Origin of the sequence: Chitinophaga sp. OAE865 (genome assembly GCF_040546735.1) — a bacterium.
GTDB classification, from domain to species: domain Bacteria; phylum Bacteroidota; class Bacteroidia; order Chitinophagales; family Chitinophagaceae; genus Chitinophaga; species Chitinophaga polysaccharea_A.
In genome coordinates, this window is sequence record NZ_JBEPOF010000001.1 from 2,552,542 (window position 1) to 2,783,227 (window position 230,686).

Consider the following 230,686-nt stretch of genomic DNA (forward strand, 5'->3'; position numbering starts at 1 on the left):
AAATATTTTTCCCGTTTTCGAAAGTCTTTTTCGCCGGAAAGCAGCAAATTGCGGCCTGAAATACCAGCAAATGCACGTAGCCGAGAAAGCTCCTACTCATATAATACAGACAGGCCAGGAGCCGGATACGGCAAACCGGGGGCATCTCCCATACCCGGATAAAAGCAAAAAGAAGAAAAATAACGGCAAAAAACAGTCTTTTTTCCGGAAACTGGCAGGAGTGTTACACCTCTGGCTTGGTCTTATCTCCGGGATAGTGATCATTATTGTGGCATTAACCGGAGCGATTTATGCTTTCCAGCCCGAACTGACGGACGCCTTCCAGCCCTACCAGTTTGTGGAAAAAGCAGACGGCCCTATGCTGCCTGTTTCCAGGATCAGGTCTATTGCCGAAGCTCAGCTACCCGGGAAAACAGTAAGCAGGATCACTTTTTCAGGGGCGGAACGCTCCGTAGGCGTCAGCTTTAATAAGAAAAAGGAAGGATACTACTATATGGTATATGTAAATCCATATAATGGGAAAGTGTTGCAGGTTAAGGATATGGACCGGGATTTTTTCCGCCAGGTACTAAACGGCCACATGCATCTCTGGTTACCCGACCCGGTAGGCCATTATATTATCATATATGCCACCCTGATTTTTGGCCTCATCATTATTTCCGGTATTGTTTTGTGGTGGCCCAGAAAGTGGAGTAAGTCCGCAAGAAAGCAAAGTTTTTCAGTTAAGTTAAACGCATCTCCTAAACGACTGAACTATGACCTGCACAACGTATTAGGGTTTTATGCCAGCTGGGTGATGATCTTCGTGGTGTTCACCGGCCTGGTTTGGGGATTCGATGCGGTACGCAATGCAGAGTACTGGGTATTCAGCGGTGGAAAGAAATATCCTGCAAAAGAGAAGACAGCAGCGGCGAAACGACCTGTCGCGCCCCGTCAGCAGATGGCTTCTGGTGAAGATCCGCTCGACCGGATTGACGCACAGATCAGGGAGCGTTATAATATCGCCTTTGGCAGAACACAGTTCCTCTTGCCTTCCGGCGAAAAGGGAACACTCACCGTCCGTTATTTTCCTGAGCAAAAGCGCAGCTTCAATGCAGACTATCTTGTATTTGATCCGTATACCGCTGCAATTTTACCTGCGGGTGTGCGCGGGAAGTACGTGGATGCAGACGGGGGCGACAAGGCCAACAGGATGAACTATGATATTCACACAGGCGCCATCGGTGGATTTCCCCTGCGGCTGATCGTTTTCCTGGCAGCTCTCGTTACTGCCTCATTACCCGTTACCGGTTTTTATATCTGGTGGGGAAAAAGGAAAAAGAAACAACGGTAGCCGTTCGATATACTATATTCTAAATTTTATTTTAGCTGTTCCAACCATGACCAGATACCTGTTATCTATTTTACTATGCATTTTTATAAACACTCTTGTTTCCGGTCAGCAGCAACCAGCAGGTAATCTGTATGGAGTAGTATTAACAGAGAAGGGAAAACCGGTTCCGGCTGCTTCTATAGTGTCTGAAAAAGGAACACCGGTGGTAACAGATAAAGAGGGCCGTTTTTTATTGGATCTGCCGGCAGGAACGCAGCATATCACGCTGAGCGCGGTAGGATTTGCAACCCGGAGTATACAGGTAGATATAAAGCAGGGAAAAGATGAGCAACTGAATGTGGTGCTAACGTCTGAAAGTTTTTTGAACGAGGTGGTGGTTACTGCAGGTCGCAAAGCAGAGAGTATCCGGGAAGTGCCTTCTTCTGTTACCATTGTACGTGAGAAGGAAATTCGTGAACAGGCGGCCATTAATCCATCCATAACTTCCATTCTTGGCAATATCGTTCCGGGGCTGGGCACGTTTACCAACAAGGCTACCAATTCGGGACAAACGTTGCGGGGCCGCTCTGTGCTGGTGCTGATAGATGGTATTCCGCAGTCCACCCCGCTGTTGAATGGCAGCCGCGATCTGCGCTCCATTGATCCCGCTGTCATAGCGCGTGTTGAAGTGATCAAAGGCGCCACCTCTATTTATGGAAATGGTTCCGGGGGTGGTATCATTAATTTTATTACAAAAAGCCCGGAGGGCGATAAGAAGATTGGTGGTGAAACGAGGATCGGGTCTGATGGTAATCTTTTTCATACCAATAATACCATAGGTTACCAGCTTTCCCAATCCCTATATGGTAAAATCAACCGTTTCTCTTACCTGGTAAGTGGCGTGTATAATCGTACCGGTGCATTGAAAGACGCCGAGGGGAATGTAATTGCCCAGGCGGATGGAATGAGTGAAACCCGGCTTTTTAACGGGTTTGCCAAGTTGGGTTACGAGATCTCCGATAAGCAGCAACTCACTTTCTCCTATAATCTTTTTACAAGTCGCCAGTATACCGACTATGTGAACAAAGAAGGTGTTTATGGGGTTTCTCCTGCTATTGGCATTAAAGGTACTGATCCCGGTGAACCGGCAGGAACGCCGCACAGTCACAATATGTACCTGAGTTACCGGGTGAAAGATCTTCCGGCAAACAGCAGCCTGGAAGTGATACTGTATGATCATCGTTTTCAATCGCTGAACAGGTATGTTGAAAAGTCCAACAGCTGGTACGGCCCGGGACAAACGTATATCCAGTCTTACAAACAAGGCATTCGCGTGAACCTGAATACTCCCTGGAAAACAAAACATATTTCCGGAGATGTGACTTATGGACTGGATCTGCTGAAGGATCGTACTAACCAGGTACTTACCGACGGACGGGTATTTGTGCCGGATATGAACATGCTTAATATTGCGCCTTTTGCCCAGGTGAAAGCAGATTTTCACCAGCTGGTATTAAAGGGTGGCATACGTTATGAAAATGCAGGCATCCGCGTGAAGGATTTCAACACCATCGCCAAAGGCCAGAATGGGGAAGGCAGTACCTTTATCAGGGGAGGGCGTCTTAACTATAATGCAGTGATGTTTAATATAGGGGCACGTTATAACCGCTGGAACATGTTCAGTCCTTTTGTAAGTTTCTCCCAGGCATTTGGTTTGAATGAATTAGGCCGTATACTACGCAGTGCTTCTGAAAATACGCTGGAGCAGATCCAGACAGACCCGGTTGTTACTAATAACTATGAAGCCGGCTTCAGCAGCGAGTTTGGACCGTTCAATTTTTCGGCTTCCTATTTTGTGAGCACATCTAAACTGGGGGCGAACCTGGTGGAGGAGAACGGTATCTTTGTTACGCAAAGGGAGCCTGAGCGCGTTTACGGTTATGAGCTGGTGGCAGAATCACGCATTGGTAAGCATATAAAAGCAGGGGGCAGCTATTCGTTTGTAGAAGGTAAAACAGAACAGGCCAACGGCGAAGAAAAATATATGAACGGGGAGCGTATTATGCCCGCTAAAGCAACTGGCTTTGTGAACTATCAGCCGGTGGATGCATTGAATTTGCAGCTTTCTATAGTATATACAGGTAGCAGGAGCCGCTTTGAACCGCGTAGTACCGGCGCTTATGGTTTGAGTGAAGGCCCTGTGAAACCGGTTACCTATTTTAATTTCAGTGCCGGGTATAAAATAAATAATGCCTTTAACCTGTCTTTAGGCGTGGAGAACTTATTCAACCAGGCCTATTATCCACCCAGGAGCCAATACAGGGCGCAGAGCCTGGAATATGTACAGGGAAACGGTGCAAGACTGAGTTTGAGTGCAGGGTATAGGTTTTAATGGAATTTATGGAATTTAACAGAAAGGGCGTCCCAATTATTTTTGGGATGCCCTTTCTGTTAATGAATGAATTTACCCCCTGTTTTAAACGATTTACTCCCCCTGTGTCTTTGAAGAACTCTCCTATATTGCCTTAATTCCATGATAAACTGATCGCATTACCCCTCGTCTTTCACGGTCAAAAAAATTCTTAGTTATGAAAAAATTACTATTCTATCTTCTCCTGATAGCCCTGTTGTCCGGCTGCTCAAAAAATTTAAAGGAGGACATTTTACCGGCTGATATAAAGGCAGGCAGACAAATTACTGCAATGGCCCTGCAGGACGTAACTCCCGCAGATTTTAAGGGCGTTAACTGGGCCGATCCGTCAGATAATTTTAAAGATGATTATGTAGTGCCCACGGGATTGGCTTCTTCAGACAGCTATGCCACTACCAAAACAAAGGCGGCAAATATTATCAACGCTTTTAAACAAAGAGGTGCCAATACCATCCGGATGCCTATTAACCCGTCTTCCACATTGCAGGCCTGGTGGAACAGTTATACCGCTGCCATTGATACCGCTGCCAACAGCGGGATGAAAGTGATCCTGGCTTACTGGGAAGGCAGCAGCTCACGCGATGGCCTGGTAGATAACACCACTCAGTTCTGGAACATGTGGCAAACGGTAGTGAACAAATATGTTAACAACAGCAATGTTTATTTTGAAGTATTTAATGAACCGCATGGTTATAGTTTATCAGATCTGAATAACCTGTATGCCGACTGGCTTGCGCATTATCCCAATGTGCCCCGGAACAGGATATTACTGGATGGGGCAGGATATGCAACAAATGTAAATGGAGTGGGAGCCGACAGCCGGCTGAATACCTGCCTGTTATCCTACCATGATTACACCTGGTTTGATAACAACAAGAACACCACCGCAGATTGGGAGTCTGCTATTTCTGCTATCAGTTATCCCGAAAGAACAGTAGTAACAGAGTTTGGTATTCCAATGACCAACGGGAAAAACTATCTTGGCGCGCCCGGGCAGGACAGGGAAATCGCCTATTTCCAGGGCATGACCAACCGGGTGCTTTCTCGCGGTATTGGTTGTATTTACTGGCCGGGATTAAGAGAGGGAGATAGTTACAGCTTATTAACATTAAGCGGCACTACGGTAACTACCAATAATGCTTCGGGGCTTTCCCGCCTGCAATATGCCTGGGGCCTTACCACTATCACACAGCCTGCTGGTGTATTTGATAGCGCGGCATGGTATAAAATTGTTTGCAGGCAAAGTAACAAAGGGCTTGATGTAAATGGCTCTTCTACTGCCAACGGGGGCAGTATTGTGCAGTGGGATTATTGGGGCGGTAATAACCAGCAGTGGAAATTGAATAGCTTAGGTGGGGCACGTTTCAGTATTACCAACCGTAACAGCAACAAATCGCTCGATGTGAATGGCAGTTCCACCACTGCCGGTACAGATATTGTTCAGTGGGATTACTGGGGCGGTACAAATCAGCAGTGGACTGTAACAGATATCGGCTTCGGGTATTACCAGGTTACCAATGTTGGCAACGGGTTGAGCCTTGATGTAAATGGAGCTTCTGCTGCCAACGGCGCAGGTATTATACAGTGGTACTGGAGCGGGGCCCGTAATCAACAGTGGCAGGTAGTAAAACTATAACCAGGTAATATCCGTTTTCATGGAATAAAATAGACCGGGCTTCATCATGATGAAGCCCGGTCTATTTTACTATTTACTTTCCGGCAAAGCCACAAACCGTATCACGTTCTTGCGGCTCAGGTAAAGCTTTGAAGCGGTCTTAACAGACATGCTGTTAATTTCACCCAGTTGTTTTTCCATGTCGGGAAGTTCTTTCAGTGCTTCATTGGCTTCTATTTTCCCGGCAATGAATTGCAGCCAGAATTCATTGCTTTCAGACTCCAGTTCATACTGCTTGCGGAAGCCGGCCCTGAATTTTTCCACCTCGTCGGCAGTGGCACCCTGCTGCTGTAAATTAGCGATGTCCTGCTGTACCAATCCTACCAGGTGCTCCACGTGTTCGGGTGCACAGCCAAATGATACATTGATGGCAAAGCGCTGATCAGGTTCTTTCACCATTGACCCGTCTACAGAAGGAGTATATACTTCTCCGGCATTTTCCCGGAGACTGGTTAACAGTCTGTATTGCAGAATTTCAGACAGTGCCTGCAGCTGCATTTTGTTGCCCGTGTTGTAAACACAGTCGCCATTGTACACCAGCAATACCGTGGCTTTATTATCCTTTCCTTTAGTGACGGTTTTTACCAGCTGCCCCTTGGGCACATGTACGTGGAGTTTAACCGCTTTCTCTTTTTTATGAAGAGAAGGCAATGCGCCCAGGTACTGTTCCAGCAAGGGCCGGATGCTGTCTGTATTGAAATTGCCTGCAAATACGAAATTGGCCTGTGAGGCGTCTGCAAACCGGTCGCGATAAACTTCATAGGCCTTTTCCAGGCTGATGCTGTCGAGCCGTTCCAGTGTGGAAGGGCTTGTACGGTAATGATAGCCGGTTAATACGGCGTTGATAGTATCCCTGAATACAGTACCGGGATCGCTGTAGCGGTTTCGTATTCCTTCCCTGGATTGCGCGATGGCATTTTCAAATAATACAGTGTCTTTCCGGGGGGCGGTAAACCGGAGGTATATTAATTGCAGTGCTGTCTCGAAATCTTTTACAGTGCTGGCGCCGCCGATTCCCTGGCTACGCCCGCTGATGAAGGTGCCTACAGATGCAGATTTGCCGTTCAGCATTTTTGCCAGTTGAACAGGAGAGAAACCTGCAAGTCCTGATCCGCCTATGATTCCGTTGGCGCTGGAGGCGCTGGGGAAATCTGCATCTGAATATTTATTGATACCCCCGGGTGCAAAAGAAAGGAACTGGATGGCATCATTTTTATAAGTGGTGGGTTTGAGCCAGGCTTTTACGCCATTGCTGAAAGTGAATTGCTGTATACCTAATGCGGGGTAATTTTTTTCAGCAACTATTTTCCCGGGCGCCGGTAATTTACTTAATAGGGCCTGGTTGGCAATATTATCGCTGTATTGCTTCAGCGGGCTGGCGGTTATTTTTGCGAGCCATCCGTTTACAGTAGCTGAATCAGGAAGATGTTCCTTTTCCTTTTCCGGGGCTATGATAAAAATATCGCGGTTGATATCCCTGATATATTCATTCGCTATTGCATTCAGATCGTCGGTGCTAATAGCAGGGATGGCTGTTTTCAGAAAGTTGTATTCCCAGTCGAACCCTGGTGATGGTGTTCCGTGAAGGAACAGTGCCTGGTATTCCGCTACATAAGCTGCGGAAGGTGTTTTATCTTTTTCGCGGGCCGATTTTTCCAGGTTGTTCAGAAAGGAGAGTTTGGCGCGTTCCAGTTCAGATGAAGTGAACCCGAAGCGTTTTACTTTTTCTATTTCCGACCAGCCGGCGGCAAATGCCTCTTCCAGTTTGCCGGCTTTTGCAGTTACTGAGAAAGAGAATTGATCCAGCCCACCGATTAAGTTAGCGATACCTGCCTTTACCCCGAGGAAGGGAGGATTAGGCTGCTGGCTTAATTCCGCGATCCTGGCGCCGAGCATCTGGTTGAACAGCGATCGTTTCAGTGAATTAAGGTATCCGGTAGTGGTGGTCCACTTATCTGCTGTATGCTTCACCATCATTTCCAGGCCGGTGGTAGTTACTTCCGGATCGGTAACGGTCATGAAGTGGTTTTTACCGGTAAGCGGAATATTATACGTGGGCCTTTTTTTTTCGTTCGCCGGGTTTTTCAGATCTGCAAATTGTTTCCTGATCTGTTGTTCTACCTGATTCACATCTATATCACCTACCACGATGATGGCCTGCAGGTTGGGCCGGTACCAGTCGTGGTAAAAACGGCGGATAGCAGCAGGGGGGAAGTGAAGCAGTATACTGTCTATGCCTATGGGTGAGCGTTCAGTATATTTACTGTGGTTTAATGCTATGCGGGAGGTTTGTTCCTGTATGCGTTCTCCTACGCCTCCGCGCAGGCGTTTTTCCTCGATGATCACGCCGCGTTCCTTGTCGATGTCGCCGGTTTCCAGCAATGCTTCCTGTGCCCAGTCGCGCATAATATCCAGGCCGTGGCTTACCATTGCGGGATCTGTGGTAGGAACGGGTAGCTGGTATACAGTTTCATCAAACGACGTATATGCGTTCAGGTCAGCCCCGAACCGCACGCCTGCTTTCTGCAGGTAATCTATCAGTTTATTTTTAGGGAAATGGGTAGTGCCGTTAAAGTTCATGTGTTCCATGAAATGCGCCAGTCCCTGTTGGTCATCGTCTTCCAGGATAGATCCTACCTTGTTCACCAGGTAAAACAATGCCCGTTTGGCAGGTTCATTGTTTCTGCGGATATAGTAAGTGAACCCATTGGGCAACTGACCGGTATGAACGGCGGTATCCAATGGAATGGGGCGGTCCTGTCCGGCGCCCTGCGCAAAGCTTCCAGCCAGCGAAAAGCATAGCAACCCGGCGGTGGCCAGATAACGATAATGCATAGTTGTTTGTCTTTTGGTGGTTTTTGTGTGTAACATGGTTCCGTTATAAAAGATGGATGCCGGTTACAGCATCTCCAGTATACCTTCATTTTCAATAATGATCATGCCCTGCCGGTCTGCTGTAATACCGGGTTGCAGCCGGTAGGTATACCTGGGCACAGCGCCCTCCATCACGGTAGGCAGGAATACGAACTGTATGTTATTGCCTTTTATTTTCAGCTCTTCACCTACTTCGAAAATATGTGTTGAAATAATAAAGAAGCATGATGTAAATGCGTTGAATGCAGTAGTTACTGCAAGTGTGGCATCATAGGCGTCTTTTACATTGGTACCTTTAAACAATTCATCAAAGATGATAAAGAGACGTTTTTCTGCCGCTACTTCTTCTGCTACTTTTTTTACACGGAGCACTTCCGCATAAAAGTGGCTGTACCCTTTATTCAGGTCGTCGGGTACATTTACGGAAGAATAAAGCCCGTCGAGAACGGAGAACTGCACTTCTTCAGCGGCCACCGGGAACCCCATATGCGCCAGGTACAGCATGATGCCTGTTGCTTTCATGAGGGTGGATTTACCGGCCATATTGGCGCCGGTAAGGAACAGTACATTGCTGTTGCCGTTAAAGGATAGCGTATTGGGAACGGCTTTATCCAGGCCGGGATGTTTAACGCCTTTTGCGTGCAGGAAATTCTTTTCTTTGGGAGAAGCGACAGCGTACGAAAATCCTTTCTCCCTGGCAATACCAGCAACTGTAATGTATACATCTATCTCATATGTAAGCTCCAGCAGGGTTTTTAAATGCGCCTGGAGGACATAGGTAAGCAGGTGATGCAACCTGGCGGTTTGCAGCAGGGATCTTTTTGCAGGTGTGCGTTCCTCCAGCACCGTTTTCAGCTGCTCGTCGCGCGTAATGCTGCGGACGATGCGGGCCCAGTTTTCCCAGGGCGTGCCTTTGTCGCGGCCTTCATTTTCGAGTTGCTGAAGCATGCGCGCACCGCTTTTTAAAACAGCTAGGCAGTTATTGATCCCTTCCTGCAGCAGGGGATAGGTATCCTCTTTTACCAGGATTTCCATCAGTCTTTTCCTGCCGGTACGCAATATGGCAAGCGGCAAACCGGGGTCACCCGCTTCCTCCAGATAGGCTTCTGCACGGGTCAGCAGCGCAGCATCAAAAGGAAAGGCAAAAGTGTTGTCATGGAAGTAACGGAAAGCTTTACTCCTGTTGTTGATGGCATCCGCATCTGTGAGCGGGTGATTGAACATCACATCCAGCAGTTTTTCACCGCCCCGCGTGTTTACCTGGTTAAACAGACTGAAAACTGAGTTGGTATTATATTTTCCTAACAGCGACAGGTCATCCAGTGTTTGTTTGTCGGCAATAAAGCTCATGTGTTTTCCTTTATTGATTTTTTCCTGGTTAATATATCCAGTATACCTTCATTTTTTATAATGACCATCCCGTGCCTGTCGGAGGTGATACCGGAGGCCAGTTTGTGCGTATACACGGGTTTATTCCCTTCCATTAACGTTGGCAGATATACGAAGTTGATGTTGCTGCATTTTTCCCTGAGCGCATCGCCGGCTTCAATGATATGCGTGGATACCACGAACATACAATTCTGCCTGCGTGCGATAGCGGAAGTGATGGCAATGGTTGCCTCATATGCATCTTTCACATTGGTACCGCGGAACAACTCATCAAAGATCACGAACAGGTATTTATCCCTGCTTAGTTCCCTGGCAATTGTTTTAATACGCAATACTTCTGCATAAAAATGGCTGGCTCCCTGGCTCAGGTTGTCGGGCAGGTTAATGGTGGTATAGATACCATCTCTTACAGAAAATTCCATCCTGGAAGCCGGTACCGGAAAGCCCATCTGGGCAAGGTACATGGCTATTCCCAGCGCTTTCATGAAGGTGGACTTTCCTGCCATGTTTGCTCCTGTCAGGAAAATAATATTGCTGGAAGGAGTGATGGATAGTGAGTTAGCCACCGGTTTGGTCAGGCATGGGTGATAAAAATCTTCCAGTACTACTGTCTGCAATTCTTTTGGCAATGCCACAGGGAAGGAATATTTTCTTTCCCTGGCGGTGCGTGCCACAGAAAGATATACATCTGCCTGATAAATTTGCCGCAATAACTGCAGGATGTTTTCCCGTTGCCGGAAGCGGAGTACTTTGTCGTACTCCGCAATCCTGGCAAAGGAAAATTTTTGTTTGGCGTGTTCCCGCAGAACCGGTTGCAATTCATCCAGGGCCAGCAACCGGTCTATGGCTGCCAGCTCCTTACTGTAGGGAATATCTGCCACCTGCTGCCGGATGCTTTCTGCAAATGCTTTAGTGGCCTGCAGTATATGGATCAGGCATATCACACCCTTTTCAATAGCCTTGTATTCGGTATCGGCAGCAATGAGCTGGTTGAATTTGCGGTTCAGTGTATCCTCATGCTCATTCAGCCGGGTGCGCTCGTCGGTGTTCTGCAGGTGTTGTTCTGCAGCATCAAACCATTCACTTTCATACGGGAAAGGGATCTCCTTCCCTGAAAAGGCACGGATAATGCTGCTGCGTGCGTTGATCGCATTTTCATCCGACAATGGGTTGCGGAACATTTCTTCCAGCAGTTCTGATCCGCCACGGGTGAAGGTCCGGTTAAAGATGGCGTACACTGTATCGCCACCTCTTTTCCCGAAAATATTCAGATCGTTCAGCGTTTGTTTATCGGTCATTAAGCTCATACCAGCTATCTGTTTTACTTTCTTCTTCTCCTGATGAGTAAAATGGTGCTTCCAATTAATAATATACCGGGAATAACACCCATCAATCCGTATCTCACCATTTTCAGGCTTTCCTTGGTAAGGAAGATCTCGTTGTCGGACCCAACAGGGCGGCTTACGTCAACAGGCACCGTGGCGTACGACAGCCAGTGGAACATACCCGGGATCAAAGAAAAGTTGGAAGCGCCGTATATCCTTATGGGTGGTCTCATACCACCGTTGCTGATACAGTCCGCATCCCCGATGATCATAATACGTTGTTCCTTGTTACCGACTTTTCTTGACAGGGCCAGTGCAGTTACAAAGCTGTCTACTTTTTCACCGCTGGCAACATCCACGGTAGCAGAGTCGTTTACATAGTCGATGGTTTGCAGCTCATTCCATGTTTTCATGGTATCGGTTTGCAGAACGGGAACGGCTTTAAAGCCTTTGTTTTCGGCCATTACAAGCCCTGCTGATTTCACCATGCCTACATACAGATGCCGCTGGATCATATCGGTGAACATCGGTGCAATGTTTTTGGATGCTTCTGTTGGCCGGCATATCACTACGTTGGCAGCAACATCCTGCTTGGGTTGCACCAGCTGGCCTGGTATTGTTTTAACGCCAAACTGTGCAATGAAGGATTCCATTATTTCAGAACCTGGTTTTAACGTAATTGCCAGGTTGCCACCGTTGGCGATGTATGCATCCAGTTTCTTTTTCACAACGGAATCCATGAGTTGTTGCATATCGGAGATCACGATGATGTCTACTTCTTTCGGGATCTGTTTATCGCCGGAAAGGTCCAGTGTTTCCACATCGCAGCCCTGGTTGGTAAGTGCATAGCGGAATGTTTTAACGGAAGAGAACAACGTATAGTCACGGATCCTGTCGCCTTCTATTTTCCTTTCACCTTGCCCTTCGAGGAAGCCGATGCGGGGAAGTTTCATCACCATGCGTTTGAAAACCGCGGAAATTTCAGCCTCATCCGGAAATTTCATCATGTCGTCATAAATTCTCAGGAAAGCTTTTTGTCCGTTCTCTCTTTCCACGAGGCGTACAAAGGTGTTGCCTTCGTCAGTGAGATTGATCTTCTTTTTTACCTGTTCCTTTTTAATTTCTTCCGGGGAGAGGAATAAATCAAAATCCAGGTCTTTGATATCGGCTTCTTTCCTGGCCTGTTCAGCGAGACTCATATTTTTATAGAGAAATTTGAGCCGCGGGTTGTTACTGGGTTCGTCGTAATAATAAACGTATTTCAGTTTTATTTCCGGTTTAAAGCGGATGTATTGTTTCAGACGTTGTTTGTCTTCATTTACCTGGTCGGGCATACCAATATAATATTCCCTGTCGAGCAGGTTCACATAAGTGGTGATGGTCATGCCGCCGTCGAGTTTGGCCATAATAGCCTGGCTGTTGGGTGTAAGGGTATTCCGTTTTGTTTCGGTGGTATCATAGTAAGCCATCAGTATAGGTCTTGAAGTGGCGTATCCCAGCGCCATAGCAGAAAGTACTACCAGGCTGTATTTTCCCCACACGCTGGAGAAAGAGGCATGGGTGCGGTTGGCCTGGAGCTTCATCACGCTGAGGGTGAGGAACATGCCTACTACAATAATGAAGTATAGTACGTCTTCACTGCAGATAAGGCCCATGATCATTTCATTACAACGGCCTGAAATAGAGAGCCAGTAAGTAATGTCCCGCACAAAGCTGATATCCTGCCATACCCTGTTCATGTAGCTGAGGCTGGCCAGCAATACGAGCGTGCCCAGCGCTGCTACTACCTGGTAGGAGGTAAGGCTTGACATAAACAGCCCGATGGCAGAGTAGGCGCACATCAGCAGGTAGATGGACAGTAAACCGGAGCATACGGATGGAAGATCGAAATGATCTACCGTGCATACGCCTATCAATGTATAGATGAGCAGTACGCCCATCAGCAGTAAGCTGTAGAGCATCATGGCAAGGAACTTACCACGGATGATCTGGGAGGAAGTAACCGGGGAGGAATACAATAATTTAATGGAGCCGCTGCTCAGTTCCCGGCTCATCAACCCCATGGTGAGCAATGGCATATAGAGGTACAGGTAATTCTGCACAGTTACCAGCAAACCGAGTTGCCCGGAAAAGATATTGGCAGTAACGAAACTATTGCCAAAGCCGATGCGCTGCGCCCGCAGTATTTCCTGCAGGTGCTCTGCAAAAGCCATCCCTGTCTGGAAGGTAAATACGATAAGGATCATCCAGGCGATCGGTGAATAAAACAAGGTGAATAACTCTGCCTTAGCGATCTTGAAAACTCGTCTCATTTAATATTTTTTTATCAGCTTTTTATTTGTTGTTTTTTTTCGACAACCTCGCAAATACCGCATCCAGCGAGCTCTTTTCAATGATCAGTTCCATCAGCCCCCAACCTTTGCTTACGCTTATTTCCGCCAGTTGTTGCACGGTTTTCTTCTCGCCGTCGTATCCCAGCCTGAAACGGGTGGGCGCTACCTGTTCTATGGATCTGATGCCTTCCAGTTTAAGCAGCTCATCATGGGCAGGAGGCATATCCAGGGATATGACCAGTGTATTGGGCTCAATGTAATTGTCGAACATTTCAATGGTGCCGGAGAAAACCATCTGGCCTTCTTCTATCATTTTGATCTCCTTACAGGTGGCCTGCACTTCCGTGAGGATATGCGTGGAAAGCAATACGGAGCGGTCTTTCGCAATTTCCTTGATGAGGTTCCTTACTTCCACGATCTGGTTGGGATCGAGGCCGTTGGTAGGTTCATCGAGCACTACAAACCTTGGGTTATGTACAATAGCCTGCGCGATGCCTACACGTTGCTGGTAACCGCCGGAGAGGTTCCTTAGCAGCCGTTCCCTGAAATGGGCTACCCCACATCTTTCCAGCGCCTGCTGTACCGATTTTTTCACCTGCGCTTTCTCTACCATCCTCAGGTCGGCGCAATAGGTCAGGTATTCTTCCACGGTGAAATCCTGGTACAGCGGAAGCTTTTGGGGCATAAAGCCGATATTCCTTTTCGCTGCCACAGGATCATCTTTCAAATTAACCCCATTAACCAGCACATCGCCTTTTGTTTGTTTCAGCACTCCACAAATGATGTTCATGGTAGTGGATTTACCGGCCCCGTTGGAGCCCAGCAGGCCAACAACTCCCTGGCTATGGATCTCAAAATTTATATCTCTGACCGCCCACTGTGAGTTATAGCGATGAGATAAGTTTTCAACTTTTACAATGGCGTTTTCCATTCATTACGGATTGTTTAATAAATAAAATAGCAGTGCAAGGTGTTGCTTACACGATGCTTTGTTATTAATAAAATGTTATGAAGATGACTGCCGATGTGATGTTTCCCGGGATTTGATCCCCGGGAAACGGTCACGGGCAAAGGATTAATAGGTGGCGTTGGCAATAGCGCGAACGTCTATACGATATTTTGTTTTATAATAGTTAACCAGAATATCAAACTTCTCTTTGATCAGCGGGTAAGTGAGATAAGGCGCTATCTGTGCATCTGTCCTTTGCGTGATGTTCAGGATAAAGGAATTGATATCATTTGATTTGGCAGTGGTCCAGGAATAGGTGCCGTTATGCCATTCAAAAGGTGCGCCGGATACCGCGTTATAGGAAGATGGCAGAAAGCCTTTCTCCCGGTAAGCCTCTACGTTGGCAGGGTTGGCTGCATTGATCGGCGTTGCGGGAGCGGCGGCGGTGTAATTGCTGATGGTGTAGAACTCTGCAGGGATATCAAGGATATTATTACTGATATAATAATTCCAGATAGCAGCTGTGAGAGTATTCTTTTTCTCCACCTTTTGTGCGGGTGTCATAGTACGCAGGGATGCGTTCATGCCGGCGAACGTAATGGATTTTCCCACTATTTTGAAATCGAAGTAAAGATATTCCCTGCCCGGGGGATAACCGGTCCTGTATTGTTTGATAGTATCGGCCATCAGTACACGGTAGGGGATTCCCTGTTCTTTCTTAAAGTCTTCCGGCAGGAATTTTAACCAGATATCGTTCAGGAAATTGAGCATATCACCTGTATAAGCGGGATCGCCCAATACGGCTGTATCAATCCTTGAGGCGCTGCCCCCGGCGGATTGCATCCATTCAAAATCCTTTTGTGTAAACACATAAAGGAAATATGATCCATAATTGTCGTAGAGCTGCTGGATTTTATCATTCGCCTCTTTAGGTGCATTTCCCTGCGGCAAAACATAGTCTGGTGCTATTGGCGTAAGAGGACCTATTTTATGATCCTTCGCGCAGGAGAATAATAATATACTGGAGATGCAGCCAATAAGAAATATATGCTTCATGTGATAATGGTATTGCTTGTTTAACATTTACTGCCCGATCCTGTCCGGCATAGTAGCGGATGGATTTTGTTTCAGCGCGGGATTTCTCTCGAGCAAACTGGTAGGAAAAGGCAGTGTATACATCGGATCTTTTTCTTTCAGCGTGTAGTGGAGAATTGCTTCACCCAGTTCATGCTGATACCGGTGTGTGATAGCAGGCATGCCGTATCGCCGGAGATCAAACCAACGGAATCCTTCCAGGAAAAATTCTTTGCGGCGTTCCAGGCGTACTGCTGCAAGCAGTGCGTCTTTGTTGCCAATGCTTTCATCTGTATAACCAATGATACGGGTGCGGCGCAGGTCGTTCAGGTCTTTCATTGCAGCCGGCAGTTTGCCCAGTTGCACATTAGCCTCCGCCCTGTTCAGCAGTGCTTCTCCGGTACGAAGGCATTGAACCAGCTCTCCGTTCACGTTTGTATATTTATTAATGAGGGGAGTGCCATTTGAATTGGAGATACCGTATTTGAAGCGTACATCATTATCCTGGTCAAAAATTGACCGGAATTCGGCAGACGGAATATAGCTGTTTTGATCTCCTGCCTGTGATCTGCCGCCAAACATCCATTCAACTTCCGGGTTGGTGTAGGTGAGCCAGTTGCCGGAGGTGATCCCGGTCATGTTCATCAGTACACCTGCCTGTTCAAATACTTTATTGGCTTCTGTTACACATTCCTCCCACTTTTCCATATAGAGGTATACCCTTGATAAAAGGATATGAATGGCCGGCTGATTGATGTGGAAATCCCTGCGTGCAATAGGCAGTGGATCCATCAGGGTGGATGCCTCTTTCAGGTCGTTTACAATTTGCTCATATACTTTAGCAACGGTGGCCTGCTGCATATATTCCGCGGAAATATCGGAGGTCAGTTTTAAAGGTACAGCAAGAGATTGCGGATTACTGTTGTAAGGCTCGCCATAAAGATTAACCAGCCGGAAGTAATAGAAGGCGCGAACGGCAAGTGCTTCCGCTCTTACCCTGTCTTTTTCCTGCCGGCTGCCAATAGCAGCGTTGATATTATCCAGTACGGCATTGCATCCTTTTATCAGCTCATAAAAAGTATAGTAGGCGGTGTTGGCGGGATCTGTGCTGATAAGATCTCCCAGGCCGTTCCTGTCAGCCAGTGTTGGTTGCCAGGTATAGTAGAGGTAGTCCGTTTTAGCCCCGGGAGTTCCTACAATGGAATATGGAGTGCCAATTCCCCATTCAATATTAAAATCCACATCGTCATCCATGAAAGAAACGAAATCGGTAGGGTCTTCGTTTCCTATGTAACCTGATCCCATCAGTAACTCCCTGAAATCGGCGGCTGTTTTCGGAATTATTTCACTCTGGGACTGTTCTTCAAGGAATTTTGAACAGCTGCTGAATACCAACAGCGTAAATACAGAGAGAACAGAGAATAATTTATATTTCATGCGCTTCAATATTAGAAAGTCATATTAAAAGATAATGACGCCGTTCTGCGTGCAGGCCATCCGTTTGTTTCAGGATCATAACCTCTCCATGCATCATCAAAAGTCAGCAGGAACGGGTTGGTCATGCTGAGCGATGTGCTAAGGCGTTTGATATGTACCTTTTTCAACAATGCCTGTGTAAATTCATAGTTCACTGCAATCTGCCGGCAGCGGATAAAATCTGCATCTGCCACCATGTAATCTGATTGATTATACAGCTGGTATGGTGTTGCTATGAACAGATTTGGTGTAGGCATAGTTAGCTCTATCCTGCGTGGATTTCCAGGGGGAACAGCCGGAACATTGGTATGTAATTCATCACCTGGCTGTTTCCAGCGGTCGTTCAGGATTCTTGGAGCGTTTTGCTCGGGAGTGGGCGCTCCGGAAGGGTTATAGAAAACCGGCAGGCGTTTTTGATTGCCGAAAGCCATGGCAAACTGTGCACTCACCGAAATGTTCTTATACCTTAACATGGTGTTGAATCCACCGGAAAAATCAGGTTCCAGTTTACCCGGTTTTTACCAGGTAATCGAGGGGATTCTCCGTAGGTTTAATATCCAGGTTTTTGAAAGTAGGTACACCGTTAAAATGGTTTAAGCCTGCGTAAGCATAGGAGTAAAAGGTGGAATAAGCTTGTCCGTTCACAATAGCCGTTCCGTTCAGATAGTCCTCCAGGGTGTTGATCCTTTCATTTTGCTTCAGCTTATTCCTGGCAAGACCTGTATTTACAGAAAACTGCCACATGAAATCTTTGGTACGCACCGGTATAACGCTTACAATAAGATCGTACCCGGTGTTTTCCATCAGGGAGCCAAATACAGTAGCGGCATTCATTCCGTTTTCCACCGGTACCTGCCGGGAAGCGAGGATATTACTGCTTTTCTTATACCAGTTGGCGGTAGCGCTTACACGGCCGTTGAACAGGGCTACATCCAGCCCGAGGTTCCATGTTTTTGTTTTTTCCCATCCCAGTTCGGGGTAAGGTAAAGATTTTATATTCAGGATATACTGCTTGAATATATTGCTAAGTCCACCGTCGGTAGCGATCAGGTAAGGTGATACTTCTTCCACTGCCATTCCCTGGTAACCATAGCTGGCAGATACATCAAAGGCGTTCAGCCATTTTGCCGCGGTCATGAATTTTTCATTCGCAACACGCCATTTTCCACCCACCGACCAGGTTGGCTGGAATCGCTTGTTTTTATCTTGTCCGAATCGGTTGGAGGCATCCAGTCTCGCGTTGAAATTGAATACAAAGCGTTGATCAAAACCATACACTGCAGAAAAGTATTCACTCAGGTAGTTACTTTTCTGATTAACGATCCCCGAATTGGTACGCATGAGATCATACAGGTTATCTTTGGCTACAGAGTTCATTGCCGGCATGGTGGGAACAGGTGCATAGCTTTCACCGCGGTAACGGAGATAGCCATAGCGGGTATCGGTGTTACCCTGGGTCAGCGCGGATCTTGCTTCAATACCTCCCTGGAGCGTCACATTGTGAACCTTTCCCAATAACCGGTTGTACACCAGGCTGTTTCGCCAGGTATACCCGTTGTTATTGGCATTCTGCAATTGCACCAGTCCTCCGAAAGGCAGGCGGCTGGCGAGCTCCTGTGGGGAGTTCGACAATACGCTGCCAAACTCATATCCTCTTGTTTGGGTGATATAGTAAGATAATTCTGTGGCGTACGATTTAACACCGGAATTTGTAAGTGTATAAGATAACAAGCCCTGGTACTGCAGATCCTTTGTTATCTGGAGGTTTACATCGGCGGTGGTAGACAGGTTAGTGGTTACATTTTTGTTGCCTGTGTTATTAAGTTCATTCTGAATGTTATACAGGTAACTGGTATTACCGGGATAAACGGTGCTTGGTTCTCCTCTTTTTTCGTGGTAGAAGAGCGAACCATCATCATTGTACATAGGAATGGTCCTGGCAGTGTTATAAGCATAAGAGAACGGATCCACTTCATAGGCAAAACCATCTGTTTCGCGCCTGCTTCCATTCAGCATCAGGTTTACGGTGAGCCGTTTTCCCAAACGGAGCGTTGTATTGGAAGATGCCGCGAAAGAGGTGAGGTCATTACCTTTGGCTTCACCATTCTGCTGCTGCATGCTGAATGAAGTTCTGTTCGAGATCTTTTCATTACCGCCGGAAAGGCTCAGGCTATGATTCTGACTGAACGGATTACGGAACAGCAGGCCAAACCAATCCGTATTTCGGGTTTCCAGTTTCCTGTACATTTCCGTATAAGTGGCGTAATCAATCTCTTTCCGCTGTAACTGCTGGATCAATTTAGCATAACCGATTGGCAGCACATCGGAGGTATAGCTGTCGCGTGCTTCGTATACTTCTTTTGAAAATTGCATCAGCTCCTGAGAATTCATCAGGTCGAAGTCGCCATAGGAAGGCCTTTGGCCAACGGTGAAGGAAGAGTTATAAGAAACAGATAACTGGCCGGGCTTAGGCTTTTTTGTAGTGAGTACAATTACCCCGTTGGCAGCCTGTGAGCCATAGATGGCGGTTGCCGAGGCGTCTTTTAATACCGTGATGGTTTCAATATCATTTGGATTCAGCCAGGAAATAGCATTGGAAGCGATCAGGCGCAGCTCTGTCATATCTCCTGCCAGTGAGCCGCTGCCATTGGGCATTGGTAAAGGATCGCGCTGGATCACACCATCTACCACCCAAACCGGTTCCTGGTTGCCAAGAATAGTAGAAGTGCCGCGGATGCGGATCTTAGGGCTGGAGCCCACCTGGCCCGATTGCACCATTACCGACATGCCCGGCACCACGCCCTGCAGCATCTGGTCGATGCTGGTTTCACCGGCGATCTTTATATCATCTGCTTTTACAGAATAAACAGCACCCACGTAGTTGCCTTTGTTAACGTTCATATAACCGGTGATCACCACATCTCCTATCTCCATATCCTTCCTGTGCAGCGTGATATTCATCACCAGGTTATTGCCATCCGTTACCAGTAACGACTTCGACTGGTCTTTATCCACCGTATAGGCGGTGTAGCCGTTCGTTCCTTTACGCACGCCGATTTCCAGCGTTTCATACCCCAGCATAGTGATGAGGAGCACGGTATTTTCAGGGAGATGGGTAAAGTAAAAAGCCCCATCAGAAGAAGTGACCGTTCCGGTAACCGTGTTCTTTATCCGGACAGAAACGCCCGGAAGCAGTTCACCGGTAGTGGACCGGATCACCCCGCTGATGGTGGTTGGAGGCGCCGGAATAGTCAGGACATCGGCGGAAGGAGGAGCCTTGCGCGACAAAACAATTGTTTTGTCTTTGATCAGGTAAGTAACAGGAAGATCCTTCAATACCATATCCAGCAAGTCTTTCAGCGGCATATCGCGTACTGAAAGCGATACGCTCTGTGCGTCGCTGATAGTGTTGGTATTGCTGAAAATCACATAGCCTGTTTGTTGTTTAATGGCAGTAAATACTTTTTTGATAGGTATAGTTTTACCCGATAGCGTAACGGTTTGTGCATGTCCCGAGGCATTTGCCTGGAAAATGGCGGCTGCTAATAAAATGACAGTTAGTCTCATTACCAGAAAGATTTTGGTTAGGCCCATCTGTTTTCCCGGGCGATCGGGCGGCCAATAGCATTTTTTTTGCATAAATTGCAAGGGATTTGGTTGTTAATAAATGTGAATTGCAATAAACCGTTTAGAAACCAACTGAGTCAAATACACCGTCACGGCCGCAATCCGTGACGGTTTTTTCTTAGTGGTTGGTTTGATTCAAATAAATAGCCTGGCCGGGCCATAAAGGCCCCTGCTGTGTTGCTCCGGTGCAGCGTATCTGGTACTTATTTATTCAGCACAATCAGTTTGCGCCCTTCTACTCTAAAGTCTACTTCTGTTCTTCTTAATATTTCCAGCAGGTCCGAAAGGGAAATCTGCCTGCTCATTTCTCCTATAAATTGTATATCCGGTATACCATTTTCATATACTACATCTATATTATACCATCGTTCCAGCTGTCGCATTACTTCTTCAATACCGGCGCCTTCAAAATTGAACAGGCCGTTTTTCCAGGCCATGGTTTTTTCCATGTCAGGATGATTGATAATTTCAATGTTCCCTACCGGTTTATTTGTACCGGAGGCTGTGCTGATCTGTGCCTGCTGACCTGGTTTAAGGACAATGCTGGCGGGATGAGTAGCTACTTTTATGCTTCCGTTAAGCAATGTTGTATTGATCGTTTTTTCATTCTCGTAGGCATTTACGTTAAACAACGTGCCCAGTACTTCTATGGATGCCTTATTATTTACATTCACCAGGAAAGGTTTGCCGGCATCTCTGGCTACTTCAAAACAAGCTTCCCCGTATACCTCCACTTTCCGTTCATTGCCGGTAAAAGCGGTAGGGTAACGGATAGAGCTGGCTGCATTTAACCAAACTTTTGTTCCATCGGGCAGTGTTACTTCGAACTGCCGCCCTTTAGGCGTAGTCATTTTGTTGTATTGAATACCACCAGCAGCTTCACCTGAAGGATCATACTGTAGTTTTCCGTCAGATAATACCACGGAGGTACCGCCCTGGTGCGCCACTACACCGCTGGCCATACTGTCCAGCACCACCTGGCGCCCGTCGGCCAGTGTAAGTATAGCACCCTGTGTGCCCGGAGTGATCTCCACTGCCTTTGTCGCTACTGGCGCCGGCATATCTTTTTTATTCACCAGGAGGTAAGCGCTTCCTGCAAGTAACAATGCCACAGCGGCAGCCCAGCCCCATCTACGTATAAAATGGACGCGGTGAACCGGTGTCATTACAGGTCCCTCAAATGCAGGGACCTGTTCACTGATCCTCCTGGAAATCCTGTTGGTATCATATGCATAGAACTGTTGAAGACTGGCCACCAGCTGCTGCGGGTCGTTGAGCTCCGCAAAAAGACGGCGGTTATCTTCGGAGGCATTGATCCATTCCGTTAATGCGCTTTCTTCCTCCGCATTCAAACTATTTTCCAGGTATTTGCCAATAAGGCCGGCTATATAATGATTGTTCTCTGTCATGTTGATACTACTAAAACAACTAACGCTGCTTTTTATACCGCCCTTTTTAAAAAAAAATTACCGTTGCAGCATCAGCAACGCGGAAACCAGCACTGGCAGGGATATGAGCTCGTTTTTTAAAAGCGCGGTCCGTAATAATCCTACTCCTTTTGCCTTTTGGTTCAATACAGTTTGATAGGCCATATTAAGTTCAGCGGCTATTTCCTGTGCGCGTTTTCCTTCAATAACAGAAAGACGAACCACCTGCCGGCATTGTGGCGGCAGCTTTTCTATTTCAAGAAAAATAGCCTGCATGACCTCTGTTTTAATATAGGCTTTTTCCACATCTATGGAAAAGCGGTCGGCATCCCTTTCTATCAGCTGGTGAATATCGCCATGCCTTTTTTGCGCTTTAATATGGTTAAGCGCAGCATTCCTGGCGGCAGTGAACAGGAAACCCTTCAGCTGGGCCAGGGTAGGGAAGTCTTCTTTTTTTTGGAATGCCTGGATGAAACATTCCGAAACAATATCTTCAGCAGCCATCGTGTCGGAGGTCAGCTGTTCTGTGAAAAAGCATAGGGCACGCTGATATAACGCATAAACCTGGTGCAGTGCTTTGTGCTCGCCCTGCTGAAAAGAAGAGATCAGCGCAGTTTCCTCGTATGCTTGGTTGCTTGACAATGCCTTATATAATGTTCATGTTTGGAGGCACAAACTAGAGTAAAAAATCTCAAGGACAAAGCGCTGTTATTAAAATGCTGTGAATTAATTAGTTATAGATGCCGGTAAAAAATGAAGCACCTGCACGGGTATAGCCGATCTTCCTGGGAGGCGGTTGCCGGAACTGCGGTTATAATCAAGCCTTTTGTTGCACATTTTTCCCATAGCAACCGGGGGCTTTGGGTGTAAGGGTTTCCGGGCAGAACCGGCAGGTTTCCCTGTGTATAAAACCTGGCAGATTCCCCGGTTTAACGGGGACCGGGTGGCCGGGTTTTTGTGCCGCTTAGTATGAGTTGCAACCATTTCCTCATCCTTAAAAACCAATTTTATGGCTATCGTAAAAGTAATTGAAGTCATTTCTTCTTCTGAAAAAAGCATTGAAGATGCTATCACTAATGCAGTAACAGAAGTGTCAAAAACGATCCATAATATAGATTCTGTTTTTGTGAAAGATATTAAAGTACATGTAAAAGATGGGAAGATATCTACTTACGGATTAATCTGTAAGGTTTCTTTCCGTATAGATGAAGAGGAACGGAACCAGAAAACGGCATAGCCGTGGCGCAGGTTCCGGTCTGTTTCAAAAAAGGAGGGTATTATGAAAAAGTTATTTTTCTGCTGTTGTACGCTCACGGTATTATCGGGACTGTGGAGTTGTAATAACAGGTCCGCCGACAGTGAAAAGAAAGCTAAAGCCGCTAATGAAGAAAAGATCGACAGCCAGATCATGAGCAACCGGTTGGCCGACACGGCTGTAGCCATTCCTGCCAAAACAGATGCAGACTTCCTGGTGGAAGCAGCCAGTGGAGGCATGACGGAAGTGCAGTTGGGTCAGCTTGCGCAAAGCAATTCTGTAAACCGGGAGATAAAAGCATTTGGAGAGATGATGATAAGGGATCACAGGAAAAACAGGGATAAATTGAAGACCCTTGCGCAAACAAAGAATATTGTGCTTCCTGATGATATCTCCAATCATCAGCAAAGAATAAAAGAACGGCTGGAAAAAAGAAAAGGAGAGGAGTTCGACAGGGCCTATATCAGTCTCATGATTGATGATCATAAAAAAGATATCCGGGAATTTCAAAAGGCAGCAAAAAATGCGGCAGACCCGGAGATAAGAGCTTTTGCCATGGATCAGTTGCCCGTGTTGAATTCGCATCTCGACTCGGCCCGGAACCTGCAAAAGAAGATGGGCATACCTGTTGGCCCGCCGCCTTATGAATAAGGCGCGGATTTTGTCTGACTTAGGATTAAACTGATTACGCTGATTACGCTGATTTGATTACTTTGGATTTAAAATGATTAGGGGGAGATTTAAGCGGATACTTTCGCTTGAATCTACCCCTAATCATTTATAAAATCATTACCAGATCAAATCAGCGTAATCAGCGTAATCAGTTTAATCCTGAGTCAGACAAAATCCGCGTAAATTTTTTTTTGGACAATTCAACATCGGAAATTATATTTGTAGAATAGTATAGTATAGTACAGATGTGAATAACACAAATCAACTGAAAGCACGTTATGAATGACGGGTCGCCACACCGTTCGCCATTCGTATTCCATTTACGTTTTAAATTAAAGAAAATGATTGCCAGACACTTGCTGAAATGCTTTATTGCATTTCTTGCTGCCTTTTGTTTGTGTATACCAGGGTATGCCCAGCAAAAAATATTCAAGGGTAAAGTCATCAGTTCCACCGACAAATCACCGCTACCATTCATCTCCATAGTTGTAAAAGGCACAACCACCGGCGCAAAAACAGATGCTAACGGGCAGTTTGTGCTTAATGCGCCTACGGGCAACAATACAGTGATCGTTTCGGGCATAGGCTTCCGGCAACAGGAACTGGTGCTCACAGAAGATTTCACCACCATTGCGCTGGAAACATCTGTTGAAACACTGAGCGATGTAGTAGTGGTAGGTTATGGCACCGCGAAAAAAGCAACATTAACAGGTTCTGTAGCAGCTGTGAAAAGCGCGGAGATAGTGAGAAGCCCGCAGCCGAATATCTCCAACTCACTCGTAGGCCGTATGCCAGGCCTCATTGCACCCAACACCAGCGGAGAGCCGGGCTACGATGATGCCCGCCTGCTGATCCGCGGTGTGGCCACCACCGGCAACTCAGCCCCCCTCATCGTAATTGATGGAGTGCCCAATGCACTGGGTGGCTTCTCCCGCTTAAACCCCAGCGATATTGAAAGCATCAGTATCCTGAAAGACGCGTCTGCAGCTATTTATGGCTCACAGGCGGCCAACGGTGTTATCCTCGTCACCACCAAAAAAGGAGAAGCCGGTAAAACAAATTTCAGCTTTAATCTTAACCAGGGCTTCATCAAGCCTACCCGGTTGCCGGAATTTGTGGATGCCGCTACCTATGCCACTATCGTTAATGAAATAGGCTATTATAATAATCCTTCACAGGGCACGCACCAACGCTATTCAGAAGAAGAAATAGAATTGTTCAGGAACGGGAAAGACCCGGTATCCTATCCGAATACAAACTGGGAAAAGGAACTGATGAAACCGGTGGCGCCCCAAACTACTGCCAATCTTTCCTTCTCCGGCGGCAGTAACAAACTGTCGTATTACATCTCCGGCGGTTACCTGAACCAGGAAGGACTGTATCGTAACAGCCCTCTCAATTACAAACAATATAACATCCGCGCTAACTTCGATATCAACTTCTCTTCTAAATTCAAGGCAACGGTACAAGTGTCCGGTCGCCAGGAAGAAAAGACTGCCCTGGCTGGTTTTGGCGCATCCAATGTATTTGAGTTCCTTTACCGCACCTACCCAACACTTCCTGCTTACTACCCCAATGGGCTCATGGGCGCGGGTGTGGAAATGGGGAAGAACCCACTGGCAATGGCACAGTTGTCGGGTGCGGATAAAAGACCCATTACCACCGGTAGCATCATCGGAAAGGCAAGTTATGAACTGGCAAAAGGATTATCTGTAGATGGAATGGTGTCTATCGACAAACGTTTTGAATTTGATAAACAGCTGGCCCACAACTGGATCGTATACCAGTATGATAAAGGCGCACAAACCTATGACCCGGTGAAAGGCGGGCCCAATAACCCTTCCCTGTCGGAAAGCCAGATCAATTATACATTGATGAACTCTTTCCTGCGTTTGAGCTATGATAAACACTTCGGTAAACACCAGCTCAGCGCATTTGCGGCGGTACAACAATCTAAAACAACATATGAAACTTTTGGAGCGGCACGGCAGAACTATATTACTACCTTACTGCCGGAACTAAGCCAGGGCGGCGCCTTGCCAACTGATGCCAGCAACTACGGCAGCAGCTATATCATTACCCGCAGAAGTTACTTTGGCCGTATCAGTTACAACTATGCAGAAAAGTACCTGCTGGATGTACAACTCCGTGAAGATGGGTCGTCTATTTTTGCACCGGGAAAGCAATACGGCTTTTTCCCCAGTGCCATGGCTGCATGGCGCATTTCGGAAGAATCCTGGTTTAACAGGAATTCCATCAACAGCTTAAAGATCCGTGCTTCCTATGGCCTGCTGGGAAATGAAAACATTAAGCCGGATGATGCCCCGGGCTATCAATATCTGCAGAACCTCAACCTGCAAACAAATGTGCTGAGCACATTAACCAGCTCAGGCCAGCCTTATGGCGCCAATATTCCCACCATTGTATACGCCAAGCTTGCTAATCCCAACATCACCTGGGAAACTGCCAGGAAAGCCAATATCGGTGTAGACGCATCTTTATTCAATCATTTTAATGTGACCTTAGATGTGTTCAGCGAAACCAGGAACAACATCCTGGCCCCACGGAACCTGAGCATCCCCGGCGTAAGCGGTATCAGCAGCAGCCAGATCCCCGACGAAAATATAGGTAAGGTAACCAACAAAGGCATAGAAGCTTCCGTGATGTATGAAACCCGCTTCAATGATGTGAAATTCAATATCGGCGGTAACTTCAACTTTATCAAAAATAAGGTCATCTTCCTGGACGAAGCACCGGGAACACTCTCCTACCAGAAAGTGGAAGGCCATCCCATTAATGCCGGCCTGTACTACCGCAGCATCGGTATCTTCAAAGACCAGGCACAGATAGACGCTACGCCTCATGCGCCAGGCACAATGCCCGGTGACCTGATCCTGGAAGATTATGATGGAGATAAACAGATCACAGCTGCCGACCGTGTACGGATAGACCAGAACAATATCCCGCAAATCGTATATGGGATCACGTTAGGCGCTTCCTGGAAGAGCTTTGATATCAATGTTTTATTCCAGGGACAGGGAGAATCCGCTCAGTATCTCCTCTGGGAATCCGGTGAATTTGGCTCTTTTCTCAAGGAATGGGCAGATAACCGCTGGTCGCCGGAAAACACCAGCGCTTCCTGGCCACGGCCGGTGTCAAGGCCCAACTCCAGCAATCTTGGCGCTTATCCAAGCACTTTCTGGAACTGGAATACTTCTTTCATCCGTCTGAAGAACCTGGAAATAGGCTACAACCTGCCCGCAGCACTGGTATCCAAAGCATCTATCAAATCAGCCCGCTTTTATGTGAATGGCTTTAACCTGCTCACCTTTACAAGAGTGAAACAGATAGACCCGGAAGGCACAGACGGCAGCGGGTATTTTTACCCGCAGCAAAAAGTGTTTAACGTAGGCGTGAACGTGAATTTTTAAGAGGGAGAAATAAATCATTTACTATTTCAATTGCAAAGAAATGAAGACTAAAAATATTTCACTGATCCTGGTAGCTGCTGCCCTGGTTGCATTGGGAGCATGTAAAAAGGATTTTCTGGATACCACGCCTACCAGCATCATCACTGATGCAGCCGTATGGGGCGATTCCTCGCTGGCGGAAGCATACATTACAGGCCGTTATATTGGCGTGGGCGGCAACAATGATGGAGGAAAACCCGGCTTTGGCCGCGGCTTTGAAGACGCCTGGATGAGCTCTGTAACAGATGAATCAGTGGTAGTATGGGATAACAATACCTGGTTTGTACAACAGGGCGCCCTCACACCCGACAGAACCGGCTGGATGAGCGATACCTGGGTAAGAAGCTATCGCAGCATCCGCGAAATAAACTACGCACTGGCCAACATCGATAAGGTACCGATGAGCGATTATGGTAAAGAAAGATTGAAGGGCGAGCTCCATTTTATCCGTGCCTACCGCTACCAGGACCTGATCCGTAATTTCGGTGATGTACCCCTGGTAGGCGATCGTGTGTACAACCTGGACGATACCAATTTCGATTCGCTCTTTATCCGCAAACCGGTGCAGGAATGTATTCAGTATGCAGTGAGTGAACTGAATACGGCGGCTACCATGATGCAGGATAAAAGCTATCCCATTGGCCGCGGTTCCTATGCCGCCGCACTGGCATTGAAAGCACGCCTGCTGTTATATGCTGCCAGCCCCTTGTATACCAATAACGTGAACGATAAAACGAAATGGGCGGCTGCCGCCTCCGCTGCCCAGGCAGTGATGGCGCTGAATAAGTTTACATTGTACAATAATTATAAAACCTTATTCACCATCAGCGGTACCAGTGAGGATATTTTTGAAAGAATATATTCCCCTACCAATGAGCACACCAACCTTGAACTGGTAAACGGGCCTAATGGCTATGGCGGATGGGGCGGTAATACTCCCATGCAAAACCTGGTAGACGATTATGAAATGGCGGATGGCTCCCGGTTCGACTGGAACAATCCTGTTCAAAAAGCAAATCCTTACCAGAACAGGGACCCCCGTTTTTATGCCAGCATACTTTATAACGGCGCTCCTTACAGGAACCGTAATGTGGAAACATTCCGTCCCGGTGGTAAAGACAGTAAAGATGGTAATGGCAACTGGAATACCAGTCCTACCGGCTATTATGTAAGAAAATACATCAACGAGGGCAACCCTGTGGAAAACCCGAACCAAACCGCTTACCAGCCCTGGAAATATCTGAGGTATGCAGAAGTGCTGCTGAACTATGCAGAAGCGCAGAACGAAGCAGCAGGGCCGGATGCCACTGTATATAAAGCAATAAACGACATTCGCGCAAGGGCCGGGATGCCTGAGCTGCCGAAAGGGCTTTCAACTGATAGCATGCGTATCCGTATCCGCAATGAGCGCCGCATTGAGCTGGCCTTTGAAGAGCACCGTTACTTTGATGTGCGCAGGTGGAAAATTGCAGAAATAACAGAGAACATTCCTGCATACGGCGTATTGCCCTCCAAACAACCGGATGGCGGTATCGTATATACAAGGATCATTGCGCTGGATAACCGCAAGTTTGATAAGGCAAAGAATTACTGGGTACCTATTCCCCAGTCAGAAATTAATTCATCCGGAAGAAAGCTCCGCCAGAACGACGGCTACTGAGCTTCTTTTTATAAACAATACGGATAACGGTACACCGTTATCCGTATTGTTTATATATTACTGTAGCAATTAGCTTAAAAAGATTTTTTTCATGATACGATCCATTCATTTGAAACGGAGCTGCTGGTTACTGGCAATAACTTGCGGGCACGCCGCTGCACAGGATGTAAAACCTGTTACTATACCCCTGGAATCAAAGAACAATGCCATGGTATTACAGGTAGATCCCAAAGGGCAACTATCTACACTCTATTTCGGTACAAAGCTATCCAATGCCGCAGAATACAGCCAGGTACCATCGGCCTATAAACAAACGGAAGATTACTCAGAAGTAGCCGGCGCCGCCTATACTGCCGCTGGTACAAAAAGCCTGCTGGAACCCGCTATCGCAGTTACACATACAGATGGCAACAATGGATTGGATCTCCGTTATGTAAGCCATAAAACAGTCTCCCGTGGACCCGGTATAGAGGAGACCAGCATCCTGCTGAAAGATCCTGTATACCCCTTTGAAGTAACCTTGTATTATAAAATATACAAAGCGGAAGATGTGATAGAGCAATGGTCCGTGATCAGGCACCAGGAAAAAGGAAATGTTACCCTGCAGAAATTTGCCTCCGCCAATCTTTATCTCAAAGCCCCGAAGTACTGGCTCAGGCAATATCACGGGGATTGGGCCAAAGAAATGCAGCCGGAAGAAACCCCGCTCACGCATGGCATTAAAACCCTCGATTCCAAACTGGGCACCCGCGCCAACCTGTTCCAGCCACCGGTATTCATGGTATCGCTCGGGCAGCCGGCTACGGAAGACCAGGGCAGTGTGTTGTATGGCTTAATGGAATGGAGCGGCAATTTCCGCATCGACCTGGAACTTGACAACCTGGATAACTTACGTATCATAGCCGGGATCAATAATTACGCATCTCCCTATATATTAAAAACAAATACCGCTTTTGAAACGCCGCCTTTCCTGTACACCTTCTCCGATAAAGGAAAAGGAGAGGCCAGCCGCAAACTGCAAAGCTGGGCCAGGAATTACAAAGTGCTGGATGGCAAGGGCGGCAGGCTCACGTTATTAAATAATTGGGAAGCCACTTATTTTAACTTCAATGAAGATGTACTGAAAGGATTACTGAAAGATACCAGGGACCTGGGCGTGGACCTGTTCCTGCTGGATGACGGCTGGTTTGGAAATAAATTCCCGCGCAACAGCGATCACGAAGGGCTGGGCGACTGGCAGGAGAACCGTACCAAACTACCTAACGGCATCGCGGCCCTTGATAGCATGGCGCAGGCCACCGGCGTAAAGTTCGGTATCTGGATAGAACCGGAAATGATAAGCCCGAAAAGCGAATTGAGCTCCCAACACCCTGATTGGGTACTACGACAACCAGGCAGGGAAGAACATTACTTCCGCCACCAGCTGGTGCTGGACCTTAGTAACCCGAAGGTGCAAGACTTCGTTTTCAGCGTGGTGGATTCCCTGTTTATAAAAGCACCCAAACTATCTTATATCAAATGGGATTGCAACGCGGTGATCTATAACGCATGGTCGGCTTACCAAAAGCAGCAGCAGTCGCAGTTATACGTAGAATATGTAAGAGGGCTGTACAAAGTGCTGGCCCGTGTGCGCGCCAAATATCCCCATGTGCCCATGATGCTTTGCTCCGGTGGGGGCGGTCGGGTAGACTATAACGCGCTGCAGTATTTTACCGAATACTGGCCAAGCGATAACACCGATCCGCTGGAACGGATTTTTATCCAATGGGAAAATTCTTATTTTTATCCCGCTATTACCAGCGCCAACCATGTAACAGACTGGGGCAAGCAACCGATCAAGTTCAGGGTAGACGTAGCCATGATGGGCAAGCTGGGCTTTGATATTGTGGTAAAGGACTTAAAAGAGAAAGAGCTGGCTTTCTGCAAAGAGGCCATCAGTAATTATAATGCTTTGAAAGAAGTGATCTGGCATGGCGACCAATACCGCCTGGCAGACCCGCACGAGGGCAGCGTAGCGGCAGTAATGTATGTGAATGAAAAGAAATCTTCCGGCGTACTGTTCAACTACCTGGTTAATTACCGGTATGGAGAAGGCAGTAAATTCCCCATCCGTTTAAAAGGCCTGGACCCCGCAAAGAAATACCGCCTGGAAGAAATCAATGTATATCCCGGTGAGGCATCAGCCATACAGGGGAACAACACATTTACCGGCGAATTTTTAATGAATATCGGGTTTAATCCACAACTGAATGTTAAAAGAACCAGTGTGGTGATCCGGATCAGCGAAGTTTCCTAATCATCATCTATGAATAATTTCCAGTTAGAAGAACATCCACATCAGCGTCTGAATATCCTGACAGGCGAGTGGGTATTGGTATCGCCACACCGTACAAAAAGACCGTGGCAGGGTAAAGTAGAAAAAATAAATAAAGACCCGCTGCCGGAATATGATGCCGCATGCTATTTGTGCCCGGGCAACAGCAGGATGGGCGGGGATCTGAACCCGGCTTACACCGCACCTTATGCATTTACCAACGACTTTGGCGCACTGATAGCAGATACGCCTGCCGGCGCAGATATTATCGACAACTTACTGCACGCACGCGGTGTGAAAGGCACCTGCCGCGTGATCTGTTTCTCACCCCGGCATGATCTTACGCTGCCGTTGCTGGAGATAGATGACATCCGGAAAGTGATAACGCTGTGGCAGGATGAATACCGCCAGCTGTCTGCCGACAAAGACATAAAGTATATCCAGATCTTTGAGAACAAAGGGGATATCATGGGCTGCAGTAACCCCCATCCACACGGGCAGATCTGGGCAACGAGCGATTTACCGGCAGAACTGATCAAGGAAACATCTCACCAGAAAAAATATTACGAAGCTACCGGCAAAAGCCTTTTGCAAAGCTATGTTGCCCTGGAGAAGGAAAAACAGGAAAGGATTGTTTGTGAAAATGAGCACTTCATAGCACTGGTGCCTTTCTGGGCAGTATGGCCATTTGAAACGATGATCATCAGCAAACGGCATGTAACCAACCTGCTACAGTTTGATGAAGCGGAGAAAAATGCGCTGGCAGATATTTTAAAGAGACTGACCATTAAATATGATAATCTTTTTGAAACCTCTTTCCCTTACTCCGCCGGTATGCACCAGGCGCCCGTAAATTCCGGAGATCATCCCGAATGGCACTGGCATATGCATTTTTATCCGCCACTGCTGCGTTCTGCCACCGTGAAAAAATTCATGGTAGGATATGAGCTGCTGGCCAGTCCACAGCGCGATATTACGCCGGAATGGGCCGCGAAGAAGTTACAGTCGCTCCCCGAGATACATTATTCACAGGCAGTTGCAGGTATGGAAAAAACACAATAGCTTAGTAGGATAGTATAGTACAGTCAATTTTTCCTTACATGCAGGACGTATACGAACAGATACATGAACTGGATGGCATTCCAGGCCTCTCCAAACACGAACAGTTTGTTCAGGGAATTATTAATGCCATTAACTCGAAACTGTTATCGAGAGGCGATTCCCTGCCTTCTGTGAATAACCTGATCGGGGAACTTGGTTTTGCAAGGGAAACTATTGCCAAAGGCTATAAAGAACTGGTGGAAAGAGGCATTGTTGCCTCACAGAACAGGAAAGGTTTTTTTGTAAGCAGCGATGATACAGGGCAGCAGCTGAAAGTAGCGCTGCTGCTGTTTGCATTCGATACCTTCCAGGAAACATTTTATAAAACCTTCCGGGCTGATATTGGTGGAAATATCCAGCTGGATGTATTCTTTCATCATAACAACATCGAGGTATTTGAAAGCATCGTAGCGTCTGTAAAAGGCCGTTACGGGATGTACGTGGTGGCGCCTATCCCGCATCCCAGGACAGCGGAGATACTGAAAGGCCTGCCAATGGATAAGTTCCTGATGATTGACCGGTACGAGCCGTTGCAAACAGACTGCTCTTACATTGTGCAGGAGTTCGGGGAATCTTCCTACCGGGCTTTTTCCGCGCTGGCGGATACTATCCGGCAGTTCGATGAAATGATCTTTTACTACCGGCCATCTACCGATACGCCCATAGAAATACTGAAAGCGTTTAAACGTTTCATAAAGGATCATAAGATCAACGGGGTGATTAAAACGGAGTATGAGCCCGGAACCGTTGTCAAAGGGAAAGTATATTATACCATCAATAATACGGAACTATGGGCCATCCTGAAAGATTGCGTGGAAAAGAAACTGACGCTGGGCAAAGACGTTGGCATTCTCTCCCATAATGATGATGTGGTGAAAGAAATTATCTGTAACGGCATCACTACTTATTCCACCGACTTTAAACTGATGGCGGAAAAGGCAGCTGCTTTCGTGCTGAACAGGGAAAAGATCCAGGAAACACTGCCTACTGTGCTGATAAGAAGAAAATCTTTGTAACTGTAATATTAATGCCTCTTTCTACTATTATAAGTTTTGCATTTTTTGTAGTGCTCATGACGGTATTGTCGTGGTACATTACAAGAAGGCACCAGTTGAAAACTGCGGCCGACGTATTTCTCGGCAGCCGCAGTTTAAACTGGCTGGTAATAGGCGGTGCGCTCATTATGACAAACATCAGCGCCAACCAGTTTATTGGTGAAAACGAATCTGTTTTTATCAACAACATGTCTATTATGTCCTGGGGAGTTACTTCAGTATTTGCCATGCTGCTGGTAAGTGAATTCCTGATGCCCATTTATCTCCGCATCGGAGCCGTTACCACGCCCGATTTCCTGGAGGTAAGATACGACAGCGGTACCAAGAAGATTGTATCTGTTATTTTCCTGCTCAGTTACCTGGTGAACCTGATCCCGGCTGTGCTGTATGGCGGGGCAGTAGCATTCAACGGCATTTTTCACCTGAATGAGCTGCTGCATCTCAGCTACTGGTCCACTATCTGGATGCTGGCCTGCCTCATAGGCATCACCGGCTTTTTTTATAACGTGCTGGGCGGCTTAAAGGTGATCAGCATTTCAGATACGCTGCTGGGCGCCGGTATGATCATAGGTGGACTGCTGCTGCCTTATTTCGGGTTTAAATACCTGGGGCATGGCGATGCGGAAACAGGCTTGCTTACGGTATTGGGAAGTCATACGGATCACCTGAATGCCATCGGATCAGTGCACGATGCTATACCTTTCAGCACTATTTTTACCGGTATGCTGCTGGTGAATATTTACTATTGGGGCATGGAACAGTTCATTGTGCAGCAGGCGCTGGGCTCAGTGAACCTGGAGCAAAGCCAGAAAGGAATTGCGCTGGCATGTTTGTGTAAACTGTTATCGCCGCTTATGCTCAATATTCCCGGCCTTATTGCAGTGCACCTGTACCTTCATCCTCAGGCAACGGCAGAAATATTTCCAAGGATGGCCGCCGATGTGCTGCCGCCGGTATACACCGGTTTAATTGCCGCCATCGTTTTTGGCGCGGCACTCAGCACTTTTAATGCAGGGCTGAACAGCGTGGGCACCCTGTTCACCATGAACCTGTATAAGCCCTTTATGATAGCCCGTAAAGGCAGCGTGTCCGACAAGGAACTGATCAGCCGTACCCGCCTGTTCCAGGTATTGGTATTGATGTCCGGTATTATCATAGCGCCTTTTATCATGTTGTTCAAAGGCGGGTTTTATAATTATATACAGATGCTGGCAGGATTTTTCAGCATCCCTATTTTTACCATCATGGTAGTAGGCATGGCTACCCGGTATGTGCCGCCGGTAGCGGCCAAAGCCGGACTGGTATTTTTCCTGGCCATGAATGTGTTACTGCAATGGGTGTTTGATACAGGCATCCATTACCTGCACCTGCTGGCCATCACATTTGTGGTAACAGCACTGCTGATGCTGATCATCGGCAAAATAAAACCCAATGGCAGTACCTTACCAGCCAGCGGTGATCCCTGTTGTATCTGTAGAGCCGTGGAAGCACCGGCATTGGTACAGCGCTGCTTTACTGATACTAATGGTATTGTTATTTATCATCTTTTCACCACTAGGACTTGCAAAATGAATAATGCGCTGATCTGGTTCAGGAACCTTTTACCTGTTACAGGAATGCTTTGCCTGTTAACACCGCTGTACGCCCAACAGGCGGCTCATGTAAAAAATATTCCCTTTGGGAAAAACAACCATATTGCTTACGACCTACATAAAGGCACTTATACCGTGTGGGCGGGGAAAAAAGCGGTGATCCGTAATGCGTTTGCTTTTTATGAAGATGCCGGTAAGCCGGATACCCTTCCTGTACAGCGCACTTTTGCCAGCTCCCGCATAAAAGATGGGACCCGTTATGTGATCACATCTGCCGGTAACGGCATAAAAAAACAACAGGTATTTTATGTTTATAACGGGAAAGAAGGCTTTTATACCTCGCTAACCCTGCAGGGCAAAGGAGCGCGCTCCCGCGCCATGAGCCCTTTAACAGGAGAAGCCGTATTGTATACCAGCGGTGTAGTAGCCCCATTCGATAATGACGCCTGGATCAGGTACCGGGTGGCCAGCCAGCAAGGTCCCGCATTTACCAGCTCGGAGGTAACCGCCTTGTACGATAGCACCACCAATGCAGGACTTATACTGGGATCGGTAGAGCATAACGATTGGAAAACCGGCGTAAAGGTGGAAAATACCCACGTTTCCGTGGTAGCAGGGTGGACAGACAGTCTTATCACCCGCGATAAAATACAACATGGGATCGTTACACAGGGCGATACCCTGTGCAGCTCCCCGAAGATCTTTGTACTGCCTACCGCCAACTGGCGTAAAGGCATGGAACAATATGGCAGCGCCAACCGCCTGGCAGAGCCACGTTATATTTTTGAATGGAAGGGCGCCAAACCCCTGGGATGGAACAGCTGGGGCAGTATGCAAACAAAACTGAACCTTGCCAAAGCCAAACAGGTGGTCGACTTTTTCGCGGACTCCTGTAAAACATTCCGTGGTAAGGACGGCAGCGTTTACATTGATCTCGACTCCTACTGGGACAACATGACCAAAGGCGGTATGACCGGCGATTTCAGCCAGCTCAAAGCATTTGTGGACTATTGCAAACAGCGCGGATGCAAACCCGGTATTTACTGGGCCCCGTTTGTAGACTGGTCAAAATCCTCCCGCACCGTGGAAGGCAGCCATTACAATTATGAAGAAACATGGTCAAAAGTAAACGGACAATACCACGATTTTGATGGCGCCCGCGCCATGGACCCCACGCATCCCGCTACCCGCGAACGCATCGCTTACCTTATCAACCGCTTTAAGGAAACCGGTTTTGAAATGATCAAAATAGATTTTATCGGGCATGCGGCAATAGAGGCAGATACTTATTATGACCCTTCCGTGCATACAGGCATGCAGGCTTTCCGCAAAGGGATGGAGTTCCTGGTAGACCAGATGGACGGAAAGATGCTGGTATATGCCGCTATTTCGCCCAGCCTGGCCACCGGCCGGTATGTGCATATGCGCCGCATTGCCTGCGATGCGTTTAAGAATATCGGTGAAACCGCTTATACCTTAAACGCAACCAGTTTGGGCTGGTGGCAAAATAAAGTATACGATTTTACAGATGCAGACCATGTAGTGTTTGCCGGTGCAACACCCGGTGAAAACAGGGCCCGCCTCACTTCGGCTATCGTTACGGGTACCGTTATTACCGGCGATGACTATTCGGAATACAGCAGCGCTTCCGGCGTGGCACAGCAACTGCTGCAAAACCGGGATGTACTGGAAGCAGCGCAGCTGCCCAATGGATTTGTGCCGGCAGATCATCATAGCGGTGATACGCCTTCCAGCCTGTTTGTGCATAACAGTGGCCGTTATACCTATATTGCCGTGCTGAACTATAACAAAGAGGCAACTACCTTTGAAGCCGGCTGGGAGAAACTGGGACTGGCTAAGGGTGAATATCGCTGTAAAGAACTATTCTCCGGTAAAACATCCACAGAAAAAGACGGGTTCCATTTCAAGGTAGCCGGGACCGACGCCATAATTCTCCGCCTGGAGAAGAAATAAAGTATCATTACCCCGAAAGACAAGCCCTTTATTTTCCATTTTTATCTAACTTTAATAAAAAAAATGGAAAACAAAGGGCTGCTTTTTATTCCGGATATAAGTGGCTTTACCCGTTTTGTGAATGAGATAGAGATTGAGCACAGCCGCCATATCATCCAGCAACTGCTGGAACTGCTGATCAATGCTAACGAATCGGGCCTGGAAGTGTCTGAAGTGGAAGGTGATGCTATCTTATTCTATAAATTTGGATCCCCGCCTGATCTTGCCCAGCTGTATAAGCAGGTGGAAAAAATGTTCTGCGAATTTCACCGCTACCTTGTTAATTACAATCACCGTAAAATTTGCCAGTGCAAAGCCTGTGTATCGGCTGTAGACCTTACCCTGAAAGTAATTTCCCATTACGGCGAGTTCACTACTTACCAGGTGAAAAATTTCAGTAAGCTGATTGGGAAAGATGTGATTGTGGCACATCAGCTGCTTAAAAACGATATTGAACAACATGAATACTGGCTGGTAACAGACAACCTGCTGCGGGATGAACCTCCCGCTGGGCTGGCGCAATGGATGACCTGGGATGCTGCCACCAAACAAACAGAAACAGGTGATATCTCCTTTCACTACACCCATTTAAGCGAACTGCGGAATACACTGCCTCCTGATCCAGACCCGCAAACAGAACTTAACAATAAGGTGAAAATGATTTCCGTGTCGAAAGAGTTTGACACTGATATTAAAACACTTACCTATACCGTAGTGCATTTTGAATTCAGGCACCAATGGCAGATAGGAGTGAAGGGAATAGATGAAGTGGAACATTTCCTGCCTGGTGTTGGCAGCCGGCACCGGCATCTGCTGGACAATGGCAAAGAAGTGATGATGTATACCAGCAGTTTCTCCTATAATCCTGAACAGAATGTGATGTTCAGCGAAACAGATGAGAAGCGGCATAACGCTTACTACTATACGATTGAAAGATTAACAGACCGCAGAGCGCGGTTGACTATAGATTATTATCTTCCTGAAAACTTTGTACGGCAATGGCTTTTCCGGCTAAAAGAAAAGGAAAAGATGACAGCCCGGTTACGCGCTTCTCTGGAAAGGCTTGAGCCTATTGTGATGAATATGGTACTGCCGCTTGATTTTTGATAAAGAGGCCGTCCTGTCAATGACCAGGACGGCTTCATTCCTTTTCTATTCATGAAATACCGGCATGGCGGGGAAATACCATCCGTTGTAAGTCAGCGTTTTTTTCAACGTAGCAGTGGAGGCATCATATAACAGCACCCTGTTGATATCCCCGGTGAAAGAGCCGTTCAGCGTAGTGATCACCAGTTCATTTTTATCCTTGTTATACGCAGCACCAGCTCCATAAAAATATTGTCCGGAAGGCAGGGTAATAAAAGGAGCCGCCAGTGATGCCGTGTTGCCAATAATATAACGGTACAGTTGAGTACCACCGGCAAAGCCATTGTTACGCACAATGTAGACAGCATTTTCTGTAGTGGAAGCAGTAATAGCTGCATGGCGCCATGCTCCCCACGGTGATGCGATGGTAAAAGGCAGTTTCACAGCAGTGCGCACCAGTGTGGCCGGATCTATACGGATCAGGGAATCTGAAGTGGCTGCATATACACCGCCATCCTTCCCAGCAGCAAATGCCAGGTTAGCTGTCCCGAATTTTTTCACTACGGCATAGGTGCTGCTGTTTAAAGCAACGATGCCATCTGTTTGGGACAATACAAAAATGTAGCTGCCGGCTTTTAACATATCACCTGTATAACCTGCAACACCGCTTACTTTAGTGCCCACCGCCAGGGAAGGTAACGTTAACGGATAAACGCCGTCGGCTGCGCTGAGCAGGCCTCGTGTGGCATCCACACCAATAAAGGCATGACCATCGTTGCCGGGAAGTATAGTGATACGGCCGGTTTCCACCAGGCTGCCTGCATCCGTTACTACCAGCGGTCCGCCGGCTTTTACAACAATATACATTTTGCCATTGAAAATGGTGGCGTACTGCAGCGTATTGGAGGGGCCACCTAATGCGCCTGCAGGGTTTTCTGCATGGTATACGTTGGGAACAAGACTATCGCCGCTATAGGAATAGAAATGCAGATCGCCCGTACCATGGCCAAACCATCCCTCATTGGCAATAAAGAACCCGTTGCCATATTTACCTGCAATCAGCGATGCGGTAACGCCGCCGGTACCGGCTTCATTGGTACGTTGGGATCCGAGGGGTTGTAATGCGTCATCTTTTTGACAGGAGGCAACAAACAGCATCATAGCTGCAGACAGAAAGGATAATAACTGTTTTTTCATATTTATTGTTTTGTTAAGAAATACAATACTCTTTTCCGGGGCAAAAACCCTGGAAAAAATGATCATAATACCGGTTATCCTTCCGGCATCACGCCAAAGGCTAAACGAAAAACATAACAGCGCATAAATGCCTGGTAGGCCTACATTCATGGCATTTCACCCGAAAGCGTTGAATGATCAGTTGCAAAAGGCAGGTCTTCTGGCTTACCTGCTTTTCCGGGACCTTCCCATTTGCCGCCTGGCAAACAGTGGTATGGAGTACATCCGGAAAAACAATTTACCTGTTGGTAAATGCAGGCTTACAGCTACGGGGATAGCTCCGGTTTTACACCGGATTCCCTTTTAATCCGCCGCCGGGCGGAACCAAATGCGGAGCAAACCTAAGGTAATTAGGTATAAATGCCAAAATGAAGTGGAGGAGGTTTATTTTGATAGAAGAAATTGATTCATTGCCCTTTATTGCCCCTATATGGCCCCAATGGCCTCTATGTGGCCCCAATATCAGATTGGTTCAGTGTATGAAGTTCCTTTTCCGGTATTTCCAGATTTTTGTATGAATTTTTTTTCATTAACTCTTGTAAATCTCCTGTTGCAGTTCTTTTTGACACACCGGCCAATTCCCGGTATTGTGTATTGCTTATGCTTCCATGTTCCCCAATGTATAAAATAGCTTTACGTTGTCTATCTTCAGGTTCTTCAAACGGCGTGAGCTTATTTGTATACTTCTCTTTTAAAAATGTAATACCAAATCCTCCCTGTTCTAATTCAATTAAAGGTTCCGGCAATCCTGATCCAACGCACGAATCAATAATTTTATTAGTACCTCTGACGGAGACTATCCGGGGATTATAACAAATGTGGATTAACAAATCTGCAAACAATATTGATTAAATATATCCCCCAAAAAAAAAGCGTGATACAACACAAAATTGTATCACGCTTCTATCATCGTATATCTTTACGCAACTTTACCCCTTCATCTGCCACGATTTTGTTTTCGTGAACGCCCTTAAACCCTGGTGAGACAACGTCGCGCCAAAACCAGAGTGTTTCCTTCCTGCCCACGGCAACCCCGCAGAAACACGGTCGCAGCAATTCCAATAGCCGGTACCCGTATTCACCTGCGACAGGATCGCCTGCGCCCTTTCGCCGTTGGAGGAATATACGGAAGCAGTAAGACCATATTCCGTATCATTCATCATTTCAATCGCTTCTTTATCGCTCGCCACTTTCATAATACCTATTACCGGGCCGAAGCTTTCTTCCTGCATAATTTTCATGGAGTTGTCCACATCGGTGAGAATGGTAGGTTCAAAGAAATTGCCTTCATGCTCAATGATATGGCCACCAAGTTTAAGGGTGGCGCCTTTTGCCCGTGCTTCCAGTACCTGCGTTTCCAGCACTTTTAATTGTTCTTTCCTGGTGATGGCGCCAAAGTATACGCCTTCATCGGTAGGCAATCCCAGCTTCCAGGATTTAACGGCTTTTACAAATTCTTCCACGTACTGGTCGTATATTTTTTCATGCACATAAATACGTTCTACTGCGCAGCAGCTTTGCCCGTTATTATAAAAAGCGCCATCGGCGGTAGCCGCCGCTACAGCTGCAATATCCTCAATATCGTCTGTCACGTACAACGGATCTTTCCCGCCCAGTTCCAGCTGGCAGGGTAGCATCCGGGCCGCTATTTTTTCGTAGATGTATTTGCCGGTTTTATAAGAGCCGGTGAAAAAGTATCCATCCACCCGCAGGCCAAGCAGGTTTTCTCCCACTGTTTTTCCACCAATGGCTATTTTAAAGGCATTGTGTTCCAGGCCAGCGTAGTAAAAAAGTTTTTCGATTTCCATACCGGTGAGCACCGCATATTCGGAAGGCTTATAAAGCACGGTATTCCCTGCCAGCAGGGCCGGAATAAAAACATTGACACCTACCAGGTATGGATAGTTCCATGCGGAGATGTTACAGACAATGCCCAGCGGCTCGTAGGAAATTTTTTCTTTTAGTGTATCCGTATTCGTTACCCACTCGTCCGACAGGTATTTTTCTGCATTTTCCAGCATCCAGTTGATCCGGGTAATAGCGCCGTTGATTTCATTGCGCGATTGCTGCAATGGTTTTCCTGTTTCGGAAGTAAGCACGCCCGCCAGTTTCTCTATTCTTTTTTCCAGCTGATCCCTGAAACGCGCAATCACTTTAATGCGCTCTGCCAGTGGCTTCGAGGACCAATGATCAAATGCCAGCCGGAGCAGGGCGGTTTTCTCAACAACCATTGACAAGGTGTCTTCACGGAGAACGGCAAGGGTTTGTGCGGTGGCAGGATTAAAGATTCTCATTTCGTATGGTTTCTTACTGCTTGAAGAAATGTTGTTTTGATCTGTTGGGAGAGCGGGTTGCTTTCTTTCTCCGGCATTCTTTCCGGATGCCATTGCACGCAAAGCATAAAGCCTTTCCCGGTTTTATCTTTGAATTCAATACCTTCTATAATCTCATCGCTGGTATCGGAAGTAGCGCTCACCATAATATTTTTCCCAAGGCTGGCCGGGTGAATGCCCTGGTGATGCGCACTGTTCACCTGCCCTTTTTCCAGGCCGGTAGCCTTGTACAGCAAAGTGTTTTTACGGATGTTTACGCCATGAATTTTATCGCTGCTATCTTTCTTATGGATCCTGTTGGCGGCTTCGCCGATATCTTCATATACTTTTCCGCCTTCCAGTATGTTGATGTACTGTAATCCGCGGCAGATGCCAAGTACAGGCAGCTGATGCTGCTGGGAATATTCGTAAAGACGTTTTTCAAAATTATCCCTTTCAGGTAAAAATTCTGCTGGCCGATGTGGATAATTCTCGGCTCCTCCGTACAGCGAAGGGATTACATCTACGCCGCCGGTGAGCACCAGCCCATCGCAGGTATAGATGTCTTCCGCATTGTTGCGCAGGAAAGACAGGATCACCACTTCCAGGTCATCACCCAGGTCTTCAGGCGTGAACCACTTTTCGTAGTTGGCAAAGCTGGCTTCCGTATAGCTGAGCCCTATCTTTTTCTTCATGTCTATAGCGCGTTTAGGTACAACTGTTTGAAATCCTCCCGTGTAACCGGTTTAGGGTTGTTGGGATGTGCAAAATCCGCCAGTGCAAGGTCGGCCAGTGTTTCCACATGTGCACCGGTAACACCGATATCCCGGAGATGATGCGGTATATTTATTTTTGAATTAAGATCAAAGAGATATTGTACCACTGCTTCGCCGGTTTCTTCCTTTAGCTCCAGCGTTCTGGCAATGCGGCGGAATTTATCTTCAAAGCCCGCAATATTGAATTGCATCCCGTAGGGGATATTCACGGCATTGGCAAGGCCATGATGCGTATCCAGCAGGGAGGAGAGGGGATGTGCCAGGGAATGCACCACACCCAATCCTTTCTGGAAGGCAATAGCGCCCATCATTGATGCCATCAGCATATTACTCCGGCTTTCTATATCCGGGCTGTTAGTGGCTTTTTCCAGTGAGTTTTTTATGAGATAGATACCTTCCAGGGCAATGCCATCGCATAGGGGATGCGGATTTTTTGCCAGGAATGCTTCCATATTATGCGTTAACGCATCCATGCCGGTGGCGGCGGTGATGAATGGAGGCAGATCCATAGTAAGGGCAGGATCAGCAAATACAATTTTTGCCATCAGTTTGGGGGAGAAGAGTATTTTCTTCTGGTGCGTTTCATCATCGGCAATAATGGCGCTCCTGCCTACTTCGCTGCCGGTGCCGGCAGTAGTGGGCACAGTAACAAAATGAGGCACATCGTTGGTCACATATACGTCGCCGCCTATGAGATCATCGTATTTGAAAAGATCTTCCCGGTGATGAACCCTCAGTACAATGGCCCGCGCCACGTCCAGGGCTGCGCCACCGCCAATGCCAATGATGCTGTCACGGCCGGTATTGTCCCAAAGGTCGGTTCCTTTGTACACATCACTCTTCACAGGATTTTTGTGGATATCGCTGAATACTTCCACGGAAATATGGTTCGACTCCAGGTCTTTCACGATCGATTTAAAAAATGATAATCCTGCTATCGTTGGGTCGGTAACGATCATAGGTTTTGATAACCCGTTTTTCTGCAGATAGGCCGGCAGCTCGCTGATCACGCCGGCGCCGAAACGAATAGTAGTAGGAAAATTATACTGAAATGCCATATGCGGTTACTTAGATGATTTCAAAATATCTTTTCAATTCCCAATCGGTCACTGCTTTGGCATATTGCCGCCACTCCCATTCCCTGGTTAACGTAAAGTGTTCAACAAACGCTTCGCCGAACAGCTCTTTTGCAAGGGCCGATTCCTTCATTTGTTGGGTGGCCATATGAAGGTTCTGTGGTAATACACCATTCGAGGTGTCTTTGTACCCATTACCGGTGGTTATTTTTTTCTCAAGCGGTAATTTATTTTTTACGCCATACAACCCGGCGGCCAAACAGGCAGCCAATGCCAGGTATGGATTGGTATCTGAGCCAACTACTCTTGTTTCCAGGCGGGTAGCCTTTTTATCGCCTGGTAAAGCCCGTAATGCCACTGTCCTGTTATCGATGCCCCAGGTGAGCGTAGTGGGGGCCCAGGCGCCTTCCACGAGCCGTTTATAGCTGTTGATAGTAGGAGCTATCATGGGCAGTATCACCGGTAAGCAATACAGTTGCCCCGCAATGTAACTTTTCATGAGGGCGCTCATTTTATGTTCGTCCTGTTCATCATAAAATAAATTCTGCTTACTGTCCGCATCCCACAGGCTTTGGTGTACATGCCCGCTGCATCCTGGCAGGCTTTCATGGATCTTGGCCATGAAGGTGGCCATTACCCCATGCTTGTAGGCAATTTCTTTTACAGCGGTTTTAAATAGTATAGCCTGGTCTGCCGCCTGTAGAATCCCCGCGTATTTAATGGCTGCTTCATATACGCCCGGGCCTGTTTCCGTATGCAACCCTTCTACCGGTATATCAAATTTCACCAGCTGCTCAAACAGGCTGCTCATATATTCATTCTTTAACGCGCTGCGAAGGATGGAGTAACCAAACATTCCAGGCGATAAAGGAGTGAGGTCCCGGAACTGTTTCTGGTGGGCAGTTTCAGGCGTTTCGGTGAAGTTGAACCATTCAAATTCCTGCGAGAAGTACGGCACATAACCACTCTGCTCTGCTGAGGCCAGCACTTTTTTCAGCAGCTGCCTCGGGCAGGCATATAGGGGGGCATTGTTGGCTTCCACAAAATCTCCCAGGAAAAAAGGCACATCATTCTCCCAGGGGATTTTACGGAAAGTGTTGAGGTCAATTTTCACCTGTGCATCCGGGTAACCGGTATGCCAGCCTGTATACTTCACATTGTCATATACCACATCGCTCATATCCCAGCCAAAAGTAACATCACAGAAACCCATCCTGTTTTCTGTTACTGACACGAATTTCTCTGCTGCAATATATTTCCCTCTCAATACACCGTCGATGTCCGCTATTGCCACTTTTACCTTACCGGACGGATGGTTTTTTACATACGTTAATATTTCGGAAGTTGTCATGTGTGGGCAGGTTTAAAGATTTTGTACAACAAAAATGAAACGGTCAGCAGGGAAAAATAGATAATGCCAAGCAGCAGGTTGAAGATAAACATAGCTACTATGGAAATGGTGGCGATCACCAGTGCCACTACCGGGAACACAGGGTAGAAGGCTACCCGGAAAGGCCGTGGCAGTTCAGGCTCCTGTCTTCTCAGAATAATAATAGACACCATGGAAATAATATACAAAGTGAGCGCGCCGAAAACAGATACGATAATGATTTCGGAAGTTTTACCCGAAAGCAAAGCCAGTATCCCGATCACCATATTGCCTAAAAGGGCGTTGGCAGGCGTATGGAACCGCGGTGAAATTTTACCCAGCGCCGCCGGCAGGTTATGCACCCTGCCCATTTCATAAGTAGAGCGCCCCGCTGCCAGGATAAGCCCGTGAAAAGAAGCCACCAGCCCGAATAAACCTACGGTAATGAGCAGGTGGTACATGGGATGGTTGCTCCCGGTAATTTTTGCCAGCGCCAGCGGCAGCGGGGAATCAGAAGTTTCCCCGCTGATCCCGTTCTTATATACAATGGCTTCCCACCCGGCAATACCGGTGGCAGACACAAATATCAGGATACAAAGAATGGCCAGCGTGAGGATAGCCCATCCAAAGCCTTTGCTGATATCGCGTTGGGGATTTTTTGTTTCCTCCGCTACATTGGCAATGCCTTCAATGCCCAGGAAAAACCAGATAGCGAAAGGAATAGCGGCGAAAGCGCCGCCCCATCCAAACGGGAGCGGGTTGCTGGTAAGATGAACAGCCTGGAATTTTGGAAGCGATAAACCGGTAAACAGCAATAATTCCCCAACGGCAAGAATGGTGACAATCACCTCGAAAGAAGCTGCCGCTTTTACACCATACACATTCAGACCGGTAAACACAAAATAAATGGCAACAGCGCTGGTGAGGATAGGTACCTGCGGGAAAAAAGCGTTGAAATAAGCGCCGATGGCAAATGCAATGGCAGGCGGAGCCAGGATGAATTCAATCACCTGGGCTATACCGGCCACAAAGCCGATATTCTTTCCCATTGCCCTGTTTGCATAATCAAAAACTCCTCCTGCCTTGGGGATGGCGCAAGCCAGTTCTGCATAACTGAAAGTAAACGTTACATACATCACCATGATCACAAGCGTAGCAATGGCCATGCCTCCTGTGCCGCCCTTTTCAAGGCCAAGATTCCAGCCAAAATACATACCTGAAATAACGTATCCTACTCCAAGTCCCCACAGCATAAAGGGAGTCAGTGTTTTCTTTAAACCCTTGTTTTGTGTCATTTGAAAGATCTCTGTTGCGTGTATCTGTAATATAGTATAAATTAAAATATTATTTTGCTAACCGCATATCTTTACTGTATGAAACTAATGGCAAACGGACGTATATGGATTGAAACCGAAGAAGGCCCCTTTCTCGGTTACGGCCGTATTGAGCTGCTGGAGAAGATCCGTGAACTGGGCTCACTGAGGAAAGCAGCTGCGGAAATGAAAATTTCCTATCGCCAGGCCTGGGATTTTGTAGACCAGATGAATAAGCGTACCGGTAAACCGCTGGTGAAAATGGAAAGAGGGGGGAAGAGCGGAGGTGGCGCACTGCTCACCCCTGAGGGTGAACAGGCGATAAAATTATTTCATGAGCTGAATACGGCTTTCCGGCAATTCCTTGCTACGCGGAGCGCCAGCTTGAATAAGCGCAAATAACCTTTCCCAGCCGCGCATGTAACAGGCCTGAATAAACGCAATAGACCCCTATTCCTTCGCAAATCGTATGGTCATGGCCGTTACTTCCCATATCCATCTCGCAGGTTTCTTTTCACCGGGAACTACGATCCTGAACGGCCCCTTACCATCAGGCAACGGCTGCCCGTCTACCTTGCCGGCCAGTATCACCACACGGTTGGTAAAAGCGCTGTCCAGTTCGGCCAGGGAAAACAATACCTCATACCCATCGCCCGATTTTACCAGCAGGTATTTCGACATATTTTCCCCTCTCAGCTGGGCTCCCAGCGTTACGCCTGCCTGTTGTAGAATAGTTGTTACCGCTACCCCGGAGTAGTGATGCGGTTTTCCGTCGCGATCGGTGGCGGTTACTTCCGTTTGGGGCATCCTGTCAATGTCGGCAATACTGAGCTTTAACGGGTGTGTTACTTCCCCGTCAACCGAAATGGTTTGTGCAAAAGCGCTGGTGGTGGCAAATGCAGTAATGAATAAGTAAGCAGCGAATTTGTATAGCATGGTGATGTCAGTTTTTTTTATCTGTGCCGCCAATGAGGCGGTAATACCTGTTAGCTGGCCAACGGCCGGTAACTTTTTAAACATAACTAATTCGTTGTTCATTTTTTTGAATAACGGTGATAAAAGCTTGCCTGTACACATCAAAAACAAGGTTACAGAACCGGGAAGGAAAGCGAAAAAAAATAATGTAGCTGCCTGGGTGTATGGTTGATAACGGGTGCAAATTAGTATTAAAAGAAGAGGAAGTCAACGGCCATGGTTTAATTTCTCCGGCGGCCCGGATCCGTTGTACAAAAAAGCATAGCAGATTCCAGGAATGATGCTTAAATTACAGGGGAATAAACCGATGCTTAGATGAAAACTGGAAAAACACTCCCCTCCGCTATCACCATCTTCGGCGCCAAAGGGGATCTGACCAAAAGAAAACTGATACCCGCGCTTTATAACCTGTATACCGATAACCATCTTCCGCCTGTATTCACCATTTATTGCGTGGATTTCCTGCCGGAAGATGAAGCTGCGTTTAAACTGGACCTGCTCGCAGGGGTAAATGAGTTTAGCCGCAACGGGAAAGCAGATGAAAAACAATGGGAAGGATTTGCAAAGAATATCTCCTATCTCCAGGGCGATTTCCTGAAAACGGAAACCTACACCGGCCTGAAAGAAAAGCTGGAAGCATTTGGGAAAAAGCAAAAGCAGCATGGCTCCCGTATCTTTTATTTCGCCGTGGCGCCACGCTTTATTGAAATTATTGCTGAAGGATTGTACAAACACACCATTTGTAATCGCGATGGCCTTGACCGTATCGTAGTAGAGAAACCTTTCGGCTCCGATCTCGAAACCGCAAAAAAACTAAACCGCTTTCTCACCAAACGCTTTGCGGAAAAACAGATCTACCGCATCGATCACTACCTGGGAAAAGAAGCAGTGCAGAATATCATGGCATTCCGTTTTGCCAACTATGTATTTGAACCGCTGTGGAATAAAAAATATATCGATCATATACAGATCAGCGTGGCGGAGGAAGTTGGCGTGGGAAAACGCGGTGGCTACTACGATGGCGCCGGCGCCCTGCGTGATATGGTGCAGAACCACCTGCTGCAGTTGTTATGTATTGTTGCCATGGACCCGCCGGAATTTTACCAGTCGGAACTGATCCGTGATGCAAAAGTAAAAGTACTGAAAGATATCAGACATTACACGCCTGCACAGGTGCTGAAAAATGTGATCCGCGGACAGTACACCGCCGGTAATGTACATGGTGTACCACGACTGGCATACCGTAAGGAAGAACATGTCCTGTCTTCTTCCAACACGGAAACCTTTATCGCTGCAAGATTATTTATCGACAACGAGAGATGGAAAGGCGTGCCTTTCTTCCTGCGCACAGGGAAATCAATGCCGGTGCAATCGTCTGTAATTGTAGTGCAGTTTAAAGATTCTCCCAATAAGATCTTTAAAGATGATATCACGCCAAACAGGCTGATCATCAGTATACAGCCGGAGCTGGAGATCAGTTTACTGTTTGAAAGTAAAGTGCCTGGTCTGAAAATGAAACTAAAACCGGTGGAGATGGATTTTACTTACCAGGAATCCTATACGGAAACAATTCCGGAAGCATACGAAGCATTGCTGCTGGATGTGCTGGATGGTAATCCCACCTTATTCATGCGTGCCGACCAGGTGGAAGCTGCCTGGAAAGTGGTAATGCCCATCCTCGACACCTGGAAAAAGTATCCTGCAAAAGAACTGCATCTTTATAAAGCAGGTACCTGGGGCCCCACCGCAGCTACTACGCTGCTGAAGCCTTACGCGAAAGACTGGTTCCGCTTATCGGCAAGAGAAGAAAGTATAAAGTAGATACACCTAATAGAAAAACCGTCCCTTGTAAAAAAGGGACGGTTTTTTTATGCTAATCATTTAGATATCATACTCATTTTAATACCTTCTTATCGAGGAAATAAATTTACGCACTGAAATCTTTTTTATTTTATACTTTTATTTCAACGATAGAAATGGACATTTTTACAACGCCCTATTAACAAAAAGATCACAGATTTAATTCCTTAAACAATGTTAGCCAGTTAGTTTTTACCCTTGTGCCTCAGATCTTGTGTTTACCCGGTTTCAAAGCCTTTTTATTTATTTATTTATTTATTTCAACCAAACAGTAACCGTATCAGTATTGCTATTGCATTGATGTGTAGTTTGCCATAACTTTTTAATGATCTGTCAACACTGGATGCCGCTGCTGCAGCCGCGCTTTCCAGCGAGAGTGCTGAAGCTCTTTCGGCCATCAATGCCGTATGAATACCTGTGAGATTAATATTCCATATGTACCCTAAAATATCTTCATCTTGAAACCTCTTTACTACGTAGCATTTATGCGTGATAAGTGTTTCGGCTTTGCTGTAATGCTGATATTGTGCAGTGATATAACGTTGGCGCAGCACACAAATACGGGCATCCCGAAAGACAGCACACAAGCCGCTGTGCAATCTCCTCCTGTTCCCTCAAAACTGGTCACGCAATCACTGAAGAAATGGTCGGCCTATAAAGCACAACTGGTGCGCCGGGCAGAGAAGCAATTGAGCGCTGTTAAGAAAACAGACCTCGATATGTATAAGCAGTTGTATAGCTTCGACAGCACTGCCGCAAAAAACCTTTACCCCGAAGGGCTCGACAAGCTCTATGATGCAAAGATCGCCGGCATCAAATCAAAATCAACAGTAGCTGTAACAGCGGTTACAGGGGCTTATCAACCTTATGTGGATAGTTTGCGTGGTATTTTGTCTTTTGCAGACAGGTACACTTCCGGAGGCGCTGCTGCCAGGGTAAAGGAATCACTGGCAGGGCTAAACGAATTACAGGGCAAGTTCCAGGAGGCAGACCAGGTAAAGGAATTTATCCAGCAGCGTAAAGCGTTAATCAAAGAGTATCTATCGCAATACAGATCGTTGCCACCGGGGTTGAAAAATTCATACGATAAACTGAACAAAGACCTGTACTATTATTCCGCGCAGTTACGCGAATACAAAGATGCGCTGAATGAACCGGATAAGATGCTGAAGAAAACGCTGCAGGTCATGGATAAAGTACCGGCTTTCAAAAGCTTTATGGAGAAGCATTCCATGTTGTCGGAATTGTTCGGTGGCTCATCGGCAGCTGAAAGCGTGCTTCGTGGCAGCGCTGACCTTGTAACGCGGGACCAGATCCAGTCGCGCATACAAACACAGATCACCGGTGGGGGCGCAGGCGCCGCAGGAGCACTGTCGCAGCAGCTGAGAGCGGCCCGCCAGCAGATTGATAACCTTCAGTCCAAAGTAATGGCCAATGGACCGGATGCAGGTAATGTAGATCTTCCTGATGGCTATACTCCCAATAACCTGAAAAAGAAAACGCTGTGGCAACGCCTGGAATACAGCTGGAACCTGCAGAACCAGCCAGCCACCAATGTATTGCCGGTGATCTCCGCACTGGGTTTGTCAGCAGGTTATAAGTTTTCAGATAACACGGTTGCAGGTATTGGCGTGGCCTACCAGCTCGGCCTGGGTAAAGGTATCAATGATCTGAAGCTGAGTAATCAGGGCCTGGGGTTGAGAACATTCTTCGATATGAAACTGAAGAATACTTTTTGGCTGAGCGCTGGTGCGGAAGAAAACTACATGCATGAGTTTTCAAAAATAGACCAGATCAACCAATTGCGGTTCTGGCAGCAGAGCGCGTTGATCGGTGTAATGAAGAAAACAAAAATTGGTAAGCAAACAAACAGTATCCAGGTATTGTTCGATGTGCTGGCCAGTCGCCAGGTGCCGAGAGCACAGCCTTTGAAAATCCGTCTTGCACATAAATTGTAAAACCCTACTCTCATAAACATTTAATAGCAATGCCCTATTCATTAAAGTTGCTCAGAAAACTATGGATCCTGCCGTGCCTGTGCTTATCCTTTGTGCCCGCATTGGCACAGATAAACGGCGGACTGGTACTGCCATCACCTAACAACCGCTTCCTGGGAAATACAGTGGCGATATCGGCTACCTCCGATGTAGGGGTAGATCTGCACACCGGTACGATGTCTGCCAATATCCCTCTTTGCCAGCTGACGTCGAAGGAATTAACGATCCCGGTTTCCCTCACTTATATTGGAGGAAAAGGTATCAAGGTACAGGACTATGCCAGCCAGGCAGGTCTTGGATGGCTGGTAAATGCCGGGGGCAGTGTAACCCGCGTGGTACGCGCTTTCCCGGATGAACAATCGAATGGATACCTGGGTACGGGTCATGCCGGCCAGCAGGTAGCCAACTGGAAACGCAATGGCGCCGCCTTACCCGGGTCGTTCACATCTACGCCTCCCACCAGCGATGGAGAACCTGATATCTATTTCATCAAAACACCCTACTTCAGTTTCCAGTTTACATTTGATGAAAACGGGAACATTGCGGTGTCTAATAACAACGGCGTTAAGATCATCGCCAAAAATTTTTACAACACCTCCGGTTATTCCGGCAGCTCTTTTGAAGCTATCGACGAAAATGGTACACACTATTATTTCGGTTCTGCCAGCGCTTCAAAAGAATATACAAGCGCCACTATTTATGGCAATTCCAATACCTTCCCCACTACCTGGTACCTGGATAAAATTGTTACGCTCAATGGAAAAGATGTAGCTACATTTGAATATACCGCCGCTCCTGGTAATGATGTGCTTAACCATTATGTAGGCGTTGTTACCTGGGATATATACGGCAATACCAACTGGGATACCACGCACCCTATTGTTACTACGCTGGTGCCGCCAAAGTATGTGTCGAGGATAGTGACCGGCGCAGGTAAAGTGGAATTCAACTATGCGTTCGACCGGCAGGATGAGCCCGGGGCAGCGCGGTTGGTAAGCATTGTACAGTCGTCGTTACTGCCGCCAATGACGCTTAATACGTATTCCTTTAATCACAGCTACTTCGGCTCGCCGTCCACCGATCCCAATATGCTGCGGCTCCGGCTCGACAGTATCCGTGTAAAAGGAAACAACAGCGTCACGGCAACACCCATCACACTGCGCTCATTTACCTATAATACTTCCCATACCATGTCTAACCGCAAAGCATACGCGGAAGTAGACCTCTGGGGATACCAGAATTTTTATGTGCCTAAAGTGTTTACACCATTTCCCAACAACAACCGGAACCCTGATCTCACGGCCGCGCAAATAGGTGTGTTAACGGGTGTAAAGGAACTTAACGGCGGCAGCTGGAACATTACATATGAGCTGAATGATTATAATAAGAACGGTACTAATACTACCGTTGGCGGCCTTCGTGTAAAAAGACTGGCGCAAACCATGCCTAATGGAGAGAACCTGTATAAGGATTATAGTTATGTAGATGCCAATAATCTCTCTACCGGGCAGATCTTCAGTCCCTCTTACACTATCATTGGCTATGCCTGGTCTAACGGGATTAACCAGGTACTTTCTGAATGCCCTTCGGAAGTCTACGATCTGAACGGCAACTTTGTTGGTTATTCATCTGTAAAAGTAACAGAGAAAAATGGGGGATATACGGTAAGTACTTTCTCTAACTTCAGCGACTTTCCTGATATCCTCAACTACCTTACACCCGGCCAGCAGGGCGCTGTTCCGGATGTTACCTCTTCTACCAGTTACGCCTTTAAAAGAGGATTACCACTGAGCGTTACCGTTTACAATGCTGCCAACCAAAAGATCACGGAGGATCTTACGCCGCTTACTGCCTATTCCGTGTTAACAAATCCTGCCACACAGAAAGCATGGGCGTATAAGTGGAATACCGTGTCTTATGCAGTAGGCGGATCTTCCGGCTACAGTTCATATAACACCGTGTATTTTACACCCTATGAGAACTACCAGCTTACGCAGGTAGTGCACAGGGAATACGATCAGCTGCGCCCCGGCACTTATATACAAACCACTACTACTTTCGGATTTTCTCCCGCCAACCTCCGGCAGGTAAAAACAATTACAACCACTGATTCGAAAGGAAAATCCTATGTGAAAACATTGTACCGCTCACAGGATACAGATATACCGCGGCTTGCTACCGGTGAACAGGCGGTTGTTACTTTGCTCGCAAATGCAAATGTTGTCAATCCGGTTATCCATGAAACGGAAAGCAGGAATGGTATTACCCGGGAAATACACAATACTTACACTACTTCTCCATGGGGCAACAGCCAGAATTTGTACCTGACAAAATCTGATCTCTACATGGGCGGTACCGCGGTGAAACAAAAGTTATTTAAGTATGACCCGGCTACCTCCAATCTTTCCAGTGAAAAAATGCTGGGAGGAAAAGCTACTACTTACCAGTATGGTTATGGCGACAATTTACCGGTGGCAGTGATTGATAATGCGGAAGATGCTTTTACGGTTTCTTCAACCATAGTAACGCAGTCGGGTACGCTTACCATTACCCCTGGCCCTTCGTCGGTAACATTTACCCACGATGCAGCCGGTAACATGGTATTCTCTGCTATTCCATCACCGGGAGAAACCTATGGGATCAACTATACTTTAACAGGGCCTTCCAACGCCTCCGGCAGCTTGTGCGTAAGCAGAACTTCCACTACCTGCTCTTACCCGGAAACGGTAACGCTGCCTAATATGCCGGCAGGCACCTATACATTGTACATTACTTCCGGTAGTGGCACATCGAATTATAAGGCGATGGGTTATTCCTATAATTTATTAAAGCCAACGTCAACGGCTACACGCGGGTTTTTCTACCAGGGCTTTGAAAACTATACCATGGGCGGAGCCATAACAGGCAGCGCGCACAGCGGTCGCTCTTATTACACCAGCGCCCAGTATGGGGCATACACCGTTAATTTCCCATTACCGGATACAAGGAAATATTACCTGCAGTACTGGTCATGGGAAAATGGGAAATGGGTGATGAAACAACAGGTGTATACCGCCCCTGTAGCGCTTTCAGGAGTGATAGATGATATCCGGGTATTTCCTTCGGATGCCTTGCTCACCACTTTCAGCTATGATCCGCAGGTAGGTAAAACCGGCGAAACAGATCCCGCCGGAAAAACTACTACCTATGAGTACGACGGTCTTGGAAGGTTGGGTATTGTGAGAGATGATGATAAAAATATCATCACCAAAACCTGTTACAATTACTATGGTCTTCCTGCCGGTTGCCCTGATAACCCGGTTTACACCAGCGTGGTGTATACAAGAACCATAACGAGAAATAACTGCGCCGCAGGATATCAGCCGGGAGATGTAGTATATACGGTGCCAGCCGGAAAATACAGCTCCACCATCAGCCAGGCGGATGCCAATCAACAGGCGGTGAATGAGGCCGATCTGTACGGGCAGGCCTACGCCAATGCCAATGGTACCTGCTCACTGATTTATTATAGTGTGGCAAAAAGCGGAGACTTCACCCGGAACAACTGCTCGCCTGGCTTTAATGGCAGCACGGTTACGTACAACGTTCCCGCAGGAAGATATACATCTATCATCAGCCAGGCAGATGCCGACCAGAAGGCGGTAAATGACGTGAATACCAACGGACAGAATTATGCCAATACCAATGGTACCTGTACTTCTTCACAGGTGATGAAATATGGCTCGCTGTCGTACAACGGTACCACCTCAGCTACCTTCACATCCACACTGGCAGGAGATATTACCCTGAGTGTGAATGGAGAGCCTACCTATTACTTCACCATTTCCTACTCACTTACAGGTGCTGCCAGCAGGAGCGGCTCGCTATGCGCCAGCAGAACCACCTATACCTGTTCATCGCCATCCAGTATTGTATTGAGCAATATGCCGGCCGGAACCTATACCATCAGTATTTCTTCCAGCAGCGGTACTTCTCCATACAGGGTGCTGGGATACAGCTATTGGGGAGCGCCATGATAACAGAGCTGCTTCATTCACCTGAAAAAAGGAATATCGATCCGTTCCAGACAAAAAAAAATATTATGAATAAACGTTTCATGCCATATAAAAATCTCATTACAGTCATCGTACTGATCTGTATGATCTTTCCCCTGCAGGCGAGGGGACAACAAACGCCGCCGGCGCCCTACACCAGCCAGTTACCGGTGAACAGCGTGCGCACCTGGAAGGCAAAAGTGCCGGTGGCAAGTGCTGCATCCATCAGCACAAAAACCAGTGCGGAAGTAGAACAGGTAACCGAGTATACAGATGGTTTGGGACGACCGCTGCAAACCGTTGTAAAACAGGGCAGCCCTGCAGGATATGACCTGGTGATCCCTCATGTATATGATAACTACGGAAGGGAACAGCTGGAATACCTGCCGTTTGCTTCCACTACCAACAATGGCGATCTGAAGCTAAACCCCATACAGCAGCAGGTAGCATTTTACAATACCTATCTTGCCGGGCAAACCGGTGAAACCAATGTTGGCCCAAACAGTTTAAACTGGGCCTACAGCGAGCAAACATTTGAAGCTTCACCGCTTAACAGAACACTTTCAATTCTTGCACCCGGCGCTAACTGGGTAGGTACAGCCACGCATTCAGTGGCTTCCCGCAGTGCAACCAATACCGCTACAGACGCCGTGCAGAAATGGAATGTAGCGGCTGCCCGCGGTAGCTTACCCACCAACGATGGAAGCTATGCCGCAGGTAGTTTGTATAAAACCATCAATACAGATGAACAGGGCCACCAGGTGATTGAATTCACCGATATCTATGGTCAGACCGTACTAAAGAAAACACAGCTTACCGCTGCCGCTGATAACGGGAACGGCAGTGCGCATACCGGGTGGCTGGCTACCTATTATGTGTACGACGACTACGGCATGCTTCGCTACATCATCCCGCCAGCTGTTGTTAAACAGGTAGATGGAACCTGGGCGGTTAGCCAGGCGCTGGCAGATGAGCTGTGCTATCGTTTTGAGTATGATAATGCCGGCCACCTGATTGTGAAAAAGATCCCCGGCGTGGCAGAAGTACGCATGGTGTATGACCAGCTGGACAGGCTTGTGATGCAGCAGGATGGTAACCTGCGCACTGCACAGAAATGGGAATACTTTAAGTATGATGCGCTGGACAGGCCTTTGGAAACAGGGCTGATCACCGATCCCACCAACTATAACAATCTCGATGTTCATCTCACAAATGCCAAAACCAGCACCGCTTACCCGGCAGTAGCATCATATACAAATGAGATGCTGCGCCAGACATTTTACGATGACTATTCCTGGATGAATGCTACCAATTCATCTACGCTCACCGCTACCATCAACAGCACCGCCAACGGAACCGGTAATGCTAATTTTACCACCAGTTATAACACTGCTCCCGACTATGCCCAACCCATGACGCAAAGCATCATGACGGCCGGCCGGCAAACCGGTAGCAAGGTAAAAATCATAGGCGGCACCGGTACGCAATATGAATACACGGTAAATTTTTACGATGCCCGTGGCAATAATATCCAGGTGCAACGCATTAATACAACCGGGGGAACCGACATTGCCACCAGGCAGTACAACTGGGAAGGAAAAGTGGTAGGCGACCTTGCCACACAAAACAAAGCAGGCACCAATCCGCAAACGCATCTGCTCTTCTCCAAAAATACCTATGATGCAAACGGCAGGCTGCTCACCATTACAAAGAAAATTACAACAGGCGGCATCACAGTAAACTCCACCATCGTAGCCAATGCCTATAATGAACTGGGCATGCTTAAAAAGAAACAGCTGGCGCCGGCATACAATGCCAACGCAGGGCTGGAAAGCATGAACTACGATTATAATATCCGCGGATGGCTGTTGGGCGCCAACAGAACTTACCTGGCCAATACCACCCAGAATTATTTTGGCTTCGAAGTAGGATACGATAAAGCAACATCAGTAGCGGCAGGCAGTTCCTATACCAACCCAAGATATAACGGCAACTATGGCGGCGTAACCTGGAAAAGTAAGGGCGATGGCATCAACAGGAAAATGGAGTTCACCTATGATAACGGCGACAGGCTGCTGACAGCGCCTTTCCTGCAAAATTCCAGCGCCGGCACCTGGGATAAAAGTTATATCGATTTCTCTGTTAACAACACGGCATACGATGTTAACGGCAATATCACAGCGCTCAGCAGGAACGGGTTTCAGCTGGGAGGTTCCACCACGATCGATAATCTCACCTACACATACCAGAATACGAATGTGAGCAACAAGCTGCAGAATGTAATGGACAACGCCAATAACGCGCAAACAACGCTGGGCGATTTTCATTACCCTGTAGGGAAAACTGCCGCGCAGATCGATTATACCTATGATGCCAACGGCAATGCAATAACGGATTATAACCGCGGCATTACCAGCAACATCAGCTATAATACGCTGGACCTGCCACAAACATTCAGCATTGGTACCAAGGGAACCATACAGTACCAGTATAATGCGCTGGGAGATAAGGTACAGAAAACCACTACGGAAAATAACGCCACCATCAAATACAATAACGTAAGCTATACCACCAACGTTACTTCTACCACGAAGTACATCAATGGATTTACCTATGGTTCCGTAGCTTACAGCAACGCATCGCTGGCGCCTTTGCAGTATACTGATAAACTGTTGTTCATATCGCAGGAAGAAGGCCGCATCAGGCCCGTTTATAATAACGCAGCTGCTCCCACTGCCATCACAGGGTATGTGTTTGATTACTTCCTGGGAGACCAGCAGGGAAATACCCGCATGGTATTATCCGACGAACAGCAAACAGATATTTACCCGGCAGCCACACTGGAAAATGCTACCTATAACGGCGGCACTGCACAGGCTTTTGAAAGCCAGTTCTACGACATTAAGCCGGCAAATATAAAATCAGCTACCACGCTGCCCTGGCTGGCCAGCGCCTCCGGCGGTACTTACCAGAACCAGAATAATAATGGCAATCCGTCTAATAGCGTAAACCCTTACAGTAATGTTACTGCCAACAGCGATAAGCTATACCTGCTCAACGGGCAAACAGGTGATAAGACCGGTTTAGGTATCACCATTAAAGTAATGGCAGGCGATAAGATCTCTATCCTGTGCAACAGCGTTTGGCATAGTACCGGCGTAGCGCCCACTTCCTATCCCATCACTTCCACGCTGGCATCTTTTGTAAATGCGTTTGCAGGAACCGCAGTAGTTACTTCCAGTTTGCATGGCGTTTCCACCAACCTTAACAGTGTAAGCGCTACTACGGTACCGCTGAATACCATGCTGGGAAGCACCCCCAATCAACCTAACCCAACAGTAGCACCCAAGGCGGCGGTTAACTGGATCCTGTTCGATAACCAGTTCAGGCCCGTTTCCAACGGAACGGACCTGGTGAGCAACCTGCCGGATGTAGTGAAGAAACATTCTTCACTCAGCCAGCCAATGGCGAAGAGTGGCTACCTGTATATTTATTGCAGTAATGAAAGCAACCTGGATGTATACTTTGATAACCTCCAGGTAGTAAATACAAGAGGCCCGCTGCTGGAAGAGACACACTATTATCCTGATGGGTTAACAATGGCCGGCATCAGCGACCGGGCATGGAACAAGCTGCCCAACCGCTATGCTTACCAGGGTAAAGAAATACAGAACGGTGAGTTTAGCGATAACTCCGGGCTGGAAATGTATGATTTCGGTGCAAGGTTCTATGATCCGCAACTGGGTGTATGGCATAGCCCTGATGCAGTGGAACAATACGGTAGCCCGTATATGGCCATGGGAAATAACCCTGCCATGTTTGTAGATCCCGACGGTGATGATCCGCTTACCGTGATCGCAGTGATTGCATTTGCCGCAATATCTTCCGGTTTGCAGAAAGGAATGGCTTATGATATGGCCGGCAAGAACTTCTGGGACGGTATGTGGCGCGGGGCCATCATAGGCGCTGCCACAGCAGCTCTTACCTTTGTGCCGGGAGGTGGCACCTTTGCAGCGCAGGTAGCCATAGGAACGGCGAAAGGCGCGGTGATGGGGGCCATTAACGGAAGCCTCGACGGCTCGCCGGATACCTGGAAGAGCGTGTGGAAAGGTATTAAAACAGGTGCGCTGAATGGAGCTATATCTTCAACCGCATCGGCATCGCTGGAATCTTTCAAGAACTGGAAAGCGGGCTATGGGTGGGGCACCGACGCAGGAAGAATGAACCATATGATCAAAGATTACAAACAGGCGGTGGGCGACCAGGCAAAAATTGCAGCCGGTAATAAACTGGCGGAATACTCCGCAGATAAATTGAAGATAGGAAAACCGGATGTGGGTTTCTCATTGAACCAGAGCGAAGCGGTTACCAAAAATGTGAAGGCAAGAACCATTACTTTGGGGCCGGATGCTTTCAAATATCACGGCTCTTACCTGAGACAAACACTGAAAACAGCGTATAAAGAGTTTATGAAAGAATTTAAGGCAGGTACCCGGTCTATTATCGGGCAGATGGTACTGGACAATATATGGGACCATCGTGGTACCTATGTGGGGCTGTACTATTCCATGTGGAAGAAATGATCACGGGTGTATTAGTAAAAAGAAGGGAGCTGTTTTGAAAAATGGCTCCCTTCTTTTTTTATCAGGGCGTATAAGTAACATTACTGTTGTAAAGGATACTTGAAACACCGGAGAAATAAACATGTTTATCTGTACCGGTAAGATTATACCACAGGTAAACGCCGTAACCGTTGTTCTTTGTTTGCGTAGCCAGCGAGTTGGCAGTGCTCTGGCTGGTACCTTGAATATCCACTGCCGCCGGGCCTAACTGCGCCTTTGTAAGGCCGGCCACATTAGGTACGGAGTAACTACCGTAAATGGCATTCCAGCTGTAGTTGGCGAAGTCGCCCACTTTTTTACCACCCCACGATAACCGGGAAGCAGCCGGGCCATAGTAATAGAACGAAATGATTTTAGAGGGCATTAGTTTGCGCAACTCATCCACCAGCATCACGAAGGAGCTGTCGTTCGGCTGCGTGGTGCCATTGTTGCCGTATTCGGCGTACTCATCATCAAAGTCAATTCCATCCAGGCCATAGTAGCTAACGGTATCGCTAAGCTGTTGTGCAAATGCGCGTGCGGCAGTTCTGCTGGTAAAGTTGCAGAAGCCCGCACCCTGGTGGTTACCGAGGATAGACAGCAATACTTTCATCCCCTTATTTTGCAGGGGTACAATTTGCGTGGCCCGGTTGACCAGCACGTTGGATACATTGGGGTTGTTGTACAGTACCGCTTTACGGGTAGTGGTATTGTAGTTGATATTGGCCGCGAAAATAATGGCAATATCAAACAGCTGCTGCCCGCCGGTAGTTAACGTGTATTTGCCGGTGTTTAGTAAGCTGTTGTTGTTTACTTCCACATAGCAAACGGAAATTCCGCCGGCTTTGGTAACGGTTTCTACATGCGCGCCGGTAGTGTTGTGCTCCGGAATGCGGGTGGCATTTTCTTTTTTACATGCGGTGAAGAAAAGGGCGGCGCACGCCGTTCCTGCGGCCAATAGCCGTAGGGAAGGAAATTGTTTTTTCATACTCGAATGAATGTTTAAATGATTAAGAAATCCGGGTTCAAATTTGGGTTACGGGTTTTCCGGTCTGGTGGCTCTTATAACAAACTATGCTCAGGTTAACTTTGAATATCAGGATATAGGGCTGCCGGCTATTAACCGGCAGCCATGTAATGAAGTGCTTTTTATTTTCCGGTATCCCACCAGAGACGGGTACCACCGTTATCTGCCGGTGTGCTCAGCAGCTGCACAGCAGCCGCAACTGTAGCAGGATTGGTGCTATACTCATTTTGCGGGAACGGCAGTCTGCGGATCTGAACACTTGTTGAGATGGTATTACCGCTATTGTTATTCACTACCGGGAATAGTTTGGGATAACCGGTACGGCGGAATTCTGTCCATGCTTCCTGTCCTTCAGGGAACATAGCGATCCATTTTTGGGTAATGATGCGTTCCAGCTTCCGGTCGTCTGCAACCCCTTCTTCCCATTTAATTGTAATAGTAGATGGTTTACCAGGTGAGTTATTGGCAGTGTTTTTAGGATCAGTATAGGCATCCGGGGTACTTTTATCATCTGCTATATAACCCGGTGCGCTTACCTGCCATTGCGTCATGGAAGTAGTAATACCCTGTTCATACAGTTGCTGCACACTTCCGCCTGCATTGCTCCAGCCTTTTAAAGCTGCTTCTGCACGCAGGAAATATACCTCTGCAGCAGTCATCACCTGCATAGGTGTTTTCAGCGTAAACGCCGGAGAGGCGCCATCATCCGTATTCAGGGAAGAATAGGTCTGGTATTTTGATTTATCTACCAGGCTGCCGATGCGTATGCCTTTGTATGTTCCTTTCAGGGCGGTAGCCGGATCGGTGGCTTTATCCATATATCTTGAAATCCTTGGGTCTTTGTAACCTGACAGGTAACATTGAATGGAAGCGCCGATACGAATATCTGCCCAGTTTTTCGCGATGAAAACGAGCGGGTTGGTAAAGTCGCCGGTAATCTTTACGGTCATGGCATCTGCATTATCAGTTATAACACCGCCGTTAGCAGGATTCAGTGCCTTTTCGCCTTCCGTTTTAGCGGTAGCAGGATCTACTTTTGAAATGTGCATAGCCAGGCGCAAACGCAGGGAATTGGCAAAGCGCAGCCACTGGCTAAAGTTGCCGTTATACACTACATCGAAGGTGGAGAAATCAAATGGAAGCGTAGCGCCGCTGCTGATCTGTGAACGTAAGCTTGCGGTAGCATTGTCCAGCTGCACAAAAAATTGTTTGTATATATCCTGCTGGCTATCGTAAGGAACGGTAGATAAGCCCTCACCCACACGGCTATACGGAATGGGTCCATAGATATCAGTTACACGGCTCATGGCAGTGACCTGTACTATCTGCGCCACCGCCCATACAGCAGGGTAGTTTTTATCTAATCCGCCGTTCCTCAGCTTAACTACCGACGACATTACATTCAGGTAACCTACTTTGTAAGCCTCCCCATTCCAGCCCGGCACTAAACCATAATTGGTGTTATTGGAACTGCTGAACGGGTTAGGCGTCATAAAGTAACCGGAAAAGCAATCTGCATTCAGGTTCTGTTGTACCTGGTAGGAGTTGGGGTCGCCTCCGCCGGAAAAGTTGAGTATAGACATCTCTGCAGTTTTGAGCAGGCCCAGTGAATTAAAGTCCGGCCCAAGCTGTCCATCAGTAACACCGGTATTATCCGTATTATAACGCTCAAAGTTTTTTGTACAGGCACTCATCCCGGTTACCAGGGCGGCAGTAGCTACCAGCAAACCTGATCTGTAACGCTTCATTTTATTATACAGTTTCATTGTTTTCAGTTTTTCGGTAAATGATTAGAAAGTGGCATTTAAAGTAACGCCATAACTGCGGCTGGCAGGTAACATAAATACATCCACACCACCAAGTCCGTTGGCGGTAGACATCGCCTGTTCAGGATCAAACGGTGCTTTCTTAGAGAAGTAGAACAGGTTACGGCCGTTGGCAGATACCTTCAGTGCTTTCACTGCATTGCTCTTCAATGGAATGGTATAACCCAGTGATGCTTCTCTTAACCTTACCGTAGTAGCACTGTACATATATTCACTTGAAGCGCCGGTTCTGCCGCCTACTACATTATACCATTTCTCGGCATCTACGGTAGTAACAGGCTGTCCGTTTTCATCTACGCCATTTACTTTTACACCTCCTGCATCACGCGCTGCTCCGGAAACAGCTGAAACGCCGTAACCATCCATCATCGACTGTGTTACAGACATTACCTGCCCGCCAAATTTGCCATCTATCAGGAACGATAAAGTAAAGTTGTTATAAACGAAACTGTTGTTCCAGCCCAACTGCCATTTGGTATTGGCGTTGCCCAGATACTGCATCTGGCCGCCGGCAAGGGAAGGCGCCCCATCTTTATTAATAATCACACGACCCTGCGCATCACGGTTCAACACCGTACCGTAAATATCGCCAAAGGAACCACCCACTTTAAACTCGGAAGCGTAGTTGGCGCCGCTGCCACCGCCGGGCAGGCTGAAACGGTCTACATACGGCGACAGGGAAACGATCCTGTTGTCGTTCACTGCATAGTTGATGGCAGTATTCCATTTCAGTTTGGTGTCATGTAATACATCATACCGTATCATCGCTTCTACGCCCTGGTTCTGGATATTGCCGGCATTAATAAAGTAGGTATTCGCCAGGGTAGCATACGGTGCTGCAATTTCCATCGTCTGGTTGGTGGTATTCGTTTTATAGTAAGTGAGATCCACGCTCAAGCGGCTGTCGAAAAAGCGCCATTCTGTACCTAATTCCAGCGACTTGGTTTTTTCAGGTTTCAGGTTGGTAAAGGGCACCTGGGTTCTCACTGAAAAGTTACCGCCGGTGATCAGTGTATTGTCTGGTGTATTACTCTGGTAAGCCAATGGTGAATTACCCACAATAGCGTATGATCCACGGATCTTACCATAGGTAATCGCTTTAGGCATCTTCAGCAGCTGGCTCAGGATCACATTTAAACCCGCAGATGGATAAAAGTAAGATAGCTGATTGGTAAACGCCAGGTTCGAAGCCCAATCGTTACGTGCTGTAAGATCAAGGTATGCCCAGTCTTTATAAGAAATATTCACGCTCCCAAAAACAGACTGCCACTGGCTGTGTTTCTCCTGTAAAGTACCGGAGTTGCGGGCATTCAGCGTTTTCATGTTTTGTATAGTGAATATATTCGGAAGCCACAAACCTTCCTGTCCAGCCACCAGGTAATCACCTTTTGTTTTCACATCGCGGATGCTACCACCCACCAAACCGGTGAAGTGAAGGTTGTTGGCCGGGATGTTAAAGTTGGCGATGAGGTCGCCGTATTGCTGGGTAGTGGTATTGTTGTTATAGTTGTATCCCCCGTTTTTAGATGCCAGCGTAGCCTGTGTACCTGCATATATTTTTTGTTCATATACATCATTGATCCGGTCAATGCTTCCTCTTCCCTGTACATTCAGCCAGCTGTTGATGTCGTACTTCAGGCTGGCATTAGCCAGGATCCTGTTCCTGTTAAGGCTGTTGGTGTTCCGGTTGAGGATCCACCAGGGGTTTTGCTGAACATCTTCGGAAAACGGCCAGTTCTGCACCATCAGGTTATTTCTTGCCGGATCAGGTACTTCATAATTGTCCCTGTATGGGCTGATATCAACACCGCGGGGAAACAGGTATAAGCCGGTAAGCTGGTTGAAGTAAAAACCTGATAAAGGAGTGTTGTCAATTTTCTGGGTCATGTAATTCACATCTGCAGAAGCAGTGAGTTTATCATTCAGAAAACGTCCTGTTTCTTTAAAGCTCAGGTTATGACGGCCCAGTTTATTGCCCACTTCCAAACCTCTTGCGGAAGTATTGGCGTAGGAAAAATAGGTTTGCGCTTTATCAGAACCGCCCGCCAGGCTAACAGCATTGGTGAAGTTGTTGCCTGTCTGGAAAAAATCAGACACATTATCAGCCGCACCGCTGATTTTACTGCCCCAGCTTTTGGTAGTATTATTGGGATCCTGGCCATAGTTATTCTGGAACTTAGGCTTGTAAGCCGCCTGGCTCATCGTAAAGCCGGAGGATACATTAATAACGGTACGACCCGCTTTACCACTTTTAGTGGTAACAATGATGACACCATTGGCGCCCTGGCTGCCATAAAGTGCGGCTGCAGATGCACCTTTCAATACGGAAATGCTTTCAATGTCTTCCGGGTTGAGGTTGGAGATCGGGTCGCCTCCATCGTAGGAGGTGCTGCCACCATAGATACCGATTGGCTGGTTGGTGATGGTGTTATTCATCGGTACCCCGTCGATCACATACAATGCCTGGTTGCTTCCCAATCCTGATTTGCTTCCGCGCAGGATCACCTTAGCAGAACCGCCCACGCCGGAAGCGCTGGAGGAAATAGTTAAGCCTGCTACTTTACCGTTCAGGGTATTTACCAGGTTGGGGTCTTTGGCTTTGGTAAGCTCCAATCCATCCAGTTGCTGGGTGGAGTAGGTGATGGATTTCTCCGATCTTTTAATACCGAGGGCGGTTACCACTACGGCGCCCAGCTGGCTGTCCTGGATATCCAGCGTTACCTGGATGTTGGGATCATTACCCACAGTTACCTGCTTGGTTTCATAACCAATGATGCTGATGATCAGCACATCACCGGGATTGGCAGCCAGGTTAAAAGCACCCTGCACATTGGTAACAGTTCCCTTATTGGTGCCTTTTACCTGGATAGATGCGCCTACGAGTGGCTGACCTTTGGAGTCAGTCACCTTTCCCTGTATATCAACAGTAACAATGGCCGCTTCGGAAGGCGCTGCTGCTTTGACTTTCGGGCTGATGACAATCGTTTTGTCTACAATATTATAATTAAACAGTTTGTTGTTCAGGCAGGCATTCAATACCTCTGTGAGGGAAGCCTGGTTCATGTTCAGGTTAACCGGGGGAGCTTTCTCCAGTAATTTTTCATCGTAAACGAATTCATAACCTGTCTGGCGGCTGATGCTGTTGAAAACATCGTACAGGGGAAGACGTTTCCCTTTGATGGTAACAGACTGGGAGAATGTTTTGGCGCTCAGATTAAGGGTGAATACCAATGTGAGTATTGCAGTTAATCGCATAATCAACAGTAATTTTCTTTGCATACGTCCTCCTTTCCCGGGGACTTTGCAGGTACCAAGTAGTTCCATACTTTTGTGTTGTTGGCTTAATAATTCAATTTTCTAATCGATTCAGGGAGTTGGATTGCCTTCTATAGCCGGGAGCATTGCAGTGCTTCCGGTTTTTTTGCAACCGGCAGTGGAATTAGTTACGTCTTCATAACCTAATAAAATTTAAAATGATCAATTCATAAGTGGACAAATAGTTTACTGCTGTGGGTCGTATGGTGTTACCACTACCCGGTTGTCGTTAATATCAAAGTGAACCAGTTTTGTTGCCGATAGAATCTTTAATAAAGAAGCTGCATTTTCTCTCCGGGAAATAATCCCTGTTAAACGTATATCCGACAGATCGCCTTCATAGGCTACTTCTATATTGTACCACCTGGCCATCTGGCGCATGATGGTTTGTATGCTGGTATTACGGAACCTGAATTTGCCGTCTTTCCAGGCCAGGGCCTGTTCCAGGTCAGCTTTTTCGATGGTGAATGCATCGCTGCCGGCGCTCAGTCTGCCGCCAAAGCCGGGTTGCAGCATGCTTTTGCTGCTGCCATACACCAGTTGAACAGCGCCGGTTTCCAGGGTAGTGGTAATGGCCTGCTCATCGGAATAGGCCATGATATTGAAACTGGTGCCCAGCACATTTACTTCCATGCCGGGATTATCTTTTACTTTCACTTTAAAAGGCTGCTGTGCATTGGCCGCTACCTGGAAATAACCTTCCCCGGAAATCTCCACCAATCGTTCCTTCCCGGTAAATGCAGTAGGAAACCGGATGCTGCTGGCCGCATTCAGCCATACCAGGGTGCCATCTGCCAGTGTAAGCTGGTATTGGCCGCCACGGGGCGTTACTACCGTATTATATACAATATCCCGTGCGGTGCCATCTGCCTTATAGGCCAGGCCCTGTGCCGAATTGGTGATGCTGCTGTTGCCCTGCCTGGCCAGTGCGCCTGTGTTGGCGCTGTCCAGCGGAATAGTGCTGCCGTCTGCCAGTACCAGCACGGCTGTATTGGTGCCGGGCGCCAGGGGATTGGATTTGCGGGCTGCAGCTATTACCGGTTGTTGCTGCCGGTTCATATAAATGGCGCCGGTAAGCAGGGTAGCTCCCAGTAAGGTGGCTGCCGCAGCATACCACACTACCCGGCGGGTTTTACCGCCTGTTGCAGGGGAGGGCGTTTGCAGGATCTGCTGTAAAACGGCTTCACCATCTTCCTCCGTCCAGCCGCTTTGCGGGGTCCGGTTGTTGTACAGGGCCGACAGGATATCTGCTTTGATCTCCGGCTCATAATCGTTACCGGCAATTATCTCTTGAAAGCGCAGCAGTTCTTCCTGGCTGATCCGGCCATTCTTATATTTATCAAGTAATAACTGTACTTCCGTCATGGACATTATCAGCGTTTTGGAAGGTGATTTGGGGTAAAGACGAGCAACCGGCAAAAAAGGAGTATCCGGAGCGAAAATTTTTTTTTCGGAGAATAATTATTTCCGGAGAAGGAGTAAAAACAGTAAGAAGGGAACAATATCATTTTGCAGACGTGCCTTTACAAAAGCCCGTACAGCGTGCATGGCAAGGCTCATCTGCTTTTTCACGGTATGCACCGAAATATTCAGCTGCCGGGAGATTTCTTCATTACTCCAGCCCTGTTTGCGGGCCAGGTACACTTTTTTCCGTTCCGGGGGAAGGCCGGATACCGCTTTGTCCAGTATAGCGTCGTATTCCCGCTGCAACAGCAGGTGGTCGGTATCATTTTGGGCCTCCGGCTGGTTTCTGAGATGGAAATCATGGGCTTTAAGCCGCACTACCTGTTTTTTGAAACCATCGTAAATATGATTCCGGGTGAGGATAAACAGGTAATCCTTGAATTGTTTTACCTGCTGCATATCGGCTTTTTTCAGCCATACCTTCATAAATACTTCCTGCACAATTTCCCTGGCCAGGCCACTGTCTCTCAGGTAAAGCATGGCCACATCATATACCTGTCCGCTGTAATGCCTGAACAGGATAGTATATGCGTCCCCGTCACCCAAGGCAACCTTTTGCAGCAAATCGCGTTCATCAGTCAAGGAAATGTCTGGCAAAGCTGGAAGTTTAGTACCCTCACGAAAACAATAACAAAGTAAATTTAGGGGACCGGGAATTAATAATAAAATAATTTATGCGGAAGGGAAGTTTTGATAAAGGGATGGAGAAGAAAGAAAATTATTGCGTATTTTCAGGGCATGCAGGTTCACCAACCGTTGATTTCACTACGCATTTACACTGCGTTTCCGGGATATATCTTACACCTGATTCTTAATGACCATTAATTCTACCTTATGAATGACCTTAAATTCTGGCAGATTATTGAAGAAGCGTGGGCAGCATCACCGGCCTTACTGGAAATGCGCAATACGGCATTGAAAACCAATGATGCCATATTGATCGAAGACCTGACCGGTGAACTATACGGCGCTATCACCAATAATATCCGGGATATCCTTTTGCAACTAGATAAGAAGGAGCTGACAGGATTTAATCATATCATGGAAGAGAAATTATTTCAGATCGACCGGGAAGATATTCATGCCTACACAGACGGATCAGACGATGGCTTCCTTTATTGCCGGTGTTTTATAGTAGGAATGGGAAAGGATTATTACGAAATGATCAGCGAAAACCCGTCAAAAGCTACCTGCGATGCGGAGGCTGAAATTGTAGGATTTATCGGGTACGTTGTGTACCAGGAATTATTTGGAGAGGAATTTGAAAGGTATACAAAACATAGCATAGAAACCTGCTCCAATACCATTGGATGGAGTAAAACCTAGTTTTAAATAACCTGTCTTATTATGAATGGAAAAACCTGTAATATAAATATAGATCGTGCACACGCACGTGCTGTTACCCTGATAGCGGAAGACTTCTTCTGGAACCCAACTGACCACCTGGCGCCTTTCGGATCAGATGAAGGAGACACAGGACTGATCCTGTTCCGGGAGTGGCGCCGGCAACACCCTGCCACACCAACCATTGAATATCTGAAAAAGACCATTGAATCAATAGGGAAAATGGCATTTGAAGATTATAATGAAACATTGCTCGACAGGGACCTGATCATACAAATGAGAGAAGACCCGGCATTTGATGATTACCGGTTTATTTTTACATTGGATGTTTTATTGATTGCCGCCGGATTCGGACAACTGGCAGATGAAGGCATCATTGAAGCCGCCAACAAACCAGTGATCAATACCGCCCTGGAACGGCAGATAGCCTGGGCGCAGCTAACAGAAAGCTGCTCATACGCAGAACAGCATATCGGCTATCTGAATATCCTGAAACAGGTATTGGAAGAGGCATAACAGGATTACACGCATCACTTATGATCAAACTCAACGATAAAATATATACCTGCCCGGTAGATGTAACACTCGGATTTATTGGCGGTAAATGGAAACTGTTAATCCTGTTTCAATTGCATTTTTTTACAAAAAGAAGCTATGCCGAAATCAGGGATAACCTGCCTGGTGTCTCAGAAAAAATGCTCAGCCAGCAACTGAAAGAACTGGAACATGATAAATTGATCGGGAAAAATACCCTTTCCGCCAAACCATATCGGGTGGAGTACTTCTTAACAGCAGAAGGTAAATCACTCAGCCCCCTCTATGAATTCGCCAGTGAATGGGGAATTGCTTATCTTAAAAAATATGGCATCGATTATATCCAGGACCAACATCTCTACAAATAAAAAAAAGAACGCCATTTTTAGATAACTTCCATGGGCTGATACACTCCCTTTGGAAAAATATTAATACCGGCGCAGCTTTTACCTGCAACGGGAACAGCCACACACCTGGAAATTAAATTTATAGCCGCAAGAATAAATATTAAAGAACAACGCATTGTCCGCAGTACTTCATCTACCATCATTATTGATCTCAGCACGCCTTTCAATGGTGCCGCACTGGAAGCTGCGGTGCCGGGAAACGGGACACTGATACTGGTGCTGCAAACAAGAACATATAACGGGCAGGAGGCAACAGGAAACCGCCGCTTCATGGCAGCAGATATAATTGGCATAATACCATCCCGCCCATTAAAGAAAAAAATTAATAGTATTCCCAGCCTTCACAAGCTTCCTTACAATACTCCGCATACATGTTTGCCGTTGCGCTCAATGGATCGTGAGAATAAGAGCGGCATTCGCCTCATCACACCACTGGCCACGGAATGGCAACTGGAGTGAATACCGCTCTTTCGCCGCACAAACAATCATACCGGGAAGCCCTCCCGGCAGCCCCCTGTGTCATCCACTATAAATTGCATCATTTTTGTAGGCAATAAGCACGCTTTATATAATAAAAACCAGGGCATCGGGATCATAAACGAAGATATCTGTACATAAAAAGTCGTGGCGCCCGTTCCTGTTCCTAATAAATATCACTCCTGCATCAAGTCCACCTTTACTGCACGTGCATAGTATCTCCCAGGTATTCCCACAGCATATCCGCAGTATAGACTAAGTATCAGCCATGTATTTCCCACATACCAAACTGGGTGAACCCGCTTAATTACTGCGTTTGTTTCCTTATCTTAAGAAAACAAATGTTACGTTATGAAAAAACTACTCCTGTTATTTACGTTATGTTGCTGCTGCCTGGGTATTCTCAGGGCAGAAGACTCACCCATCGGCGCCTGGAAATCCACCTCGGGAGAGGTAACCAGTGTGCTGCTCATCACTCCCACCTGGTTTACAGTTACGGATTATGATAGTCAGCGCTTCATCAGCTCATATGGCGGTTCATGGAAACAGGCCGGTGATACACAGGTGGATGTAACCATTCATTTCAATACAGCCAATGCATCGCAGGTAGGACAAAACACCACGGTGCCGGTAGGCATGGAAAACGGGCAGCTGATCACCAGCAGTCCCGGCGGGGGAAAACAGGAATGGACCCGTATTGATGATGGCGTTGGTCCGCTGGCTGGCAGCTGGCAAATCACTTCCAGGGAAAGGGATGGAAAAATGACGCCTATCCCCAACGGCGCCAGGCGCACCATGAAGATCCTTACCGGTACCCGTTTTCAATGGGTGGCCATTAACCAGGAAACAGGAGAGTTTTTTGGCTCCGGCGGCGGAACCTATACTTTTGAAAACGGTACCTATACAGAAAAAATTGAGTTCTTTTCCCGCGACAGCTCCCGTGTAGGCGCATCATTGTCTTTTAAAGGCAGTGTAAATGGCAACAACTGGGATCATAGTGGCAAAAGCTCAAAAGGAGATCCCATTCATGAAATATGGACCAGGGAATAAATTGTTTTACCATTTATTCTCTTCATAGAAGCGTGGTAATTCTCTTACCACCCTATTCCATAATCCTCACCGTGATTACTGCTGCCGCCCCATAAACTGCCATGCGCACGATCTATGTAAATGGCGTTTATGGGGCCGCTGGTACGCTCTCCGAAAGTAAGATGATAACCCATTTGTTCCAGGGCCTTCCGTGTTTGCTCGGAGGTGTTGTTATTGAGCAGGATGCTTCCGGGACGAGGCTCACGGTCCTGGATAGTAGTACCGCCTAAAGACAACCACAACTGGTTGGTATTAATATTCGCCGCTTCAGAAGCCTGTTGCACCGTCATTCCAAATTCTACCACATTCAGGAAAAACTGTAACAGGTTCTGGTCCTGCGTATCGCCGCCCTGCACGCCAAAAGCCAGGAAAGGCTTGCCGTCTTTCAAAGCCATGGAAGGCGTTAGCGTTACCCTGGGGCGTTTGCCGGGAGCAATCACATTAAAAGGACATACAGCGGAATCCAGCACAAAACTTTGCGCGCGCTGGCTCATACCGATACCGGTTTTGCCTGCAATGCAGGCGGGGAGCCAGCCGCCGCTCGGAGTGACAGATACCACCCATCCGTCTTTATCCGCTGCTTCCACGCTGGTGGTGCCGCGCCACAGCCTGTCCATATAGGCGCTGTCTGGTGTATTGGCTGCGTACGGGTTGTCAGACTGTATTGCGTTGGCGGTATTTGATAGCATCTTATTGGTTGCATAAGCCTGGTTTGCATCGCCTTGCGGCATCAGCATCGTAGCATCATGTTTGGGAACAAAGCCGCCGGGCTTGCGGCCGCTGCTGGTATCCTGCAACAATTTCCGTTCCTGTAACAGGTGCAGGTACGGATTGGTTTTACCCATGAACGGATACGGATCGCCCGGGCCTGCCGCTGCATCATTCTGCGTAAGATTGATCTGTTTTGCCCTTGCCTTTGCATATTCCTTGCTCAGCAATCCTTTAATAGCAGGATTGGTATTGAACGCAGGATCGCCATAATAAAAATCACGGTCTGCGAAAGTAAGGTTCATGGTTTGATATAACGTATGGATATATTCAGTGGAATTATATCCCATTGATTTCAGGTTGAAATTTTCCAGGATATTAAGGCTTTGCAGCAGCATGGGGCCTTGCGTCCATTCCTGCAGCTTATACACTTCTATGCCCTTGTAATTAATATGCAGGGGCTCTTCTTCCACCGGTTTCCAGCGGGCCAGGTCTTCCATGGTGATCAGGCCACCCTGTTCCTGGCAGCCGCGTACAAATTCTTTGGCAATATCTCCTTTGTAGAACCGGTCGTATGCTGCCATGATGGCTTCTTTCCTGCTTTTGTGCTTACGCAGCGCTTCCTGTTCTGCCTCTACCATTTTTGTGAGGGTAGCCAGCAGGTCTTTCTGCACAAAAATTTCCCCGGCTTCCGGGGCTTCTCTTTTTTCCCCGGGATGTGTGAGGAAAACAGCTTTACTGTATGGCCACTGGTTAATATATTTTTTCCCGCGTTCAATGCTATTCGCAGTTTGAGCTTCTATGGGATAACCGGCCGCCATTTCCATGGCAGGCGCCAGCACCTGTTTTAAGCTCATGGTACCGTATTCTGCCAGCATGTAGCATAATCCCCCGGCGGTTCCTGGCGTTACGGCTGCCAACGGGCCGTATTCAGGCGGAAAGTCGTATCCCTTTCCTTTATAAAATGCCGGTGTGGCGCCGGTGGGGGCAACACCCAGCGCATTGATGGCAATTACTTTCCCGGTTTTAGGGTTATAGATCAGTGCCTGCGTTTCCCCGCCCCAGCTCAGCACATCCCACATGGTACAGGTAGCGGCCAGCATGGCGCAGGCAGCGTCTACGGCATTGCCGTGCTGCTGGAAGATCATAGCGCCGGCGGTGGCAGCCAGTGGTTTGCCGGTTACGGCCATCCAGTTTTTACCATGCAAAGGTGGTTTCTGTGTTTGCTGTGCCTGCATGCCGGTATAACAACCCAACACGAACGAAAGGAGGAGGAAGCGTTTCATCGGGCTAATTTATAGATTTACGGATTAAAAAAATCCGGATTTACATGAAGGGTAACCTGCCCGTTATTTTCACTGGGCCTGTTGAGCCAGCAACACTTTAGTGGTCACCAGCAGTTGCCCGGTATGCCGCATGGTATGTTCTGCTGCATGGAACAACAGTCCCAGTACAGTGGAGGGAAGTTGTTTACGGCCTACGCCCCGGAAATCTGTCAGGGTGTTTTCCGGGGTAACAGACAATTGCATCAGCGCCTGATGCACCTGTGCGTCAAAATGATCCAGCAATTGATGGAGTGTGGCGGTTGGCTGGCCTTCGCCCGCCAGGGCGGCGAACTGCTGCTCGCTGAGCTGCTCTGCCCTGGCGTAGGTAAACAACCGGTCAAGTACCCCGGTTACGTGCTGAAGGTGATATCCCGGCGATGCCAGTCCTGCCGGCTTTTCCCATAGCAATGCCTCCGGGAAGTCCTGGAGCTGGTTGTTGATCTCCAGGTTGGCCTGCAATAAAGCATGCGCCACAGGTTGCAGTAATGCCGGTATGTTTTCTACCGGCCCGCTCATCCAGTATTCGGTAGCCATAATATCTTTTTATACTTCTACGGCATCATAAACGATCACTTTCTCCCATAAGTGGCTGCAGTTTTTAATAAACTCCAGGTGTATAGGGTGACTCTGATAGGTGGCCTGCCCGGCAAGGTCACTGAAAAAAATCAGTTCCGATACGCCCCAGCTGTTGTCCACTACTTCGCGTTTTTCGGTACTCGCTACCACGCCTACACGCAGATCACGAACGGTTTCTATTTTAGCCAGGGTTTTTACGCCCGCTACCAGCTTATCGCGGTCTTCCTTGGAATCAGGGTTCTTCAGCCAGAAGAATACGTGATGCACAATCGGGTATTTCTTTTCCATATTTGTTGAGGGGATTGCTGCGGCAGCGGCAGTACCGGCGGCAAGCGCTGCTGCGGTTCCTAAAAATTTACGTCTGTTGGAAGTGCTCATATTAGGCGTGTTGAGGCGATGAAAATAATAAACATTGTCGATTTATTATAATTATCCCTGTCATACCGACACTAATATTCATCGGATTACATTTACACAGCGGTGATTTACCCGGACCGCCTGAAATTCCTGCAGCACTTTCCCGGAGATGCTTTCAGACGTGCGGTATTTCGGCTCAAACCCGATTTCATACCGGATTACATCACTTTCATCCCATTTTGCCTCTGCTGCATGCCAACAATTGCTATTATTGCCATAAATACATCAACCTTATGAATCAATTTAAGAAAATTGAATTCGGCATCGTGACAGCCATTTTTGTGTTGCTGATGTTTTCGATCCTTTATCCCAGCATTATTTACAATGTATTTGAGCTGCAGCGTATTTATGGCGATAAATTCGCCCGGTATCACCAGGTGTTCGATTATTACATCCATTTCCTGCTGCCTTCCATGGGCCGGGTAATGCTGGTATACGTTACCTTCCTGCTGGTCAACTTTGTGATTGTGCCGGAGTTCCTTGAAAAGGGAAAGTGGGTGGGAGGAGTGTTCCTGCTGATCCCTGTGGGGTTATTTTATTTTGCGATGATGATGGTAGCCAATTCATACTATAATGGTTACCTGTTTGGCGTATATGATACCATAAAGGGAGCGCATATGTATTTCGCAAAAACGGCTTTTATCACTACCGTTTTTTCGGGTGTGCTGTACGTGGCTTATTACTATATCCGGAAAGCCCTGGTGAGCGTGCTGTATCCCCGGATTGTGGCAGATATGGCCTTCAGGCAGATATTCACTGAAATCTGCTGGGCTGCCGGCATATTCGTGGTATTGTTTTGCCTGTCTTTTTCAGACTCGAGAGACATGGCGCTGCTGATCTTTTTCTTCGGCCCCTCACAGATTATGGTGTTCTTTGTGCTTCGTTACAGGGTATTTCCAAACTTTGAGGACGGGCACAGGAATAAAGGACTGCTGATCCGGGATATTGTTTTTACCATCCTGGCCAGTAACGTGATGATGGGGCTGATATGCCGCGCACTGGTACACCGCGATGGGGGCTGGTTTGCAGCGCTTACTTTTATAGGTATCGGTATTTCTACAGGCATTGTGCTGCCGGTTTGCTGGTTATTGTTTAAAAGTCGCCAGAAACAGGTGAATACCGTGGTTACCCTGAAAAAAGCATTGGGGCATTCCGCTGCCAACCTCGACTTCCTCCGTTCACAGATCAATCCGCACTTTTTATTCAATGCGCTGAACACGTTGTATGGTACCGCCTTACAGGAGGAAGCCGCCCGTACCAGCGAAGGCATCCAGAAACTGGGCGATATGATGCGGTTTATGCTACATGATAACCACCTGGAAAAAATTCCACTTGATAAGGAGGTGGCTTACCTGCAAAATTATATAGCACTGCAGCGTCTGCGCGTTTTATCTTCTCCCGATATACTGATAGAGGTAAATATAGATGAAAGCCAATGCCAGCATGAAATTGCGCCGATGCTGCTGATCCCCTTTGTGGAAAATGCGTTTAAACACGGTATCAGCCTGAGGCATCGTTCCCGTATCGTAATTTCCCTCAGCTGTACGCCGGAGCAGGTTTTCTTCGATGTGTATAACAGCGTGCATCCCCGCCCTGAAAATGACCCCGAAAGAGAGGGTATGGGGATTGGTTTGAATAATGTAAAAGAAAGACTAAATTTATTGTATCCTCACCGGCACGAGCTGAGTATCCGTCAAACGGCTACTGAATTTTTTATCCATCTGACTATTGATGTTAATAAGTAAGTAAATGAAAAAAGAAGAAGAAGTGGTACAGGGGCCTGATGGCATGACGCGCTTTTTATGGTGGCTGGCCGCCGCCGATGCTGATGTATTACAGGAATGTAAGACAGAGAAAGAGCGCTACCGGATCATTGGCGTTTCTGTATTGGTTACGTGGATGTTTGCTACATTGTCGTGGGGTTATTTCTTTTCCACCATCGTGAACGATGATATGATAGTAGCAGGCCTGGCGCTGTTTTTCGGCTTCGCTATTTTGTCGGTCGACCGTACCCTCATAGCAGCGATGTCGCGTACCAACGGCGGTATAAAAGTAATGCCGGTTATTTTTCGTTTAGTTCTGGCCGTTACTATAGGTTTGTTTATTTCACAGCCCGTGGTATTAATGTTGTTTAAGAAAGATATTGATACCCAGCTGGAACTTGGAAAGCAGGCAAAGCTCGATGCTTACCGGGCGCAATTGGTGAAGCTCAATGCCGGCCAGATGTCCGCCCTTCAACAATCCCTTGACCAGGGCAAACAGCAGCTGGCGCAAAAAACGGCGGAAATGAAAGTGTATAAAGATGGCTATATAAAGGAAACCGACGGCACCGGCGGCTCCGGCAGAATAGGGGAGTCGGACATTGCACGGGTGAAGAAATCGGCCTACCTCAAATCCGAAGAAGAACTGCAGGCCATGCAAAGGGCCTGGGAGCCACAACAGCAACAGCTGCAGGCACAGATAGCACATATGCATACAGTCGACAGCCTCAAGGAAGCCGTATACGTTGGCACACTTACCAATGGCTTCCTGGCGCAGATCGAAGCCCTGAACGAGCTCACCGAAACACATCCACCGGTAAAACAACGCTACCGCCTCATAGTATTTATCATCACCCTTATTGAAGTAATGCCCTTGCTCAGTAAAATACTGATGCCTAAAGGAGAGTATGATGAAAAGCTGGCAGCGGCCACCGCACAGGGAGTAACTTCGGCACAGCTGCAAACAGATACCGGCAAAGAGCTGATGGAACATTACCAGGCTGCCGCACTGGCCGCCGATAAGGAGACGGTGGACCATCTCTTTGAATCTACCCGCGACCTGCGCCGGGAACAGGCTGAAGCCCTCGTGAAAGAGTGGAAGAACCGGGAGAACGGACAATACCAAAACCTCTGGCAACAGGCCAGGAGATTGTTGTTAGGTAAAATCAGTTAATCCCTGTATTGCTTACAAATAAAATAGCCATAAATGACTGCTATTGCGATAGATGATGAACCCGTGGCGCTGGCTGTTATCAGGAATCACGCTGCCAGGGTGCCCTTCCTGGAAATGAAAGGGTTTTTTACCAATGCTTTTGAAGCGATCGATTTTCTCAGCAAAGAAAAGGTAGACCTGCTGTTCCTGGATATTAAAATGCCGGATATCTCCGGGCTGGATTTTTTGTCCAGCCTGCCTCATCCTCCTATGACTGTTTTTACTACCGCCTACTCCGAACATGCAGTGAAAAGCTTTGAGCTGGATGCGATCGATTATCTGCTCAAACCCTTTTCCCTCATTCGTTTTATGAAGGCGTGCAATAAGGCTAATAACCTCTTGCAGTTAAAGCAGCAAAACGGAGCCCCCGTCACTAAAGAACAACCTGATTATATTTTCGTGAAAAGCGGGTACGAGCAATTCCGCATTGTGCTGGATGATATCCTTTACCTGGAAAGCGCCGGTAACTATGTTAACTTCATCCTTACTGACCGCAAGCTCATTTCCCGTCTCTCCATGCAGGAGGCGGTAGACCTGCTGCCTATAGGTTCTTTCACCCGTGTGCACCGCTCCTATATTGTAGCTAATAACAAAATCGAACGGGCCGATCGCAATTCTCTTTACATCAAAAACATTCCTATTCCTATAGGCGCCGCGTATGCGCCTGCGATTGAACGCCTTTTCAATTTTTGATATTAGCGGATTTTGTCTGACTCAGGATTATGATGATTAGGCTGATTAGGCTGATTACGCTGATTTTATTTTTCTGATTTTGTTTTTGCGAAGTTTATCTTATAAGAGATTGCCTGCTCTGGTTATACTACTTTAATTTTTTATAGGGTGTACAAGATAATGGAGGAAAGAAGCATGTTTGGCTTCTTTCTTCCATTAATGTAGTTCTTGAAAAAAGAAATCAGATATAATCAAGAAGTAAAAATCCAACAAAAACAAAATCAGAAAAATAAAATCAGCGTAATCAGCCTAATCATCATAATCCTGAGTCAGACAACCTCCGCTCAGATCAAATCCCACAAAACAAAAAAATAAAATCATCATAATCCTGTGTCAGACAAAATCCGCAAAATATATTTGTCAAAATGGACCAATTGGTCTAATTTGTACACCATATGGGGAAAGCAGAAAAAACGCGTCAGTTTATCATAGAAAAAGCCGCTCCTATTTTTAACAAAAAAGGAGTGGCAGGAACTTCTATCAGCGATATCCTGAAGGCCACGAAACTGGCCAAGGGAGGCGTGTACGGGAATTTCGCCTCCAAGGAGGAAATAGTAATGGAAGTGTTTGATTATATCGCCGAAGAGGAAAAACTGAACCTGCGGCAGGTAACAGCTACGGCCAATACTTCCGCCGGGAAGTTTGAAGCGTTGTTCCAATATTATGCCCGTTTTCCGAGGGAGCAGAAAGTGGCTGGCGGCTGCCCAATGCTCAACTTCGGTGTAGAGGCAGACGATACTAATCCCGGGCTGAAAAAGAAAGTGAGCGAACTGGCGCTCTATTACCAGTCGCGTATCGCTAAAATGGTGCAGTACGGGAAGGAACACGGCGAATTCAAACCAGACTGGGATGAGCGCAAGTTCGCTATCCGTATGTTTGCCATGCTGGAAGGTGCTATTCTTATGAGCAGTATACTCGGACACAATAAACAGATGTTGGTAGTATTGGATGCGCTGAGAGAGGAAATCAGGCTGCATAGCCGCTGACTTTTTTTATTCCTTAAAATAAACCAATCGGTCTAAAATGCAACACCAGGTTTTACCATTATCACTGCGGATGACCGGCGCGATTTTGTCCGCCATGAGCCGTCCGTTCCCGGTTACCACGGCAAAGCTGTTTTACCGGCTGTATTGTACACCTCCTGCACTGAAGCTCCGGCCGGTACACCAGCAGTTTCGCGATCAGGCCCTGATACAGCAACTCCAGCTAACCAGTTACCCATTTGATAATGCGCCACTGAAAGTAACCACCTACCACTGGGGAACCACCGGTCCGAAAGTACTGTTGCTGCATGGCTGGGGCGGCAGCCCGCTCCACTTTAAGCAACTCATCACCTTGCTGGTGGCACAGGACTACCAGGTAGTAGCCTACGATGCACCGGCACATGGCCTCTCCGGTGGCAAACGTACCAACCTGGTACAATGGATGCACGTGCTGGAACAGGTAATGCAGCAGGAAGGTCCGCTGCATGCTATTGTTGGCCACTCGTTCGGTGGCCTCAATGCTGCACTTACGCTTGCCCGCAAAGAGGTGCATGTGCCACGCCTGCTGATGCTCAGCACCGCGCTCAGCGCTCCCGTATTCTTCAATGAAGCGCTCCGGCTTTTCCGTATCCATCCCGTGGTAATGCCGGTGCTGCAACAGCTCATCCGGCAACGGTTAAAAGAAGATCTCGCTGACATGGACCTGCACCGGTATATCAATAGTATCAAAGCCGATAAGATCTGGATGGCTTACGATACCACAGATACACTGGCTAAAGCCGCAGAAATAGATGACTATCTGCAACAATACCCCGCTATACAATCGCTCCGCATTACGGGCGACGGCCATTTCCGTATCATGCGGCATGAAGCCGTAGTACAGGGGATCCTTACTGTACTGGCAGCTGATATAACATAAAAATAAAATCCTGATCTTCGGTATATAACTTTACATATGCCCAGGTATATAACGGTTACCTCATTACTGAACAGAACAAAGCAACGGGATCCCTGGTTCCTGGATGATTATACCATCAATCCATTCAGTGGCTGTGCTTTCAACTGTTTGTACTGTTATATCCGCGGCAGCAAGTACGGCATCAATATGGCAGAAAAGCTATCGGTGAAAGAAAATGCACTGGCTATTCTTCGCCGGCAGCTGGCCGCCAGGGCGCGTAAACAGCAACAGGGCTTCGTTGTGCTTTCGTCTGCAACAGATGCTTATCTTCCACTGGAAGAAAAGGAGATGCTCACCCGCGGCATCCTGGAGCTGCTCCTGGAATACCGCTTCCCGGTGCATATCATTACCCGCTCCCCGCTGGTATTGCGCGATCTCGACCTGCTCCGGCAAATCAATGAACAGGCCCTGCTGCCACCAGATATGGCTTCCTACAAGCATAAGGCCATGATCACTTTCTCGTTTAGTACCATCGACCCTGTAGTGGGCAGGCAGTTTGAGCCCGGGGCTCCCGATCCGGCGCAACGGCTGCTGGCCCTGAAATCATGTGCTAATGAAGGCTTTATGACCGGTGTGAGCCTAATGCCGCTCCTGCCATTTATCAGCGACAGGCCGGAGCAACTATCACGGCTATACGCTGCTTTTCATGAGCACGGCGCGCGCTATGTGTTTCCAGCTTCCATTACCTTATGGGGAGAAGAAGCAGCCGATAGCAAACAGCTGGTAATGCAGGCGGTACAGCAACATTATCCGCAGTATGCGGAACAATACCGCCTCCTTTTTAGTCACAACAGCCAGGTACCTGCTGCTTATAATACGGCGCTCAAGGCTGCCGCAGCTGTAGCAGCGGGCCGTTACGGGCTTTTCCCGCAAATCCCTTTTGAGTAGCTTTGTGGCGCTTCCAACAACATCTTCCGGAGACCGGGGCAAAACAGCAACAATCTTTTTTCATCTCCCTTAAAATTTTATACGTTTAAACTTGCTTTCCGCCGTGTAAATGAATATTTTAGAAGCATGAACTTTAAAACCCACGTATATGAGTAACGTTAATAACCGCAGGCAGTTTCTGCGTCAAATGGGAGTGTACACAATGGGAATGGGGATGCTGCCCGCTATACTGGCAGCCTGTAATAACGGCAAATCCACTAAAACTGAAAGTGACAGTGCTGCCGCCGCTAAACCCGGGGAAACCGCTGCACAAGAACTTTTCTTTAAAATTTCGCTGGCGGAATGGTCGTTCCATAAAGCATTGTTTGCCGGTAAAATGAACCATCTTGATTTCGCTTCCCGTGCAAAGAACGAATTCGGTATCGAAGGTATTGAATACGTGAACCAGTTCTTTAAAGACAAAGCAAAGGACCAGGCCTATCTTGCAGAAATGAAAAAACGTGCCGATGACCTGGGCGTTCGCAGCGTACTTATTATGTGCGATGGCGAAGGCGAAATGGGCGACCTGGATGTGAAGAAAAGAATGCAGGCGGTAGAAAATCATTACAAGTGGGTGGAAGCAGCTAAATTCCTTGGCTGTCATGCTATCCGTGTAAATGCAGCAGGAGAAGGCTCGCCGGAAGAAGTAGCCAAAGCGGCTGCCGATGGCCTCACCAAACTGGCCACCTTTGGTAAGGAACATGGCATCAACGTGATCGTGGAAAACCATGGTGGTATGTCTTCCAACGGGGAATGGCTGAGCGGGGTAATGAAAACCGTGAATATGCCCAACTGTGGCACTCTGCCTGATCTGGGCAACTTCTGTATCAAAAGGAGCAAGCCGGAAGCCAATACACCGGAAGCATGGGCAAAAACCACCTGCCTGGAGGAATATGACCGCTACAAAGGAGTGGCGGAACTGATGCCTTTTGCTAAAGGTGTGAGCGCAAAAACGTACGACTTTGATGCCAATGGCAACGAAACTACCATCGACTATGTCCGCATCCTGAAAACAGTAAAGGATGCCGGCTTTAATGGTTTCATGGGAATTGAGTATGAAGGTGAGAAATTATCTGAAGAAGAAGGTATCAGGAAAACAAAAGAGCTGCTGGTACGACTGGGTGGTAAATAAATAATAATTGGGGCTGACCAGAAAGCAAAAGAATGCTTTTGGGTCAGCCCCAATTGTATTTTGCCAACCCAACAGCTTTGCTTACAAAGCAATTCAGCCTTTTTCAGAAAGACTGCAGGTACCTGTCCTGGTAAAACAATAAAAGCATAAAAAACGGCGCCCCCAAAGCATACTTTTGGGCGCCGTTTCATTTACAATGAAAATGCTTTTTTCAGGAAAGGAATCACATATCCGTACGCATCTGCAGTAGCGGCACTATCGAAAATAGGATTGCTGGGATTGGCAAAGCCATGAGCTGCATCATAACGTTTAACCGTCAGCGTTTTACCTGCCGCCCGCATGTTCTTCTCAAACTCGTCTACTACCTGTGGGTTAATGCCCTGGTCTTTATTGCCGAAAATACCCAGTACCGGTCCGTGTAAAGTTTTCAGTTTGCTGACGTCCTTTTCGGGCATGCCGTAATACATTACTACGCCCTTATTCTGCGCCCCTGCCAGTAACCCTGACTGCAACGACAGCCCACCACCGAAGCACCAGCCTATGGAGGCTATTTCGGCTGTTTTTCCCGCATAGTTGATAGCGCCCTGCATGATGGCCTGCAATCTTTCCCTGGAGGCCCCCTGCATCAGTTTTGCCGCATCTTCCCGGTTGGTGGCTACCTTCTGATCATACATATCCACCGCCAGTACATTTACTTTTCCTTCCAGATCATTATACAGCTGCTCGGATTGTTTTTTTATATAGTCGTTCAGCCCATACCACTCCTGGTACACCAGGAGGTATTTACCGGAAGTGGTTTTGGCTTTGAACAGGAAACCATGTGCAGGTGTTCCGTCTGCAGCGGGAAAAGTGATGGCTGTACCAGTAGTGCCCTGGTAGGTGTACGGCAGCGGATCTTTATGAGCCATGCGGAATTCTTCATGACTGGCAAGTGCTGCAAACTCGGTGATGGCATCTGTATGGCAGCAGGGTGCAGTTTGAGAAAAAGCGCTCACAGCCATCAGCAAACAGCCGGTAAGGAAAGTTAGTGTTTTCATGACAGTTTATTTTTGCTTACAGAAGATACGAATTTCTTTGGTGCAGCTTTTGTAAATTCGGTACTATGGATCTTCAGTCAGGTTACCCTTATTCACTTATCCGTAACGGCCTGCCATATAATTATCCCTGGCAGGAACAGGATATTCGTACGCACGTGGCCGTGATAGGCGGTGGGATTTCAGGGGCATTAACCGCCTACGCATTAACAAAGGCCGGCATTCCCTGCGTGGTGGCCGATGCCCGTACTATTGGCCTGGGAAGCACTGCTGCCAGCACCTCGCTGCTGCAGTATGAAATTGATACGCCTTTGTCGGAGCTGCGCATGAAAGCTGGTATATCCAATGCCAACAGGGCTTATGAGCTGTGCGCCGCTTCTATCGGTGAACTGGAAAACACCTGCAAAGCCCTGCATTTTCCGCATTTTGAAAAGAAACACAGCCTGTACCTGGCTTCCTACGGGAAAGATGTAAAAAAGTTATCGGAGGAAGCGGAAGCCCGCCTGGAGCTGGGGCTTAAAATGGATTGGTGGGACGCGGCAACAATAAAGGCAAAAATGGATTTCAATGCCCCGGCAGCTATCTATTCCTATACAGCAGCACAAACAGATGCATATATGCTCACGCATGCACTGCATCAGCACAACCTCAAACATGGCGCACAGGTGTTCGACCGCACCGCTGTTACAGATATTGATTTCAGGCCCCGCAGTGTAGTGCTGACCACCTCGCAGGGATATCGCATCTCTGCGCGTTACCTGGTAATTGCTACGGGCTATGAAGCTTTGCAGTATCTCAACATCCCTTTGCTGAAGTTAACATCTACCTATGTGATAGCAAGTGAGCCCAATCATGCAGTGGAGCAATGGTACCAGGACTGTCTCATCTGGGAAACAAAATTCCCGTATCTCTATATGCGCATCACCAGCGATCACCGCATACTGGTAGGAGGAAGGGATGAGCCTTATTATAATCCCGGCCGCCGCGATAAGCTGATTCATCATAAAGCAAAACAACTGGAAAAGGATTTCCGCAAAAAATTTCCCGGGCTGCGTTTTCACCCGGAGTTTAAATGGACCGGCACCTTTGGCGCTACTGCCGACGGACTGCCCTTTATCGGGCCTTTTGCCCCCATGCCACATACTTTTTTTGCACTCGGTTTTGGAGGCAACGGCATCACTTTCGCCCAGATTGCCGCCAATATCATTACCAACCTTATACAAGGAAAAAAAGACCACGATGCAGCTATCTTTTCCTTTAACAGGAAAATAAAATCCTGATCTGCTTTTATCCCAAAGAACAATCCCTATCCACTATTATCAGGAAAGAAAAATCCGCTTTCATCGCAAAGTAAAAAGCAGCATTAAAGTCTGCATCCCTTATAAATCAAAAAAATATAATCATCATAATCCCGGATCAGGCAACCTTTGCGCAGCCTCACTAACGGTGAAGGGTATACTAAAATGTAATCACTACTTTATTATCGCTGATCTTATATTTGAAATGCTGTTGCCCGCTCAGGTTGTTCAGCACGTCTTCCAGCGTGGCATGAAAGAAAGCGGCGTCCGTAATTACCGGTGCTTTGGATGCATCTCCCTTCATTTCCACTTCTACGCCAAACCATTCTTCCAGTGTACGCGATAAGGCCATAGGATTGGTATTGCTGATCCGCAAAGTATCAGATAACCATGTTTCCAGTTCCTCCGGGTGATAGGTTTCTTTTTCCATCAGGTCAATTTCGTTATTAGCCAGGATCATCTGCCCGCGTTCCAGTATTTCCGGCTGATTGTCGGTAGGGGAGTGATAGGATTTTCCTACGCGGATCTTCCCGTTGAGCAGGTATACTGTAGCGCCATGCTGGCTGGCAAAGGAACGCATTTTAAAAGCGGTGCCTAATACGGTAGCCCGTAGTTTATCGCTGGTAACAGTAAATGTATCGGTAGATGGAACAACGGTAAAGAACGCATCACCATCCAGGATCACCGACCGGTTGCCCTGCAGGTAATTGGCCGGCACTTCCAGTACAGAAGCGGAATTAAGTATTACATGGGAACTGTCTGGCAGCGTAACAGAAGTACGCCTGCCGGTAGTGCCCTTATAGGTCTGGTATCCGATACCCGGGGTTTTAAGGTTTACAGGTGTATTTTCCGGCGCCTTTGTGTTGGTACTGCAGCCGGTGATCACTATTCCGCCTGTCAGCATCAATGCCAGCACACAACAGCGGGGAAAACGGCGGGAAATAGTATCAGGTTTAAATCGCATATTCCGGGAATTTTGTATGTATCTAAAAAGACCTAAAAGTAATAAAATAAACAGCGGTAAACGGGTATGCTTAAACAATTTCTGAGAAGCAATAGACAATATCTGTTAACGCTGTTAAAAAGATATGCTGATATTATAATGATTTTTGTTTAGAAGCCGGGCGCACCCTAACTTTGCGGCCCATGGAAAAGCAGCTACCTTTATCGTTTGATAATACCGCTATCGCATTTGAGGCAAAGACCGACAAAGCACTGAAAAAAGCCAATTTTCTCTTTAGTAATATCGGGAAACCCTGGCTGGTAAAACTGGGTGCAGTGATGACACCGATCGCTTTTAAACTGGGGCTACCCATTAAAGGCATTATAAAGAGCACCATTTTCTCACAGTTCTGCGGCGGTGAAACCCTGGAAGAAGCTGCAGCTACCGCCCTGCAATTGGGCAATTACCACGTAGGGGTAGCGTTGGATTACGGGGTGGAAGCCATGGAAGGAGAAGAAAGCTACGATGCCGCTGTTCCTGAATTCATCCGCGCTATCCAGTATGCTGCCTCCCGTCCTGATATTCCCTTTATCGCTATAAAAATTACCGGCTTCGCCCGGTTCGAGCTGCTGGAAAAAATACACCGCAAGGAAATCTTAACGGCTGAAGAGCAACAGGAATATACCCGTGTGCGTAATCGCGTACATGCCATTGCAGAAGCCGGCGCACGCCATAATGTAGCCATCCTCGTAGATGCAGAGGAATCATGGATCCAGGACCCGGTAGACGCCCTCACGGATGAGATGATGTCTTTATTCAACAAAGAGAAAGTAATTGTATATAATACCTTCCAGATGTACTGCCACGACCGTTATCCCTTCCTGCAGGTATCCCTGGAGAAAGCGGTGAAGGAAGGCTACCTGCTGGGCGCTAAACTGGTACGTGGCGCTTACATGGAAAAAGAGAACAAACGCGCGGCAGAAAATAATTATCCTACACCTATTCAACCGGGTAAAGCGGCTACTGATAAAGACTATGATGCTGCTGTAAAGTTCTGTATCGACCGTCTTGATAAACTCGCTGTTTTTATTGGTACGCATAACGAGAACAGCTGCATGTTTGCAGCAAAACTACTCCACGAAAAAGGACTGCCGCATAATCATCCGCATGTGAGTTTTTCACAACTGCTGGGTATGAGCGATAACATCACCTTTAACCTGGCACATGCTGGTTACAACGTATGTAAATACCTGCCATACGGCCCGGTAAAAGATGTAATGCCTTACCTGATCCGCAGGGCGCAGGAAAATACTTCCATCGCCGGGCAAATGGGCCGGGAACTGGCACTGATCAGGAAAGAAATGAAAAGAAGGGCAATGGCATAAGGGGCGAAAAGAAAAAACGCTTAATTTAACCGGGATCCGGGATCCCGGTTAAATTGAGCGTTAGTAGCCGATGCTAAATATTCCCGGTTTCCCGGTTATTGATTGCTTTCACTTTGTGGCAGTGGGTATTGGGTCCACACATCATCATCTACCCGGTCTTTCGGCAAAGTATTCAGCCGGTTATACCTCCTTAAATCCACCCATCGATGCCCTTCCATAAAAAGGGAATACCGCCTGTTATACAGTAACTCATTGATCAGCGCATCTTTGTTGACCGCGCCGGCATATGGAGTGAGATTATGCGCGGTCCGGATGCGGTTGAGGGCTACTATCGCATCGGGTATTGCATTGGTCTGTATTTTCGCTTCTGCATATATCAGTACCAGTTCTTCGTTCCTGATAATGCTGATAGGCGCATTCAATGAGCTCCATACAATTACATCACGGTTGCCGGTTAAACCGCCCTGGCTGGCAGGATCGTCCCGCAATGCTGTTTTAGTGATACGGTCGTCGCCCGGTATAATATTCGTGGCAAAGGAAGGATGCGAAACTCTTATTTCCCCGTTGCCGTTGGGCGGCAGGTACATAGTATTGGCAAGGTCACCGCCATTTGTAGAAAAATAATGATAGATACCATTGTTCAACGGGCCATTCAGGTCAAAGAATGATTCGTTGAGCGCAGACAGTGCATTGGCCCACTGCTGCCGGTAAGTATAAACCCTGGCCGCAATGGCCCGGTTAAATTTAAGCAGGCCGGCGGTAGTTTTAAATCCCAGGAACCCGTCGGACAAAGGAAAAATAACTTCCGATCCGGTAAGATCAGCTTTCCCGTCGTTCAGGAATTTCAGTATAGAATCCAGCACCTCGGCGGTATTGGTGATAACCGGTCCAAGTGTGGCGCCATTAGCTACGGGTATACGCACGCCATTGGTATTCGTCATGTTAAGATTCAGCAACAACTGGTAACCTATCAGCGTTTTGGCGAACCCGGTAAAAGCCTTCTTTTGTATATCTGAAGCTACTTCCGGGCGGGTGTTGCCGATGGCATCAAGCAAAATGAAACACTGTCTTGCTACCTGGTACCTGGCCGACCAGGGGTTGGTAATGTAGAATGTATTATTGTCCAGCACTTTGCTGCCACCACCCAGCAGGTCGGTGGTATACCTGGGCTCCGCACCGGAGAAACGGTAAATTTCACGGCCTATAATACCGGTACCATCCAGGTAGGCGGAAAGACTGTTGCGCATACCGGATTCCGCGCCGGTTACCAGGTTGAACAGGTCGCTTCTGGAAGGGTCTGTGGTGATGCCCGTTACTACAGGCGTATTGAGACTATTGATTTCTCCTTTCTGGCAGGCGTTGATCACCAGCAGTAAAAGAGCGATCGCTATTATTGGAAGATACTTTTTCATATGTATTGTTTTAAGCAGATGGAAAATGATCAGAAATCAACGCCAACATGAAAGCTGGCCCTTTTGGATGCAGGGAACGGCATAACGTCTACCCCTGTTGATAAACCGTTACTGCCGCGGGTTTGAGCGGTAGTGATGGTATTGCTTCCGAAGTTGGATACTTCCGGATCATAACCCACGTACTTTGTCCAGGTAAAGAAATTATTGGCAGATACACCAACACGGATCCCTTTCAGCACGGATGTATTTTTTATTGGCATGTTATAATAAATGCCTATCTCACGGATACGTACATACGAAGCGTCCTGTACATAAATAGAAGCATCGCCGGCTCCGGGGCGGTAGAGCCCGGCTTTAGTGCCTTTCATCTCATCATCAAAGTCGAAGGAAGTAGCGCCAAGATCAGTGAGCAGCTGTGTGAGGTTAATATTGTCGCCGCCTTTTTTCCAGTGAATGAGGAAACGCAGCGAGAAGTTTTTAAACACGGTCAGTTCGTTGAAGAAGCTCATCTGGAAATCCGGTTCTGCATTCCCGATCAGCTTCAGCTCATCGCCTACGGTACCTTTTATCTGCGTAGCCGGTCGTCCTTCTTCCAGGTAAAAAGTACCGAGCGAATTACCAAAGGCGCCAATGGCATATGGAGGAATGATCAGCTTGGTGACTTTAGACCGGTTACGCCACCAGTTGATACTGCTGTTCCAGCGCACATTGGGCTGATTCACCGGTACCAGGTTTAAGCCCAGCTCTATTCCCTGGTTTCTCAGGTCGCCGCTGTTTTTCCATTCAGTGGCATAACCGGAAGATGCCGGCAGCGAGTGTCGAAGCAACACGTCATAAATTTTCTTGTTATAGTAAGTGGCTTCAAGATTGATGCGGCCGTTGAGTACACTTACATCGAGGCCTGTTTCAAATTCGGCCTGTCGTTCGGGTTTGATGTCGGGATTGCCTTGCAGGTTTTCCACCAGTACGCCGGGGAATCCGCCGATATTGCTTCCCAGCATCTGGGTAAATTTACTGCCATAGGGAGGCACGTTGCCCGACTGGCCGTAGGCAGCCCGCAGCTTGAGGTTATCCACACCAGCTACCTTCCAGAAATCCATTTTGGCAATGTTCCAGGAAATGGATCCTTTCGGGAAAACATAATATTTCAGGTATTCACCGTTGTTGGTAGACCGGTCGAAACGCACGCCGGCGCTGAAGGTAATGGCATCGATGAGGGAAAGGTCTTCCTGTATGAAAATCCCATTGTCGCGGTACTTCTGGCGGAATTGCCGGGTAGTAGTGTTGGCGCTGGCATCGAGGTTGCTTTGTCCGGATACCAGGTTGGTGGCAACGGTAACAATGTTATCCAGGTAGCCGGTTTCCAGCGTGGCGCCGGCAGTACTGGTTAAACTGAGGTTATTATTTGGAGTAAATGTGTTCACTATAAACCCACCGATATTAGTGTTGGTGTTATTGGTATTACCCTGGATAGAATGGCCCTGCTGCCCGTTTTCTTCAAATTGAAGGTTGCGCGGGAATAATGCTGCTGTTTTAAAATTGAAGTAATCAACACCGCCGCGTCCTACCAGCCGGGTAGTGGAGCGGTCGCTCTGCTGCAGGCGTATTTCGATGTTACCCCCACCTACAAAGCGGTTGGTCTTTTCGTTGTTGATCATATTGTCGCGTGTTTCCAGCGGGTTAGAACTGGCAAAAGCATTGCGTGGATACTCACCCAGTGAATTAGGGAACAGGTTCACAAAATCCGGTGTGGACGACAGTGCTACACCAAGGGAAACGCCATTGTTATCGTTATTAGTAAGCCCCCTGTCGGCAGAAGAGCTGATATAGTTGGTAGTAACGCCAACGGATACACGATCGCTTACCTTGTGATCCACATTCAGCCGGATAGAGTTGTTAAAGTAACCGGTACCTTTTACGATACCGTCTTCCTGGCGCCGGTTACCGGAAAGATAGAAGGTGGTTTTTTCACCGCCCCCGCTGAGGGAGATCCCGGTGTTCAGCACCAGCCCGGTTTGCCCGAAGATCTCTTTTTCATAGTCATAGATCTTCCCGGCATTCTTCGCTTCGGTGAACTGTGCCTTGTAAGCGGCGCGTTTGGCCTGCACTACGGGGTCGGGATTATCAGCGGTACCTGCAAGATCGGCGGCTGTTTCGGGGGTAAAGGTGCGTACGCCCATCAGGTGCCGTACTTTCACAAAACCGGTTTCCTGGTTGAGGGAGATCCTGGTTTTGCCGGATTTACCTTTTTTAGTAGTGATGATCACCACGCCGGCAGCGGCTTTGGCGCCATACATAGCGGCAGCGGAAGCGCCTTTCAGGATCTCAATGTTTTCAATATCTTCCGGGTTGAGGTCTGCAATACGGCTGGACGGATTGTCCTGGTTATTGGGGCTGCCCGAAGTAGCGGCGCCGGTCACATCGTTCAGTCCCGCGGGAATACTGCTGTTATTGAAGAAAATACCATCTACTACATATAATGGCTGGGAGTTGCCGAATACGGAAGTGATACCGCGCATTTTTACGGAAATACCGCCTCCGGGAGCGCCGGAATTGGCTGTTATCATAGCGCCGGGCACCTTACCGCTGAGGGCTGCGTCAAATGTTTGTGCAGGCGCTACCCCGTTTAGTTCTGTGCCAGAAATAGTAGCTACGGCATTGGCGAGGTTACTTCGCTTCACATTGGTGGCAAGGCCGGTTACCACAATTTCATCAAGGCGGGCGAAATCCTCTTCCAGGCTCAGGTTTATCACATTATTGCCCGGTGTGAGATTAACAGTTCTTGTCTTATAACCGGTATAGCTCACTGTCAGGCTCGTGGTGCCTGTGGCAACAGAAAGTGTGTAATTGCCATCGGTGTCCGTAATAGTTCCCTTATTGGTGTTGGGAACACGTACTGTAACGCCGGGAATGGGCTTACCGCTCACGGCATCCCTGATTTTTCCGGTGATGTTTTGCTGCGCAAATAATGCCAGGGTACTGCATAGGCATAGCAGTACCAGCAAGCTGGATTTTGGTAGAAGCATAGCTTGTGATGGTTTAGATAATGAATGATGATTAAAACGAGGTTATGATATCATGCTGCTGATTTTTTTTGGTTTACGATCCCGATTTTGGTTGTAATAAACTAACTTGTTATGATCCTCTGCCACAAGGGGTACTACAGGTTTTTCATCATCATCTCTGATGGGCAGAAGTTTCTCATTAAGCCGATCTTGTTGTAAGCAAATATTACGGCAGATTACGAAAATTTGAGTGTACTTCCGTTTTTTTTCTTTGCCTTAATTATGTTATATTTTTCAACTGGAAAACTTCGTAAATTGCGGCCTTATGGAGCAGTATCTATCTTTATTACAACATATTATCCGGAACGGCGCAGTTAAAACAGACCGCACCGGCACCGGCACTACCAGCTGTTTTGGCTACCAGATGAGATTCAACCTGCAGGAAGGCTTTCCCGTGGTTACTACTAAAAAGCTGCATCTCAAGTCAATCATATATGAATTGCTCTGGTTTTTAAAGGGAGATACCAATATAGGATGGCTGAAGGAACATGGCGTGAGCATCTGGGATGAATGGGCCAATGAAAACGGGGACCTGGGACCTGTATACGGTAAACAATGGCGCAGCTGGGAGACCCGTAGCGGCAAAGTGATAGACCAGATCACCGAAGCGGTAAATACCATCCGGAACAATCCGGACTCCCGCCGTATTATTGTGAATGCATGGAATGTGGGCGAACTGTCTGAAATGGCGCTTAGCCCCTGTCATTGCCTGTTCCAGTTTTACGTAACTCCTGCCGATCCTGCAAAGGGGGAAACACGCGGTAAGCTCAGCTGTCAGCTGTACCAGCGCAGCGCTGATGTATTCCTGGGCGTGCCTTTCAATATCGCTTCCTACGCACTGCTCACCATGATGATGGCACAGGTATGCGACCTGGAAGCAGGCGACTTTATCCACACTTTCGGAGATGTGCATCTGTACAGCAATCATATGGAACAGGCCAATCTGCAACTGACCCGGACGCCGTTTCCTTTACCGGTAATGAAGATCAACCCGGACGTCAAAGATATTTTCTCTTTTAAGTATGAAGATTTTAAACTGGAAAATTACCAGTTTCATCCGGCCATCAAAGCACCGGTAGCCATATAACTCCCGCTTATGCGTATATCCATTATCGTAGCTGCTTCCGAAAATAACGTGATCGGTATCAATAATATGCTGCCCTGGCGTTTGCCCACGGATCTTAAATATTTTAAATCCACTACCCTGGGCAAACCCATCGTAATGGGGCGTAAAACATTTGAATCGCTGGGAAAGCCACTGCCTGGCCGGCCTAACATCGTGATCACCCGTCAACAGAACTTTCAGCCGGAAGGCGCATATGTTGTAAGTTCCGTGGAAGAAGGCATTGAAAAGGCAAAGTCGTTCGGCGGTGATGAACTGTTTATTACCGGCGGCTCCCAGATTTTCGAGCAGGCGTGGCCGTTAGTAGAACGGATCTATCTTACCCGTGTATACGCCGTTGTGCACGGAGATGCCTTTTTCCCGCAGCTGGATGGGGCCGAGTTTGAACTGGTAAGTGATGAGCGCCATGAGGCCGATGAGAAAAATCAGTATTCCTTCGCTTTCCAGGTATGGGAGCGGTTGTAAAAAACTAATGTCAGCGCTTATTTGAAAATAACGGTGCCCATCCCATTGGTGAGTTCTTTTTCCAGGGCGTTGAGGTGTTTCTGCATTTCAAGACAGCTTTTAGCCGCTTCGTAGTCATTGTCCTTAAAGGCCTTTTGTACTTCGGCCTGGTTCTCATAAATTAACTTTTTCACCTTTCGCAGGATCAGGTAGTTGGTAGTGGAGAGCGTATCTTTCAAATATGCGTCGTCGCCATATACGGTATCTATTTCAAATTGCTCTTTCCATTTCATACTTAGATCAGCTTCCTTATCTTCCAGGATATTGGCTATCTCCTTTGAAAACTGCTGATCCTCATGATAAAGAAACCAGCGTTTATCCTGCAGGTTCCCTGCATCATACAAGGCTTTGTACTCCCTTAAAATCCTTTTCACCAGCTCACTTTCTGCCAATGCTTCAAAATCATAGGGGAGGTGGAATATATAATCAGCTACGGTACTGTTGTCCTCTTCTTTAAAAGGCTTATCGCCAAAACGTAACAGGATTTTTACCAGTGCTTTCTCCTGTTTTTCATGCCCGTTGATCAGGGAGTCTACCGAAATACCTGTTTCGGCAGCTTCCATAGCGGCAATCGCTTCTTCGCTGAGCTCATCACCGGAAGGAGCGGGGTTGTTACGCGCATACGCCTGCTCTCTTTTTACGAGCCTGTCGCGGATAAATTTATTGACCAGCTGGATCAGCCCCTGTTCATCGATATGCAGTAACTGGCTGCATTGGCGGATATAATCCTGCTGCCGTGTGAAGTCTTCTGCCTTATCAATCTTGGAAATGGTTTCGGCGATCTCATTTACCAGCTGTGATTTTTTATTACTGTCGCTGCCTGCTTCCTGCATGCTCAGCTGCAGTTTGAACAGTACAAAGTCCTGTTTGTTTTCCTTAATGAATTCGCGGAATGCTTCTGCACCGATCTTCTGCACATAACTGTCCGGGTCTTCTTTGTCCGGCAGCAATACCAGCTTCACGTTCAGCCCTTCTTCAATGGCCATGTCCAGCCCGCGGAGCGCAGCTTTCACGCCGGCGCTGTCGCCGTCATAAAGAATGGTGAGGTTGTTGGTATATTTTTTTATCAGGCGCAGCTGATCCTGTGTAAGGGAGGTGCCACTGGAAGCCACCACGTTTTCCACACCGGCCTGGTGCAGGGAAATCACATCGGTATAGCCTTCTACAAGCAGGCACTCATTGAGCTTGTCAATAGCGTGCCTTGCAAAGTAAGTACCATACAGTACCCGGCTTTTTACATAGATCTCATTTTCGGGAGAATTGATGTATTTCGGCGCCCGGTCTGATTTTACCAGGATACGCGCACCAAAGCCAAGTATTTTGCCCGACTGGTTATGTATCGGGAAAATTACCCTGCCGCGGTAATTATCGGCAGGTTGATCGTTGCGGATGGTTACCAGCCCTGTTTTTTGAAGGTATTCCAGGTTGTATCCTTTGTTCAATGCCGATTTGGCAAAAGCGTCAAAGGTATTCAGACAGTAGCCGAGCTGGAATTTTTTAATGGTTTCTTCCGAAAATCCTCTTTCTTCAAAATAACTCAGTCCTACATTCTGGCCTTCTTCCTTATTAAACAGCGTATCTGTAAAATATTCCCGGGCGTAATTGTTGATGATGAACAAACTGTCCGCCATCAACTGGTGCTGCTTCAGTTCCGGGCTTACCTCTGTTTCTTCCAGTTCAATCTGGTAGCGTTGTGCCAGCCACCGGAGCGCTTCCACATAGGAATACTTCTCATGCTCCATGATAAAGCTGATGGAATTGCCGCTGGCGCCGCAACCAAAGCATTTATAGATCTCTTTGCCGGGAGATACAGTGAAGGAGGGCGACTTCTCATTATGAAACGGGCACAGGCCAAGGTAATTGGCGCCCCTTTTTTTCAGTTTAACGAAGGAGCCCACAATTTCCACAATATCAATGCGGCTGAGGATCTGTTGTATGGAGTTTTGTGATATCATCCAACTGCAAACATACGGCAAAAATAGGATTTGAAAAGAAGGCGGGCAGTATGCCGGCAGGATGAGTGTTCCCCGCAACTTTTCCTTATATTTGGTAGATTATAAACTAGCCAAATCAATCTTATTTATCAGATGAAAGAAGTATTTATAGTAGCTGTGGCCCGTACCCCTATAGGTTCGTTCAATGGCGCACTGGCCGGAGTTCCGGCTACCCAGCTCGGAGCTCACGTTATCAAGGCTGCCCTGGAAAGAGCAGGAGTGGCCCCTTCAGAAGTAAATGAAGTATACATGGGCAATGTGCTCAGCGCCAACCTTGGGCAGGCGCCTGCCAACCAGGCAAGTCTTGCTGCCGGCCTGCCCAATACCATTCCCTGTACTACCGTTAACAAGGTATGCGCTTCCGGTATGAAAGCCATTATGCTGGGTGCGCAAAGTATCCTGCTGGGAGATAATGACATAGTGGTGGCTGGCGGTATGGAAAACATGAGCGCTACGCCTTACTATCTTGATAAAGCGCGCACCGGTTATAAACTCGGCCATGGCGCCGTTACCGATGGCATTATCCGCGATGGGCTCTGGGATCCTTACAAGGATTTTCACATGGGCAATGCGGCGGAACTTTGTGCTACTGAATATAAGATCACCCGTGAAGACCAGGACGCATACGCCATTGAAAGTTACAAACGTGCTGCAGCGGCCTGGGAGAAAGGATACTTTAAGGACGAAGTGGTACCGGTGCAGGTACCTGGCAAGCAGTTGGTGACAGTGTCTGAAGATGAAGACTACAAAAAAGTCATTTTCGAAAAAGTGCGTTCCCTGAAACCCAGTTTTCAGAAAGACGGGACTATCACTGCGGCCAATGCCTCCAACATCAATGATGGCGCGGCTGCCGTAGTGCTGGTAAGCGGCGAAAAACTGAAAGCGCTGGGACTAAAACCGCTGGCAAAGATCATCAGCTTTGCCGATGCTTCACAGGCGCCGGAATGGTTTACCACCACACCGGTAAAAGCCATCAACAATGCGCTGGCCAAAGCCGGCTTGAAGATCAGTGATATGGATATTGCAGAAGTAAATGAAGCTTTTTCCTGCGTGCCTATTGCCAATGCGAAAGACCTGGGGCTGCCGCTCGACAAGGTAAACGTATGGGGCGGGGCTGTGGCAATAGGGCATCCTATTGGTTGCAGCGGCGCGCGTATAGTGATAACGCTGAATGCGATCCTGCATCAGCAGCAGGCGCGGTATGGCGTTGCAGGCATCTGTAACGGTGGTGGTGGCGCCAGTGCTATGATCATAGAAAGAGTATAATCTTTTTACAGGGGTTGGCTAAAATACCGGGTGGGTGATGGAAAAGTTGTTTGCCTGATTCTCCCGGCCTTTAGTCAGCCCCGCTTATTCGGAAAGCACGATCACCGTATCTATATTGTTCACCTGTATCCTTACACTGTCTTTCCCCCTTTTGGCCATCTTCAGCGAATGCAGGGCTTCCTGTGGTTTTACCACATCCTGCCTCACTTTCTCAAAAAACAGGTATTTGTCTTCCACCAGGCTGTAAACCGGGTAGCCGGATAATATGCCCGTACTTTTTGTTTGCAAGGCATAATCATCATCGATTTGATAGCGTTTAAACTCGCTGTCAGACAGCAGGGTGATCGCTGCCACCAGGGCGATGATGCGAAGTGGAGGCAGTAGCAGGCCAAACAGCAGTATAAACGGGAACCCAAAGAAAAGCAGCAGGTAGGCATACCGGGCGTCGTTGCCTGGTTTGGAGAGGCCATAAAGCAGCATCCCCGAGCCGGCGTAGAGGGTAAAAAACACCCTTTCGGTTTGTGTGCCCTTGAAGCCATAGCTGTTGAGCATCAGTAACAGGCATAACAGCGCAAAACAACCGAAAACCAGGTGGATGTACCAGAGGAGCGCCTGCAGTTCAGGCAGTTTTGCCTTTTTGATCTTACAGGAAAGGGCGGCTAAAAAGCACAAGGTCAGGATAGTAATGGTAATCATAGCAGTTGGCAGGGTGTCAATAAAGACTAAAATATAAATATATGAATTTATTTTAATTAATACTATGCAGGCCTTTGTCAGCGGTATAATAATTATTAATCGGTTGTTTGCTTTGCTTTTTCGTTAACAAACAATATTTTTGCCCTGCCTTTCAATAAGGCATTTAACTTTCAATTAAGAATAGCATGCGTCAGATAGCTTTCAGACAAGCCTTAAGAGAAGCCCTGCAGGAGGAATTTCGCCGTGATGAACGGGTATTCCTTATGGGGGAGGAAGTAGCCGAATACAATGGTGCTTATAAAGTGAGCCAGGGAATGCTGGATGAGTTTGGTCCAAAACGCGTTATAGACACGCCGATTGCCGAACTTGGATTTGCTGCTATCGGAGTAGGCGCTGCACAGAACGGCCTGCGTCCGGTGGTTGAATTTATGACCTGGAACTTCGCTGTACTGGCGCTGGACCAGATCCTCAACACTGCTTCAAAAATGCTGGCAATGAGTGGCGGCCAGGTGGGTTGCCCTATCGTTTTCCGCGGGCCAAACGGTTCTGCCGGACAGCTGGGTGCACAACACTCTACTGCATTCGAAAGCTACTACGCCAATATCCCGGGCCTGAAGGTGATATCCGTTTCTAACCCATATGATGCAAAAGGTTTGCTTAAAGCGGCTATCCGCGATGAAGACCCTGTTGTATTCATGGAGAGCGAATTGATGTACGGCGATATGGGAGAAGTACCGGAAGAAGAGTACATTATCCCTATCGGTAAGGCAGATATCAAACGTGCCGGTAAAGATGTAACCATCGTATCTTTCAACAAAATGATGAAAGTAGCGCTGGGTGCGGCTGAGGAACTGGCAAAAGAAGGTATTGAAGCGGAAGTGATCGATCTGCGTACTATCCGTCCGCTGGATTGGTTCACCATCCTGGAGTCTGTGAAGAAAACAAACCGCCTGGTGATTGTTGAAGAACAGTGGCCATTCGCAAGTATTTCTTCCGAAATCACATACCGTATCCAGAAAGAAGGTTTCGACTACCTGGATGCGCCTATCCGCCGTATCACTGCACAGGATGCTCCTATGCACTACGCGCCAAATCTGGTAAAATTATACCTGCCGGATATTGAGCGTACCGTGAAACTGGTGAAGGAAGTAATGTACATGAAGAAATAGCAGCTGCTAAAGAGATAAAAAAGGAACGGAGCGAAGATTTTCTTCGCTCCGTTCCTTTTTTATCTCTTTAAATAATTATCAGGAAAACAGGTCGCTGGAAAGGTACCGGTCGCCGCGGTCACAGATGATACTAACAATAACGCCACTACGTAATTCCTTTGATAACCGTGCTGCCGCTGCTACAGCGCCTCCGCTGCTCATACCGCAAAATACCGCTTCTTCCTTTGCCAACCTTTTCGTCATAGCTCTTGCTTCCTCTTCTGAGATATCCATGATACGGTCTACCCTGGGTCTTTCGAATATTTTTGGAAGATAAGCTTCCGGCCATTTACGGATGCCGGGAATTTTCGAGCCTTCTGTGGGCTGGCATCCCACGATCTGCACATCAGGATTCTGTTCCTTTAAAAAACGGGATACGCCCATAATGGTACCAGTGGTTCCCATGGCGCTTACAAAGTGGGTCACTTCGCCATTGGTATCTTTCCATATTTCCGGCCCGGTGGTTTTATAATGCATACCGTAGTTGTCGGGATTGGCAAACTGGTTCAGCATGTAATAGCCGCCTTTGGCTACCTGGGCATTGGCGTAGTCAATAGAGCCTTCCATCGACAGCTCCTTTGGCGTGAGCGTTACTTTGGCGCCATATACTTCCATGGTTAGTACCCTTTCCCTGGTGGCATCTGCCGGCATTACCAGTTCTATTTCAAGGCCGAAAATACTGGCGATCATGGCCAGTGCTATACCGGTGTTACCGCTGGTAGCTTCTATCAGTTTCATCCCGGGTTTAATATCGCCCCTGTCCAGCGCGCCTTTGATCATGCCATAGGCGGCCCTGTCCTTCACACTGCCGGCGGGATTGTTGCCCTCCAGCTTCGCAAAAATCTTAACAGCCGGGTTGGCGGATATCTTCTTTAATTCTACCATCGGCGTATTGCCGATCAGATCTATGATGGAAGCCATTGTACTAGTCCTGGTTTGTATCTGAAAATTTATGTTCTGCTTTGTAATAGATCCGGGAGAAAGGCTCCACACTTTTAATCAGCCACACGTTCCCGCCTATTACGCTATGATGGCCTATCACCGTATCCCCGCCAAGAATTGTGGCGCCGGCGTAAATCACTACATGTTCCTCTATGGTAGGATGGCGCTTGCTGCGCGCCATGCTTTTTTCTATGCTCAGCGCACCCAGTGTTACGCCCTGGTATAGTTTTACATGCGGCCCTATCACGGTGGTTTCACCGATCACAATACCGGTGCCATGGTCTATGCAACACCACGGTGCAATAACAGCGCCCGGGTGAATATCCACTCCCGTACGGGAATGTGCCAGTTCGGTGATCATTCTTGGCAATACGGGGATCTTCAGCTGGTACAGGGCATGCGCAATGCGGTAAAAGGCAATGGCGTAAAACCCCGGGTAGGCGCGGATTACCTCGTACAAACAGGATGCCGCCGGATCGCCCTGGTATATAGCCGAGGCGTCTTTTGTCAGCTCATCATATATCACCGGCACTTTATTCATAAAATCCCGGCTCAGACCTGCAGCATCTGCAGGCAGCTGGTTTTCCATTGATTGCAGCAATTGCTGCAGCTGCGCTTCCAGCTCATGGCCAAAGCGCTCCAGCGCCAGGGGATCGGCAATCACCTGACCGGTATGTTCGGGGAATAACCAGTTCAGCAGGTGGCTTACAAATTCATCTACTGCACCTGTGGCAGGATAAGCGTTTGCCGCTGCCAGCTGGTGCCGCCGCTTCAACTCTTCCAGAAAATCATTCATATGCGGATCGAATTACAGGTATGGCACTTTAATAGTTACTGAAATTACGCATTAATCCTGTAAAGGTAGTAGACTGTTTACTAATATTCAAGCCTTCTTATCTGCCCATATATAGGCGCCTTCCATGAGTATATCGAATACAGGATCTTTGATATCATAATAAGCATCTGCATTGTTTGGGAAATACTTTGCCAGCTGTTGTTTCACCACTCCATATGCCTGCGCGGCATGTGGATGCGTGCGCAGGTAATCGCGGCACAGCAAAGGATAGCGCTGGTTAAATTTTCCTGCCACCCGTATATGAAGGTTCACCCTTCTGTTCTTCTTAAAGTAGAAATGTTTGTCCAGTTCATCTTCAGCCAGGTCATCTCTGCCCGGGGGACGGTGATCTTTCAAATGTAATTTACGCTCATATCCCAGCAGCTCCAGTGCAGGCTGCAGGGGCGCATCCAGCGAGGCCACTGTTAACTGTACATCAATCACGTCTTTGGCAGCTAATCCCGGAACGCTTGTAGAACCAATGTGGTCAATGGCCAGTGCATATGCTCCTGCCGCTTCTTCCAGCTCCCTGGCTATTTCCCGGAACTCTTCCGGCCAGCGTGGGCTGTATGGTAATATTTCAATTGTTTCCGACATGTTAAATGATCCCTGATATAATGCAATTTTAAGGGATTAATCTTTATTTTTGCCCGTTGTATAAAAGGCGGGTATCGCCGGTCGTACAAAATAAAACTGATTATGGCTAACATTTTAATAATAGACGACGAAAAAAGTATCCGTAAAACACTCACGGAGATTTTAACCTATGAAGGTTACAAGATAGATGAGGCTGCGGATGGAATGGAAGGATTTAAAATGTTCCAGGCAAAGTCATATGATGCCGTTCTTTGCGACATCAAAATGCCTAAAATGGACGGACTGGAATTCCTTGAGAAAGCCCGCGAGGTGAACGGGGACATTCCTATTATCATGGTGTCCGGCCACGGTAATATTGACACGGCGGTAGAAGCGGTGAAAAAAGGCGCTTATGATTATATCTCCAAGCCGCCGGATCTGAACCGCCTGCTCATTACCCTGCGTAATGCGATGGATAAGTCTACCCTGGTAACCGAAACCAAAACCCTGCGCCGCAAGGTGAACAAGGTGCCGGAAATGATAGGGCAATCAGCCCCGATCCTCAAGATCAGGGAAACAATAGAAAAAGTAGCTCCTACCGATGCAAGAGTGCTGGTTACCGGTGAAAACGGGGTAGGTAAAGAACTGGTGGCCAGGTGGCTGCATGAGCGCAGTAACCGCGCTGGCGGACCTATGGTGGAAGTGAACTGCGCTGCCATTCCCGGTGAGCTCATTGAAAGTGAACTGTTCGGCCATGAAAAAGGCTCTTTTACATCTGCCGTAAAACAAAGGATCGGAAAATTTGAACAGGCCAGCGGGGGCACCCTTTTCCTGGATGAAATCGGCGATATGAGCCTCAGCGCCCAGGCAAAAGTGCTGCGCGCCTTACAGGAAGGAAAGATCACCCGCGTGGGCGGCGATAAAGAGATCAGCGTAGATGTAAGGGTAGTAGCCGCTACCAATAAAGACCTGCTGCAGGAAGTGGAAAACAAGAATTTCCGCCTGGATCTCTATCACCGTTTGAGCGTGATCCTGATCCACGTGCCTTCCCTGAACGATCGCCGGGATGATATACCTTTGCTGGTAGATAGCTTCCTGGACAGCGTTTGCAGTGAATATGGCATTTCCCGCAAAGTGGCAGATAAAGAGGCGATGAAGGCTTTACAGAACCATAACTGGACCGGTAATATCCGTGAGCTGAGGAACGTGGTGGAAAGACTGGTGATCCTTTCCGGTAAAACCATTACCGCGGAAGATGTGGATGATTTCGTGGTGCCTGCCCGCGACAAAAGGAAAGTAAGCTCTTAACCGGCATAACAATATGCAAAAACACCTGTATCTGATCAGTGGACTGGGTGCGGATGAGCGCATTTTCAACAACCTGCGTTTTCCCGCCGGTTATCAGGTGCATCACCTGCATTGGATCGCTCCATTGCCGGATGAGCCCATCAGCCGTTATGCGGCCCGCATGGCCCGCAATATTAAGGCTGATGGGACGGTTACACTGATAGGTGTTTCCTTTGGAGGTATTATGAGCCTGGAAATAGCCAGGCATATTCCCGTGGAAAAGAACATCCTTCTTTCCAGCATTAAACGGAGCTCGGAAAAACCTCCTTACTATAACTGGGTAAAAAAGCTCAGGCTGCACAAATTACCGGACAGCCTGCTGTACCAGCGGCGAAATATCATTGTCAGGAAATTCCTCAATATCGAAACACCGGAAGAGCGTATGCTGGTAAATGAATACCTGGCAAAACGCGACTATGCCTACACACGTTGGGCGGTAAATGCCATCCTGCACTGGGAAAACGAAGAGGTGCCGGAAGGTTTGGTACATATCCACGGCGCCCTTGATATGCCCTTCCCTGTTAAATATCTGCAACCTACACATGTGATCCCGGATGGTGGCCATTTTATGGTACTAAACCGTTCAGCAGCCATCAACCGTATCCTGGAAGAAGTGCTCTGAACAGGATCAGCGCAACACCAGTAATTCCTCCAGGTTCTTAATAATATTTACATTCTCCGGAAGCGGCCTGATATCCAAAGCGGAAGAAGTCGTAATAGGCAATTCATCAATAGGTACACCATATACTTAAAAATTATAATAAACAATCTTTTAATCTATTTTTAAGAAAACTTTTGTAGCCTTATAGCAACAGGCTGACAACAGAATATTATATTTGCCTTTTTAAGCATCTAATAAGCGTAACTGAATGAACCTGGCATTTTGGAAAAAAAACAAAGACAGTCAGCCTAAGAAAAAGAAATCTGCGGTTAGAGAATGGTTAGACGCTGCGATCTTCGCTATTATAGCAGCCACGCTTATCCGCACCTTTATTTTTGAGGCCTATACGATCCCGACACCTTCAATGGAAAAGACCTTACTTGTGAACGACTTCCTGTTTGTGAGCAAGATCAGTTACGGACCACGTATCCCAATGACTCCGCTGGCGGTACCTTTTGTACATCATACCCTGCCTTTCACCAAATCTGCCAAAGCCTATTCTGAGGCGGTAAAGTGGAAATACAGGCGCCTGCCGGGTTTTTCAGAGATCAAGCGGTATGATGTCGTAGTATTTAATTTCCCTGAAGGAGACACCGTAGCCATTGATTCACCGGATCCCAGCTATTATGGCATGGTACGGCAGTTTGGCTGGCAGTCGGTTCAAAACTCTTACAAGATCATTCAACGCCCTGTAGATAAAAGGGAAAACTATATTAAACGTTGCATGGCCGAAGCCGGCGATACCATCCGGATCGTTAAAGGCGCAGTATACGTGAACGGCCAGGCAGCGCCGGTTCCCCCGGGCAGCCAGCACAAATACGTGGTGGAAACCACCGGCGATCAGCTGAACAGCAGCCGTTTGGAGGACCTGGGCATCGCCACTTCCGGCCCTGATTTCTACCAGCTGGATGCCAATAAATACATTTACAACCTCACCCCCGCCAATGTAACCGCATTGGAACAGTTCAAGCCGATTGTAAAAGATATTAAAATATACCAGGAGTCTGATTTTACGGACTTCAACTACAATAATGTTTTCCCGCACGACACCGCGCACTTCAAATGGACAGAAGAAAACTTCGGCCCGTTATATATTCCGAAGAAAGGCGTTACCGTTAAGCTGGATGAAAGCAATATTGCCCTGTATGATCGTGTGATCCGGGTGTATGAAGGAAATACCCTGGAGAGAAAAGACGGTAAGTTTATCATTAATGGTCAGCCTGCAGACAGCTACACTTTTAAAATGAACTATTACTGGATGATGGGGGATAACCGTAACAATTCCCTTGACTCCCGTTTTTGGGGCTTTGTGCCGGAAGACCATGTGGTGGGTAAAGCCTGGCTGATCTGGATGAGCTACGGAGAAGGCGGTATCCGCTGGAGCCGTATCTTCAGAAATATTAAGTAAGTACGGCAGGAAATATAATTTGAAGTAAATTACGGACCGGCAATATGCCGGTCCGTCGTTGTCTTACCCCGGCAACGGGCGTACGAAAATCCTTTCAACTATTGTTATGGAAAAACAATTGCTGCATATTGAATACGAAGTATATAATGATCTTAGCGATCTTTCAGACGCAGACGCCTGGCTCCTGAAGGAAGCAAGAGAGGTAACGGCCAATGCTTATGCACCTTATTCCCGTTTCCAGGTGGGCGCAGTGATCCGGCTGGCTAACGGCGAAATCATTGCCGGCTCCAACCAGGAAAACGCTTCTTATCCTATAGGGCTGTGCGCAGAGCGGGTAGCCCTTGCATCAGCAGCTTCTATGTACCCCAATATCGATATTGATACCATTGCAGTCAGTTACAATAACCTCAACGGTGAAAGTACACATCCCATATCTCCCTGTGGCATATGCAGGCAAACCCTGTCGGAGTACGAACGGAAACAGGACAGCCCTATCCGGGTGATCATGGGAGGATTAACCGGCAGGATATACGTGATCAGCCGGGCCAACGACCTGTTGCCGCTTTCCTTTAGTGGCGACGAACTGGGACTGTAATTATTACATGTTAATAAGTTTTAATTTAAATAATATTATTTATATATTTGTCGGGCGCCCTTTGGGTGCTGCGACCTATGAAACCCTGTCAGCTATCAGTTAGTATATGTTGTATAGTATTGCTTACTGCTGTGTATAGTGAACCGGCCTCCTGTTACTTTGATAAAAAGGAAGCAATAGTTGTTAACTATCGTACAGGCCTATACGTTGTTAAGGATACCCTTAAGACAGTGAACCGTTATCAGTATCTGGCACACGACTTGTACGAAAAAAAACTTTTTAAACGGGCAATAGTGCAATGGAAAAAAGTGTTACACTTGCAACCTACCAACGCTTTTGCTATGTTTATGCTCGGAAAATCGTATATGGGTGCGGGTGAGCAGGAGAAGGGGGAACGCCTATGCGATGAAGCTATCATGATTGGAGAACAACAGGACAAAAATATTTGCCACAGTGTAGAGGGATTTTAAACGGCGCATAAAGGATAGGCAAGCTCCTTTTTCGCTGCGCTGCTTACTGTGGTATTTTCTTCGGCAACTTCGGCCACGGCGGCTGTAAGTTGCTAACGCTGCAACCCGTAAGGGCTGCAGCGTTTTAATGGAAAAGAAAAGGAAGGCATTGCGCCTTCCTTTTTCTTTTATCAGTTGAATAATGATTACATTCTTTCCGGTACTCTTATGCCCAGTAATTTCATGCCCTGGGCAATGGTATGCGCTGTGAGCATAATAATTTGTAAACGCAGTTTCTTCTTTTCTTCTGAAGAGGCCCTCATTACCGAATAGGTATATACGCCATCAACTTTTTCTGCATAGAACGAATTAAATACCTGCGCCAGCTGGAAGATGTAGTTAGCAATAACAGAAGGACTGAATTCACGGTAAGCTTCTGCCAGCACTCCCGGGAACTGCTCATTCAGGATGATCAGTTCTTTTTCCAGTGGTAATAAATCTCCTTCATGTTTGTATGCCGCTAAGTTTTCCACAACGCCTGCATCCTTGATAATTGATTTAATACGTGCATGCGCGTATTGGATAAATGTAGCCGTAAATCCATGCAGGTTGATGGATTCTTCAGGGTTAAAGATCATTTTCTTTTTAGGATCCACCCGCAGCAAGAAGAACTTCAGACCACCAAGACCAACTGTTTCATATAATTCACGCAGCTCTTCTTCAGAGAAAGTTTCCAGGTTTTTGCCCTGTTCTTTGGTTTGATTTTCAGCTGTAGTGATCATTTCCGTGATCATATCATCTGCATCTACCACGGTACCTTCCCGGCTTTTCATCCGGCCATGCGGTAATTCCACCATGCCATAGCTGAGATGGTGAATGCCTTTGGCAGAAGGTTCTCCCAGCTTCTCCATGATCAGCTGGAGCACTTTGAAGTGATAATTCTGTTCATCGGCCACTACATATACGCTCTGGTCCATGTGATACTGCTCATATTTCAAACGCGCAGTGCCAAGGTCCTGTGTCATATATACAGAGGTGCCGTCGCCACGGAGCAGTAATTTCTGATCCAATCCGTCGGCGGTCAGATCGATCCACACCGAATTATCTTCTTTTTTAAATAACACGCCCTTCTCCAAACCTTCTGCCACCAGGTTTTTACCCAGGAGATAAGTTTCGCTCTCATAATACATCTGGTCGAAATCAATACCCAGGCGTTTGTAGGTTTCATTAAAACCTTCATATACCCAGCTATTCATGGTAGCCCACAGTTCCCTTACTTCAGGATTGCCGGCTTCCCATTGCTGCAGCATGATCTTCGCCTGCTGCATGATCTCTGTTTTATTGCGCGACATCTCTTTGATGTCGTCCATAATTTTGCCTGTTTTTTCCTTATCCTCTTTTACTTCCGGCTTGTGCAGGGCAGTAACCAGCTTCTCCAGCTTTTCGGTTTCTGCGCTGTCGAAATCACGGAAGTCATTTTCCAGTACCCGGTCAATAATAATTTCCGCCTGCTCTTTCACCACGGATTCAAACTTCACATAGTAGTCGCCCACCAGGTGATCGCCTTTAATACCGGTCGATTGCGGGGTATCGCCGTGTGCAAACATTTGCCAGGCGAGCATGGACTTACAGATATGGATACCGCGGTCATTTACCAGGTTGGCTTTGATTACCTCGTAGCCATTGGCTTTCATGATCTCAGCAATGGAATATCCCAGGAAATTATTACGCAGGTGGCCGAGGTGTAAGGGTTTGTTGGTATTGGGAGATGAATATTCTACCATAATCCTTTTGCCATTGGCAGGCTGCATACCAATGTTTACATCACTGTAATGTTGCTTAAGGAATTCCGTCCAGTAAGCATCATTGATACTCAGGTTCAGGAAGCCTTTTACTACATTGAATCGCGCAATCAGTTCCGGGTAGTGGGCAGTCAGGTATTCTCCGATTCGCTGTGCAGTTTCTTCCGGTTTTTGCCGGCTGAATTTTGTAAAAGAGAAAACCACAATGGTATACTCACCTTCGAATTCAGGCTTGGTAGTGTTAATAGCAATATCCGCTACTGTTAGCTGCTGATTGTAAAGTGAATTAATGGCGGCCACGGCGGCCGTTCTGATGGATTGTACAACACTCATGCTGAAAATGATTAATGCGAGGGGCAAAGATAGTTAATTAGCCGAAAGCAGCGAAGGTTGTCTGATAAAGACAACCTTCGCTGATCCGGAATATTTTGTTTCCCGCATTAAAAAGTATAAAACACGCCTACCTGTGCTACAGAATTTTTACTGTCTACCTGATCGGAGTCATATACCTTGGTCAGGCCGAAATTATACCTGCCGCTTACACCGAGCCCCATATCGAACTTATAGCCAAAACCGAAGCCCAGTCCAAAATCGACCGACTGCATATTATTCTTAATATCTACAGTTACATCACCAGACTTTACTTTGGCCGCGGTAAGAAAGCCTACCTGCGGACCTGCTTCCAGGTAAAATTCCGGTACAATGGAGTACTGTACCATTACGGGAACATTGATGTAATTAACCTTTACGGTATTGGAAGAGGTTAACCATAATACACTTCTTTCTGCTTTGGTGCCCTGGGTAGAATATACAAGTTCCGGTTGGATGGCCCAGGTCTTGCCCAGCCCGATATTTACAAGTCCCCCTGCGTGAAAGCCTGCAAGGGCTTTGGAACCGTCGGTAGCCGTTAGTTTGGAGATGTTCAAACCGCCTTTAACACCGAATTTTACATTTTGTGCTTGTACTGCCAGCATAGTTCCGATGGCTAATACGCCAGACAGAATAAGTTTTTTCATGATATATTATTTTGTAGGCCCCCGGTGGGCAAGAAGTATGCCGTTTTAGAAAGAGGAATAAAACTCCACCGGTTGCGGAAAATTATAAATCCTTCAGCATCCAGCTGTCACAGCCAAAATGGCCGGTGTCTCCCATGGGACCTGACAGGTACCTGAATCCAAACTGCTCATATACCTTCCTGGCCCTGGCCAGTTCTGGCGCAGTTTCCAGGTAGCATTGCGTATAGCCGTTTTGTTTAGCGTAATCCAGGCACATGGTGATCAGCTTGCCTGCCAGCCCTTTGCCCCGGGCTTCGGGCAGGAGATACATCTTCTGCAGCTCGCATATATGTGCTTCTCCGCCATCCAGCGGGTGGATACCTGCGCCGCCGATGATCCTGCCATTGGCCAGTGCCACATAGTATTCTGCGCGGGGAATATCAAACAGCTGGGAAAGGTGATCGGTGGTGGGATCTGAAAACGCGGTACCGGCTTTATTCATGCCGAATTCCGTTAGCGTGGTTTTTACAATGTGTGCAATGGCCGGATCGTCTGCCGGCACTATCGTTCTGATGAGGTATGGTTCCATAAAATGAAAATAGGGATTTTTTGATTTTTACATCAAAAAATCCCTATGATCTTTAATCAGTAAGCGGGTTAGAATATAGTGAATTCTACTCTTCTGTTTTTCTGCCTTCCTGCGGCTGTTTTATTGCTGGCAATAGGTTGTGTCATGCCATAACCTACAGCTTCAATTTTAGAAGAATTCACGCCTTTACCCACCAGGTAAGCTTTTACGGATTCGGCTCTTTCCCTTGACAGGGCCAGGTTCCGCTCTTTGCTGCCCACATTGTCTGTATGGCCGCTCAGCTTCAGGTTAAGGTTTTTGCGTTTTAACAGTTCTGCCACCCGGTCGAGCGCTGCATAAGAGCTGGGCTTGATACTGGCCTTTGCAAAATCAAATTCCAGGTTCTGGATGGCTTCCCTTACAATGCGGTTATCTTCTTCTGTAATCACCACTTTCTCTTCTACTTTTGGTGGCTCTGGTACCGGCAGCGGGCAACCGGAACCGTCTACTTTGGTATTGGCAGGTGTGCCCGGGCATTTATCGAAGAAGTCGGAAACACCGTCCCCGTCGGCGTCTTTTGTCAGCTTATCCACATCGGCCGTCAACCTGGCATTGTTCTGGTTGGCAGCATCCAGGGAAGCCGCCAGTGAGGCTTTCTGGGCTTCCAGTTCGTCGTACATCACTTTGGCAGGATTAGACCACTGCAGCTGTTTTTTGCCTTTCTTTCCAAGAGCAAACTCCAGACCTGCATAGCCATAGGAGTACTTATCCTTGTTGGGGCCATAGTTGTAGCCGTCGAGGTTGTCTGCATCGGTGTAATACATGGTGTAGCCGAGGTCAAGATTGACGAACTCCGACAGCCTGAACTTAAGGCCGGCGCCCACCGGGATGATCAGTTCCTTGATGGCTTTATCATCCGCTTTATAGGCAAAACTGGTGTTGTCGTTCCTGGTTACGGTTGGCTTATAGCCTGCCAATCCGCCGCCCACAGAGGCATACAGCTGTACGAAGTTCTCCCGGGATAACCAGTTGATGGTAGTGATATTAAACACCGCATTTAAGGTACCGGACCAGTTCAGCTTTGTTTCGTACGACTTATACGGCCTGTTGGGAAGGGAGCCGTTACCGAGCTCTTTACTGTTGTCGGCCTGTAGTTTTCCTCCTACATAGTCTGCCCGCAGGGCCAGGAAGTGGAGGATCTGGTACTTCACATAGGCGCCGTATCCGAATGATCCTTTCCATTTGGTAAAGTCATTACTGCCACCGGTAGGTACTACAGGAGCCAATGCACCGCCATTTATACCGATCGACCATGTTTTGTAGTCACTGGGTCCGCTGAATAATTTGGCTGTAGGCACGGCTGCAGAAACAGAAGGTTGATCCTGAGCCTGGCTCAACATTGGGGTGGTCGCTAGTAAAAGGCACGCAGCCCTCCATAAAATGGATTTGTTCATAAGAATAACGTTAGGTTACACAATTTGTACAATAGTTAAAACAACAGGTTAGGAACAAAATAGCTAAAGGCAGGCGAGGTTATGAACAATTTAATTGACCAGTTATTTGGATGTTTACCAACAACATAACTGTGAATCTGCACCCAAATATAGGGTACCTGACTGACATAATTTCATATTTTTTTGCTTGGCATAATCATTGACAAACCAACGACAAACACGAAAATACTTACAACTAAAGGATAATCTTTAATACTATGGGAAAAATAATAGGCATTGACTTAGGAACTACCAATTCATGCGTTGCCGTAATGGAAGGTAACGAACCGGTAGTGATTGCCAATGATGAGGGAAGGAGAACAACCCCATCTGTAGTGGCATTTTTAAAGAACGGAGAAAGGAAAGTAGGTGACCCCGCAAAGCGTCAGGCTATTACCAACCCCGTAAACACAATTATGTCAGTGAAGCGTTTCATGGGCCGTCATTTTGACGAAGTAGCCAGTGAGGTGAGCCATGTTACATATAAAGTGGTAAAAGGGGACAACAATACCACCAGAATCGATATAGACGGCAGATTATATACTCCGCAGGAAATTTCAGCAATGATCCTGCAGAAAATGAAGAAAACGGCTGAAGACTACTTAGGCCAGGAAGTAACTGAAGCGGTAATTACCGTTCCTGCTTACTTTAATGATGCACAACGTCAGGCTACCAAAGAAGCCGGTGAAATTGCCGGTCTCGCTGTTCGCCGTATCATTAACGAGCCTACTGCTGCTGCACTGGCTTATGGTATGGATAAAAAGCATAGCGACAGCAAAATCGCTGTATTTGACCTCGGTGGCGGTACCTTCGATATCTCCATCCTGGAATTAGGTGATGGCGTATTTGAAGTAAAATCTACCAACGGTGATACACACCTCGGTGGTGACGACTTCGATAAAGTGATCATGGATTGGCTGGCTGATGAATTTAAAAAAGATGAAGCAGTAGATTTACACAAAGACCCAATGTCATGGCAGCGTTTAAAGGAAGCTGCTGAAAAAGCAAAGATCGAGTTATCTTCTTCTCAGGAAACTGAAATCAATCTTCCTTATATCACTGCAGTGGACGGAGTTCCCAAACACTTAGTGAAAAAACTGACCCGTGCTAAATTTGAGCAGCTGAGCGACAGCCTGGTGGAAAGAACACTGGAACCTTGCCGCAAAGCATTGAAAGATGCCGGTTTGAACACTTCTGAAATTGATGAAATTATACTGGTAGGTGGTTCTACCCGTATTCCAAAGATCCAGGAAGTAGTTGAAAAATTCTTCGGTAAAAAACCTAATAAAGGTGTTAACCCGGATGAAGTGGTGGCTGTAGGTGCCGCTATCCAGGGTGGTGTACTCACCGGTGAAGTGAAAGACGTACTGTTACTGGACGTTACTCCGCTGTCACTCGGTATCGAAACAATGGGTGGTGTAATGACCAAACTCATCGAATCCAATACCACCATTCCTACCAAGAAATCAGAAACCTTCTCTACTGCAGCAGATAGCCAGCCTAGCGTGGAAATCAATGTACTGCAGGGTGAAAGGCCAATGGCTAACCAGAACAGGACACTGGGCCGCTTTATCCTCGGCGATATTCCTCCTGCTCCGCGTGGCGTTCCACAGATTGAAGTAACTTTCGATATTGACGCCAACGGTATCCTGCACGTAACTGCAAAGGATAAAGGCACCGGAAAAACCCAGAACATCAAAATTGAAGCTGGTAGCGGTTTGAGCAAGGAAGAAATCGAAAAGATGAAAGCCGAAGCAAAAGCCAATGAATCTTCAGACAGGGAACAACGCGAAAAGATCGAAAAGCTCAATAAAGCAGACAGCCTGATATTCCAAACCGAAAAACAGGTGAAAGAATACGGTGATAAACTGCCTGCTGATAAAAAGGCTACTATCGAAGCTGCACTTGAAAAGCTGAGAGAAGCGCATAAGTCACAGGACAGCGCTCAACTGGATACTGCTACCGCAGAACTGGAAGCTGCCTGGACTGCTGCATCTGAAGAACTCTACAAAGCTTCCCAGGGTCAGCCGGAAGGTGGCCAGCCTAACAGCGGTCAGCAACAGGGCCAACCCCAGGGTGGTGGAAACGACGGAGTTACCGACGCAGAATTCGAAGAAGTAAAATAACACAGCGCAGATTTTATCTGACTCACTGATTTTTATTTTTTGAATTTTATAATATTTAAAGGGAGATAGAGGCGTTTATTCGCTTCTATCTCCCTTTTTTTGCCTGAGTCAGACAAAAATCAGGCAATACCCGCGTCGCGTTTTTTCCTTACTTTGGTCCGGCATAGCCAGGATCAGATGAGTTACACCATAAGATTTTATCTTCATTATTATACCTACTACGGGCAGGATCTGCACCTGCTCGGTAACTTACCTGCTTTGGGTAATGATATACCCCGGCACGCCTGCCGTATGCAATGGGGAAATTCATCCTGGTGGTTTGCAGAGATCCGGTTGGCCGCTGGCTCCCCTTTTATATTGCGGTACCAATACCTGCTGAAAGAAGGAAACGAAGTGATGTACGAAGGCGCCGTACGGGAATTTGTTTTCACTCCGGGGGAACAACAGGATATTGTTTTCATAGATGCCTGGAACGATGCCTCCCGCCCGGAAAACGCCTGGTTAACAGCTCCATTTTCCCGCATTTTTTATAAACGACCTGCCACTGCTCCAGCACCGCTACTAACGGCCACGCATATATTCCGCGTACAGGCGCCCCTGTTAGATGCCGGCAAAACCGTTTGCCTGCTGGGTAGTAACCAGTTGATGGGCAATTGGGATACCAGTAATCCGCTACTGCTGCAGTATGATGCACAGGGCTGGTTTTCCATAGCATTGGACCTTTCCGGGGAAACCGCACCGCTGTATTATAAATATGGCATCTATGATCTGCAGCGGCAGCAGTTCATTCAGTTTGAAACCGGCAGTAACCGTGAGCTGCATACCACCGCCGTACCAGGGCGGCAGGTAATTTTACACGACGGGTTTTTACGGGTGGCACAGGCTCCCTGGAAAGGCGCCGGTGTGGCCGTTCCCGTATTCAGCCTGCGCAGCGCAGAAGGCTTTGGTACCGGCGAATTTGCCGACCTGCCTGCATTGGCGCGCTGGGCACAACATAAAGGGCTGCAGCTGATACAGCTGCTACCGGTGAATGATACCACGCAAACCGGCACCTGGAAAGATTCCTATCCATATGCCGCTATCTCTTCTTTCGCCCTGCATCCGCAGTACATCCGCTTACAGGAGGTGGGTACGCTGCCTGCACATCATCCGCTGCAGAAACAATTTAACCGGTTACGGCAATGGCTCAACGAAAAAGAATTCATCGATTATGAAGAAGTAATGTCGTTTAAGCTGGCCTACCTGCAGGAACTGTATGAAGTAGAAAAACACCAGTTACAAACACCCGGTTACCAGCAGTGGTTTGCTGTTAATGAACATTGGCTGCTGCCTTACGCAGCCTATTGTTTTTTGCGTAACCGTTACAGAACAGGGGATTTCAGCCGCTGGCCGGCATATAACGTATATGACTACACGGCAGTGAAGCAGTTGGTAACCACCGATGTAGAAGCCGGTCGTGCAGCACATTATCATTTCTTTGTACAGTATCATCTCCACCGGCAACTGGCCGCTGCAAGAACCGCTGTACATGATTGCAACGTAGCCCTGAAAGGCGATATTCCCATAGGCGTGGCCCGTTATAGTGCAGATACCTGGATGAACCCCGGGCATTATCACCTGGATATGCAGGCGGGCGCACCGCCGGATGGCTTCACCAGCGAAGGCCAGAACTGGGGATTTCCCACTTACAACTGGCAACGTATGGCAGAAGACGGGTTGGCATGGTGGCAGCAACGCCTTCGTCACCTGTCGGTTTATTTTGATGCCTTCCGTATTGATCATATCCTTGGTTTCTTCCGTATCTGGCAGATCCCTCTTGATGCCACCCAGGGCATACTGGGATATTTCCATCCGGCTGTGCCGGTGAGCCGGGAAGAGATACGCCGACGGGAGATCAGCTTTGATGAGAGCCGGTATTGCCAGCCCTATATAACAGGCGCAGTCCTGGATGAGCTGTTTGGCAACTACGCCGGCATGATGAAGGAACAACTGATGCATCCCTTACCGGATGGCCGTTATCAGCTATTGCCTGAGTACAGCACACAGCGGAAGGTAATGGAATCGGCATTGCCTGAAGAAATAAAAAAGATCCTCTGTCACCTGATAGCGGATGTATTGTTTATAAAGATAACCGGTCCTGGCGGAACGGTGTATCACCCCCGTTATGATATGATGGCTACCCGTTCATTTGCCGCCCTGGATGCCCACAGCAGGGAACAATTACAGGCGCTGTACCATGATTATTTTTATATATGGCAGGAAAACTGCTGGCGCAGGGAAGCGCTTTATAAACTGCCATTGATAAAAAGAGCTACTCAAATGCTCATCTGTGGGGAAGACCTGGGCATGGTGCCCGCCTGCGTACCGGGTGTAATGCAGGCACTGGGCATTTTAAGCCTGGAAATTGAGCGCATGCCTAAGTCTGGGAACAAAGTCTTCACTGATATCTCAAAGGTGTCTTATCTGTCTGTTTTAACCCCTTCCACACACGACATGAGCACGTTGAGAGGATGGTGGAAAGAGAATATATCCGTTTCCCGGAAATATTACCAGCAACAACTCGGGCACTACGGGCCTGTTCCTTCTACAGCTACCCCTGAACTGCTCCGGGAAATTATCGGCAGACATATGGCTTCGCCGGCCATGTGGCGCATCTTCCAGGTACAGGACCTGCTTGCTGCGGAAGCGCCGGAAAGTAACCGGCATCCTGATACGGAAAGGATCAATATACCGGCTGTGGCCTCGCATTACTGGCGTTATCGTGTTCCCCGGATTTTAGCGTAGCGCACATAGAACAATCTCACAAATGCGTTGTATTTTCACAGAAAGAACCCGTTAGTAAAATGAAGCTCACCCTTTATCCTTTTGAACTGAAGTTCAGACACACCTTTACTATTTCGCGGAAGTCAAAAGACATGCAACCCCTGCTGGTAGTAAAACTGGAACAGGAAGGCGTGAGCGGGCTGGGGGAAACCGCCGATAACGCTTATTACCAGATGACGGTGCCCAGGCTGATGGATGCAATTGAACAGCACCGTTCTTTTATTGAGAGCTATACCCTTCACACACCGGAAGTTTTCTGGCGGGATATGTACCCGCTGCTGGAAGATAATATGTTTGCACTTTGCGCGCTCGACATTGCAGCATGGGACCTGTACGCCAGGCAACAACAAAAAAAGCTCTATGAAGTATGGGGATTGGATATATCACATAATCCGCTTACCGATTATACTATCGGGATTGATACGATAGAGAATATGGTGAAAAAACTGCTGGAATTTCCCTGGCCTGTTTATAAAATAAAACTGGGCACCAAAGAAGATATTGCCATTATCAGGGAGCTGAGAAAGCATACCACCGCTGTTTTCAGGGTAGATGCCAATTGCGCCTGGGGAGTGGAGGAAACCCTGCGTAATGCAATTGCCTTAAAGGAACTGGGCGTGGAATTTATAGAGCAACCCATGCCCGCTGCTGATAGGGATGGGATGAAGCAGGTGTACAACAATGTGGTATTACCGGTTATTGCCGATGAAAGTTGTATTGTAGAGCAGGATGTAGCTCAATGCCAGGGCTATTTTCATGGCATCAATATCAAGCTCACCAAATGCGGCGGTATTACGCCGGCGCTGCGGATGATTGCGGAAGCAAAGCGTATGGGTATGAAAGTGATGACAGGCAGCATGAATGAAAGTACGGTGGGCACCTCTGCGGTGGCGCATCTGCTGCCATTGCTGGATTATGTGGATATGGACGGGCCGTTGCTGCTGGCGGAAGATACTGCGGATGGCATCAGGATGGAAAACGGGCGTATCATATATGCCAACCGGTGGGGAACAGGCGCAGAGCTACTGCATAAAGATCATTCTTCCTCTTTCCAGGTTTGAGCCAGGAAAACATAATCTTCAATATAGCCGGTGGTCACAATTGTTTTGCCGGCCAGCGGCATCAAAGGATTAGGCATAAAAGGATTTGCTCCTGAAGGACGTATCAGGTAATCTCCCTGATCTGTAACAAGGAATACGCCCAGGTGTTCACTTTTACTGTGTTTGCCAAATGTACGGAGCACCAGGCGCCCGGTAAGCGTAATAAAGGGACTGTCTTTGTCCCTGTTGTTGTTATCTGCTGACATATTCACGGTACCCCAGTATTTGATTATTTTTTTCTTTCACCACTATCACCTTCATAGAAGGCGACTCCCCAATGGTGGCAGATTCCGAAAATACGTGAAATTTTACAGATGGCATGGCGCCGTTTACATCTTCTTTTACGACGGGATTGTTTTTCCTGTTGACAAATACTTTCGGGTTCCTTTTTTCAGTAAAGTTTTTTTCATCCAGCAGCCGGTGCATAGCGTGGTGCAATGCAGGATCGGTAGCATGCGCGCTGTCTGACGGTTGGGGAACGGCAATAAAGTCGTCCAGCATTTTACCCCTGGCTTCCAGGTTATCCCGGCGGTTTTGCAGGGTATTTACAAAAAGCTGTGCATCACCGGTACTGCTGGGGTCTTTGTCGTTGATCACCGGTTGCCATGATGGGTCGCCCAACAGGTAGAATTGTGCGGCTGTTTTAAGCTCATAGGGATCCAGTGTGGGACCCATTTCGTTCAGGAACCGCTGCCTGGCTTCCAACAGGGCCCTGCCGGTAGAGGCGCCGTTCAGCACATTGATCACGAAATATTGTGTGAGCAGATCTGCCAGTCCCTGCCCGGTTGGAGGGCCGTAGGCAATATTGGAGCTACCCACAAAAGCCAGGGCATGGTTCAGCAGGTAACTGTTGGCCATGCTGATCCGTTTGGCGCTGTTTTTCCTGGGGTCAAACAACTGGCCGCCATAGCAGCATTCAGCCGCCACAATAGTGCCGTGGGTGATTTTATCTTTCAGTATATCAGATCTCATGGCCAACGGAAACTCGGTGGATTTCTGGCCATAGAACCCCGGGTTATAGATAGCCCCGTGGCAGTTAATAAAATGCGTTTTTGCCTGTAACTGTGCGGCAGTCCAGTTGGTACCATTCAACGTTGCGTCGCTGCCGGGAAATATCAGGAGATTGCTGTTGCTGCCAAAAATATTCTGCAGGGTATTCTGCGTGGAATTCTGCCAATCGTAAGTGCTCATGGAAAAATAGGGAAGGTAATCACCCTGTTTAGACGGCACCGCTGCCAGTATATTGGAGATCAGTGTATGCAGGTACGAAGCATCCGCTACGCCGGGTATATCTGGCAAACGGCCTACTACGCGGGTAGGTGAAATAAATTTACCGGGATCCGTGTCATAAGGAGTATCACATGCATAAGGCAGATCGCTGGGAATAAATGTGTCGGGGTCATTATCACCGGGCAACAGGTTCTTCAGCCGCTGAAAGGGAATTATGTCCTGCGATCCCAGTAACAGCAGGTATCCCGGCGAAAAAAAACGGTACAGTTCATCTATTGCTTTTTTGTTCTGCGCTTCATCCAGTGGCTCCGTCACTGCGGTCGACTGGCAGGCCTGCATCTGTGCAGCATCATCCAGGAAAATAACGTGCGCATCCAGGTGCCGCCCGTTATCAAATGCCTGTAACGTGTTGATATCATCCAGGATTTGCTGGTGGGCATCGCCGTATTTCTGTTGAAGGGCGGATTTATTGGTTATAATGAGTTTTGTTGTCAGCATATTTTTTTGTGGGGCTGCCATATTTATCCTGATTGAGCGTTCAAAAATATTGAATTAAAGGATAATATAGTACCGGCCCTTTAAACAATATTCGTATTTCTCTACGCAGGGTATTTGCATACTGAGAAAGTAAAACGTATTTTTCGGTAAACGTATTGGAGCCGTTATGAAAAAAATCCACCTGTTATCGCTGCTGTCTGTTTTAATTTATTCCGGTGCTCATGCCCAGGTAATTGCCCGTTTTACGGTGAAAGCCGGTAAGCTGAACCGTTATAACAGTGTGATTTATACAAGCGTGCCGGCTTCTGCCGGCATCCCGGTAACGCTGGAAGAAGTAACCGGTAATAAACGTATACCCGTTGCCGTTACTGAGCGCGCGGGGCAGCTTTGCTGGATCATGGAAGGAAATACAGCGGCCGGTACGGAAAGAAAATATGAACTGCGTAAAGGAGTATCCGCTACAGATACGGTTATGACAGCCCGCCGTGTTAACGGCCATGTATTGCTGGCCCAGGGAGGCCAGCCGGTGCTGCAGTATAATTTCGAAACGGTGCATGCACCCGCGGGTGCAGACACCGTATATAACCGCAATGCATTCATACATCCACTCTGGGCGCCCAACGGGGTAGTGCTTACCAACATCTTTCCGAATGCAGGGCACAGGCATCATATGGGCATCTGGAATCCCTGGACCCATACCCTTTTTGAAGGCCGTGAAACAGATTTCTGGAATGTGCAGAAGAAAGAAGGCAAAGTACGGTTTGCCGGTCACCTGGAAACATTTTCCGGGAATGTATGGTGCGGATTCAGTGCCAGCCAGGATCATATTGCCCTGCTGAAAGACGGTACCGAAAAAACAGCTATTCATGAAACATGGCTGGTACAGGCTTATCCTGCCACCAATAATGGAGCCCGCCGCCTGTGGGATTTTACTTCTTCCTTTACCCCGGCCACGCCTACCGGCATTACTTTGCTGCAATACCGCTATGGTGGAGGCTTCGGTTTAAGAACTACCGCTGATTTTACAGATAAGACCAGCCAGGTACTTACTTCTGAAGGCAAAACACGCAGGGATGCCGACAGTACCCGCGCACGCTGGGTAAAAATATCAGGCGCCACTCCTAAAGGAAACGCAGGAATGCTGATCATGAACTATCCTGATAACTTTGATTCACCGGAGCCCCTGCGTGTTTGGCCGGAAAATGCAGAAGGTGGAGAACTGATGTTTAATTATACGCCTACCCGCATGAAACCATGGCAATTATACCCCGACGCCCGCTACCAGCTGAAGTACCGGGTAATGGTTTTCAATAATGATATCACGGCAGAAGAAGCGGAAGCGGCCTGGCAGGACTATGCTTATCCGCCGGAAGTGGTGGTGATGCCATAACGCATTTTGCACGGTATCTTTTTTTCAGTTATTTTCGTGAAAGTGAATGATTCGGTTTCAATTCGGTTAACCTCGACGAAGCCCTGTGAACGGCAGTATTGATCAGCCATGCATTTAATTAATAACCCTTAACCATCATCCAAATGAGCAATGTAAATGAACCGGGAAAAGAAGTGCACCCAAATAAACCGGAAGAAGATGACGATGATCCGCCTTCCTGGGGGGGCGTTATTGTTGGCCTGCTGCTCGGTATAGCAGGTATTGCACTGATCTTTTACCGTTACCGGCAATTCCACGCCGTTAGCGACACTACTATCAGTATCACTAAAATTGAAATGCTGATCTATAAGGTAACAGGCGAAAGCGTCTGGGCGCTGATGGCAGCATATGGAATAGTAGCGCTGGCCGGATTCTATCTTGCTGTCAGTAATTACAAAAAACTGCGGTCCAGGTAAATTTTTCAAAACCGTATCCGATGAATAACATTGCTGAGCTGAGATCAAAGCTGCTGGAGATCCATGAAAAAGACAGGAAGCAAACCATCCATGCGCTGATCACCGCAGAGATATTTGCCATACTGCTCTTTGGCCTTATAGGCTACAGTATTTTTGCAGGCAGGAACAGTGAAACACCTACGGGGATACTTTTCATATTGCTGTTTATGCCCGTGGGCGTGCTGATCCCCTATCTTTTCATGTTTGCACAGATCAGGAAACGTCCTGAAAAAATAAATGATTTTGTAAACCGGCTGGAAAGGGGAGAGGCTGTGACTAACGTTGATACCTATACGGATTATAAACTTACTTTGCCGTTACGGATCATCAGGGTGCGGTTATTCCCGATGGAATATGCGCATATACGTTTGGGAGAAAGCCGTTCTTTTTTCAAGTTGCCCTTGTCTTCAGAAAATGTGCAGCCGTTTAAAGCGTTCATCAGTCAGCCTGTTACAGGTTATGTCATCAGCATAGGAGGTACTTCCGCCCATTGGTCTTCTAACTGATAATATCATTTAAGATGAAAACACTGGAAGAATTCAATGCCTTCCTGGATCAGCAGCTCAGGGATGAACTGGGCGCGCTGGAACAGCAGCGTATTACCGGCCGTAACTGGATAAGATGGATATGGGTAGCCACCCTGGCCCCATTTGCCATTTTTGTTTTTTTTATTGTGAGATATTCCCTGCGATCCGCCGGCAACACGGCCGGAGAGGATACTGCAGGTTACGGGAACCAGGTGTTTCTTTTAGTAGGAATGGTAGTATTGGTTACCCTGGCCGGATATGCGGTGCGCTATTTTATGGTGAAACGTAAAGGGCTGAATGAAGCTACAGATTACCAGCATGATTTCAAGAACAGGATTGTTAAACCTCTTATCAGTTTTATCAACCCTTCTTTTCAATATCAACCGCTGAACCATGCCAGTTACGAAGAATTTACGGAAAGCGGATTATTTGAAACAAAAGCATACCAGATGACGGGGAACGACCAGGTATATGGTAAACTTGGGGAGATGAATTTTCAATTCTGCGATCTCCGGGTAACACATATGCCATTGGTAACCCTGCGCGGGCAGGGGCCGGATACCGTTTTCAGCGGCAGCTATTTTATAGCACAGTTTCCCCGGTACTTCAGTACGCCGGTGTATGTGCTGTCGCGCAACAACAGTGCATCCGGCGATGGCTATATCCGTACCTGGCATCTTGGAAAGAAGGTGCTGCCGGCAGATGCTGCTTTTAATAAGCTTTTCATGGTATACGCCCCCGATGAGGCAGCCGCACAGCAACTGCTAACACCGGCCCTCATGGAAAAAATTGTTGCCCTGTATGAGCGTACTCCGGCAAAACTGTTCATCTCTTTTTACAACAACCGCATCTATGTGGGAGTGGGCCATGGAACAGATTATTTTGAAACAACGCTGAACAGGTCGTTACAGGACCGGCAGCTGCTGACTGATTTTTATCTTGATTTTATGTCGATGCTGCAATTGGCAGAAGACCTTAAGAACAATTTACGGATATGGACTTCCCGTTCATTTTCCCAATCATAAGAAATATGGATGAGTATGTTTTTCCGTCAGATAATAAACCGCGCGGTCCTCTTTAATAGGTAGACATCCTCCCTATGTACACTGTTATTTTTTGATGATCATTTATATTAATAAAAAAATAAATAATATCAGGAGGTTTTTATAAATCTTTGTAACCCTTTGCCGTATTGGGTTTCAGGGTTTTTGTCTGTCATGTGGAATAAGATATTTATCCGGTGTTATCTACTCTAAAAAAAGAGGGCATTTTTTTCCGGAATGAATTATCCGTATGGGTTTTCGCTGTATCTTTACTCTGCTTCCAAAAGAAGCAGCCCATAAATTGTAATTGTTAACTGAATTCTGAAAAACCTGGAATCATCCAAATGACCCTGTCAACCTTGACCATATTTGGCCCTGCATTGCAATCCGCCATAAGAATTGCAACGGCCATTGCAAAAGAATATCATCATCCGCAGTTTACACCTGCGCACTTACTGCGTGCCTGTTTACACAAGGAAACCGGCCTCGCCCCTGCATTGCATCAAATGAACATCGACGTATATTACTTGGAAGAATGGGCGGAAGTACGGTTGGATGAAATGCCCAGGGCTTCGCGTATCTCCGATGAACCGGAACCGGATGACGCGGCGGCAGCCGTATTGAATGAAGCTATCAGTATTGCACAGGACGGCGATAATGAACCGGATGCCTGGAGCCTCCTGGTAGCCCTGTGCACACCGGGTGTGGGTTTCTCCTACGAACAACTGAAAACATTTCCCTTTACGAGGGACCAGCTGATAAATGCCGGCAAACAGGGTAAAGAAAATAATATCGTAAATACTGCCGCACCAGGCGCTATTAAACCAGGTGCGCTCAAATATGTATACCGTATTACCGATCCCCAACTCCTGAAAACCTTTCACCCGGTCATTGGCCGTGATGGAGAAATAAGGGCGGTAACGGAAGTGCTTACACGTAAAGACCGGGCCAGCGTGCTGGTGATCGGTGAAGGCGGCGTAGGTAAAACGGCATTGGCAGAAGGTTTGGCCCGCGCTATTGTACAAAAGCAGGTGCCACTGCAGTTACAGGCGTCGGATATATATGCGCTGGACTATGGCGCATTTATAGCAGGGGCTGCTTACAAAAGCGAATTGGAAGACCGCCTCCTGCAAATCATTCAGCAACTGAAACAAACGGGGAGGCATATACTTTTTATTGACAATCTCCACAGCCTGCTGGACAAACAATCCGGCACAGGGATGGCCAATGTGCTGAAAGCCGCGCTGGGAAAAGGAGAGATCATCCTGATAGGAACCACTACACCAGAGGGCTTCCGGAAACTGATCGAGCCGGATGCCATCCTGAGGCACCGCTTTGAAACCATTACCCTCGCGGCGCCGGATGAAACACTGGCCGCAAAAATGGTAAGCGCCGTGGTGCCTGTATACGAAAACTTCTACCAGCTCAAGGTTTCACCTGAAGGGGTACAGGAAGCCATCCGTTTATCAAAGCGCTACCTCAAGGAAAGAAGCCTGCCGGATAGCGCCATAAACCTGCTGGACCGCACTATGGCTGCAGTGAGGGCCATGGAAGATACCAGCCAACCATTGCTGCAAACCCTGGAAGAAGAATTTGCATTGCTTAACAGTAAGGAATCCTTACTGGCAGAGGATCTGCATTGGTTTTACCGGCAAATGAAAGAAAGGCTCGGCGTATTATTATCCTCCCGTTTACATACAGATACTGATCTGCATAAAATATCCACAGTTCCGGAACTGCAGTCTGCATTGCAACAGCTGCTGGAACAGTTGTCTGCAATAGCCGGTACGCGGCAGGAAGAAGTAGCGCCGGTAGACCTGGCCACTATGATTGCCGCCATCACAGGTATTCCGCTCGGGAAAGTGCAGTCACAGGAAAGGGAACGGCTCATCAACATGGAAGCGCAACTGCGTAAACGGGTGGTAGGGCAGGATCATGCCCTTAAGGCCGTGGCAGATGCCATACTGGAGTCCCGCTCGGGCCTGAGCAGGCCGGGGCAGCCCATCGGATCTTTTTTCTTCCTGGGACCTACCGGGACCGGTAAAACGGAACTGGCAAAATCACTGGCGGATTTTCTTTTCCAGGACGAGCGCTCCATGATCCGTTTTGACATGTCGGAGTTCAAAGAAGAGCATGCCGCAGCCCTTTTGTACGGCGCCCCTCCGGGTTATGTCGGGTATGAGGAAGGCGGGCTGCTGGTTAATAAAATACGGCAGCAACCCTACGCCGTGGTATTGTTTGATGAAATAGAAAAAGCGCATCCCTCTGTATTTGATATTTTCCTGCAGATAATGGATGAAGGAAAACTGCACGACCGGCTTGGAAAAACAGGTGACTTCTCCAATGCGCTGGTATTATTTACCTCCAATATCGGAAGTGAAGCCATAGCCCGCTCTTTCCAGGAAGGAGTGATCCCCGCCTCACAGCAGCTGATGGAATTAATGGCCCGTCATTTCCGGCCTGAATTCCTGGGAAGGCTTACGGAGATCGTTCCGTTCGGACCTATACAATCTGCCAACGTGGAAAAGATCTTCGATATTCATTTACAGCATTTACTGCAATTGCTGGAGCAGCAGCAGATCAGCTTTACCGTTACTGCAGATGCCCGCCGGCACCTGGCCCTGATGGGTTATTCCCCTCAGTACGGCGCAAGGCCGCTGCGGGAGGTGATAAGAGGACAATTAAGGAAGCCTTTGTCGAGAATGATTATAGACGGCAGCCTCCGGAAAGATATGACGGTAACACTGGATATAAAAAATGAACAGTTAGACTGGACAATAATTTGATGATTGTCAGATTCCAAAATTCTAAATTTATCTCAAATGAATGACAACTACGGAATTGGCGGCACAGAAGTGAAGCTGGACGCCAACGAAGCCATCGCGGAAATTTCGCATAACCGTACCTTGTTTGCTGAAAAGTTAACCCAGCAGGCGCCTGTTAAACCAGAAATAGTGGAAGGGCTTACTTCCGTAGAAAGTGTATTTGAACACTTTAAACCGGCAGTGAATGTAAGTTTCCATGATGCAGAGGGCCGCACGGTCCCGGAAAAATTACAGTTCCACCACCTGGGCGATTTCGGCGTAAAAGGAATTACGGCGCAAAGCGCTTTTCTGAACGACCTGGCCACAGAGAAGGAACAGTACCTGAAAATTATGAAACAACTGAAAACAAATAAGATCCTCAAGTCGGCCCTGGCTGATCCGGATGCCCGCAAAGCTATGCTGAGCGCTATTCGCGGAATGATGAACGACCTTAATACCAAATAATTAACCGTTGCCTATACGGGAACATAACCTCAACGATTATGGCAGAATTACAGAAAAACCAGGAGCTGCAGAACGAAAGCCTGTCTTCACAGCAATCTGAAGCTAACCTCGCCGGAAGTATTGAAGACCTGGCAAAGTATGGAGGCTTCGACCTGTTGGAAGCAGCTGTGGAAGGTGCGCAAAACCTGAACCCCGAGCGTAAGGCACGCCGCAATATCTTTTTGACGGAAGCCGGTAAAAAAACTGAAAGAGATAAATTAAAGAAGATACTGTCCCTCTGGGAAAAAGTATTATCTGAAACAAATGAACTGCCTGAAATGGTGGAGTACTGCACCACCCATGCAGAAGAAGCCGAAAAAGTACTGTCAAATAATCTTGCAGAAGCAATAGATTCTACCCGTGAACTGGAGCAATCATACAGGAATGTAGCGCTCTTCTTCAAAAATACGGAGTCCGACAAGGTGAAAAATGTATCCTTCATCAATGTGGAGCTGGAGCAGCTGAAAGACCTGGATAATACCCGGTTTATTGATGCAATCAGTACAGAGCTGGTGAATAACTATGATCGCCTGGATCTGCGTAACAACTATAGCCTGCTGGTAATTCCCGGCTACCTTGGCTCCAACAAGGTGATAGAGAAATGGGCAAAAATTGCGCATGAGAACAAAACCATGCTGGTAACGGATTTCGCACACCTGGATGCTCCGGATGATGTGATGGAAATGTTTGAACTGGCTAACCTCACCGGTGGGGAAATTCATCGTTCCAATGTGATCATGGCCTGTAACTGGCTGGTGGGCCGTGGAAAATTTGATGAGATAGGAGAACAGGAACACCTGTATGTACCACCGTCAGGCGCGCTGGCAGGTAAGATCTATAAAACCCTCATGTCGCAGGTAACTGCCGGTAAAAAATTTGGCGGTATGAACGAAGTGGACGGGGTGAAATTTGAACTGAAGAAAAGTGAAATCGCCAGCCTGGAGAAAATGGGACTGGTGCCTATGGTGAAAGAATATGGAAAAGTAATGGCCTTCAGTGCAAAGACGCTGTTCAATGGCGACAACCTGGGACTGCAAACCTATTCGGTAGTTCGTGTATTCGACTTCGTTACCAAAGTGCTGATGGACTTCCTGAACCGCAGGGCTTTTGAAAACTTTAACGCCAATACCCGCAAGGACCTGATGAAGCAGATCATCCGATTCCTTGATGGTATCACAGGGCCGGATAAGCTCATCGAAGATTTTAATATCCGCCGTTTCGAGCAGGACCCGATCCAGAAGGACCGTATCCACCTGGATATTCATCTGAAGCCTTATTTCCCTGCCAAAAACTTCCTGATCAAAATGGAAGGCCAGAGAGGGGATGATGCAGCAGATTGGGATACCACCTACGAACAGGATGGTAAATAGCCGCAGGCAGTCAGCTTTGGGGCTTATACGGGCATTGGGAGTTGTTTCCCAACCCGGGGCTGATTGCTTAATCCCGTATATTAAATATCATAAGCATTAAAGCCAATTGTAAAGATGAAACATGTGCTGTGCAGTCTGCTGCTTTGTTTGTTAATCACCGGCGCCTTGTCAACGGTAAATGCCCAAACGGGCACAGATAGTATCCTAACCACCAGGGGAGCAGTAACGCTGATCACCTCCGGTGCGCCTATCAGCACTTTCCAGATAGGCGATGGAAAAAATACTGACTACGATTATCGTATCGTGGATGGTAATATGGTTTTTTTACGCCCCCTGACGGCCGCTCCACGGCCCACCAACCTGATAGTGAGGGAAGGAGAGAATATTCATTACATGATCATCGCCTACCATGATAAAGTGGAACTGTCCCGCCTGAAATATACCCTGTCTGGCAAACCCAGAACAACAGGCGCCATTACCACTCCTGAAGCAACGCCGCAGGCGCCCCGCGCCGGCTACGGCGAAAGGGACGGACAAGTGCCCATTGCTGATGTTCCAGAAGAAACAGGTCATCTGATCAGTGTAGATACAGTGACCGTAGGCAAAATAGCAGAGGACTTCGGGAAAGATCATAAAGTAAACCGGCAATATGAAGTGAAAGTAGATGATGTGAGCGTAGGATATGCGCAGGCCATGACGCTTAATAACATGAACTATTTTTCTTTCCGGATCCGCAATAAAGGAAAAGAGCCTTTTGAAATAGTAAAGGCCAGCCTGTTGCATAAGGAAAAGAAGGATACTGCCCTGCTGCATGCTATGCCTATCCTTTACAAAAAGGGACCGGAAACCATCGCGCCTAAACAAGATGCCAACGAAGTATTTGTAGTACCGTCCAAACAATTCCGGAAAGAAGACGAAGTGGTCATTGTACTGCAAACCACAGAAGGAAAACAGCAACTTGTACTGTATGTACCTGTAACCGCCTTCCCTAAATATATGATGGCGAAGCAATAGGAAAGCCAGATGAAGAAACAGGATGTTCTGATAGGAATACTGCTGTTGCTGCTGCCGTGTTTCACCACGGCACAGCAGGTGGATTTCTGTGGTGAAGTGGTGCCAATGGAAAGGGATTTTGTTTCCTACCGCCTGATGGATGTAATTAAACGTAACCTGCGCTACCAGGGTTATCTTCCCGCACTCCGGCTGAAAGCGGAACAATATTTTCCCATCATAGAGCCCATCCTGCAACAGTACCAGGTACCACTGGATTTTAAATACCTGCCTATCGTGGAAAGTGGCCTCAGTAATGCTACTTCACCTGTGGGCGCGCAAGGGGTATGGCAGATCATGCCGGGTACCGCAGCGGAACTGGGGCTAACGGTAAGCGCCGGCTATGATGAAAGAAACCACCTGATCAAAGCCACCCATGCGGCCTGTAAACTGATACGGCTGCTGCATCAGCAGCTGAACTCCTGGACACTGGCTGCAGCAGCCTACAACGCCGGTTCGGGAAATATCTCCCGGAATATAAAGCGCCAGGGAAGCAGCGATTACTACCAGCTGTTGCTGAATAATGAAACAGCCCAGTATATCTATAAGATCATTGCCATTAAACAGCTTTTTGAAAGCCCTGAGCTATACCTGCCAGGGTTCGGATACAATGTATTCAGTAAAAGTTCTGCTAACGGTTCCGTATTTTCCAGGCCCGCGCCAGTAAGTAATGCGGGCGATAAAGATTTCAATTCCATCCGTATCTCTGTTGGCAGGCAGGCGATCACTCATGCTGCAACAACCGTATACGCCGCCCGGCTGAAAGTAAGCAATGCCTTTGAAGACGGGCAGCTGGTAAGCATTCAGCTGCTTGACGATCTTCAGGCCAATGGTGTTTATATTCGTAAAAATGCCAGTCTTTCCGGCAAAGGCTGGATGGTGGGTAACCGGGTATATGTGGATCTCGGGTTTGAGAATGCCGTTGTGCTATATGCCGCCGATGGTAAAAAAGGTGTGCCCGCCGGCCTGTTGAAAACCGGCGGAGAAGTGCAATTGCGGGGGCGGAGTGATAACAGGAGTGCCATTTCCACAGTACCGGCATCTGCTGTAGCATTTACATCAGCGGGCCGTTAATAAACACCCGGAAAGAACGATACCCCGGATACTCTTACTGCATCGCCTGTTCCTGCTGTAGCATTTACATCAGCACATCGTTAATAAACACGCGGAACGGGAAAGTATTACTGGATTTTTCTTCCAGTTGTAAAAGCAGTTCCTCTTTCATGTACTGCAAATTGGCAGCCGGATAGCGTTGGGTGGGCTGAAGTAATGAAATACGTATATCGAGCGTACGGCTGTAACCCGCATTCACGCCAGGTTGCAGGGCCATACCTTTTACGACGGCAGCCGATTTCATTTCCCTTCCGAAAATAGTACGGCAAAGCGCCTTGATATCTTCCGGGGTCACAATACGGTTATGTGAAAGTAAATGGGAACGGTACAGGTTAATTTTCTCATCAATATTCAGCCTGTCCTTCCCGCCCTGGGTATTGCTCAGCAGCGTAATGCTGTTAGGACGGGTATTGATGTTGCCGTATTCCAGCAGCCTGGTGCCCATACGGATGTTATTGGCGGTGGTACCGTTAGTAGAATAGAACTCAAGGAAAATATATTCTGCATTTTCCTTTGGCTTTACCATCACATAAGGGATGTTGCCTTTGTTGGCGCCGGGTTGCAGCTGTTCTTCCAGTGAAGCGATGAGCTGATGCAGTTCCCGCATCCGGTTAGTCACAAAATCATTTTTTACTTCTTCAAATAAAGAGCTTTCATCGCGGATCACTTCCACCAGGTAGGCAATCACCTCTTTGGCTTCACGGGTATCGAAACGCCCAATACCACTGCTGCGGATTACCAGTTCCCCTTCCTGCATCTGCCCGGCGGTAGAGAAGTTACGCACATAATAGTCGGTTCCCTCAAGGTCGTACACCCGTTTGATATCAAAGAAAATATCCGGTGTTTGCAGGGGGATGATATTCAGATAACGATTCAGCTTCATGGACTGCTCGTTATTTTTTTTATTGATAACAGGAAAACAGTTGATACTGCAATAAAGATCCTCCAGTAAGGTATGATGCAGCGCTTCCGGGAATTCGATACGCAGCCAGTGAACCTCTTTGTTTAAGCGCTGGGTATCCTGCCCGAAGATCCTGTTGATAACTTCTGGTATACGGGTCGCCACAGGAGGGTGCGTATCGGTAATGGTAAGAAAATGACGACGGAATTTCTGGAGGATATGCTGGCTGTAGCGTGTATTGTTATTTACCGCTACCTGGATCATGTTATCTGTTTCCTCCTCTGCAATGCTCCGGCTGTGGTGATAGCCGCTTTTGATCATCAGTTCCCGGTTGCCGGTAAATACTTTCGCCAGCGGAAGATAGTGGTAGAACATTTCCTGCTGATGTACATTGCGGAGATCAAAAAAGAAAGACATGCCTTCCCAGGAATGTGGCACATCTTCTAATGCCACGCCGATCCATAAATGATTGGGGGCCATATCAGGAAATACCTGTCCCTGCAATACCTGCTCCTTGAACCAGTGATCACGGGTTTCATAGAGTTTATTGCCGATAGCCATATACTGTACCTGGCCTCTGAACAGCCGGTGACTGGTTACAGGTGCAAAGAAAAGGTCGCGGTTATGAGTGCCTGATTTGGTATGATGGTAAAACTGGTGATCCGCATGAATATCAGCCACTGCTTCGGTAGCAATGGCGTGGAGGATACCATAGGCAGGCTGACTGCTGGTAATAGGCTCCGGCATCATGATCTGTGCCAGCCGCTCTACCAGCCGAGCATGTGAAACATCCACTTCCCCGGAAATTTTCTCCAGTTCACTGGCGCAGGCTTCCAGTAACAGCTGCACTACAGGGTCAAAGGAGGTTTCCACCTCTGCGTCCGGGTATCCCCATAAACGCGCAGCTGTTTTCAGCATGCGGTCCTTTATTCTTTCTTTTTTTTCTTTCATGAGCGGTTAATAAACAAATAATCAATCGTACGACAGCGGACTGATGTAAAAGAAACTGCTGTACTGGAACGGATGATTGTTTTTGGTAACGGTTCCCGAAACGGTGACCCTTATTTTCTTTTTCATTTTACGGGTAGATGGCAGCATCAGTTCTTCCTGGTTTACAGCAGCTACTACCCTTATTTGTGAAATTCTCTTTTCGTATCGTGTGATAGAGGCTTTTACCGCATTTTCAATCTGTTCCTTTACTTCATTATTGGATGCCTTGATATCAAAATCACTGTCCCACCACTGGCAGCCGTATTGGGGATCATCTTTATTTTCGCCCAGCACCGTGGTGATGAGCAGGTGGATATGCTGCGCTATGGAGTCTTCCAGCGAAATAGCCGGCATGTCTTTTTTCTGCAGCAGCTGCGAAAAATCAATGGGCAACTGATAATATTTTCCTTTCATGATGTGCGCTTAAAATATACCCAACACTTTTTTACGGTCATACATAATGAGGATTTCCTTTACACATCCTTTTTCATCTTTTGCCAGGTTAACCCTTTCTATCTTGAATTTTTTCTTTCCATAGATCCGCTGACAGAAGTGGGCAAAGTTATCAACATCGTTTGTGTTAAGTACCACTCTTGCATTAAGGTTGTTGCAGAGGTATTGTGCAAAGTCGCTGGCCGTTTTCTGCTTCAGCGTCACCTGGGTAAGCATATATTTAAATTCATCGTCGGAGATGGTAGGCCGCGGTTCTTCTTTTTTAACCGGTTCTTCCGGTGCAGGTGCGGGCAGCGGCGCCGGGTTAAAGGCCGGTTCCGGCCGTTCTTCCGGTATGGTAGCTCTGGCGGGGAATACGGTAATATGTTTTAATACCATATGACTGCTGTCGCCGTTGATGATCAGGGATAAAGTCCTTTCACCGGGCGAGGAGAAGGTGTAGGTAACGGAAGAGCCGCTATGTGGTTCTGCATTATCCTGCAGCAGGCGCCACACCCAGCTTTTGGCTGAAGGGGTGGAATTGGTGAAGGTAACGGGTCTGCCGGCGAATGCTTCGGCGGGGCCATCTATCACCGGGAAGATATCGGGTTGATTGCCGGAAGCAGCCGGTGTGTTCATCACCACCATTACTTCCTTACGCCAGGTACATTTGCCGGAAGTGAGCGTAATCATATAACTGCCGGCTTTGTTGAATGAATGATATACCTGCCTGCCGGTAGCTTTGGCGCTGGAGTCGCCGAACTCCCATGTATATTCCGAATTTTTTTTGCCGGCGTTTTCTGCATTAAAGGTGATCACTTCTCCAACTGCATATGCTTTGCTGTTACTGTTTTGAACATGGCTGAGCTTTATATCTGTATTGCTGCAATCTTCACGGCCATCCAGCTGGAAAGCCAGCAGTGCCACACTAACAAGGAACAGGCCCAGGAAGGTCCAGAGTACCAGCGGGTCAACATGGCTGGCAATTTTTCCAAAAGGTCTGAATGAATTTACCTTGTGTTCATTTTCGGGTTTACGGGGGGCCATCGGTTTTTCAGGTTTTTACAATTTTAGTATTTTTTTCAGATAAATAGCCAAAGATAATGGCTATTGGAAAAATTTTTTCGGGGTGCAAAATTTAAGCCGTAATATGTCATAATAATAAATCAAACCCCTATTTTTGTTACTGAGTTGTTAGCCCGGAACCATAGACGAATGATAGTTATGCTAACAGTTTGCCGCTAATAGCAGGATAAGAGAAACCTAAATAGAACCTCATGGTAAATAATGCGCAGAAGGCTGCCGTGCTGGAAGAAGTGATTGACCACGTCAATGCTTTACCATACGATGTAAGGGCCGAAGTAGTGGTGGGGGAATTGTTGGATAACCAGGTGCGGGAAGAGGAAGTGGTGGTGCAGTTGCAGAATGTATTTACCCGGTCATTTGCAACAGATATCACAGGAGTAAAGCTGGATGACAGCCAGCCGTATCAGCCGTTTATTAATTTTTTCCTTTCGCGCGACGGTATTTATGACCGGCTGCCGCAGGGAATGTTTCATGAATTCAAGCAGGAACTCTCTTCCAGGCAACATGGCGTTACAGAAATGGTGGCGCGGTACAAAAAGCAGCAGCAGCAACAGCAACAGGCACGCCGCTTTTTTCAGCCCCTGGAAAATGAGTTCTTCCTGCAACGCGTATACCTGGAACAGCGGGAGAAACACCTGCTGTTTGATGTGTTTGGTAAGGACAGCGACCAGCTGTTCCATGAATTCTGGGAGCTGCCTTCCGGTCTTCCTGCCGCTGCAGTAAACCGGTTGGTGAAGCTGCTGCCATATGTTCACCGGATAGCAGGTAATACCACATTGGTAAAGCTTTGCCTGGAGCAGGTACTGGAAGAAGAAGTGAATATCGCCTGGCAACGCGCGCCACAAATGGTAAGTACCGAGAACAGTATTCCCCTGGGAGAATGTATGCTTGGGGTAGATGCCATGGTGGGCACAGCCTGCTATACAGATATGCCGGTGGTAACGGTGAGCATTGGCCCGGTGAAACGTCAGCGGATATACGATTACCTGCCATGGCAGCCTTATGGAAAGCTGTTGGAAACCTGCTACGGATACCTGTTCCCGGCGGATGTGGAAATTAAGACAGTACTGTTGCCTTCTTCCGGTGAAAAAAATGTAACCTTGCATGATAAGCAACCTGAGCAGGGGATCATGGGATATAATTTTTTTCTCTGAGAATAGCCGGCAGATGCTTATATGGAATTATTTTTGCTATTTACGACCATCTGAAAAAACCTGAAATGTTAGTACCCAAACCCGAAAAACCTTGACATACCATCAGAACTATGAGATACACCGCTAAGTTTTATATCATGCTGGCCGGCGCCCTGGCTATAGGTTCCTTTATAGTGGCTTTGCTCAGCAGGTACATTAAGAATTTCAGTCTTTATAAGAAGAAGGCACTGTTGTATTTAGTATGTATGACGCTGGTATTTTCCGTGATCAGTTCTATTCCTTTCCTGTTTACCCATCAAAACCTGATGAACCAGTATCTTTTTTATGAAGTATGGTTCCTGGGGCTTGGCGTTGTACACTGTCACTTTATGTATACCCGTTTCTGGGCCAATGAAACCACGCTGGTATCTGAACTGGCCTTTATACTTGCCATCTGGCTGTTTGGAGGGGCCGGCTTTGTACTGGTGAACCGGATACTCGATAAGGATACCTTTCTTTATTATCCTATGCTCACCAGTATGTTTTCTTTTGTACTGCCCACCTTTGTTTATAAAACTTTTGAAAAGATGATGGCCATCCCGGTAAAAGTGCATAAATGGTGGCAGTATCCTATTTATAAAGATGTACCCGAAGTAAATGAAGATGAGATGAAAGACCTGATCGTTATAGGGCTGGAAATGGAGAAAGGGCCACTTGACAGCAGCCGTACTTATTTCCGGGCGCGCACGCCTATCAAAATGGATCTGGGCGACCTGTTCTATCATTTCATCAACGATTATAATGATCGTTATCCCAATACCCCGATTGACTTTGTAGACCACACCGGGCAGCCATACGGCTGGGTATTCCACCTGAAGCCACGCTGGTTTGGCAGCGCCAAAACGCTGGATCCGGACAAAGCGGTGTTTATGAATGGCATTAAAGAGAACAGCGTGATCATTTGCAACAGAATTATGTTATCCTAAAAGCAGTATTATGGCAGAACCGCTCAAGCATTTCCCCGTTAACTGGGTGGATGGAATGAAGATAAAAAAGCAACATTTTATAGATACAGAAAATGCTTTACTGGATCAGATCAGGGATGCGTTGGCGTGTGGTGTTCACGCACTTAACTACGGACTGTTGCCCCCCAAAGCAGAAAACAAAGAATCGCTGCGCTGCTGGTTTGTAAATGACAACCAGCATCAATGGAGGATCAAGCTTACCGAATGCCGCGCTATTACGCCCGGTGGAGGCCGCATTGAAATTCCCGAACATACCGTGCATTCACTGAAGTATGCCACTACTTTCCCTGAAGCTACTTACACCTGGGATCCGCAACATACGGAAAGCACTTATTACGTATTAATACAGGTAAACCCGTTTAACAGGCAGCCCAGCGGAGAACCTTTACTGGATGAAGATCCGCCAAGATTGCCATATGCCACACCGGAATACAGCCTGTATGTGGCTCCTGCATCACAACTGCCTTCAGGACAGTTAGGGAGTTACCAGATGGTGCTGGGCCGCATCAGCGTATCGGACGGCCGTGCACAAATGGATGACGACTATATACCGCCCTGTAGCATTGTAAGCGCGCATCCGGCGCTGGTAGACCTCTTCCATGAACTGGATCAGTTCCTTGGGCAGATGGAATTATACGGGGTGCATATCGTACAGAAAATTTATGGCAGGAACCAGCAAAATGATCTGGCACTGGTAGTGTTGTATATCACTGAAAAAATGGTACAGTTCCTCGGTACCAGGATCACACAATTCAGGTGGCTGGCATTGCAGCAACCCCCGGCACAAATGCTGGAAATTATTGCAGGCCTGGCACGTACCATGAAAAACGCTATCGACCAGCGCGCCGGCGCCGGTAAGGAAGAACTGCTCAACTACCTGTCTGAATGGTGTGAACTGCGGCAGGGAGAACTGGAAACACTCATGATCAACTGCGCCAATATCAGATACAAACACCTGGATGTAAGAGAGTGCCTGCAACCCATGATCCCGTTTGTAAGAGCGGTGAACAAACTGTTTGAGAGCCTGAGCCGCCTGGATTATATCGGGCGCAAGCAGGACAGCAACATTTTCGTGAAAGAAGAATCGCAGCAGGATGCCGAATACCTGCGTAAACATAAAACCAAACGCTGGTTTTTCACTGACTAACCACATTAATTGTTTCAACGAAAAATCTGCCTGGACCAACAGGTAAATCAACAAGATAATTTCAATCAAAAACGATTCGCAATATGCAAGTATTAAACAGGCAGGAAAGAAATGTTTCCTTTATTTGGTTCCTGTTATTTTTCATTATAACAGTCGCTTTATTTGTATTGGCTGTATTCTTTAACTACCAGGTTCCCGCAAGGGAAAATGCTTCACTGCGGAAAGAACTGAGCTCATTCAGAGAGGAGCAGGCGTTTCAATCAGAGTTCCTGCAAAAGCTGGATAAGGTAAAGCATAACCTGGATTCTATTAACCTGCCTAACCAGAACGCCAATTATATGGACCAGGTGATCGCCGCGTCCCTGGCGGATATGCGTAATTCTATTCCAAAGGATGCAGTAACGCATTATGGCTTGTATGATAATATTGTGCAGAACTGTTTATCGTTACAACAAACAAAACAACAGCTACGTGAACTGCAGAATGCACAACAGAATATTGCAGGGCTGAAAGAGCAGGTAGCCGATCTGAATGCGAAGCTGGAAAGCAAGAGCAGGGATCTTGATAACTGCCGCCAGATGATGCTGCTGAACAGCCGCGCTCACTAGCTTTCAGGCCTATATTAATCATGTAAATATTGGAATAATAATTATTTGTTAGGACTCTTGACTATTAAAATTTTCATCCTATATTTGAGGCTTATAAATCATAAATAAATAAATCCTAATTATTTTTTCTTTATTGTAACCTTAAAAATTAACCCAACATGTCATTCAAAGCCAAATTTGAAACAGGCGGCAACGAGTACAATGTACAGCACGTCGCCTACGATCTCACACAGGAAGTAGATGCAACTGGCCGCCCTTCAGCCATTACCCGTGGCGGACGCATTAAGCTGACTGTAGAATCTACCGGAAAAACAGATCTCTTTGAGTGGATGGTAAACAACTTTGAAAGAAAAGATGGTACCATTACTTTCTTCAAAAGAGACACTGATTCCAAACTGAAAACTTTGGAATTTAAGGAAGGCTACCTGGTTAAGTTTGAAGAGTCTTTCGACTATGAAAACAAAAACCCAATGGTAATCTCCTTTACCATTTCAGCCCGTGAAATTAGCATGGGTAATGCAAAACATGTTAATGAGTGGGTATAATAACTCCTTACATTATGCAGAAGGGCTGTTACCGCACGGTAACAGCCCCTTTTTTTTGAAGAAATTCTTTATACAAGTTGGATCCATTCTCCCTGCTCAGGAACGATGGCGGTTAGCTTTTCAGCAGCTACTGCTGCTCTCAGGGCTTCCCTGCTGAGGTAACAGTGATTAATAGCGCCCATGTGCACTGCTATCACTTTAGGTTGTGCGGGGTGCCTGATGGTTTTGATCACATCACCGGCAGTCATGGTAATGGGATCTCCCTGCAGGAACTGTGCAGCACCTGCATTTACCACTACATAATCCGGGCGGAATGTATCCAGCGCAGTGGCCACTTCTTCACACCAGATGGTATCCCCGGCGATATACAACGTACTGTTTCCTTCCTTCAGCACAAAGCCTGATACCGGCGCCATCATTTTACCGATTTCACCTGTGCCGTGTTGTCCGCCTGTGCGGGTGATGCTAATGTTTTCCCAGGTAACAGTGGTCACAACAGGGATCACCTGCGTAAATGCCTGTTCCCTGATAGTGCTTTCATCTTCCGGCTGGCAGAATAAAGGAATACTTTTAGGCAGGATGGCTTGCGCGGTAACATCCCAGTGATCGCGGTGCCGGTGGGTTACCAGTATGGCATCCAGGGATGATAATAGTTCTTTTAATGCGGCATCGTCGAGCGGGAGTTCGGTCATTGGGTTCCGGATGCTGTTAGCCGCATTGGGAACGGGATCCAGGCTGTCTTTAACACCTAACATAGGATCAACCAATATGTTCTTATTGTTCCATTCTATCAGCAATGTGGCATTGCGTAAATAATGTATGCGCATGGTTAATTTTTTATAACATGGCATAAAGTTATTGATTAATTGATGGCCCACCATATCCATAAAATATAAACAGGTTGAAATAATAAACGGCTCCATATATACCATGGTTTGGAAGGCAGGCCGCCAGGCGCCAGAAGGTTCAGTACTGCCACACGGATGTTGGCGGGAAACATGGCTACCAAAAGAATCATTAAGCCCCATCCTGCATAATATTGTATGGAAGGAATCAGCAAACCGATGCCCAGTAATAATTCCAGCACACCGGTAAACAGTACTGTGAATACCGGCCACGGGATCATTCCTTCAATCATATAACTGAGCTTGCGTGGCTTCAGCAGATGTGTAAACCCTATGAGAATGAACATAACGGCAGCGGATATACGCGCATCTGCAGGAAGCTGCTGTAAGAGAGGTATTTGAAAAATGTAACCTATTGCAAGTAACAGGAGAGCGATGCTGCATAAACCGGAAAAGAAAGCCATTTGTATATTTATTTAGGGCTCAAAGGTCTGTATCTTCCGGAAATATAAAACTAACAAATGTTAGTTTCTTTTTTTCCTGATCCTGCTCAGGCTTCCGGGCTCAATACCCAGGTAGGAAGCAATTTGTTTGACAGGGATATGCTGTACCACTTCCGGGTGCTCTTCCAGCAATTGCATATACCGTTCCTGCGCGGAATATTGCAGGAATGACAGTTCACGGTTGTATTTGCGGAGGTATTGCTGTTCTGCTACCAGGCGGCCTATACGCTCCGATTGATGCGAGGTATTATACAATTGTTGCAGATCAGTGTAATAACAGGCATATCCGCGGACGGGTGTAACTGCCTGCAAACTTACTGCGGCTGGTTTCTGCGTAATAAAGGAAGCGTAGGAAGTGGTAAAGCTGCAGGGAAAAGCAAAGTCCATACTGATGTCTTTACCGTCGTGGATAGTATATACCCGTACAATGCCTTCTTCAATAAAATAAATGGCATTGGCAGTTTTACCGGCTTCCGACAGGTGCTCACCTGCCGGAAAATTTACGGGCTGCAGGATGGCTTCAAACTGTTCCCATTGAACCAGCGGCTCTTTCAGCAGTGCCTGCAGCTGTTGCCGGATAATTGCGGTGCCTTGCATCAGGTTTTCCTCAATTGGATGGATTGAACAAAATGATGATGTCCTTTTTCCAGTATCAGGCTGGCGCGATAACGGGTAGGCGCAATATTTTGTTCCAGGTTGGGTTTGTTGATATCTTCCCAGATCTGTGTAGCCAGTTCAATGGTGGCAGCATCAGAAAGATGCGCATAGCGGTGGAAAAAAGATTCAGGGCTCTGAAACGCCGTTTTACGCAGGGTTTCAAAACGTGCGATGTACCATTTACGGATATCTTTTTCTGCAGCATCCACATAAATACTGAAGTCAAAGAAATCGGATACGAATACAGCCGGATCTTTCTGCTGCTGGCGGTGACGTACCTGTAATACATTCACGCCTTCCACAATTACAATATCGGGTTGTTCTATCCATTGTAACTGCCCGGGCAGGATATCATATTCGAGATGGGAATACAACGGTGCTGCCACCTTTTCTTTGCCGGATTTTACATCTGCCAGGAAGTGGATCAGCCTTTTGATATCATAACTTTCCGGGAAACCTTTGCGGTTCATGATATTATTAGCTTCCAGTATTTTGTTCGGATAAAGGAACCCGTCTGTGGTTACCAGGTCCACCCGCGGATGATTGGGCCATGCCTGTAATAATTTCTGCAGCACCCTGGCGGTGGTGCTTTTCCCAACTGCCACACTTCCGGCAATACCAATGATGTATGGCACCTTATGTACCTGGCTGCTGAGAAATTTGCTGGTGGCGATATGCAGCTGCTGTGAAGCGGTTACATAGAGGTTCAGCAGGTGTGCCAGCGGAAGATAAACCTGTGTTATTTCTTCCTGTGTGAGTGGTTCATTCATACCGTGCAGCGCTTCCAGGTCGTAGTCCTGTAGTTGCAGCATGGCATCGCCGCTTCTTTCTGCCCAATCCTTACGGGAGAAACTGATATAGGGAGTATAGCGGTCGCGTTTCAGAGAGGTGGTCATTCCAGTGCCTTTATTGTTGTATATATACAGTCTTTATATTCAGAAATTCGTGTGTGCCTTCCAGTGATAGTTCACGTCCGTAACCGGATTGCTTTACGCCGCCGAATGGTAAGCGCGCATCCGAGCGGACCATTGCATTAATAAATACATTCCCGCTCTCTATCTTCGTGGCCAGTTGCGCCGCTTTGTCGAGGTCGCTGGTCCACAGTGCCGCACCGAGGCCAAATTCGGTTTCATTGGCCAGTGCAATGGCATCGTTTTCATCTGCAGCTTCTGTGATCACTGCCAGCGGCCCAAAAGTTTCTTCTTTAAAAGCAGTCATTTTGCTGGTTACTCCTGTAAGCAGGGTAGGTGCAAAGTTACAGCCTTCATGTGTACCGCCCAACTCCAGCTTAGCGCCCTGTTTGATAGTTTCCTGTAATTGTTTGGCCAGTTCATCTGCCAGGTCCGGGCGGGCCATAGGTCCCATCTGCGTACTTTCCAGCGTGGGATCTCCCTGTTTGAGGTCCTGCAAAATGCGTTTCACTGCTGCTGTAAATGCCGGCACAATTTCTTTTTCCACGATCCAGCGTTTGGCGGCAATGCACGACTGTCCTGCATTCTGCATCCTGCCCTGCACTGCTGTTTTGGCGGCGGCTTCCAGGTCGGCATCTTTCAATACAATAAAAGGATCGCTGCCGCCCAGTTCCAGCACTGTTTTCTTGATATATTTTCCCGCAAGCGCAGCTACACTTTTTCCTGCAGGGGTGCTGCCTGTAAGCGTAACACCCTGTATGCGGGGATCTGCAATAATGGGCTCTATGTCTTTGGAAGATACCAGCAGCGACTGGAAAGTACCGGCGGGAAAATTACTTCCGGCAAATATTTTCTCAATGGCCAGTGCGCAGCCGCTCACGTTGCTGGCGTGCTTCAGGATGCCGGTATTACCGGCAAGTATATTGGGAATAGCAAAGCGGAACACCTGCCAGTAAGGGAAGTTCCATGGCATAATTGCCAGGATGATCCCTTTGGGCTCGTACGATACATAGCTTTTATATGCATCAGAACCAATAGGTTTATGTTGCAGCATTTCTACAATGTTCTCTGCATAGTATTCTGCAGATGTAGCGCATTTCAATACTTCCGCGCGCGCTTCTTTCAGCGTTTTACCCATTTCCTGTGTGATCAGCGCAGCATGTTCATCTGCATTGTTTTTCATGGACTGGGCTACCTGCATCATCCATTGCCGGCGCTGTTCCAGGGGAACCTTTAACAGCTCCGTGTAAGCTTTATGCCCCAGCTGTAATTTTTGTTCTATTTCTTCCGGTGTATGTGCTGTATATACAGCAATGGTTTCCTGTGTAAACGGATTGATGCTTGTAAACATACCTGTGGCTTTTAGCGGTTAGCATTTAGCTGTTAGCGAATAGTCACACAAATTTACCGTTTTCCGGTAAAAGCTCGTCCTAAAAGCTAAAAGGCTATCTTTGCATCTCTTGAAAAACAGTACATTTTTATGGCGCTTAGCAGGTGGAATATCATGATAATGGCCCTGTGCACAGGGTTGATCGTTGCCAATATATATTACAGCCAGCCTTTGCTGGTATTGATGAGTGAGGAGTTTAAGGTCACTGAAAGTAATGCGGGACAGGTAACATTTTTTACACAGGTAGGATATGCGCTGGGGCTGTTATTTTGTGTGCCGCTGGGCGATAAACTGGAACGCAAACGGCAGATAGTGGTAATGACGCTTGCCGCTGTAGTGGCCCTGGTGGCTGCTGCGGAATCAGTGAACATCACCATGCTGAAAATTACAGGTTTGATGATCGGGTTTACCTCCGTAGTGCCGCAACTGATATTACCCCTGGCAGCCAACCTTTCTGATCCTGCAAATCGTGGTAAAGTGATTGGCACCATAATGAGCGGCCTACTGGTTGGGATCTTATTATCGCGCACACTGAGCGGCGTGGTCGGACATCATTTCGGCTGGCGCGCCATGTTCTGGATAGCAGCCGGTATCAGCGCTTTGCTGGCGGTGATCATGATCACTTCCTTTCCGTCCAGTAAACCCAATTTCCGGGGGAGTTATGGCGACCTGATGAAATCTTTGTTAACGCTTGTGAAAGAGCAGCCAATGTTAAGGGAAGCTTCTGCTATCAATGCCTGTTGTTTTGCGATGTTTGGGATGTTCTGGACAACAGTGGTTTTCCTTTTATCGGATGCACCTTTTAAATACACCAGCGAGCAAATTGGTTTAATGGGCCTGGCGGCCGCGGCGGGTGCTTTAGGCGCTCCACTGGTAGGGCGTATTGCAGATAAGAAGAACCCGCGTATCGCTATTGGTTATGGAATCATCTTTTTGTTCTTCGGTTATTTTCTTTTCTATATTTTCAAAACCAATATTATCGGTATCATCATTGGTATCATTGCCATTGATCTTGGTTTGCAGGGAATACATGTATCCAATCAAACCCGCATCTACACGTTGTTGCCGGAAGCAAGGAACCGTTTGAACACCGTGTTTATGACCACCAGTTTTATTGGCACCTCGCTGGGCTCCGGCATCGGGTTGTGGGTATGGTCTTTTGCACAATGGAATGGCGTATGCGTAGCTGGTACAGCATTGATCCTCGTTGCACTGATCATCTACCTGGGCACTTATAAAAAAGCCAAACCTGCTGTTACCGCTTAATCCTGTTTAATACAATCATTACTACCAGCAGATAACCCATCATGCAGAACAGGGCAGTTTTATAGGCCAGGTAAAAATTACCGCTGTGCCGTGCGAGGTAAAGGAAAACACCTCCCAGTATACTAACTCCCAATGCTGATGAAAACTGCTGTATTGTTGAATACACGCCGCTGGCGGCTCCTGCTTTAGCCGGAGGCATATCCCACATAGCCACTTTCAACAGGGAAGGCATCAGCAAACCTGAGCCACTGCCGTAAATAACCAGGCAGGGAAGAATGGCCCATGGCGTTAATACATCTCCCCGGAATAAAATCAGTTGCAAAGTAAAGGCGAGGATCATCAGTATGCAGGCCGCCTGCAATAAGCGAATGCCGAACCTTGCTGCATTTTTGATAGACCATAAGGAAGCAAGCAAAAAGGGAATGGTTTGCATCACGAAATAATTCCCTGCTGTAAAAGGCGACATATGAAACCCGTTTTGAAAATAGATGGCTGCTACAAAAATATAAGCGGTATTTACGCCAAAGAAAAACAATACGCTGATGATGCCTGTATTGAAGCTCTTTATACGGAACAGTTCCAGGGGAACCAGCGGATCACGTTGCTGTTTTCCAAGCCAGCGCTGGTAAAAAATAAATACGCATAATAGGAGTAAGGCTGCTGCCAGCATTGCAATTGTCCAGGCCGGCCAGCCCAGTTCCGCGCCCTGTATAACAGGATATATCAGGAAAGATAAGGCTAAGGTGAGCAGTATGATGCCGGGGATATCAAAGCGGGTGCTTTTGTTTTGCCCGGATTCCTGCACAAAGAACCAGGCCAGGAGCATGGCTACTATACCAAAGGGCAGGTTTACCAGGAAGATAAGCCGCCAGCTGTCGGTGATCAGTTGTGAAGTGATGAAGTAGCCACCGAGGAATTGTCCCAGTGTGGCGCCGGTGCCCAGGGCCATACCGTAAAGGCCATAGGCTTTGTCGCGGTCGGCGGGCGACTGAAAGCTCAGTTGTATCAGTGTAATGGTTTGCGGTACCGTGAAAGCAGCCGCCACGCCTTGCAGCAGCCTTGAAACAATCAGCATTTCCATGGAAGTAGCGAAGCCACACATCGCCGATGTAATAGTGAATGCGGCGAGCCCGGCTATAAACACTTTCTTTTTGCCCAGGTAATCGCCTGTTCTGCTGCCGGTGATGAGGAATACCGAATAGCCCAGCAGGTAGCTGGCAATTACCAGCTCCAGTGCTGCATCAGAACTGTGAAAGTAGCTTTTAATAGCAGGAGTGCTGATGTTTACAATAAATACATCGATCACGGTAATGAGCGGAGCCAGAAGGATCACTGCCAGTGATACCCATGGGTTTACACTGGTGGTTTTAATGTATACAGACTGGTCTGTTTTCATAAAGGTAAATTTTTTTATAATGTTTCCAGCAGCCTGGCGACTACTTTCTTTGTGTCTTCCATTGGTTTGGCTGAGCGTTGGATGTAGCCCTGAAGCCCTGCTCCTTCGTAAAGATTCAGCAGCATATCAGTCATTTCTTCCAGTTCTGCAGCGGGATAAGGCTTTTTTATAAGCTTTAGCTGTTCTGCAATAAAGGCTTTCAGCGTGAGCGTATGTGTTTTTACCTGCAGCAATGCGTCGTCGTTCAGCCCCGGTAGTTCGTAGGCAATGCGTATAAAGGCGCAACCCCTGAAATTGCTTTTCTCCATGTGCCGGCGGCGGAATTCAAACAGGCCTATGAGCTTTTCCCGGCCAGGGGCTAACTGGTCGATATAAGCCATCCGTTCAATGTGGTTATTTACGCGGGTCCGCAACAGGTATTCCGTGAGCAGCGCTTCTTTGGATGGGAAGTGCTGGTAAAGACTGGCCTTGGCAATCCCCGCCTCTTCGATGATCTGGTTAATGCCGGTAGCCTGGTAGCCTTGCTGGTAAAACAATTCGCAGGCCGTTTGTAAAATTCTTTCTTTTGCGCCCTGTTCTTTCATGATGCAATGTTAAGATAAATTAATAAAACAGACAAGTCTGTATATATTCTTTTAAAAAAAACAGCGGAAAGGAAATGTTTTCCTCTCCGCTGCATTGCTAAATCCTTATAGCTTATTAATCTACTTTCGTGATTTTCAGCATATTTGTTGGAAGATGTTCTTTAACGGGGGTGCTACCGGTATTAACGGCTACATCTCCTGATTTAATGAATCCTCTTTCTTTCAGGATATTGATCTGGTCAAATACGATATCATCCAGGCTTTCTTCTTCTTCGTAGTAAAATGCGCGTACGCCCCAGCTCAGGCTCAGCTGGTTTACCAGCGATTTCTCTTTAGTAAAGATATAAAGCGGGCTGCGGGGACGGTAGCTGCTCAGCATAAAGCCGGTGTAACCGCTTTGGGTCATACCAATGAGGGCGTCAGCATCCAGGTCTTCCGCAATTTTACAGGCATTGTAGCACAGTGCGTCGCTGAGGAAGGTAGGAGAGTGGCGGTGAGGGATCAGGTTACGGTTGTAAATGATCGCTTCTTTTTCCACTTCCTGGATAATTTTGTTCATGGTCTGGATAACCAGTTCCGGGAACATACCGGTAGCGGTTTCACCACTCAGCATCACTGCATCGGCGCCTTCCAGTACGGCGTTAGCCACGTCGGTAATTTCACTGCGGTTCGGGCGGGTGCGGTCCATCATGCTTTCCATCATTTGTGTAGCCACAATAACGGGTTTTGCGCGGTGGATACATTTGCGGATGATGTCTTTCTGGATCATTGGGATCTGCTCTACAGGCAGTTCCACGCCAAGGTCGCCACGGGCAATCATCACGCCATCACTTTCCCAGATAATTTCTTTCAGGTTCTGTATCGCTTCGGGTTTCTCAATTTTAGAGATCACCTTCATTTTAGAATTACGTGCTTCCAGGCGTTTACGCAGGTCGGTGAGGTCTTTCACGCTTCTTACGAAAGAAAGGGCCACCCAGTCGCATTCCTGGTCGATAATGAATTCCAGGTCAATGACATCTTTTTCTGTAAGTGCAGGAAGGGAGATTTTTGTGTCAGGAAGATTGAACCCTTTCTTGGAGGACAATACGCCCGGCAGGGAAACTTCCGCTTTGATTTCACCGTTGGCTGTGATCTCTTTTACAACGGTTTCTATTTTACCGTCATCCAGCAGAATTTTCTGGCCAACTTTAAGATCTTTATACAGGTCAGGGTAGGAAACGTATATTTTTTCCATATTGCCCACCAGCTTTTCGTTGACGAAGGTGAGCAGATCACCTTTCTTTAGCGGGAGTGCATTGTTCTCGATTTCGCCCACGCGCAGCTTTGGTCCCTGTAAATCGGCCAGGATGGCTACCGTGTAAGGTTCTGTTTTATTGATCTGGCGGATATATTCAATAATCCGCAGTTTATCTTCGTGCGAGCCATGTGAAAAGTTGAGGCGGAAAACGTTCACACCGGCTTTAACCAGTGCCAGCAGGCCTTCATAGGTGTCGCATGCCGGGCCTACGGTAGCCACGATTTTTGTTTTGTGCGAAGAGTGTTCTCTACCCGCAGCGTTATCCATCTGCTTGTGATAGTATTTCGAAAGATCCTTTGTACTCATAAGTCTAATTTTTTAACTCGCAAGAATTTTAACAATCTTAAACCATTCGGGGTCAATTTCCTGTTTGGCTTTTACAGCTTTATCAAGAGGAGTGTAATGGATCTTGTCGTTAACAACACCGATCATTACATTATGGATGCCTTCCAGAAGGGCATCAACGGCTGCATAGCCCAGGCGGCTGGCCAGAATACGATCTGTGCAGGTGGGAGCGCCGCCACGCTGGATATGTCCCAGGATACTTACCCTGGTATCCATTTGCGGGCACCTTTCTTTAATAATACGACCAACTTCAGTAGCGCCGCCGGTTTCATCGCCTTCGGCCACTACAATGAGGTTAACCAGTTTTCTGCGGCGTTCATTCGCCTGCAGTTCTTCAATAATGTCATTTACTTCGGTTTTGCGCTCAGGCAGCAGAATGTGCTCCGCACCGGTGGAAATACCGCTGTGTAATGCAATGTAACCGGCATCGCGGCCCATTACCTCAATTACAAACAAACGGTCATGCGCATCGGCAGTATCCCTGATCTTGTCAATGGCCTCCACCGCTGTATTCACAGCCGTGTCAAATCCAATCGTAGAATCGGTTCCTGCAATGTCCTTGTCAATAGTACCAGGCAAGCCTATACACGGAATATCAAATTCCTGGCTGAACTTTTGCGCACCATTAAACGAGCCGTCTCCACCAATTACTACCAGCCCGTCAATGTTGTGTTTTTTCAGATTTTCGTAAGCCATTTTTCGCCCTTCATATTCATAGAACTCTTTGCACCGGGCGGTCTTCAATATGGTGCCTCCGCGCTGAATAATGTTGGCAACGGACTTTGACTCCATCGGGAAGATCTCGTTCTTCAACATTCCCCTATAGCCGTACATAATGCCATACACATTCAGCTGATGATAAATGCCCGTTCTTACAACGGCACGAACGGCGGCGTTCATGCCAGGGGCATCTCCCCCTGATGTAAGGACTGCAATGTTGTTCAGTTTTTTCATATAAATTGCTAAAAAAATATCTTAAAGGCGCACAAAAATAACATTTTGCAATTGTTTTCTAACTGTTATCTGATGAAATAACCTAAATTTTTAATTTCCATCAAACAAAGTAGATAAATTTTTTAAAAAATATTACGCATGTCGAAAAAAAATAATAGGAGGTGGATCTTTATGAGCGTAAGTCTTATTGCCGGACAGGCAATGGCGCAACAGCAAACGTTGTCTTATCCCGAATCAAAGAAAGTGGATACCGTTGATAATTACCACGGTACCCCGGTAGCAGACCCATACCGCTGGCTGGAAGATGACCATAGCGCAGAAACAAAGGCATGGGTGGACGCCCAGAATAAGGTAACAGAAAATTATCTCTCCAATATCCCCTTCCGCAAAGAAATCCGGAAAAGACTGGAAGAATTATGGAATTACCCGAAAAACGGCGCCCCCACCAAACATGGCAGGTATTATTACTTCTTTAAAAATGATGGCCTGCAGAACCAGTCCATACTTTACCGCTCTGCCACTTTAGGCGGTACACCGGAAGTTTTCCTGGACCCTAACAAACTTTCTGCAGCAGGTACTACCGCTTTGGGCTCCATGTCGTTCTCCAAAGACGGGAAATATTTTGCCTACCTGCTTTCCAAAGCAGGCTCCGACTGGCAGGAAGGTTTTGTAATGGATGTGGAAACCGGTCAGCCCCTGGCCGATAAACTGGAATGGGTGAAGTTCAGCGGCCTGTCCTGGAAAGGGAACGGCTTTTATTACAGCCGGTACGACAAACCCGATGAACAAAGCAAACTATCCAAAAAGAACGAGTTCCAGAAAGTATATTATCACCGCCTGGGAGATCCGCAGGAAAAAGATGAACTGATTTATGTGGATAAAGAACATCCGCTGCGCAATGCCGGTGTGGATGTTACGGAAGATGAACGTTTCCTCATTCTCGCCACTACTGAAGGCACTTCCGGCCGGGAGCTCTGGTTCCGTGATCTGCAGAACCCTGCCCAAAAGGAATTCAGCCTGCTTGTAAAAGGCTTTGCCAATGAACCGGAGGTAATAGATAATGACGGCGATAAGTTACTGGTGCGTACCAATCACAATGCGCCCAATTATAAAATTGTGCTGATTGACCCCGCTAACCCCGCTGAAGCCAACTGGAAAGTAATTGTGCCTGAAAAGAAGGAGGCGCTCCAGGGTGTGGGCCTGGCCGGTGGCAAATTATTCCTTTCATATCTGAAAGATGCGTCTACCCGTGTTTACCAGTATGATTATAAAGGCCGGCTGGAACACGAAGTAAAACTGCCTGGCCTCGGAACAGCCGGCGGCTTTGGCGGTAAAAAAGAAGACAAGGAATTCTTTTATACCTATACTTCTTTCATCACCCCGCCGGAAGTATATAAATATGATATAGCTACCGGTGTTTCTACCTTATATAATAAGGCAGAAGTAAAATTCAATCCTGCACAGTATGAAACCAGGCAGGTATTTTTCAGGAGCGCCGACGGGGAAAGCGTACCGGTGTTCCTTTCCTATAAGAAAGGTATCCGGCTGAATGGCAACAACCCTGTGCTGCTCTACGGCTATGGCGGATTTAATATTGCAGTGACGCCTTCCTTCAGTGTTTCCAATCTTTACTTTATGGAACAGGGAGGCATATACGCAGTAGTGTCGCTGAGAGGTGGCAGCGAATACGGGGAGGCCTGGCACAAAGCAGGTATGATGGAGAAGAAGCAGAATGTATTCAACGATTTTATCGGTGCAGCGGAATACCTGGTGAAGGCGAAATATACCAATCCAGGTAAAATAGCGATCCGTGGCGGTTCCAACGGTGGCTTACTGGTAGGCGCCTGCATGACGCAGCGCCCCGAACTGTTTAAAGTGGCATTACCTGCCGTAGGAGTAATGGATATGCTGCGTTACCAGAAATTCACCATCGGCTGGGCCTGGGCAGTGGAATATGGTAGCAGTGATAATGCAGAACAGTTTAAATACCTGTTGAAATATTCACCGCTGCATAACCTGAAACCCGGTACCGCTTATCCTGCAACACTGATCACTACTGCCGATCACGACGACCGTGTGGTACCTGCACACTCATTTAAGTTTGCGGCTACCCTGCAGGCGGATAATGCCGGGCCCAACCCAACGCTCATCCGTATTGAAACACAGGCAGGCCATGGCGCAGGTAAGCCTACTTCCAAAATGATTGATGAAGCAGCGGATATCTGGGCATTTACCATGTACAACCTGGGTATGCACAAGTAAAGTTTGTAAAGGATCAGCATTTAGCTGCTTATCAGAATGCCCCGGCATTTTGGTGAGCAGCTAAATGCTTTTTTTCTTATCTTTAGAGATAGCGTATTGAACATGGCTTTATGAAGGTACTTATAACTGGTAGTAACGGATTATTGGGACAACATCTGATCCCCCTTTTTCTGCAAGATGGAAAATATGATGTGATAGCCACAGGCAGAGGCCCTAATCGTTTCCCCCTGCGGGATAAATACACTTATGAGGCAGTGAACCTGCGCGATGCCGGCAGTGTAAAGCAACTGGTGGAAAAGCATAAGCCGGATATCATTATTCATGGCGGCGCTATGTCGCAGGTAGATGACTGCGAAAAAAATAAAGATGCCTGCTGGGATACCAATGTAGGGGCCACCCGCTACCTGGTACACGCAGCGGAAAGCTGCAATGCCTTTTTCATTTTCCTGTCAACAGATTTTGTGTTCGATGGCCTGCAGGGCCCTTACAGCGAAGACGCTACCGTGAACCCCATTAATTATTATGGTACCAGTAAAGTAGCTGCAGAGCGGCTGGTGATCAACAGCAAACTGCAGTGGGCCATTGTACGTACTGTACTGGTTTACGGCGTGGTAGCTGATCCGCACCGTAATAACATGATCACCTGGGTGAAAAATAATTTGCAACAGGGTAAAAAAGTAAAGGTGGTAGATGACCAATGGCGTACACCTACTTTGTGCCACGACCTGGCGAAAGGTTGTTTGCTGATCGCAGATAAGAAAGCCACCGGTTTTTTTAATATCTCCGGAAAAGAAATTCTCACTCCTTACGATATGGCCATTCAAACGGCTGAATACTTTAAACTGGATACTTCCCTCGTAGAAAAGATCAGCGCCAAAACGCTGGCCCAACCTGCGGCCCGCCCTGCCAAAACAGGGTTGATAATAGACAAGGCGGCCAAAGAACTTGGGTATCAGCCCCGCACTTTTGCAGAAGGCCTGCAGATTGTAGCGGGTGAAATAAAAGCCTGAGGACTAAAATTCAAGAAATACTTTACTGCCAAATATTTTCCTTACACTGTCCCGCTGGGTGAGGGTATCTGCTGCCAGTGAATGCAGTTCCACCGCCGTTCTGAACATACTGTCGCGTTTATAGAGCACCAGCGTTTTTCCCCAGGCTGCCTGCTTTCTCTGCATTTTTGCGGCAGCGCTGCTGTCTTTATACCTTTCCACTACCGCATAATAGGTGATCGGAGTAATGGCAGCCTTCGCAGTAGAATCGGCCAGTACCTTTTGCAGGGAGTCCGCGGCGGCAGCGGCCAATTGTTGTTGGGCAGCAGCATTGTTATCGGGAAGTGTTTCAGACTCACGCACAGCTTTGGATATGCCGGATAAATACCACCAGGCCGCCAATCCTATCACAATAGCAGCAATGGGAATAGCCGCCCACCACCATTTGAAACCGCTTTCTTCTGTTACGGCTTCCAGCGTATCTTCCACTTCTTCCGTCATAATGGGTTCCAGCGCTTCAGGGGCAGGCGGAGGAACAAAAGCCGGTGTTGTATTTGTACTGCGTTGATCGGTTGTCCGCTCAATAGGCCTGATATCGAGCGTTTCCTTTTCTACGGGCAGCTCTTCCGCATGGAAGTGAATGTTACCGGTGAAATCGCCCTGGAGTTGCCCTATGCCCGGCAATACCACCGGTTTCCCGGATTGAAGGTCAGCCTTCAGTTCCTCCAGGTATTTTTCCAGCTTCCGCTGCGCTACGGCTGGTACCAGGTTTTCTTTAAGCGCTATCCATTCCACACAGGAACCATCGTCCTGCCATTGCTGGGTAAACATTACCTGTTCACGCGGCGCCGTAAGCGTTTGTATGTGGTCGTTATAATGCGCGGGAAAATGCTGCACAGAAAACGTTCCCAGCTGTGGTACCACACAAACCCGCTGTTTGAACAACACTTCCTGGATATATTGCTGAAGTATCAAGTAGAGAAGTTTTTAGTGAATGCTGCGAATTTTGTCTGACTCAGGATTATGATGATTTCGCTGATTAATTTTTTTCCTGATTTTAAATTTAGCGTATTTAAAATTTTTAAAAAAATATCCTGTTAATCATCGTAATCATCATAATCCTGAGTCAGACAAAATCCGCGTTAAAACTTAATCATCACACCACCCACAATATTAAACCCATAAGTAGGGTAGAGGTAATACCGTTGGTAATGTGTATTGAACAGGTTGTTTGCATTTACCCAGAGGCCGAAATTCTTGCCTATGTCGTAAGATGCACCTGCGTTCATATCCCATGCGCTTTTGGTTTTACCAAAGTCTTTGTTGGGAAGCAGGTAGTAACTGCCGCTTAATGCAAAGAGGTCGGCGTTCAGGTGTAATTTTTTTGCGATGGTGTATTGTGCAAACAAATCGCCCTGGAAAGCAGGCAGGTGCCATGGTTGCACTTCTGTTTCCTGTTTGTTGTAGTTGTACCAGTCGAAGCTCACGCGCGCCTGGAATTTTTCTTCTTCAATATATCCTACCTCACCATGCAGCTGGAATGCACGCAGCTGGGCTTCGTTACGGGTGGTGAATTTTTTGGTGTCGGCGCTATCATTTACAAACAGCGGCATATTATACCAGGTAACGGACGCGAACTTGGTGTTGTAGTTAAAGTGGCTGCCCAGTGTACCTTTGATACCGGTGTATTTTTCTTCTACACGGGTATTCAGCATTTCTCCCGGCAAGCCGTTGAGGAATGGATTTTTATTGGCGAGGTTACGGTAGGTGTTCTTTTCGAAGTAAGAAATCCATCCGCTGCTCAGGATCAGTTTTTTACGGATCAGGTGTGATTCATTCACGATATCCGGCAGCAGGTAAAATTCACCATTGCTCCAGGTGGGGTTTACACCGGCATGCAATACAAATCCAGGCTTTATGATATCCACAGCCGGGTGAATGGAGGCGATGTTATTATTGATAGCGCGGTTATTATCCTGTTTATAGGTAGAAAGATCAAATACACCTTCTACTTTTATAAAGATATCCTCAAATACCTGTTTACGTATGGGCACATTGAGCTGGAAGGTATTTTCTGTACGCTTGTAGGAATCATTGAAAAGAATAAACTTCACCTTTGGCTGAAAGGTGAACGCCCAGTCGTTTTGCGGTCTGTTCTGCATACCAACAGAGGCGGTCAGCTGGTTAAAGGTCTGCTCTATATCCTTCTTTTTATAACTCGCGGTATCGTGGCCATAGCCATAATAGTGAACGGTATTGCGGTCGTACCCAATGCTTCCGTCGAACCGGAATTTTGGCAACAGGTAAGTGCCGGATGCCAGTACGTTCAGGTTGCTGTAGTCCTGGTCGGGAATTTCCTTGCCTTTGGAGCCGGTATAATTTACATACAGGCCGTAGTTGTACATATCCTGTCGCCCGCTGCCGAAGCCGGCCTGTACATAAGGCGTTTTATAATTGCCGTACCCAAGTTTTACGAAATTGTTCTGGAGGTACGACAATGAATCTTTCCCCAGCGCCAGTGGTTTTAAGGGCATGGCCTGGTACATAAAGTTCAGGTTCAGCGCCGGAATCTCGTATTTCATGGAAGGCCTGGTAGTGTCGATCCCCGGCAAAGATGCAGTGAGATTGAGTTTATAGGCATCCCGCAGCTTGGGCTGATTGGTGGAAATGATATCAATCGTTTCCTGTTTCAATGCTTCCTGTGCGGCGGCATTCTGTGAAAACAGCATCCCGGTCAGGCCCAGTGCTGATATGATAAAAGTTCGTTTGTTATATATTGCTTGAATGTTCATGCTTTGTTGCGCTTAAATGTCAGGTTCCGGAATCCGGGTGATTATTTCTTCGGTTTTTTGCCGGCGGCTTTTTCTTCTGCTTCTACTTTGGCCAGCTTGTCTTTCGCTTCCTGTTTCAGCTCAGGAATTGAGCTGTTGGTAACGATGCTCTGGTAAGTAGCTTTGGCATTGAAATAATCCTGCTGACGGGCATATACATCTCCCAGCAGGATATATGATTTCGCCACCCAGTATTCGTAAGACGGCGTATTTTTAATCACATCAAAACCGGCTTTTTCGGCGGCATCCAGTTCATTCTGTTGCAGGTAGCAGTCCGCAATATTGTAGCGGGCTTCGGCTCCTGTTTCAGATTTGGTCATGTTAGCAACTGTTTTGAATTCAGACATCGCAGCGGTATAGTCTTTTGCCTGTTGCAATGCTTTACCACGGTAAAAATGGGCAATGATCTGGTCGTCTGTACTGATATTGGCAGCGGCCAGCAACATTTCCGAATAATTGGATACCTCATCCCAGTGTTTCAGCTGGTAGTTGCTGCGAAGCAGGCCCCTGGTGGCGGTAAGACTGTTTTCCTTGCTGGTAGCGAGGTCCTGCAGCTGCAGGTAATAGCCCCTGGCCTTATCATAATTCTTTACCTGGTAGAAGCTGATGTTCGCCGCCTGTAAGGCAGATCTTTCCGCGTATAAGCTGTTGTTGCGGGATAATACAAATTCGTATGCCGGCAGAGCGCTCGTATAGTCTTTACTGTTATAGGCGCATTCAGCCTTATAAAAATATGCCGGCAGGATAAACTGGCCGTTCGGATATTTCTGGATATAGCTGTTGAAGCCGGCGGTAGCGCCTGCGCAGTCGTTGCTGGTGAACCTGGATTCCGCAGCGGCATAAGCGAGAGAGTCTTCCGCGGAGGCGGTCACTGTTCTGCCACTGGCTTTCAGGAAAGCGAGATAATCATCTGTTTTACCCTGGCTTACGTAAATCGACTTCATGCTTTGCAGCGCTTCGTTGGATTCCGGGGAGTTAGGGAATTTTTCCACTACCTGGCGGTAATAGGCCAGCGCTTTGCTGTCGTTATCCTTATTGTAGTAGCTCAAACCCAGTTTAAGGAGTGCGCGTGGCGCATTCGGGCCATTGGGTTGTTTTTGCAGTACATTTTCCAGGAAGGGAATAGCTTCTGTATATTTTTCTTCCGAGAGATAAGTATTCGCTATCTCAATATCTGTTTCGTTCGTAAAGCCGGACGATGGGAATTTATTACCCAGTTGTTTGAGCAGTGCCAGTTTCTCACTTTGCTTACCCTGTAAGCCCAGGATCACTGCTTTCTGGTAAGTGGCGTAATCGGCGCCGGGAGCGTTGTTACTGATAACGCGGTCGTACAGCGCCAATGCCTTGGGGAACTGGCGGAGCATGTAGTAACAGTCTGCGCTGCGCAGGGCGGCATCGGTGGCAATACGTTCTGCATTCGGGCCGCTGGTGCGCTGGGCTGTTTCAAAGTAAGGCAGCGCTTCGGAATATTTGTCCTGTTTCAGCAGGCTGTATCCCAGGTTATAGCTGGCAGTTTGTGCGTTGGCTTCGCCGGATACAGGTGCGGTATTGTTCAGATAGGCGTTAAGGTTAGTAACCGCCACGTTTGTTTTATTCTGGCGCAATGCGATTTCCGCTTTCCAGAAATGGGCCAGTTGTTTGATCTGGGGATCATATGGGTTGTTGATGGCTACATCCAGCAGGCGGTCGGCTTCAGCCAGTTGCTGGTCGTTGATCAGCTGGGTGGCCCGGCCATAGGCTACTTTCTGGTAGGCTTTCAATACCGTTGGGTTTTTATCGGGAATCGATTCGATGGTCGCTAAACCGTCTTTGTAGTTATTGCTGTTCATGAAAAGATTAACGAGTATTTCCCTGGCTTCTTTGTTGTAGGCAGATTGCGGGTATGTTTTCACAAATTGTGTAAGCTCGCTGAGGGCAGCATCGGGATAGCCCAGTTCATACGACAGTTTACCGTAGTTGAAGCGGGAAATTTCCTGTTGCTGTGCATTGGAGCTGTTATTGGCGCAAAAGGCGAAAGCGTTGCGTGCATTGGCTTTCTGGCCGGTGCGCAGGTAGCAGTCGCCCAGCAGGTACATAGAGTTTTGCCCCAGTGAATCTTTAGAGCTGCTGAGCTGTTTAAATCCTGCAATTGCTTTAGACAGGTTATTGGTTTGATAATAAGCGTAAGATAACTGGTAGATATCTTCATTTCTTACTTCATCCGCATTATCCTGGAAATCCTGGAGGTAAGGCAATGCTTTGGGATAGTTCTTCTTTTCGAAGTAGGCTTTACCAAGCAGTTGTTTCAGTTCTGCTTCGTAATATTGACCGCCTTGTTTCAGCAGAGGCTCTGTATAGGCGATCAGCTGATCTGTTTTCCCCTGGAAGTAATAAATTTCAGCGATGTAATAAGGCACCACGTTGCTGTATTTCGGTTCATTCACTACTTTCTGGAAGCTGTTGAGCGCTTCCCCGTACTGGTGATTGTAGTAGCTGATAAAACCGTAGTAGTAATTGGCGGGGATGCTGTATTTGCCTGGCATCTCTTTGATGGATGCAAACAGGGGCTGTGCTTTGTTAAAATCTTTTAAATTAAAATAGCAGTAGGCAAGTTCAAACTTCGCTTCCGCAATTTCTGCATTGGAAAGGTTTTCTATATTGGCTTTTTCATAGAGGGGAATAGCCTCTTTGAGTTTATTCTGACGGAAATAATATTTTGCCAGCTGATAGCTTACCAGTTCCTCACGGGCATTGTTATTGGCCAGTTTGAGGAATTCCAGCGCCTGTTTTTCCGCGTTGTCCTGTTGTAGTTTAAGTGCACAGATAGTGTAGTAATAGTACGCATCCGTTTTAACGAGATCGCGGTTGGTTTCGTGGAAGTAGTCGATGTTATCAATGGTTTGCCTGAAAAGCTGCATGGACACTGCATATTTTTCCTGCTGGAAATACTGCTGGGCGTCCTTGAATACTTTTTCCGGATCTGTGTAGGTGCGTGTTTGCTGTGCGTGTGCGGCGGGCAGCCCTATCAAACCTGCGCCGGTGAAGGCAAGGAGCGATATATACAGATGTCCGGGAACAAAAACTTTTCTTATGAATTGCATGCTATAGCTGTTATTTCTTGAATATGCGTTTAAAACGAATCCCGGGAGGAATTATTTTCCAGCCGGGGAAGTACTCTGCCGTGGCCTGACCCTGGTAGTCCGTTTCTCTGGTGCCTGCGTGCCTCTGACATTAATGATGCGAAACGGACCTGGAGTATCAGGCAAATATAAAAGTTATATCTTTTCCGTTCCGATCGCGTTTCTAACAATGTGGATAACTCCGGGAGCAAGGCAAATGCTATTCATTTATCTTGCGGAAAATAATTAAAAAGCACAAAAACCTTACCTACTATGAGAAAACTGTTCTCCGCCGGCTATACAAATGGCGCCGTAAGCTTTTCCATGCTGGTGCTCCGGGTGGTATCCGGTGGTCTGATCCTCCTGCATGGCTGGCCCAAGCTGATCAATTTTACTGCCAAAATGAATTCTTTTCCGGATCCGCTGGGAGTGGGACATAAAATTTCTTTGGGAATGGTAGTTTTTGCAGAAGTGTTCTGCGCAGTGTTGCTGATCATGGGACTATTGACCAGGCTGGCTTCTGTACCATTGGTCATCTGTATGAGCGTGATTATTTTCATGATACACGGAAAAGACCCGGTATCAGAAAAAGAAATGCCCATCCTGTTCCTGGCGGCATTTGTAACACTGCTTTTTACAGGTCCCGGGAAGTTTTCACTGGACGGAGCTTTGGGCAAATAAAATTTTCAAGTAAACGTTAAGGATAAAATAGGGAGGAACCATGTTTATCAGTACAACAACGATCAGGGTACGTTATGGGGAAACAGATCAGATGGGATACCTGTATTATGGCAATTACGGGCTGTATTATGAAGTAGGCAGGGCAGAAGCCGTACGGGAGCTGGGATTCAGCTACCGGGAACTGGAAGAACAGGGTGTAATTATGCCGGTGGCAGAACTGAATGTAAAATACCTGCGGCCTGCCTTTTACGACGACCTGATAACGGTGAAGACTATACTGAAAGAGTTGCCAAAAAGTTCTAAGATACAGTTTCACAGCGAGTTGTATAACGAAAAGAATGAATTGCTGAATGTTGGGGTGACCACACTGGTATTCATTGATGTGAAAACAAAACAGAAAGCCGGTTTACCGGCAGACCTGGAGAAAAGACTGGCACCGTTTTTTGAATAGCAGTATAAACAACGCGTATGGATAAGATCACCACCAGCATTATCACCATTGGAGATGAACTGCTGATAGGACAAACGATTGATACCAATTCCGCCTGGATGGCGCAGCAGCTGAATGCAATGGGAATCTGGGTACACCGGCGTGTAGCCATCGGCGATATCCGGGAAGATATCCTTGATGCACTCACAAAGGAATCGGCGGTATCGGATATTGTACTGATCACAGGGGGGCTGGGGCCAACCGCTGATGATATTACCAAGCCCACGCTGTGTGAATATTTCAATACCAGGCTGGTACAAAACCAGGAAGCGCTGGATAATGTGCTGCATATTTTTGAAAGCAGGGGATTGCCTATGCTGCAAAGGAATATAGATCAAAGCCTGGTGCCGGAAGCGGCCACTGTCATTGAAAACAAGAGGGGTACAGCGCCTGGGATGTGGTTTGAGAAAGAAGGTAAAATATATGTATCCATGCCCGGAGTGCCACATGAAATGAAGGGCATTATGGAGAATTATGTGCTGCCAAAACTTGAAGCACATTTCAAAACCCCGGCAGTAGTACACCAAACACTGGTTACTTCCGGTATGGGTGAATCTTTCATTGCTGAAAGACTGGTAGCTTTCGAAGCAAAGCTGCCCCCTCATATCAAACTGGCGTACCTGCCCAGTTACAGCCTGCTGAAACTGCGCCTGACCGGGCAGGGAAAAGATAAATTGTCGGTAGCGGCAGAAGTGAGTATTTTATTCCACCAGCTGAAGGCGCTGCTGGAAGATATCACCGTAACCGACCAGGATATTTCAATGGGAGAAGTGCTGGGAACCCTGTTAAAGGAAAAAGGCAAAACCATGGGCACAGCAGAAAGTTGCACCGGCGGACTGATTTCCAGCTGGATCACAGCAGTTCCTGGCAGTTCCGTTTATTTTAAAGGCAGTGCGGTAACGTATGCCAATGAAATGAAGGTGAAGATGTTAGGAGTGAAACCTGAAACACTGCAGGCACATGGCGCCGTAAGTGAAGCTACGGTCCGTGAAATGGCTGCGGGCGCCTTAACACTGCTGCAAACCGATTATGTGATTGCTGTATCAGGCATTATGGGGCCAGACGGCGGTACGCCGGAGAAGCCTGTGGGCACCGTTTGGATGGCAGTGGCCAGTGCAGCAAAAACCGTCACTGTTAAATACCAGCTGCGTTACGACCGGGAACGGAATACACAAATGACAGCTGTTTATGCCATGAATGAGCTGCGGAAACTCATTCTGGAATAGGGATATTCGCGTATTTTGAATTGGTACAATTCCCTTATTTTTGTTCCGCACTAAAGCAAAATTCAATCTTATGGCCATTGTAGAATTGGTAATGCCAAAAATGGGGGAGAGCATCATGGAAGCCACCATTTTGCGTTGGCATAAAAAGGCGGGAGATCACGTAAAAGTAGACGAAACTATGCTTGAAATTGCCACCGACAAAGTTGATAGCGAAGTTCCTTCTACTGCTGAAGGAGAGATCACTGAGATCCTCTTCAGTGAAAATGATGTAGTACCGGTTGGTACCGTCATTGCCCGCATTAATACCAATGCCGATGCTGCTGTGGCTTCCGCACCTGTTGCGCCCGCAGCACCTGTATCCACTGAACCAAAATTTACTACAGCACCAGCCTATACTCCTGCTGCTGAAGCGCCCGTTTCCGGTGGTGGCGCCAAATTTTATTCCCCGCTGGTACTCACTATTGCACAACAGGAAGGCATCAGTTTTTCCGACCTGGAAAAGATCCCCGGTTCCGGCAATGATGGCCGCGTAACCAAAAGAGATATCCTCCAGTTTGTGGCCGACCGCCGCGAAGGAAAAGTGATTCCGGATGTAACACCGGAACCGGCAACATCTACCGCAGCAGCCACCACCCGCCAACCGGTGGTAACCACCACCGTGGCTTCGCCCACCTACAATGGTAATGTGGAGATCATTGAAATGGACCGCATGCGTAAACTGATTGCCAATCACATGGTGATGAGCAAACAAACCAGTCCGCATGTGACCAGTTTTGCTGAAGCAGATGTTACCAACATGGTAAAATGGCGGGATCGTGTAAAGGCCGATTTCGAAAAACGTGAAGGTGAAAAACTGACCTTTACACCATTGTTTATCGAGGCTATCATTAAGTGTATCAAGCGTTTCCCGCTGATCAACTGCTCGCTCGACGGAGACAAGATCATCATCAAGAAAGATATCAATATAGGAATGGCTACGGCTTTGCCCAGCGGTAACCTGATTGTTCCGGTGATCAAGAACGCAGATATGCTGAACCTCACCGGTTTAACTAAACAGGTTAACTATATGGCTAACTCTGCCCGTCAGAATAAGCTGAAACCGGAAGATACTCAAAGCGGTACTTTTACCCTCACCAATGTGGGCACCTTCGGCAGCCTGATGGGAACGCCTATCATTAACCAGCCGCAGGTAGCCATCCTGGCGGTAGGCGCCATCAAAAAACGGCCGGTTGTAATTGAAACGGAAGAAGGAGATACCATTGGTATCAGGCATATGATGTACCTCTCCATGTCGTACGATCACCGGATTGTAGATGGTTCCCTGGGCTCTACTTTCCTGAGCGCCGTGGCACAGGAGCTGGAAAATTTCGATGCGAAAAGAGGAATTTAATATAAGCGTCTTTAAACAGGAATGCAGCAGGGAAAGCTCTCTGCTGCATTTTTATCTTCCTGAAAACAAAAAAAGAGACGCCCGATAAAAGCGTCTCCTTAGTTCCTTAGTGCCGAATAAAGGGGATTTTATTAATAACGACGGTCGCGGGAACCATATCCTCCGCCGCCACGGTTATTACCACCGCCACCTTTGAAATTATTATTCGGTTGTTTAGGTCTAGCTTCGTTTACCATCAATTGCTTACCTTCGATTTCGCTGCCGTTCAAACTATCCATAGCCTTTGCTCCTTCTTCTTGATTAGGCATTTCCACAAAGCCAAAACCACGTGAGCGGCCTGTTTCGTGGTCTTTGATAACCTTAGCGGAGGTAACCTCTCCAAAATCGCTGAAAATCTGATGGAGATCCTCATCGTTCAACCTATAGTGCAGGTTGGCTACGTAAATGTTCATGATAACTGAAATTAAAAAAATGAAAAATAATATACTGAAGTTATGAAAATTACGCTAATAAAAAAGTTAGCGTTAAAATATTTTTGTATTTACCCGGTTTTTTACTACCGTTTGACATAGGTAGATCCTTTGTAGTGACCTGTTTGACTGGTGCGGAAATATTATTTAAAATAGTGCTCAGCAGCCCGAAAACCCTCCTTTTTACGGTTTTTTTTTCGTAAATTCAGTCTATGATCCATTAAATTAAATTCATATGGGAGCGTTAAGTGAAACATGGTTTGCAGATGGTTATGTAGACTTTGAGTTGAAAAAGTACACACTATTAGCTTATTTACAGGACATCAATCAACACTTCACACAGAGCAAGCTGTACCCGCAGTTGTCAGACATTATCTTTCATTACAACAACCTGATAGCATTCCGGGATAACAAACAGTTTTTACAGCAACAGTTTCCAAAAAGACTAACGGCAGTGAACATCCAAAAACTGGAACTACTGTATGAACAACTGATCGCGGATGACGAGCTGATGGAGGAACTGGAATCTATTATCCAGTATTCCCTGCCTCAGCTAGACAACACTATCAAAGGGGGAACAGAAATTTATGAGTATGTGGCAGAGCATCTCAATATTTTCCCGGTAGGACTGGTGCCACTGGAAACTACGGAAGGGTACCTGCTGCTGTGCGATGGCCGGGGAAAACAAACGTTGGTTTATACCTACCGGCTCACCATTTTTGAAAGGCACGATGAAAAGTACCGGGGCATTCATACGCAATATCTTCAGGCCTATAAAAAGGACCTGGTACATACGATCAGTCATATCAAGAGCATGCTGATCCGGGAACGCAACAGTTTACCTAACCCTGCTGTATATTGTGTGGAAACGCCTTTGGTGGTGCCTGTCAATGAAACGCTGTTGCCGGTGGCTAAAAGGAGCCTGGTGAAATATATTGCACAGGAGGCTGCGTAGCGTTAGTTTAACGCCGGCGTACTGGTTTCTCCTTCGTATCGGATCTCCAGGGTATGATCTTTCAGGAATGGGGCATAATACTGCTCCATTACCTTCTTTATTTTCTCTTTTGACTGCTGTATATAAGTAGGATTGCTTTCCAGCTGGGCGCGGGAGGTCTGGTAGAGTTTTTTCTGTACATCCGTATAGGTTTCATCATCCTGGAACAGCAGCCAGCCCTTACGGTTGGACGTTTCCATTTTATCCATTTTCAGTTCATAACTGAGCAGGCGGGGGGCCGGTAAGCTGATAATTATCTTCTTATCAGTCATTTGTACTTTAAATGATTTATCGTCGATATTTACCCCGTATTTGGCCTGGTAGGGAATGGTTACCCATATGGTGTTTTCGAGGAATGTTTTCTTCAGGTTGTCGGTCCAGTCGCCGCTGTTTTCAATATTACTTCTTTTGATACTGGCGCTTCCCTGCACATTCAGGCTGGCCAGTTCTGCAATTTCCTTTACAATAGTACTGTTGGAAATTACCTGCTGGCTCACATTAGTGCTGCCAAAGCGTTTGCCCAGCCAGAATACCAGGAGCGTAAATAATATAAATACAACGAGGTAAAGGATCTTCTTCATACCTGTAAATGTAATAAAAAAACAGGGAGGCTTATAGCGGATAGGCGTTACCGTTATCTCGTAAGACTATCAATAAGCGTGGCGTGTTCCGGATATGCTGCCTGCAGTGGCGCTTTTTCAGCCAGTTCAAAATCCGCGAAATCGAACCCCGGCGCAACGGTGCAGCCGGCCAATGTATAGCCTCCGGGCACTTCTACGCGGGAAGCAAACCAATTGCCCGCTGTAATGATCACCTGCAAACTTTCATTGTTTTGGATATCGCGTCCCAGCTTATGTACCAGCAGTTCCCCGCCGGGGGCTATTTCGTAGATCGTTAATGTATTGCCATCATAAAAATGCCAGATCTCATCCGCTGCAATGCGATGGAATGCGGAAAATTCCCCTTCTTCCAACAAAAAATAAATGCAGGTGGAAGCATTGCGGTTACCACTCATCCCGGCCGGAAGTGTAGCCATATCAAGTACCCATTGAGAGCGGTAGGTTTCGCGGAATGCGCCGCCTTCAACATGGGATTGCAGTTTCAGTTGTTCACGCCAGTGGGCGGCAGAATATTGCATAGTGATGCCTGTTAGGACCGGTAAATTAAAGAAAAAGTATGTTATTGCATCTCTTCGTATATAGCACAGGGTTATACCTCGCGTGATTACACCGGGTAGTGTGCAAATTGGCCCGGAAAATAAAATAACGATACCGGTATATAAAAAATATATACGCCGTATTTATATAGATACAAGGCATATATGTCTGAAATACGGCGCAGATATGGGCGAAATACGGGCGAAACCGGGAGTATCCATACTGTACTATAGCCCGGGAGTAACCATACACAGTATCCATTTTTTAACTGGCTACGGCTACCTGCTGCAGGTTGTTCACTGGCATATGCGCAATAGTTCCTGTTGCACCTGCAAAATAAGAAGGCGCTTCGTGATTAAAAAGTAAATAATCTTTAATAAACATGGCCTGGTTATACCATGGAGTGGCCGCAACAGGCGTTTGCCATTCCGGTAAGTTCAGCTGGCGCAGGGCGCTCAGGGCTGTTTTATAACGGATCATCCGGGCATACAACTGGGGCGGAATACCTACTATTTTGCTGAACAGCCTCTCCAGGGTAGGGCGGGAAAGCCCATAGCGGGTTGTCAGTTCTTCTATACTCACATTTCCCTGCCTGATTAACAGGTAGTCTGCCATATCATCTACCTCGTGAAGATTGCCGGGCTGTTCTGAAAGCGCATGTAAACAGGCATTGTCCAGCAAGGATTCTATTCGTTGCAGGTCCTTTTCCGGCTGGAGAGCGGCTATCAGCTCCTGCCATACAGGTTGTGAGGTTGTAAGGTTACGATAGTAATTAGTAAAGTTAGCTGCATCCATTCCTAAAAGCCGGTAGCATCCGTAAGCATTCAGCTGTACAACTGCTGCTTTTACCGGTCCCTGTACCTGTAACTGGCAGGCGCAGGTGAGGTGCCCTAATACCGAGCCGGCTGGCAGGGTAAATGCCTTGTGATTCACCGGTTTCACTTCTGCCTTCCCCTCAAGGATGAATACCATGTACTGATCGCCCAGGGCAAACAGGTTTTGTGGCAATTGAATAATGCCACGGGTATCATCTTCCCAGTAATAATATTGTTTTACAAATGGACGCAATGCATCCGCAGGATGATGAATATGGAAGTTCATAGGTACAAAAATGTGGTGTTTAAGGATATCGCTATCGCTGCAGATCACACCATACACTGAAAGTGGCGATGTTAATGTAAATATATGTTAAATAATTTATATTAAGAAAAATATATTTGGGGGAGAGAAAAAGGCTGGGGGAGAAGGGGTTATTTGAGTGTTTTTAACAGGTCTTTTGCGGGAACTTCTATTGGATTGCCATTTTTATCTCCCACAACCAATTTTTTGTTTTCCGCTGCGCTGGATTCAACGAGCTTACGCATTGCCTTTTTCATGCCTTGCATCACTTTAGCGGAAAGTTCCATTAATTCTTTTTCTTTATTGCTCATGGTGGTTACTTTGTTTTAAAAAGCTGTTGTAATTAAGGAAACGTAACTTCTTGTAGCCAGGGTGGTTTCAAATGCGAAGTCTACTTTCTCCAGTATTAGCTCATTAATCTTTATTAACATTATTCTTCCAGCTTGTACCGCAACACTTTCAGGGTTATCAGGACATATGCTGGTAGCAATGACATCAGCATTCACAAATTCTTTGCATCGAAACATTTCAGGTAACAAAGTTAAACTGGCGGTTGTTTTACCGGCCCCATTGCAGCCAGCCAGGATATATAATTTCGGCATTTTTCAAAATTGCACGACCCTCAGTTATCAACTGTTAACCCAACACCCGCTGTTCCCGTATTAACAAAAACGCAGCCGGCACTTTGAAAAATGCCGGCTGCGTTTTCTTTACGACAAGTTAATTTACTGCGCCGGGTCCCAGCCCCAGTTGATGCCTTTTTCTGTGGCAGGCACGCCGCTTTCCAGCCATTGCGGAGCCGGTGCGCCTTTCAGGAAATGGTCAAAGAACTGTTGTTCCCTGCGCTGAATATCTTTACGGTTCTGACGTTGTATGAGGTTATGCGCTTCATTGTTATAGTTCAGTAACCATACGGGCTTGCCTAAACGACGTAAACCGGTGAACATTTCAATGCCCTGGTACCAGGGTACAGCGCCATCGGCATCATTTGCCATGATAGCTACCGGTGTGTTCACCCGCGGGAGATTGAACAACGGGGAGTTTTCAATATACAGCTCAGGCTTTTCCCATAAGGTGGCGCCTATACGGCTTTGTGAATGCTCGTACTGAAACTGCCTGTTCATGCCGCTTTCCCAGCGGATGCCGCCATAGGCACTGGTCATGTTGGCTACGGGAGCACCTGCCCATGCTGCTTTGAATAGGTTGGTCTGGGTAATGAGGAAAGCTACCTGGTAGCCACCCCAGCTCTGACCCTGGATACCCATATTTTTACCATCTGCCCAGGGCTTTTTTGCCAGGTCTTCTGCAGCGCTTACAATATAATCATATGCGCTTTTGCCGGGATAACCGTTTTCGTAGCTGATATCCGGTGCAAACACCAGGTAACCGCGACTTACAAAAAATGAAATATTCAACCGCGATGGCGTTGGCGCCGGCGCCTGGTAACTGTACAGCCCATCTGTTAATTTCTCGTAGAAATAAAAGATCACCGGGTACCGTTTGGTGCTGTCAAAATTTTCGGGCTTATAAAGAATGCCTTCTGCAGGTTTCCCGCTGAAGGTGGTCCACTTGTACAGCGATGCGGTGCCCCAGTTGTATCCTTGTTGCTGGGGATTGGTATGACTGATCTGTACAGCTTTCGCAATATCATCTCCCGCAAAAACGTCAGGAGAGAGTTCATACCGGCTACGGGTATACGAAAATACATTGGCATCCTTTGCTTTCAGCAGATCGGTGTAAGCATATGGGCCCAGTACTACCGGTTGCAGGTTAGCGGTCCTGCCGGATTTACGCGGCAGGTCGAGCGAATAGAAGCCATTGTATTTGGTGCTGTCCTGGAAGGCGGTTAGCATCAGCTGATCGCCCGGCAGGAAAAATTTCCTATCAGGGTCCAGCCGCAGGTAACGCAGGCGGGTCCTGCTTTTACGGCCAATATTATTTGTAATGTTCAGCGGGGCTGTTTTGCCGCTGGGATCTGTTTGCCATATATCGTAACGGTCGTAGATATACACATAGCTATCATCTTTCATCCAGCCTGCGATACCATATGCATCCGGTACATCGGGATGATCATCTTCCTCATCGTATACTTTTGCCGGGATACTTTTGCTGATGTTTACTGTTGCGCTGGTAGCGTTATTGTAACTAAACCATTCCCGGTTTACCAGGTCGTACCAAATGATATATTTCCCGTTAGGGGAGATGAAAAAATTACCGTCCAGCTTTTCTTTGATCTTTTTCCTGCTGCCGTCGCAGATGTTAACGAGGTAAGCTGTTTTGAGCGTGCGGCCCACCCATTGCAAGGGAATACGTTCGCCCTTGTCCGTATAGCCGAGCGCGTTAGGACTGTTCCCTTCCGCAGCGGTGATCACGGTTTCAAGGTCTTTATCACTTAGCTGGACCACACGTTTACTACCGGGATAATATACGGCGGCATAACTCCTCTTCAGTTCTTTATCAGCATTCTTTAACTGCATGGGTTGCAGGTAATCATCTTTATAATTCCAGATATCCACTTTGGCCACTTCAAAATCCACGATGTTGGTATCTTTTACTGGTGGTGTGGGCGCAGTGCCAAAGAAGAGGCGCTGACCGTCTTTACTGAAATAGATCAGGCTGTTGGGGCTGATGCTCCAGTTGGCGGGAATGCCGCTACTGTTTTTATCGGCTACTTCATAGGCGCTGTCCTGCCCCGGTTTGAAGTAGTAGAGTTTATAGAATTGCTGTAATGCCCTGGCAGAGTCGCGGGTACCGAAGTAGGCTGCCTGTTCTCCTTTTTCATCGAATGCAAATTGTTTATAATCGCTGTTGCCGTTGCTTAGCGCAGTGGCTTTCCTGGTGGCGGTATGCCACAGCAGTACACCGTTGCGCGACAGCGAATCTTTTTTATCTGCCTTTGTTTCGATGAGCAGCTGGTTACCGGGTTTACTGAAGGTGAATTCGGTTACATTTTTTACAGTGTCCTGTATGCCGCCAGGCAGCGAACGGATCACCAGTGTGCCGCTTTCATTGCCGGCAGGCGGCGTTTTATCGTCATCAGCCCGATCGTTGCCGATGGCTGCTTCCGGCGTTTTATTCCTTTTATTCCTGGCCGTATCTGCGGCCGGTTTTTCCAGCAGGTAGGCGAGCAGGCCGCTGCCTTTTTCCGGTGTTTTAAAAGACTTTACACCGGGGAATTTCACGACGCCTGGTTGTCCAAGGGTAATGATAGCCAGGGAGTCTTTTGGCATTTCTGCCGGTTTCTTCTTTTTGATCCTTGCTTCGCGGGTATCTTTAAAAAAAGGTTTAATGCTGCAGATCACGTAGCGGGAATCCTCTGTAATAACAGGGCTGCTGCCACGATCAATGGTAGTAGCCTGGCCCGTTTTCCGGTCATAGATCACCAGGCTGGCATCGCCTTCCTGTGGTATCACTGAATACACTATCCACTGGCCGTTGTTACTGATCAGTTTAGTGCCAATGCTTTGCCAACTGTCATAAACACTGTGATCCAGTGGCTTTTTTGCAGGTTGTTGTGCATAGGTAAAAAGGGAAGCACCCAGGAGGGATACCCCTAATAAAACTTTTCTCATAAGCGCAAAGTAATAATTACGGCGCTCAAGTTACAAATAAATGAGGATGAGCGGAGGCATTACGAGGCCGTTTTGCCCTTTGCTACACGCAGCATCTGCAGCCCAACGGAGAGAATGATACAACCCAGCCCGGCATAGAAAGCATTATTCAGCAACTTGTTTTCATGGAATAGCAGAAAGGCCATCACGATACTGTAAACCGGTTCCAGGTTGAAACAAAGGTTTACGGTAAAAGGGGATATCTTTTTTAATGCGCTCATACTCAGCAGGTACATCAGCACGGTGCAGAACCAGGCCAGTACCAACAGGTAAATGATATCCGGTGATGAGGGCAGGAGGGAAGGTACCGGGAACAGGTAAAGATATAACGGCATGGCCATACTGAGCACAATGAAACCTGTTGACAGCTCATAAAATGTAATGGTGTAGGTATCAAAACGTTTGATCAGTCTTTTATTGAATACGGTGAACAGTGCCGCAAACATGGCGGAGATAATGCCAATTATAATGCCGGTGCGGTATTGGGTATCGAAATGGAAAATGAGCAGGATGCCCAGGAGGGTAAGCATGCTCAGTAACATTTCGGCCACGTCAAAGCGGCGCCTGTTAATAAGCGGGTCGAATATGGCGGTGAACAGGCTGGTAAGCGAAAAGCAGATCACGCCGATAGATACATTGGAATATTTGATACTGCCGTAAAAGAAAAGCCAGTGAAGGGCCACTATCACACCGGTACCGCCAATGGGCAGGATATCTTTCCAGGGAAGTTTTTTAAAGGTACCCTGGATGCGGAATAAAATGTATAAAGTAACGGAGGTGATCAGTAACCGGTACCATACCAGTAGTCCTTCGTTGAGAGAGATCAGCTTGCCCAGTATTCCTGTAAATCCAGCCAGGAACACCGAAAGGTGTAGCTGGAGAAATGCTTTTTTCATGGTCTGTAAAATGTATTTAGGGATCTGTTCATTTATAGATAAATGAACAGATCCCTAAATGCTATGCAATTGAGATGATTTTATTAATTCTGCAATCTTCTTTTATAATTGCGGAAAAGGCTTTGCCATTGTATTTTGAGCACGCCGAGTATGCCTTCTTTTACGATGCCTTTGCTCATTTTTGAGTATCCTTCTTTCCGGTCTTTAAAAGTGATGGGCACTTCTTTTATTTTGAAGCCAAGCTTCCAGGCGGTGAATTTCATTTCTATCTGGAAAGCATAGCCTACAAACTGTATCTGGTCGAGGTTAATGGACTCCAATACCGTGTTGCTGTAACATACAAACCCCGCGGTAGGGTCTTTTACCGGCATCCAGGTGATCATACCTACGTAAATGGAGGCGCCGTAAGATAATACAGCCCTGTCCCATGGCCAGTTTTCGGTTTTACCGCCTTTTACATAGCGGGAACCTACAGATACATCTGCTCCTTCTTTGGCGCAGGCCTCATAGAGGCGCGGAAGATCTTTCGGGTTATGCGAAAAATCCGCATCCATTTCAATAATGTAGCGGTAGCCCCTGGCCAGCGCCCATTTGAAACCGTGGATATAAGCTGTGCCCAGGCCTTGTTTGCCGGATCTTTCTTCCAGGAACAATTCGCCGGGATGCTGTTGCTGCAGCGATTTTACGATAGCGCCGGTGCCGTCGGGCGATCCGTCATCCACAATAAGAACATGAAAATCCTGCTGTAAGGAAAATACAGCGTCAATGATGTTACGGATATTATCCTTTTCATTGTACGTAGGAATGATGACAAGCTTTTCCAATTCAGCAGAAGATATTTTTGGACTGCGAAAATAATTCAATTCCGGCGCAAGATATGATGTTCCCCGATAACATTACATTTTTTTTAACATCATATTATGGAAGATCTCAGTCAGTTTTTGTTTGGTATTGAGTGGAAAATCCGCTTTCATCATCCAGTCGTAGTACTGGGGCTCTGCCTTTAACACCTCTCTCACGGAGCGGCCTTTGTATTTGCCAAAGTTAAACACTTCCTGGCCGCCCTGCATCACCAGCCGGCGTGCAAAGTCGATATAATCTTCTTCTTTGGTAAAATCGGCCAGAGAGTCGATATCCTGCTGCAGCTGTTCATACCGGCCCAGCTGGGCTTCCAGGATCTCGTAGGTGGCCAGTGCATCGGCTTCGGCGCTGTGCGCATTTTCCAGCTGTTTATCGCAATAGAACTTGTAGGCGGCGCCCAGGGTGCGTTTCTCCATCAGGTGGAAGATGCGCTGTACATCCACAAATTTGCGTTTGGAGACATCGAATTCGATGTCTGCCCGCAGGAATTCCTCTACCAGTAAGGGAATATCGAAGCGGTTGGAATTATAACCTGCCAGGTCGCAGTTTTCCATGAACTGTTTCAGCTCGTGTGCCGCCTGTTTAAAGGAAGGTGCGTCTTTTACATCCTCGTCCTTAATACCATGAATTGCTGTAGATCCGGCAGGGATCGGCATTCCGGGGTTTATGCGTTTCACTTTCGACTGTGTGGTTTTATCCGGAAACACTTTAATGATAGCAATTTCAATGATACGATCTGAAGCCACGTTGGTTCCGGTGGTTTCAAGATCGATTACGGCCAGCGGCCTTTTGAGGAGCAAGGAAGGCATTATGAATAATTTATAATTTTGTTTAATGTATTTGTTTGTCTGGCGGCAATAATGCTTTCAGTTTGCTAAAATCGAGGCCATCGTACGTACCGGAGCTCATCAGCAGCAGGTTGGTATCCTGGTATTGCTGTGCTGCCAGGAATGCTTCCAGTGTTTCCCGGTTGTGGAAAACATGGAGGTCATTACGGCCGAAGCGTTCTGCAATTAGCCCGGGCGCAAGGTCTGGCATTCTCTTTATTTCGAGCGCATGTTTGCTGTAGAATACAACGGCGATATCTGCTGTATCGAGAGCGCCCTGATATTGTTCCAGGAAATCTGCATTTAAACTGCTATAGGTATGTAATTCCAGTACGGCAATCAGTTTTCTGTCCGGAAACTGATTCCTCGTGGCTTCCATAGTAGCTTTCACTTTGGAAGGTGCGTGTGCAAAATCACGGTAAATAACGCAATGGTCGTTTTTTGCTACCAGTTCCAGCCGTTTTGCAGCGCCCTTAAAGGTAGCAATTGCCGCCAGGAATTCCGCATCAGAGAGGCCCAGTTCATTACAAACCAGTTTGGCGGCATGGAGGTTCAGCAGGTTATGATCCCCGAAAACTTCCAGGCTGGCCTGGTTTTCTCCGAAAATAACCCGGGTGATGCCATTGGTAATAGTATGTTCCGGCAGCCCATAGGGCACCAGTTTAAGGTGGGCGCCGGTTGCGGTTACCAGGCTTACCAGCTCTTTATCCGTACTGTTGTAAATGAGCACTTTTCCGGGTTCCATCTGCCTGATAAAAATGGCAAACTGTTCTTTATATATTTCGTAAGTAGGAAATACATTGATATGATCCCAGGCAATCCCCGTTAATACGGCAATTTGCGGATGCAGGAAGTGGAACTTGGGCCGCTTTTCAATGGCGGATGCAGGATATTCATCGGCCTCGCAAACAATTACAGGGGCATCCGTAATATTTACGGATTGTGCGAACCCCTCCAGCCTTGCGCCTACCAGGTAGTCGAACGATTGATGGTTCAGCTGCAATGCGTGCATGACCATGGCTGTAGTAGTGGTTTTACCATGACTTCCCCCGATAGCTACCCTTGTTTTATTTTTACTTTCCTGGTAGATATATTCCGGGAAAGAATAAATCTTCAGCTGTAGTTCCCTGGCTTTTATCAGCTCGGGATTGTCGTCCCGGGCATGCATGCCCAGGATAACGGCATCCAGATCCGGCGTTATCCGGGCAGGGTCCCAGCCGGTGCCGGCCGGTAAAATGCCTGCCTGTTGCAGGTTCGACAGTGCCGGTTCGAAAATTTCGTCGTCGCTGCCGGTTACCTGGTAACCTTTATTTTTAAGCGCAATGGCCAACTGATGCATTACGCTGCCGCCTATGGCAATAAAATGTACTTTTGTCATAACGCTGAATATTTTCGGCCAGCCGAAAATTACATTGTTGTTTTTTTTAATGTATTTTCTATATTTGCAAATATAACGTTACAAAAGACGATTAAAAAAGTAGTCGTATCATATTTCCTCTGAAAATTCGTTTTAGTCATAAATTAATAAAACTGCCAGTATGCAATCTTATGTAAGAATTTTGGGCTACACCGCTATGGTTTGTATCTTTGCCGCTTTCTTAACGTCCTGCGCAAGCCATCAGAAATTGGGCTGTCCAATGAGGGGCATGGCCAAGTCGCCTGCAATGGAACATAACAAAGCATGTTAAATGAATTGGAAAACGTTAACCAGCGAGGAACAATTATCTGAGATCAATGCGGCATCAGCGCATCAGCCGGTAGTGATTTACAAGCACAGCACGCGATGCTCTATCAGCTCAATGGCCAAGGCCAGGTTGGAACGGTCGGCTGTACCGGAAGGGTTAACGTTTTATTACCTGGACCTGATCGCTTACCGCCCGGTATCCAATAAAATTGCGGAAATATACCATGTTCAGCATGAGTCTCCCCAGGTACTGGTGATCCGTAACGGCGAATGTGTTTACAATGAAAGTCACAGCGGCATTGTAATGGATGAAATAGTTGCCCGGGCTGGCGTATAACCATCCAAATAGGCTAGCTTTGTAAATTCAACAGCATAGCCAATGAAACATCGTATAGTAGTAGCAGTTACAGGGGCGAGTGGTTCCATCTACGCCCGCCAGTTGTTGCAGAAGCTCAGCGCAGCGCATGAACAGCTGGACCAGGTAGCCGTGGTGATGACCGAAAACGCCAAAACCGTCTGGGAAACAGAGCTCAGAGACGAAGATTATAAACAACTCCCTTTTCGTTTTTATACCCAACAGGATTTTCATGCGCCGTTTGCCTCCGGGTCCGGCCGCTTTAACACCATGATCATCTGCCCCTGTTCTATGGGCACACTGGGGCGCATTGCCACCGGTATTTCCAACGACCTCATCACCCGTGCGCGCAGATGTAGTGCTGAAAGAGCGAAGAAAACTGATCTGCGTGGTAAGGGAAACTCCCTACAATCTTATTCACATTAAAAATATGGAAGCCGTTACCCTGGCTGGTGGTATCATTTGCCCGGCCACACCTTCCTTTTACAGTTTACCTGCCAATCTCGAAGAAATGGCGGCTACCGTAGTGGACCGCATCATAGACCTTGCAGGCCTGGAACAGCAAACTTACCGCTGGGGAGGCGATAGTAATAATAAGGAGGATTAATTATCTTAGGGCTTCATTCTATAACCATTATCATGCAAATAGCGATCATTAACGGACCTAACCTGAACCTGCTGGGCAAGCGTGAAACAGGCATCTATGGCAGTGAATCTTTCGAACATTATTTCAAGCACCTGCAAAAGCAATTCCCTGCAGTAACTTTTACTTATTTCCAGAGCAATGTGGAAGGTGAGCTGGTGAACTATCTGCATGAAGTAGGCTTTTCATATGACGGCGTTTTGCTGAATGCGGGCGCTTATACACATACCTCTATTGCCATCCGTGATGCCATTGCAGGCATTAAAACGCCGGTAATGGAAATTCATATCAGTAATGTATATGCCAGGGAGGAATTCCGGCATACTTCCCTGATTGCGCCCAAATGTATCGGCTGTATCTGCGGGCTTGGCCTGAAAGGCTACCAGCTGGGGGTGGAGTATTTTGCTATGAATGATTTGTAGCGCGCGCCTTCGGCGCTTAAATTGTCTTGGAGCAGGATTACGCTGATTACACTGATTAGCTGGATTTTTAATTTTTGATTTTGATTTTTATAAAATAATGAGGGGAGATAAAATTGGTATATTGTTCTGAAAAGCTGATTTAGTTTGATTTTGATTTTAATAAAATAATGAAGGGAGATAAAGCAGTTATATACTTTTATCTCCCTTCATTATTTTATTAAAAAATCAAAAATCAAGCTAATCAGTGTAATCAGCGTAATCCTGCTCCAAGACAATTTAAGCGCTGAAGGCGCTCTTAGCAGCAACCAGCTTCCTGTTCCTTGAAAGCCTCTCTTGGCTTCAGTCCCAGCAGTTCGAACATCATGTGGTCTTCTTCGAAGGAAGGGTTGCCCGTAGTGAGCAGCTTTTCGCCGGTGAAGATGGAGTTGGCGCCTGCCATAAAGCACAAAGCCTGGTCGGACATACTCATTTCCGCACGGCCGGCGCTCAGGCGTACCATGGCTTTGGGCATCAGGATGCGTGTGGTGGCAATCATGCGTACCATATCCCAGAACTCTACTTTTGGAAGGTGCTCCAGGGGAGTGCCTTTCACGCGTGTGAGCGCATTGATGGGTACGGAATCGGGGTGGGAAGGGAGGCTGCTGAGTGTCCACAGCATGGCGATACGGTCTTCATGCGATTCGCCCAGGCCGATAATACCGCCACAGCACACGCTTACACCGGCTTTTCTTACATTTTCCAGTGTTTGTAAACGGTCGTCGTAAGTGCGGGTGGTGATAATTTCTTCGTAGTGGTCGCGGGAGGTATCGAGGTTGTGATTATAGGCAAACAACCCGGCATCGGCCAGTTTTTTTGCCTGCTCCTCGTTCAGCATGCCTAATGTGCAGCATACTTCCATACCCAGTTCATTAACGCCTTTTACCATATCCAGCACCCGGTCAAAGTCGCGGTTGTCGCGCACTTCACGCCATGCGGCGCCCATGCAGAAACGGGTGGAACCCGCTTCTTTCGCTTTCTGTGCATAACTCATCACGTCCTCTTTTTTCAGGAGGCCATGCACATTGATATCGGTATTATATCTGGCAGCCTGCGGGCAATAAGCGCAATCTTCAGGGCATCCGCCTGTTTTGATCGATAAGAGAGTGCAAACCTGCACTTCTGCTGTATCCTGGTATTCACGGTGAATAGAAGCAGCACGGTACACTAATTCCAGCAAAGGAGTGTTGTAAATAGCTTTAATTTCTTCTAACGTCCAGTCATGACGGATCATAGATCTGATTTTGTTTGAATAGCAAACGTAGTAAATTATTAGGAAATACAATGACCAATTACAGGAGCGTTTTAGAAGGAAATTTGATTATTCTGTTGAAATACATTTAATTGCGGGACTCAATTTAAATAACCAGCATCCAGAAAACCATTTCTATGAAACATTTCCCTAACGGCAGCAGGCTGTCCGTCCTTTTTCTTTTTGCCGCTATGGCATTTTCCAGTTGCAGTAAAAATGACGATGACCCCATTGTACCACCACCTGTGTACACGCTGGACCAGCTGTACAACCAGGCTGTTGATGACGCTATGATCGCAGACAGCAGCGAAATCAGCACAGCACTATGGCCCATCACCCCGGATAACCCCGACCTGCAATGGAAAACCATCAATGGGCAGCAGTATGTTTTAATGGGTACCTTTATGCGCTTCCCGGGCAGTTATCCGGCAGGAGACTCCATCAACACCGTTTGGGGCGAATCCTGGCTGTTTATTCCCAAACAGATGAAAGACCGCATAGGGCCTTCCTTTACTGCTACATCAGATACCATTCAGCGCATCTGCCAGTTATTGGGACTGCCTCCCGTAAATGCAAAAACAAATACGCATATTGCTACCATGTGGGTAAATGCCTCGAGGCTGTACCGGCCGGCCGGCAATCCCGCCATCACTACCAAAACCACCGGTGCAGTGCCTATCAGTGGGGTATCGGCGGATTTTTCCACATGGTTTAATAACTACATCATTTTCGCTTATTACCGCCCTTTAACATCGGCTACGGACGCTCACTACCCGTGGACCAGGCTGGGTTATACGTACGACTGGGCGCCAGGCGCCAGCAAAGTGGGTTTAAGCGAATATGTCATGCAGGCCTCTTCCGGCGCCTGGGTGGAGAAGGTGAACAGGGCGGCGGACTTCTTTAAGAATTAACGCGGATTTTGTCTGACTCAGGATTAAACTGATTACGCTGATTACGCTGATTGATTACTTTGGATTTAAAATGATTTGAGGAGATTTAAGCGGATATTTGTACTGCACCCCAAAGTTTAGACTTTTTTTGATTAGGCGGCTTGAGTTCGATATTGTATTGGACTCAAGCCGTTTAGTTTTAATTTGATTCTATCATTATTATAATATTCTATATATTCTCGAATATCCTTTTCCAGTGTAATTATGGAATCATATTTTTTCAGATAAAACAACTCTGACTTCAATATTGAAAAGAAGCCTTCCATAGCTGCATTATCGAGGCAATTCCCTTTTCTAGACATACTTTGCCTGATTTTATTGCCCTTAAATAATCGTTGCCAGGCCTTCATTTGGTATTGCCATCCCTGATCAGAGTGAATGATTAATTTTGTTTTTTTTGGCAGCTTAGTCAAGGCATTCTTTAGCATTTCTACAGTCTGATTACCTCTGGAATGTCTATCCAATGTATAGCTGATTATTTCACCGTTATATAAGTCCATGATTGGTGATAAATACAATTTTTCCCCTCCTACACTAAACTCCGTTACATCTGTTACCCATTTCTGATTGGGCTTGGCAGCATAAAAATTACGTTGTAGCAGATTGGGGGCTATTTTACCAAGTTCCCCTTTATAGGATTTGTACTTCTTTACTTTTACCAATGACTTAATCCCCAATTCTCTCATGATTCGCAGTACAGTTTTATGGTTAACAATGATGCCTTGTTTTCTTACAGCCAGCATAATTCGTCTATAGCCATATCTGCCTTGATGATGATGATAAATCTGCAGGATTTGAGTTTTTAGATTTGTTCTTTTGTCTTGTCGCGTTTTCTGATAATAGTAAAATGTACTTCTTGCCATCCCTGCTGCTTTTAAAAGCAGATCCTGGTTGTAATCGCGCCTTAATTCCCTGATGGCTTTTGCTCTTTTTTCTTTTTGTTTTGAGCTTGTTCTTCCTTCATTAAGGCATCCAACTTTTTTAGGTACGCATTTTCGGTGCGCAGCCATTCATTTTCCGCTTTCAGGGCTGCTAATTCTTGTTGTTCAGTTGTTAAGTTCTGATCTACTTTCGATGTTTTACGTTTCATGGGTTGTTTCTTTTGACCACTTCCCACCATTAGTAATCCCTGGCGGCCCTCACGCTTGTATATACATAACCAGTTATAGATGGTAGGAGCACTTGAGATACCGAAAATAGCGCTGGCCTCCATCAAAGATAAGGGCTTATTTAAAATTTCCTCAACTACTTTGACCCTGAATCTACTCGTGTACACCTTTAAACCAACCTGCAACTTTAGGCTTGCTTTACCTGCGATTCGATAATGCTCAAGCCATTGTTGGATACAAAAACGACTACATCCATAACGTCTGGCCACTGAACTAACGGACTGATGATCATTCCAAACTGCCCTCACAATTGCTAATTTTTGCTCAAAACTGTATTTCCTGCGTTTATCCATAAAAAATGCCCCCTAAAAGTGTCTAACTTTTAGGGGGCAGTACATATTTTCGCTTATTTCTCCTCAAATCTTTTTTAATCACTAATAAATCAAAAAAATAAAATCAGCGTAATCAGCGTAATCAGTTTAATCCTGAGTCAGACAAAATCCGCTACAATCCTACAAATACTGGAAATTCGTTTTCGGCGTAATGCTCAGCAATGTCTGGTAAATCAGCTGGATGGTGTTTTCAATATCATCTTTCTTTACCATTTCCACGGTGGTGTGCATATAGCGCAATGGTAAACTGATCAGCGCTGAAGGCGTACCGTCGTTGCTGTAGGCGAAGGCGTCGGTATCGGTGCCGGTACTGCGGCTTACTGCATGCAGCTGGTGTGGGATATCGTTCTTCCTGGCTGTTTTGATGATGAGATCACGGAGGATGTTATGCACTGCAGGGCCATAAGTGATACTGGGACCGCCGCCGCATTTTATTTCCCCTTCAATATTCTTGTTGATCATGGGGGTAGTGGTATCATGGGTTACATCCGTGATGATGGCTACATTGGGCTTAATGCGCTTGGCAATCATTTCTGCACCGCGTAAACCCACTTCTTCCTGTACGGCATTTACAATATAAAGACCAAAAGGTAACTGTTGTTTCTTTTCTTTCAGCAGACGGGCTACTTCGGCAATCATAAAACCGCCGATACGGTTGTCGATAGCGCGGCAGATGTAATAGTCGTAGTTCAGCTCTTCAAAACCATCTTCAAAAGTACACACGCAACCTACGTGTATGCCCAGTTCTTCTACTTCTTTGCGGGAGCGTGCGCCGCAATCGAGGAAAATGTTTTCCACCTTTGGCTGTGGCTCCTTACCATCACCGCTGCGGATGCGGGTGTGAATGGCCGGCCAGCCGAATACCGCTTTCACGATGCCTTTTTCGGTATGGATATTCACTCTTTTGGAAGGAGCGATCTGCTGATCGGAGCCGCCATTGCGGATTACATAGATCAGTCCTTCAGGGGAGATGTAGTTCACAAACCAGGAGATCTCGTCGGCATGGGCTTCTATCACCACTTTAAATTCCGCTTTGGGATTGATAACACCCACTGCTGATCCGTATGCATCTACAAAATATTCATCGATGTAGGGAGTAAGGTATTTCAGCCAGAGCTTTTGTCCTTCTTTCTCAAAACCGGTAGGAGACGGGTTATTCAGGTAGCTTTCGAGGAATGCCAGTGATTCCTTGTTGAATATTGATTTCTGTTTTTTAGACATAATATTTCCAGATTGTGACTTGACAAATGTAAGGAAAACGAGGGATTGTGCTGCTTAGTGTTAAACGATCATGAGATGCAATACCGCCGACAGCGCCATGAATCCGTCCAGCACAAAGTAGAACAGGTAATCAGAGCTGGTCTGTTGCGCTTTGCGGGTAATGAGCGCGGTAGCCATCACCGGCGCCAGCAGTGTAATGATGGCGGGGAGCGTGGTGTAAGGCCACATCAAAGCCGCGCTTACTGCTGCTACCAGCAGGGAGCCGTAGTAAAGCCGCATCAGGTTCTTCACATCCAGGGCAGTGATCAGGCTGCGGATACCTTCCTTTTTATCTGATTCCAGGTCGCGGTAGTCAAACAGGATACAGATCGCATAGATAAGGCCGAAGCGGTGTATGGTAAGGTATACGAGTGGCTGGGTAGCTGCATTGCCTGCAACCAGCGCCGGAAGTACTGTAGTTACATAGGTCCATACAAAGGTGAGGAATAATGTTTTACCGATGGCTATTTTACTAAGCCAGCGGAAGGCTTTGTGTGGCACTTTGGGGGCTGAATATAAAAAGGTGAGCACCGCGCTGCCGCTCAGTACCAGCCAATGTTCCCGCAGCTGCCAGAAGAACCATAAAGAGCCGGCCAGTCCTGCGCCGCATAAAATAAGCATCAGGGTACGGTGACGGTTACCCCAAAGTATCCTTTCTGAAGCCGAATAGGTGCCGGGAGTAAGGTACCAGTGAAAATTATAGCTGCAGATCGTGGAAAAGAAAACAAAAAGATAAAAGGTGTTTTGCGGATAATGGAGGGCCAGTAACTGGTTGGTTTGCCAGATCATCAGGATGGCGCACCCGGAAATATAGACGGAGGTAAAAAGAATAAGATTAAAAAGGCTGCGGAACATATGTTTAGCTTTTAGCATTCCGCCTTTTAGTAAATAAGGGTACCAAAAGGCGGACGCCATTTGCTACAAAGGTATATTGCCATGTTTTTTTCGCGGCATATTTACCACTTTATTTTCAAGCATTTTGAAAGCCTTGATCAGTTTGATACGGGTCATTTCCGGCTTGATCACTTCGTCGATATACCCTTTTTCCGCTGCCAGGTAAGGATTTGCGAACCTTTCCGTATAGTCGGCCACCAGTTCATTCATGCGGGCTTCAGGATCGGGCGCCGCATCAATTTCTCTTTTGAAGATGATCTCCACGGCGCCCCTGGCGCCCATTACAGCGATTTCGGCCTGTGGGAAAGCGAAGTTAAGATCAGCGCCGATATGTTTGGAATTCATTACACAGTAAGCGCCGCCGTAGGCTTTGCGGGTGGTAACGGTGAGCTTGGGCACGGTGGCTTCGCTGAGCGCATACAACAGCTTGGCGCCGTTGGTAATGATACCATTCCATTCCTGGTCTGTTCCCGGCAGGAAACCGGGCACATCTACCAGTACCAGCAGGGGAATATTGAAAGCGTCGCAGAAGCGGGTAAAGCGGGCGCCCTTTACGGAGGCGTGGATGTCCAGTACACCGGCCAGGTGAGCCGGCTGGTTGGCTACTATCCCGATGCTTCTGCCGGCAATGCGGGCAAAGCCCACGATCATGTTTTCCGCAAAATTTTTATGTACTTCAAAGAAGCTGCCGGCATCAGTGATCTGCTCAATCGCTTCTTTCATATCGTAGGGTTGGTTCGGGTGGTCGGGGATCAGCGTGTTAAGGGCTTCCCTTATTTCATTGCCTGGCTCGTAAGGGTATACCGGCGCTGTTTCTTCACAGTTTTGCGGCACATAGCTGAGGAGCTGTTTGATATACTGTATACATTCTATTTCGTTGGCACAGGCAAAATGGGTTACGCCGCTTTTGGATGCATGTGTTTGTGCGCCGCCCAGTTCTTCTGAAGTTACTTCCTCATGGGTAACGGTTTTTACCACGTTGGGGCCGGTCACAAACATATAGGAGGTTTGTTCCACCATCATGATGAAGTCGGTGATAGCCGGGGAATATACAGCGCCACCGGCGCAGGGGCCCATAATGGCGGAGATCTGCGGGATTACGCCGGAGGCCCTGGTGTTGCGGTAAAAGATATCGGCATAGCCGCCAAGACTTACCACTCCTTCCTGGATACGTGCGCCACCACTGTCGTTCAGGCCAATAAGAGGGGCGCCATTCTCCATGGCGAGGTCCATGATCTTGCAGATCTTGCGGGCATGTGGTTCGGATAAACTACCGCCATATACAGTGAAGTCCTGTGAAAAAACGTAGGTGAGCCGGCCATGGATAGTGCCGTAACCCGTTACCACGCCGTCGCCGAGGAACTGTTCCTGATCAGCCGTGAGCCCGCGGTTGCGGTTGGTGACCAGCATATCCAGTTCTTCAAAAGAGCCCTCATCCATCAGCAGCTGTATCCTTTCGCGGGCGGTGAGCTTACCTTTTTTATGCTGGGAAGCGATTCGTACCTCTCCTCCGCCAAGCATGGCTTCGGCGATCTTTGCCTGTAGTTCTTCTAGTTTATCCATATGCTAAAAATCAAGAGTAAAGCTAAAAATAAAAGGATCCCTTTCAGAAAAGGAATCCTTAAATGTATGATATTTTAGAATGTAAATGTTTGTCAGGGAATGTTGTATGGTATTTTGGGGGTAGCGATGGTATCACTATAATTCCCGGCGTTATCGCGGATAAATACCAGGAAATGGATACTGTCGTTCGGACTCTGGTAGGTCCTGAAGTCCTGTGTTTCCAGCCGGATCGCTACTTCCGCTTTAACGCTGTTTCCCCTGTTGGCGCCAATTTCAGGCATACGTCTTACAATATAGAAGGTGTCCTGGATCTTGGTATCATAGATAGGGGCTATCTGCAGGGTATCTTCTATATCACCGTCGCCGTCCTGTACATCGAGTGTAACAAACATCAGCTGGGTACTGGTCACCACGCTGTCAACCGAATATCCTTTAAAGCTGAGAATGGGCTTGGTACCTATTTTATCCTTTTTACAGGCATAAAACACCCCGGCCAGCAGGAACAAAAACAGAATTTTCTTCATAAAACAAACCTACATTAATTTAGGAAATATACAAATATTCAGTTATCGCTATCCATCTATACCAAAACGTTTTTTTGTGACAATTGTTACTTACTGCGCATAGATTTATTCTTCTCCCTAACTTTGTGCGATTTTAAACTGAGCTTTACATGACTGCCGTATCACCGGAACATATATTTTCATTAACCGAGAGTGGGCTGGAAGCCGCTGCCCTTGAGCTGTTTCAGTACCAGTACCGGGAAAATGACCTGTACAGGGCCTATACGGATGCCCTGCGCATCCGGCCTGCATCGGTGAAAAGCATTCTTGAAATTCCCTATCTCCCCATACAGTTTTTCAAATCACATACTGTGGTAAGCGGGCAGTTTACCCCTGAACTGATCTTCGAAAGCAGCGGCACCACCCAAACGGTGAACAGCCGTCACCTGGTAAAGCATTCCGCTATCTATACCCAAAGCTTTATGACGGCCTTTGAGCGGTTTTACGGCCCGGTGAGCGACTATGTGGTGCTGGGCCTGTTACCTTCCTACCTGGAGCGGCAGCATTCCTCGCTGGTACGGATGGTGCAGGAAATGACCATCCGCAGCGGGCATGAGGAAAGCGGTTTTTACCTGTATGAGCATGATAAGTTGTTCCGGCAGCTGCAGGCCCTGGAAGCACGGGGCCAGAAGGTATTGCTGATCGGCGTTACCTTCGGCCTCCTGGATTTTGCGGAGCAGTATACCCTTTCCCTGAAAAATACGATAGTCATGGAAACCGGCGGAATGAAGGGAAGAAGGGAGGAATGGACCCGCGAGGAAGTGCATGCTTTCCTGAAAGAACGGCTTGGCCCTGCCTGCATCCACGCGGAATACGGCATGACGGAATTGTTATCACAGGCCTATTCCAGGTGTGATGGCCTGTTTGAAACGCCTGCCTGGATGAAAGTGCTGCTGAGGGATGAAAATGACCCCTTCCAGCTTACTGCCGGCAAAGGCGCCGGCGTAATGAACGTCATTGACCTCGCCAATATTTATTCCTGTGCATTCATTGCCACGGAAGACATTGGCCGTATGCATGCCGATGGCCGGTTTGAAGTACTGGGCCGCCTCGATAATTCTGCCCTCAGAGGCTGCAGCCTGATGGTTAGCTAGAGTGTTAAATTTATATTATATGTCATCGTCCATAGCGGCGAGATGCAGGAGCGCCGGTAATTTCCCCGGATCGTGCATGATAGCGGAAAGCGACGACATATATGGGAAGGAGTGATGATCCATTCCGAATTTATGCAGCAGGTACACATCCAGTTGTTCGGGGGAAGTATGCCCCTGTATATAATCGCCCAGGTAAAAAAGGAAGCGTTGTCTTTCCTTTTCAGACAATAACACCAGCGCTACCTTATCTTTCAGGCTGTTGTGCTGGCCCGACCGGAAAATTTTCAACGCCTGTTTATAATGCGCTATTGTCATTTCTTCAGCAGATGAAGGTAACAATTGTGTACAGAAATAATCAACCGCTATATCGTCAAAGAAGCCGGCTCCTTCATCGGCTCCCGGCTCATTGTGCCAGGTGGCCCATTGGATCAGCTGCTCCGTTGTGATATAGCCGGTAAGCATTGCTTCCAGCTGGTGCATAACTCCTTCCCGGGTGGGGGTGGTATCGGAAGCATGGGAAATAGCAGTTACAATATCCTGGTAATAATGTTCATTGATTTCACTGGCGGTCTGGAACAGCAACCTGCTCACTTCAGTGTTTGAATCTTCTCCGGCCTTTTGTTGCAGCGGGGATACGCTGCGTAATTCATCTATTACTTCCTGTCTTGTTTTAGTACCACGTAAATATGCCTTCAATAATGTTACAAAGTAAACTGACGTTACAGGCGACATTTCATTTTTCATGGGCCGAGTATTTCATATTTCATTGGGTACAGAGCCAAAAATAGGATAAAATGCTGAATAGTAGACAATGGTTCCGCACCATTTACCATCGGGTATCTACCGGTTATCCCCCTTTAACATTTTTTTGGGTCGCCGGGAAAACTAAAACAGGTAAATTTCCGTAAGCTTTCTACTATATACGTAAAAATGCGCTATGCAGACAGAGGCTTTTCATATAACGGTACCAATGACGACCTGTAATCCAAAAGAATGGGTGAAGTTATACGCGGAAGATTTATTTAAATTTGCGTGTAGCAAAGTACCAGATACTGCACTGGCACAGGATCTGGTGCAGGATACCTTCCTCAGCGGGTTGCAGGCTATGTCCGGCTTCCGCGGAGATAGCAGTGAGAAGACCTGGCTGACTGCCATCCTGAAAAATAAAATAACGGACCACTACCGTAAGTCCGGCAAAACTGTTTTAACATTAGATAGTATAACGGCGCATAGCAACGATCCTGATCCACACCATATCTATTTTGACAAAAAAGGGCATTGGCGCCGGGAAATGGCCCCCAAAGCCTGGAAGCAGGATATTAACGACCCATCAGAACAGCGGGAATTTTCCAGGATCTTACGCACCTGTATAGCTAAACTGAGCGGCATAGGAAAAACCATCTTTCAGCAGAAATATCTGGAAGAAAAAAAATCGGCAGACATCTGTAAGGATATGGCGATCACTACGTCCAACTACTGGGTTATTATTCACCGGGCCAAATTACAATTAAGGGCCTGCCTGGAAAAAAACTGGTTCAGTAACTGACATGCAACATCACTTACATACTTTACTGCCTTGTTGTAAAGAAGCCACCCTGCTGGCGGAAAAACAACTACAGCAACCGTTGTCCCGGTGGCAGCGCATAGGATTGCAGTTTCACCTGTTCTATTGCCATTTCTGCCGGCGGTATGTGAAACAAAGCAGGGCCATAGACGCACACATGCGCTGGATGGCGGCTGAAGATGCTGCATTGGATGAATCCGTGAAACGCCAGTGGGAAGTGATGATAGCAGCGGAAATGGAAAAATAATTGAATTTCCTGTAAGGATTCTTTAATCACCACGTCTACCTCTCAAATACATATTTTTTCACCAGTTTTTTAAATTTAAAAAGATGAAAAACAACAATCCTATCAGCAAAAAAGTACTTTTTTCCGGCTCTCTTGTTGCCGGTGCTATCCTTGGTATGGCTGCATTACAGGTAAACGCAAAACCAGCAGGCTATACTAACCTCGGTTCCGGTGCTGCGGTGAGAAACGCATTAACCGGCGCTTCCGGCAATACTGCCAATGCTATTGAACTGGCCTGCGGCGCAAAAAAAGACAGCGCATCAGCAGGTAAGTCAAAAGAAGGCAAATGCGGACAGGGCAAATGCGGTGAAGGAAAATGTGGTGATAAAAAAGGTAAGAAAGGAGACAAGCATAAAAAAGACACTACCAAATCCGGTAATTAATTTCCAGGTAAAGTAAGGCCGGCGAGATACGCACAAGCCGGTCTTTACTTTTATCTTCACCTCCTAAAACGTATAGTCATGGTAGGTATAGGTTTTCGCAGGGAATTTGCGGAACAAATGATCAGCGGTGAGCATATCCGGCCCGACTTTATCGAGTTTGCTCCCGAAAACTGGATGAACATCGGTGGGCATTGGAAGAAGGTATTGCACATGGTAGTGGAAAAATATCCGGTGCTGTGCCACGGTCTCTCATTATCTATCGGTAGCCCGGAGGAGCTGGACAAGCCGTTCCTGCAATATATAAAAACGTTTCTCAGGGAGTATAACGTCCAGATCTATTCAGAGCATCTCAGCTACTCCAAATGTGATAATGCGCATATGTACGACCTGCTGCCCATTCCTTTCCGTATGGATGCGGTAAAGCATATTGCCAGCCGTATTCAACAGGTACAGGATTACCTGCAACGGCCGCTGGTAATGGAAATTGTGTCTTATTACACACCGGTTGCCGCAGAGATGAGCGAAGTGGATTTTATCAATGAAGTGGTAAAGCAATCCGGTTGCCAGCTGCTGCTGGATGTGAATAATATCTATGTAAATGCTTTTAATCACCGGTACGATGCCAAAGCGTTTATACAGCAACTCCCCCTCGATAAAGTAGCCTATATACATATGGCCGGTCATGAGCAGGTAGCGCCGGACCTTATCATTGATACCCATGGAGAACCGATCATAGACCCGGTGTACGACCTGTTTGAATGGACGATCCAGCGCCTGCACCCGGTACCGGTTTTACTGGAAAGGGATTTTAATATCCCGGAAATGGCGGAGTTGCAGGGTGAATTAACGAAGCTGAAAAACATTTGTCACAAACAATGGAATTTGAAAGATGAACTTGTTGCCTGACACCTATCATATCCAGCAAACTTTTTCTGCTTATTGCAGGACCGGCGAAAAAGTAAAGCTGCCTGGCGTAAAGCCGCAGCGGCTGAAGCACTACCGGCAGCTGGTATTTAACATGATCCATGATACCATGGAGCATGCGTTTCCCATTGCATTCAAACATATTCCTGCAACGAAATGGAATAAAATGGTGAAGGAATTTTTCTCCAGGCATGCGTGCCGGTCGTACCAGGTATGGAAGCTCCCCCTGGAGTTTTATACCTACGCGGTAGAGCATAACTGGGAGGAAGTTTACGCTCTTCCTTTCCTCAACGACCTCCTTGCCTTTGAATGGGCTGAAATGGAAGTGTATAATATGGAAGATATACCCGCGCCCGCTTACAGCCTTTCCGGCAACTGGCTGGAAACGCCGTTGGTGCTGAATCCTGAGTACAGGTTGCTGCGTTTCAGTTATCCTGTTCACCTGCTGGCCAAACCAAAGGAATTACTGAAAAATAAGGGCGTTTATTTTGTACTGTTGTTCCGGCACCCGGAAACCGGGCATGTGGAATTTACGGACCTGTCGCCCTGGCTGGCTTTCTTAACCGAACAACTGGCAATGGGTATAACGGTAAGGGATATACTGGATTATGCCCCTGAGCTGAATATAACGCAAACGGATACACTGGAACAGGAATCAATTGCTTTTTTAAAGCACATGCAGGAACTGCATTTCGTGCTGGGTTTTCAATCATAACGTATGCGTACCTACACTGTATTAGCACGCCGTTTGCAGGCGTGCAGGGATATTCCGCTGCTGTTTATGCGGCTGGTGCTGGCGTATGGGTTTTACCTGCCAGCAAAAATGAAATGGAGCGACATACATAGTATTGGCGACTGGTTTGTGCAACTGCATATACCATTGCCGTATGTGAGCGCTTACCTGGTGGCCATTACCGAAGCCGCCGGTGTAGTGCTGCTTACCCTGGGCTTATGGGTACGTTATATAACAGTACCATTAATGTTCAGCATGCTGGTGGCCATTGCAGCAGTGCATTGGAACAATGGCTTTGCCGCCGGTGATAATGGGTTCGAGATCCCTTTGTATTATCTCATTATGCTGTTTACCCTGTTTATATACGGTGGAGGTAAAATAGGAATTGATTATTTCCTGGAGCATTCTTCCTCCCGGTAACCCTGGTTTCCCGCAGAAAATCGTAATTTCGGCCCCGTTCTTAGTGATGATCATATGCAACTAGCCCGGGAAACGATAGGTAGCGAATTACAACGGTTTGAAGAAATTTTTCATGAAGCCATGCAAAGTGATGTAGGGTTGCTGAACAGGATCATGGCCGACATTGCTGCCCATAAAGGGAAGCAGATGCGCCCTATGTTCGTACTGCTGTGCGCCCGCCTGTGTGGCGGCATCAACGATAGCAGCTACCGTGCGGCCCTCCTCGTGGAATTGCTCCATACCGCTTCCCTTGTGCATGATGATATGGTGGACGACGCCATGAAACGCCGCGGCGCTTTTTCCGTAAACGCCCTCTGGAAAAATCGTGTATCCGTAATGGTGGGCGACCAGCTTTTTACCAAAGGCGTATTACTGGCGCTGGATAATAACGATCCCGGATTGCTGAAGATCTATGCTGCTGCCATCCGTCAAATGATAGAAGGAGAGCTTATACAGATGACAAAGGCCAATAAACTGAGCTTTGAAGAGAAAGATTATTATGACCTTATAGATGCCAAAACCGCTTCTTTCCTGGCTGCTGCCTGCGCAGCGGGTGCCTCCTCCGCCTGTGACAATCCTGAAACCATACAGCTGCTGCATAATTTCGGACAAAAAGTAGGGATGGCCTTTCAGCTGAAAGACGACCTGTTTGATTATGGCAGTACCGACATCGGTAAACCTACCGGCAATGACATCAAAGAAAAGAAAGTTACGCTCCCGCTTATCTATACCGTTCAACATGCCAGTCCCGGGCTGCGGAAAAAGCTACTCCATATTGTAAAGCATCAGCATACCAACAAAGACAAAGTGAACTTTGTAGTGGAAACAGTGAACCAATCCGGTGGACTCGATTATGCCGCCCAAAAAATGATGGCTTACCGCGATGAAGCATTCCGGTTACTTTTTACTTTCCCTCCTTCACCCGTGCGTGCAGCATTGGAGGAACTGGTGCGTTATACTACCGACAGAGCCTATTGATCCTACCGGATGTTGAAAAAAGGATCATGGAGATTAAAGCGCCATAAAATCCCCTCCGGATTAAATTTTAAAAAATAATTCAAAAAAAACTATGAAAAATCCATTTAGCTAATTACATTTGGTGCAGTAGCGTTAAATAAACAACCAGAATTTAAAGAGCATTGATAGTATTGGTGACCAGTAAGACCCTGTGTTTGCTGTAGTTTCCCCACTGTGCATTAATACTAACAGTATTGAAAACCAGAATTACAGATCGATTGAAAATTTCACGTTAATTAATCTTTGTTTCCATGACTCAACGTTCAATGCATCCTGGCGGGAGCACACGCTGTCCCTAACTACTCACAGGCGATTTTTTACAGTTAACATTATTGTCGCAACCTGCTTATGCTGCAACATACATTTTGCGTAGCAGATATTGTGCTGTAGCTGCCGTGGTGTAGGTCTGAATCTAATTTACAGTGACATTTCCCTGGAGGGAACAGGGAAACCTATGTCCGTTCATGTCAAAAAAAAACTTGTGTGGTGTAAAGCTTCTTTTACGCCCTGGGATTCTCATTCCTAAATATTGCATGTATGAAATACTTTTACTTTTTCCTGCACAGGGGTATTTATTTTTTTGCAGCAATGTGCCTGGTCACTACCTCATCAGAAGCACAGAATGTGTTGTTTAAGAATAAAAAAGATACCTCCGGTGTAAATGCAGATTCACTTGCTTTCTCCAAGGTGACATCTACCCGGCGGGACACGCTGGGCTATTTTCCCAACAATGAACTCTTCCTGAAACGCAATCCCAGCGGGGCTGTTTCCCCGCTGGATATTGATGAAGTGAAGAAACTCCCTTATACCAGTATTGACCAGATGCTGATAGGAAGGGTAACGGGGGTGGACGTACGAATTCCTTCCGCGGAACCAGGTAAACGTAACAGCGTATTTATACGGGGCACTTCCTCGCTGTTACTGGGTAACCGCGACCTGTTTTATGCGCAACCCACTTATGTAGTGGATGGAGTGCCGCTTATTATGGAGCACGCATTTGCCTACGACATCCAGCGTTTTGATTTCAACAGGATGGGAACAGAAACCAACCTGCTCGGCTTCCTCGATATCAATGATATCGAAAGTATTGAAGTACTGAAAGATTTTGCCGCCAGTGCAAAATATGGCCCCAATGCAGCTAACGGCGTTATCAACATTACAACCAAAGCCCCCCGTGTAGGACAGATGAAAGTATCTGTGAATGCCTATGCAGGGTTGGCACTTAAACCTGCAGTAGATGCGGTGAACGGAAGATATGAAAGTGATTTCCGCCTGCCCTTCTATGAAAAATATGCAGACGAAACACAGTGGCGCAACTTCCCCCGTTACCTGGCTGATTCTTCACAGGCCCGCTATTATGGCCCGGCCAACTGGGACGACCTGTTCCTGCGGAATGGGTTTACGGAAGGCATCCAGGCGGCTGTAAGCGGGGGTACACCTTTTGCCAATTTCCGTTTCAGCATAGGGCAGTCATCACAGCAGGGTGTGTATGATAAAACCGGTATCAAGCGTTATGACGTGAATTTTGGTATCAACATCCAGCCGGTAAGGAACCTGTTCTTTACCACAGACATTTCGGTGGCTAACCAGAACCGCAAGCGTAATGAATTTATCCGCGACCGCGCCGGCGATGAGGATTATCTCTTTAACTATGATGCGCCTTTGTCACCCAACAAAGCATACCTGCAGGATTATTATACGGCGTTGGATAATACCATCAACCGGAACAAAAATAACTCCGCCCGCATTATTGCCAACGCCAAGTACAGCTTCCTTTCGCACTTCACCTGGAACACACGCTTTGCCATCGACTACGGGCAAAACTTCCGTGATTTCTTTGTGCCTACTGCGCTCGGTGAAGGCAACAGCTATGTGTCTAACTACGATGGCCTGAGCAGGCGGATGATACTGGACAACTCCCTGCAGTTTGCCAAAACTTTTTCCGGGAAGCATCACCTGGAAATAACGCTCGGGCAGTATGGCCAATGGGATAAATGGCGTTATGATTACGGCCGTGCCTACAAAGGCTCCAGCGATTATGTGAAGATCTACCAGCCTGGTACCGATAATCAGAAGGAAGGCCGCTTCGGTAATTTCCGCCTGATGTTTAATACCAAGGATTTTACAGAATCAAGGCTGGCATCTTTCTATGCCAATATTGGTTATAATCTCGATCAGAAATATTTTGTTTCCCTTTATGTAAGAAGGGATGGCAGCTCCTACCTCGGTAACGATAACCGCTGGCTGATATCGCCAACCTTATCCGCTTCCTGGAAAGTGCATAAGGAAGATTTCCTGAAAGAATCTTCCTGGCTCAGCAACCTGAATGTGCGCGCCAGCTGGGGCCGTGTAGGCCGGCTGCTGATGGACCAGATGTATACCGGTGGACCTGTATACAATGTGGATGCAGGATGGAACGGCGTGCCTAATATGTCTACCTACAACGGTTTCCCGGTGATCAATGCTGCTTATACCAGCGGTTATGTGGTGCCCGGTACTTCCTGGCCGGTAGTGGAGCAACTGAACGGTGGTATTGACATCGGACTGTTCCACGACCGCCTGCGCGCTTCACTGGATGTATACACCAAAACAGACCGTAACCTTGTACTGAAGGTACCTACACTGGAAGAAGAAGGCTATACCGGTATTGTAAAGAATGGAATGGATATCCGCAATTATGGCTATGAACTGGCTATTGATGCAGATGTAGTGAAAGGAAAGAAATTCCAGTGGACCACCGGTATTAACATCTATACCAATCAGAATAAACTGATGGCATTGCCGGATGGCCTTACCGACCTGGTGATCAACAACAGGCGCTTCCTGGTAGGTAAACCTGTGGACCGCTACTGGCTGCTGCTCAACGAAGGCATTTATAATTCCGATGAGGAAGTGCCGGTGAATCCCGGAACAGGAAAGAAAATGACCTACCAGGGAGTTACCCTGAAAAAGGGAGATCCTAAATGGACAGATCTAAGCGGCGACTATAATATCAATGACGCCGACCGGGTAATGAAAGGCCGCTTATCGCCCGCCGCCACCGGTGGTTTTACCAACACTTTCCGCTACGGCGCATGGGATGTGAATATCCTGCTGAACTATTCCTTTGGCCGCAAAGTGATTAACCAGGCCCTGGCCGACCGTTTTGACTTTGCCAACAGGGAAGCCATCGACGATCCGAAAGCGATCAAGGAGATCAGCTGGTGGTCTAAAGTGGAAGGCGACTACAGCAAAATACCGCAGTACAATCCATGGAGCGCGGTATATGCGTATCAGCCCAATCAAACCCTGTTCCTCGAAGATGGCTCTTTTGTAAAGCTCCGTGCATTAACAGTAGCCTATAACATGCAAACAGAGTGGATGAAACGCTCCGGTGTGGAGCACCTGCGTATTTATGCCACCGGTACCAACCTGCTTACCTGGACGAAATACAAGGGCGGAGATCCCGAAGCAGTGAGCTATTTCGGGTATGATGAGGGATACTATAACTGGGCCGCTCCCCGCACGTTTACACTGGGCTTTAATTTTCAATTCTGATGTTAAAAAACATGATCATGAGAAATATTGCTGTTGTTGGGGTAATACTCTTACTGGCAGGAGGTATGCTATCCTGTAAAAAAATGCTGGATGTGCCCTCACACCGCGCCCTGACGGAAGAAAATATGTGGCAGACCAAGAACGATGCACGCGCGGGCTTATCGGCCTGCTATGCTTTGATGCGCGCTGCCATGGCAAACGAAAATGCACACTGGGTGTATGGGGACCTGCGTGGCGGCGACTTTCAGTCGACCAAGCGGGGCGACCTGCGCGCGGTAGTGGAAAATAACCTGAACGCCAGTTATACCACAATGGATGAATGGCGCGACTGGCGCAGATTTTACACAGCCATTGCGCAATGCAATCTTACTATAGAAAAACTACCACAGGTAACTGCTACAGATTACCGGTATTCACAAAACGAAATGAAGCTGGATCGCTCGCAGGCCATTTATATCCGTGCATTTCTTTACTACTATATAGTAAGGATCTGGGGAGATGTGCCACTGGTAACCGCTCCCTCTGATGGCGTAGTGAAAACCATTGCCCGCGAGAAATGGGAAAAAGTATTGGATTATGCGGCTGAAGAAGCTAAATCATGTATTGACGGATTACCCTGGAAATACAATGGCAAATCGCCGGAGCAACAAGGCGATTACAGAGGCCAGGGAGAATCGCATCATATTTCCATTACAGCTACCAAAGGCATGGCTTATACATTGCTGGCACATATCTATAACTGGAAAGGAGAGTATGATAAGTCGCTCGAGTATGCTAACACCGTTATCAATAACCAGTCGAACACCGGTTACGGATTTGTAAGCCTGGACGATTTAACCAGGCTGGACGGCGCTTTCCGCGGACGCATCGGTGCTAATATTTTCCAGGTAGATATGAACTTTGACCACGCGGAAATATCTTCCACCGGTCAGCTGGAAGACTGGACGCTCCGCGAACCGTATATTCCAAAAAGGGAGTCTGAAATTTATGTTCCCAAAGACAGTGTGCTGAAGATCTACAGCGAATCCCGTGAGCAACGGCCCACCTACTTCTTCACAAAAATGGAAGAAGCCTATCCCATCTTCTTTAAAATGAAACAGATCAACGGCGCGGTAAAAGACCCGGTGTTGAAAATGTATTCCTCCTGCATTATCGTGTTCCGGTATGAAGAACTGTACCTCCTGCGTGCAGAAGCAAAAGCCCGCTTAGGACAAACCGCCGAAGCACAGAAAGACCTGAACCAGATCCGTAACAGCCGCGCACTTAAAAATGTAAACGTGGCCACCGCCGGGCAGGAACTGCTGGATGCCATTTTGCTGGAACGCAGAAGGGAATTGATAGGAGAAGGATGGTACTGGTACGACCTGGTACATTTCAAAAAGATCCCGCAGTATACCAGGCTTACACAGGCGGATGTAGACAGGGGCGCTGCATTCTGGCCATTGTCGCAGGAGGCGCTGTCAAACAACAGCGCACTGGTTCAAAACTCTTTCTGGAAATAACAAATCACTGCCATGAAAAAATATTTAATACTACTCGTTATCACGGCTTGTTTTGCCTGCGAAAAGGGGATGCAGGACTACCGGAATGCAAAGCCTTTATCGGAAGTGAAAGTGAGTACCTATGATTTTCTCAAACAACAGGGAGGATTGTATGATACACTCTTATTACTGATAGACCGCGTAAAGCTTACCGATACGCTCAAAAATAAGCAGGTTACTTTTTTTGTTCCGCAGGACAACAGTATTACTACTGCTATCCGCAATGTGAACTTTGCCAGGGAACGGCTTGGAGACAAAGGCAACTGGACGCTCGACAGCATTCCGCTTACTGTATGGGACAGTTTACTTCGCCGTTATATGGTACGCGGTCTGGTAACAGCCGATTCACTGCGGTATGCAGATGGCAGCGACCTGGAATCTTTATATGGTCATGAAATGAACGGTAAAACCGCCAGCACCAATGCTTCCGGAGCGGTAGGCGCAGGTACTGCCGTGTTGCAGTACAGTGATAAAAACGATTCAAGGTTTACAAAAGACTGGTCCGTTGCACTTACCCAGAACGTGGATATCAAATCCACCAATGGACTGATGCATATCCTGGAAACCAGGCATGTGTTCGGGTTTACTTCTTTTGTGGGGAAAGCCTATCCCAGATCGCTGGAACCGGCGCAGGGGCCTTACCTGGGTTACCCGCTTGAAATACCCGGCATAGTGAATGCGGCAGATTATGACGAAGGCCCCAAAGGCGTAGCCTATAATTACCGTAATCCTAACGGCGGCCATACCTACCGCCCTGATGATCCTGGTACAGAAAATTGTTCTGAAGGCGACGGGTCCACCAGCCCGGGCGGCAATTACAATATTGGCTGGACCAGTGATGGTGATTGGGTAAGGTATACCGTTGATATCAAAGAAGCAGGAAAATATAAAGTAGAGCTGAGAATTGCCGGCAATGGCGGTGGTCTTATTTATCTCACTATCGATGAAGTAAGGGTATGTGAAGATATTCCCATACAGGGTACCGGTGGCTGGCAAACCTGGCAGGGAGCCTTTGGAACGGCGGATCTGCCCGCAGGAAAACACCTGATGAAAGTGATGATCAAAAAGGCAAACCTGAACCTGCACCGTCTCATCTTCACCAAAATAAACCCATAGCAATGAAAAGGCAAGTATATACTTTATTTATAGCCACTGCACTGGCAACAATGGCAACAGGCTGTTACAAGCAGCTGCTGCCTGATGAAAAAGAGCACTTCAGTAATAACGCCAACTTCGATGGTGATACCTACCAGGCAAATTTTGGACGTACAAATGTGTTCTACGGAAAATTCAACGCAGACAATTCCACACAACCACTCACTTTTGAAATGAAGAACATTGCCCGGCCCGATGGCACGCCTGCAACAGAGTTGCTGGAAGAAGTGAATACCTGGCAATGGAAGGAGTACTACAGCGGTACCGAAAAAACGGTGGCGGAAATTGAAGCCAAACGTTTCCAGGTGAAAAGACCGGTGCTTGATATGCGCTCCACCTCCGGCGACCTTGTTTTCTGGGCTACCGACAGTTCCAAAATAAAACAAGGCGTATATACTTTCGATATCCTGGTAAAGAACAAGGGCGGGCAGAAAACTTTCCAGAAAAGAAAGTTGGATCTCCGACGCCCGCGCCCATATGAGCCTTATGAGTTTGATGATATCACCGGGCTTCAGAAAAAGGAATCCAATGGCAACCTGGTGTATAATCATCCTACGCTTATTGGGGTGCAGGATATGCAAAACAACACGATCAACAACGACCAGGTGAACGTGTACTTTGTTAAAACAGGCACTGCAAAGAATACACTCACTTTTAAATTTTTTGATAAGGATTCCTTACCTATTAAGATGTCAAATTTTAATGTCACCCAATGGGATAGCCTGAGATACTATAGCAATACCATTGGTACGAACGTGTTTTTTGGCTTTAACCGGAAGTTTTCACAAGACAGTGTTACCGTTACCTGGGATGTTACCAGTCCTTACCCCGTGCTGGCGGATGTTGGTATCAATGAAAAGGCCAGCATCTTTTTCTCCTATGAGCGTGTTTCCTATGGTACCCGCAGGCAGGCGGGCATTGGCTATGGGTTCGCTGTATTTGAGCCGGGCAGCTGGGATGTAATCTTCAAGTTTAAAGTAAATCCCAAGTTTACCAACGATTAAACCGGTAACTGTATTCTGAAACATTAAAACATTAGTGCCATGAAAAAACGGTACATACATACGCTGGTAATTCTCTTCCTGTTATTGACAGGAGCCGGCAACACGGTATTTGCCCAACAGGCTGTTACCGTTAAGGGACGGGTTACGGATGCCGCTTCCAAAGAAGGGATCCCCGGCGTAACGATCATCGATATAAAAAATAATAAAGGCCTGGGTGTTACCGATCCCACAGGGCATTTCACTATTACGGTGGACCCTGAAAAATCCATCCAGTTCCGTTACATCGGGTATCGGCTGGAAACGGTTAAAGTAGGAAAGGTAACCACGCTGAATGTTACCATGAGCCCTGAAAATAAGTCACTGAAAGAAACAGTGATCATCGGTTACCAGAAGCGTACCAAGGAAACCTCCTCCGGTTCTGCCGGCGTAATAGATGGAAAGGCGCTGCAGGATGTTCCGGTGTCCAACATCCAGGAATTACTGCAGGGTAAGATTGCGGGGCTTAATATCCAGAATAACTCCGGCGCTCCTGGTTTTCGTGGTACCATGTCCGTTAGAGGGGTTTCCCAGCTGGATGTAAGCGGAAGCGGTGATAACGCCTATCTCACCAGTAATAACCCGTTGCTGGTAATTGATAACGTGCCGGTAGATTTCGACGGAGGTATTTCACAATCGATGCTGCAGCCCGGCGCGGCTACCGGCCCGCTGGCGTTAATTCCGCCGGAAGACGTAGAGTCGATCGTAGTAATGAAAGATGCGCAGGCAACTGCATTGTATGGCTCCCGCGGTGCTAACGGTGTAATTGTGGTAACTACCAAACGTGGTAACTCACCTACCCCGATCATTGATATCAACAGCAGTTTGTTTGTAAACCTGCCGCCTCCTTTGCGGCCTACCATTGGCGGTAATGCGGAGCGCAGGTATCGTATCAGTTCCATCATGAAAAACGCCAGGGATCTGCAGGCAGCCCGCAGTATGCTGGGTGATCCTAATTCCCAGTTCCTGACAGACAGCCTGAATGCGTTTTATAATAATTCCACCGACTGGCAGGGATTATTTTACCAGACTACCCTGAATACCAATAACAACGTCCAGATCAGCGGTGGTAATCCGAAGATGAACTATAAAGCCAACTTCGCCTACCAGATGAACCAGGGCGTATTGAAAAATACCGGCTTTAATAAATACAGCCTGAACATGCAGCTGAATATGCAGCCAAGTCAGAAACTCCGTATCGGGGCGCAGTTGTTCAGCGCGCTGGGTCAGAAGCAGCGGGGTAACGGCGGCGGGTTAACCAACAACGGCGCCGGAAACTCTTTTACATCTTCCCTGATGCCCGGCCCTTCTACCTTTGTTGGCAACCCCCAGCTGAGCGGATATGAGAATAATATTGATGATAACAATACCCTCAATATCCGCGGTTTCGTGGATGTGGATTATGAAATTATAAAAGGGTTGCGTATTAACTCCACCACTTCTTACGATTATTATACAGATACAAGAGACCGGTTTAACCAGTCGTTTTCCAATAACAACCAAACCGGTTTATACGGTTTCGTTGGCCGGCACGATGAGCTGAACACCAGGAATGGTGTGAACTACAGCTACAGCAGCCGGCCTTCCGACCAGGAGAAGGGGCATAATATTTATGCCAGCGTGTTCAGTGAAGTGAATATCAAGTCGGACGACCAGCACGTGAAGGATATACGGAACGGCCCGAACGATTATTACTGGGGCCCGCGTGGTTACTCGCCGCGTTTCTACCCCGGTAACCCCTGGAACAATGCCAGTGAAATAAACGTGAATGGTACCCCGGTATCTTATGTGTATCATGCGGCTTCATGGGCAGGGTTCCTGTCTTATAACTATCGTACCAAGTACGTATTGGACCTGGCCTACAGGCTGGACGGAAACTCATCGGCAGGTATCAACAACCCCTATACGAAAAATCCATCTGTTGGCGTTCGCTGGAACTTCAACAAGGAAAACCTGATGCGCCGCTGGAACTGGCTGGATTACGGATCGGTGCGTGTAACCTATGGGGTTAACAGTCGTCCTACCGCCACCATTCTCAATTCACTGGGCGCGTACGAAAGTGTGAAGAACTACAATAACGCCATTTCCATCAATCCTAACTACGGTGTGCTGGCCAATCCCTACATGGAGCCGGAGAAATCATCGCAGTTTAACTTCGGGGTAGACCTGGGGCTGCTGAGAGGACGCGTGGAAATCATTTATGATACCTATTACAAGAACAACTACAACCTGGTACGCGATATCCCGTTACCTAATTCTACCGGTTATGGCAAAATGCAGGTGAACGGCGGCGCCATTGTGAACTACGGGCATGAGTTGTCTATCACTACACGCCCTGTTATGAACCGTGACCCTAAAGGGTTCCAGTGGATCTTTTCTATCAACGGCGCTTACAACAAAGGGGTGCTCACCGAATTACCTGGCGGTTCCCAGCTCTTCATTAATGTAGACCAGAACACTTACCAGAGCATTGCACTGAAAGTGGGAAGAAATCCACAGAGCAATTATATGTACCAGACAGATGGGATTTATGCCAATACATCTGATGTACCGGTAGATCCTATCAGGGGAGTGCGTTACAAAGCATTTAAAGGTCCGGGTACCCAATATTTCCAGGCAGGCGATCCTATCTGGAGGGATCTGAACGGCGACTATGCGTTGGATGGCGCTGATTATGTGATCATGGGTAATCCCGAACCAATGTTCACCGGTGGCTTGAACAATACGCTGAGTTACCGGAACCTGTCGCTCAATATCAACTGTACTTTCCTGGCCGACCGCAGTATTCTGAATAATGCCATTGCCGCGAGGATTTTCCGTCTTCAATATCCTGAGCAGTTATCAAGGTCAAGTGGCACTGCCGCCGGGCCTATCAACCTGTATGATATCAACCAGCTCGATTACTGGAAGAACCCGGGCGATAAGTCCTCGTATCCTGCAATTGTCGGATCCTTTGACCATGATGCGCAGGTAGCGCCTAACAGGCTGGATCAGAGTCTGTGGATGGAAGATGGTTCTTACTTCAAGATTAACCAGATCACACTGGCCTACCAGTTCCGTGATTTTGATTTTATGAAGAAGTTAAAGCTGCGGGTATTGCGTGCTTATCTCACTGCATACAACGTAGCCATCTTCTCAAAATATACAGGGCCAAACCCGGAAACCGTGACTTCGCTGGGAAGGGATGATATCAACGGGTATCCCAACGCTACCAGCCTGACATTCGGTATCGGTGCTCAATTTTAATGATACTTAAATTATTTTCAGATGAAATACTGGATTAGAATAGGAATGCTTTTCTGCTTGTTGCTGGGAGCTGCTTCCTGTAAGAAATTCCTGGAAGTAAAACCATTGGATACCCTTTCGGGAAAGGATTTCTGGAAAACAAAAGGAGATGCGCAGAAGGCCATCAACGGCGCCTATGCAAAGCTGCTGCAGAAGTTTACCAACGGTGTGGTATATAATGTGGGCGATTTCAGGCCCGGTAACTGGAACTGGTTTGATAAGAACGGGTTCCGTAACCTGGCTGCCAACCGCCTGCTGCAGGCCGGCGGTGATGGCATTGAAGATATTCCCGACTGGGGATTATTTTACCAGGCTATTGCTACCGCCAATCTTTGTATAGACAGGATACCCGGTATTGAAGATCCTTCCTTCAGTTCAAAAGAGAAGAAAGCCCTGGTGGCAGAAGCCCGGTTCATACGCGCTTTTATTTACTTCTATATGACACGCCTGTACAGCGATGTGCCTTTACAAACAGACCCGTATGACATCACGCTGAAGCCCCGCGAAAAAATGCTCACCGTACTGGACTTTTGCCTGAAAGATCTCGCAGGCTGCAAAGACGATATGGTGATCTCCTACGACGATCCCACGAACAGGGCCGTGCGTGGCACCAAAGGCGCAGTGCTGGCGCTGATGGCGCATATCAATATGTGGTGCGCCGGTTTTGACCAGGGCAACCAGCAAAAGTACTGGAGCCAGACTGCCGATCTCATCAAAGAATTGATGGACCTGCATGAGTACAAACTGCTGCCTTATACCAAGGAAACCTTCCAGGCTATTTTCAAAGGCCGCTCCGAAGAAGGGATCTTTGAACTGTCGCTTGATGCCAATTATGGAGGCGCTTTCCACTTCCTCATCTGCCAGTGGACATTACATGATCCTATTATCCGCGACGGATTGAATGGCAACAGTGAAATTACTCCCATGGTAAGGCACCTGGACAGGATCTATCCACGGGGCGAATCCGACAAGCGGATGGATCTCTGGTTTGATGATCCCTATGCACAAAAGGGAGAAAAGAAGCCGATGTTCCTGAAATTTTCCGCCATTACCAATCCCATTACCAGGGACTATGACGCCAACTTCATCCTGTTCCGTTATGCAGACGTGATCCTGCTGAGGGCAGAAGCACTGGCTAACCTGGGCAACCGGAATGCAGAAGCCATTGAAATGCTGAACCTGGTGCGCGACCGCGCTGGCGCAAAATTGTATGCCGGCGGTGGTGGCGAGCCCCTGAAGGAAGCCATTTTCTTTGAAAGGGAAAAAGAGCTGATGGGAGAAGGACATCTGTGGTATGACCTGATACGCACCGGCAGGATAGGCAACAGGAACCTGACAGAGAACCCGCTCACACCGGACCTGATGGAGAAAGGAGCATGGACCTGGCCAATTGCAACATCCGCAGTAAATAACAATCCGCTGATCACCAGGAACCAATACTGGATACAATAACTGTAAAAAATATTCACTATGCGAAAGTTATTAACCTTAGCCGGTATCCTGTTGATAACAGGCCTGATATTTTCCGGCTGTAAAAAGGATTACTATATCGACAGCGGCCTTGCAGATCCGCATTATAAAGGCACCATTTATGACTACCTGGTGCAGAATACCGATCTTTTTGATACGGTGGCATATGTGGTGGAGAAAGCAGGCCTGAAAGAAATGTTGCAGAACGATTCCGTTACTTTCTTCACGCCAACAGACCAGAGCATTGTAAAAGCTATTGACCTGCTGAACGAATACCGGCACATAATGGTGGAAGACAGCGTGAAGCTGGCCGATATACCCGGTAAAGTATGGAAGAAGTTCCTGGGAATGTATATCATGAAGGGTAAATACACGGCTAATAAATTTGCACGTATCGACCCGGTAAACGTATATGCGTACCCGGGTATTAACTACGTAATGAGCAGCGGGTATATTCTCAACATCGGGTTGATCTACCAGAACTATAACGGCGTGGAAGCAGTAGGTGCACGGGTAATGCAGCTGACAGATATTACCTATGACCCGGTCACCTTTGCCAACAATCCCAAAGTACTGGTGATGACATCGGATATACAGCCAACAAACGGGGTGCTGCATGTACTGAGTTTCCGGCACGACTTCGGTTTCCGCCTGGGTGAATTCCTGAGAACAGCGGAACAGGAACTGCAGAATCAATAACCCATTAACGCATTCAGTATGAAAAAATATACGTTCTTAATAATACTCCTGGCAGTGTTAGGCGCCTGTACCAAAGATAAGATCAGCTCCAAAGGGGAAGATCCATACAAAGAACAGGTGCAGCCAGCCATTTATATCAACAAAAATGGTATTAATCCGGACCGTGCCCGTGTAGGAGAGGAGGTGACGATAAGCGGGAAAGGATTTCTTAAAAACAAGGATAAACTGGCCATCCTCTTTAATGGGGTAAGTGCGCCTATACTGGAGCTTACAGATACTACCGCGCGTGTAAAGGTGCCTGCGCAGGCAGCCACCGGCAATGTGGCCGCACAGGTGGACCAGCAGTATTTCTTCGGACCTTTTTTCCGGGTAACAGGCACCTTCCAGATGGATACCCTTTTCCCCAGTAAAGTGGCCGCAAATGGAGGCATCGCGGATATTATTCCTGTGGAAGACGGGAAGTACCTGGTGGTAGGTGATTTTACGGACTTCGATAACTCCGGTAAGGAAGGAAAACTTAACCGCGTGGCCAGGATTAATCACGATGGTAAAGTAGATGGCAGTTTTGGGCCCGATAAGAAAAACGGGACCAATACCTATGTGCTCACCGCCGCGGCGTTGCCCGGTCCCGACCGGAAGTATCTGGTGGCGGGCGCCTTTAATAATTATGAAGGCGTAAATTTTGTAAACAGTATTGCCCTGCTGAACAACAACGGTTCCCTGGCGGCAGATAAAATATTCAGTCCTTCCGGTAAGGAAATCACCATTTCTTCCTTAAAAGGCGGTATTTCCGGGCAGGTGAGCAATATGCATGTGCAGGCCGATGGAAAGATACTGCTTACCGGTGTTTTCCGTTTTTATGTACAGCCCAACTATAATCTTACCGGCAGCGTAGGACAGGATTCCGTTCACCTTGATTCCATCCAGATCAACGGATTGGTGCGCTTAATGCCGAATGGCAGCCTGGACAGCACTTACAACTACGACCTGGTAAAACACATGGGTAAAGAAGGTCCCAATGGTTATATCAATCGTTCTATCCTTTTGCCCGATGGGAAGCTGCTGATTGCCGGCACCTTCACCAAATACAACGGGCAGGCGGTGAACCGCATTGCGCGCTTAAATGCAGATGGTACGCTTGATCCTTCCTTCTCCGCAGGCGCAGGCCCCGATCAGAATATCCTGAACATGACCCGGCAACCGGACGGGAAGCTCATCATTGTGGGCCGCTTCAATACCTTTGGAGGACTTAAACGCGTTAATGTGGCCCGTATCAATGAGAACGGGGTCGTAGATCCTACGTTTGATGTAGGCGCCGGCTCCAACGGTTATTTGTTCAATGCGCATTTAATGCCAGGGGGCGAAGTAATTGTAAGCGGCATCTTTTCAGAGTTCAGCGGACTGGTTCGCAACAATATGATCGTACTTACCGATAAAGGCGCTATCCATCCTTCGTATAATACCATCGGCGGCGTAACGCTTGATCAGAACGCCCAGAGCGGCGGTATTACACAGATCCTGCCTGTGGCAGGAGAGAAAGCGCTGCTGGTAGTAGGTACCTTTACGAAGTTCGACTACCGTGATGCCAACCGTTTTGTACGAATTACTTATCCTTAAAAACACTATACCCGGTTACTGCCGGTACCTGCGTATATACGCGGGTACCGGCAGTAATCATTTTCAGCAATACCCTGGTTACCGGGTAGTTATCCGTATCTTCACCGCTATGGTATATAATCCGGAACAGGCTGCAACAGTAATTTCACAAACCCGTAACTGGGTCAGGGAAATTGTGATAGGATGTAACTTCTGTCCTTTTGCCAACAGGGAAGTAAAGAAGAACAGTATCCATTACCAGGTAAGTGGTGCTGCAACACTGTACAGTGCAGGGGAGGAGCTGTTGCAGGAATGTTTGCTGCTGGACAGGGATCCGGCTGTATCTACCACATTGCTGATCTTTCCCGGCGGCTTTGCCGCATTTCATGATTATCTTGACCTGGTGGCGGCAGCGGAAAAAATGATCCACCGGAAAAAGTATACAGGTATTTACCAGCTGGCAAGCTTTCATCCGCTGTACCAATTTGCCGGCACGGAACCGGAAGATGCTGCCAATTACACCAACCGCTCCATCTACCCAATGCTGCACCTTTTACGGGAAGCGGAAATAGCGAAAGCTTTAAGCCAGTATCCTCATCCGGAGAATATCCCCGGGAGAAATATAGATTTCGCCCGTGAAAAGGGTAGCGCCTATATGAAAATGCTGCGTGACAGCTGTTTATAATGCTTTTGTGGAATTTCTTATGATCAGTGAAGATGGAATTACCTGCTGCTGTTCCTGCAGCGGAAAGCTGCTGCTTTTCAAGGCTTTGAAAAGCACGGTGGCCGCGGCATGGCCCATGTCAAAGGCAGGTTGTGACACCGTGGTGAGCGATGGTTGCAGGAACCTCGCGGTGCTCAGGTTGGAGAAGCCTATCACCTGTACATCGCCGGGAATAGCGAGCGAAAGTTCTTCACAGGCCAGGTATACAGCGGTGGCCAGTTTTTCGGTAGTAGCGATAAGGCCGTCGTAATGATTTTGCTTTAAGGCGGCTTTCAATAACTGCCTTGTTTCGGCAGGCTCATTGGAACAATAAAGGATGCTGGTATCAGTAAGCGGGAGCTGGTGATCTGCGAGCGCCTGCCGGAACCCTTCTGCCCGCCTGTTGCTGATGGAAAGATGCCGGGAGGCTGATAACAGGCCTATATTACGGCATCCGCCGGCAATAAGGTGCGCAGTGGCGTTGTAAGCGGCATTGGCATCGTCTGTAGTGATCCTGGCGGCCGTTACTTCTTCACATACCCTGTCAAAAAATACTACGGGAATCTCTTTCACCAGCTGCGCCAGTCCGTGTGCGGCGGCAGCAGTTTCAGTAGTTACGGAAATAAGCACCCCGTCTACCCGGCCGCTCTGGAAATCTTTTAAAATAGCCTGTTCTTTTCCAAAACTTTCATGGGTAAGGTAAATAAGCACATGGTAGCCTTTCTCCTGGGCAACAGATTCTATGCCGTTGATCGCTTCTGCAAAAAAACTGTCGGCTACTTCAGGGATCACCACGGCAATAGTATGACTGGATTTCTTTCGCAGGCTGCTGGCATACGGATTGGGCACATAATTCAGCTCTGTGGCGAGCGCCAGTACCCGCTGTTTCGTTTCTTCGCTTATTTCATGACTGTTACTCAGCGCTTTTGAAATGGTAGCAGTGGATAACTGCAATCTTTCCGCAAGCATCCTGATGGTGACGTTTTCCATATACGGCCGTGTTACTTAATCGGTTAAGTAAATAAAGTTATTCTATTATGCGGAAGATTTTTAAAAAGATCGCATATTTAGAGCAGGATATTTTCCTTTATTTCCACGAACTTTTTAAAATCTGATATTATGGATAACGTTAACGGGCAGCCAAATCCTGCACCACTTACTTCACTGGATCAATGGGAAGATGATTTACTGGAGAGGTATCCGGATCCCGCCAATATCAATAAAGAAAAAAGCACCGCCGAATTCCGGAACTATGAAGCGCCTCCCCGTGATACGGTGCGCGAATTTTACCGGTTAAATCATACTTACCAGTCGTATGCCTTTGTGAAAGAAAAGGAAAAGGAATTTTTGTCTTTCAATAAAAGGGAAATGTCGGTATGGGATGCCTTCGATTTCCTGAACCAGCTGGTAGACGACTCCGATCCTGATACAGACCTTGACCAGTTCCAGCACCTGCTGCAAACATCTGAGGCCATCCGCGCTGATGGACATCCCGACTGGATGGTGCTTACCGGTTTGTTTCACGACATGGGCAAGGTATTATGCCTTTTCGGTGAACCGCAATGGGCGGTAGTGGGAGATACCTATCCTGTAGGCTGCGCTTTCTCAGACAAGATCGTTTTCCCGGAATTCTTCAAAAATAACCCGGATATCAATAACCCGGATTATAATACAAAGTATGGCGTATATGAGCCCAACTGCGGTTTGGAAAATGTGCACCTGAGCTGGGGACATGATGAATATATTTACCAGATCATGAAGGATCATTTACCTGAGCCAGCCCTGTATATGCTGCGTTATCACTCTTTTTACCCGCAGCACCGGGAACATGCCTACGATCACCTGATGAGTGCGCACGATCACGAAATGTTCAAATGGGTAAATCTTTTCAACCCGTATGATCTGTATTCCAAGAGTCCAACTCCACCGGACTGGAAAAAATTAAGACCTTATTATGAAGACCTGGTAGCGAAATACCTGCCATCCACTTTAAAGTTTTAGACGGTGATATGATGGATTACCGGTAAGGAGGCAACTTGCTGAAGTCTTTCCCGGTAATCCTTTTCTTCTGCATGCCGGAATTTGTTATATTATATCCAGGTATTTCCACCCACGTTAAAAAAACTGCTGATCAACCGCTCCACTTATGAGTAATCAACTTGTTGTCAAAGACTACCTGGTATTTGCGTTGTATTTTATAATTGTTGCTGCTTACGGATATTGGATTTATAAAAGAAAGAAGAAGGGAACGGTAACTGCTTCAAAGAATTTTTTTCTTGCAGAAGGATCGCTTACGTGGTGGGCCATCGGCGCTTCCATTATTGCCTCTAATATTTCAGCGGAACAGTTTATAGGGATGAGCGGAGATGGCTTTTTTGTGGGCATCGCGGTATCGGTATATGAATGGGTGGGAGCTGCCGCGCTGATCATTGTGGCGGTATTCCTTATGCCGGTGTATATCAGGAACAAGATCTACACCATGCCCCAGTTCCTGAAAACACGTTACAATGAAACGGTAGCGTTAATTATGTCTGTATTCTGGTTGTTTTTATATGTATTTGTTAACCTCACTTCTATTTTGTATCTGGGCGCCCTCGCCATTAACGGGCTACTCGGGGGCGCCTATTTTCATGAAGTAATGGTGGCACTGGCTATCTTCTCCGTAGTAATTACACTGGGAGGAATGAAAGTAATCGGCTATACCGATGTGATACAGGTGGGTGTACTGATCATTGGCGGCCTGGCCACCACCTGGATGGCGCTGACAGTGGTAAGTGAAAAATTCGGATTGGGGAAAGATGTGCTGGCCGGGTTTAATATACTGGTACGGGAAGCGCCCGACCATTTTCATATGATGCTGAAGAAGCCTGCTGCCGGCGCGCCGCAGGACTATGTGAATAAGTACCTCATCCTGCCGGGCTTTGGTATGTACATCGCCGGGCAGTGGATCAGCAATCTTAACTACTGGGGATGCAACCAGTATATTACGCAGCGTGCGCTGGGAGCAGATCTGCAAACCGCGCGCACGGGTATTTTATTTGCCGGCTTACTTAAAATACTTATGCCCGTAATTGTAATGCTGCCGGGTATTGTGGCGTATGTGTTGTATCAGCATGGTCATTTGCCCCAGCTGGAAGGAGGGCAAAAAGATGGCGCTTACGCGGCCATTTTAACGCTGCTGCCAGCGGGTTTAAAAGGACTGGCCATTGCTGCGCTTACCGCTGCCATTGTGGCTTCACTGGCTGGTAAGTCCAACAGCATCTCCACTATATTTACGCTGGACGTTTATAAGAAATATATCAATACCAAAGCAGATGAAAAGCAGCTGGTATGGACCGGCCGGCTCACCATTATTGCAGCTATCATGATAGGCGTATTATTTACCTGGAACGATGTGCTGGATATTGGCGGCGCCGGCGGTTATACTTTTGTACAGAAGTATTCCAGCTTTATCAGCCCAGGCGTGTTTGCCACTTTTATTCTGGGCATGTTCTGGAAAAGGACCAGTGGCGCTGCTGCCATAGCTGGCATCATTACCGGCTTTGCCGCTTCCCTGTTCTTTAACCAGATCGCTGTAAAGATCTTTGGCCCCGAAACCATTTTGTATTCCGCCTTCCACAATGCGAAGGGAGAATATGAAATACCTTTCTTTATCAGCCTGGGATGGTCTTTCCTCACTACCGTACTGGTAATGGTGGCTATCAGTCTGGCAGGGCCGAAGGTAAGCGCCAAAGCTTTTGAGCTGGACTATGAAATGTTTAAACTGAAGCCTTCTTCTGTAATTTTGATAGTAACGATATTACTGTTGTTGTCCGTTATTTATGTGCGGTTCTGGTAACGTAGTTGCTGTTTGCTTGTTATTTTTATCAGGGTATTTTTACCACTACTTTACCTTGTGTTTTCCCGGAAGCCACCTGTTGATGCGCTTTGGCAATTTCTTCAAACGCATACACCTGTGAAACACCGGAATGCAGCTGGCCCTGCTCCAGCAATGCAGCAATGGATTTCATGTCGTCCCCGTTGGAAACTACGGATAACCGGTGCGTATATACGTTTTTCGCTGCTGCCTGCTGTTTTTGTTCATCGCTGAAAAATATGAGCAGGCTGATCACGCGCCCGCCGTTCTTTACTGCTGCAAGGGAGCGGTCCAGGTGACCGGGTATGCCCAGGGAATCGAGTACAATATCTGCATCTGTTACCACCTGTTCAAAAGCCTGGCTGTTGTAGTCGATATGCTCATCGGCGCCAAAGCCAAGCACGGCTTCTCTTTTAGCAGCAGAGGAAGTACCAATTACATAAGCCCCGAAGTGTTTCGCGATCTGTACGGCATAGTGGCCAACACCGCCCGCTGCGGCATGGATCAGTACTTTATCGCCTTTCTTTATATTGCCATAGGTAACCAGCGATTGCCATGCAGTAAGAGCGGCCAGGGAAGCGGCTGCAGCAGCCTCGTAGGAAGTACCGGCAGGTTTCAGCGCCAGGTGGTTTTCGGGAGCGGCTACATATTGTGCATACGCTTTACCATGACCGGGAAAATTCACCATACCAAATACAGCGTCGCCGGGTTTGAACTGTGTTACCTTCTGGCCTACGGCTGTTACTTCTCCCGCAATATCCCATCCTGGGATAATATCTTCTCCATCCTTCGGTTGCAGAATGCCTTTCAGCGCGCCTTCATTGTGGCTTACAAATGCATCCACCGGGTTAATGGCTGCGGCATGGTTACGCACCAATACTTCGTGGTCGCTAATAACCGGGTCTGGAATGTTCTTCATCTCCAGGTCGCCGCCTGTTTGCTTTAATACGATTGCTTTCATATCCTTGTTTGTTTTTTGTGATTTGATGAATCAAAATTCCAATAAATTTGTAGCTGTACCCTTGTATGAATCAGGGTACCTTTTGTACAATCATAGGTTATGGAAGTAGTTAATTTGTATAAGCCGTTTGATATTATGTATATCGAGGAAGATGTGTGCCCCATGGGTCAGCACCGTATCAACTTTTTTGAACTCGTATATATCGTGAAGGGTACCGGCGCCTTCCACAATAACCAGCATACATTTGAGTATGAGCCGGAAAACCTTTTCCTGCTTATGCCGCAGGATATACAGTATACCCGTATAAAAAGCAGGACCGGTTTCCTGTTTATCCGTTTTAACGGTATCTACCTGGAAGCGCAGCGTACGGGCAATACGTACAGTAACCTGGGCGACTGGGCAAGGAAACTGGAATTCATCTTCCATAATAATTATCATTTCCCAGGTTGTATTTTAAGGAATACAGATGATAAGCCAATTGTACGGGCGCTCATTAACGCGCTGATGCTGGAATACCCAAGGGAGCAATCGCTGCGCAATGAAGTGGTGCAGCAGCTGGTAAATACCATTATCACCATCGTGGCAAGAAATGTATCATTGCTTACGCCGGAGAGGAGCCCGGTAAGCAGTGAAGTATCCAACGATATTCTCAGTTACATCCACCAGAATATTTATTACCCGGAAAAACTGCGTACTGAAAAACTGGCTGCGCAGTTTAATATCTCCCAGAATTATATCAGTGAATATGTGAAGAAGTTAACGGGAGAAAGCATACAGCGCTATGTTACCAATTACAAGCTGAAACTGGTAGAAACGCGCCTGCAGTACAGCGATATGCGGATGAGTGAAATTGTGGATGAACTGGGCTTTACAGACGAAAGCCATCTGAACAGGACATTCAAGAAATACACCGGCATTAATCCTACTGACTACCGGAAAAAAATGTGGGCGGAAAAAAACTACCGCCCGGGGATGAGCGGTTGAGAAAACCTACATGGCCAGCAATACCGCCACATAATGACAGATAGCCGCTGCCAGCACCAGCAAATGCCAAATGGCATGTGTATAGGTATATTTATCCCAGATATAAAAAATAACCCCTATTGTATACAACCCGCCGCCAATGGCCAGCATAACAATTACCGGGAGGGGAAGGCTGTCGAAAAAACGGCGGCCGCCAAATACCATGATCCATCCCATCAGCAGGTAAATGATGGTAGATACAATATCGTATTTCCCCGTAAACCAGATCTTGAACAATACGCCTGCCAGTGTAAGTCCCCATAAGATGGATAGCAGCGTAATGCCAAAGGCATTATTCATATATACCAGCAGGAATGGCGTATACGTGCCGGCTATTAAAAAGTAAATGCTGATATGGTCAAATACCAGGAACAGTTTTTTTACGGCCGGCTCCTGTGTGAGGTGGTAAATAGTGGAGCTGGTAAACAGCAGAATAAAACAGAATGTGTAAATACAGGCGCCTACAATGCCCGGTGTATTATTGTGCGTGGCGGCAATCCCGGCCAGCATCGGCAATGCGCTTACCCCGAAAATGATCCCCAGACCATGTATCAGCCCGTTTACGATCTCCTGTTTACGGCTATATCCCTTTTCATTCATTACAACTGCCATCCGGTTAATTTTTCTGATGTTAACACCTTCCCTGCATCCATATGCAGTATCGGCGCAAAAATAAGTTAATATTGGCCAGTGTGGGGATAGAGTTTATCTATTGAGATATAAAAGGGTTTGTTTTACAGGGGGAGTTGATTCTCAGCATAAATAAGCGTAAGTTAGACCACCAATATTTTCTTCAAAGCACTTCATTCCTGTGGATACGAACGAAATAAATGAAGCCACTATTAAAGAGGCGTTGAAACGCGGCGACAGGGAGGCGCTGGGTTTATTGTTCCGCCTGTATTACCCCCGGCTGCTAGGGTATGCGTGTAAATTTGTGACGAAAGAGGCTGCGGAGGATATTGTGCAGGATGTATTTATACAATTACAGCATAAAGGCTCCGCCGGCGATATACGGCAAAGCCTGCAGGGCTATCTTTTCCGTTCTGTTCACAACAGCTGTGTGGATCATTTAAGGCACCAGATGGTGCATCGCCGTTATGTAGATGCCGCCCTTACTACCCTTTCTCTGGAAGAAGCAGCCTGGTACGACCCGGAAAAGGGCCGGCAAAGCCTGGTGTTCACCGCCGGCGATGAGCAGGTGCTGCAGGCCATAGGGCAGCTGCCGCCAAAATGCCGCGCTATATTGGAGCTCCGGTATAAAGATGGTTTGCGGACCAGGGAAATATCCGGTATCATGGGAATATCTGCCCGCACTGTAGAAACACAACTCTATAAAGCTATGAAGCAACTCCGGTCAAATATTAAAAAGATAAAGATCCTTATCTGGTCGCTGTATTGATCCGCCTCCCCGGCTGGTCAGATTTTTTTTTATCCACGTACGTAGAATTGATTTACTCATCCGTCTTTATATTATCATGGAAGAACAAGATTTTGATTATAACCTCCTTGTTGCGTTTATTGAAGGAAAAGCAGACGCCGGTGAAAAGACGCAGGTACTTGAATGGTTGCACCAGAGCGAGCAACATAAACAGCTGTATTTCCAGGTAAAAGACATCCTCGATTATGCAGCCGCTCCCGGCGTCACCGCTGAGGAAGCAGACCTGCGCTGGCAGGAGATAGCCGCCAGGTTAGCACCTGCGCCGGCCAAAGGGAAAATAGTATATCCATGGTACCGGGTGGCTGCTGCGGTGGCTATATTAATGATACTGACTACGGCGGTATTATATATATGGTTTCCCGCCCGTCCTGCATTGGTAACCCTCACCAATACCGAAGCTGCTCCCAGGGCGGTACGGCTGCCAGATAGCAGCGAGGTATGGCTGTTGAACGGGAGTGAACTGAGTTATACACCGAGTTGGGAAAGAGAAAGGGAAGTAACCCTGAAAGGAACCGCCTTTTTTGAAGTAAGCAAGCATACAGAGTATCCTTTTACCGTGAAAACACAACAAATGGACATCGTGGTACTGGGTACCTCTTTTATTGCCAACAGCAGCCCTACTACCGCTGCAGCAGCAGTAACCGATGGTATGGTTAAGGCGATATTACCTGGGAAAGAATGGACGCTGAAACCCGATGAAGGCGTTATTTTTGAAAACGGGAAAAGCAGTAAGCAGATAGTACACGGCAGCTATTACCGGATGATGAAAGCAGGCTTCTTTGATTTTAATAATACCAGCATCCGGGAAATTGCGGAAATTTTGCAGGTGGTATATGGTTACCAGGTAACAGTCCGTCAGCCGGAGGTATTACAGGAATACAGTATGAGCGGCCATATGGCCATCAGTGATGAAGAAAACCTGCATAAGGCAATTGAAGTGATTATGCACGTAACGATAATAAAAAATGGACAACAAATAATTATTCAACCAAAATAGCGATCAGACGATAAGGAATGAATCAGGAACAATGAACCTGGAAAACGAAAACCAAAATTAAAATCAGATAAATCAAATCCCGTTATGAAGAATTTGCTTCCACTTAAGTGGGGACTGGCACTGCTATGCCTGGCTACCAACGTGTTTGCCGCTGACGACGGCTTACGGCAGAATTTCGCTGTTAACAGCCATAACAGTAATGCCTATACGCCGGAAAGCGGCGGGTTCTCCCGAGATACCCAGCTAACGCTCAAAGTAGCGCTGGAAGAAATATACAGGGTGAAAGGGATCCTGTTTATTTACAACGACCGGCAAATAGAAGGCATCAATTTTCCCAGCCAGTTACTGAAGCTGGAAGTAAAGCCGTTGATCACTGCCATTGATAAAATACTCACGAGCCATCAGCTGCGTTGCAGTAAGCTTAACAATAAGCAGTACCTGATAGTGGCTTTATCAGAAAAAGATGCGCCGGCGGCCCAACTGGCGGAGCAACCCCGTAAGCCTGCAGTGGTCATCTCCGGCAATGTAAGGGACGGTATAGGTAACCCGCTGCCGGGTGTTACGGTAAAGCTCAGTCGCTCCGGTAAAGGTGTTATCACCAATGCCGCCGGTCACTATGCCATCGACGCAGAACCGCTGGATACCCTGGAGTTTTCTTTTATTGGGTATAAAAGACAGGTGCAGCCGGTGCGTAACCGCCTGGAAATGGATATTACCATGGAAGCAGAAGAAGGAGGCCTCAATGAAGTGGTAGTAGTAGGTTACGGTAAGCAACGTAAAATAAGTCTCATCGGCGCGCAAACAGGAATTAAAATTGAAGAGCTCAAACAACCGGTACGTAACCTCAGCACCCTGCTGGCAGGGCGCCTGGCAGGTATTATTGGCGTGCAGCGCAGCGGTGAGCCGGGTTACGACGATGCACAGATATGGATCCGCGGGATCTCTACCTTTACGGACAGTCGCCCGCTGGTACTGGTAGACGGCGTGGAACGGCCTTTCTCCAATATTGACCCCGAAGACATTGAAAGCTTTAACATCCTCAAAGATGCTTCCGCTACCGCTGTATATGGCGTGAGAGGCGCCAACGGCGTGATCGTTATCACCACCAAAGGAGGAAAGGCGCAAAAAACGCAGATCAATGCCGACATCAACAAAGGTATTACCCAGTTTACCCGCCTGCCTCATTATGCAGACGGGGTAACGTACATGAAAATGGCCAATGAAGCTACTACCACCCGTGGCGGTACTGCCCAGTACTCTGATGAAGCCATCCGCAAAACCGCCTCTGGTGAAGATCCTGAGCTGTACCCCAATGTGAACTGGATTGATGAAATTTTCAGGAAGAATGGCAGTAATAAACGCGCCAACCTGAATATGCGCGGTGGTACAGATATTACCAGCTATTATGTTTCTCTTTCTTATTACGATGAAATAGGATTGTTTAAGAGAGATGATCTTGCCAGATATAATTCCGACATAAAATTTACCCGCTATAATTTCACCTCCAACCTGAATATGAAGGTGACTAAAACCACCCGGCTCGAATTTGGCGTACAGGGATATATCGGTAATGGTAACTATCCCGGAACAGGTACAGACGCCATCTTTGATGCTGCCATCAAACTGCCGCCAATTGTGCATCCCCCGAAATATTCAGACGGCAAGATCGGTGGTCAGCGTACCGGCGATGTTACCAACCCATATGACCTGCTCACCCAAACAGGTTATGCCACTGAGTTCAGGAACCAGATCTTTTCAAACATCCGTCTGCGGCAGGATCTTGGCTTTCTTGTGAAAGGGCTTTCCTTTACTTCCATGTTTTCTTTCGACAGCTACAACCTGCATAAAATGGCCCGCACCAAAACGGTGGATAACTGGATCGCCACCGGCAGGGATGCGGATGGTAAGCTGATCTTTGAACAAACCCGTATCGGAAGTAATTACCTGTCGTATGCCAGGAGCAACGGTGGTAACCGCCAGTTTTATACAGAAACGGCCCTTAACTATGATAACACTTTTGGCAAACATCGCGTAGGCGGTTTGCTGCTGTATAACCAAAGCGATAAGATCGATGCTTTTAAAGATGATTTCATTGGCTCTATCCCTCGCCGGCAGCGTGGCCTGGCAGGAAGGGGCACTTATTCCTGGAATGATAAATATCTCGCGGAAGTAAACTTCGGTTATAACGGCTCTGAAACATTTTCTCCCAACAGGCGCTATGGATTTTTTCCCTCTGCAGGCTTAGGCTGGGTAGTATCCGGTGAAAACTTTTTCCAGCCCGCCACTAATGTTATACAGTTCCTGAAGTTCCGCTTCTCCTACGGCCTGGTGGGTAATGGTGAAATCCTGGATGGCGACAATATCCGCCGTTTCGCCTACATCCCAATTGTGGCATCTACCACAGGTTATACTTTTGGAAAAGACCGTAATAACAATTTCAATGGATATGATATCGGCGAATACGCCTCTGATGTAACCTGGGAAACCGCGAAGAAAACAAATCTGGGGATGGAGATCACCACCTTTAGAGATAAGCTGAATATCCAGGTGGATGTTTTTAAAGAGAACAGGAAGAACATTTTCCTGCGGCGCTCTTCCATACCTGCTATGATAGGGCTTCGCAGCAATCCTTACGGTAACCTTGGTAAAACAGAGAATAAAGGTATCGATATCTCGATAGATTATAATTATAAGATAGGCGCCGTACAACTTAATCTCAAAGGTAACTTCACCTACAACAGGAATAAAGTAATTGATGACGATTTACCGGCATGGGCTTACCCGTATCTGGAAAGAAAAGGGCAGAAGATCGGGCAGCGCTTCGGCTACATTGCAGAAGGTTTGTTTGCTGATTCTGCTGAGATATTGAGAAGCCCTGTGCAAAACGGTAACGTACGCCCGGGCGATCTGAAATTCAAAGATATTAATGGCGATGGTATCATTAATGCGTACGACCAGTCGGCCATCGGCTACGGATCTGTTCCCGAAATCGTATACGGTTTTGGGTGTAAATGCAGCATATAAGAATTTCTCCATTGGCCTGTTCTTCCAGGGTATTTCCAATGTGGATATCTATGCCTATGGGGAAGGTTTTGTTCCCTTCCAGCAGGGCGGTACCCGCGGTAACCTGATGGATGTGATCACCGACCGGTGGACGCCGGAGAACCCTAATCCTCATGCGTTTTACCCACGCCTGTCGTTTGGAGATGTGAATGATAATTATAAGCCGAGCACCTGGTGGGTGAAGAACGGTCGTTACCTGCGACTGAAAAACGCTGAAATCAGTTACACTCTTCCCAACTCCTGGCTGAAGCGCGTGGGTGTGCAGCGTTCCCGCATTTACCTGATGGGATACAATATTCTCACCTTCAGCCCTTTCAAACTATGGGATGTGGAGTTGGGAGAAGGTCGCGGTACCAAATACCCGCAGCTCACTACCTATAACGTAGGCGCATCATTTCAGTTTTAAAGCTAAAATCTAAAGGGATGAAAAAAATAACTGTAAAATATACCTTGCTGGCAGTGATCCTGGTAATAGTGGCTGGCTGTAAAAAAGGCTTTCTCGACCAGGTGCCGGATGACCGTATCACCATTGAAGAGATTTTTTCCAGGAAGAGAACAACCGAGGAGTATCTTGCCAATGTATATTCCTATGTAAGAGATGAAAGTAACCAGTGGCAAAGTAATCCATGGACGGGCGCTTCCGACGAGGCGGACATGACCTGGGCCAGGAGCGGCTACAATTCTTACTTTATGAACATCGGCAGCTGGGACCCTACTTCCGGTTTCTTTGACTTCTGGATGGATTATTACAAAGGCATCCGCTCTGCTACTTACTTTATGGAGAATGCCGATAAATGTAAAGAAATACTCGGTCAGCCCGGCGGTGCAGATATCATTAAGCGATATAAAGCGGAGGCACGCTTTCTCCGTGCTTATTTTTATTTTGGATTGCTGCGGCAGTATGGTCCCGTGCCATTACTGGGTGAAAGTATACTGGCGCCGGATGTGCCGTTTGATGAAACACAGATTCCACGCAGCAGTTATGATGAATGCGTGAATTTTATTGCTTCGGAACTGGACCGCGCAGGGCAGGATCTGCCCCTGCAACAATCCGATGAACTGGAATACGGCCGTATTACCAAACCCGTGGCAATGGCCGTAAAGGCAAGAATGCTGCTATATGCAGCCAGCCCGCAGTTCAATGGCAATGCAGATTACGCCAGTTTCAACAACCAGGACGGCAAACCATTGGTGAGCACTACCTATGATGTGAATAAATGGCAAAAAGCCGCGGACGCCGCCAAGGCAGTTATTGACCTCAACCTGTTCCAGCTTTACAAAGTAAATGACGCCAGCGGGGCTTATGATCCGTTTACTTCCTGCCGCGATGCGATTATGTCGCCCTGGAATAAGGAGGTGATCTTCGCGCGGGCTGGTAATGGTGTGGATCAATGGGAGGTACACTGTTCCCCGCGCTTTGCCGGTGGCTGGAGCGGCGTTGCGGCTACGCAGCAAATGGTGGATGCGTTTTTTATGGAGAATGGGAAAGCGATTGACGAAACGGGATCAGGATATGTGTCTTCCGGATTTTCCACCGCCGATACCCGCTATACTACTGCCGGAACTTATAACATGTATGTGGGGAGGGAGCCACGGTTTTATGTATGTATTACCTATAACGGTATGACCTGGTTTAACAAAAGTGAAGGAGAGAAGAAAGTAGAGTTGTTCAATACCGGCAATACAGGTAAGAGAGGTACCTACGATTATTCCCGCACCGGTTACCTGGTTCGCAAAAACTATCATCCCGACACATATCCCCGCCTGAGCCGTTATGTATACCGCCCGTTTGTATTGTTCCGGCTTGCTGAAATGTATCTCAATTATGCGGAGGCTTTAAATGAGTCACAGCCAGGAAATGCGGACATCCTGAAATATGTGAATGCCATCCGTGAGCGTGCAGGTATTCCCGCCTTACCAGGAGGCTTACCGCAGGCAGAAATGAGAGCGCGCATCCGTCGTGAGCGCCAGGTAGAGCTGGCGTTTGAGTGTCACCGCTACTTTGATACCCGTCGCTGGAAAATTGCAGAACAAACGGATGGTGGTCCCTTCTACGGAATGGATGTAGATGCCGGCACCAGCTTAACTGATCTTTCTTTTTATAAGAAAACTGTATTTGAAACAAGGGTATTTCAGAAGAAGCACTACCTGTTCCCGATTCCCCAGTCTGAAATAGACAGGAATAAAAAGCTGGTGCAAAACCCGGGCTGGTAAAGCGGATTTGATCGCCTTCGGCGATGGGAAATTGTCTTGGAGCAGGATTACGCTGATTATACTGATTAGTCTGATTTTTATTCTTTGGATTTTTTAAAAGATTTGGGGAGATAAAAGCGCATATACTCGCTCTCATCTCCCCAAATCTTTAAAATCAAAAAAATCCAATCCAATAAATCAGTATAATCAGCGTAATCCTGCTCCAAGACAATTTCCCATCGCCGAAGGCGATCCTCCGCTAATAGATCGGCTTTAACCCTTTCGCTTTCCAGTAGTCGATAATGGGTTGGTAGGGGCCGAATTTGTGCTGCGCTACAGAAAAGGTGTCTGCGAAGGGGCCGTGATCATAATCAATAGCCTTTTCAGCGATATGCGGATAGTCGAAGCTTTTTGGGTCAGGCCGGGAGTGGATCCTGTCATTGTTTACAAATGCGGCTATGTCCATTGCTTCCTGATCGGAGAGGAAGGGTTTGCCGGGAGTTACTTTATCATAAGGCATGTTGTTTTTCAGCCATTCTGCCTGTTTAATGACACGGTGCATGCTGGAACCCGGCTGGTAGGCGGTATTGCCCCACAGCGGCGGATATACATAAGTGCTTTTATCTGCAGTCCATTGTCCTTCTCCGTTGGGACCGTGGCAGCGGGCACAGTTGGTTTGATAGAGCACCTGTCCTTTTTCAGGATTGGCGGCTATATCGGGGAAAGTAAGATGCAGGTTTTTGGCGCCTTTAAAAGGTTTGTTTTTAGGCACAAAGGTGCTGATCCATTTGAAGTAGGAAAGAAATGCTACCATCTCTTTGCCGTCGAGCGGCAGGGGCTTGCCGTTATGCGGCCGCATAACGCAGTTGTTGACCCTTTCCGCCAGCGTAAGCACTTTGCCTTCCCTGCCACGGTATTGCGGGTAGTTGTCGTGCGACGACATCAGGTTAAATGAAAATGCTTTGGTGCCTGCATCCTGGTGACAGTTAGTGCAGTTCATCTTATTGCCGAGATATTTCCCTGCGCTGCCATCGGGACCAATATAACGGGCGGTATTGAGCATCAGTTCCCGGCCGTATTTTACCGATTCGCCAAATTGATCATTTGGTATCAGCGTGGTATCGATGTTGATATAGGAAACGCTATCCGGTTGTACAGGCGCAGTGGCTTTTGTTTCTCCTGTTACGGCTGATCCGCAGGAGGATATCATAGCTATTCCCCAGCAACCAATTCCACAGATCACAATGAAGCTTTTCATGTATAATTTTTTTGTAGTGCACAATTATTGTTCATAGCCTGGCCGGAGGATGTAAGGCGCCAGTTTTTCTGCCGGGATAAATGAAGCCCGGTAAGATGACATGCCGGTTCTCAGCAGCCATAGAAATCTTCCCCCGAAGTTGGTCAGTATTATGGTATTCCTTTTGGTGGCGCATTGCAGCAGGGTAGTATCGCTCACTAAATAACTGCTGCCCATCCGCTCGTTGTAGTTTTCCGGCGGCAGGATGGTATTAATGCGAAGTGTTGCCTGCTTTGTATTCTCATCCAGTTTAAAGGAAAGTGTCCTGGATGTTTTTTTGCTGACGCCGTTATCGAAGAACATCAGTTCGCCATGCTCATTGATATGCAATGCATGCGCCTGGTCAAACAGCGAAGCGGCAGGCAGGTTAAAATCGCCGTTCTTTCCGAATGTCCAGAGGCGTTTACCCGTGCGGGCATCTATCTTCCATATCTGCCCGTTGTTATAAAAAGAAATAAGGTAGTTGCCGTCTGTATCAAACGCGATGCAGTTGGCATGCATCCAGTCTTGTTTTTCTTTTAAGATGTTTTTATCGTTCAGCGGATCCAGCACATCAAACACTGTCCATTTCCATACCTGTTTGCCTTGCCTGTCCAGCACCAGGATACCATCGCCTTTTACGGTATCCTGTTTGCTGCCGCCTTTGCTGCTCAGATCACAGATCCTTTCCTCCACGCAAAGCGTTACAAACTGGTTTGCCTGGTTCACCAGTATTTCATGATGAATGGTTTGTTTAAAGTCCTGCTGCCCTTTTTTTAAATTCGCCAGTGTATCACCTGAAAGAGACAGTTCCATGATCTGGTCGCCATAGCTGGTTTCATAGCCTGGGCCACCCAGCAGGGTAAGAAAAGTGTTGTGCTCCGTAAACCGAGCCACTTTAAAACCGGTGCCGCTTACCTGGTGATACCATACAATATTGCCTTTGGCATTCAGCAGGAAAAGAATCCCCGGATCATCGCGACGGGTAAGCATTACATAGCCTTTCCTGAAAGCGGCAGGCAGCACGGAACTATCGGGGCATACTACGCTGAACATATCTTTCATCCACACCGGTAAACCAAATGTATTGAACGTATAGGTTTTGCTGGGATAAAGATCTTTACCATGTCCGGTTAAAACCCTGTACTCGTAGGCCTTTTCGGGCAACAGGCTGGTGAGCACAATGGTATGGCTGACCCGGTGCTCAGAAAGCGGTGTAACCACGCGTTGCTGTTCCTGTCCTTTTGGCCAGTATTCCACGGCTGCATCTACGGTATCGGTACAGAGGATGACCGTTTTTACCTTGATGGCGTTTTGTCCCTGCGGAAGCAGCGTGATGGAAACAATATCGTTGCCGCCACTGTTCCTGCAGCCGGTCGCAAACAGCAACAACGCTGCCGCCATTGACAGCAATGGCAGCAGGCGTTGTAATTTATTCAATGAGATCATCGATACTGAATAATTTAGAAAAACAGTAACCGCCGTTATTGACGGCGACCATTGTTACTGAGATTTTTGTTAAGATCCGTTTGTGCCTGCGGGTAAGGAAAATATTTATCACGTGCCAGGCTAATGGTCGGTGTTTTTCCTACAGCGGTAAGATATTTATTTACCACGCTTTCATATTTACCCATGCGGATCAGGTCTTGTCTGCGTTTGCATTCAAAGAAGAACTCCCAGCCGCGTTCCTGTAAAATGGCATCCCTTAAACTCTCTTTGGTGAAGGTACCGGCTGCGCCGAGATTGGTGGCATGGGAGCGGTCTTTCACCTGGTTAATAAGCGCGATGGATTCACTGTTGGGGCCATTCAGCTCATTCAGCGCTTCGGCCCTGCACAGCAGGATATCTGCATAGCGGAGAATCGGGAATACGTGGCCATCATAATAAGTAGTAGAGCCGTTGGGATCGGCGAACTTGGTAGTGGCTACATCCGGCATGTAGTAGTACCCATCCGGCGGATTGGTTTGTCCGGGAGGGGCCTGCATGTAGTGTAAGCCATCGGTACCGATATAGTCGGAGTAGAACATTTTCTTACGGTCGTCGGTTGCGCCGAAAGTATTCCAGAAATACCAGGTTAAAGCAAAATACTGCCACCTGTCTGTTACCTGCGGGTTATTGATAGGACCGAAGTGGTTCATGATTTCCACGGCATCTACGAGCGGATCTGCCAGGGCGCTGAAGATACTTTCCTGGCACCATTTATTTTTCTCTGCAAACAGTCCTGCGTAGCTTGGATATAATCCATATCCAAGGGTCATGATCTGTGTGGTGAGGTCCAGCGCTTTTTGCCATTCGTGTTCACGCATATACAATTTACATAACAGCGACAGCGCGGCGCCTTTGGTGGCACGGCCTATATCGTTGCTGCTGTAGATACTGCTGTTTAAATAATCTACAGGAAGATGGGCAGCCGCATATTCCAGGTCGCTGATGATCATCTTATTGATCTCTGCTACCGGTGTGGTGGGTAATGCGGCCTCATAATCAGGTTGTGCGATATTCTTTTCAACGGTTTCTTCTGTGACCACTATCACCGGTCCGAACGCGTCTGTCAGATCCACATAGCCCAGTGCGCGAAGGAAACGCAGCTCAGCGGTGAACTGTTCTTTCTGTGTATCTGTGATGCTGGTCATTTTAGGAATATAATAGAGGGAGATGTTGGCATCTGCCACCAGTTTATACTGGTGCTGCCAGGCAAAAGCCAGGTAGGTATTGGCCGGCGCCCACTGGCAGTCGGACATCAATCCTACGTCGCCGCCCGAACTGGCATGGCCCACATCTGTGGTAAGATCTGAAATGGTGACCTGGAAGCCGGCGTAGTACATCCATGCGTCTGATCTGCCGCTGGGCTGTTTCAGTCTTGAATACACGCCGTTTACAGCGGCTTTGGCATCGCTTAGCGTGAGGAACGCATTGGCATCGGTTAGATAACTGTATACTTTGGGCTCTACCAGTTTCTTGCACGAGCTGGCGCCGAGCAGCAAGGTGGTGAGTGCGATATATGCGTATTTCATTTGTTCCGGAATTTACAGGTTAAAAATTCAATTTAAGACCCGCGGTGAACGTGCGGTAAGCAGGGAAGGCAGTGTAGTCCAGTCCGGACGACAGGTTGGCGTTGCTGCCGCTGCTATTGAGATTGCTGTTCACTTCGGGATCTGATCCTGTATATTTAGTGATGGTGAATAAGTTTTGTACGGACCCGTAAACTTTAATGCCTCTCAGGCTTTTCAGGAAAGTTTTGGCCACCGGGATATTATACCCGAGCATCAGCATTTTGCAGCGCAGGTAGGAGGCATTTTCCACGAAGCGGGAGTTCATTAAACCGCCGTAGGCAATGGCATATCCGTCCCTGGGGATATCGGTGTTCTCGTTGTTGGTGGTCCACCTGTTCAGTGCAGCCTTACCGGGGCCTGATTCCAGCACCAGGCCTGTACCATTATACAGGCTGTAATCCAGTGCGCCCTGGAGGAAGATGTTCAGCTCAAAACCTTTATAGGCAAAGTTGTTACTGATACCATAGATATAATGTGGGTTGGCATGGCCGAGATAGGTACGGTCGTTGGCATCGATAATACCATCGGGCTTACCGGCGGGACCACTGATATCCTTGAATTTTGGATCGCCTGGTTTGGAGTTTGGTTGTGCAGGATGCGCCTCACCGGTTTTTATTACCCCGTCATAAACATAGCCATAGAAAGTGCTGAGCTCACGTCCGGGTTCCAGTTTGGTAAAGTCCATACCACGGCCGCCGTAGAGATTAGCGGTTTGTGTGATCACATATGGCCTGCCGCCAAGATCAAGACAGTTCTGTTTATTGTACGCAATATTCACGGTGGTGTTCCAGGTGAATGCGTGATTGATGATATTTTCTGTAGTAACAGATAATTCCACCCCTTTATTTTCAATGCTGCCGGCATTAACAGTTTGCACGGCAAAACCGTTCCAGTCGCCGATAGGCATATCAAAGATCAGCCTGTTGGTTTTTTTACGGTAGTAATCGATAGTGGCAGAAACCCGGTTGTTGAAAAAGCCCATATCGATGCCCAGGTCCAGCTGTGCGGTGCTTTCCCATTGCAGGTCTTCATTGGGAAGGCGGGTAATTACCGTTCCTCCGTAACTGTCGCTGCCTTCTCCCAGCGATACGTTGGTAGGTCCGAAGAGCGACATATAAATATAATCACCTATCCTGTCGTTACCGGTAACGCCGTAACCACCTCTTACTTTCAGGTTGGAGAAGATATTCAGGTTCTTGATAAAGTCTTCTTCACCTGCTCTCCAGGCGAGGGAGCCGGAGGGGAAAATACCAAAGCGTTTGTTGCCGCCAAATTTTGATGATCCGTCGCGGCGCACGGTTACCGTAGCCAGGTACTTATCTTTCAGTGAGTAATTGATTCTTCCATAGGCAGAAGCCATTTTTGCGGGTATGGTGCTGCTGGTGCTCGACAGCCGCTCGGTGCCTGCTTCCAGGTTGTGGTAAAGGAAGGCATCGGTGCTGAATTTCTGTACCAGGGAATAATGTTTCTGGTATTTATCGGACTGGTAAGATACCCCTGCCACTACATTAAGGGAGTGGATGGTGTTAAATATTTTACGGTAAGTAAAATAGGCTTCTACCAGGTTGCGGGAAACAGCCAGGTCATTTAAACTGGCTTTGCCCTGTACCTTTTCACCATCTACCAGGTCGCGGGGAAGATAGGTGCCTTCTTTGGTGGTGGTATATTCTGTACCGCCGTTCACACGGAAGTTAAAACCATCCAGGATCTGGTAATCTGCATATACGTTAAAATTCACTTTATTCTCGAACCGGTCGTTGGTAGGGGCCATCAGCCATGCCAGCGGGTTATCCCTTCCTTTGAACCGGGCATAGGTGCCGTCGTCGTTGTACACGGGGATGGCCGGTGAGGCGGTGATAACGCCGTACATTACATTGGAAGGCACAATGTTGCCATCATAGGTTTTGAAGTTGGTATAAGCATGTGATGCGTATACGCTGGCTCCTGTTTTAAACCGTTTTGCGAATTGCTTATCGTAATTGAGTCTTACAGAATACCTTTCGAAGGAAGTATTTTTCAGCGCACCATCCTGTTTGAAGTAGCTGCCGGATAATGCTACCCTGTCTTCCGCCGTACCACCGCTTACGCTCAGGTTATGGCTTTGCACAATACCCGGGCGGGTAGCCAGTTTAAACCAGTCGTTATCCCGGCCGCTGGCGAGGTCGGCAGCCGTATAAAACGCCGGTTGTCCTTTTTCGATGGCTTTGGCGTTGGTGACCTGCATATTTTCCAGGCCATTCATTTTATCATATTCCTTCACGATCCTTTGTGTGCCATAGTAGCCATCATACTGGATGGCAGCACGGCCGCTCTTGCCTCTTTTGGTAGTGATCATGACCACACCGTTGGCGCCGCGGGCGCCGTAAATAGCGGTGGAGGAAGCATCTTTAAGGATCTGTATATCGTCGATGTCGTTCGGGTTGATGTCTTTTCCCGTTTCGGAAGGGAAGCCATCTACCACGTATAAGGGCTCGTTGGTGGATTTAATGGAGTTGCCGCCGCGGATGCGCACAATGGTTTGTCCGCCCGGTGCGGCGTTCGACTGGCTCACCTGCACGCCTGCAGCGCGGCCCTGGATGGCCTGTGCAGCATTGCTGGTAACACCGCCCAGGTTCATATCTTCGCTGGAAATGGAGCTGATGGAACCGGTGAGGTCTTTCTTTTTGGTAGTACCATAACCCACTACTACTACATCTGTAAGGTTAGATACTTCTTCAGAAAGCGTTACTTTAAAGCTGATGGTTTTACCGTCAAACTTCACCGACCAGGTTTTAAAGCCCACCATGGAAATTTCCAGTGTTTCCCCGGGGTTGGCATTGATTTTAAAGCTGCCGTCGGTATTGGTAACGGTGCCGAGCTTAGTGCCTTTTACTGTTACTGTGGCGCCGGGCAGGGGCTGGCCTTTATCGGTAGTGACCACGCCATGTATCTCAATGGGTGGCGGCGGCGTGGTAGCCGGCTGCGCTACAGGTTTTGTTTTTACGATGATAGCGCCTCCTTCAATACTATAAGTAAGGGGCTGGTTGCGCATAAAAAGATTCAACGCATCGTTTACAGGCATGTTGCTCACTGTGATATTAGCCCTTCCTGTTTTTTCCAGCAAGGCTTCATCTGCCAGGATATTGAGGCCGGTTTGTTTGTTGATTTCCCGGAATACCTCTTTGGCGGTAGCATTTTTCATCGACAGGTTTACTACCTGGTCCGGCGCTGCGCTCAACTGTGCCGTGGTAGCGAAACATAGCAGGGCCAGGAACTGACCTGCCTTTAGATGTTTGGTCAGACGCCGGTTGCTTTTACACCGGTAACTGGCAATAGTACGTAATTGCATACTTGTGCTGAGTTTTGATTGATAGAATGGTTTGGTTGTGCTATCTTCTTTTACAAGTCATTTGTTACAATGAACATTCCCTTTATACTATACTGGTTGATACAATTGTTCACCTCCAGGCTTTAATCGCCCTGTATAATCAGTTTTTTTCCTTCTAAGCGGTAATTGACATCGTTGGCATTCAGCATTTTTAAAACATTCACCAGGCTGCTGCGGCGGCTGATCATCCCGAAAAATTTCCTGGGTCTGAGCTGGCCTTCATATACGATCTCCACGTCGTACCAATGGGAGAACTGTCGCAGCACAGTGGTCAGATCTGTGCTCTCGAACTGGAAGTAGCCTTCTTTCCAGGCAATTATTTCCGCGGTGTTTACACCGGTTATTTTTTTTACGTTGCCGTTGGGGCTTATCTGCGATTGCTCACCAGGCGCCAGTTGTATACTTCCTTTTCTACTGTTTACCTTCACCGCGCCTTCCAGCAGGGTGGTATTGATAGTGGCTTCATCAGCATAGGAGTTGATATTGAAGCTGGTGCCCAATACATCTACCGTTACCTGGTTTACCAGTACGCGGAAAGGCCGGCGGGCATCGTGTGCAACTTCAAAATACGCTTCCCCATTAAGCTCTATCCGGCGTTCCTCCCCGGCAAAGGTGGCGGGGAAGCGGATAGAAGAAGCGGCATTCAGCCATATTTTGCTGCCATCGGCCAGTACCAGCGGGTATGTTTCCCCCGGGCCGGTGGTGAGCGTGTTATAAATGGGCGTGTTGTTGGTTCCCTGTGTTTTAACATATACCAGTTGCCCGCCCTGGTTATGTACGGCGCTGCTGCCCTGTTGTGCCAGTTGCTGTATACCGGCGCTGTCCAGTACTATTTTTTCCCCGTTAGCCAGGGTGAGCACGGCCTTATGCCCTCCCGGCGTTGCAGCCGGTGTAGCTTTGTTCGTGTTGATAGCTACTGTAGTGGCCACCGGTTGCCGGAAAAGGTATACCGCCGGAATGGTGAGGCCCAGTATTACCACTGCCGCCGCTGCCAGTTTAAACCGGCCATAGTTCCTCCGGCGGGAGAGTGATATTACCGGTGCGCCCTGTATATGCTGTAACAGCTCTTTCCGGACCCTGTCGCCGGGTTCGCCGGAGTAAGAGCCATCACCAGGTTTTACCTGCCGGAATGCCGCCTGCATTTCGTTGAGGAGGGTACGGCCGGAAGCGTCGTCCCGCAGGTAGTCCATCAGCTCAAGGGCTTCCTGGGGACTACAGGTCCGTTGTTGCCAGCGTTGCAGCAATAACCGGTAATATTCATTGTTCTTTCCTGTAGGCATATCTATACTATCCCAAAAAAAGAAGATAGGGTGGTTGGGGGAGAAAAAAAATTACCTGGAGTGATCCAGCAGGAGGCCGGAAACTAAAAGCAGGGGAAGAATACCGTCTGTATTGGTATAAAAGAAGAACTTAATGCTTTTCATGGCCAGCACCATATGTTCTTTTACGGTGTTACGGGAAATGCCCAGTTCTACGGCCACTTCCTCATAGCTTTTGCTTTCTTCCCGGCAAAGCCTGAATACCTTCTGCCGCTGTGGCGGCAGTTGCGCTATGGCCTGGTGCAGTAAAGATTCATATTGTTTCCAGAGCAGCCGGGTATCTGCATCTTCTGTCTGGTGCTGTAATTCCTGCATCACCTGTAAACGGAGGGCTGCATCGGCGCTGATCTTCTTTAAGAGTTTAAACACATGATTCCGGGTAATACGGTACAGGTAACCGCTGAACGATAATTCAGGGTTGATCCGCTCCCTAATCTCCCAAATCTTTATAAACACTTCCTGTAGTGCATCTTCGGCCAGTTCCGGGATATTGATGAAGTGGAGTATATAAGTGTAAAGTGAGGGATAATACTGATCATATAGTGCTATATACGCTTCGGTATCCCCTTGCTGCAGCCTTTGCAGCAGAACAGCTTCTTCATTGCCCACTGGATTCTCGATTTGATGACTAAAATAAACAATTGGCGGATAATTCGCGTAAAAATTTCGCGGAGTTTGTCTGACTCAGGATTAAACTGATTACGCTGATTACGCTGATTTGATTTTGTAATGATTATAAAAGAATTAAGGAGATCTAAGCGAAAGTATGTACTGCCCCCTAAAAGTTAGACACTTTTAGGGGGCATTTTTTATGGATAAACGCAGGAAATACAGTTTTGAGCAAAAATTAGCAATTGTGAGGGCAGTTTGGAATGATCATCAGTCCGTTAGTTCAGTGGCCAGACGTTATGGATGTAGTCGTTTTTGTATCCAACAATGGCTTGAGCATTATCGAATCGCAGGTAAAGCAAGCCTAAAGTTGCAGGTTGGTTTAAAGGTGTACACGAGTAGATTCAGGGTCAAAGTAGTTGAGGAAATTTTAAATAAGCCCTTATCTTTGATGGAGGCCAGCGCTATTTTCGGTATCTCAAGTGCTCCTACCATCTATAACTGGTTATGTATATACAAGCGTGAGGGCCGCCAGGGATTACTAATGGTGGGAAGTGGTCAAAAGAAACAACCCATGAAACGTAAAACATCGAAAGTAGATCAGAACTTAACAACTGAACAACAAGAATTAGCAGCCCTGAAAGCGGAAAATGAATGGCTGCGCACCGAAAATGCGTACCTAAAAAAGTTGGATGCCTTAATGAAGGAAGAACAAGCTCAAAACAAAAAGAAAAAAGAGCAAAAGCCATCAGGGAATTAAGGCGCGATTACAACCAGGATCTGCTTTTAAAAGCAGCAGGGATGGCAAGAAGTACATTTTACTATTATCAGAAAACGCGACAAGACAAAAGAACAAATCTAAAAACTCAAATCCTGCAGATTTATCATCATCATCAAGGCAGATATGGCTATAGACGAATTATGCTGGCTGTAAGAAAACAAGGCATCATTGTTAACCATAAAACTGTACTGCGAATCATGAGAGAATTGGGGATTAAGTCATTGGTAAAAGTAAAGAAGTACAAATCCTATAAAGGGGAACTTGGTAAAATAGCCCCCAATCTGCTACAACGTAATTTTTATGCTGCCAAGCCCAATCAGAAATGGGTAACAGATGTAACGGAGTTTAGTGTAGGAGGGGAAAAATTGTATTTATCACCAATCATGGACTTATATAACGGTGAAATAATCAGCTATACATTGGATAGACATTCCAGAGGTAATCAGACTGTAGAAATGCTAAAGAATGCCTTGACTAAGCTGCCAAAAAAAACAAAATTAATCATTCACTCTGATCAGGGATGGCAATACCAAATGAAGGCCTGGCAACGATTATTTAAGGGCAATAAAATCAGGCAAAGTATGTCTAGAAAAGGGAATTGCCTCGATAATGCAGCTATGGAAGGCTTCTTTTCAATATTGAAGTCAGAGTTGTTTTATCTGAAAAAATATGATTCCATAATTACACTGGAAAAGGATATTCGAGAATATATAGAATATTATAATAATGATAGAATCAAATTAAAACTAAACGGCTTGAGTCCAATACAATATCGAACTCAAGCCGCCTAATCAAAAAAAGTCTAAACTTTGGGGTGCAGTACAAGTATCCGCTTAAATCTCCTCAAATCCTTTAAAATCCAAAGTAATCAATCAGCGTAATCAGCGTAATCAGTTTAATCCTGAGTCAGACAAAATCCGCTTAAGAGAACACCGCTGCATATTCCGCTGCAAAGGAGGCGAAGTTGCGCGCCGGCTTCCCGGTGATTTCCTGCACTGTGGAGGAAACGGCCGCCGCTTCCCCACGGGCGTAGTGGGCATAGTCTTCAATCAGTCCTTCGGCCTGCCAGGCGGGAAAGCCGGCGTGTAAGAGGGCGGGCAGCAGTTCATTTTCAGTAACGTTAATGTACCGGATAGTGCGACCCACCGCCTCAGACAGGATGTTGGCCAGCGCGGTATGAGTAAGTGCTTCCGGTCCGGCGATATCGTATGTTTTGCCTGCATGCCCGTTGCCGGTGAGTGTGGCAGCTGCAACAGCGGCAATGTCGCGGGTGTCTACCAGGCTTACCGGAGCGTTGCCGGCGGTAGCAAAGAATTGATGCTGTGTGTTAATGATCTCCCGGAAGCCCAGCAATCCCTGCATAAATAAATTGGGCCGCAGGAAAGTATATGCCATACCGGAACGGTGGATCTTTTCCTCCACAACGGCATGATACCGCAGGAAACGCACCGGCGAATGCACGCTGGCATGCAGCTGGGAAAGTTTCACGATATGTGGCAACCCGCTTTTAACAGCGGCGGTTACAAAATTGCTTTGCAGTGTTTCCGCTTCTTCAGAAGAGTTAGTGAGCAGGAAGGCTTTTTCCATACCCTGCAGGGCATGAGCCAAACTGCCTGCATCGTTAAAATCGCCGGTCACTATTTCTGCACCGGGCAATGCAGCAATGATGCCTGCGTTATTGTCTGCCTTCCGTACCATGGCGCGGAAAGGAATGCCCTGTGAAGATAAATGTTTGGCCAATGTAGTACCAATATGCCCGGTAGCACCGGTGATCAGGATGTTTGCCTGTTTCATAGCTGTATGTTTTTTTTCTGATGTAAAATTCCGTTTTCCGGCAGGCAGGAAATTGTAAGAAAACGAAGCGGAGTTTGTCGGACTCAGGCTAATCATCTTAATCATCATCATCCTGAGTCAGACAACCGGGACAGAAGTTGCCGGGATTTACTATCTTCGCCCCCGGTTCTTTATGTATTACTCATCGAAGCAAATAATGGTTCCCGCTGAAAAGCGGGATTAAAAGGGAACTGTGTGCAAATCACAGGCTGTCCCGCAACTGTAAGCTTCCGGCAGTGTTTATGCACTGCAGCTGGTAAATAGTATGCCACTGTTCCGCAGGGAATGGGAAGGTGTTTACCGGTGGAACAAGCCAGGAGACCTGCCTTTATTTCACTTTGACAATGCTTTCGGGGATTGAAGCGTGTCAGGTTTCGGTACAGGTAATTTACACAGAACAGGCAACGTGCATGATATAATTATGCATGATGATGCACTTGTTCCGGTAAATGTGCCATACCTTCTCCTTCCCGTATAATATCTTCCAAAAACATTGCTGTACTATATAAGAGCGTGAACATCATGTATCACCTTTTAAACAATCAGTAATGATTATCCACAACTTAGGCTATCCGAGGATAGGTAGCCAGCGTGAATTGAAGAAAGCCTGCGAAAGCTACTGGGCAGGCAAAATTACCCTTGATGAATTACAGGCAGTGGCCCGTGCCATCCGTTTGCAACACTGGGAATTGCAGCAGCAGAAAGGGATAGACCGGATTCCCTGTAACGATTTTTCCTATTACGACCAGGTGCTTGATACCTCTCTTATGGTAGGCGCCATACCAGCCCGTTATGCGCCATTGCAGGAAAAAAAGATCCATGAAACGGACCTGCTGTTCGCTATGGCGCGCGGTTACCAGCGCGATGGGGATGATATCACCGCTATGGAAATGACAAAATGGTTTGATACCAATTATCATTATATCGTTCCGGAATTTGCGGCCAACCAGTCATTTCACTTTTTCTCCCGTAAAGTGATCGATCAGTTCCTCGAAGCAAAAAAGGATAACTATGCAGCAAAACCAGTGATCCTGGGTCCTGTATCATTCCTGTTGCTGGGTAAGGAGAAATCAGCCGGCTTTCATCGTTTATCACTGATCGGTAAATTGCTGCCGGTATACATGGATGTGCTGGCGCAGCTTATCAAAGCCGGTGCTGACATGGTACAGCTAGATGAGCCCTGCCTCTCGCTGGACCTCGACGAAACGGCGCTGCAGATATTTTCAGATACTTACGCTCAGCTTCATGCGGCATTTCCCCGGTTGCATATTTTCCTGGCCTCTTATTTTGAATGCTACGGGAAGAACCTGCCGGTAGTTTTGTCGCTGCCTGTGCAAACACTGCACCTCGACCTGGTTCGCTGTCCTTCCCAGCTGGATGATATCCTGGCAACATCCGTTGCGGATACTTCTTTACGGCTCTCACTGGGGATAGTGGATGGCAGGAATATCTGGAAGAATAATTATGAAAGATCTTTACAGCAGATACAAAAAGCAGTAAGCACACTGGGAGAAGAACGTATAGCCATTGCTCCTTCCTGCTCATTGCTGCATGTGCCCTGCGACCTGGACAATGAAACCAGCATTTCTCCCGAAATTAAGAACTGGATGGCCTTTGCCAAACAGAAGCTGCAGGAACTGAAAGACCTGCGTGATATCATGAACGGCAACACCGCTTTGCTGGATACCAACAAAGCTGCCATCCACAGCAGGGCTACTTCGCCGCTGATCCACCGGGAGGAAGTGAAAAGCAGGATAGCGGCGTTCACTGCCGCCGATGCACGCAGGAAGAGCGCCTTCCCCGTACGTCAGCATATCCAGCAGGAACAATTCAAATTGCCATTGTTCCCTACCACTACCATCGGCTCTTTCCCTCAAACAGATGATATCAGGCAGCTAAGGGCGCGCCTGAAAAAGGGAGAGCTTACCACTGTACAATATGAAGCAGCCATTGAAAAGGCTACTATTGAAGTGATCCGCTGGCAGGAGGAAATAGGCCTGGATGTATTGGTGCATGGCGAGTTTGAACGCAACGATATGGTGGAATATTTTGGAGAACAACTGCAGGGGTTCCTGTTCACCAAAAATGGCTGGGTACAAAGCTACGGCAGCCGTTGTGTAAAGCCGCCGGTTATTTTTGGAGATGTAAGCCGCCCGGCAGATATGACCGTTCGCTGGAGCAGCTTTGCACAGGCCCATACCGGAAAGCTGATGAAAGGAATGCTCACCGGTCCCGTTACTATTTTACAATGGTCGTTTGTGCGCGATGATCAGCCCCGTTCTGTTACGGCCAACCAGATCGCATGGGCGATCCGAGACGAGGTGGTGGCACTGGAGCAGGCAGGCATTAAAGTGATACAGATCGATGAACCGGCTATCCGCGAAGGATTACCTCTGCGTAAGGAAAATCACGCTGCTTACCTGGAGTGGGCAGTACAGGCGTTCCGTATTTCTGCCAGCGGCGTGAAAGACGAAACGCAGATCCATACGCATATGTGCTACAGCGAATTCAATGATATCATTGAGCATATTGCAGCAATGGATGCAGATGTAATTACCATTGAAACTTCCCGTTCACAAATGGAATTACTGGATGCCTTTGCTGATTTTAAATATCCTAACGAGATAGGCCCCGGCGTATACGATATCCATTCTCCCCGGCAGCCATCTGCGGAGGAAATGATTACATTGCTGGAAAAAGCCGCTGTTACGCTGCCGGTAAGGAACCTGTGGGTAAATCCTGATTGCGGGCTGAAAACCCGCAAATGGCCGGAAACAAAAGCAGCTTTGGCAAATATGGTACGTGCAGCGGAAGTAATGAGAACAAGAGCCGCTTCGGCAAAATAGATTTTAACTGGCCTATTCCAACTGGTACTATTGTGGAATTGATCGGTAAAATAACAGAAGTGGGAATACCAGCGTGAAAGTGCTGGTAGAAATTTATATTGAGGAGATGTATTCCGATTCCCGGGAAAAGGCTATCACAGGAACTTTCAGCCTGGCGGCCATTGGTGATGATAAATTGCCGGTAAGCGTGAAATAGTCAAAAGGTAAAGGGTGATCCGGGTTAACGGATCACCCTTTTTATATTCATCGGATATTATTGCAGGTTAAGGTCTTTTACTCCAAGAACTTCCGTAGAGATCTCTCCCAGCCACCCGGCTTCTGCGCGGATTGCCGTTTGTACCTTGATAAAGTTGATCCCTTTGAGCTTTACGGGGCTGCCGTTTTTATCTACAGCCCAGTCCAGTTTTATTTTTGCGTCGGTATCTTCATTCGCGTGGTTATCGGCATAACCCCATGAGAAAGCAGGTGAAACGTAATATGGCGAGAACGGATCGCCGGAGGTATTTTTGATATTGCTATCCGTAAGCTTAGTGCCGGTGAAAGTGATGCTATCGCCCTTCCACTGCGGGTAATAAGATTGATCGTGGAATACATTCCTGGCCAGGTAACCGCTGTCACCCTTGTTATCTTTCCAACGGATATACTCCGTATCGCTGGTATACGGATCATCGGGGTTGGTTACCCTGTCTTTTGCTTCGTTGGGTCTATAATAAGTGACCTGGTAGTTCCTGATAGTTTTGGAACTATTGTATTCAGAACCGGCAATTTCATACCATTCATCATCAGGTAAGCCATTCTTATTGGCATCAACTGATACGGAGATAACGCCCGGTTCTGCGAACTGGTTAAAGGCATTGCCCAATACAACAAAGGAATATTCACCGGGCACATTTTTGATGGTGTGGTCAAATCCCATCACTACATAACCACCAAATCCTCCCAGTGAGATCATTTGTTCTTTTCCTAAAGCTGCCAGGGCATAATCGGCCATCTCTTTATCG

184 protein-coding genes and 2 riboswitches (1 of these 186 cut by a window edge) are annotated in these 230,686 nt (G+C 47.3%); of the genes, 97 read left to right on the forward strand and 87 right to left on the reverse strand.

Going from position 1 to position 230,686, the window contains the following annotated elements; translation table 11 throughout:
- Positions 1-70: 70 nt before the first annotated feature.
- The 3 genes from ABIE50_RS10490 to ABIE50_RS10500 all read left to right on the forward strand — a co-directional run bounded on the left by ABIE50_RS10490 (position 71) and on the right by ABIE50_RS10500 (position 5,379).
- Positions 71-1,333, forward strand: coding sequence for a PepSY-associated TM helix domain-containing protein (locus ABIE50_RS10490; RefSeq protein ID WP_209863732.1), 1,263 nt, complete (start codon positions 71-73; stop codon positions 1,331-1,333).
- Positions 1,334-1,379: 46 nt separating this feature from the next.
- A complete protein-coding gene (locus ABIE50_RS10495) occupies positions 1,380-3,704 on the forward strand; it encodes a TonB-dependent receptor (RefSeq protein WP_209863729.1) in 2,325 nt (774 codons plus the stop codon).
- A 196-nt stretch (positions 3,705-3,900) separates the two neighbouring features.
- Positions 3,901-5,379 (forward strand): RICIN domain-containing protein, encoded by a 1,479-nt coding sequence (locus tag ABIE50_RS10500; protein ID WP_209863727.1) that lies wholly within the window; start codon positions 3,901-3,903, stop codon positions 5,377-5,379.
- A 69-nt stretch (positions 5,380-5,448) separates the two neighbouring features.
- Here the strand turns inward: ABIE50_RS10500 and ABIE50_RS10505 are convergent, their stop codons facing one another.
- The 11 genes from ABIE50_RS10505 to ABIE50_RS10555 form a co-directional block, all read right to left on the reverse strand.
- Positions 5,449-8,289, reverse strand: a complete 2,841-nt coding sequence (locus tag ABIE50_RS10505; protein ID WP_209863725.1) for a M16 family metallopeptidase — start codon at positions 8,287-8,289, stop codon at positions 5,449-5,451.
- Between the two features lie 27 nt (positions 8,290-8,316).
- A complete protein-coding gene (locus ABIE50_RS10510; protein ID WP_209863723.1) occupies positions 8,317-9,642 on the reverse strand; it encodes a MutS-related protein in 1,326 nt (441 codons plus the stop codon).
- Positions 9,639-10,988, reverse strand: a complete 1,350-nt coding sequence (locus ABIE50_RS10515; RefSeq protein ID WP_209863722.1) for a MutS-related protein — start codon at positions 10,986-10,988, stop codon at positions 9,639-9,641. Before ABIE50_RS10515 ends, ABIE50_RS10510 begins: the two co-directional genes overlap by 4 nt.
- Before the next feature lie 14 nt (positions 10,989-11,002).
- Positions 11,003-13,318: a Gldg family protein gene (locus tag ABIE50_RS10520; protein WP_209863720.1), complete on the reverse strand. Its 2,316-nt coding sequence runs from the start codon at positions 13,316-13,318 to the stop codon at positions 11,003-11,005.
- A 22-nt stretch (positions 13,319-13,340) separates the two neighbouring features.
- On the reverse strand, positions 13,341-14,270 hold the full coding sequence (locus ABIE50_RS10525) for an ABC transporter ATP-binding protein (RefSeq protein WP_209863718.1): 930 nt from the start codon (positions 14,268-14,270) through the stop codon (positions 13,341-13,343).
- Between the two features lie 144 nt (positions 14,271-14,414).
- The gene (locus ABIE50_RS10530; RefSeq protein ID WP_209863716.1) at positions 14,415-15,344 is read right to left on the reverse strand and encodes a hypothetical protein; all 930 of its coding nucleotides are present in this window, start codon (positions 15,342-15,344) and stop codon (positions 14,415-14,417) included.
- A 27-nt stretch (positions 15,345-15,371) separates the two neighbouring features.
- On the reverse strand, positions 15,372-16,799 hold the full coding sequence (locus tag ABIE50_RS10535) for a RagB/SusD family nutrient uptake outer membrane protein (protein WP_209863713.1): 1,428 nt from the start codon (positions 16,797-16,799) through the stop codon (positions 15,372-15,374).
- Positions 16,800-16,810: 11 nt separating this feature from the next.
- Positions 16,811-17,311 carry a hypothetical protein gene (locus tag ABIE50_RS10540; protein WP_354027953.1) on the reverse strand — a complete coding sequence of 167 codons (501 nt, stop codon included), beginning with the start codon at positions 17,309-17,311 and terminating at the stop codon, positions 16,811-16,813.
- Between the two features lie 34 nt (positions 17,312-17,345).
- Positions 17,346-20,405, reverse strand: coding sequence for a SusC/RagA family TonB-linked outer membrane protein (locus tag ABIE50_RS10545; RefSeq protein ID WP_354027954.1), 3,060 nt, complete (start codon positions 20,403-20,405; stop codon positions 17,346-17,348).
- A gap of 263 nt (positions 20,406-20,668) precedes the next feature.
- Positions 20,669-21,874, reverse strand: a complete 1,206-nt coding sequence (locus ABIE50_RS10550; RefSeq protein WP_209863706.1) for a FecR domain-containing protein — start codon at positions 21,872-21,874, stop codon at positions 20,669-20,671.
- 57 nt (positions 21,875-21,931) lie between these two features.
- A complete protein-coding gene (locus ABIE50_RS10555; RefSeq protein ID WP_142683280.1) occupies positions 21,932-22,534 on the reverse strand; it encodes an RNA polymerase sigma factor in 603 nt (200 codons plus the stop codon).
- A 367-nt stretch (positions 22,535-22,901) separates the two neighbouring features.
- Between ABIE50_RS10555 and ABIE50_RS10560 the strand changes: the two genes are divergently transcribed.
- From ABIE50_RS10560 to ABIE50_RS10600, 9 genes are all read left to right on the forward strand, one after another.
- Positions 22,902-23,129, forward strand: coding sequence for a dodecin family protein (locus tag ABIE50_RS10560; protein WP_142683279.1), 228 nt, complete (start codon positions 22,902-22,904; stop codon positions 23,127-23,129).
- A 42-nt stretch (positions 23,130-23,171) separates the two neighbouring features.
- A complete protein-coding gene (locus ABIE50_RS10565) occupies positions 23,172-23,798 on the forward strand; it encodes a DUF4142 domain-containing protein (RefSeq protein WP_209863704.1) in 627 nt (208 codons plus the stop codon).
- 362 nt (positions 23,799-24,160) lie between these two features.
- Complete coding sequence (locus ABIE50_RS10570; protein WP_209863701.1) at positions 24,161-27,250, forward strand: SusC/RagA family TonB-linked outer membrane protein; 3,090 nt, start codon at positions 24,161-24,163, stop codon at positions 27,248-27,250.
- Between the two features lie 40 nt (positions 27,251-27,290).
- A complete protein-coding gene (locus ABIE50_RS10575) occupies positions 27,291-28,949 on the forward strand; it encodes a RagB/SusD family nutrient uptake outer membrane protein (RefSeq protein ID WP_209863698.1) in 1,659 nt (552 codons plus the stop codon).
- Between the two features lie 91 nt (positions 28,950-29,040).
- Positions 29,041-31,245, forward strand: coding sequence for an alpha-galactosidase (locus tag ABIE50_RS10580; protein ID WP_209863696.1), 2,205 nt, complete (start codon positions 29,041-29,043; stop codon positions 31,243-31,245).
- 9 nt (positions 31,246-31,254) lie between these two features.
- A complete protein-coding gene (locus ABIE50_RS10585) occupies positions 31,255-32,325 on the forward strand; it encodes a UDP-glucose--hexose-1-phosphate uridylyltransferase (protein WP_209863694.1) in 1,071 nt (356 codons plus the stop codon).
- A gap of 38 nt (positions 32,326-32,363) precedes the next feature.
- Positions 32,364-33,380, forward strand: coding sequence for a GntR family transcriptional regulator (locus ABIE50_RS10590; protein ID WP_209863692.1), 1,017 nt, complete (start codon positions 32,364-32,366; stop codon positions 33,378-33,380).
- A gap of 11 nt (positions 33,381-33,391) precedes the next feature.
- Positions 33,392-36,985, forward strand: a complete 3,594-nt coding sequence (locus ABIE50_RS10595; protein WP_354027955.1) for a solute:sodium symporter family transporter — start codon at positions 33,392-33,394, stop codon at positions 36,983-36,985.
- A gap of 63 nt (positions 36,986-37,048) precedes the next feature.
- Complete coding sequence (locus tag ABIE50_RS10600; RefSeq protein WP_209863685.1) at positions 37,049-38,131, forward strand: DUF2652 domain-containing protein; 1,083 nt, start codon at positions 37,049-37,051, stop codon at positions 38,129-38,131.
- Between the two features lie 45 nt (positions 38,132-38,176).
- On the opposite strand, the gene ABIE50_RS10605 is transcribed toward ABIE50_RS10600, so the two are convergent.
- From ABIE50_RS10605 to eat, 7 genes are all read right to left on the reverse strand, one after another.
- Positions 38,177-39,307, reverse strand: a complete 1,131-nt coding sequence (locus tag ABIE50_RS10605) for a DUF5074 domain-containing protein (protein WP_209863682.1) — start codon at positions 39,305-39,307, stop codon at positions 38,177-38,179.
- A 172-nt stretch (positions 39,308-39,479) separates the two neighbouring features.
- A riboswitch (cobalamin riboswitch) is annotated at positions 39,480-39,690 on the reverse strand.
- 102 nt (positions 39,691-39,792) lie between these two features.
- A complete protein-coding gene (locus tag ABIE50_RS10610; RefSeq protein WP_209863679.1) occupies positions 39,793-40,188 on the reverse strand; it encodes a hypothetical protein in 396 nt (131 codons plus the stop codon).
- An 87-nt stretch (positions 40,189-40,275) separates the two neighbouring features.
- Complete coding sequence (locus tag ABIE50_RS10615; RefSeq protein ID WP_209863677.1) at positions 40,276-41,640, reverse strand: aldehyde dehydrogenase family protein; 1,365 nt, start codon at positions 41,638-41,640, stop codon at positions 40,276-40,278.
- Positions 41,637-42,353, reverse strand: coding sequence for a gamma-glutamyl-gamma-aminobutyrate hydrolase family protein (locus tag ABIE50_RS10620; protein WP_209863674.1), 717 nt, complete (start codon positions 42,351-42,353; stop codon positions 41,637-41,639). The genes ABIE50_RS10615 and ABIE50_RS10620 overlap by 4 nt, the downstream gene beginning before the upstream one ends.
- A gap of 2 nt (positions 42,354-42,355) precedes the next feature.
- Complete coding sequence (locus ABIE50_RS10625) at positions 42,356-43,492, reverse strand: iron-containing alcohol dehydrogenase (RefSeq protein WP_209863671.1); 1,137 nt, start codon at positions 43,490-43,492, stop codon at positions 42,356-42,358.
- A gap of 10 nt (positions 43,493-43,502) precedes the next feature.
- Positions 43,503-44,861 carry a glutamine synthetase family protein gene (locus ABIE50_RS10630; RefSeq protein WP_209863668.1) on the reverse strand — a complete coding sequence of 453 codons (1,359 nt, stop codon included), beginning with the start codon at positions 44,859-44,861 and terminating at the stop codon, positions 43,503-43,505.
- The gene (gene eat, locus ABIE50_RS10635) at positions 44,858-46,174 is read right to left on the reverse strand and encodes an ethanolamine permease (protein ID WP_209863665.1); all 1,317 of its coding nucleotides are present in this window, start codon (positions 46,172-46,174) and stop codon (positions 44,858-44,860) included. Before eat ends, ABIE50_RS10630 begins: the two co-directional genes overlap by 4 nt.
- Before the next feature lie 78 nt (positions 46,175-46,252).
- On the opposite strand from eat, the gene ABIE50_RS10640 reads away from it, so the two are divergent.
- Positions 46,253-46,594, forward strand: a complete 342-nt coding sequence (locus ABIE50_RS10640) for a winged helix-turn-helix domain-containing protein (RefSeq protein WP_209863662.1) — start codon at positions 46,253-46,255, stop codon at positions 46,592-46,594.
- Positions 46,595-46,642: 48 nt separating this feature from the next.
- Here ABIE50_RS10640 and ABIE50_RS10645 read toward each other — a convergent pair whose 3' ends face one another.
- The gene (locus tag ABIE50_RS10645; protein ID WP_354027956.1) at positions 46,643-47,230 is read right to left on the reverse strand and encodes a molybdopterin-dependent oxidoreductase; all 588 of its coding nucleotides are present in this window, start codon (positions 47,228-47,230) and stop codon (positions 46,643-46,645) included.
- Positions 47,231-47,482: 252 nt separating this feature from the next.
- On the opposite strand from ABIE50_RS10645, the gene zwf reads away from it, so the two are divergent.
- The 4 genes from zwf to ABIE50_RS10665 all read left to right on the forward strand — a co-directional run bounded on the left by zwf (position 47,483) and on the right by ABIE50_RS10665 (position 59,641).
- Positions 47,483-48,988 carry a glucose-6-phosphate dehydrogenase gene (gene zwf, locus ABIE50_RS10650; protein ID WP_209863660.1) on the forward strand — a complete coding sequence of 502 codons (1,506 nt, stop codon included), beginning with the start codon at positions 47,483-47,485 and terminating at the stop codon, positions 48,986-48,988.
- Positions 48,989-49,485: 497 nt separating this feature from the next.
- Entirely contained in the window at positions 49,486-50,985 is a 1,500-nt protein-coding gene (locus ABIE50_RS10655) for a hypothetical protein (protein WP_209863657.1), read from the forward strand.
- A 29-nt stretch (positions 50,986-51,014) separates the two neighbouring features.
- Positions 51,015-55,040: a DUF5977 domain-containing protein gene (locus ABIE50_RS10660; RefSeq protein WP_209863654.1), complete on the forward strand. Its 4,026-nt coding sequence runs from the start codon at positions 51,015-51,017 to the stop codon at positions 55,038-55,040.
- 65 nt (positions 55,041-55,105) lie between these two features.
- On the forward strand, positions 55,106-59,641 hold the full coding sequence (locus ABIE50_RS10665; protein ID WP_209863652.1) for a DUF6443 domain-containing protein: 4,536 nt from the start codon (positions 55,106-55,108) through the stop codon (positions 59,639-59,641).
- 61 nt (positions 59,642-59,702) lie between these two features.
- Here the strand turns inward: ABIE50_RS10665 and ABIE50_RS10670 are convergent, their stop codons facing one another.
- From ABIE50_RS10670 to ABIE50_RS10690, 5 genes are all read right to left on the reverse strand, one after another.
- Positions 59,703-60,647: an endo-beta-N-acetylglucosaminidase H gene (locus ABIE50_RS10670; protein ID WP_209863649.1), complete on the reverse strand. Its 945-nt coding sequence runs from the start codon at positions 60,645-60,647 to the stop codon at positions 59,703-59,705.
- Between the two features lie 161 nt (positions 60,648-60,808).
- Positions 60,809-62,452 carry a RagB/SusD family nutrient uptake outer membrane protein gene (locus ABIE50_RS10675; RefSeq protein ID WP_354027957.1) on the reverse strand — a complete coding sequence of 548 codons (1,644 nt, stop codon included), beginning with the start codon at positions 62,450-62,452 and terminating at the stop codon, positions 60,809-60,811.
- Between the two features lie 24 nt (positions 62,453-62,476).
- The gene (locus ABIE50_RS10680) at positions 62,477-65,767 is read right to left on the reverse strand and encodes a SusC/RagA family TonB-linked outer membrane protein (RefSeq protein ID WP_209863647.1); all 3,291 of its coding nucleotides are present in this window, start codon (positions 65,765-65,767) and stop codon (positions 62,477-62,479) included.
- Positions 65,768-66,013: 246 nt separating this feature from the next.
- Positions 66,014-67,198: a FecR family protein gene (locus ABIE50_RS10685; protein WP_209863645.1), complete on the reverse strand. Its 1,185-nt coding sequence runs from the start codon at positions 67,196-67,198 to the stop codon at positions 66,014-66,016.
- 90 nt (positions 67,199-67,288) lie between these two features.
- Positions 67,289-67,888, reverse strand: a complete 600-nt coding sequence (locus ABIE50_RS10690; protein WP_209863643.1) for an RNA polymerase sigma factor — start codon at positions 67,886-67,888, stop codon at positions 67,289-67,291.
- A gap of 237 nt (positions 67,889-68,125) precedes the next feature.
- Here ABIE50_RS10690 and ABIE50_RS10695 point away from each other — a divergent pair, with 237 nt between their 5' ends.
- The 4 genes from ABIE50_RS10695 (at position 68,126) to ABIE50_RS10710 (ending at position 71,103) form a co-directional block, all read left to right on the forward strand.
- Positions 68,126-68,617, forward strand: coding sequence for a DUF4240 domain-containing protein (locus ABIE50_RS10695; protein WP_209863641.1), 492 nt, complete (start codon positions 68,126-68,128; stop codon positions 68,615-68,617).
- A 21-nt stretch (positions 68,618-68,638) separates the two neighbouring features.
- On the forward strand, positions 68,639-69,151 hold the full coding sequence (locus ABIE50_RS10700) for a hypothetical protein (RefSeq protein ID WP_209863639.1): 513 nt from the start codon (positions 68,639-68,641) through the stop codon (positions 69,149-69,151).
- 20 nt (positions 69,152-69,171) lie between these two features.
- Complete coding sequence (locus ABIE50_RS10705; RefSeq protein WP_209863637.1) at positions 69,172-69,537, forward strand: winged helix-turn-helix transcriptional regulator; 366 nt, start codon at positions 69,172-69,174, stop codon at positions 69,535-69,537.
- A gap of 867 nt (positions 69,538-70,404) precedes the next feature.
- Positions 70,405-71,103: a DUF4488 domain-containing protein gene (locus ABIE50_RS10710; protein ID WP_209863634.1), complete on the forward strand. Its 699-nt coding sequence runs from the start codon at positions 70,405-70,407 to the stop codon at positions 71,101-71,103.
- Between the two features lie 44 nt (positions 71,104-71,147).
- Here the strand turns inward: ABIE50_RS10710 and ABIE50_RS10715 are convergent, their stop codons facing one another.
- From ABIE50_RS10715 to ABIE50_RS10725, 3 genes are all read right to left on the reverse strand, one after another.
- Positions 71,148-73,136 carry a gamma-glutamyltransferase family protein gene (locus tag ABIE50_RS10715; RefSeq protein WP_209863631.1) on the reverse strand — a complete coding sequence of 663 codons (1,989 nt, stop codon included), beginning with the start codon at positions 73,134-73,136 and terminating at the stop codon, positions 71,148-71,150.
- 69 nt (positions 73,137-73,205) lie between these two features.
- Entirely contained in the window at positions 73,206-73,709 is a 504-nt protein-coding gene (locus ABIE50_RS10720) for a DinB family protein (RefSeq protein ID WP_209863629.1), read from the reverse strand.
- Positions 73,710-73,718: 9 nt separating this feature from the next.
- Complete coding sequence (locus ABIE50_RS10725; RefSeq protein ID WP_142683244.1) at positions 73,719-74,129, reverse strand: Dabb family protein; 411 nt, start codon at positions 74,127-74,129, stop codon at positions 73,719-73,721.
- 272 nt (positions 74,130-74,401) lie between these two features.
- Between ABIE50_RS10725 and ABIE50_RS10730 the strand changes: the two genes are divergently transcribed.
- From ABIE50_RS10730 to ABIE50_RS10760, 7 genes are all read left to right on the forward strand, one after another.
- Complete coding sequence (locus tag ABIE50_RS10730) at positions 74,402-75,913, forward strand: sensor histidine kinase (protein WP_354027958.1); 1,512 nt, start codon at positions 74,402-74,404, stop codon at positions 75,911-75,913.
- Between the two features lie 4 nt (positions 75,914-75,917).
- The gene (locus ABIE50_RS10735; RefSeq protein ID WP_209863627.1) at positions 75,918-77,102 is read left to right on the forward strand and encodes a DUF4407 domain-containing protein; all 1,185 of its coding nucleotides are present in this window, start codon (positions 75,918-75,920) and stop codon (positions 77,100-77,102) included.
- Positions 77,103-77,135: 33 nt separating this feature from the next.
- Positions 77,136-77,834, forward strand: a complete 699-nt coding sequence (locus ABIE50_RS10740; protein WP_209863625.1) for a LytR/AlgR family response regulator transcription factor — start codon at positions 77,136-77,138, stop codon at positions 77,832-77,834.
- 434 nt (positions 77,835-78,268) lie between these two features.
- Positions 78,269-78,859 carry a TetR/AcrR family transcriptional regulator gene (locus tag ABIE50_RS10745; protein WP_209863623.1) on the forward strand — a complete coding sequence of 197 codons (591 nt, stop codon included), beginning with the start codon at positions 78,269-78,271 and terminating at the stop codon, positions 78,857-78,859.
- Between the two features lie 37 nt (positions 78,860-78,896).
- The gene (locus ABIE50_RS10750; protein ID WP_209863621.1) at positions 78,897-79,775 is read left to right on the forward strand and encodes an alpha/beta fold hydrolase; all 879 of its coding nucleotides are present in this window, start codon (positions 78,897-78,899) and stop codon (positions 79,773-79,775) included.
- A gap of 36 nt (positions 79,776-79,811) precedes the next feature.
- The gene (locus ABIE50_RS10755; RefSeq protein ID WP_209863619.1) at positions 79,812-80,702 is read left to right on the forward strand and encodes an SPL family radical SAM protein; all 891 of its coding nucleotides are present in this window, start codon (positions 79,812-79,814) and stop codon (positions 80,700-80,702) included.
- A 148-nt stretch (positions 80,703-80,850) separates the two neighbouring features.
- Complete coding sequence (locus ABIE50_RS10760; protein ID WP_209863617.1) at positions 80,851-81,873, forward strand: sugar phosphate isomerase/epimerase family protein; 1,023 nt, start codon at positions 80,851-80,853, stop codon at positions 81,871-81,873.
- A gap of 191 nt (positions 81,874-82,064) precedes the next feature.
- On the opposite strand, the gene ABIE50_RS10765 is transcribed toward ABIE50_RS10760, so the two are convergent.
- Positions 82,065-82,910, reverse strand: a complete 846-nt coding sequence (locus ABIE50_RS10765) for a dienelactone hydrolase family protein (RefSeq protein WP_209863615.1) — start codon at positions 82,908-82,910, stop codon at positions 82,065-82,067.
- A gap of 65 nt (positions 82,911-82,975) precedes the next feature.
- Here ABIE50_RS10765 and ABIE50_RS10770 point away from each other — a divergent pair, with 65 nt between their 5' ends.
- Positions 82,976-84,187, forward strand: coding sequence for an NAD(P)/FAD-dependent oxidoreductase (locus ABIE50_RS10770; RefSeq protein ID WP_209863612.1), 1,212 nt, complete (start codon positions 82,976-82,978; stop codon positions 84,185-84,187).
- Positions 84,188-84,365: 178 nt separating this feature from the next.
- Here the strand turns inward: ABIE50_RS10770 and ABIE50_RS10775 are convergent, their stop codons facing one another.
- Positions 84,366-85,169, reverse strand: coding sequence for a FecR family protein (locus tag ABIE50_RS10775; protein WP_209863611.1), 804 nt, complete (start codon positions 85,167-85,169; stop codon positions 84,366-84,368).
- Positions 85,170-85,351: 182 nt separating this feature from the next.
- Between ABIE50_RS10775 and ABIE50_RS10780 the strand changes: the two genes are divergently transcribed.
- Positions 85,352-86,533, forward strand: a complete 1,182-nt coding sequence (locus ABIE50_RS10780) for a proline dehydrogenase family protein (RefSeq protein WP_209863608.1) — start codon at positions 85,352-85,354, stop codon at positions 86,531-86,533.
- 95 nt (positions 86,534-86,628) lie between these two features.
- On the opposite strand, the gene ABIE50_RS10785 is transcribed toward ABIE50_RS10780, so the two are convergent.
- Positions 86,629-87,945 (reverse strand): RagB/SusD family nutrient uptake outer membrane protein, encoded by a 1,317-nt coding sequence (locus tag ABIE50_RS10785; protein WP_354027959.1) that lies wholly within the window; start codon positions 87,943-87,945, stop codon positions 86,629-86,631.
- A gap of 29 nt (positions 87,946-87,974) precedes the next feature.
- On the reverse strand, positions 87,975-90,971 hold the full coding sequence (locus ABIE50_RS10790) for a SusC/RagA family TonB-linked outer membrane protein (protein WP_209863605.1): 2,997 nt from the start codon (positions 90,969-90,971) through the stop codon (positions 87,975-87,977).
- A gap of 304 nt (positions 90,972-91,275) precedes the next feature.
- Between ABIE50_RS10790 and ABIE50_RS10795 the strand changes: the two genes are divergently transcribed.
- Together ABIE50_RS10795 and ABIE50_RS10800 are read left to right on the forward strand one after the other, a co-directional pair.
- Positions 91,276-92,097, forward strand: coding sequence for a thymidylate synthase (locus ABIE50_RS10795; RefSeq protein ID WP_142683231.1), 822 nt, complete (start codon positions 91,276-91,278; stop codon positions 92,095-92,097).
- A 9-nt stretch (positions 92,098-92,106) separates the two neighbouring features.
- Positions 92,107-92,598, forward strand: a complete 492-nt coding sequence (locus ABIE50_RS10800) for a dihydrofolate reductase (protein WP_209863603.1) — start codon at positions 92,107-92,109, stop codon at positions 92,596-92,598.
- A gap of 17 nt (positions 92,599-92,615) precedes the next feature.
- Here the strand turns inward: ABIE50_RS10800 and dnaG are convergent, their stop codons facing one another.
- Entirely contained in the window at positions 92,616-94,592 is a 1,977-nt protein-coding gene (gene dnaG / locus ABIE50_RS10805) for a DNA primase (protein ID WP_209863600.1), read from the reverse strand.
- Positions 94,593-94,724: 132 nt separating this feature from the next.
- Between dnaG and ABIE50_RS10810 the strand changes: the two genes are divergently transcribed.
- Positions 94,725-95,897 carry an acetyl-CoA C-acyltransferase gene (locus tag ABIE50_RS10810; protein WP_209863598.1) on the forward strand — a complete coding sequence of 391 codons (1,173 nt, stop codon included), beginning with the start codon at positions 94,725-94,727 and terminating at the stop codon, positions 95,895-95,897.
- An 84-nt stretch (positions 95,898-95,981) separates the two neighbouring features.
- Here ABIE50_RS10810 and ABIE50_RS10815 read toward each other — a convergent pair whose 3' ends face one another.
- The gene (locus ABIE50_RS10815; RefSeq protein ID WP_209863595.1) at positions 95,982-96,593 is read right to left on the reverse strand and encodes a hypothetical protein; all 612 of its coding nucleotides are present in this window, start codon (positions 96,591-96,593) and stop codon (positions 95,982-95,984) included.
- A 185-nt stretch (positions 96,594-96,778) separates the two neighbouring features.
- On the opposite strand from ABIE50_RS10815, the gene ABIE50_RS10820 reads away from it, so the two are divergent.
- Positions 96,779-97,762 carry a pyruvate dehydrogenase complex E1 component subunit beta gene (locus ABIE50_RS10820; protein WP_142683226.1) on the forward strand — a complete coding sequence of 328 codons (984 nt, stop codon included), beginning with the start codon at positions 96,779-96,781 and terminating at the stop codon, positions 97,760-97,762.
- 78 nt (positions 97,763-97,840) lie between these two features.
- On the opposite strand, the gene cysM is transcribed toward ABIE50_RS10820, so the two are convergent.
- The 3 genes from cysM to ABIE50_RS10835 all read right to left on the reverse strand — a co-directional run bounded on the left by cysM (position 97,841) and on the right by ABIE50_RS10835 (position 100,175).
- On the reverse strand, positions 97,841-98,722 hold the full coding sequence (cysM, locus tag ABIE50_RS10825) for a cysteine synthase CysM (protein WP_142683225.1): 882 nt from the start codon (positions 98,720-98,722) through the stop codon (positions 97,841-97,843).
- 4 nt (positions 98,723-98,726) lie between these two features.
- Positions 98,727-99,539 (reverse strand): serine O-acetyltransferase, encoded by an 813-nt coding sequence (locus ABIE50_RS10830; RefSeq protein ID WP_142683224.1) that lies wholly within the window; start codon positions 99,537-99,539, stop codon positions 98,727-98,729.
- 87 nt (positions 99,540-99,626) lie between these two features.
- Positions 99,627-100,175: a GrpB family protein gene (locus tag ABIE50_RS10835; protein ID WP_209863592.1), complete on the reverse strand. Its 549-nt coding sequence runs from the start codon at positions 100,173-100,175 to the stop codon at positions 99,627-99,629.
- A 102-nt stretch (positions 100,176-100,277) separates the two neighbouring features.
- On the opposite strand from ABIE50_RS10835, the gene ABIE50_RS10840 reads away from it, so the two are divergent.
- From ABIE50_RS10840 to ABIE50_RS10860, 5 genes are all read left to right on the forward strand, one after another.
- Positions 100,278-101,462, forward strand: a complete 1,185-nt coding sequence (locus ABIE50_RS10840; protein ID WP_209863590.1) for a sigma-54-dependent transcriptional regulator — start codon at positions 100,278-100,280, stop codon at positions 101,460-101,462.
- 13 nt (positions 101,463-101,475) lie between these two features.
- Complete coding sequence (locus ABIE50_RS10845) at positions 101,476-102,123, forward strand: alpha/beta fold hydrolase (RefSeq protein WP_209863587.1); 648 nt, start codon at positions 101,476-101,478, stop codon at positions 102,121-102,123.
- A 247-nt stretch (positions 102,124-102,370) separates the two neighbouring features.
- On the forward strand, positions 102,371-103,570 hold the full coding sequence (lepB, locus tag ABIE50_RS10850) for a signal peptidase I (RefSeq protein ID WP_142683220.1): 1,200 nt from the start codon (positions 102,371-102,373) through the stop codon (positions 103,568-103,570).
- A 106-nt stretch (positions 103,571-103,676) separates the two neighbouring features.
- Positions 103,677-104,165: a cytidine deaminase gene (gene cdd / locus ABIE50_RS10855; protein WP_209863584.1), complete on the forward strand. Its 489-nt coding sequence runs from the start codon at positions 103,677-103,679 to the stop codon at positions 104,163-104,165.
- A 317-nt stretch (positions 104,166-104,482) separates the two neighbouring features.
- Positions 104,483-104,635: a hypothetical protein gene (locus ABIE50_RS10860; RefSeq protein WP_209863581.1), complete on the forward strand. Its 153-nt coding sequence runs from the start codon at positions 104,483-104,485 to the stop codon at positions 104,633-104,635.
- 185 nt (positions 104,636-104,820) lie between these two features.
- Here ABIE50_RS10860 and argS read toward each other — a convergent pair whose 3' ends face one another.
- From argS to ABIE50_RS10880, 4 genes are all read right to left on the reverse strand, one after another.
- Positions 104,821-106,749, reverse strand: a complete 1,929-nt coding sequence (argS, locus tag ABIE50_RS10865; RefSeq protein WP_209863578.1) for an arginine--tRNA ligase — start codon at positions 106,747-106,749, stop codon at positions 104,821-104,823.
- Between the two features lie 107 nt (positions 106,750-106,856).
- The gene (locus tag ABIE50_RS10870) at positions 106,857-107,432 is read right to left on the reverse strand and encodes a porin family protein (RefSeq protein ID WP_209863575.1); all 576 of its coding nucleotides are present in this window, start codon (positions 107,430-107,432) and stop codon (positions 106,857-106,859) included.
- An 82-nt stretch (positions 107,433-107,514) separates the two neighbouring features.
- A complete protein-coding gene (locus ABIE50_RS10875) occupies positions 107,515-108,000 on the reverse strand; it encodes a GNAT family N-acetyltransferase (RefSeq protein WP_209863572.1) in 486 nt (161 codons plus the stop codon).
- Between the two features lie 68 nt (positions 108,001-108,068).
- The gene (locus tag ABIE50_RS10880; protein WP_354027960.1) at positions 108,069-109,379 is read right to left on the reverse strand and encodes an OmpA family protein; all 1,311 of its coding nucleotides are present in this window, start codon (positions 109,377-109,379) and stop codon (positions 108,069-108,071) included.
- A gap of 311 nt (positions 109,380-109,690) precedes the next feature.
- Here ABIE50_RS10880 and dnaK point away from each other — a divergent pair, with 311 nt between their 5' ends.
- From dnaK to ABIE50_RS10895, 3 genes are all read left to right on the forward strand, one after another.
- Entirely contained in the window at positions 109,691-111,598 is a 1,908-nt protein-coding gene (gene dnaK, locus ABIE50_RS10885) for a molecular chaperone DnaK (protein ID WP_142683213.1), read from the forward strand.
- A 177-nt stretch (positions 111,599-111,775) separates the two neighbouring features.
- On the forward strand, positions 111,776-114,382 hold the full coding sequence (locus ABIE50_RS10890) for a 4-alpha-glucanotransferase (RefSeq protein ID WP_209863565.1): 2,607 nt from the start codon (positions 111,776-111,778) through the stop codon (positions 114,380-114,382).
- A gap of 59 nt (positions 114,383-114,441) precedes the next feature.
- Complete coding sequence (locus tag ABIE50_RS10895) at positions 114,442-115,482, forward strand: dipeptide epimerase (protein ID WP_209863562.1); 1,041 nt, start codon at positions 114,442-114,444, stop codon at positions 115,480-115,482.
- On the opposite strand, the gene ABIE50_RS10900 is transcribed toward ABIE50_RS10895, so the two are convergent.
- Positions 115,458-115,733, reverse strand: a complete 276-nt coding sequence (locus tag ABIE50_RS10900) for a hypothetical protein (protein ID WP_354027961.1) — start codon at positions 115,731-115,733, stop codon at positions 115,458-115,460. The genes ABIE50_RS10895 and ABIE50_RS10900 overlap by 25 nt on opposite strands.
- Positions 115,714-117,249 (reverse strand): C25 family cysteine peptidase, encoded by a 1,536-nt coding sequence (locus ABIE50_RS10905; protein WP_209863556.1) that lies wholly within the window; start codon positions 117,247-117,249, stop codon positions 115,714-115,716. The genes ABIE50_RS10900 and ABIE50_RS10905 overlap by 20 nt, the downstream gene beginning before the upstream one ends.
- Positions 117,250-117,415: 166 nt before the next feature.
- Between ABIE50_RS10905 and ABIE50_RS10910 the strand changes: the two genes are divergently transcribed.
- From ABIE50_RS10910 to ABIE50_RS10950, 9 genes are all read left to right on the forward strand, one after another.
- Positions 117,416-118,639 (forward strand): DUF6807 domain-containing protein, encoded by a 1,224-nt coding sequence (locus tag ABIE50_RS10910; protein WP_209863553.1) that lies wholly within the window; start codon positions 117,416-117,418, stop codon positions 118,637-118,639.
- Between the two features lie 143 nt (positions 118,640-118,782).
- Positions 118,783-119,094 carry a hypothetical protein gene (locus ABIE50_RS10915; RefSeq protein WP_209863550.1) on the forward strand — a complete coding sequence of 104 codons (312 nt, stop codon included), beginning with the start codon at positions 118,783-118,785 and terminating at the stop codon, positions 119,092-119,094.
- A gap of 20 nt (positions 119,095-119,114) precedes the next feature.
- Positions 119,115-119,639, forward strand: a complete 525-nt coding sequence (locus ABIE50_RS10920; RefSeq protein ID WP_209863547.1) for a hypothetical protein — start codon at positions 119,115-119,117, stop codon at positions 119,637-119,639.
- Positions 119,640-119,653: 14 nt separating this feature from the next.
- A complete protein-coding gene (locus ABIE50_RS10925; protein WP_209863544.1) occupies positions 119,654-120,685 on the forward strand; it encodes a DUF3137 domain-containing protein in 1,032 nt (343 codons plus the stop codon).
- Between the two features lie 362 nt (positions 120,686-121,047).
- Positions 121,048-123,489: an AAA family ATPase gene (locus ABIE50_RS10930; protein WP_209863541.1), complete on the forward strand. Its 2,442-nt coding sequence runs from the start codon at positions 121,048-121,050 to the stop codon at positions 123,487-123,489.
- Between the two features lie 36 nt (positions 123,490-123,525).
- Positions 123,526-123,972 carry a hypothetical protein gene (locus tag ABIE50_RS10935; RefSeq protein ID WP_142683203.1) on the forward strand — a complete coding sequence of 149 codons (447 nt, stop codon included), beginning with the start codon at positions 123,526-123,528 and terminating at the stop codon, positions 123,970-123,972.
- 38 nt (positions 123,973-124,010) lie between these two features.
- Positions 124,011-125,381, forward strand: a complete 1,371-nt coding sequence (locus ABIE50_RS10940) for a DUF5458 family protein (RefSeq protein WP_142683202.1) — start codon at positions 124,011-124,013, stop codon at positions 125,379-125,381.
- Positions 125,382-125,495: 114 nt separating this feature from the next.
- On the forward strand, positions 125,496-126,395 hold the full coding sequence (locus ABIE50_RS10945) for a hypothetical protein (RefSeq protein WP_209863538.1): 900 nt from the start codon (positions 125,496-125,498) through the stop codon (positions 126,393-126,395).
- A 9-nt stretch (positions 126,396-126,404) separates the two neighbouring features.
- Positions 126,405-127,505, forward strand: a complete 1,101-nt coding sequence (locus ABIE50_RS10950; RefSeq protein WP_209863535.1) for a transglycosylase SLT domain-containing protein — start codon at positions 126,405-126,407, stop codon at positions 127,503-127,505.
- Positions 127,506-127,569: 64 nt separating this feature from the next.
- Here ABIE50_RS10950 and ABIE50_RS10955 read toward each other — a convergent pair whose 3' ends face one another.
- The 3 genes from ABIE50_RS10955 to ABIE50_RS10965 are packed head-to-tail and all read right to left on the reverse strand — an operon-like array spanning position 127,570 to position 130,914.
- Positions 127,570-129,396, reverse strand: coding sequence for a type VI secretion system baseplate subunit TssF (locus tag ABIE50_RS10955; RefSeq protein ID WP_209863533.1), 1,827 nt, complete (start codon positions 129,394-129,396; stop codon positions 127,570-127,572).
- A 21-nt stretch (positions 129,397-129,417) separates the two neighbouring features.
- The gene (locus ABIE50_RS10960) at positions 129,418-129,849 is read right to left on the reverse strand and encodes a GPW/gp25 family protein (protein WP_209863530.1); all 432 of its coding nucleotides are present in this window, start codon (positions 129,847-129,849) and stop codon (positions 129,418-129,420) included.
- A 9-nt stretch (positions 129,850-129,858) separates the two neighbouring features.
- Positions 129,859-130,914, reverse strand: coding sequence for a PKD domain-containing protein (locus ABIE50_RS10965; RefSeq protein ID WP_209863528.1), 1,056 nt, complete (start codon positions 130,912-130,914; stop codon positions 129,859-129,861).
- Positions 130,915-131,144: 230 nt separating this feature from the next.
- On the opposite strand from ABIE50_RS10965, the gene ABIE50_RS10970 reads away from it, so the two are divergent.
- The 5 genes from ABIE50_RS10970 (at position 131,145) to tssD (ending at position 135,411) form a co-directional block, all read left to right on the forward strand.
- A complete protein-coding gene (locus ABIE50_RS10970) occupies positions 131,145-132,107 on the forward strand; it encodes a type VI secretion system baseplate subunit TssG (protein WP_209863526.1) in 963 nt (320 codons plus the stop codon).
- 110 nt (positions 132,108-132,217) lie between these two features.
- Entirely contained in the window at positions 132,218-133,072 is an 855-nt protein-coding gene (locus ABIE50_RS10975) for a TssN family type VI secretion system protein (RefSeq protein ID WP_209863524.1), read from the forward strand.
- Positions 133,073-133,082: 10 nt separating this feature from the next.
- Positions 133,083-134,258, forward strand: coding sequence for a hypothetical protein (locus ABIE50_RS10980; protein WP_142683194.1), 1,176 nt, complete (start codon positions 133,083-133,085; stop codon positions 134,256-134,258).
- A gap of 83 nt (positions 134,259-134,341) precedes the next feature.
- Positions 134,342-134,866: a type VI secretion system TssO gene (gene tssO, locus ABIE50_RS10985; protein ID WP_142683193.1), complete on the forward strand. Its 525-nt coding sequence runs from the start codon at positions 134,342-134,344 to the stop codon at positions 134,864-134,866.
- Between the two features lie 158 nt (positions 134,867-135,024).
- Positions 135,025-135,411, forward strand: coding sequence for a type VI secretion system tube protein TssD (gene tssD / locus ABIE50_RS10990; RefSeq protein ID WP_142683192.1), 387 nt, complete (start codon positions 135,025-135,027; stop codon positions 135,409-135,411).
- A gap of 68 nt (positions 135,412-135,479) precedes the next feature.
- Here the strand turns inward: tssD and ABIE50_RS10995 are convergent, their stop codons facing one another.
- From ABIE50_RS10995 to ABIE50_RS11015, 5 genes are read right to left on the reverse strand one after another with little or no spacing between them, the layout of a single operon-like run.
- On the reverse strand, positions 135,480-136,238 hold the full coding sequence (locus ABIE50_RS10995; RefSeq protein WP_209863522.1) for an MBL fold metallo-hydrolase: 759 nt from the start codon (positions 136,236-136,238) through the stop codon (positions 135,480-135,482).
- Positions 136,239-136,273: 35 nt separating this feature from the next.
- A complete protein-coding gene (locus ABIE50_RS11000; RefSeq protein WP_209863520.1) occupies positions 136,274-136,720 on the reverse strand; it encodes a DoxX family protein in 447 nt (148 codons plus the stop codon).
- A 60-nt stretch (positions 136,721-136,780) separates the two neighbouring features.
- Entirely contained in the window at positions 136,781-137,356 is a 576-nt protein-coding gene (locus tag ABIE50_RS11005) for a Crp/Fnr family transcriptional regulator (protein ID WP_209863518.1), read from the reverse strand.
- Positions 137,356-138,312: a type I pantothenate kinase gene (gene coaA / locus ABIE50_RS11010; RefSeq protein WP_354027962.1), complete on the reverse strand. Its 957-nt coding sequence runs from the start codon at positions 138,310-138,312 to the stop codon at positions 137,356-137,358. Before coaA ends, ABIE50_RS11005 begins: the two co-directional genes overlap by 1 nt.
- A 10-nt stretch (positions 138,313-138,322) precedes the next feature.
- On the reverse strand, positions 138,323-139,678 hold the full coding sequence (locus ABIE50_RS11015) for an NAD-dependent succinate-semialdehyde dehydrogenase (protein WP_209863516.1): 1,356 nt from the start codon (positions 139,676-139,678) through the stop codon (positions 138,323-138,325).
- A gap of 129 nt (positions 139,679-139,807) precedes the next feature.
- Here ABIE50_RS11015 and ABIE50_RS11020 point away from each other — a divergent pair, with 129 nt between their 5' ends.
- On the forward strand, positions 139,808-140,983 hold the full coding sequence (locus ABIE50_RS11020) for an MFS transporter (RefSeq protein ID WP_209863514.1): 1,176 nt from the start codon (positions 139,808-139,810) through the stop codon (positions 140,981-140,983).
- Here ABIE50_RS11020 and ABIE50_RS11025 read toward each other — a convergent pair.
- The 4 genes from ABIE50_RS11025 to pfkA all read right to left on the reverse strand — a co-directional run bounded on the left by ABIE50_RS11025 (position 140,973) and on the right by pfkA (position 145,559).
- Complete coding sequence (locus ABIE50_RS11025; protein ID WP_209863512.1) at positions 140,973-142,379, reverse strand: MFS transporter; 1,407 nt, start codon at positions 142,377-142,379, stop codon at positions 140,973-140,975. The two genes, ABIE50_RS11020 and ABIE50_RS11025, sit on opposite strands and share 11 nt — an antisense overlap.
- A gap of 14 nt (positions 142,380-142,393) precedes the next feature.
- On the reverse strand, positions 142,394-142,963 hold the full coding sequence (locus ABIE50_RS11030; protein WP_209863510.1) for a TetR/AcrR family transcriptional regulator: 570 nt from the start codon (positions 142,961-142,963) through the stop codon (positions 142,394-142,396).
- A gap of 115 nt (positions 142,964-143,078) precedes the next feature.
- A complete protein-coding gene (gene pyk, locus ABIE50_RS11035; RefSeq protein WP_142683183.1) occupies positions 143,079-144,566 on the reverse strand; it encodes a pyruvate kinase in 1,488 nt (495 codons plus the stop codon).
- Between the two features lie 12 nt (positions 144,567-144,578).
- Positions 144,579-145,559 carry a 6-phosphofructokinase gene (gene pfkA / locus ABIE50_RS11040; RefSeq protein ID WP_142683182.1) on the reverse strand — a complete coding sequence of 327 codons (981 nt, stop codon included), beginning with the start codon at positions 145,557-145,559 and terminating at the stop codon, positions 144,579-144,581.
- Positions 145,560-145,697: 138 nt separating this feature from the next.
- Here pfkA and ABIE50_RS11045 point away from each other — a divergent pair, with 138 nt between their 5' ends.
- On the forward strand, positions 145,698-147,821 hold the full coding sequence (locus ABIE50_RS11045; protein ID WP_354027963.1) for a prolyl oligopeptidase family serine peptidase: 2,124 nt from the start codon (positions 145,698-145,700) through the stop codon (positions 147,819-147,821).
- Between the two features lie 110 nt (positions 147,822-147,931).
- Positions 147,932-148,831 (forward strand): SDR family oxidoreductase, encoded by a 900-nt coding sequence (locus ABIE50_RS11050; protein ID WP_142683181.1) that lies wholly within the window; start codon positions 147,932-147,934, stop codon positions 148,829-148,831.
- Between the two features lie 3 nt (positions 148,832-148,834).
- Here ABIE50_RS11050 and ABIE50_RS11055 read toward each other — a convergent pair whose 3' ends face one another.
- The 3 genes from ABIE50_RS11055 to ABIE50_RS11065 all read right to left on the reverse strand — a co-directional run bounded on the left by ABIE50_RS11055 (position 148,835) and on the right by ABIE50_RS11065 (position 154,721).
- Positions 148,835-149,785 carry an HU domain-containing protein gene (locus ABIE50_RS11055; RefSeq protein WP_209863507.1) on the reverse strand — a complete coding sequence of 317 codons (951 nt, stop codon included), beginning with the start codon at positions 149,783-149,785 and terminating at the stop codon, positions 148,835-148,837.
- A 167-nt stretch (positions 149,786-149,952) separates the two neighbouring features.
- Entirely contained in the window at positions 149,953-151,602 is a 1,650-nt protein-coding gene (locus ABIE50_RS11060; RefSeq protein WP_209863504.1) for a TonB-dependent receptor, read from the reverse strand.
- Between the two features lie 41 nt (positions 151,603-151,643).
- Positions 151,644-154,721: a tetratricopeptide repeat protein gene (locus ABIE50_RS11065; RefSeq protein ID WP_209863501.1), complete on the reverse strand. Its 3,078-nt coding sequence runs from the start codon at positions 154,719-154,721 to the stop codon at positions 151,644-151,646.
- A 291-nt stretch (positions 154,722-155,012) separates the two neighbouring features.
- Between ABIE50_RS11065 and ABIE50_RS11070 the strand changes: the two genes are divergently transcribed.
- The 4 genes from ABIE50_RS11070 to ABIE50_RS11085 all read left to right on the forward strand — a co-directional run bounded on the left by ABIE50_RS11070 (position 155,013) and on the right by ABIE50_RS11085 (position 158,526).
- The gene (locus tag ABIE50_RS11070) at positions 155,013-155,420 is read left to right on the forward strand and encodes a DoxX family protein (protein ID WP_142683177.1); all 408 of its coding nucleotides are present in this window, start codon (positions 155,013-155,015) and stop codon (positions 155,418-155,420) included.
- A 40-nt stretch (positions 155,421-155,460) separates the two neighbouring features.
- Positions 155,461-155,871 (forward strand): acyl-CoA thioesterase, encoded by a 411-nt coding sequence (locus ABIE50_RS11075; protein WP_209863499.1) that lies wholly within the window; start codon positions 155,461-155,463, stop codon positions 155,869-155,871.
- Between the two features lie 17 nt (positions 155,872-155,888).
- Positions 155,889-157,136 (forward strand): competence/damage-inducible protein A, encoded by a 1,248-nt coding sequence (locus ABIE50_RS11080; RefSeq protein ID WP_209863496.1) that lies wholly within the window; start codon positions 155,889-155,891, stop codon positions 157,134-157,136.
- Between the two features lie 70 nt (positions 157,137-157,206).
- Positions 157,207-158,526, forward strand: a complete 1,320-nt coding sequence (locus ABIE50_RS11085) for a dihydrolipoamide acetyltransferase family protein (protein WP_209863493.1) — start codon at positions 157,207-157,209, stop codon at positions 158,524-158,526.
- Positions 158,527-158,657: 131 nt separating this feature from the next.
- Here the strand turns inward: ABIE50_RS11085 and rbp are convergent, their stop codons facing one another.
- Entirely contained in the window at positions 158,658-158,978 is a 321-nt protein-coding gene (gene rbp, locus ABIE50_RS11090) for an RNA-binding regulator (protein WP_079468754.1), read from the reverse strand.
- A gap of 253 nt (positions 158,979-159,231) precedes the next feature.
- On the opposite strand from rbp, the gene ABIE50_RS11095 reads away from it, so the two are divergent.
- Entirely contained in the window at positions 159,232-159,951 is a 720-nt protein-coding gene (locus ABIE50_RS11095; RefSeq protein WP_209863490.1) for a hypothetical protein, read from the forward strand.
- Positions 159,952-159,953: 2 nt separating this feature from the next.
- Here ABIE50_RS11095 and ABIE50_RS11100 read toward each other — a convergent pair whose 3' ends face one another.
- From ABIE50_RS11100 to ABIE50_RS11145, 10 genes are all read right to left on the reverse strand, one after another.
- Positions 159,954-160,571, reverse strand: coding sequence for a DUF4230 domain-containing protein (locus tag ABIE50_RS11100; protein WP_209863487.1), 618 nt, complete (start codon positions 160,569-160,571; stop codon positions 159,954-159,956).
- Between the two features lie 53 nt (positions 160,572-160,624).
- On the reverse strand, positions 160,625-161,128 hold the full coding sequence (locus ABIE50_RS11105; protein WP_209863485.1) for a cupin domain-containing protein: 504 nt from the start codon (positions 161,126-161,128) through the stop codon (positions 160,625-160,627).
- 283 nt (positions 161,129-161,411) lie between these two features.
- Positions 161,412-162,248, reverse strand: a complete 837-nt coding sequence (locus ABIE50_RS11110; RefSeq protein WP_209863483.1) for a DUF6597 domain-containing transcriptional factor — start codon at positions 162,246-162,248, stop codon at positions 161,412-161,414.
- 149 nt (positions 162,249-162,397) lie between these two features.
- Positions 162,398-162,577 carry a DUF8506 family protein gene (locus tag ABIE50_RS11115; RefSeq protein ID WP_209863481.1) on the reverse strand — a complete coding sequence of 60 codons (180 nt, stop codon included), beginning with the start codon at positions 162,575-162,577 and terminating at the stop codon, positions 162,398-162,400.
- A 15-nt stretch (positions 162,578-162,592) separates the two neighbouring features.
- Positions 162,593-162,868: an ATPase gene (locus ABIE50_RS11120; protein ID WP_209863479.1), complete on the reverse strand. Its 276-nt coding sequence runs from the start codon at positions 162,866-162,868 to the stop codon at positions 162,593-162,595.
- 123 nt (positions 162,869-162,991) lie between these two features.
- Positions 162,992-165,838, reverse strand: coding sequence for an alpha/beta hydrolase family protein (locus ABIE50_RS11125; protein WP_209863477.1), 2,847 nt, complete (start codon positions 165,836-165,838; stop codon positions 162,992-162,994).
- A 59-nt stretch (positions 165,839-165,897) separates the two neighbouring features.
- Positions 165,898-166,773, reverse strand: a complete 876-nt coding sequence (locus ABIE50_RS11130; protein ID WP_209863475.1) for a DMT family transporter — start codon at positions 166,771-166,773, stop codon at positions 165,898-165,900.
- 83 nt (positions 166,774-166,856) lie between these two features.
- On the reverse strand, positions 166,857-167,597 hold the full coding sequence (locus ABIE50_RS11135) for a polyprenol monophosphomannose synthase (RefSeq protein ID WP_142683166.1): 741 nt from the start codon (positions 167,595-167,597) through the stop codon (positions 166,857-166,859).
- A 72-nt stretch (positions 167,598-167,669) separates the two neighbouring features.
- Positions 167,670-168,443: a 3'-5' exonuclease gene (locus ABIE50_RS11140; RefSeq protein ID WP_142683165.1), complete on the reverse strand. Its 774-nt coding sequence runs from the start codon at positions 168,441-168,443 to the stop codon at positions 167,670-167,672.
- 22 nt (positions 168,444-168,465) lie between these two features.
- Entirely contained in the window at positions 168,466-169,839 is a 1,374-nt protein-coding gene (locus ABIE50_RS11145) for a UDP-N-acetylmuramate--L-alanine ligase (protein WP_209863473.1), read from the reverse strand.
- Between the two features lie 310 nt (positions 169,840-170,149).
- Between ABIE50_RS11145 and ytxJ the strand changes: the two genes are divergently transcribed.
- The 4 genes from ytxJ to aroQ are packed head-to-tail and all read left to right on the forward strand — an operon-like array spanning position 170,150 to position 171,565.
- Positions 170,150-170,482 (forward strand): bacillithiol system redox-active protein YtxJ, encoded by a 333-nt coding sequence (gene ytxJ, locus ABIE50_RS11150; protein ID WP_142683163.1) that lies wholly within the window; start codon positions 170,150-170,152, stop codon positions 170,480-170,482.
- A 42-nt stretch (positions 170,483-170,524) separates the two neighbouring features.
- Entirely contained in the window at positions 170,525-170,926 is a 402-nt protein-coding gene (locus ABIE50_RS11155) for a flavoprotein (RefSeq protein ID WP_354027964.1), read from the forward strand.
- A 4-nt stretch (positions 170,927-170,930) separates the two neighbouring features.
- A complete protein-coding gene (locus ABIE50_RS11160) occupies positions 170,931-171,107 on the forward strand; it encodes a hypothetical protein (protein ID WP_502913907.1) in 177 nt (58 codons plus the stop codon).
- A 32-nt stretch (positions 171,108-171,139) separates the two neighbouring features.
- The gene (gene aroQ / locus ABIE50_RS11165; RefSeq protein ID WP_142683161.1) at positions 171,140-171,565 is read left to right on the forward strand and encodes a type II 3-dehydroquinate dehydratase; all 426 of its coding nucleotides are present in this window, start codon (positions 171,140-171,142) and stop codon (positions 171,563-171,565) included.
- A gap of 295 nt (positions 171,566-171,860) precedes the next feature.
- On the opposite strand, the gene bioB is transcribed toward aroQ, so the two are convergent.
- Positions 171,861-172,835, reverse strand: a complete 975-nt coding sequence (gene bioB, locus ABIE50_RS11170; RefSeq protein ID WP_142683160.1) for a biotin synthase BioB — start codon at positions 172,833-172,835, stop codon at positions 171,861-171,863.
- A gap of 155 nt (positions 172,836-172,990) precedes the next feature.
- Between bioB and ABIE50_RS11175 the strand changes: the two genes are divergently transcribed.
- Positions 172,991-173,764: a hypothetical protein gene (locus tag ABIE50_RS11175; RefSeq protein ID WP_209863466.1), complete on the forward strand. Its 774-nt coding sequence runs from the start codon at positions 172,991-172,993 to the stop codon at positions 173,762-173,764.
- A gap of 131 nt (positions 173,765-173,895) precedes the next feature.
- Here the strand turns inward: ABIE50_RS11175 and ABIE50_RS11180 are convergent, their stop codons facing one another.
- The 6 genes from ABIE50_RS11180 to ABIE50_RS11205 form a co-directional block, all read right to left on the reverse strand.
- Positions 173,896-174,813, reverse strand: coding sequence for an IS3 family transposase (locus tag ABIE50_RS11180; RefSeq protein ID WP_209867494.1), 918 nt, complete (start codon positions 174,811-174,813; stop codon positions 173,896-173,898).
- The gene (locus ABIE50_RS11185; protein ID WP_209867496.1) at positions 174,708-175,265 is read right to left on the reverse strand and encodes a helix-turn-helix domain-containing protein; all 558 of its coding nucleotides are present in this window, start codon (positions 175,263-175,265) and stop codon (positions 174,708-174,710) included. The genes ABIE50_RS11180 and ABIE50_RS11185 overlap by 106 nt, the downstream gene beginning before the upstream one ends.
- A gap of 159 nt (positions 175,266-175,424) precedes the next feature.
- Positions 175,425-176,525: a M42 family metallopeptidase gene (locus tag ABIE50_RS11190; protein WP_209867367.1), complete on the reverse strand. Its 1,101-nt coding sequence runs from the start codon at positions 176,523-176,525 to the stop codon at positions 175,425-175,427.
- A gap of 60 nt (positions 176,526-176,585) precedes the next feature.
- On the reverse strand, positions 176,586-177,419 hold the full coding sequence (locus tag ABIE50_RS11195) for a UbiA family prenyltransferase (protein WP_209867365.1): 834 nt from the start codon (positions 177,417-177,419) through the stop codon (positions 176,586-176,588).
- 63 nt (positions 177,420-177,482) lie between these two features.
- Positions 177,483-179,021, reverse strand: coding sequence for an acyl-CoA carboxylase subunit beta (locus ABIE50_RS11200; RefSeq protein ID WP_209867363.1), 1,539 nt, complete (start codon positions 179,019-179,021; stop codon positions 177,483-177,485).
- A 92-nt stretch (positions 179,022-179,113) separates the two neighbouring features.
- Entirely contained in the window at positions 179,114-179,545 is a 432-nt protein-coding gene (locus ABIE50_RS11205) for a hypothetical protein (protein WP_209867362.1), read from the reverse strand.
- Positions 179,546-179,694: 149 nt separating this feature from the next.
- Between ABIE50_RS11205 and ABIE50_RS11210 the strand changes: the two genes are divergently transcribed.
- Entirely contained in the window at positions 179,695-180,678 is a 984-nt protein-coding gene (locus ABIE50_RS11210; protein WP_209867360.1) for a LuxE/PaaK family acyltransferase, read from the forward strand.
- Between the two features lie 15 nt (positions 180,679-180,693).
- On the opposite strand, the gene ABIE50_RS11215 is transcribed toward ABIE50_RS11210, so the two are convergent.
- On the reverse strand, positions 180,694-181,422 hold the full coding sequence (locus ABIE50_RS11215; protein WP_209867358.1) for a hypothetical protein: 729 nt from the start codon (positions 181,420-181,422) through the stop codon (positions 180,694-180,696).
- A gap of 193 nt (positions 181,423-181,615) precedes the next feature.
- Here ABIE50_RS11215 and ABIE50_RS11220 point away from each other — a divergent pair, with 193 nt between their 5' ends.
- From ABIE50_RS11220 to ABIE50_RS11295, 16 genes are all read left to right on the forward strand, one after another.
- A complete protein-coding gene (locus tag ABIE50_RS11220; RefSeq protein WP_354027966.1) occupies positions 181,616-182,224 on the forward strand; it encodes a sigma-70 family RNA polymerase sigma factor in 609 nt (202 codons plus the stop codon).
- A 1-nt stretch (position 182,225) separates the two neighbouring features.
- Positions 182,226-182,489, forward strand: coding sequence for a hypothetical protein (locus ABIE50_RS11225; protein WP_209867354.1), 264 nt, complete (start codon positions 182,226-182,228; stop codon positions 182,487-182,489).
- Between the two features lie 83 nt (positions 182,490-182,572).
- Positions 182,573-182,911, forward strand: a complete 339-nt coding sequence (locus ABIE50_RS11230; RefSeq protein ID WP_209867352.1) for a hypothetical protein — start codon at positions 182,573-182,575, stop codon at positions 182,909-182,911.
- Between the two features lie 78 nt (positions 182,912-182,989).
- On the forward strand, positions 182,990-183,817 hold the full coding sequence (locus tag ABIE50_RS11235) for an HvfB family MNIO-type RiPP peptide maturase (protein ID WP_209867350.1): 828 nt from the start codon (positions 182,990-182,992) through the stop codon (positions 183,815-183,817).
- A complete protein-coding gene (locus ABIE50_RS11240) occupies positions 183,801-184,550 on the forward strand; it encodes an HvfC/BufC N-terminal domain-containing protein (protein ID WP_209867348.1) in 750 nt (249 codons plus the stop codon). Before ABIE50_RS11235 ends, ABIE50_RS11240 begins: the two co-directional genes overlap by 17 nt.
- A 3-nt stretch (positions 184,551-184,553) precedes the next feature.
- Complete coding sequence (locus ABIE50_RS11245) at positions 184,554-184,988, forward strand: HvfX family Cu-binding RiPP maturation protein (RefSeq protein WP_209867346.1); 435 nt, start codon at positions 184,554-184,556, stop codon at positions 184,986-184,988.
- A 54-nt stretch (positions 184,989-185,042) separates the two neighbouring features.
- The gene (locus ABIE50_RS11250; RefSeq protein ID WP_209867344.1) at positions 185,043-186,005 is read left to right on the forward strand and encodes a polyprenyl synthetase family protein; all 963 of its coding nucleotides are present in this window, start codon (positions 185,043-185,045) and stop codon (positions 186,003-186,005) included.
- A gap of 576 nt (positions 186,006-186,581) precedes the next feature.
- Positions 186,582-189,581 (forward strand): SusC/RagA family TonB-linked outer membrane protein, encoded by a 3,000-nt coding sequence (locus ABIE50_RS11255; protein ID WP_209867342.1) that lies wholly within the window; start codon positions 186,582-186,584, stop codon positions 189,579-189,581.
- A gap of 17 nt (positions 189,582-189,598) precedes the next feature.
- Positions 189,599-191,083, forward strand: coding sequence for a RagB/SusD family nutrient uptake outer membrane protein (locus tag ABIE50_RS11260; protein ID WP_209867340.1), 1,485 nt, complete (start codon positions 189,599-189,601; stop codon positions 191,081-191,083).
- Between the two features lie 12 nt (positions 191,084-191,095).
- The gene (locus ABIE50_RS11265) at positions 191,096-192,238 is read left to right on the forward strand and encodes a carbohydrate-binding protein (RefSeq protein WP_209867338.1); all 1,143 of its coding nucleotides are present in this window, start codon (positions 191,096-191,098) and stop codon (positions 192,236-192,238) included.
- Between the two features lie 2 nt (positions 192,239-192,240).
- Positions 192,241-193,281, forward strand: a complete 1,041-nt coding sequence (locus ABIE50_RS11270; RefSeq protein WP_142683140.1) for a DUF5007 domain-containing protein — start codon at positions 192,241-192,243, stop codon at positions 193,279-193,281.
- Between the two features lie 39 nt (positions 193,282-193,320).
- Positions 193,321-196,563 (forward strand): SusC/RagA family TonB-linked outer membrane protein, encoded by a 3,243-nt coding sequence (locus ABIE50_RS11275; RefSeq protein ID WP_209867337.1) that lies wholly within the window; start codon positions 193,321-193,323, stop codon positions 196,561-196,563.
- A gap of 21 nt (positions 196,564-196,584) precedes the next feature.
- Positions 196,585-198,054, forward strand: coding sequence for a RagB/SusD family nutrient uptake outer membrane protein (locus ABIE50_RS11280; RefSeq protein WP_209867335.1), 1,470 nt, complete (start codon positions 196,585-196,587; stop codon positions 198,052-198,054).
- An 18-nt stretch (positions 198,055-198,072) separates the two neighbouring features.
- The gene (locus ABIE50_RS11285; RefSeq protein WP_209867333.1) at positions 198,073-198,771 is read left to right on the forward strand and encodes a fasciclin domain-containing protein; all 699 of its coding nucleotides are present in this window, start codon (positions 198,073-198,075) and stop codon (positions 198,769-198,771) included.
- An 18-nt stretch (positions 198,772-198,789) separates the two neighbouring features.
- Complete coding sequence (locus tag ABIE50_RS11290) at positions 198,790-200,388, forward strand: IPT/TIG domain-containing protein (protein ID WP_209867331.1); 1,599 nt, start codon at positions 198,790-198,792, stop codon at positions 200,386-200,388.
- Positions 200,366-201,052, forward strand: coding sequence for a DUF1415 domain-containing protein (locus tag ABIE50_RS11295; RefSeq protein WP_354027967.1), 687 nt, complete (start codon positions 200,366-200,368; stop codon positions 201,050-201,052). The genes ABIE50_RS11290 and ABIE50_RS11295 overlap by 23 nt, the downstream gene beginning before the upstream one ends.
- Here the strand turns inward: ABIE50_RS11295 and ABIE50_RS11300 are convergent.
- Complete coding sequence (locus ABIE50_RS11300; protein ID WP_209867329.1) at positions 201,047-202,060, reverse strand: LacI family DNA-binding transcriptional regulator; 1,014 nt, start codon at positions 202,058-202,060, stop codon at positions 201,047-201,049. The genes ABIE50_RS11295 and ABIE50_RS11300 overlap by 6 nt on opposite strands.
- A gap of 129 nt (positions 202,061-202,189) precedes the next feature.
- Between ABIE50_RS11300 and ABIE50_RS11305 the strand changes: the two genes are divergently transcribed.
- Complete coding sequence (locus tag ABIE50_RS11305) at positions 202,190-203,071, forward strand: inositol oxygenase family protein (protein WP_209867328.1); 882 nt, start codon at positions 202,190-202,192, stop codon at positions 203,069-203,071.
- A 145-nt stretch (positions 203,072-203,216) separates the two neighbouring features.
- Positions 203,217-204,908: a sodium:solute symporter family transporter gene (locus ABIE50_RS11310; protein ID WP_209867326.1), complete on the forward strand. Its 1,692-nt coding sequence runs from the start codon at positions 203,217-203,219 to the stop codon at positions 204,906-204,908.
- Between the two features lie 28 nt (positions 204,909-204,936).
- On the opposite strand, the gene ABIE50_RS11315 is transcribed toward ABIE50_RS11310, so the two are convergent.
- Positions 204,937-205,887 (reverse strand): NADP-dependent oxidoreductase, encoded by a 951-nt coding sequence (locus ABIE50_RS11315; RefSeq protein WP_209867325.1) that lies wholly within the window; start codon positions 205,885-205,887, stop codon positions 204,937-204,939.
- A 99-nt stretch (positions 205,888-205,986) separates the two neighbouring features.
- Between ABIE50_RS11315 and ABIE50_RS11320 the strand changes: the two genes are divergently transcribed.
- Positions 205,987-206,871 carry an AraC family transcriptional regulator gene (locus ABIE50_RS11320; RefSeq protein ID WP_209867323.1) on the forward strand — a complete coding sequence of 295 codons (885 nt, stop codon included), beginning with the start codon at positions 205,987-205,989 and terminating at the stop codon, positions 206,869-206,871.
- Between the two features lie 6 nt (positions 206,872-206,877).
- On the opposite strand, the gene trhA is transcribed toward ABIE50_RS11320, so the two are convergent.
- Positions 206,878-207,522, reverse strand: a complete 645-nt coding sequence (gene trhA, locus ABIE50_RS11325) for a PAQR family membrane homeostasis protein TrhA (RefSeq protein ID WP_209867321.1) — start codon at positions 207,520-207,522, stop codon at positions 206,878-206,880.
- Positions 207,523-207,721: 199 nt separating this feature from the next.
- Between trhA and ABIE50_RS11330 the strand changes: the two genes are divergently transcribed.
- From ABIE50_RS11330 to ABIE50_RS11350, 5 genes are all read left to right on the forward strand, one after another.
- Positions 207,722-208,309, forward strand: a complete 588-nt coding sequence (locus ABIE50_RS11330; RefSeq protein WP_209867319.1) for an RNA polymerase sigma factor — start codon at positions 207,722-207,724, stop codon at positions 208,307-208,309.
- A gap of 76 nt (positions 208,310-208,385) precedes the next feature.
- The gene (locus ABIE50_RS11335) at positions 208,386-209,345 is read left to right on the forward strand and encodes a FecR family protein (RefSeq protein WP_209867317.1); all 960 of its coding nucleotides are present in this window, start codon (positions 208,386-208,388) and stop codon (positions 209,343-209,345) included.
- Between the two features lie 84 nt (positions 209,346-209,429).
- Entirely contained in the window at positions 209,430-212,369 is a 2,940-nt protein-coding gene (locus ABIE50_RS11340) for a SusC/RagA family TonB-linked outer membrane protein (protein WP_354027968.1), read from the forward strand.
- Positions 212,347-212,814: a hypothetical protein gene (locus ABIE50_RS11345; protein ID WP_354027969.1), complete on the forward strand. Its 468-nt coding sequence runs from the start codon at positions 212,347-212,349 to the stop codon at positions 212,812-212,814. Before ABIE50_RS11340 ends, ABIE50_RS11345 begins: the two co-directional genes overlap by 23 nt.
- Before the next feature lie 17 nt (positions 212,815-212,831).
- Positions 212,832-214,622, forward strand: coding sequence for a RagB/SusD family nutrient uptake outer membrane protein (locus ABIE50_RS11350; protein WP_209867314.1), 1,791 nt, complete (start codon positions 212,832-212,834; stop codon positions 214,620-214,622).
- A gap of 238 nt (positions 214,623-214,860) precedes the next feature.
- Here ABIE50_RS11350 and ABIE50_RS11355 read toward each other — a convergent pair whose 3' ends face one another.
- The 6 genes from ABIE50_RS11355 to ABIE50_RS11380 all read right to left on the reverse strand — a co-directional run bounded on the left by ABIE50_RS11355 (position 214,861) and on the right by ABIE50_RS11380 (position 224,225).
- On the reverse strand, positions 214,861-215,859 hold the full coding sequence (locus tag ABIE50_RS11355; RefSeq protein WP_209867313.1) for a c-type cytochrome: 999 nt from the start codon (positions 215,857-215,859) through the stop codon (positions 214,861-214,863).
- 24 nt (positions 215,860-215,883) lie between these two features.
- Positions 215,884-217,326, reverse strand: a complete 1,443-nt coding sequence (locus ABIE50_RS11360; RefSeq protein ID WP_209867311.1) for an aryl-sulfate sulfotransferase — start codon at positions 217,324-217,326, stop codon at positions 215,884-215,886.
- Between the two features lie 35 nt (positions 217,327-217,361).
- Positions 217,362-218,891, reverse strand: coding sequence for a RagB/SusD family nutrient uptake outer membrane protein (locus ABIE50_RS11365; protein ID WP_209867309.1), 1,530 nt, complete (start codon positions 218,889-218,891; stop codon positions 217,362-217,364).
- Positions 218,892-218,910: 19 nt separating this feature from the next.
- Positions 218,911-222,258: a TonB-dependent receptor gene (locus ABIE50_RS11370; protein ID WP_209867307.1), complete on the reverse strand. Its 3,348-nt coding sequence runs from the start codon at positions 222,256-222,258 to the stop codon at positions 218,911-218,913.
- Between the two features lie 122 nt (positions 222,259-222,380).
- On the reverse strand, positions 222,381-223,577 hold the full coding sequence (locus ABIE50_RS11375) for a FecR family protein (RefSeq protein WP_209867305.1): 1,197 nt from the start codon (positions 223,575-223,577) through the stop codon (positions 222,381-222,383).
- A gap of 51 nt (positions 223,578-223,628) precedes the next feature.
- The gene (locus ABIE50_RS11380) at positions 223,629-224,225 is read right to left on the reverse strand and encodes an RNA polymerase sigma factor (protein WP_209867303.1); all 597 of its coding nucleotides are present in this window, start codon (positions 224,223-224,225) and stop codon (positions 223,629-223,631) included.
- A gap of 202 nt (positions 224,226-224,427) precedes the next feature.
- Between ABIE50_RS11380 and ABIE50_RS11385 the strand changes: the two genes are divergently transcribed.
- Both ABIE50_RS11385 and ABIE50_RS11390 read left to right on the forward strand, forming a co-directional pair.
- Complete coding sequence (locus tag ABIE50_RS11385; protein ID WP_209867496.1) at positions 224,428-224,985, forward strand: helix-turn-helix domain-containing protein; 558 nt, start codon at positions 224,428-224,430, stop codon at positions 224,983-224,985.
- Positions 224,880-225,797, forward strand: coding sequence for an IS3 family transposase (locus ABIE50_RS11390; RefSeq protein WP_209867494.1), 918 nt, complete (start codon positions 224,880-224,882; stop codon positions 225,795-225,797). Before ABIE50_RS11385 ends, ABIE50_RS11390 begins: the two co-directional genes overlap by 106 nt.
- A 130-nt stretch (positions 225,798-225,927) precedes the next feature.
- Here ABIE50_RS11390 and ABIE50_RS11395 read toward each other — a convergent pair whose 3' ends face one another.
- Entirely contained in the window at positions 225,928-226,800 is an 873-nt protein-coding gene (locus ABIE50_RS11395; RefSeq protein WP_209861540.1) for an SDR family oxidoreductase, read from the reverse strand.
- Positions 226,801-226,980: 180 nt separating this feature from the next.
- Positions 226,981-227,183: riboswitch (cobalamin riboswitch) on the forward strand.
- A gap of 204 nt (positions 227,184-227,387) precedes the next feature.
- On the opposite strand from ABIE50_RS11395, the gene metE reads away from it, so the two are divergent.
- Positions 227,388-229,685 (forward strand): 5-methyltetrahydropteroyltriglutamate--homocysteine S-methyltransferase, encoded by a 2,298-nt coding sequence (gene metE / locus ABIE50_RS11400; RefSeq protein WP_209861538.1) that lies wholly within the window; start codon positions 227,388-227,390, stop codon positions 229,683-229,685.
- 253 nt (positions 229,686-229,938) lie between these two features.
- On the opposite strand, the gene ABIE50_RS11405 is transcribed toward metE, so the two are convergent.
- Positions 229,939-230,686: the 3' portion of a hypothetical protein gene (locus ABIE50_RS11405; RefSeq protein WP_209861536.1), read on the reverse strand. The gene runs 194 nt beyond the window's last position; only the last 748 of its 942 coding nucleotides appear in the window; the start codon falls outside the window, past its right edge — the gene reads right to left on this strand; it ends in the stop codon at positions 229,939-229,941.

Coding starts and splice junctions, on each gene's coding strand:
- dnaK (WP_142683213.1), top strand. CDS start 109,691: ATGGGAAAAATAATAGGCATTGACTTAGGAACTACCAATTCATGCGTT.
- ABIE50_RS11350 (WP_209867314.1), top strand. CDS start 212,832: ATGAAAAAAATAACTGTAAAATATACCTTGCTGGCAGTGATCCTGGTA.
- ABIE50_RS10705 (WP_209863637.1), top strand. CDS start 69,172: ATGATCAAACTCAACGATAAAATATATACCTGCCCGGTAGATGTAACA.
- ABIE50_RS10505 (WP_209863725.1), bottom strand. CDS start 8,289: ATGTTACACACAAAAACCACCAAAAGACAAACAACTATGCATTATCGT.
- ABIE50_RS11280 (WP_209867335.1), top strand. CDS start 196,585: ATGAAATACTGGATTAGAATAGGAATGCTTTTCTGCTTGTTGCTGGGA.
- ABIE50_RS11015 (WP_209863516.1), bottom strand. CDS start 139,678: ATGTTTACAAGCATCAATCCGTTTACACAGGAAACCATTGCTGTATAT.
- ABIE50_RS11260 (WP_209867340.1), top strand. CDS start 189,599: ATGAGAAATATTGCTGTTGTTGGGGTAATACTCTTACTGGCAGGAGGT.
- ABIE50_RS10725 (WP_142683244.1), bottom strand. CDS start 74,129: ATGAGCACTTCCAACAGACGTAAATTTTTAGGAACCGCAGCAGCGCTT.
- ABIE50_RS11395 (WP_209861540.1), bottom strand. CDS start 226,800: ATGAAACAGGCAAACATCCTGATCACCGGTGCTACCGGGCATATTGGT.
- ABIE50_RS11370 (WP_209867307.1), bottom strand. CDS start 222,258: ATGCAATTACGTACTATTGCCAGTTACCGGTGTAAAAGCAACCGGCGT.
- ABIE50_RS10930 (WP_209863541.1), top strand. CDS start 121,048: ATGACCCTGTCAACCTTGACCATATTTGGCCCTGCATTGCAATCCGCC.
- ABIE50_RS10500 (WP_209863727.1), top strand. CDS start 3,901: ATGAAAAAATTACTATTCTATCTTCTCCTGATAGCCCTGTTGTCCGGC.
- ABIE50_RS11140 (WP_142683165.1), bottom strand. CDS start 168,443: ATGCCTTCCTTGCTCCTCAAAAGGCCGCTGGCCGTAATCGATCTTGAA.
- ytxJ (WP_142683163.1), top strand. CDS start 170,150: ATGAATTGGAAAACGTTAACCAGCGAGGAACAATTATCTGAGATCAAT.
- ABIE50_RS10515 (WP_209863722.1), bottom strand. CDS start 10,988: ATGAGCTTAATGACCGATAAACAAACGCTGAACGATCTGAATATTTTC.
- ABIE50_RS11240 (WP_209867348.1), top strand. CDS start 183,801: ATGAACTTGTTGCCTGACACCTATCATATCCAGCAAACTTTTTCTGCT.
- trhA (WP_209867321.1), bottom strand. CDS start 207,522: ATGGCAGTTGTAATGAATGAAAAGGGATATAGCCGTAAACAGGAGATC.
- ABIE50_RS10550 (WP_209863706.1), bottom strand. CDS start 21,874: ATGACAGAGAACAATCATTATATAGCCGGCCTTATTGGCAAATACCTG.
- ABIE50_RS10750 (WP_209863621.1), top strand. CDS start 78,897: ATGCAACACCAGGTTTTACCATTATCACTGCGGATGACCGGCGCGATT.
- ABIE50_RS10525 (WP_209863718.1), bottom strand. CDS start 14,270: ATGGAAAACGCCATTGTAAAAGTTGAAAACTTATCTCATCGCTATAAC.
- ABIE50_RS11365 (WP_209867309.1), bottom strand. CDS start 218,891: ATGAAATACGCATATATCGCACTCACCACCTTGCTGCTCGGCGCCAGC.
- ABIE50_RS10915 (WP_209863550.1), top strand. CDS start 118,783: ATGAGCAATGTAAATGAACCGGGAAAAGAAGTGCACCCAAATAAACCG.
- ABIE50_RS11290 (WP_209867331.1), top strand. CDS start 198,790: ATGAAAAAATATACGTTCTTAATAATACTCCTGGCAGTGTTAGGCGCC.
- pfkA (WP_142683182.1), bottom strand. CDS start 145,559: ATGAAAAAACTGAACAACATTGCAGTCCTTACATCAGGGGGAGATGCC.
- ABIE50_RS10720 (WP_209863629.1), bottom strand. CDS start 73,709: ATGGCTACCGAATACTGGATGAGCGGGCCGGTAGAAAACATACCGGCA.
- ABIE50_RS10535 (WP_209863713.1), bottom strand. CDS start 16,799: ATGAAATATAAATTATTCTCTGTTCTCTCTGTATTTACGCTGTTGGTA.
- ABIE50_RS11080 (WP_209863496.1), top strand. CDS start 155,889: ATGGATAAGATCACCACCAGCATTATCACCATTGGAGATGAACTGCTG.
- ABIE50_RS11245 (WP_209867346.1), top strand. CDS start 184,554: ATGCGTACCTACACTGTATTAGCACGCCGTTTGCAGGCGTGCAGGGAT.
- ABIE50_RS11000 (WP_209863520.1), bottom strand. CDS start 136,720: ATGGCTTTCTTTTCCGGTTTATGCAGCATCGCTCTCCTGTTACTTGCA.
- ABIE50_RS10770 (WP_209863612.1), top strand. CDS start 82,976: ATGGATCTTCAGTCAGGTTACCCTTATTCACTTATCCGTAACGGCCTG.
- ABIE50_RS11300 (WP_209867329.1), bottom strand. CDS start 202,060: ATGGAAAACGTCACCATCAGGATGCTTGCGGAAAGATTGCAGTTATCC.
- ABIE50_RS11190 (WP_209867367.1), bottom strand. CDS start 176,525: ATGTCTAAAAAACAGAAATCAATATTCAACAAGGAATCACTGGCATTC.
- ABIE50_RS10905 (WP_209863556.1), bottom strand. CDS start 117,249: ATGCTGACAACAAAACTCATTATAACCAATAAATCCGCCCTTCAACAG.
- ABIE50_RS11020 (WP_209863514.1), top strand. CDS start 139,808: ATGGCGCTTAGCAGGTGGAATATCATGATAATGGCCCTGTGCACAGGG.
- ABIE50_RS10575 (WP_209863698.1), top strand. CDS start 27,291: ATGAAGACTAAAAATATTTCACTGATCCTGGTAGCTGCTGCCCTGGTT.
- ABIE50_RS10595 (WP_354027955.1), top strand. CDS start 33,392: ATGCCTCTTTCTACTATTATAAGTTTTGCATTTTTTGTAGTGCTCATG.
- ABIE50_RS10510 (WP_209863723.1), bottom strand. CDS start 9,642: ATGAGCTTTATTGCCGACAAACAAACACTGGATGACCTGTCGCTGTTA.
- ABIE50_RS10910 (WP_209863553.1), top strand. CDS start 117,416: ATGAAAAAAATCCACCTGTTATCGCTGCTGTCTGTTTTAATTTATTCC.
- ABIE50_RS10960 (WP_209863530.1), bottom strand. CDS start 129,849: ATGAAAGGAAAATATTATCAGTTGCCCATTGATTTTTCGCAGCTGCTG.
- ABIE50_RS11125 (WP_209863477.1), bottom strand. CDS start 165,838: ATGAGAAAAGTTTTATTAGGGGTATCCCTCCTGGGTGCTTCCCTTTTT.
- argS (WP_209863578.1), bottom strand. CDS start 106,749: ATGAGTGTTGTACAATCCATCAGAACGGCCGCCGTGGCCGCCATTAAT.
- ABIE50_RS10600 (WP_209863685.1), top strand. CDS start 37,049: ATGGAAAACAAAGGGCTGCTTTTTATTCCGGATATAAGTGGCTTTACC.
- ABIE50_RS11030 (WP_209863510.1), bottom strand. CDS start 142,963: ATGAAAGAACAGGGCGCAAAAGAAAGAATTTTACAAACGGCCTGCGAA.
- ABIE50_RS10935 (WP_142683203.1), top strand. CDS start 123,526: ATGAATGACAACTACGGAATTGGCGGCACAGAAGTGAAGCTGGACGCC.
- ABIE50_RS11175 (WP_209863466.1), top strand. CDS start 172,991: ATGAAACATTTCCCTAACGGCAGCAGGCTGTCCGTCCTTTTTCTTTTT.
- ABIE50_RS11250 (WP_209867344.1), top strand. CDS start 185,043: ATGCAACTAGCCCGGGAAACGATAGGTAGCGAATTACAACGGTTTGAA.
- ABIE50_RS11270 (WP_142683140.1), top strand. CDS start 192,241: ATGAAAAGGCAAGTATATACTTTATTTATAGCCACTGCACTGGCAACA.
- ABIE50_RS10925 (WP_209863544.1), top strand. CDS start 119,654: ATGAAAACACTGGAAGAATTCAATGCCTTCCTGGATCAGCAGCTCAGG.
- ABIE50_RS10895 (WP_209863562.1), top strand. CDS start 114,442: ATGAAGCTCACCCTTTATCCTTTTGAACTGAAGTTCAGACACACCTTT.
- coaA (WP_354027962.1), bottom strand. CDS start 138,312: ATGACCACCTCTCTGAAACGCGACCGCTATACTCCCTATATCAGTTTC.
- ABIE50_RS11360 (WP_209867311.1), bottom strand. CDS start 217,326: ATGATCTCATTGAATAAATTACAACGCCTGCTGCCATTGCTGTCAATG.
- ABIE50_RS10665 (WP_209863652.1), top strand. CDS start 55,106: ATGAATAAACGTTTCATGCCATATAAAAATCTCATTACAGTCATCGTA.
- ABIE50_RS10830 (WP_142683224.1), bottom strand. CDS start 99,539: ATGAATGATTTTCTGGAAGAGTTGAAGCGGCGGCACCAGCTGGCAGCG.
- ABIE50_RS10785 (WP_354027959.1), bottom strand. CDS start 87,945: ATGAAAAAGTATCTTCCAATAATAGCGATCGCTCTTTTACTGCTGGTG.
- ABIE50_RS11335 (WP_209867317.1), top strand. CDS start 208,386: ATGGAAGAACAAGATTTTGATTATAACCTCCTTGTTGCGTTTATTGAA.
- ABIE50_RS10875 (WP_209863572.1), bottom strand. CDS start 108,000: ATGGAACCATACCTCATCAGAACGATAGTGCCGGCAGACGATCCGGCC.
- tssD (WP_142683192.1), top strand. CDS start 135,025: ATGTCATTCAAAGCCAAATTTGAAACAGGCGGCAACGAGTACAATGTA.
- ABIE50_RS10980 (WP_142683194.1), top strand. CDS start 133,083: ATGGCAGAACCGCTCAAGCATTTCCCCGTTAACTGGGTGGATGGAATG.
- ABIE50_RS11085 (WP_209863493.1), top strand. CDS start 157,207: ATGGCCATTGTAGAATTGGTAATGCCAAAAATGGGGGAGAGCATCATG.
- ABIE50_RS10730 (WP_354027958.1), top strand. CDS start 74,402: ATGAATCAATTTAAGAAAATTGAATTCGGCATCGTGACAGCCATTTTT.
- ABIE50_RS11255 (WP_209867342.1), top strand. CDS start 186,582: ATGAAATACTTTTACTTTTTCCTGCACAGGGGTATTTATTTTTTTGCA.
- ABIE50_RS10565 (WP_209863704.1), top strand. CDS start 23,172: ATGAAAAAGTTATTTTTCTGCTGTTGTACGCTCACGGTATTATCGGGA.
- ABIE50_RS10840 (WP_209863590.1), top strand. CDS start 100,278: ATGGCTAACATTTTAATAATAGACGACGAAAAAAGTATCCGTAAAACA.
- ABIE50_RS11105 (WP_209863485.1), bottom strand. CDS start 161,128: ATGCAATATTCTGCCGCCCACTGGCGTGAACAACTGAAACTGCAATCC.
- ABIE50_RS11110 (WP_209863483.1), bottom strand. CDS start 162,248: ATGAACTTCCATATTCATCATCCTGCGGATGCATTGCGTCCATTTGTA.
- ABIE50_RS10680 (WP_209863647.1), bottom strand. CDS start 65,767: ATGCGATTAACTGCAATACTCACATTGGTATTCACCCTTAATCTGAGC.
- ABIE50_RS11215 (WP_209867358.1), bottom strand. CDS start 181,422: ATGAAAAATGAAATGTCGCCTGTAACGTCAGTTTACTTTGTAACATTA.
- ABIE50_RS10920 (WP_209863547.1), top strand. CDS start 119,115: ATGAATAACATTGCTGAGCTGAGATCAAAGCTGCTGGAGATCCATGAA.
- ABIE50_RS11180 (WP_209867494.1), bottom strand. CDS start 174,813: ATGGCTGCGCACCGAAAATGCGTACCTAAAAAAGTTGGATGCCTTAAT.
- ABIE50_RS10745 (WP_209863623.1), top strand. CDS start 78,269: ATGGGGAAAGCAGAAAAAACGCGTCAGTTTATCATAGAAAAAGCCGCT.
- ABIE50_RS10815 (WP_209863595.1), bottom strand. CDS start 96,593: ATGATTACCATTACTATCCTGACCTTGTGCTTTTTAGCCGCCCTTTCC.
- ABIE50_RS10970 (WP_209863526.1), top strand. CDS start 131,145: ATGGTAAATAATGCGCAGAAGGCTGCCGTGCTGGAAGAAGTGATTGAC.
- ABIE50_RS11120 (WP_209863479.1), bottom strand. CDS start 162,868: ATGCCGAAATTATATATCCTGGCTGGCTGCAATGGGGCCGGTAAAACA.
- ABIE50_RS10570 (WP_209863701.1), top strand. CDS start 24,161: ATGATTGCCAGACACTTGCTGAAATGCTTTATTGCATTTCTTGCTGCC.
- ABIE50_RS10880 (WP_354027960.1), bottom strand. CDS start 109,379: ATGTTGAGCCAGGCTCAGGATCAACCTTCTGTTTCTGCAGCCGTGCCT.
- ABIE50_RS11225 (WP_209867354.1), top strand. CDS start 182,226: ATGCAACATCACTTACATACTTTACTGCCTTGTTGTAAAGAAGCCACC.
- aroQ (WP_142683161.1), top strand. CDS start 171,140: ATGCAAATAGCGATCATTAACGGACCTAACCTGAACCTGCTGGGCAAG.
- ABIE50_RS11155 (WP_354027964.1), top strand. CDS start 170,525: ATGAAACATCGTATAGTAGTAGCAGTTACAGGGGCGAGTGGTTCCATC.
- ABIE50_RS10530 (WP_209863716.1), bottom strand. CDS start 15,344: ATGAAGCATATATTTCTTATTGGCTGCATCTCCAGTATATTATTATTC.
- ABIE50_RS10640 (WP_209863662.1), top strand. CDS start 46,253: ATGAAACTAATGGCAAACGGACGTATATGGATTGAAACCGAAGAAGGC.
- ABIE50_RS11115 (WP_209863481.1), bottom strand. CDS start 162,577: ATGAGCAATAAAGAAAAAGAATTAATGGAACTTTCCGCTAAAGTGATG.
- ABIE50_RS10520 (WP_209863720.1), bottom strand. CDS start 13,318: ATGAGACGAGTTTTCAAGATCGCTAAGGCAGAGTTATTCACCTTGTTT.
- eat (WP_209863665.1), bottom strand. CDS start 46,174: ATGACACAAAACAAGGGTTTAAAGAAAACACTGACTCCCTTTATGCTG.
- ABIE50_RS10670 (WP_209863649.1), bottom strand. CDS start 60,647: ATGAAAAAACAATTTCCTTCCCTACGGCTATTGGCCGCAGGAACGGCG.
- ABIE50_RS10940 (WP_142683202.1), top strand. CDS start 124,011: ATGGCAGAATTACAGAAAAACCAGGAGCTGCAGAACGAAAGCCTGTCT.
- ABIE50_RS10775 (WP_209863611.1), bottom strand. CDS start 85,169: ATGCGATTTAAACCTGATACTATTTCCCGCCGTTTTCCCCGCTGTTGT.
- ABIE50_RS11375 (WP_209867305.1), bottom strand. CDS start 223,577: ATGCCTACAGGAAAGAACAATGAATATTACCGGTTATTGCTGCAACGC.
- ABIE50_RS10695 (WP_209863641.1), top strand. CDS start 68,126: ATGAATGACCTTAAATTCTGGCAGATTATTGAAGAAGCGTGGGCAGCA.
- ABIE50_RS10870 (WP_209863575.1), bottom strand. CDS start 107,432: ATGAAAAAACTTATTCTGTCTGGCGTATTAGCCATCGGAACTATGCTG.
- ABIE50_RS10765 (WP_209863615.1), bottom strand. CDS start 82,910: ATGAAAACACTAACTTTCCTTACCGGCTGTTTGCTGATGGCTGTGAGC.
- ABIE50_RS10645 (WP_354027956.1), bottom strand. CDS start 47,230: ATGAACAACGAATTAGTTATGTTTAAAAAGTTACCGGCCGTTGGCCAG.
- ABIE50_RS11185 (WP_209867496.1), bottom strand. CDS start 175,265: ATGGATAAACGCAGGAAATACAGTTTTGAGCAAAAATTAGCAATTGTG.
- ABIE50_RS11355 (WP_209867313.1), bottom strand. CDS start 215,859: ATGAAAAGCTTCATTGTGATCTGTGGAATTGGTTGCTGGGGAATAGCT.
- ABIE50_RS11305 (WP_209867328.1), top strand. CDS start 202,190: ATGGATAACGTTAACGGGCAGCCAAATCCTGCACCACTTACTTCACTG.
- ABIE50_RS11275 (WP_209867337.1), top strand. CDS start 193,321: ATGAAAAAACGGTACATACATACGCTGGTAATTCTCTTCCTGTTATTG.
- ABIE50_RS11100 (WP_209863487.1), bottom strand. CDS start 160,571: ATGAAGAAGATCCTTTACCTCGTTGTATTTATATTATTTACGCTCCTG.
- ABIE50_RS11025 (WP_209863512.1), bottom strand. CDS start 142,379: ATGAAAACAGACCAGTCTGTATACATTAAAACCACCAGTGTAAACCCA.
- ABIE50_RS10495 (WP_209863729.1), top strand. CDS start 1,380: ATGACCAGATACCTGTTATCTATTTTACTATGCATTTTTATAAACACT.
- ABIE50_RS11060 (WP_209863504.1), bottom strand. CDS start 151,602: ATGAACATTCAAGCAATATATAACAAACGAACTTTTATCATATCAGCA.
- ABIE50_RS10605 (WP_209863682.1), bottom strand. CDS start 39,307: ATGAAAAAACAGTTATTATCCTTTCTGTCTGCAGCTATGATGCTGTTT.
- ABIE50_RS10890 (WP_209863565.1), top strand. CDS start 111,776: ATGAGTTACACCATAAGATTTTATCTTCATTATTATACCTACTACGGG.
- ABIE50_RS11095 (WP_209863490.1), top strand. CDS start 159,232: ATGGGAGCGTTAAGTGAAACATGGTTTGCAGATGGTTATGTAGACTTT.
- ABIE50_RS11045 (WP_354027963.1), top strand. CDS start 145,698: ATGTCGAAAAAAAATAATAGGAGGTGGATCTTTATGAGCGTAAGTCTT.
- ABIE50_RS11200 (WP_209867363.1), bottom strand. CDS start 179,021: ATGGATAAACTAGAAGAACTACAGGCAAAGATCGCCGAAGCCATGCTT.
- cysM (WP_142683225.1), bottom strand. CDS start 98,722: ATGGCTTCCATCATAGATCTGATCGGCAATACGCCGATGGTAGAATTA.
- bioB (WP_142683160.1), bottom strand. CDS start 172,835: ATGATCCGTCATGACTGGACGTTAGAAGAAATTAAAGCTATTTACAAC.
- ABIE50_RS11145 (WP_209863473.1), bottom strand. CDS start 169,839: ATGACAAAAGTACATTTTATTGCCATAGGCGGCAGCGTAATGCATCAG.
- ABIE50_RS11340 (WP_354027968.1), top strand. CDS start 209,430: ATGAAGAATTTGCTTCCACTTAAGTGGGGACTGGCACTGCTATGCCTG.
- ABIE50_RS11315 (WP_209867325.1), bottom strand. CDS start 205,887: ATGAAAGCAATCGTATTAAAGCAAACAGGCGGCGACCTGGAGATGAAG.
- tssO (WP_142683193.1), top strand. CDS start 134,342: ATGCAAGTATTAAACAGGCAGGAAAGAAATGTTTCCTTTATTTGGTTC.
- ABIE50_RS10590 (WP_209863692.1), top strand. CDS start 32,364: ATGCAGGACGTATACGAACAGATACATGAACTGGATGGCATTCCAGGC.
- ABIE50_RS10545 (WP_354027954.1), bottom strand. CDS start 20,405: ATGAGACTAACTGTCATTTTATTAGCAGCCGCCATTTTCCAGGCAAAT.
- ABIE50_RS11065 (WP_209863501.1), bottom strand. CDS start 154,721: ATGCAATTCATAAGAAAAGTTTTTGTTCCCGGACATCTGTATATATCG.
- ABIE50_RS11390 (WP_209867494.1), top strand. CDS start 224,880: ATGGCTGCGCACCGAAAATGCGTACCTAAAAAAGTTGGATGCCTTAAT.
- ABIE50_RS10780 (WP_209863608.1), top strand. CDS start 85,352: ATGGAAAAGCAGCTACCTTTATCGTTTGATAATACCGCTATCGCATTT.
- cdd (WP_209863584.1), top strand. CDS start 103,677: ATGGAAAAACAATTGCTGCATATTGAATACGAAGTATATAATGATCTT.
- ABIE50_RS11070 (WP_142683177.1), top strand. CDS start 155,013: ATGAGAAAACTGTTCTCCGCCGGCTATACAAATGGCGCCGTAAGCTTT.
- ABIE50_RS10685 (WP_209863645.1), bottom strand. CDS start 67,198: ATGTCCATGACGGAAGTACAGTTATTACTTGATAAATATAAGAATGGC.
- ABIE50_RS10675 (WP_354027957.1), bottom strand. CDS start 62,452: ATGAAACTGTATAATAAAATGAAGCGTTACAGATCAGGTTTGCTGGTA.
- ABIE50_RS10560 (WP_142683279.1), top strand. CDS start 22,902: ATGGCTATCGTAAAAGTAATTGAAGTCATTTCTTCTTCTGAAAAAAGC.
- ABIE50_RS10710 (WP_209863634.1), top strand. CDS start 70,405: ATGAAAAAACTACTCCTGTTATTTACGTTATGTTGCTGCTGCCTGGGT.
- ABIE50_RS10945 (WP_209863538.1), top strand. CDS start 125,496: ATGAAACATGTGCTGTGCAGTCTGCTGCTTTGTTTGTTAATCACCGGC.
- ABIE50_RS10540 (WP_354027953.1), bottom strand. CDS start 17,311: ATGTTAAGGTATAAGAACATTTCGGTGAGTGCACAGTTTGCCATGGCT.
- ABIE50_RS10755 (WP_209863619.1), top strand. CDS start 79,812: ATGCCCAGGTATATAACGGTTACCTCATTACTGAACAGAACAAAGCAA.
- ABIE50_RS11235 (WP_209867350.1), top strand. CDS start 182,990: ATGGTAGGTATAGGTTTTCGCAGGGAATTTGCGGAACAAATGATCAGC.
- pyk (WP_142683183.1), bottom strand. CDS start 144,566: ATGAGTACAAAGGATCTTTCGAAATACTATCACAAGCAGATGGATAAC.
- lepB (WP_142683220.1), top strand. CDS start 102,371: ATGAACCTGGCATTTTGGAAAAAAAACAAAGACAGTCAGCCTAAGAAA.
- ABIE50_RS11285 (WP_209867333.1), top strand. CDS start 198,073: ATGCGAAAGTTATTAACCTTAGCCGGTATCCTGTTGATAACAGGCCTG.
- ABIE50_RS10580 (WP_209863696.1), top strand. CDS start 29,041: ATGATACGATCCATTCATTTGAAACGGAGCTGCTGGTTACTGGCAATA.
- ABIE50_RS11050 (WP_142683181.1), top strand. CDS start 147,932: ATGAAGGTACTTATAACTGGTAGTAACGGATTATTGGGACAACATCTG.
- ABIE50_RS11210 (WP_209867360.1), top strand. CDS start 179,695: ATGACTGCCGTATCACCGGAACATATATTTTCATTAACCGAGAGTGGG.
- metE (WP_209861538.1), top strand. CDS start 227,388: ATGATTATCCACAACTTAGGCTATCCGAGGATAGGTAGCCAGCGTGAA.
- ABIE50_RS10760 (WP_209863617.1), top strand. CDS start 80,851: ATGAGTAACGTTAATAACCGCAGGCAGTTTCTGCGTCAAATGGGAGTG.
- ABIE50_RS10700 (WP_209863639.1), top strand. CDS start 68,639: ATGAATGGAAAAACCTGTAATATAAATATAGATCGTGCACACGCACGT.
- ABIE50_RS10955 (WP_209863533.1), bottom strand. CDS start 129,396: ATGAAAGAAAAAAAAGAAAGAATAAAGGACCGCATGCTGAAAACAGCT.
- ABIE50_RS10585 (WP_209863694.1), top strand. CDS start 31,255: ATGAATAATTTCCAGTTAGAAGAACATCCACATCAGCGTCTGAATATC.
- ABIE50_RS11230 (WP_209867352.1), top strand. CDS start 182,573: ATGAAAAACAACAATCCTATCAGCAAAAAAGTACTTTTTTCCGGCTCT.
- ABIE50_RS10615 (WP_209863677.1), bottom strand. CDS start 41,640: ATGAGAATCTTTAATCCTGCCACCGCACAAACCCTTGCCGTTCTCCGT.
- ABIE50_RS10995 (WP_209863522.1), bottom strand. CDS start 136,238: ATGCGCATACATTATTTACGCAATGCCACATTGCTGATAGAATGGAAC.
- ABIE50_RS11160 (WP_502913907.1), top strand. CDS start 170,931: ATGGAAGCCGTTACCCTGGCTGGTGGTATCATTTGCCCGGCCACACCT.
- ABIE50_RS10950 (WP_209863535.1), top strand. CDS start 126,405: ATGAAGAAACAGGATGTTCTGATAGGAATACTGCTGTTGCTGCTGCCG.
- ABIE50_RS11205 (WP_209867362.1), bottom strand. CDS start 179,545: ATGAAGAAAATTCTGTTTTTGTTCCTGCTGGCCGGGGTGTTTTATGCC.
- ABIE50_RS11075 (WP_209863499.1), top strand. CDS start 155,461: ATGTTTATCAGTACAACAACGATCAGGGTACGTTATGGGGAAACAGAT.
- ABIE50_RS10810 (WP_209863598.1), top strand. CDS start 94,725: ATGAAAGAAGTATTTATAGTAGCTGTGGCCCGTACCCCTATAGGTTCG.
- ABIE50_RS11130 (WP_209863475.1), bottom strand. CDS start 166,773: ATGAAAAAAGCATTTCTCCAGCTACACCTTTCGGTGTTCCTGGCTGGA.
- dnaG (WP_209863600.1), bottom strand. CDS start 94,592: ATGATATCACAAAACTCCATACAACAGATCCTCAGCCGCATTGATATT.
- ABIE50_RS11005 (WP_209863518.1), bottom strand. CDS start 137,356: ATGCAAGGCACCGCAATTATCCGGCAACAGCTGCAGGCACTGCTGAAA.
- zwf (WP_209863660.1), top strand. CDS start 47,483: ATGAAAACTGGAAAAACACTCCCCTCCGCTATCACCATCTTCGGCGCC.
- ABIE50_RS11195 (WP_209867365.1), bottom strand. CDS start 177,419: ATGTTCCGCAGCCTTTTTAATCTTATTCTTTTTACCTCCGTCTATATT.
- ABIE50_RS11320 (WP_209867323.1), top strand. CDS start 205,987: ATGGAAGTAGTTAATTTGTATAAGCCGTTTGATATTATGTATATCGAG.
- ABIE50_RS10715 (WP_209863631.1), bottom strand. CDS start 73,136: ATGAAACGCTTCCTCCTCCTTTCGTTCGTGTTGGGTTGTTATACCGGC.
- ABIE50_RS10800 (WP_209863603.1), top strand. CDS start 92,107: ATGCGTATATCCATTATCGTAGCTGCTTCCGAAAATAACGTGATCGGT.
- rbp (WP_079468754.1), bottom strand. CDS start 158,978: ATGAACATTTACGTAGCCAACCTGCACTATAGGTTGAACGATGAGGAT.
- ABIE50_RS10740 (WP_209863625.1), top strand. CDS start 77,136: ATGACTGCTATTGCGATAGATGATGAACCCGTGGCGCTGGCTGTTATC.
- ABIE50_RS10790 (WP_209863605.1), bottom strand. CDS start 90,971: ATGCTTCTACCAAAATCCAGCTTGCTGGTACTGCTATGCCTATGCAGT.
- ABIE50_RS10795 (WP_142683231.1), top strand. CDS start 91,276: ATGGAGCAGTATCTATCTTTATTACAACATATTATCCGGAACGGCGCA.
- ABIE50_RS11385 (WP_209867496.1), top strand. CDS start 224,428: ATGGATAAACGCAGGAAATACAGTTTTGAGCAAAAATTAGCAATTGTG.
- ABIE50_RS10620 (WP_209863674.1), bottom strand. CDS start 42,353: ATGAAGAAAAAGATAGGGCTCAGCTATACGGAAGCCAGCTTTGCCAAC.
- ABIE50_RS10965 (WP_209863528.1), bottom strand. CDS start 130,914: ATGGCCCCCCGTAAACCCGAAAATGAACACAAGGTAAATTCATTCAGA.
- ABIE50_RS10625 (WP_209863671.1), bottom strand. CDS start 43,492: ATGGCATTTCAGTATAATTTTCCTACTACTATTCGTTTCGGCGCCGGC.
- ABIE50_RS10845 (WP_209863587.1), top strand. CDS start 101,476: ATGCAAAAACACCTGTATCTGATCAGTGGACTGGGTGCGGATGAGCGC.
- ABIE50_RS11310 (WP_209867326.1), top strand. CDS start 203,217: ATGAGTAATCAACTTGTTGTCAAAGACTACCTGGTATTTGCGTTGTAT.
- ABIE50_RS10820 (WP_142683226.1), top strand. CDS start 96,779: ATGCGTCAGATAGCTTTCAGACAAGCCTTAAGAGAAGCCCTGCAGGAG.
- ABIE50_RS10975 (WP_209863524.1), top strand. CDS start 132,218: ATGAGATACACCGCTAAGTTTTATATCATGCTGGCCGGCGCCCTGGCT.
- ABIE50_RS11220 (WP_354027966.1), top strand. CDS start 181,616: ATGCAGACAGAGGCTTTTCATATAACGGTACCAATGACGACCTGTAAT.
- ABIE50_RS10630 (WP_209863668.1), bottom strand. CDS start 44,861: ATGACAACTTCCGAAATATTAACGTATGTAAAAAACCATCCGTCCGGT.
- ABIE50_RS10660 (WP_209863654.1), top strand. CDS start 51,015: ATGCCCTATTCATTAAAGTTGCTCAGAAAACTATGGATCCTGCCGTGC.
- ABIE50_RS11265 (WP_209867338.1), top strand. CDS start 191,096: ATGAAAAAATATTTAATACTACTCGTTATCACGGCTTGTTTTGCCTGC.
- ABIE50_RS10490 (WP_209863732.1), top strand. CDS start 71: ATGCACGTAGCCGAGAAAGCTCCTACTCATATAATACAGACAGGCCAG.
- ABIE50_RS10735 (WP_209863627.1), top strand. CDS start 75,918: ATGAAAAAAGAAGAAGAAGTGGTACAGGGGCCTGATGGCATGACGCGC.
- ABIE50_RS10835 (WP_209863592.1), bottom strand. CDS start 100,175: ATGTCGGAAACAATTGAAATATTACCATACAGCCCACGCTGGCCGGAA.